This is a genomic window from Streptomyces sp. WAC 06738 (assembly GCF_003945505.1).
Classification (GTDB): Bacteria; Actinomycetota; Actinomycetes; order Streptomycetales; family Streptomycetaceae; genus Streptomyces.
In genome coordinates this window covers 7,174,334-7,405,019 of sequence record NZ_CP029618.1, presented here as the reverse complement: position 1 = coordinate 7,405,019, position 230,686 = coordinate 7,174,334, and the positions used below count along the sequence as shown (strand labels likewise).

Annotated in this window: 185 protein-coding genes, 1 tRNA gene and 5 pseudogenes (2 of these 191 cut by a window edge); 73 read left to right on the top strand and 118 right to left on the bottom strand. The window is 72.6% G+C overall.

The window, feature by feature from the left end; translation table 11 throughout:
* From DMB38_RS32215 to DMB38_RS32185, 7 genes are all read right to left on the bottom strand, one after another.
* Positions 1-597 carry the 5' portion of a creatininase family protein gene (locus tag DMB38_RS32215; RefSeq protein WP_125938122.1) on the bottom strand. The gene continues 348 nt to the left of window position 1, outside the view, so the window shows 597 of its 945 coding nt (coding positions 1-597); its start codon is at positions 595-597; its stop codon lies beyond the left edge, outside the window.
* Positions 594-1,445, bottom strand: coding sequence for an ABC transporter ATP-binding protein (locus DMB38_RS32210; RefSeq protein ID WP_125938121.1), 852 nt, complete (start codon positions 1,443-1,445; stop codon positions 594-596). Before DMB38_RS32210 ends, DMB38_RS32215 begins: the two co-directional genes overlap by 4 nt.
* Positions 1,442-2,230 carry an ABC transporter permease gene (locus DMB38_RS32205; RefSeq protein ID WP_125939422.1) on the bottom strand — a complete coding sequence of 263 codons (789 nt, stop codon included), beginning with the start codon at positions 2,228-2,230 and terminating at the stop codon, positions 1,442-1,444. The genes DMB38_RS32210 and DMB38_RS32205 overlap by 4 nt, the downstream gene beginning before the upstream one ends.
* Before the next feature lie 110 nt (positions 2,231-2,340).
* Positions 2,341-3,240, bottom strand: a complete 900-nt coding sequence (locus tag DMB38_RS32200) for an ABC transporter permease (RefSeq protein ID WP_125938120.1) — start codon at positions 3,238-3,240, stop codon at positions 2,341-2,343.
* Between the two features lie 105 nt (positions 3,241-3,345).
* Complete coding sequence (locus DMB38_RS32195; protein WP_125938119.1) at positions 3,346-4,326, bottom strand: ABC transporter substrate-binding protein; 981 nt, start codon at positions 4,324-4,326, stop codon at positions 3,346-3,348.
* A gap of 191 nt (positions 4,327-4,517) precedes the next feature.
* Positions 4,518-5,300, bottom strand: coding sequence for a fumarylacetoacetate hydrolase family protein (locus DMB38_RS32190; RefSeq protein WP_125938118.1), 783 nt, complete (start codon positions 5,298-5,300; stop codon positions 4,518-4,520).
* A gap of 263 nt (positions 5,301-5,563) precedes the next feature.
* Positions 5,564-6,640, bottom strand: a complete 1,077-nt coding sequence (locus DMB38_RS32185) for an FAD-dependent monooxygenase (protein ID WP_125938117.1) — start codon at positions 6,638-6,640, stop codon at positions 5,564-5,566.
* A gap of 80 nt (positions 6,641-6,720) precedes the next feature.
* On the opposite strand from DMB38_RS32185, the gene DMB38_RS32180 reads away from it, so the two are divergent.
* From DMB38_RS32180 to DMB38_RS32165, 5 genes and pseudogenes are all read left to right on the top strand, one after another.
* Positions 6,721-7,299 carry a TetR/AcrR family transcriptional regulator gene (locus tag DMB38_RS32180; RefSeq protein WP_125938116.1) on the top strand — a complete coding sequence of 193 codons (579 nt, stop codon included), beginning with the start codon at positions 6,721-6,723 and terminating at the stop codon, positions 7,297-7,299.
* A 138-nt stretch (positions 7,300-7,437) separates the two neighbouring features.
* Positions 7,438-11,061: pseudogene (locus DMB38_RS32175) on the top strand (DUF6531 domain-containing protein); the annotation flags it as partial.
* 155 nt (positions 11,062-11,216) lie between these two features.
* Positions 11,217-11,993 (top strand): RHS repeat-associated core domain-containing protein, encoded by a 777-nt coding sequence (locus tag DMB38_RS37305; RefSeq protein WP_240662795.1) that lies wholly within the window; start codon positions 11,217-11,219, stop codon positions 11,991-11,993.
* Positions 11,990-12,418, top strand: a complete 429-nt coding sequence (locus DMB38_RS32170) for an Imm10 family immunity protein (RefSeq protein ID WP_125938115.1) — start codon at positions 11,990-11,992, stop codon at positions 12,416-12,418. Before DMB38_RS37305 ends, DMB38_RS32170 begins: the two co-directional genes overlap by 4 nt.
* A 71-nt stretch (positions 12,419-12,489) precedes the next feature.
* Positions 12,490-12,792: a hypothetical protein gene (locus tag DMB38_RS32165; RefSeq protein WP_125938114.1), complete on the top strand. Its 303-nt coding sequence runs from the start codon at positions 12,490-12,492 to the stop codon at positions 12,790-12,792.
* A 57-nt stretch (positions 12,793-12,849) separates the two neighbouring features.
* Here the strand turns inward: DMB38_RS32165 and DMB38_RS32160 are convergent, their stop codons facing one another.
* Positions 12,850-16,014 (bottom strand): amidohydrolase family protein, encoded by a 3,165-nt coding sequence (locus DMB38_RS32160; protein ID WP_125938113.1) that lies wholly within the window; start codon positions 16,012-16,014, stop codon positions 12,850-12,852.
* 307 nt (positions 16,015-16,321) lie between these two features.
* On the opposite strand from DMB38_RS32160, the gene DMB38_RS32155 reads away from it, so the two are divergent.
* From DMB38_RS32155 to DMB38_RS32140, 4 genes are all read left to right on the top strand, one after another.
* Positions 16,322-16,606 carry a heavy-metal-associated domain-containing protein gene (locus DMB38_RS32155; RefSeq protein ID WP_125938112.1) on the top strand — a complete coding sequence of 95 codons (285 nt, stop codon included), beginning with the start codon at positions 16,322-16,324 and terminating at the stop codon, positions 16,604-16,606.
* 221 nt (positions 16,607-16,827) lie between these two features.
* Complete coding sequence (locus DMB38_RS32150; protein ID WP_125938111.1) at positions 16,828-17,211, top strand: BlaI/MecI/CopY family transcriptional regulator; 384 nt, start codon at positions 16,828-16,830, stop codon at positions 17,209-17,211.
* Complete coding sequence (locus DMB38_RS32145; RefSeq protein WP_125938110.1) at positions 17,208-18,122, top strand: M56 family metallopeptidase; 915 nt, start codon at positions 17,208-17,210, stop codon at positions 18,120-18,122. The genes DMB38_RS32150 and DMB38_RS32145 overlap by 4 nt, the downstream gene beginning before the upstream one ends.
* Positions 18,123-18,247: 125 nt before the next feature.
* A complete protein-coding gene (locus DMB38_RS32140; RefSeq protein WP_125938109.1) occupies positions 18,248-19,993 on the top strand; it encodes a VanW family protein in 1,746 nt (581 codons plus the stop codon).
* Between the two features lie 52 nt (positions 19,994-20,045).
* Here DMB38_RS32140 and DMB38_RS32135 read toward each other — a convergent pair whose 3' ends face one another.
* The 18 genes from DMB38_RS32135 to DMB38_RS32050 all read right to left on the bottom strand — a co-directional run bounded on the left by DMB38_RS32135 (position 20,046) and on the right by DMB38_RS32050 (position 38,621).
* On the bottom strand, positions 20,046-21,452 hold the full coding sequence (locus DMB38_RS32135; protein ID WP_164716230.1) for an NADH-quinone oxidoreductase subunit N: 1,407 nt from the start codon (positions 21,450-21,452) through the stop codon (positions 20,046-20,048).
* A 17-nt stretch (positions 21,453-21,469) separates the two neighbouring features.
* Positions 21,470-22,975, bottom strand: coding sequence for an NADH-quinone oxidoreductase subunit M (locus DMB38_RS32130; RefSeq protein WP_125938107.1), 1,506 nt, complete (start codon positions 22,973-22,975; stop codon positions 21,470-21,472).
* A gap of 8 nt (positions 22,976-22,983) precedes the next feature.
* Positions 22,984-24,888 (bottom strand): proton-conducting transporter membrane subunit, encoded by a 1,905-nt coding sequence (locus DMB38_RS32125; RefSeq protein ID WP_125938106.1) that lies wholly within the window; start codon positions 24,886-24,888, stop codon positions 22,984-22,986.
* The gene (gene nuoK, locus DMB38_RS32120) at positions 24,885-25,190 is read right to left on the bottom strand and encodes an NADH-quinone oxidoreductase subunit NuoK (protein ID WP_047019051.1); all 306 of its coding nucleotides are present in this window, start codon (positions 25,188-25,190) and stop codon (positions 24,885-24,887) included. The genes DMB38_RS32125 and nuoK overlap by 4 nt, the downstream gene beginning before the upstream one ends.
* Positions 25,187-25,750: an NADH-quinone oxidoreductase subunit J gene (locus DMB38_RS32115; RefSeq protein WP_125938105.1), complete on the bottom strand. Its 564-nt coding sequence runs from the start codon at positions 25,748-25,750 to the stop codon at positions 25,187-25,189. Before DMB38_RS32115 ends, nuoK begins: the two co-directional genes overlap by 4 nt.
* A gap of 29 nt (positions 25,751-25,779) precedes the next feature.
* On the bottom strand, positions 25,780-26,715 hold the full coding sequence (locus tag DMB38_RS32110; protein ID WP_125938104.1) for an NADH-quinone oxidoreductase subunit H: 936 nt from the start codon (positions 26,713-26,715) through the stop codon (positions 25,780-25,782).
* Positions 26,708-28,072: a DUF4779 domain-containing protein gene (locus DMB38_RS32105; RefSeq protein ID WP_125938103.1), complete on the bottom strand. Its 1,365-nt coding sequence runs from the start codon at positions 28,070-28,072 to the stop codon at positions 26,708-26,710. The genes DMB38_RS32110 and DMB38_RS32105 overlap by 8 nt, the downstream gene beginning before the upstream one ends.
* A complete protein-coding gene (locus tag DMB38_RS32100) occupies positions 28,063-28,425 on the bottom strand; it encodes an NADH-quinone oxidoreductase subunit A (protein WP_125938102.1) in 363 nt (120 codons plus the stop codon). The genes DMB38_RS32105 and DMB38_RS32100 overlap by 10 nt, the downstream gene beginning before the upstream one ends.
* 101 nt (positions 28,426-28,526) lie before the next feature.
* Positions 28,527-30,425 (bottom strand): SMI1/KNR4 family protein, encoded by a 1,899-nt coding sequence (locus tag DMB38_RS32095; protein ID WP_125938101.1) that lies wholly within the window; start codon positions 30,423-30,425, stop codon positions 28,527-28,529.
* 63 nt (positions 30,426-30,488) lie between these two features.
* On the bottom strand, positions 30,489-31,328 hold the full coding sequence (locus DMB38_RS32090; RefSeq protein WP_125938100.1) for an alpha/beta hydrolase: 840 nt from the start codon (positions 31,326-31,328) through the stop codon (positions 30,489-30,491).
* Between the two features lie 227 nt (positions 31,329-31,555).
* Positions 31,556-32,455, bottom strand: a complete 900-nt coding sequence (locus DMB38_RS32085) for a hypothetical protein (RefSeq protein WP_125938099.1) — start codon at positions 32,453-32,455, stop codon at positions 31,556-31,558.
* 4 nt (positions 32,456-32,459) lie between these two features.
* Positions 32,460-33,062 (bottom strand): hypothetical protein, encoded by a 603-nt coding sequence (locus DMB38_RS32080; RefSeq protein WP_125938098.1) that lies wholly within the window; start codon positions 33,060-33,062, stop codon positions 32,460-32,462.
* Between the two features lie 77 nt (positions 33,063-33,139).
* Positions 33,140-34,432 (bottom strand): putative T7SS-secreted protein, encoded by a 1,293-nt coding sequence (locus DMB38_RS32075; protein WP_125938097.1) that lies wholly within the window; start codon positions 34,430-34,432, stop codon positions 33,140-33,142.
* A gap of 2 nt (positions 34,433-34,434) precedes the next feature.
* Positions 34,435-34,659: a hypothetical protein gene (locus tag DMB38_RS32070; protein ID WP_240662578.1), complete on the bottom strand. Its 225-nt coding sequence runs from the start codon at positions 34,657-34,659 to the stop codon at positions 34,435-34,437.
* Between the two features lie 218 nt (positions 34,660-34,877).
* Positions 34,878-35,735, bottom strand: coding sequence for a DMT family transporter (locus DMB38_RS32065; protein WP_125938095.1), 858 nt, complete (start codon positions 35,733-35,735; stop codon positions 34,878-34,880).
* 309 nt (positions 35,736-36,044) lie between these two features.
* Positions 36,045-36,722 (bottom strand): NAD(P)H-binding protein, encoded by a 678-nt coding sequence (locus DMB38_RS32060; RefSeq protein ID WP_125938094.1) that lies wholly within the window; start codon positions 36,720-36,722, stop codon positions 36,045-36,047.
* The gene (locus DMB38_RS32055) at positions 36,719-37,396 is read right to left on the bottom strand and encodes a ScbR family autoregulator-binding transcription factor (RefSeq protein ID WP_125938093.1); all 678 of its coding nucleotides are present in this window, start codon (positions 37,394-37,396) and stop codon (positions 36,719-36,721) included. Before DMB38_RS32055 ends, DMB38_RS32060 begins: the two co-directional genes overlap by 4 nt.
* Positions 37,397-37,505: 109 nt before the next feature.
* The gene (locus DMB38_RS32050; RefSeq protein WP_164716154.1) at positions 37,506-38,621 is read right to left on the bottom strand and encodes a ScyD/ScyE family protein; all 1,116 of its coding nucleotides are present in this window, start codon (positions 38,619-38,621) and stop codon (positions 37,506-37,508) included.
* 253 nt (positions 38,622-38,874) lie between these two features.
* On the opposite strand from DMB38_RS32050, the gene DMB38_RS32045 reads away from it, so the two are divergent.
* Positions 38,875-39,960: a methyltransferase gene (locus DMB38_RS32045; protein WP_125938091.1), complete on the top strand. Its 1,086-nt coding sequence runs from the start codon at positions 38,875-38,877 to the stop codon at positions 39,958-39,960.
* 32 nt (positions 39,961-39,992) lie between these two features.
* On the opposite strand, the gene DMB38_RS32040 is transcribed toward DMB38_RS32045, so the two are convergent.
* Positions 39,993-40,451 (bottom strand): carboxymuconolactone decarboxylase family protein, encoded by a 459-nt coding sequence (locus DMB38_RS32040; RefSeq protein ID WP_125938090.1) that lies wholly within the window; start codon positions 40,449-40,451, stop codon positions 39,993-39,995.
* A 169-nt stretch (positions 40,452-40,620) separates the two neighbouring features.
* On the opposite strand from DMB38_RS32040, the gene DMB38_RS32035 reads away from it, so the two are divergent.
* Positions 40,621-41,073 (top strand): YdeI/OmpD-associated family protein, encoded by a 453-nt coding sequence (locus tag DMB38_RS32035; protein WP_125938089.1) that lies wholly within the window; start codon positions 40,621-40,623, stop codon positions 41,071-41,073.
* 122 nt (positions 41,074-41,195) lie between these two features.
* On the opposite strand, the gene DMB38_RS32030 is transcribed toward DMB38_RS32035, so the two are convergent.
* The 3 genes from DMB38_RS32030 to DMB38_RS32020 all read right to left on the bottom strand — a co-directional run bounded on the left by DMB38_RS32030 (position 41,196) and on the right by DMB38_RS32020 (position 44,697).
* Positions 41,196-41,609, bottom strand: coding sequence for an enediyne antibiotic chromoprotein (locus DMB38_RS32030; RefSeq protein ID WP_125938088.1), 414 nt, complete (start codon positions 41,607-41,609; stop codon positions 41,196-41,198).
* A 157-nt stretch (positions 41,610-41,766) separates the two neighbouring features.
* Positions 41,767-43,215 (bottom strand): MFS transporter, encoded by a 1,449-nt coding sequence (locus DMB38_RS32025; RefSeq protein WP_240662577.1) that lies wholly within the window; start codon positions 43,213-43,215, stop codon positions 41,767-41,769.
* A gap of 3 nt (positions 43,216-43,218) precedes the next feature.
* The gene (locus DMB38_RS32020) at positions 43,219-44,697 is read right to left on the bottom strand and encodes a multicopper oxidase family protein (protein WP_125938087.1); all 1,479 of its coding nucleotides are present in this window, start codon (positions 44,695-44,697) and stop codon (positions 43,219-43,221) included.
* A 232-nt stretch (positions 44,698-44,929) separates the two neighbouring features.
* On the opposite strand from DMB38_RS32020, the gene DMB38_RS32015 reads away from it, so the two are divergent.
* Positions 44,930-45,961 (top strand): ParB/RepB/Spo0J family partition protein, encoded by a 1,032-nt coding sequence (locus DMB38_RS32015; protein ID WP_164716153.1) that lies wholly within the window; start codon positions 44,930-44,932, stop codon positions 45,959-45,961.
* Between the two features lie 45 nt (positions 45,962-46,006).
* On the opposite strand, the gene DMB38_RS32010 is transcribed toward DMB38_RS32015, so the two are convergent.
* The 8 genes from DMB38_RS32010 to DMB38_RS31975 form a co-directional block, all read right to left on the bottom strand.
* On the bottom strand, positions 46,007-46,687 hold the full coding sequence (locus DMB38_RS32010) for a response regulator transcription factor (RefSeq protein WP_240662794.1): 681 nt from the start codon (positions 46,685-46,687) through the stop codon (positions 46,007-46,009).
* Between the two features lie 164 nt (positions 46,688-46,851).
* Complete coding sequence (locus DMB38_RS32005) at positions 46,852-47,256, bottom strand: GNAT family N-acetyltransferase (RefSeq protein WP_206337778.1); 405 nt, start codon at positions 47,254-47,256, stop codon at positions 46,852-46,854.
* Positions 47,240-48,529, bottom strand: coding sequence for an adenylosuccinate lyase (gene purB, locus DMB38_RS32000; RefSeq protein ID WP_125939419.1), 1,290 nt, complete (start codon positions 48,527-48,529; stop codon positions 47,240-47,242). The genes DMB38_RS32005 and purB overlap by 17 nt, the downstream gene beginning before the upstream one ends.
* 42 nt (positions 48,530-48,571) lie before the next feature.
* A complete protein-coding gene (locus tag DMB38_RS31995; RefSeq protein WP_125938085.1) occupies positions 48,572-50,068 on the bottom strand; it encodes a glutamine synthetase family protein in 1,497 nt (498 codons plus the stop codon).
* A gap of 3 nt (positions 50,069-50,071) precedes the next feature.
* Positions 50,072-51,499, bottom strand: a complete 1,428-nt coding sequence (locus DMB38_RS31990; RefSeq protein ID WP_240662576.1) for an amidase family protein — start codon at positions 51,497-51,499, stop codon at positions 50,072-50,074.
* Complete coding sequence (locus tag DMB38_RS31985; protein ID WP_125938084.1) at positions 51,496-53,454, bottom strand: hypothetical protein; 1,959 nt, start codon at positions 53,452-53,454, stop codon at positions 51,496-51,498. The genes DMB38_RS31990 and DMB38_RS31985 overlap by 4 nt, the downstream gene beginning before the upstream one ends.
* Positions 53,451-53,780 carry a 4Fe-4S dicluster-binding protein gene (locus DMB38_RS31980; protein ID WP_125938083.1) on the bottom strand — a complete coding sequence of 110 codons (330 nt, stop codon included), beginning with the start codon at positions 53,778-53,780 and terminating at the stop codon, positions 53,451-53,453. The genes DMB38_RS31985 and DMB38_RS31980 overlap by 4 nt, the downstream gene beginning before the upstream one ends.
* 253 nt (positions 53,781-54,033) lie before the next feature.
* On the bottom strand, positions 54,034-55,551 hold the full coding sequence (locus DMB38_RS31975) for an FAD-dependent monooxygenase (RefSeq protein ID WP_125938082.1): 1,518 nt from the start codon (positions 55,549-55,551) through the stop codon (positions 54,034-54,036).
* 175 nt (positions 55,552-55,726) lie between these two features.
* On the opposite strand from DMB38_RS31975, the gene DMB38_RS31970 reads away from it, so the two are divergent.
* Both DMB38_RS31970 and DMB38_RS31965 read left to right on the top strand, forming a co-directional pair.
* On the top strand, positions 55,727-56,191 hold the full coding sequence (locus tag DMB38_RS31970; protein WP_125938081.1) for a VOC family protein: 465 nt from the start codon (positions 55,727-55,729) through the stop codon (positions 56,189-56,191).
* 8 nt (positions 56,192-56,199) lie between these two features.
* On the top strand, positions 56,200-56,976 hold the full coding sequence (locus tag DMB38_RS31965) for a gamma-glutamyl-gamma-aminobutyrate hydrolase family protein (RefSeq protein ID WP_164716152.1): 777 nt from the start codon (positions 56,200-56,202) through the stop codon (positions 56,974-56,976).
* A 120-nt stretch (positions 56,977-57,096) separates the two neighbouring features.
* Here DMB38_RS31965 and DMB38_RS31960 read toward each other — a convergent pair whose 3' ends face one another.
* The 14 genes from DMB38_RS31960 to DMB38_RS31895 form a co-directional block, all read right to left on the bottom strand.
* Positions 57,097-57,555 (bottom strand): carboxymuconolactone decarboxylase family protein, encoded by a 459-nt coding sequence (locus DMB38_RS31960; protein WP_101420551.1) that lies wholly within the window; start codon positions 57,553-57,555, stop codon positions 57,097-57,099.
* 130 nt (positions 57,556-57,685) lie between these two features.
* Entirely contained in the window at positions 57,686-58,459 is a 774-nt protein-coding gene (locus DMB38_RS31955) for an NAD(P)H-binding protein (RefSeq protein ID WP_125938079.1), read from the bottom strand.
* 75 nt (positions 58,460-58,534) lie between these two features.
* Positions 58,535-60,712, bottom strand: a complete 2,178-nt coding sequence (locus tag DMB38_RS31950; RefSeq protein WP_125938078.1) for an MMPL family transporter — start codon at positions 60,710-60,712, stop codon at positions 58,535-58,537.
* A gap of 372 nt (positions 60,713-61,084) precedes the next feature.
* The gene (locus tag DMB38_RS31945; RefSeq protein ID WP_240662575.1) at positions 61,085-61,942 is read right to left on the bottom strand and encodes an alpha/beta fold hydrolase; all 858 of its coding nucleotides are present in this window, start codon (positions 61,940-61,942) and stop codon (positions 61,085-61,087) included.
* Positions 61,939-63,489 (bottom strand): FAD-dependent monooxygenase, encoded by a 1,551-nt coding sequence (locus DMB38_RS31940; protein WP_125938076.1) that lies wholly within the window; start codon positions 63,487-63,489, stop codon positions 61,939-61,941. The genes DMB38_RS31945 and DMB38_RS31940 overlap by 4 nt, the downstream gene beginning before the upstream one ends.
* 19 nt (positions 63,490-63,508) lie before the next feature.
* A complete protein-coding gene (locus DMB38_RS31935; RefSeq protein WP_125938075.1) occupies positions 63,509-65,137 on the bottom strand; it encodes an FAD-dependent monooxygenase in 1,629 nt (542 codons plus the stop codon).
* A gap of 1 nt (position 65,138) precedes the next feature.
* Positions 65,139-66,086, bottom strand: a complete 948-nt coding sequence (locus DMB38_RS31930; RefSeq protein ID WP_125938074.1) for an aromatase/cyclase — start codon at positions 66,084-66,086, stop codon at positions 65,139-65,141.
* A 20-nt stretch (positions 66,087-66,106) separates the two neighbouring features.
* Positions 66,107-66,892, bottom strand: a complete 786-nt coding sequence (gene fabG, locus DMB38_RS31925) for a 3-oxoacyl-ACP reductase FabG (RefSeq protein ID WP_125938073.1) — start codon at positions 66,890-66,892, stop codon at positions 66,107-66,109.
* 21 nt (positions 66,893-66,913) lie between these two features.
* Entirely contained in the window at positions 66,914-67,189 is a 276-nt protein-coding gene (locus tag DMB38_RS31920; protein ID WP_101420559.1) for a phosphopantetheine-binding protein, read from the bottom strand.
* 19 nt (positions 67,190-67,208) lie between these two features.
* Positions 67,209-68,447 (bottom strand): ketosynthase chain-length factor, encoded by a 1,239-nt coding sequence (locus DMB38_RS31915; RefSeq protein ID WP_125938072.1) that lies wholly within the window; start codon positions 68,445-68,447, stop codon positions 67,209-67,211.
* The gene (locus DMB38_RS31910) at positions 68,444-69,715 is read right to left on the bottom strand and encodes a beta-ketoacyl-[acyl-carrier-protein] synthase family protein (RefSeq protein WP_125938071.1); all 1,272 of its coding nucleotides are present in this window, start codon (positions 69,713-69,715) and stop codon (positions 68,444-68,446) included. The genes DMB38_RS31915 and DMB38_RS31910 overlap by 4 nt, the downstream gene beginning before the upstream one ends.
* Positions 69,712-70,044 (bottom strand): TcmI family type II polyketide cyclase, encoded by a 333-nt coding sequence (locus DMB38_RS31905; protein WP_047019018.1) that lies wholly within the window; start codon positions 70,042-70,044, stop codon positions 69,712-69,714. The genes DMB38_RS31910 and DMB38_RS31905 overlap by 4 nt, the downstream gene beginning before the upstream one ends.
* Positions 70,045-70,075: 31 nt before the next feature.
* Positions 70,076-70,771: an antibiotic biosynthesis monooxygenase family protein gene (locus DMB38_RS31900; RefSeq protein ID WP_125938070.1), complete on the bottom strand. Its 696-nt coding sequence runs from the start codon at positions 70,769-70,771 to the stop codon at positions 70,076-70,078.
* A 51-nt stretch (positions 70,772-70,822) separates the two neighbouring features.
* Positions 70,823-72,283: an FAD-dependent monooxygenase gene (locus DMB38_RS31895; RefSeq protein ID WP_125938069.1), complete on the bottom strand. Its 1,461-nt coding sequence runs from the start codon at positions 72,281-72,283 to the stop codon at positions 70,823-70,825.
* 178 nt (positions 72,284-72,461) lie between these two features.
* On the opposite strand from DMB38_RS31895, the gene DMB38_RS31890 reads away from it, so the two are divergent.
* Positions 72,462-72,917, top strand: coding sequence for a nuclear transport factor 2 family protein (locus DMB38_RS31890; RefSeq protein ID WP_125938068.1), 456 nt, complete (start codon positions 72,462-72,464; stop codon positions 72,915-72,917).
* Between the two features lie 56 nt (positions 72,918-72,973).
* Here DMB38_RS31890 and DMB38_RS31885 read toward each other — a convergent pair whose 3' ends face one another.
* From DMB38_RS31885 to DMB38_RS31880, 3 genes are all read right to left on the bottom strand, one after another.
* Positions 72,974-73,429, bottom strand: a complete 456-nt coding sequence (locus DMB38_RS31885) for a TIGR03618 family F420-dependent PPOX class oxidoreductase (protein WP_125938067.1) — start codon at positions 73,427-73,429, stop codon at positions 72,974-72,976.
* A 2-nt stretch (positions 73,430-73,431) separates the two neighbouring features.
* Positions 73,432-73,554, bottom strand: coding sequence for a hypothetical protein (locus DMB38_RS37575; RefSeq protein ID WP_276314981.1), 123 nt, complete (start codon positions 73,552-73,554; stop codon positions 73,432-73,434).
* Between the two features lie 552 nt (positions 73,555-74,106).
* Positions 74,107-75,063: an aromatase/cyclase gene (locus DMB38_RS31880; RefSeq protein ID WP_125938066.1), complete on the bottom strand. Its 957-nt coding sequence runs from the start codon at positions 75,061-75,063 to the stop codon at positions 74,107-74,109.
* 213 nt (positions 75,064-75,276) lie between these two features.
* On the opposite strand from DMB38_RS31880, the gene DMB38_RS31875 reads away from it, so the two are divergent.
* Positions 75,277-75,522 (top strand): DUF6059 family protein, encoded by a 246-nt coding sequence (locus DMB38_RS31875; protein ID WP_125938065.1) that lies wholly within the window; start codon positions 75,277-75,279, stop codon positions 75,520-75,522.
* Positions 75,523-75,694: 172 nt separating this feature from the next.
* Here the strand turns inward: DMB38_RS31875 and DMB38_RS31870 are convergent, their stop codons facing one another.
* The gene (locus DMB38_RS31870; protein WP_125938064.1) at positions 75,695-76,519 is read right to left on the bottom strand and encodes an AfsR/SARP family transcriptional regulator; all 825 of its coding nucleotides are present in this window, start codon (positions 76,517-76,519) and stop codon (positions 75,695-75,697) included.
* Between the two features lie 401 nt (positions 76,520-76,920).
* On the opposite strand from DMB38_RS31870, the gene DMB38_RS31865 reads away from it, so the two are divergent.
* A complete protein-coding gene (locus tag DMB38_RS31865; RefSeq protein WP_125938063.1) occupies positions 76,921-77,916 on the top strand; it encodes an AfsR/SARP family transcriptional regulator in 996 nt (331 codons plus the stop codon).
* Positions 77,917-77,973: 57 nt separating this feature from the next.
* Here DMB38_RS31865 and DMB38_RS31860 read toward each other — a convergent pair whose 3' ends face one another.
* The 8 genes from DMB38_RS31860 to DMB38_RS31825 form a co-directional block, all read right to left on the bottom strand.
* Positions 77,974-78,801, bottom strand: a complete 828-nt coding sequence (locus DMB38_RS31860; RefSeq protein WP_125938062.1) for an AfsR/SARP family transcriptional regulator — start codon at positions 78,799-78,801, stop codon at positions 77,974-77,976.
* Between the two features lie 223 nt (positions 78,802-79,024).
* Complete coding sequence (locus DMB38_RS31855; RefSeq protein WP_240662792.1) at positions 79,025-80,557, bottom strand: acyl-CoA carboxylase subunit beta; 1,533 nt, start codon at positions 80,555-80,557, stop codon at positions 79,025-79,027.
* A 77-nt stretch (positions 80,558-80,634) separates the two neighbouring features.
* Positions 80,635-80,829 carry an acyl-CoA carboxylase subunit epsilon gene (locus tag DMB38_RS31850; RefSeq protein ID WP_125938060.1) on the bottom strand — a complete coding sequence of 65 codons (195 nt, stop codon included), beginning with the start codon at positions 80,827-80,829 and terminating at the stop codon, positions 80,635-80,637.
* Between the two features lie 154 nt (positions 80,830-80,983).
* Positions 80,984-81,730: a ScbR family autoregulator-binding transcription factor gene (locus DMB38_RS31845; RefSeq protein WP_125938059.1), complete on the bottom strand. Its 747-nt coding sequence runs from the start codon at positions 81,728-81,730 to the stop codon at positions 80,984-80,986.
* Positions 81,731-82,243: 513 nt separating this feature from the next.
* Complete coding sequence (locus tag DMB38_RS31840) at positions 82,244-83,695, bottom strand: WGR domain-containing protein (protein WP_125938058.1); 1,452 nt, start codon at positions 83,693-83,695, stop codon at positions 82,244-82,246.
* A 159-nt stretch (positions 83,696-83,854) separates the two neighbouring features.
* Positions 83,855-84,715 (bottom strand): hypothetical protein, encoded by an 861-nt coding sequence (locus tag DMB38_RS31835; protein WP_240662574.1) that lies wholly within the window; start codon positions 84,713-84,715, stop codon positions 83,855-83,857.
* Positions 84,716-84,720: 5 nt separating this feature from the next.
* The gene (locus DMB38_RS31830; protein ID WP_125938056.1) at positions 84,721-85,281 is read right to left on the bottom strand and encodes a SigE family RNA polymerase sigma factor; all 561 of its coding nucleotides are present in this window, start codon (positions 85,279-85,281) and stop codon (positions 84,721-84,723) included.
* 82 nt (positions 85,282-85,363) lie between these two features.
* Entirely contained in the window at positions 85,364-85,936 is a 573-nt protein-coding gene (locus tag DMB38_RS31825) for a GNAT family protein (RefSeq protein ID WP_125938055.1), read from the bottom strand.
* A gap of 191 nt (positions 85,937-86,127) precedes the next feature.
* Here DMB38_RS31825 and DMB38_RS31820 point away from each other — a divergent pair, with 191 nt between their 5' ends.
* The 3 genes from DMB38_RS31820 to DMB38_RS31810 are packed head-to-tail and all read left to right on the top strand — an operon-like array spanning position 86,128 to position 88,532.
* Positions 86,128-87,033, top strand: coding sequence for a peptidoglycan recognition protein (locus DMB38_RS31820; protein ID WP_125938054.1), 906 nt, complete (start codon positions 86,128-86,130; stop codon positions 87,031-87,033).
* Positions 87,034-87,069: 36 nt separating this feature from the next.
* Positions 87,070-87,828, top strand: coding sequence for a CBS domain-containing protein (locus DMB38_RS31815; RefSeq protein ID WP_125938053.1), 759 nt, complete (start codon positions 87,070-87,072; stop codon positions 87,826-87,828).
* Positions 87,825-88,532 (top strand): response regulator transcription factor, encoded by a 708-nt coding sequence (locus tag DMB38_RS31810; protein WP_125938052.1) that lies wholly within the window; start codon positions 87,825-87,827, stop codon positions 88,530-88,532. The genes DMB38_RS31815 and DMB38_RS31810 overlap by 4 nt, the downstream gene beginning before the upstream one ends.
* Positions 88,533-88,555: 23 nt before the next feature.
* On the opposite strand, the gene DMB38_RS37570 is transcribed toward DMB38_RS31810, so the two are convergent.
* Positions 88,556-89,728 (bottom strand): GAF domain-containing protein, encoded by a 1,173-nt coding sequence (locus DMB38_RS37570; protein ID WP_125938051.1) that lies wholly within the window; start codon positions 89,726-89,728, stop codon positions 88,556-88,558.
* A 198-nt stretch (positions 89,729-89,926) separates the two neighbouring features.
* Here DMB38_RS37570 and DMB38_RS31800 point away from each other — a divergent pair, with 198 nt between their 5' ends.
* Positions 89,927-90,799: a universal stress protein gene (locus DMB38_RS31800; RefSeq protein WP_125938050.1), complete on the top strand. Its 873-nt coding sequence runs from the start codon at positions 89,927-89,929 to the stop codon at positions 90,797-90,799.
* Positions 90,800-90,912: 113 nt separating this feature from the next.
* On the opposite strand, the gene DMB38_RS31795 is transcribed toward DMB38_RS31800, so the two are convergent.
* The 12 genes from DMB38_RS31795 to DMB38_RS31745 all read right to left on the bottom strand — a co-directional run bounded on the left by DMB38_RS31795 (position 90,913) and on the right by DMB38_RS31745 (position 108,553).
* A complete protein-coding gene (locus DMB38_RS31795) occupies positions 90,913-91,209 on the bottom strand; it encodes a DUF1876 domain-containing protein (RefSeq protein ID WP_125938049.1) in 297 nt (98 codons plus the stop codon).
* 173 nt (positions 91,210-91,382) lie between these two features.
* On the bottom strand, positions 91,383-95,072 hold the full coding sequence (locus tag DMB38_RS31790) for a hypothetical protein (protein ID WP_125938048.1): 3,690 nt from the start codon (positions 95,070-95,072) through the stop codon (positions 91,383-91,385).
* Complete coding sequence (locus tag DMB38_RS31785; RefSeq protein WP_240662573.1) at positions 95,062-95,913, bottom strand: DUF4132 domain-containing protein; 852 nt, start codon at positions 95,911-95,913, stop codon at positions 95,062-95,064. Before DMB38_RS31785 ends, DMB38_RS31790 begins: the two co-directional genes overlap by 11 nt.
* A gap of 79 nt (positions 95,914-95,992) precedes the next feature.
* The gene (locus DMB38_RS31780; RefSeq protein WP_206337777.1) at positions 95,993-98,047 is read right to left on the bottom strand and encodes a protein kinase; all 2,055 of its coding nucleotides are present in this window, start codon (positions 98,045-98,047) and stop codon (positions 95,993-95,995) included.
* A complete protein-coding gene (locus tag DMB38_RS31775) occupies positions 98,044-100,287 on the bottom strand; it encodes a protein kinase (protein ID WP_125938047.1) in 2,244 nt (747 codons plus the stop codon). Before DMB38_RS31775 ends, DMB38_RS31780 begins: the two co-directional genes overlap by 4 nt.
* Positions 100,288-100,311: 24 nt before the next feature.
* Positions 100,312-100,710 (bottom strand): tetratricopeptide repeat protein, encoded by a 399-nt coding sequence (locus DMB38_RS31770; RefSeq protein WP_125938046.1) that lies wholly within the window; start codon positions 100,708-100,710, stop codon positions 100,312-100,314.
* A 3-nt stretch (positions 100,711-100,713) separates the two neighbouring features.
* A complete protein-coding gene (locus DMB38_RS31765) occupies positions 100,714-103,263 on the bottom strand; it encodes an Hsp70 family protein (protein ID WP_164716151.1) in 2,550 nt (849 codons plus the stop codon).
* The gene (locus DMB38_RS36310) at positions 103,260-103,841 is read right to left on the bottom strand and encodes a hypothetical protein (RefSeq protein WP_164716150.1); all 582 of its coding nucleotides are present in this window, start codon (positions 103,839-103,841) and stop codon (positions 103,260-103,262) included. Before DMB38_RS36310 ends, DMB38_RS31765 begins: the two co-directional genes overlap by 4 nt.
* Positions 103,825-104,133, bottom strand: a complete 309-nt coding sequence (locus DMB38_RS31760; protein WP_125938044.1) for a hypothetical protein — start codon at positions 104,131-104,133, stop codon at positions 103,825-103,827. Before DMB38_RS31760 ends, DMB38_RS36310 begins: the two co-directional genes overlap by 17 nt.
* Positions 104,126-105,382, bottom strand: a complete 1,257-nt coding sequence (locus DMB38_RS31755; RefSeq protein WP_125938043.1) for a hypothetical protein — start codon at positions 105,380-105,382, stop codon at positions 104,126-104,128. Before DMB38_RS31755 ends, DMB38_RS31760 begins: the two co-directional genes overlap by 8 nt.
* On the bottom strand, positions 105,379-106,596 hold the full coding sequence (locus DMB38_RS31750) for a serine/threonine-protein kinase (protein ID WP_125938042.1): 1,218 nt from the start codon (positions 106,594-106,596) through the stop codon (positions 105,379-105,381). The genes DMB38_RS31755 and DMB38_RS31750 overlap by 4 nt, the downstream gene beginning before the upstream one ends.
* Positions 106,589-108,553 (bottom strand): AAA family ATPase, encoded by a 1,965-nt coding sequence (locus DMB38_RS31745; protein ID WP_125938041.1) that lies wholly within the window; start codon positions 108,551-108,553, stop codon positions 106,589-106,591. The genes DMB38_RS31750 and DMB38_RS31745 overlap by 8 nt, the downstream gene beginning before the upstream one ends.
* A gap of 153 nt (positions 108,554-108,706) precedes the next feature.
* Here DMB38_RS31745 and DMB38_RS31740 point away from each other — a divergent pair, with 153 nt between their 5' ends.
* From DMB38_RS31740 to DMB38_RS31720, 5 genes are read left to right on the top strand one after another with little or no spacing between them, the layout of a single operon-like run.
* Positions 108,707-110,170 carry an Hsp70 family protein gene (locus DMB38_RS31740; RefSeq protein ID WP_125938040.1) on the top strand — a complete coding sequence of 488 codons (1,464 nt, stop codon included), beginning with the start codon at positions 108,707-108,709 and terminating at the stop codon, positions 110,168-110,170.
* A gap of 52 nt (positions 110,171-110,222) precedes the next feature.
* The gene (locus DMB38_RS31735; RefSeq protein WP_240662572.1) at positions 110,223-110,771 is read left to right on the top strand and encodes a hypothetical protein; all 549 of its coding nucleotides are present in this window, start codon (positions 110,223-110,225) and stop codon (positions 110,769-110,771) included.
* A 41-nt stretch (positions 110,772-110,812) separates the two neighbouring features.
* Positions 110,813-113,305, top strand: coding sequence for an Hsp70 family protein (locus tag DMB38_RS31730; RefSeq protein ID WP_125938038.1), 2,493 nt, complete (start codon positions 110,813-110,815; stop codon positions 113,303-113,305).
* Positions 113,302-114,291 carry a tetratricopeptide repeat protein gene (locus DMB38_RS31725; RefSeq protein WP_125938037.1) on the top strand — a complete coding sequence of 330 codons (990 nt, stop codon included), beginning with the start codon at positions 113,302-113,304 and terminating at the stop codon, positions 114,289-114,291. The genes DMB38_RS31730 and DMB38_RS31725 overlap by 4 nt, the downstream gene beginning before the upstream one ends.
* A gap of 43 nt (positions 114,292-114,334) precedes the next feature.
* A complete protein-coding gene (locus DMB38_RS31720; protein WP_125938036.1) occupies positions 114,335-116,143 on the top strand; it encodes a hypothetical protein in 1,809 nt (602 codons plus the stop codon).
* Positions 116,144-116,315: 172 nt separating this feature from the next.
* Here the strand turns inward: DMB38_RS31720 and DMB38_RS31715 are convergent, their stop codons facing one another.
* Both DMB38_RS31715 and DMB38_RS31710 read right to left on the bottom strand, forming a co-directional pair.
* Positions 116,316-117,086 carry a response regulator gene (locus DMB38_RS31715; RefSeq protein WP_125938035.1) on the bottom strand — a complete coding sequence of 257 codons (771 nt, stop codon included), beginning with the start codon at positions 117,084-117,086 and terminating at the stop codon, positions 116,316-116,318.
* A complete protein-coding gene (locus tag DMB38_RS31710; RefSeq protein WP_125938034.1) occupies positions 117,083-121,399 on the bottom strand; it encodes a HAMP domain-containing protein in 4,317 nt (1,438 codons plus the stop codon). Before DMB38_RS31710 ends, DMB38_RS31715 begins: the two co-directional genes overlap by 4 nt.
* Before the next feature lie 134 nt (positions 121,400-121,533).
* Here DMB38_RS31710 and DMB38_RS31705 point away from each other — a divergent pair, with 134 nt between their 5' ends.
* Positions 121,534-123,354 carry a SpoIIE family protein phosphatase gene (locus DMB38_RS31705; RefSeq protein WP_125938033.1) on the top strand — a complete coding sequence of 607 codons (1,821 nt, stop codon included), beginning with the start codon at positions 121,534-121,536 and terminating at the stop codon, positions 123,352-123,354.
* Between the two features lie 40 nt (positions 123,355-123,394).
* Here DMB38_RS31705 and DMB38_RS31700 read toward each other — a convergent pair whose 3' ends face one another.
* A complete protein-coding gene (locus tag DMB38_RS31700; RefSeq protein ID WP_125938032.1) occupies positions 123,395-124,801 on the bottom strand; it encodes an FAD-binding oxidoreductase in 1,407 nt (468 codons plus the stop codon).
* Between the two features lie 46 nt (positions 124,802-124,847).
* Here DMB38_RS31700 and DMB38_RS31695 point away from each other — a divergent pair, with 46 nt between their 5' ends.
* Together DMB38_RS31695 and DMB38_RS31690 are read left to right on the top strand one after the other, a co-directional pair.
* A complete protein-coding gene (locus DMB38_RS31695) occupies positions 124,848-126,308 on the top strand; it encodes a PLP-dependent aminotransferase family protein (RefSeq protein WP_125938031.1) in 1,461 nt (486 codons plus the stop codon).
* 92 nt (positions 126,309-126,400) lie between these two features.
* A complete protein-coding gene (locus DMB38_RS31690) occupies positions 126,401-126,847 on the top strand; it encodes an ester cyclase (RefSeq protein ID WP_125938030.1) in 447 nt (148 codons plus the stop codon).
* A 41-nt stretch (positions 126,848-126,888) separates the two neighbouring features.
* Here the strand turns inward: DMB38_RS31690 and DMB38_RS31685 are convergent, their stop codons facing one another.
* Positions 126,889-127,779 carry an NAD(P)-binding domain-containing protein gene (locus DMB38_RS31685; RefSeq protein ID WP_125938029.1) on the bottom strand — a complete coding sequence of 297 codons (891 nt, stop codon included), beginning with the start codon at positions 127,777-127,779 and terminating at the stop codon, positions 126,889-126,891.
* A 147-nt stretch (positions 127,780-127,926) separates the two neighbouring features.
* Between DMB38_RS31685 and DMB38_RS31680 the strand changes: the two genes are divergently transcribed.
* Together DMB38_RS31680 and DMB38_RS31675 are read left to right on the top strand one after the other, a co-directional pair.
* Positions 127,927-128,259 carry a helix-turn-helix domain-containing protein gene (locus DMB38_RS31680; RefSeq protein WP_125938028.1) on the top strand — a complete coding sequence of 111 codons (333 nt, stop codon included), beginning with the start codon at positions 127,927-127,929 and terminating at the stop codon, positions 128,257-128,259.
* A 78-nt stretch (positions 128,260-128,337) separates the two neighbouring features.
* Positions 128,338-129,369, top strand: a complete 1,032-nt coding sequence (locus DMB38_RS31675) for an AraC family transcriptional regulator (protein ID WP_240662571.1) — start codon at positions 128,338-128,340, stop codon at positions 129,367-129,369.
* 66 nt (positions 129,370-129,435) lie between these two features.
* On the opposite strand, the gene DMB38_RS31670 is transcribed toward DMB38_RS31675, so the two are convergent.
* Positions 129,436-129,588 (bottom strand): hypothetical protein, encoded by a 153-nt coding sequence (locus DMB38_RS31670; RefSeq protein ID WP_240662570.1) that lies wholly within the window; start codon positions 129,586-129,588, stop codon positions 129,436-129,438.
* A 209-nt stretch (positions 129,589-129,797) separates the two neighbouring features.
* Between DMB38_RS31670 and DMB38_RS31665 the strand changes: the two genes are divergently transcribed.
* From DMB38_RS31665 to DMB38_RS31645, 5 genes are all read left to right on the top strand, one after another.
* Positions 129,798-130,340: an RNA polymerase sigma factor gene (locus DMB38_RS31665; protein WP_125938027.1), complete on the top strand. Its 543-nt coding sequence runs from the start codon at positions 129,798-129,800 to the stop codon at positions 130,338-130,340.
* An 88-nt stretch (positions 130,341-130,428) separates the two neighbouring features.
* Positions 130,429-131,406 (top strand): hypothetical protein, encoded by a 978-nt coding sequence (locus DMB38_RS31660; RefSeq protein ID WP_125938026.1) that lies wholly within the window; start codon positions 130,429-130,431, stop codon positions 131,404-131,406.
* Positions 131,407-131,501: 95 nt separating this feature from the next.
* Positions 131,502-132,566, top strand: a complete 1,065-nt coding sequence (locus tag DMB38_RS31655) for a sugar-binding domain-containing protein (RefSeq protein ID WP_240662569.1) — start codon at positions 131,502-131,504, stop codon at positions 132,564-132,566.
* Positions 132,567-132,771: 205 nt separating this feature from the next.
* Positions 132,772-134,166: an FAD-dependent oxidoreductase gene (locus DMB38_RS31650; protein ID WP_125938025.1), complete on the top strand. Its 1,395-nt coding sequence runs from the start codon at positions 132,772-132,774 to the stop codon at positions 134,164-134,166.
* Between the two features lie 58 nt (positions 134,167-134,224).
* Complete coding sequence (locus tag DMB38_RS31645; protein WP_125938024.1) at positions 134,225-135,511, top strand: MFS transporter; 1,287 nt, start codon at positions 134,225-134,227, stop codon at positions 135,509-135,511.
* Here DMB38_RS31645 and DMB38_RS31640 read toward each other — a convergent pair.
* The 3 genes from DMB38_RS31640 to DMB38_RS31630 form a co-directional block, all read right to left on the bottom strand.
* Positions 135,508-137,304 (bottom strand): selenocysteine-specific translation elongation factor, encoded by a 1,797-nt coding sequence (locus tag DMB38_RS31640; RefSeq protein WP_206337776.1) that lies wholly within the window; start codon positions 137,302-137,304, stop codon positions 135,508-135,510. The genes DMB38_RS31645 and DMB38_RS31640 overlap by 4 nt on opposite strands.
* Complete coding sequence (gene selA, locus DMB38_RS31635) at positions 137,301-138,611, bottom strand: L-seryl-tRNA(Sec) selenium transferase (RefSeq protein WP_125938023.1); 1,311 nt, start codon at positions 138,609-138,611, stop codon at positions 137,301-137,303. Before selA ends, DMB38_RS31640 begins: the two co-directional genes overlap by 4 nt.
* A gap of 41 nt (positions 138,612-138,652) precedes the next feature.
* Positions 138,653-138,748: transfer RNA gene (locus tag DMB38_RS31630), tRNA-Sec, on the bottom strand.
* Between the two features lie 77 nt (positions 138,749-138,825).
* On the opposite strand from DMB38_RS31630, the gene selD reads away from it, so the two are divergent.
* The 11 genes from selD to DMB38_RS31580 all read left to right on the top strand — a co-directional run bounded on the left by selD (position 138,826) and on the right by DMB38_RS31580 (position 149,293).
* Complete coding sequence (selD, locus tag DMB38_RS31625; RefSeq protein ID WP_125938022.1) at positions 138,826-139,830, top strand: selenide, water dikinase SelD; 1,005 nt, start codon at positions 138,826-138,828, stop codon at positions 139,828-139,830.
* A 155-nt stretch (positions 139,831-139,985) separates the two neighbouring features.
* The gene (locus DMB38_RS31620; protein WP_125938021.1) at positions 139,986-140,690 is read left to right on the top strand and encodes a hypothetical protein; all 705 of its coding nucleotides are present in this window, start codon (positions 139,986-139,988) and stop codon (positions 140,688-140,690) included.
* The gene (locus DMB38_RS31615; protein WP_125938020.1) at positions 140,687-141,271 is read left to right on the top strand and encodes a MauE/DoxX family redox-associated membrane protein; all 585 of its coding nucleotides are present in this window, start codon (positions 140,687-140,689) and stop codon (positions 141,269-141,271) included. The genes DMB38_RS31620 and DMB38_RS31615 overlap by 4 nt, the downstream gene beginning before the upstream one ends.
* Positions 141,272-141,273: 2 nt before the next feature.
* Positions 141,274-141,780 carry a hypothetical protein gene (locus DMB38_RS31610; protein ID WP_125938019.1) on the top strand — a complete coding sequence of 169 codons (507 nt, stop codon included), beginning with the start codon at positions 141,274-141,276 and terminating at the stop codon, positions 141,778-141,780.
* Positions 141,780-142,700, top strand: coding sequence for a peptidoglycan-binding protein (locus tag DMB38_RS31605; protein ID WP_125938018.1), 921 nt, complete (start codon positions 141,780-141,782; stop codon positions 142,698-142,700). Before DMB38_RS31610 ends, DMB38_RS31605 begins: the two co-directional genes overlap by 1 nt.
* A 1-nt stretch (position 142,701) precedes the next feature.
* Positions 142,702-142,878, top strand: coding sequence for a hypothetical protein (locus DMB38_RS36305; protein ID WP_164716149.1), 177 nt, complete (start codon positions 142,702-142,704; stop codon positions 142,876-142,878).
* Between the two features lie 117 nt (positions 142,879-142,995).
* Positions 142,996-143,457 (top strand): hypothetical protein, encoded by a 462-nt coding sequence (locus tag DMB38_RS31600; protein WP_240662568.1) that lies wholly within the window; start codon positions 142,996-142,998, stop codon positions 143,455-143,457.
* Between the two features lie 504 nt (positions 143,458-143,961).
* Positions 143,962-145,131 (top strand): PhzF family phenazine biosynthesis isomerase, encoded by a 1,170-nt coding sequence (locus tag DMB38_RS31595; protein WP_125938016.1) that lies wholly within the window; start codon positions 143,962-143,964, stop codon positions 145,129-145,131.
* 41 nt (positions 145,132-145,172) lie between these two features.
* A complete protein-coding gene (locus DMB38_RS31590) occupies positions 145,173-146,795 on the top strand; it encodes an NAD(P)/FAD-dependent oxidoreductase (RefSeq protein ID WP_125938015.1) in 1,623 nt (540 codons plus the stop codon).
* A gap of 127 nt (positions 146,796-146,922) precedes the next feature.
* Positions 146,923-147,927, top strand: coding sequence for a UbiA family prenyltransferase (locus DMB38_RS31585; protein WP_125938014.1), 1,005 nt, complete (start codon positions 146,923-146,925; stop codon positions 147,925-147,927).
* Between the two features lie 151 nt (positions 147,928-148,078).
* Positions 148,079-149,293, top strand: coding sequence for an FAD-dependent monooxygenase (locus DMB38_RS31580; protein ID WP_125938013.1), 1,215 nt, complete (start codon positions 148,079-148,081; stop codon positions 149,291-149,293).
* A gap of 94 nt (positions 149,294-149,387) precedes the next feature.
* Here DMB38_RS31580 and DMB38_RS31575 read toward each other — a convergent pair whose 3' ends face one another.
* On the bottom strand, positions 149,388-150,656 hold the full coding sequence (locus tag DMB38_RS31575; protein WP_125938012.1) for a hypothetical protein: 1,269 nt from the start codon (positions 150,654-150,656) through the stop codon (positions 149,388-149,390).
* 527 nt (positions 150,657-151,183) lie between these two features.
* On the opposite strand from DMB38_RS31575, the gene DMB38_RS31570 reads away from it, so the two are divergent.
* Positions 151,184-153,028, top strand: a complete 1,845-nt coding sequence (locus DMB38_RS31570; protein ID WP_125938011.1) for a glycoside hydrolase family 15 protein — start codon at positions 151,184-151,186, stop codon at positions 153,026-153,028.
* Positions 153,029-153,079: 51 nt separating this feature from the next.
* Here the strand turns inward: DMB38_RS31570 and DMB38_RS31565 are convergent, their stop codons facing one another.
* From DMB38_RS31565 to DMB38_RS31555, 3 genes are all read right to left on the bottom strand, one after another.
* On the bottom strand, positions 153,080-155,536 hold the full coding sequence (locus DMB38_RS31565; RefSeq protein ID WP_125938010.1) for a glycoside hydrolase family 95 protein: 2,457 nt from the start codon (positions 155,534-155,536) through the stop codon (positions 153,080-153,082).
* A gap of 217 nt (positions 155,537-155,753) precedes the next feature.
* A complete protein-coding gene (locus tag DMB38_RS31560) occupies positions 155,754-155,948 on the bottom strand; it encodes a hypothetical protein (RefSeq protein ID WP_125938009.1) in 195 nt (64 codons plus the stop codon).
* A gap of 124 nt (positions 155,949-156,072) precedes the next feature.
* Complete coding sequence (locus tag DMB38_RS31555) at positions 156,073-158,301, bottom strand: MMPL family transporter (protein WP_125938008.1); 2,229 nt, start codon at positions 158,299-158,301, stop codon at positions 156,073-156,075.
* 373 nt (positions 158,302-158,674) lie between these two features.
* Between DMB38_RS31555 and DMB38_RS31550 the strand changes: the two genes are divergently transcribed.
* The gene (locus tag DMB38_RS31550; protein ID WP_125938007.1) at positions 158,675-159,349 is read left to right on the top strand and encodes a response regulator transcription factor; all 675 of its coding nucleotides are present in this window, start codon (positions 158,675-158,677) and stop codon (positions 159,347-159,349) included.
* A 106-nt stretch (positions 159,350-159,455) separates the two neighbouring features.
* Here DMB38_RS31550 and DMB38_RS31545 read toward each other — a convergent pair whose 3' ends face one another.
* The 4 genes from DMB38_RS31545 to DMB38_RS31530 all read right to left on the bottom strand — a co-directional run bounded on the left by DMB38_RS31545 (position 159,456) and on the right by DMB38_RS31530 (position 165,085).
* A complete protein-coding gene (locus DMB38_RS31545) occupies positions 159,456-160,745 on the bottom strand; it encodes a histidine kinase (RefSeq protein ID WP_125938006.1) in 1,290 nt (429 codons plus the stop codon).
* 196 nt (positions 160,746-160,941) lie between these two features.
* Positions 160,942-162,315, bottom strand: a complete 1,374-nt coding sequence (locus tag DMB38_RS31540; protein WP_164716148.1) for an RICIN domain-containing protein — start codon at positions 162,313-162,315, stop codon at positions 160,942-160,944.
* A 29-nt stretch (positions 162,316-162,344) separates the two neighbouring features.
* Positions 162,345-163,775: an endo-1,4-beta-xylanase gene (locus tag DMB38_RS31535; RefSeq protein WP_125938005.1), complete on the bottom strand. Its 1,431-nt coding sequence runs from the start codon at positions 163,773-163,775 to the stop codon at positions 162,345-162,347.
* A gap of 299 nt (positions 163,776-164,074) precedes the next feature.
* The gene (locus tag DMB38_RS31530) at positions 164,075-165,085 is read right to left on the bottom strand and encodes a LacI family DNA-binding transcriptional regulator (RefSeq protein WP_125938004.1); all 1,011 of its coding nucleotides are present in this window, start codon (positions 165,083-165,085) and stop codon (positions 164,075-164,077) included.
* A gap of 319 nt (positions 165,086-165,404) precedes the next feature.
* Between DMB38_RS31530 and DMB38_RS31525 the strand changes: the two genes are divergently transcribed.
* From DMB38_RS31525 to DMB38_RS31510, 4 genes are all read left to right on the top strand, one after another.
* Complete coding sequence (locus DMB38_RS31525) at positions 165,405-166,373, top strand: glycoside hydrolase family 6 protein (protein WP_125938003.1); 969 nt, start codon at positions 165,405-165,407, stop codon at positions 166,371-166,373.
* A gap of 148 nt (positions 166,374-166,521) precedes the next feature.
* Positions 166,522-168,168: a ricin-type beta-trefoil lectin domain protein gene (locus DMB38_RS31520; RefSeq protein ID WP_125938002.1), complete on the top strand. Its 1,647-nt coding sequence runs from the start codon at positions 166,522-166,524 to the stop codon at positions 168,166-168,168.
* Between the two features lie 30 nt (positions 168,169-168,198).
* Entirely contained in the window at positions 168,199-169,833 is a 1,635-nt protein-coding gene (locus DMB38_RS31515) for a glycoside hydrolase 43 family protein (protein WP_125938001.1), read from the top strand.
* Positions 169,834-169,924: 91 nt separating this feature from the next.
* Complete coding sequence (locus DMB38_RS31510; protein ID WP_240662567.1) at positions 169,925-172,279, top strand: alpha-glucuronidase family glycosyl hydrolase; 2,355 nt, start codon at positions 169,925-169,927, stop codon at positions 172,277-172,279.
* A 69-nt stretch (positions 172,280-172,348) separates the two neighbouring features.
* Here DMB38_RS31510 and DMB38_RS31505 read toward each other — a convergent pair whose 3' ends face one another.
* The 5 genes from DMB38_RS31505 to DMB38_RS31485 all read right to left on the bottom strand — a co-directional run bounded on the left by DMB38_RS31505 (position 172,349) and on the right by DMB38_RS31485 (position 178,706).
* Entirely contained in the window at positions 172,349-174,361 is a 2,013-nt protein-coding gene (locus tag DMB38_RS31505; protein ID WP_125938000.1) for a right-handed parallel beta-helix repeat-containing protein, read from the bottom strand.
* Between the two features lie 27 nt (positions 174,362-174,388).
* Positions 174,389-175,624, bottom strand: coding sequence for a mandelate racemase/muconate lactonizing enzyme family protein (locus DMB38_RS31500; protein ID WP_125937999.1), 1,236 nt, complete (start codon positions 175,622-175,624; stop codon positions 174,389-174,391).
* 1 nt (position 175,625) lies between these two features.
* Positions 175,626-176,453, bottom strand: coding sequence for a carbohydrate ABC transporter permease (locus DMB38_RS31495; RefSeq protein WP_047018963.1), 828 nt, complete (start codon positions 176,451-176,453; stop codon positions 175,626-175,628).
* A complete protein-coding gene (locus DMB38_RS31490) occupies positions 176,453-177,283 on the bottom strand; it encodes a sugar ABC transporter permease (protein ID WP_240662790.1) in 831 nt (276 codons plus the stop codon). The genes DMB38_RS31495 and DMB38_RS31490 overlap by 1 nt, the downstream gene beginning before the upstream one ends.
* A 160-nt stretch (positions 177,284-177,443) precedes the next feature.
* Positions 177,444-178,706, bottom strand: coding sequence for an extracellular solute-binding protein (locus DMB38_RS31485; protein WP_125937998.1), 1,263 nt, complete (start codon positions 178,704-178,706; stop codon positions 177,444-177,446).
* 151 nt (positions 178,707-178,857) lie between these two features.
* On the opposite strand from DMB38_RS31485, the gene DMB38_RS31480 reads away from it, so the two are divergent.
* Positions 178,858-179,628 carry an FCD domain-containing protein gene (locus tag DMB38_RS31480; RefSeq protein WP_125937997.1) on the top strand — a complete coding sequence of 257 codons (771 nt, stop codon included), beginning with the start codon at positions 178,858-178,860 and terminating at the stop codon, positions 179,626-179,628.
* A gap of 56 nt (positions 179,629-179,684) precedes the next feature.
* On the opposite strand, the gene DMB38_RS31475 is transcribed toward DMB38_RS31480, so the two are convergent.
* Entirely contained in the window at positions 179,685-182,135 is a 2,451-nt protein-coding gene (locus DMB38_RS31475) for a glycoside hydrolase family 95 protein (RefSeq protein ID WP_125937996.1), read from the bottom strand.
* Positions 182,136-182,493: 358 nt separating this feature from the next.
* Here DMB38_RS31475 and DMB38_RS31470 point away from each other — a divergent pair, with 358 nt between their 5' ends.
* The 7 genes and pseudogenes from DMB38_RS31470 to DMB38_RS31440 all read left to right on the top strand — a co-directional run bounded on the left by DMB38_RS31470 (position 182,494) and on the right by DMB38_RS31440 (position 191,375).
* Positions 182,494-183,207, top strand: coding sequence for an FCD domain-containing protein (locus DMB38_RS31470; RefSeq protein WP_125937995.1), 714 nt, complete (start codon positions 182,494-182,496; stop codon positions 183,205-183,207).
* The gene (gene larA, locus DMB38_RS31465) at positions 183,204-184,484 is read left to right on the top strand and encodes a nickel-dependent lactate racemase (RefSeq protein WP_125937994.1); all 1,281 of its coding nucleotides are present in this window, start codon (positions 183,204-183,206) and stop codon (positions 184,482-184,484) included. The genes DMB38_RS31470 and larA overlap by 4 nt, the downstream gene beginning before the upstream one ends.
* A 460-nt stretch (positions 184,485-184,944) precedes the next feature.
* Complete coding sequence (locus tag DMB38_RS31460) at positions 184,945-185,874, top strand: alpha/beta hydrolase (RefSeq protein WP_240662566.1); 930 nt, start codon at positions 184,945-184,947, stop codon at positions 185,872-185,874.
* 103 nt (positions 185,875-185,977) lie between these two features.
* A pseudogene (locus DMB38_RS31455) lies at positions 185,978-186,994 on the top strand (endo-1,4-beta-xylanase); the annotation flags it as partial.
* Between the two features lie 107 nt (positions 186,995-187,101).
* Positions 187,102-188,568 (top strand): annotated as a pseudogene (locus DMB38_RS31450) (PQQ-dependent sugar dehydrogenase); the annotation flags it as partial.
* 135 nt (positions 188,569-188,703) lie between these two features.
* Positions 188,704-189,483: pseudogene (locus tag DMB38_RS31445) on the top strand (ThuA domain-containing protein); the annotation flags it as partial.
* Positions 189,484-189,956: 473 nt separating this feature from the next.
* Entirely contained in the window at positions 189,957-191,375 is a 1,419-nt protein-coding gene (locus DMB38_RS31440) for a non-reducing end alpha-L-arabinofuranosidase family hydrolase (protein ID WP_125937990.1), read from the top strand.
* A 78-nt stretch (positions 191,376-191,453) separates the two neighbouring features.
* Here the strand turns inward: DMB38_RS31440 and DMB38_RS31435 are convergent, their stop codons facing one another.
* Together DMB38_RS31435 and DMB38_RS31430 are read right to left on the bottom strand one after the other, a co-directional pair.
* Positions 191,454-192,497: a LacI family DNA-binding transcriptional regulator gene (locus tag DMB38_RS31435; RefSeq protein WP_125937989.1), complete on the bottom strand. Its 1,044-nt coding sequence runs from the start codon at positions 192,495-192,497 to the stop codon at positions 191,454-191,456.
* A complete protein-coding gene (locus DMB38_RS31430; RefSeq protein ID WP_125937988.1) occupies positions 192,481-194,901 on the bottom strand; it encodes a glycoside hydrolase family 3 N-terminal domain-containing protein in 2,421 nt (806 codons plus the stop codon). Before DMB38_RS31430 ends, DMB38_RS31435 begins: the two co-directional genes overlap by 17 nt.
* Before the next feature lie 247 nt (positions 194,902-195,148).
* Between DMB38_RS31430 and DMB38_RS31425 the strand changes: the two genes are divergently transcribed.
* From DMB38_RS31425 to DMB38_RS31395, 7 genes and pseudogenes are all read left to right on the top strand, one after another.
* On the top strand, positions 195,149-196,471 hold the full coding sequence (locus DMB38_RS31425; RefSeq protein ID WP_164716147.1) for an extracellular solute-binding protein: 1,323 nt from the start codon (positions 195,149-195,151) through the stop codon (positions 196,469-196,471).
* The gene (locus DMB38_RS31420; protein ID WP_125937987.1) at positions 196,468-197,370 is read left to right on the top strand and encodes a sugar ABC transporter permease; all 903 of its coding nucleotides are present in this window, start codon (positions 196,468-196,470) and stop codon (positions 197,368-197,370) included. Before DMB38_RS31425 ends, DMB38_RS31420 begins: the two co-directional genes overlap by 4 nt.
* Before the next feature lies 1 nt (position 197,371).
* Positions 197,372-198,265 carry a carbohydrate ABC transporter permease gene (locus DMB38_RS31415; protein WP_125937986.1) on the top strand — a complete coding sequence of 298 codons (894 nt, stop codon included), beginning with the start codon at positions 197,372-197,374 and terminating at the stop codon, positions 198,263-198,265.
* Between the two features lie 56 nt (positions 198,266-198,321).
* The gene (locus tag DMB38_RS31410) at positions 198,322-199,857 is read left to right on the top strand and encodes a glycoside hydrolase family 43 protein (protein ID WP_125937985.1); all 1,536 of its coding nucleotides are present in this window, start codon (positions 198,322-198,324) and stop codon (positions 199,855-199,857) included.
* 261 nt (positions 199,858-200,118) lie between these two features.
* The gene (locus DMB38_RS31405; RefSeq protein ID WP_125937984.1) at positions 200,119-200,682 is read left to right on the top strand and encodes a DJ-1/PfpI family protein; all 564 of its coding nucleotides are present in this window, start codon (positions 200,119-200,121) and stop codon (positions 200,680-200,682) included.
* A 10-nt stretch (positions 200,683-200,692) separates the two neighbouring features.
* Positions 200,693-201,577 (top strand): alpha/beta fold hydrolase, encoded by an 885-nt coding sequence (locus tag DMB38_RS31400; protein ID WP_206337775.1) that lies wholly within the window; start codon positions 200,693-200,695, stop codon positions 201,575-201,577.
* 263 nt (positions 201,578-201,840) lie between these two features.
* Positions 201,841-203,151: pseudogene (locus DMB38_RS31395) on the top strand (PQQ-dependent sugar dehydrogenase); the annotation flags it as partial.
* A 123-nt stretch (positions 203,152-203,274) separates the two neighbouring features.
* On the opposite strand, the gene DMB38_RS31390 reads toward DMB38_RS31395, so the two are convergent.
* From DMB38_RS31390 to DMB38_RS31355, 8 genes are all read right to left on the bottom strand, one after another.
* Positions 203,275-207,348, bottom strand: a complete 4,074-nt coding sequence (locus DMB38_RS31390) for a ThuA domain-containing protein (protein ID WP_125937982.1) — start codon at positions 207,346-207,348, stop codon at positions 203,275-203,277.
* A gap of 41 nt (positions 207,349-207,389) precedes the next feature.
* Entirely contained in the window at positions 207,390-208,268 is an 879-nt protein-coding gene (locus tag DMB38_RS31385; protein ID WP_125937981.1) for a sugar phosphate isomerase/epimerase, read from the bottom strand.
* A 52-nt stretch (positions 208,269-208,320) separates the two neighbouring features.
* A complete protein-coding gene (locus DMB38_RS31380) occupies positions 208,321-209,052 on the bottom strand; it encodes an ABC transporter ATP-binding protein (protein ID WP_125937980.1) in 732 nt (243 codons plus the stop codon).
* Positions 209,049-209,837: an ABC transporter ATP-binding protein gene (locus DMB38_RS31375; RefSeq protein ID WP_125937979.1), complete on the bottom strand. Its 789-nt coding sequence runs from the start codon at positions 209,835-209,837 to the stop codon at positions 209,049-209,051. Before DMB38_RS31375 ends, DMB38_RS31380 begins: the two co-directional genes overlap by 4 nt.
* A gap of 12 nt (positions 209,838-209,849) precedes the next feature.
* Entirely contained in the window at positions 209,850-211,313 is a 1,464-nt protein-coding gene (locus DMB38_RS31370; protein WP_125937978.1) for an ABC transporter substrate-binding protein, read from the bottom strand.
* On the bottom strand, positions 211,310-212,380 hold the full coding sequence (locus tag DMB38_RS31365; protein WP_125937977.1) for a branched-chain amino acid ABC transporter permease: 1,071 nt from the start codon (positions 212,378-212,380) through the stop codon (positions 211,310-211,312). Before DMB38_RS31365 ends, DMB38_RS31370 begins: the two co-directional genes overlap by 4 nt.
* On the bottom strand, positions 212,377-213,537 hold the full coding sequence (locus tag DMB38_RS31360) for a branched-chain amino acid ABC transporter permease (RefSeq protein ID WP_125937976.1): 1,161 nt from the start codon (positions 213,535-213,537) through the stop codon (positions 212,377-212,379). Before DMB38_RS31360 ends, DMB38_RS31365 begins: the two co-directional genes overlap by 4 nt.
* Positions 213,538-213,643: 106 nt before the next feature.
* Positions 213,644-214,774 carry a Gfo/Idh/MocA family oxidoreductase gene (locus tag DMB38_RS31355; protein ID WP_125937975.1) on the bottom strand — a complete coding sequence of 377 codons (1,131 nt, stop codon included), beginning with the start codon at positions 214,772-214,774 and terminating at the stop codon, positions 213,644-213,646.
* A gap of 86 nt (positions 214,775-214,860) precedes the next feature.
* Between DMB38_RS31355 and DMB38_RS31350 the strand changes: the two genes are divergently transcribed.
* Positions 214,861-216,039, top strand: a complete 1,179-nt coding sequence (locus DMB38_RS31350; RefSeq protein WP_125937974.1) for a DNA-binding transcriptional regulator — start codon at positions 214,861-214,863, stop codon at positions 216,037-216,039.
* A gap of 100 nt (positions 216,040-216,139) precedes the next feature.
* On the opposite strand, the gene DMB38_RS31345 is transcribed toward DMB38_RS31350, so the two are convergent.
* The 4 genes from DMB38_RS31345 to DMB38_RS31330 are packed head-to-tail and all read right to left on the bottom strand — an operon-like array spanning position 216,140 to position 220,915.
* Complete coding sequence (locus DMB38_RS31345) at positions 216,140-217,651, bottom strand: alpha-N-arabinofuranosidase (protein ID WP_125937973.1); 1,512 nt, start codon at positions 217,649-217,651, stop codon at positions 216,140-216,142.
* 47 nt (positions 217,652-217,698) lie between these two features.
* Entirely contained in the window at positions 217,699-218,610 is a 912-nt protein-coding gene (locus DMB38_RS31340) for a carbohydrate ABC transporter permease (RefSeq protein WP_125937972.1), read from the bottom strand.
* Positions 218,607-219,578, bottom strand: coding sequence for a sugar ABC transporter permease (locus DMB38_RS31335; RefSeq protein WP_125937971.1), 972 nt, complete (start codon positions 219,576-219,578; stop codon positions 218,607-218,609). Before DMB38_RS31335 ends, DMB38_RS31340 begins: the two co-directional genes overlap by 4 nt.
* On the bottom strand, positions 219,575-220,915 hold the full coding sequence (locus DMB38_RS31330; RefSeq protein WP_125939405.1) for an extracellular solute-binding protein: 1,341 nt from the start codon (positions 220,913-220,915) through the stop codon (positions 219,575-219,577). The genes DMB38_RS31335 and DMB38_RS31330 overlap by 4 nt, the downstream gene beginning before the upstream one ends.
* A 451-nt stretch (positions 220,916-221,366) precedes the next feature.
* Here DMB38_RS31330 and DMB38_RS31325 point away from each other — a divergent pair, with 451 nt between their 5' ends.
* Positions 221,367-223,229, top strand: a complete 1,863-nt coding sequence (locus DMB38_RS31325; protein WP_125937970.1) for a hypothetical protein — start codon at positions 221,367-221,369, stop codon at positions 223,227-223,229.
* Positions 223,230-223,323: 94 nt separating this feature from the next.
* Here the strand turns inward: DMB38_RS31325 and DMB38_RS31320 are convergent, their stop codons facing one another.
* On the bottom strand, positions 223,324-223,917 hold the full coding sequence (locus DMB38_RS31320; RefSeq protein ID WP_125937969.1) for a TetR/AcrR family transcriptional regulator: 594 nt from the start codon (positions 223,915-223,917) through the stop codon (positions 223,324-223,326).
* A gap of 108 nt (positions 223,918-224,025) precedes the next feature.
* On the opposite strand from DMB38_RS31320, the gene DMB38_RS31315 reads away from it, so the two are divergent.
* A complete protein-coding gene (locus DMB38_RS31315) occupies positions 224,026-224,772 on the top strand; it encodes an SDR family oxidoreductase (protein WP_125937968.1) in 747 nt (248 codons plus the stop codon).
* Between the two features lie 110 nt (positions 224,773-224,882).
* Here DMB38_RS31315 and DMB38_RS31310 read toward each other — a convergent pair whose 3' ends face one another.
* Both DMB38_RS31310 and DMB38_RS31305 read right to left on the bottom strand, forming a co-directional pair.
* Positions 224,883-225,251, bottom strand: a complete 369-nt coding sequence (locus DMB38_RS31310) for a YciI family protein (protein WP_125937967.1) — start codon at positions 225,249-225,251, stop codon at positions 224,883-224,885.
* Between the two features lie 78 nt (positions 225,252-225,329).
* Positions 225,330-228,101: a LuxR family transcriptional regulator gene (locus DMB38_RS31305; RefSeq protein WP_125937966.1), complete on the bottom strand. Its 2,772-nt coding sequence runs from the start codon at positions 228,099-228,101 to the stop codon at positions 225,330-225,332.
* An 84-nt stretch (positions 228,102-228,185) separates the two neighbouring features.
* Between DMB38_RS31305 and DMB38_RS31300 the strand changes: the two genes are divergently transcribed.
* Positions 228,186-228,572 (top strand): hypothetical protein, encoded by a 387-nt coding sequence (locus DMB38_RS31300; RefSeq protein WP_125937965.1) that lies wholly within the window; start codon positions 228,186-228,188, stop codon positions 228,570-228,572.
* A 20-nt stretch (positions 228,573-228,592) separates the two neighbouring features.
* Here the strand turns inward: DMB38_RS31300 and DMB38_RS31295 are convergent, their stop codons facing one another.
* Together DMB38_RS31295 and DMB38_RS31290 are read right to left on the bottom strand one after the other, a co-directional pair.
* Positions 228,593-229,435, bottom strand: coding sequence for an alpha/beta hydrolase (locus DMB38_RS31295; RefSeq protein ID WP_125937964.1), 843 nt, complete (start codon positions 229,433-229,435; stop codon positions 228,593-228,595).
* A gap of 100 nt (positions 229,436-229,535) precedes the next feature.
* A complete protein-coding gene (locus tag DMB38_RS31290; RefSeq protein WP_240662565.1) occupies positions 229,536-230,372 on the bottom strand; it encodes an AraC family transcriptional regulator in 837 nt (278 codons plus the stop codon).
* 131 nt (positions 230,373-230,503) lie between these two features.
* On the opposite strand from DMB38_RS31290, the gene DMB38_RS31285 reads away from it, so the two are divergent.
* Positions 230,504-230,686, top strand: partial view of a hypothetical protein gene (locus DMB38_RS31285; protein ID WP_125937962.1) — the 5' portion only. Its footprint extends 147 nt past the window's final position; 183 of the gene's 330 nt are visible here — the first part of the coding sequence; the start codon lies at positions 230,504-230,506; the stop codon falls past the right edge of the window.

The following is a 230,686-nucleotide window of genomic DNA, read 5'->3' as shown; positions in this document are numbered from 1 at the left end:
GGCGGGCGCCGCGGAGGCGTGCACGGTCAGCGCCGGGTCGTCCGGGTCGAGGCCGAGCCGCTGCGCCAGCTCCGGTTCCATGACGAAGCTGATGTCGGCGCCGGTACGCTCCCGGCCCGCCCGTACGCCGGCGTGGACGGTGCGGTTGTGCAGCGCGTCGCCGTGGCCGGAGAAGCAGAAGACGTGCCGGAAGCCGTCGCCCGCCATGCCGGCGAACAGGTCGGCCATGACCTGCTCCATCAGCTCGGGGCGGATCCCGTACGAGGCCGGGAAGCTGCCGGAGACGACGTTGATGCCCCAGTAGTACGGCGGCACGATGAGCGCCTCGATGCCGCGTGCCGCCAGCAGCCGCCGCACCTCGCGCAGCCGGGCGCCGGGGAGGTAGACGTCGGTGCCGGCGGGCAGGTGCGGGCCGTGCTGCTCGATCACGCCGAAGGCCCAGAGCAGCACCGCACCGCCGCGGGCCGCGCGCTCGACCTCGTACCAGGTGAGCTCGGCGAGGGTGTCCGCGAACACGTCCGTCGCCGGGTCCGTTCCGGCGGGCCCGCCGGGCCCGGCCGGCCCGGTGGCCGTGCCGTCCACTCCGCCGCCCGTCACGGCCGGCCCCCCGCACCGGCCGCGGGGGCGGCGGAGTGGAAGGTCTTGGCGCGCTGCACCTGGCCGTAGACCGCCGCGCGCAGCTCGGCGAAGCGGGGCAGCGCGCGGGTGGTCAACTGCTCGCGCTCGGCGGGCAGGTCGACGGCGATGTCCTCCATGACCACGGTCGGCGAGGCGGACAGCACCAGCACCCGCTCGCCCAGGTAGACCGCCTCGTCGATGTCGTGGGTCACGAACAGCACCGTCATGCCCAGCTTCCGCCACAGCGAGCGGGTCAGGTCCTCCAGCTCCGCCCGGGTCTGCGCGTCCACGGCGGCGAACGGCTCGTCCATGAGCAGCACCTTCGGCTCGTACGCGATGGCGCGCGCGATGGCCACGCGCTGCTGCATGCCGCCGGAGAGCTGCCAGGGGTACGCGGCCGGGGCGTCGGCGAGCCCGACGGACTCCAGCGCCTGCGCCACCAGCGCCGCCCGCTCCGCCTTGGCGATCTTCTTCTGCTTCAGCGGCAGCTCGACGTTCGCGCCGACCGTCATCCACGGGAAGAGGCTGCGCCCGTACTCCTGGAAGACCACCGCCATGCCCGGCGGCGGGCCCTGCACCCGCGCGCCGCCGAGCCGCACCTCGCCCGACGTGGGCGCGAGCAGCCCCGCGACGCACTTCAGCAGCGTCGTCTTGCCGGCGCCCGACGGGCCGACGATGCAGGTCAGATCGCCCGCGCCGACGGTGAAGGTCAGGTCGCGGACGGCCTCGACGGTCCGCCCCGAGCCCTGGTAGACCTTCCGCACCCCGCGGACGGCGAGCGCGCCCGCGCTCTCCTCAGTGGCCGGGGCCACCTTCGTGCCGGTCATTTCTCACCTCGCTGCGACTGCCTCAGGCCGCGGTACCAGCCGAGGACTCGGGACTCGAAGAGGGCGAAGAGCAGCGACAGGGCGAAGCCGAGGAGACCGAGCAGCAGGATGCCGCTCCACATCTCCGGGATGGCGAACGACCGCTGGAACTGCACGACGGTGAAGCCCAGACCGCTGGAGCTGGCGAACATCTCGCTGATCACCATGAGGATGATCGAGATCGAGAGCGCCTGCCGCAGCCCGGCGACGATCTGCGGTGCCGCGCCCGGCAGCACCAGGCGGCGCAGCCGGGCGGTGCCGGTCAGGCCGTAGCAGCGCGCGGTGTCGGAGAGCACCTCGTCGATCGCGCGCACTCCTTCGACGGTGTTGAGCAGCACCGGCCACAGGGCGCCGGAGATGATCACCACGATCTTCATGGTGTCGCCGATGCCGGCGACCAGCATGAGGACGGGAATGAGCACCGGCGGCGGCACGGCGCGGAAGAACTCCAGAACCGGTTCGAGCAGCGCCCGGATCCTCGGCCGGGTGCCGAGGAGGACGCCCAGGGCGATGCCGATGACCGCCGCGCCCAGATAGCCGGCGGCCAGCCGGCCGAGGCTGGGCAGCACGTCGTCGACGATCCGGTCGGAGAACCAGGTCTCGGCGAACGCGGCCAGGATCTCGTCCAGCGTCGGGTAGTAGAAGTTGGTGCTGCGCGCGGCGAGCACCCACCACAGCGCCAGCAGCGCGGCGGGCAGCCCGAGGAGGTACGCCAGGTGCACCGCGCCGCTCTTCAGCAGCCGCAGCCCCCGGCGCCCGCGGCTCTCCGCGTCCGCGGCGGGTTGCACGGGTTTCACTGCTTTCACGGGCTGCCCGGTCTTTCCGGTCTTCGCGGTCTTCGTACCGGTGACGCCGCTCACGCGCCGGCCTCCGTCCGCACCGAGGTGTGCCAGGAGAGCACGCGCCGCTCCAGGAACCGGGCCAGCACGTTCACGCAGACCCCGAGCGCGCCGGCCACCAGCACCAGCGCGTACATGCGCGGGATCGCGTTGCTCGACTGGGCGCGGGCGATCTCGCTGCCGAGCCCGGGGCTGCCGATGATGAGCTGGGAGCTGACGGCCAGGATCAGCGCCACGGAGGCGGCCAGCCGCAGCCCGGTCATCAGGTACGGCAGCGTGGTGGGCCACACCACGTAACGCAGCCGTGCCCAGGGCGAGAAGCCGTAGCCGACGGCGGTGTCGCGGGCGACCGGGTCGACGTCGCGGACGCCGCTGAGCACCTGGAGGAGCACGGGCCAGAAGGCCGCGTAGACCACCAGCAGCAGCGTCGAGCCGAGGCCGGTGCCCAGCACGAGCACCGCCAGCGGTATCAGCGCCACTGAGGGGATCGGGCGGAGGAACTCGATGGTGGACGCGGTGGCCCTGCGCAGCACCTCGACGCCGCCGATGACCAGCCCCAGCACGGTGCCGGCGACCAGGGCGATGGCCAGGCCGTACGCCCAGCCCTCCACGGTGTCGAGCAGGGCGGTCCAGAAGACCGACGAGCCCAGCTCGTCGCCGAGCGCGCGGACCATCTCGCTGAACGGCGGCAGGTACTTGGCGGGCACCGCGCCCACGCGCGGCAGCAGCTCCAGCACGCCGGCGAAGAGGACGATGCCGAGGACGCCGAGCGCGGCGTCGGGCACGGCCTTCAGCCGGGCCGCGGGCGAGGGTGCGTGGGTGGCGGGGACGGCCGCGGCGGGCGGGTCCGGGGGCCGGTCCGCCGCCGGCGACGGCGCGGGCGGCCGCCCGGTGTCGGCGCTCTGGTGAACTCTCACGTCTTCTCCGGCATCTTTGGGGCTGGTGGGTCGGGTGCTCCTCGGGGCAGAGCAGGGGGCCGGCGGCGGCCCGGCCGCCGGCACGGGCCGGCGGGGGTGCGGCGCTCAGTCGGCGAGCAGGTCGTCCAGCGGGTCGAGGTTGTCGATCAGACCGGCGTCGGCGGTCAGTTGGGCCAGGCCGGCGATCTCGTCGCGGTCGGAATCGGGGTTCCAGCCGGGGAGCGTCAGGTCGTCGGTGAGGCCCTGGTCGAGGTCGAGGTAGGTGTTGAGCACGGCGCGCGCCTCGTCCGGGTGCTCCTCGGCGTAGCGCAGGGACTTCTGCAGCGCCTTGGTGAAGCGCTCGACGACCTCGGGGTTTTCGCCCGCGTACGACTCGGAGGCGAACCAGCCCGCGAACGGGAGCTGCTTGCCCATGCCGGCGTAGCTGACGGGCAGCGCGTGCCCGCCGTCCTTCTCCACGATGCTGATGAACGGCTCGCTCAGCATGGCGGCGTCGACGTTGCCCTTGTCGAGCGCGGCGGGCATGTCGGGGATGGGCACCTCGACGAGCTTGGCGGCGTCCCGGTCCAGTCCCGCGTCCTCCAGGCTGGCGCGTACGGCGACCTCGTTGATGCCGAGGAGGGTGTTGACGGCGATGGTCTTGCCCTCCAGATCGGCGACGTCCTCGATGCCGTCGTCCTTGGTCATGAGCTGGCCCGAGCCGTCGTCGAGCACGTCGTCGGAGGCGCGCGCCCCGACCGAGAGCATCGTCACCGGCACGCCCTCGCTCTTGGCGATGAGGAGGCTGACGATGTTGGAGTAGCCGAACTGGTAGTCGCCGCTGACGACCGCGGGGGTGATCGCGGCGCCGCCCTGGGAGTTCTGCAGCTTCGGGTTGAGGTCCTGCTCCTTGAAGAAGCCCTTCTCGATGCCGAGTTTGACGGGTGCGATGTCGATGATGGGAATGACCCCGAGGGTGATGTCCGTGGGTCCCGAGCCGGTGTCCTCTCCCCCGCCGTCCGAGCCGCAGGCGGTCGCGGCGGTGAGGAGGAGAGCGGCTCCGGCCGCTATGGAGAGGACTCTGTGACGACGGCGCAATGACGGCATACCGGACTCCCTGCTGCGTGAACGATCGATGGGGTGGCCGTCGGCGGCCGCTACGGGCACGGCGGGGACGGCGGGCGAGGGGGAATGACGTAGGCGTGCGGGACGGGCCGGGCGCCGCGTACGGCGGCGGGGGCCGGGGCCCGTGAGGGAGGAACGGGGCCGGGGCGGGGCGCGGTGGGTGGTGCGGCGCCTCAGCCGCCGACGGCGGTGACGGTGCCGAGCGTCGCGAACTCGGCGGAGATCGTCCGCCCGGGTTCGACGAACACGGCGTCGGTGAGCCCGCCGGTGAGCACGGTCCACCCTGCTTCGAGGGCGATCCCGCGCCGGGACAGGGCGTTGGCGGCGAGCGCGAGCGCCCGGGCCGGGTGGCCCTGGACGGCCGCGCCGGTGGCGGTGTCGACGACCACGCCGTCGACGGTGAGCGTGCAGGTCTCGGCGGCGAGGTCGAGCCCTGCCGGGTCCACGGGGTCCGCGGAGACGGCGAACCGGCACGACGAGGCGTTGTCGGCGACGACGTCGGGAAGGGCGAAGCTGAAGTCGCGGTAGCGGCTGTCGATGACCTCGAACCCGGCACGTACCTCCGCGACGGCGGCGAGCGCGCTCGCCTCCGTCACCCCGGGACCGGCGAGCCGCCGGCCCAGGGTGAAGACGATCTCGGGCTCGACGCGCGGGTGGATGGTCTCCGCCAGCGGTACGGGCTCCCCGGCCGGCAGCACCATCGCGTCCGTGAGCCAGCCGGTCAGCGGGGCGTCGATGCCCATCCGCCGCTGCTTCGCGGCGGACGTCAGCCCCAGCTTGACGCCGATCACCCGCTCCCCCGCGGCGACCTTGCGGGCCAGCAGCTCGTCCTGCGCGCGGTAGGCCGTGTCCAGGTCGAGAGCGGGCCACTCGTCGGTGATCCGCCCGCCGTCGCGACGCTCCCGCTCGCGGCGGAGCAGTTCGTCGACGGTGCGCTCGACCGTCCATACGCTCATGGGCCCCGCCTCCCTCCCGGACACGCGGCCGTGGGAACGGCCGCATCGATCAACGCGGTGCGCGCTGGTCCCTGAGTATGGGACAAGAAAACATTGCAATCAATAGATTGATAGCAATGAGTTCCGGAGCCCGCCGCCACCTGCGCCCAGGCACGGCCGCAGCTCGCTTCACCTCCGCATCCCCGCCCCACCCGCCCCGCCGCCCTGCGCCGCGCCCTGGTCCTCAGGGTCGGGGCGCACTCATGAGAACACCGGAGTTGCGTTCAGGCCGGCGGCCTGCCGACGGCAAGGAAGAGGCGCATGGCCGCGTTCCGCACCGGCGCGATCCGGCGGCGGGTGTGCACCGCGCGGTTCATCATCCGTGCGGCGCGCGCGAGCTTCTGGGTGGGCCCGCGGCGGGTCCGGTCGTAGGCGGCGAGGGCGTCTTCGACGCGCGTACGCGCGGTGAGTTCCCCGGCCAGCGTCACACCGTCGACCAGTGCCTCGCAGGCACCCCTGCCGAGGTCGGGTGTCATCGCGTGGGCCGCGTCGCCGACGAGGGCGACGCGGCCGCTGACGTAGCTGGGCAGGGGCGCGGCGAGGTCGTAGAGGTCGTTGCGCCGCACGCTCCCGCCGCCGGTCTCCGCCAGGTGGTCCACGACCCGGCGCACGCCGGGGTGCCAGTCGCCGAACCACGCCCGGAGGGCGGCCAGATCGCCGCCCGGCACGGGCACGCGCTCCTCCGCCGGGGCGCAAGCGAACCAGTTGGTGCTCCCACCCGCGCGCGGGAGCACACCGAACCGGGCCCGCCGCCCCCAGGTCTCGGTCATCCCGTCGGTGTCGAGGCCGGCGGTGCCGTGCCAGGCGGTCACGCCTGCGTAGCGGGGACGGTAGGCGTCGCCGAAGAGCACCGTACGGGCCGGGCTGCGCAGGCCGTCGGCGGCGATGACCACGTCGTACCCGGAGAGCTCGCGCACGTCGCCCACCGCGGAGCCGTAGCGGACGATCCCGGCGGAGAGCGCGTCCGCCAGCGTCTCCAGCAGTGCGGGCCGGGAGATGACGTGGACGGGGTCGCCGGCGCGGCGACGCAGGGCGGCCATGTCGACGTTCCCGATGAGTCCGCCGTCGGCGCGTACGAAGGTGCCGTACGACGCGGGCCGGGCGAGCCGCCGGGCCCTGTCGCCGAGTCCGAGGCCGTCGAGCGCCCGCAACGCGCCGGGCCACAGCCCGAGCGACGTACCGGCGCGGGGCAGGGCGGGGGCGCGTTCGCGGACCTCGACGTCCCAGCCGTCGGCCTGCAACTGCACGGCGGCGGCGAGGCCCCCGACGCCGCCGCCCACGATGATCGCTTTCCTGGACATGCGGCCAGGCTACTATGTTTGTAGTGGTCGTACTATTTTTATAGTGCAGATCACAGCAGGTCGACGAGGGGATACAGCGGATGCCGGGCAGGCGCGGAGAAGTGCTGGACGCGGCGGTGAAGGTGCTCGGCACCGGCGGGCTGCGCGGGCTGACGTACCAGGCGGTCGACACGGCGGCGGGCGTCCCCGCCGGCACCACGTCCAACCACTTCCGCAGCCGCGCCCTCCTCGTCACCGGCGTCGTGGCCCACCTCGAGGCACTCGACGCCCGCGACTGGAAGCGCTTCGCCGCCGCCCCGGCCGGCGGCGGCCCCGACGCCCTTGCCGACGCCCTGACCCGGACGGTCCGCCACGTCCTGGGCCCCGGCCGGCACCGGACCGCCGCGCGCTACGCGCTGGCCCTGGAGGGCATCGTCCGGCCCGAGGTACGGGAGCCGCTGAGCCGCGCGCGTGAGGCGATGATCGAGCTGACCTCGGCCTGGCTGGCGGAGGCCGGCTCACCGGTGCCGCGGGAGCACTGCCGGATCCTCTTCGACTACCTCGACGGCCTGATCTTCCACCAGGTCGCCACCCCGGAACCGGACTTCGACCCCGCACCGGGCATCCGCACGGTGCTCACCGCATTCCTGCCCCCGACCGCGCCGAACGAACGAGCCTGACAAACGGCCTGCCCCGCACCCGCCGAGCGGAGTCGGCGTTCCCGCCCGTCACGCGCCCCCATTGGTAACGCCCGCCTTCACTCGCACGAGTAGTCGCCGCTAACTTTGTTCGAGCGCCGGTGTGTCGACCACGCGACGGTGGAGGTGGCGTTGGTGGGAACTCGTCCGACGGATTGGCATGTGCTCGATCTGGATGAGGACCCGACGCCGGGAGATCCGGAGCGGGTGAAGCAGTTGGCGCGTGAGTTACATGACTTCGCCGATGACGTGGCGGATGCGTTGCGGCAGATCAAGGGCATGGCCGGTGAGGACGCCCTCCTTCGCTGGGCGGGGAAGACCGCGAAGGCGTTCCAGGACGAGTTCGAAGAGGTCCCCAAGAACCTCAAGAAGCTCCAGCGCTCCTACGATCTCGCCGGGGATGCGCTGGCGGCGTACTGGCCGAAGCTGGAGCGGGCCCAGTCGCTGGCCGACAAGGCGCTGGCGAAGGGCCGTGAGGCGCAGAGTGATCTGACCGCCGCCAACGGGCGTCTTGATTCGGCGAATTCGTGGGTGGATCGGGCGACGAAGAAGACGGAGGAGTACGACGGGAAGGAGGGCAAGGAGAAGCCCGACGAGTCCGAGGTACGCGCCGCGACCCGCAACGCCACCGACGCCAAGTCCGCCCGCGCCTCCGCGCAGACAGCCGTCGACAACGCCCAAGGCGGCCTCGAAGCCGCCAAGAAGATGGCCGCCGACGCCAAGAAGATGCGCGAGGACGCCGCCTCCGAGGCGAAGGACAAACTCGAAGAAGCCTCGGATGCCGGTATTCAGAACCGCAAGTGGTGGGAGAAGGCGGTCGACTGGGTCAAGGACAACTGGGACACCATCGTCACCGTCTGCAAGGTCATCGTCGCCGTCCTCGGCATCGTCGTCCTCATCATCGGCGGACCCCTCGCCTGGGTCGTCCTCGCCGCCGCCCTCGTGGTCCTCGCCGACACACTGATGAAGTACATGAACGGCGAGGCATCTCTGTGGGACGTCGCCTTCGCCGCCCTCGACTGCATCCCCGGCATGAAGGGCCTCACCACCCTCGGCGGCCTCGCCAGAGGACTGAAGGGACTCAAGGGCGGCATGGCCGCCGTCAAGGGCGGGCTGAAGAGCATGTCCGCCGGCATACGCGGGCTGGCTCAGGCTGCACGCACCACCCTCGGCGATGCCATGAAAGGCGCCTATTGCCGACTGAAGAACCTGGTGAGCAAAGGAACGACAGACCCTGTGGACCTGGCCACAGGCAGGATGTTCTTGGAGCACACCGACATCAGCCTCGCCGGAGCGCTGCCACTGACCTTCACCCGCAGAGTGGACTCTGCCTATCGCCTGGGATGGTGGTTCGGTCCGTCCTGGTCCTCAACCGTCGATCAGCACCTGGAGATCGACGAGGACGGAATACTCTTCGTCACCGAAGACGGGCTCATCCTTTCCTACGATCACCCGGCGGACGAGGTCGCGGACGTACTCCCCGACGACGGCCCCCGTTGGCCGCTGACGCTCACGGAGACGGGTGCCTACTCGGTCTCGGATCCCCGAACCGGGCTGCGCCGAACCTTCCTTCCGCCGCGAGACGGCATCGCCCCCGTCGCGGAAGTCTCGGACCGCAACGGCAACAACCTGACATTCGAGTGGGACGAGGCCGGTGCCCCCACAGGCATCCGCCATTCCTGCGGATATCACCTCAAGATCACCACCGATGGCGCTCAGATCACAGCACTCCATCTGGCCGGGGCGCGTGCGGACGGCAGTGACCAACTCCTCACCCGGTACGCCTACACGGCCGGAAACCTCACCGAGGTCACCGACTCGTGTGACGTCCCCTTCCGGTACGCATACGATGCCTCCGCCCGAGTCGTCTCCTGTACCGACACCAACCGAAGGCGCTACGACTACACCTACGACGACCAGAACCGCTGCGTCAGCGAGGGCGGCGAGGCAGGCCATCTCGCCTTCTCGATCGCGTACGCGACGGCCGGCGAGGAGAGCAGAGACCAGGTCACCACCGTCACCGATCCGACGGGGACGGTGTGGCGCTATCACGTCAACGCACGGTCCCTGGTGGTCGCTGAGGTGAACCCACTCGGCCACACCACGCGCTTCCAGTACGACGACGACCAGCAACTCGTCGCGCGCACCGATCCGCTGGGCCACCGCACCTCATTCACCCACGACAGGTTCGGCTGCGTCACCCGGATCGTCCGACCGGACGGCCTGGCCTGGACGGCGTCATACAACTCGCTCTGCCTCCCGGAGAGAGTGGAGGAACCGGACGGTGCCGTCTGGACGCAGACCTATGACGACCGGGGCAACCGGCTCACCGTGACCGACCCCGGCGGTGCGACCACCGGTTACGCGTACGACGACCGTGGGAATCCGGCCGAGATCACGGATCCCGCAGGCGGCCGGGTCCTCGTGCGGAGCGACCCTGCCGGCCTTCCCGTCGAGGTGATCGACCCGCTCGGGGCCTCGACCCGGTTCCGGCACGACGCCTTCGGGCGGCTCGTCGAGGTCACGGATCCCCTCGACGCGCGAACCCGGCTGACCTGGACACCGGAGGGGAGGCTCGCGTCCCGCATCCACCCCGATGGTGCGACGGAGAGCTGGACGTACGACGGCGAGGGCAACTGCATCCGGCAGCGGAATGCGGGCGGCATCGAGTCGGTCTTCGCGTACACGCACTTCGACCTGATGAGCTCGCGGACCGACGCAGACGACCGATCTCATCACTTCGAGCACGACCACATGCTCCGCCTCACCCGGGTCACCAACCCGCTGGGCCTCACGTGGAGCTACGAGTACGACGCGGCCGGCCGCCTGGTAGCCGAGACGGACTTCGACGAGCGCACGATCCGCTATGCGTACGATGCTGCAGACCGGCTCACCATGCGCACCAACGGTGCGGGGCGACGCGTCGCGTACAGCTACGACTCCCTGGGCAACGTCGTGCACGTGGAGACGGGCGACGGGCGGACCGCTTTCGAATACGACGCGTGCGGGCGGCTCACCGCCGCCGTCGGCGGGCATGCGCGTCTCCAGCGTGAGCGGGACGAACTCGGCCGTATCACCACGGAGACGGTCAACGGCCGAACCGTCACCTACCAGTACGACGTCTGCGGCAGAGCCGTCCAACGGCGGACCCCGATGGGTTTCGAGTCGGCCTGGACCTACGACCCCGCCGGCAATCGCACCAGGTTGCAGAGTTCCGGACACACCCTGCAGTTCCTCAGGGACGCACTGGGGCGCGAGACCGGCCGCCGGCTCGGCGACGCCCTCTCGCTGACGCAGTCGTGGAGCGCCGACGGCCGGTTGACCGAGCAGGTGCTGGAGTCGGCGGCGGGCATCGATCGCCGACGCGGCTACACCTACCGCCCGGACGGGCACGTCGTACGCGTGGATGACTCCGTCCACGGGCAGCGGCGGTTCGAACTGGACCCCGCCGGGCGGGTCAACGTCGTGCAGGCACGTGACTGGACCGAGCATTACGACTACGACAAGATCGGAAACCAGACACGTTCGCAGTGGCCCGCCGCGCTGGCGTCCGCGGACGCCGCAGGCACCCGGGACTTCGCCGGGTCACGTGTGGTCCGGGCCGGGCGCATCCGCTACGAGTACGACCGGCAGGGGCGGATCGTCCTGCGGCGAAAGACGAGGATCTCCCGCAGGGCCGATGTGTGGCGGTACACCTGGGATGACGAAGACCGCCTGACACAGGTCGTCACGCCGGACGGGACCCGCTGGCAATACCTCTACGATCCACTCGGGCGCAGGATCGCCAAGCAGCGGCTGGCCGAGGACGGATCGGTCGCCGAGCAGACCGACTTCACCTGGGACGGCGCCACGCTCATCGAGCAGACCACCGCGTCCCGGACCTGCCGAACCCTGTCACCGTGTCCTGGGAGTACGACGGTCTGCACCCACTGGCCCAGTCCGAGCGCATCACGGGGGCGGAAGCCCCCCAGGACGTCATCGACGAGCGCTTCTTCACCATCGTCACGGACCTGGTCGGCTCACCCACGGAACTCGCCGGCGAGGACGGCAGCATCGCCTGGCACGCCCGCTCGACGCTGTGGGGCGCGACGACATGGAACCGGGACGCGACCGCGTACACCCCCCTGCGATTCCCGGGCCAGTACTTCGACCCCGAGACGCAGCTTCACTACAACTTCCACCGGCACTACGACCCCGACACCGGCCGCTACACCACGCCCGACCCCCTCGGCCTGGCGCCGGCGCCCAACCCCTACGCGTACGTGCCCAACCCGTACACGTGGGCCGACCCGCTGGGTCTCGCCCGATGTACGCACTACGCGGATGTTTCCGTGCACAATCCCGACGGGTCGGTACGCGTGGAGTACTCACTCCGCAGCGGCTACCAGACACCGCAGGAACAGGCGCTCGGCTGGCCGAACGGCGCCATGGCGAGTCATACCGAGAACAGAGCGGCGCGTATGTCCGGCGGCTCGCCCACCCGGCCGATCCCAGGCGATCCGTACGCGAATCTCGCACCGGTGGGCCCAGGCGATAGTGTCGTCCTGAACGGGACGAGGCCGCCCTGCCCGCAGTGTATGGGGGCGATGAACCGCGCCGCGGAGGAGACGGGGGCGAACTTCGTCTACATGTGGGGCAACGGAAACTGGTGGCAAGCAGGAAGGCCGTTGGGATGAGCGCAGCCAACTGGACCGCACGTATCACCTCCGTCGAGATGAACGAGCCCGATCAGGTCCTGACCGTGGCTCTGGGTGAAGACAGCGACGGTGGCGGGCGCAACCTGATCCTGCAGTGCTCCCTGCAGCCGCCGGACGTACAGCAGACCGGGCTGGGGCTGGACACCTACTGTCTGATGAACGAAGAGGGAGCCGTACAGTACGGCGGCGTGACCGCCGCCCGCCTCCACAAGAACCGCCTGACGCTGAGCCTGGACGCGGCGGCCGCGGAGGAGTTGGGGCTCGGCTCCCGCGCCGACGACCTGCGCATCTCGCTGAAAGTGGGAGAGGACGCGGTACGGCTCCTCGCCGACGGACTGCGCCGCGTACTCACCTACGGCAACCCGGCCCAGCACCCGCGATCCCTCGAGCTGGAAACCGCATGAGCCCGGCAGACACGCCTGCCGATTCGCCGGCCGCTGCGCTGGCGGCGGCGAATCGGCAGGATCCGTGCGAGATGGTCCATCCCCTTTCCGCAGTCGGCTCCCGGGAGGAGATCCTCACCCGCGCCCTGGAGGTGTGGGTGATCAAGGCACGCCAGATGGGCTGGCGGGTCGAGATCGCCGAAGGCCACATGGACCCCGCGGCGGGGCTCTGCGGCCGGGTGGACGTGGAGGGCATCCGCTACGTGATCCGGTGCGGCCCCCGGCGCCGCGGCGTTCTGCTTGATGATTCCACCGGCCGGCCGGTCCCGAAGCCCATCCTCAAGCGGACGGTGTGGGCCGAACCGGTCGTCGAGGAACACCTCCTGACCGACTGAGTCTCTCCTTCCGTCCGCGGACATGCCCCCGGTGAGCGGGGGCATGTCCACACCGGGCTACAGGTCCGTGTCGCAGCAGCCGTCGCGGCGCATGAGGCGGCCGACGTCCAGCCAGTCCACGTCGGCGCGCGGGGTCGCCCGCGGTTCGAAGGAGCGCACCAGGTCCTCCTGCGCGAACGGCCTGCCGCCGCGCAGGACCGACTCGGTGCGCACCAGGGTGGCGAAGTCCGTGAACGGGTCGCCGTCGATCACCGTCACGTCGGCGTACTTGCCCGGCTCCAGCGTGCCGAGTTCCTGCGCCGCGCCGAAGGCCCGGGCCGGGAGCACCGTGGCGGTGCGGAGTGCCTCGGCCGCGGAGAGGCCCGCGCGGTGCAGGGCGCGCAGGGCGAGGTGGAGGTGGAGGCCCACGGGGACGAGCGGCTGGTCGGTGCCGAGGGCGACGGTGCCGTCCGCGGCCAGGATCCGGCGGTAGACGTCCGTCTCCGTGGCGAGGGTCCGCAGCTCCGCCTCGCTGGGCGGCTGTCCGGCGCGCTGCGTGACCGCCGCGGTGTCCCACGGCGGCATCAGCACCGTCACCCGCGGGTCCTCGGCCAGCGCCGGGTCGGCGCCGAGGAGCGGGAGCGCGGTGAAGGGGGTGGCGATGAGGTGGAAGTCGCCGGTGGCGGCGTAGATGTCGACGAGATCGGCGTACGCGCGCCCGGAGGCCGTCGTCGCGTGGCCGAACTCCAGCCGCTGCGTGGCCTGCAGATGGGTCGTCAGGTCCTGCCCGAGCTGTATGCCCGGCGAGCACAGGTGGCTGCCGCTGCGCACCCCCAGCCGCTCGTGCGCGAATGCCGCCGCCTCCGCCATCACCCAACCGGGCGCGCGCACATACGTCTTGACGAAGTCCCAGTCCAGCCCCTCCGCCCGCGCCAGCGAGCGCCGCAGCCCGTCCCGGGTGCCGTGGGCGCGGCCCATGCTGTACGCGACGCGCGCGCCGTCGAGCAGTTCGCCGGTGGCCAGCAGCCGGGGGCCCGCCAGTTCGCCGGCGTCGGCGGCCTCGCGGATGCGGGCCTGTTCGTAGGCGAAGCCGCCCAGCGACACCGCGGTGGTGATGCCGTACGCGAGTTGCAGAGCGGTCTGCCGGCCGCCGTAGGTGGACTGCCAGGGGTGGATGTGGGCGTCCCAGAGCCCGGGGATGACGGTGCGCGCGGAGGCGTCGACGCGGCGCTCCGCGGGGCGGCCGGCGCGGTGCGGTTCGACGGCGGTGACACGGCCGCGGCGGATGACGAGGTCGGCGTCGTCGCGTACGGCGTCCGAGGTGCCGTCCCAGAGCCGCCCGGCGTGCACGACGGTGTCGGGGGCGACGGGGCGGCGGTAGTCGAGCGGGATGCGGACCGTGCGGGCGGTGCCGGAGGCGACGTCGGCGATGCGGACGCGCCCCGCCGACAGGTACGCCACCTGCCGGCCGTCGCCGGAGAAGGACGGGTGGTCGGCGGCCTCGTCGGTCAGTTGCCGCGGGTCGCCGTCCGGGGTGCCGTCGGGCCGTACGGGCAGCAGCCACAGCGCGGATTCCGCGACCACCGCCAGCCACCGGCCGTCCGGCGACCAGACGGGGCCCGAGTCGTAGCGGTCGGAGATCGAGGTGTGCGGGGCGACGGGGTGGAGGCGGGCGGCGCCGGTGGCGGCGTCGACGAGGCGGATGAGGTTGTAGCCCTCACGGAAGCGCTGGTTGAGCCGGTTGCGGTCGCAGAGCGCGAGGTAGCGCCCGTCCGGCGACCAGCTCGGGCGGCCCGGCAGCCCGCCCGCGCCCAGCGGCGCGGCGAGCACCTTCTCCGTACCGGAGGCGAGGTCGGTCACGACGAGGTTGCCGGTCATGTCGATGCACGCGAGCCGCGTTCCGTCCGGGGAGAGCGCGGGGAAGACCCGGCCGCCGTCGGCGAGTACGGTCTCCTCGCCGGAATCGAGGTCGCGGCGGCGGACGGCGAAGAGGCCGTCCCGGTCGTCGGCGTAGACCAGGCCGCGGCCGTCGGGGGTCCAGGCGGGGGCGAGCACGTAGCGGGTCTTCTCCGCCTGGAGGACCTTGCGCGGGCTGCCGCCGCCGGTGACGTCCGCGGTCCAGAGCGCGCCGAGGGCGCAGAACGCCAGCCGGCGGCCGTCGGGCGACAGCGCGGGCAGGTGGACGGCGCGTACCCGGCGGACGCCGCCGTCGGCGAAGTCGTACGCCTTGGTGCGGTACCGCGGGCGGTCGACGGGCAGCGCGGCGGCGAAGGGGATGGTCTCCGGCCCGGCGGGAGCCGCGGGGTTCACGATGCGGAACTGGCCGCCGGCGGTGAGGAGCAGCGCGTCGCCGGAGATCCAGCGGGGCGGTACGGGCGACACGTCCGCGTCGCCGAGGTCGACGGGCGCGCCGTCGACGACGAGTGTGCACGACGCCGAAGGCGCGGCCGTCGTACGGAGGTACGCGAGCCGGCCGCCGGAGCCGACCGCCGGGGTCATCACCTGCGCCCCGGTGGTCTCCGTGTGCTCGGTGCGCACCTCCCCCGTGCCGTCCGCGGCCACGGAGGCGATGGTGCGGGCCGCGAGCGTCCCGCCGTCGCCGACCGCGGCACGGACGAAGAACACCCGCGCGCCGTCCGGCGACCAGGCCGGGTCGAAGTCCTCCCAGGCGCCGCCCTGGTGGGGGCCCTGCTGGCCGGGCAGCCCGGTGACCTGCGCGAGTTCGCCGGTGGCGACCGTGAGGATCCAGATGCGGTACGGGCTGCCGGCCACCGGGTCGCCACCGCGCTCCGAGCAGAACGCGATGCGGTCGCCGTCGGGCGACCAGGCGGGCGCGCGGTCGTCGTGGGGCCCGTCGGTGAGCTGGGTGAGCCCGGAGCCGTCGGGCCGCAGGGTCCACAGGTGGAAGCCGCCGCCGCGGTAGGCGCACACGACCAGGCGGCTGCCGTCGGGCGCGAACTGCGGGCGGTTGGGCTCCAGTCCCGCGGTGGTCAGGGCGGTCGCCTCGCCACCCTTTCGAGGGATCGACCAGAGGACGTTCTGCACTTCGGCGACGAGGCGGTCGCCGGCCGGGGCGAGGGTGGCGGAGCCGTTGGTGGCGGCGGTGAAGGAGAGAGTGCCGGCGGCGGCGCGCGGGGCGGCGGCGGCCGGGGTGTCGAGGACGGCGCCGGCGGTGGCCGCGGTGGCGGCGGCCGTGGCCTGGAGGAAGCGGCGGCGGGAGAGGTCGAAGAGCTCGGCGTCCAAGGGTCCTCCCGGGACTCGTTCGGTACAGGAGCAGTACGGGACGATACGGAGGAGTTCAGGGCGATACGGACCGATCGAGCGGGCGGCCCTGCGGAACGCCCGTCCGTCAGTTGTACGCCGCGGAGCGCGGGTGTTGTAGACCGCCACCGGTGCCGGTGGGGCGGATGGTGTCCCGGCGCGGGGCCGCTCCCGGCTTCCGGCGGAGATCGAACAGCGACTTGCGAATACCCCCTAGGGGTATTAACCTCGGGCGGGTGAGTGCGGCACACGCCCCTCGCGTTCCACCTGTCATCCCGGAGGAAGAACCATGAGCGAAGGCAACTCCTGCTGCTCCACCGACGGCAGTTGCGGCGGCGGCGCCACCACCGAGGCCGCCCCGCAGACCGGCACCGTCTTCACCGTCAGCGGCATGACGTGCGCGCACTGCGAGGCGTCCGTCACCAAGGAGATCTCCGCCCTCCCCGGCGTGACCTCCGTCAAGGCCGACGCCGCCACCGGGACGGTCTCCGTCCAGGCGGGAGCGGCGCTCGACGAGGCGCAGGTGCGCGGCGCGGTCGAGGAGGCGGGCTACGAGCTGGTGGGCCGGGCCTGATCCGCGGCCGCGGGCCGGGCGGTGATCCCACCGCCCGGCCCGCGGCCGCCTCCCCAACACCGGAGCGGGAGCGACCGCTTGACGCGGCCTCCCGCACGCGAAACGCTAAGTTCCTTAACGGCCGTCGTCGCGCCGGCCCGGTTCCCTGCCGGCGCGACGACTACGATGAGGCCGCGCCGATGCCGCGGCCCACCGCAGGGCCGGGCCCGAAGGGAGCGAGCGTGCGACGTCTGGGTGAGCTGGAGGCGGAGATCATGGAACGCCTCTGGGGCTGGGGGCGGCCCGCGACGGCACGCGACGTCCTCGCGGACCTGAACAAGACGCGGCCCCTCGCCTACAGCACGGTCAAGACCGTCGCCGACATCCTGCACCGCAAGGGCGTCCTCCGGCGTGCGAAGAACGGCAGGGCCTGGGTGTACGAGCCGACCCTGACCCGCCAGGAGTACACCGCCGCGCTGATGCAGGACGCGCTCGGCAGCAACCCCGACCCGGCCGGCGCCCTGATGAGCTTCGTGGAGCAGATGTCGACGGCGGACGTCGACGCGCTGCGCTCCGCCCTGCGGTCGGCGAACCTGCGGTCGGCGAAGCGGCGGGCCGGTCCGTGACCACCGTCCTCGCGCTGGCCGCGTACGCAGCCCTCGCCGGGGTGGTGGCACCGTACGCGCTGGCCGGGGCGCGGTGGGCGTACCGGGCGCCGAAGGTCGCGGTGGTCGTCTGGCAGGGGCTGATGGCGGCGTTCGTCGTCACCACCGCGTCCGCCGGCTACCAACTGGCCCTCGCCGAGCAGCACATGCACGACGGCCTCGTCGGACTGCTCAGCGTCTGCGGCCTCTCCCGGGCCGCCACCGGCAGCCCCGCGCCGACCATGGCGGACGCCCTGCTCCTGCTGCCGCCGCTCGTCGTCGTCCTCCTGCCGACCGGCTGGCTGCTGCACTGCCTCCGGCAGACGGGGCGCGTGCGGCGCCGCTCCCTCGGCATGCTCGCGCTCGCCGGCCGCCAGGACCCCGAGTACGGGGTGACGGTGGTGGACCACCCCGCCGCGGCCGTCTACTGCCTGCCCGGCAGGTCCGGGCGCATCGTGGTGACGCAGGGCGCCCTCGACGTGCTGACCGACGCGCAGTTGCGCGCCGTCCTGGCCCACGAACGCGCCCACCTCGACGGCCGCCACCACCTGCTGCACGCCACCACCCGCGCGTTCCGGCGCGCCTTCCCGGGTCTGCCGCTGGCCAGGCTGGGCCGCGAACAGACCGCGCTGCTGCTGGAGATGATCGCGGACGACCGCGCGATGTCGTCGCACCCGCGCGACGTCCTGGCGGCCGCGATGTACGAGGTCGCGGCGGGCCAGGCCCCGGAGGCGGCGTTCGGCGCCGGCGGCCCGGGGGCGCTGATCCGGCTGCGCCGGATACTGGCCCCGCAGCACAAGCCGCGCCGGGTCACCGGCTGGAGCCTGGTCGCCGCCTCCCTCGCCGCGCCGTTACTGCCGCTGCTGCTCGCCTGCGCCCCGGCGCTGGGCTGACCTGCGGGCGGGGCGGCAGCCCCGGCCACCGCCACCCCACCGGGCCGAGGCGTCACAGGCGTCCGCTAAGGTAATTAGCGGAAAACAGCCGACGGCCAGAGGTCGAGCCACGCAGAGGAGAGTTCGTGCTCCCTTCCCCGGGTCGCGAGGCGCCCGACAGTCCGCCCGCCGGCCGTTACCGGCCCCCGCTGGTGGCGGGCGTCGCGGCCGCGGCCGTCGCGGTCGTCTTCGGCTTTCTCTACGTCCTCGGCCTGCTCGTCGGCGGTGACGACATACCCTCGGGGACCCGCGTGCTCGACCTCGACATAGGCGGCATGAGCCGGGCGGAGGCGGAGGAGAAGCTGGAGCGGAACAGGGCGGAGCTGGTGCCGGACCGCCTGCCCGTGCGCATGGGCGACGAGACCGGCGAACTCGGCTCCCGGGCGGCGGGCGTCACGCTGGACGCCGAGGCGACCGTGGACGACGCCGCGCAGTCCGGCTCCGGCCCGCTCACCGTCATCGGCAGGCTCTTCTCCGGGGGCGGGGGCGACGTCGAGCCGGTGATCCGCGTGGACGGGGAGAAGGGCCGCGCGGCGCTCGCCTCCCTCGCCGAGTCGTACGACCGCGAGGTGCGCGACGGCTCGATCACCTTCCACGGCGGCGAGCCCACGGCCGTGCAGCCGCGCGCCGGCAGGTCGCTCGACGTGGACGGGGCACTGGCGGAACTTCAGGCCGCGGCCCCGGACCGTGAGGACGGCCCGCTGGCGCTCCCGGTGCGCGAGGTCGAGCCCGCGGTCGGCGCGGAGGAAGTCGACCGCGCCATGGCCGGGTTCGCCGCTCCGGCCATGTCCGGGCCGGTCACGCTCACCGTCCGGGGCGGCGGGGAGATCGAGATCGCCCCGGAGGTGCTGGGCGGCCATCTCGCGATGGAGCCGGACGACTCGGACCGGCTGACGCCCCGGCTCGACGGCCGCGGGCTCTTCCGCGCGCCCGAGGTGGCGGCCCAGGTGGAGCAGGTCTCCGGCGAGGCCGAGAACGCCCGGCTGCGCTGGGACGGCGAGCGGGTCGTCGTGGCCTCCGAGGCCACCGAGGGCCGCGAGATCACGCAGAAGGCGCTGGCGAAGGCCGTGCTGGAGCTGCTGCCCGAGGAGGGTGCGGACGCCCGTACGGGGCCGGTGGCCACCCGGGTCGACCAGCCGCAGCTCACCGGTGAGAACGCCGGCCGGCTGGGCATCAAGGAGCAGATGTCGACCTTCACCGTCGAGTTCCCGCCGGCCCCGTACCGTACGCAGAACGTCGGCCAGGCCGCGAAGCTGATCGACGGCTCGGTCGTCATGCCGGACGATACCTGGAGCTTCAACGACACCGTGGGCGAGCGGACGGAGGCCAACGGGTTCGTCGAAGGGATCATCATCCTGGACGGCAAGTACACGCGGGCCACCGGCGGCGGGGTCTCGGCGGTCGCGACCACCGTCTTCAACGCCGCCTTCTTCGCGGGCGTCGACTTCGAGGAGTACGGGGCGCACTCGTTCTACATCGAGCGCTACCCGGAGGGCCGGGAGGCGACCGTGGCCTGGGGCAGCCTCGACCTCAAGTTCCGGAACGACTCGGGCAACGCCATCTACGTGGAGGCGAGCGCCACGGAGGACTCCGTGACGATCTCCTTCCTCGGCACCAGGAAGTACGACGAGATCGAGTCGGTCAAGGGCCCGCGGACCAACGTGGTGGAGGCGGGCACCCGCAAGGGCGACGCGGACGCCTGCGAGCCGCAGACCCCGCTGGAGGGGTTCGACGTCGAGGTGGAGCGGATATTCAAGTCCGGCGGCCGGGAGGTCGACCGGGAGTCGTTCAAGACGACGTACACCCCGCGCGACAGCGTCACCTGCGAGTGAGCCCGCGCCGGGCGCGGCCGGGACGGCGGATGGCAGGTCGGCGGGTGAGCAATCAGCGGGTGAGCGGTCCGCCGAGGAGGTCCAGGACCGGCCCTGCGGCGACGCCGAGGGCGACGGAGACGGCGGCCGTGGCGTAGGCGGTCAGGGCGGCGGGCCTGACGAGCGGCCGCGGTCCGGGTCCGGCGGCGGCGAACGCCGGGCGGATCCAGCGCAGGTAGTAGAAGAGGGACGCCACGGTGTTGACCGCGGCGAGGACGGCGAGCCAGAGGTAACCGCCGTCGACGGCGGCGGTGAAGATCTCCAGCTTGCCGAGGAAGACCGCGGTGGGCGGAGTGCCCAGGAGCCCGAGCAGGCAGACGGCGAGGCTGAGCGCGAGGCCGGGGTGGGCGCGCAGCAGGCCGCGGTAGTCCGCCAGGGTGCGGGCGTGCGGCAGCGCGCAGACGACGGCGAAGGCGCCGAGGTTCGTCACCGCGTAGCCGGCGAGGTAGAAGAGCAGCGCCCGCTGGGCACCGTCGGCGCGGGTGGCCACGGCGACGGGCAGGAGCAGGTAGCCGACCTGGCTGACGGTGGAGTAGGCGAGCAGCCGTTTGACGTCGGTCTGGAAGAACGCGGCGAGGTTGCCGAGCGTCATGGACGCGGCGGCGAGCACCGCGACCAGTTCGTCCCAGGGCACGTCGGTGCCGGCGAGCGGCACGGCGGCCAGCCGGTGGAGCGCGGCGAGGGCGCCCACCTTGGGCAGGGTGGTGAGGAGCGCCGCGGCGGGCGCGCTGCTGCCCTCGACGGCGTCGGGCACCCAGAAGTGTCCTGGCACGGCACCGGTCTTGAAGAGCAGCCCGGCCAGCAGCCCGACGGTGCCGGCGGTCACAAGGGCGGCCGGGGCGCCGGGCAGCGCGTCGGCGAGCGCGGGGTACGCGCTGGCGCGGCCGGCCGCGTACAGCACGGTGATGCCCGCGAGCATGACGACGCCGAGCAGGGCGCCGGTGACGAAGTACTTCAGCGCCGCCTCGGTGCCGGGGGCGTCCCTGCGGAAGCCGGCCAGGGTGTACGAGGGCACGCTGGCCAGCAGGTACGCGGCGGCGAGCAGCAGCAGATCCTGGGCGCCGGCGAGCATCAGGGCGCCCAGGGCGGCGAGTTGGACGAGGACGTGGAACTCGCTCTCGCGCGCGTCGCCGCGGAAGGGCGCGAAGCCGAGCAGCAGCACGGTCACGGTGCCGGCGAGGATGACGATGCGGCCGGCCGAGGTCACGGTGTCGACGGCGAAGGCACCGTCGAAGGCGGCCATGGGCCCGCCGCCCGCCGCCACGGCCGCCGCGGCGATCCCCGCGGTACAGGCCGCCAGGCCCAGCGCGCCGACCAGCCACTGCCGCCGCCGCGGCAGCCAGGCGCCGAGCAGCAGGCCGAGCACGGCGGAGCCGGCGAGGAGCACTTCGGGCAGCAGGTCGAGCGGGTTCTCGTCCATGCCGGTCGCCGTCCCGCTCACCGGGCGACGAGCTCCAGCACGCCGCGCGAGAACGGCTCGATGACGTCGAGGACGAAGCGCGGGAAGACGCCGAGCACGACGGCGAGCGCCAGCAGCGGGACGATCGCCGCCGCCTCGTGCGCGCGCAGGTCGGGGAACGGCCGCGGCGTGCCGGGCGAGTCGGGCAGCCGCAGCGGGCCGAGGAAGATCCGCTGCAGCGCCCGCACCAGCAGCGCTGCGGTCAGCAGGATGCCGAGCACGGCCAGCACGGTCGCCACCGGGCGCGGGCCGAGGCTGCCGGCGAGGATCTGGAACTCGGCGATGAAGCCGGAGAACCCGGGCAGCCCGAGGGAGGCGAAGACGGCGACCCCGGTGAGCGCGGCGAAGGCCGGGGCGCGGGCGGCGACGCCGGAGTAGGCGCCCATGGCGTACGTGCGGCCGCGCTCGTGCAGCACGCCGGCGAGGAGGAACAGCGCGCCGGTGAGCAGCCCGTGACTGACCATCTGGTACGTCGCCCCGGTCACGGCGAGGCGGCGGGCGGCCGCGGTGTCCTCGCCCAGCGCGGCGGCGGCGCCGAGCGCCAGGAGGATGTATCCCATGTGGTTGACCGAGGTGTAGGCGATCATGCGCTTGAAGTCCGTCTGCGCCAGGGCCACCAGCGCCCCGTAGAGCACGGAGACGACGCCGACGACCGCGAAGACGGCCGCGTACGTGCGCCACGGCCCCGGCAGCAGCGGCATCGCGATGCGCAGGAACCCGTACGTGCCCATCTTCAGCAGCACCCCGGCCAGGATCGCGGAACCGGCCGCCGGGGCCTCGGTGTGGGCCGGGGGCAGCCAGGTGTGGAACGGCACCGTCGGCGTCTTGACCGCCAGGCCGAGGCCGATCGCCAGCAGCACCAGGGCGCCGTAGCCGGACCGCCCGGCCAGCGGGTTCTCCCCGGCCAGCGCGACGATGTCGAACGTGTGCGGCGTGGCGGCGAGATAGAGGCCGATGAAGCCGAGGAGCAGCGCGAGCGAGCCGGAGAAGGTGTAGAGGAAGAACTTCTGCGCGGCGCGGGCGGCGCCCGGGTGGCCCCAGCCAGCGATGACGAAGTACATCGCGACGATCGACAGGTCGAAGAAGACGAAGAAGAGGATGAGGTCGAGCGAGGCGAAGAGGCCGAGGCAGGTGGTCTCCAGGAAGAGGAAGAGGGCGGCGAACTCCCGCACCCGGCGGGTCTCGCGCAGCGCGTACAGCGCGCAGGCCGGGAAGAGGACGGCGGTGAGGGCGAGCAGCGGGAGCGACAGGCCGTCGACGCCGATGTGGTAGCCGATGCCGGCGCTGGGGATCCAGCGGGCGTTCGTCTCGTACTGGATGCCGCCGCCGGGGTCGTAGCCGAGCCACAGCGCGACGGTCAGCGCGAGGACGGCGGCGGACACGGCTGCCCAGGCGAGGAGGAAGACCCGGCGGCCGGCGGCGCGCGGTACGCACAGCAGCGCGCCGGCCGCGGCGGCGGGGAGGAAGACGATGGCCGTGAGCACGGGGGCGGTCACCTCACGAGGACGAAGACGGCGGCGAGGACGGTGAAGGCCGCGACGGCCTGGGCGAGGTAGGTGTGCGCCTGGCCGGTCTGCGGGCGGCGGGCGAGCCGGCCCAGCGCGCGGCTCAGCGCGCCGATGCCCTCGACGGCGCCGTCGACGGCCGCCTCCGCACCGCGGTCGGCGCCGCCGGCGAACCGGACGGTGCCGCGGGCGAGGCCGTCGACGCCGCGGTCGAGCACCCGGTCGTCGAAGGCGGCCAGCGCGGCGGCGAGGCGGCGCACGGGGCGTACGAGAAGGGCGCGGACCGCTGCCTCCAGGCCGAGCCAGGCGGACGCGGCGGCGGTGACCCGCGCGGGCAGGGGGCTGCGGCGGTCGCCCCACGCCCAGGCGGCGGCGGACGCGGCGAGGGCGAGGACGGCGGAGAGCGCCGGCTCCCAGGCGTACGGGGCGGCTTCGCCGCCCGCGCCGATCCGGTCGGCGACGGCGGCGCGCGGCCCGGGCAGGGCGAGGACGGCCAGGGCGGCGACGGCGAGGGCGAGCGCGGCGAACGCCGCCGCCCCGGGCACGGGGAGGGCGCGGGGGCCCTGTGGCCCTCCTTCGCGCCGTCCGGCCGCCGCCCCGGGCGGTGCCGGGGACGGGAGCCGTACGGGTCCGGGCGGGCGCCACACGTACCAGAGGGCTTTGACGGCGTAGACCGCGGAGACGACGGCCGCCGCCAGACCCGCCGCGTACAGCGCCGGGCTGCGCTCCAGCGCCCCGGCCAGCAGCAGGTCCTTCGCCGCCCACAGCGACAGCGGCGGCACCCCGGCCAGGCTCAGGGCGGCCACGGTGAACGCCGCGCCCCCGATCCGGTCCCGCCGGGCGACGCCGCGCAGCGCGGGCAGCGTACCGGCGCCGAACGCCGTCAGCCAGAAGCCGGCCACGAGGAACGCCAGGCTCTTCGCCGCGGCGTGCGCCATGAGTTGCAGGGTGCCGCCGGTGGTCGCGCTCGCGCCCGCGGCGAGCACCATGAAGCCGATCTGGGCGCAACTGGACGCGGCCAGGAGCTGCTTGAGGTCGCGCTGCGCCACCGCGACCAGGCCGAGGGCGAGCGCGGTGGCCGCGCCGGTCCAGGCCACCGCGTCGTCGCCCCAGCCGGAGGCGGCGAGCAGCGGCTGCAGCCGCAGCAGCAGGTACGCGCCGGCGACGACCATCGTCGCGGAGTGCAGCAGCGCCGAGACGGGACTCGGGCCCTGCATGGCGCGCGACAGCCAGAAGCTGTACGGGAGTTGCGCGGACTTGCCCAGCGCCGCGGCGACGACGCCCGCGGTCAGCAGGTGCAGCCAGGGGGCGGGCACCTCGTGCAGCCGGTCGAGCGCGAGACCGGACGCCTGGCCGGCGGCGAGGGCCGCACCCGCGGCGAGGTAGAGCCCCAGGTCGGCGGCCCGGGTGGTCACGTACGCGACGCCCGCCGCCTCGGCCCGTACCGGATCGTGCCACCGGAAGCCGATCAGCGCCCAGGAGGTGGCGCCCATGAACTCCCAGCCCATCAGCAGCGCCGGCAGGGTCGTGGCGGTGACGGTGACGAGCATGGCGCCGCCGAACAGCAGCATGAGGCCGAAGAAACGGGCGCGCGGCTGCCCGGCGCCGATGTCGCCGGCGCTGAAGACGAGCACGGCCAGGGTGACGGCGGCGACGGTCACCGCCATCGGCCCGGACAGCCCGTGCGCGCCGATCCCGAACGGCAGCCCCGCCAGCAGCGGCGCCCGCACCGCCGTCGGGGCCGCGGCGGCGTAGACCGCCAGGGCGAGCACGGCGGCGGAGGTGGCGACGGCGGCGGCGGGCGCGTACCGGTCGGCCCGGCGCCCGATCGCGGCGAGCAGCGTCCCGGCGGCGAGCGGCACGGCGACGAGCGCCCAGAGCGCCGCGCTCACCCCTTCAACTCCGCGGCGTCGTCGGTCATGTCGACCTCGCGGCACCGGAACAGGGCCGTGACCACGGCGAAGCCGACGGCCATCTCCACCGCCATCACCGTGACGGCCAGCACGACGAGCACCTGCCCGTCGGTGGCCGCGGGGGCGACGAAGTGCCAGACCGCGGCGGCGGCGAGGATGACACCGCCGAGCATCAGCTCCAGACCCATCATCAGCATCACGACGGACTGCTGGGAGAGCGCGCCGAAGAGCCCGACGGAGAACAGCGCGGCGGCCACGAGCAGGAGCGGCTCCAGCGTCACCGGCGTGCCCCCGGGCGTACGGGATCGGCGGGCCGGCGGGCGCGCAGGTCGTCGCCGAAGCGGTCGTACCGGCCCCGGCCGGTGGCGAGCACGACGGTGGCGGCGATGGTGGCGAAGAGCGCGAGGCCCAGCGTCATCATCGTCAGCATGTGCGGGCCCATGAGCGACTCGCCCAGGGCCATCGTCGGGTCGTCGCCGGGCTTCCCGCGCCGCCCCGGCCAGGAGGCCAGCAGGATGCCGGCGGCCAGCAGGACGAAGACGGCGGCGCTCACCGCCGCCGCGCCCCGCTTGTTGTGCAGCATCGACATGGGCAGCAGCCCGGCCGGGTTCATCATGAACATCACCATGAACACGGCCATGATGGACATCTCGATCGTCATCATGAGGATGACGACCACGCCCAGGTAGTCGAGGCCGAGCCGGAGGACCAGGCCGCCGACGCACAAGAGGGAGAGCAGCAGGGCGTACGTCGCCCGGGCCATGGAGTCGAAGCGGAACACCATCGCCCCGCTCGCCACCGCCGTCACGGCGAGCACCCAGAACACCGCGTCATCGGGCATCGGTCCGGCCTCCTTCCCTCATCGGTCTCTCATCGGCTCAGAACGACGACGGCGACGGCCAGCGCCTGCAGCAGGGTCACCGGCACGAGCACCATCAGCGCGAACTCCAGGTAGCGCTCCATGCGCAGCGTCGGCAGCAGCCGCCGGCCGGCCACCAGCAGACCGAGCACCGCGGCGGTCTTCAGCAGCGTCCACGCCCATGCCGGCAGCCACGGCCCGTGGCCGCCGCCGAGGAAGAGCGGCACGCTGAACCCGGCCGTGACCACCAGCAGCAGCCACCGCCCGGCCAGCAGCACCAGCCGGTCCACGCCCGCGTACTCGGCGGCCGCACCGCCCGCGGCGTCCCGCCCGAGGGGGTGGTCGAACGGGCCCCAGAAGGCCATCGCCAGCGCGCTGAGGAGGAACACGGCGAACGCCGCCGGCATCCAGACCGCGAACCACAGCCCCCGCTGCGCCGCCACCACTTCGCCGACCCGCAGCGACTCCGCGCCGAGCGCGGCGGTGGTGAGCGCGAACATGTGCGGCAGCTCGTACGCCAGACCCTGGGCGAGGAAGCGATAGCCTCCGACCAGCGACAGCGCCGAGTTCGGCCCCCAGCCGGCCAGCCACACCGCGGCCCACGCCAGCGCCTCCATCGCGTTGAACCACACCACGCCCACCACCGGATCCGTGACGGCCCGGAACCCCCACGGGAGCACGGCGCCGGCGAGCACGGCGGACACGGGGACGAGCGCGATCCCGATGCGGCCGAGCCACGGATCGTCCGCGGTCGTACGCCGCGGCTGCTGGCTCAGCAGCCGCAGTCCCGCGCGCAGCGGCGCCGACGCGGCGCGCAGGGGGCGGCCCCGGCGGCCGCCTGCCGCCGCGGCGGTCAGCACGGCGTCGAAGCCGGCGACGAGGGCCGCCGCGGCGGCGAGGGCGAAGGGCAGCAACACGACGGCCCACACGGGCGCGGGGTCAGCCACAGACGGCCACCGCCAGTTCGTCGAGGTCGGGGTCGAGGCTGGCCACGATCACGCGGGCGGACGTGAACTCGGCGCCGCGCAGCAGGTCGGGGAGGACGTCCAGGAGGGCCCGCGACGGCGGCCGCGGGCCGTCGAGCCGCCCGCGCGGTCCTTCCTGGCCGTACGGTGCCAGGGGCCGGTCGTCGTCGACGCCTGCGGCATGGCGCATGGCCTCGCCGAGCCAGGTGAGCAGCCGGTCGTACGCGTCACCGTCCGCGGCCAGCGCGGGACCGGTCACCCCGGACCGCCGCGCCCGCGCGGCGGGCAGCGCGCCGAGCCCGGCCGTCGACGCCCGCAGCACGCGCGACCGGCGCACGCGCCGTCCGAGCCGCCCCAGCCCCGCACTCCACTCCCGGGCCGGCGAGCCGCCGAGCACGGCGTCGCGCAACCGGCGGGCACGGACGGCGGGATCGGGCCATCCGGAGACCGCGAGAAGCCGCGCGATGCTGTCCAGGTGCGCGGCGCAGCACCGCCGGTGGGCGGCGCCGCGCACGACGTCCTCGCCGCGGGCCGCCCGCAGCCACGGCTCGTCCCAGTACGGCAGTTCCTCCGCGGCGGGCGTGGCGGTACGCACCTCGGCGTGCTGTACGACGTCCCCTTGCAGGGCGACGTCGAGCACGAGCCCGGCGGGCCAGTCGGTGAGCCCGGGCCCGAGCGGCAGGTGCAGCCGGTCGAGCCGGAGCCCGTCGCGGTCGTCGGCACGTTCGGCCATGGGCAACCCGGCGACGGGGCCGGCGTGATCGAGATGCGCCGCGTGAGCATCGTGCGCACCGTGGCCGCCGGGGCGCTCGTGGGTGCCGGCGCTCTCGTGGCCGTCGTGGCTCTCGTGCCCCTCGTGGCCGGGTTCGTCGCCTCCGTGGCCGCGGTGGTCCTCCCGGCCACGGGGGCCACGGGGGCTCTCGTGACCGCCGTGGTCGTCGTGAGCTCCGTGCCCCGCACCGGGCCGCCCCCGCGCGGCGCCCTCCCCCGGGCCCACATCACCGGCCATACCCCCGCCGCTCCCCCCGGCGGGTGCCGCCAGCGTCCGCAGCAGTCCGTCCAGCGCCGTCTCGACGCCGTCCGCTCCGGTCACCGTGGACCGGGACTTGGGGTACGGGATCTGCCGCCAGAGCGCGTCCGTCCACTCCCCCGCCCCGGCGCCGCCCGCCCCGACGACCAGCAGCGCGCTCGCCGCCGCCGGGCTCGCGGCCACCGGCCAGCCACGCCGCCGCAGCCCCGCCTCCACCGCCAGCCGCGTCTCCGTACCCCCGGGGTGGACTGCCGGCAGGACGGCGGGATGCCGGGTCCCCGTGCGGCGCAGCGCTTCCCTCAGGCCCACCGCAGCGCGCCCTCGCGCCAGGCATAGACGACGGCCGCGAAGAGGATGCCCAGAAAGAGGAACATCTCGACCACCGCCGGCGTGCCCATCTCGCTGACGACGCGCACCCACGGGTACATGAAGAGCATCTCCATGTCGAACGCCAGGAAGATCATCGTCACGGGGTACCAGCGCACATGGAACCGGGAGAACGCGTGCTCCGCGGGCGGCAGTCCGCCGCTGAACGGCCCCGACTCCAGCGCCCCCGACCCGCCCCGCAGCCACGCGCCCAGGCCGTGCAGCGCCGCGACCCCGCCGATCACCACGCCGAGCAGCACCGCCACCGGCTCCCATACCGCCACGCCGAGCATCATGCCCGACACATACCGTGACCGCCGGACGCCACGGCCGACCGCCGAGGGTGATGCGCCGTCATCTCAACGGATAGGCACACCGATCGCGCCGAGGCGGGCGTTCAGCTCCGGTACGGGCCGCTCGTGAGAAAGGCGTAGGCGAACCCCTCGCCCTCGCGGGGCTCGCGGGTCCAGGACCGGGTGGTGAGGGTGGGCAGTCTGCCCCGGGTGAGCGCGAAGCGCGGGAGCGAGAGCCCGAGTTCGGCCTGGAGGACCGCCAGCAAACGCGCTTCGCGCTCCTGCTCGGTCTCCTCTGGGCGGAAGAGCCGGGCGGGGTCCAGGGCATCGGGTATCGCGCCGGAGCACTCGGCCTTCGCGCCTCGTACGGTGAACGCCCAGAGCTCCTCACCCCGTTCGGCCACGGACAGGTGGAACACGGTCGGGCGGCCGGCTAAGTGGCTCGTCGGTTCGCGCCAGAGCACCACCGCGCGGCCGGCCGCGGAGGCGGCCGCGGCCGGAGAGCGGAACAGGCCGGTCAGGTACCGGTGGGAGTTGATGTCGGCGGCGAACGCCCAGCCTTCCGCGGTGCGGCCGACGGCGACCACGGGCCGGTCCTCCCAGAGCTCCACACCCTCCCGCTCGTGGGGACCGGGCGCCCCCCAGGACGCTCTGCGCGGATCCGCGGGCGCACTCAGCCCGGCGCCTTCTTCACCGATCAGGGCGGGCAGCCCGGCGGGGTCCGCCCCTTCGATCCAGACGACACGGTATCCGTCCCCCGGCCGCCGGTTCGCCGCGGGCTCCGCCAGCCAGGCGAGGCCCGGCGGGTCGAGGCCGGGCACCGGCTCGGGGGCGGGTCCGCTCTCCCCGGCCCGCGGGGTCGCCAGGATCTCCCGCCCGCGCTCGGGGGTGACCAGCGGGCCCAGCACGGGGTCGGCGAGGAGGCCGACCGGGGCGATCAGCGCGGGCCCGGGCGCCTCCCACGACGGCAGCGCGCCGCGCAGGATCCGCCACGCGTCGTCGGTCAGCCCCCAGCGGGCCGCCTCGCGGGCCCCGGCGACGGCCCGGCCCCAAGGGCCGGGGGGCGCGTAGACGTGGGTCCCGTTCCGCACCGCGTGCAGTACCGCCTCGGCGGTCTCCCGGTCGACGCCGCGGGCGACCATCATGCGGAGCCACTGGTCGTCCCCGTCCGGCCGTCCGTCCCGTTGTTCCGTCGTGGCCTCCACGGGCAGCAACTCCGGCTGGTAGCGGGGGTCGGCCACCAGCTCGCCGTAGGCCCGCGGGCTCCCCGGCGCCCGCACGTAGCGGAGCTGGTTCAGCAGGACGGCGCTCCCGGGCCGGCCGTAGGACACCGCCTCCTCGAGCAGGGGCAGCGCCTCCTCGTACCGCCCGCGCAGCGCCAGCCGGCGGGCGTCCTCCACGCGGGCGTCCTGGGCGCGGGTCGTCGCGTTCACGAAGTCGGCCCGCTCGGCCCGGCTGTGGTGGAAGTCGCGGTACATGGCCTCCAGGTAGACGCGGAACGACGGGTAGCGGTCGGGCTCTTCGCCGCTCCAGCCGTGGTAGAGGTAGAGCGCCCACTCGCCGTCCGGGCCGACGTCACCCGGATCGAGCAGCGCGTGCGACATGTCGGAGTCCGTCTCCAGCCGCAGCGCCCGCCGCCACATCCCGGCCAGCAGCACATCCTCCGCGCGCGGATCGTCGCCGAGGTGCTCCTCGTGCACGGAACTCTGGCCGTACGGATCCCGGAACCAGTCGATGTCCGCGGCACCCCCGAGCTGATGGACCCCGGCCGTCTCGTCGACGTGCCACCCGTCGCTGACGGCCAGGAACTCCCGGTACGACTCCGGCAGTCGCAGCCCCAGCCGCTCCTCGGCCGCGACGATCACCGCCTCCGCCGCCCCGGCCCGCCCCAGCGCGAAGCGGGCCCCCTCACCGCCCTCGTCCTCCTGCTCGTCCGCCCGCGGAACCCACTCCTCCTGCCAACGCCCCAGGAACCCGTGCCAGTCGAACCCGTCGCCGCCCATGCCCGGGATACTGCCACCCGGCACTGACAGCCCGGCCGCCGCCGCGATCGTGCTCCGCGGCGCTCAGCTCGGGTCGATGTGCAGGGGCGCGGGTTCGATCGCCCAGTCGAGCGCGAAGTCGGCGACCTCCTCCCAGCCGTCCTCGCCGCAGGTGTAGTGGCTGCGGCCGGGGAACTTCCGGTACGCGACGATGGCGCCGCCGTGCTTCTCGTTCTTCCGGTAGTTCTCGTGCTGCACGGCCGGCGGCAGGATGCGGTCGTCGCCGCCGGAGATGAAGAGCAGGGGCGCCCGGTCGCGGTCGGCGAAGTCGTAGGCCGTCGCGGCGTGCGGCGCGAGGTTGGCGAAGCCGCCCTGGAAGAGGAGCCGGCCGGAGACGGGGACCGCGTAGCGGTCGTAGACGGCCTTCGACTCCTCCTCGCTCATGTTGTTCGTGAACGCGTGGTGGAACTGCTTCTCGGTGATCGGCACCGCGCGGTTCTTGTTCGCCGGGTTGTGCAGGACCGGGAAGAGGGCCCTGATCTCGCTCACCGGCAGCGCCCGGATCCCCTTGACGGGCGCGCCGTCGATGGACACACCGACCGCGCCGTACCCGGCGCCGAGGAGGAGCTGCACGAAGGTACCGCCGAACGAGTGGCCGATGAGGGCCGGCTTCGTATCGAGCGCCGCCACCACCCCGGCCAGGTGGTCGAGGACCTCGCGCACTCCGAGCCCCGCCAGCGGCGAGGGATCGCGGCGCAGCGCCTCGACGCCGGCCTCGCCCGGCTCGATCCCGGGGTAGCCGGGCGTGATCACCTTCAGGCCGCGCCTCTCGTACCGGGTGACCCAGTGCTCCCACGACAGGGGCGTCATCCAGAGGCCGTGGATGAGTACGACCGTGTCGGGTGGTGATGCGGTCTGGTCCATCGTCCCGTCCGATCTCTCCGGCGCCGGCGTGCGCGCGGGCTCTCGCGCAGAAGGTTTCAGACTATTCGGACATCACAGGAAGGAGAGTCAGCGATTCGCCGCGAGCCGCCGGCTCCGGCTCCGGTCCCGGCTCCCTCGACGGGCGGTCCTGCCCGCATCCCCACGCTGGGGACCCGGGCCCCGCGTCACGCCGCCGAAGGGGCGATGGGGTGACCGGCCGGGAGGTCTCAGAGATCGCCGGGACGGGGCTGAGCCGGGGCGCCGGCGGAGTCCATGAGGATCGCGTGGGTGTCGTAGAGTCCCGGCGCACCCTTCGCGGGAACCTCGCAGCAGACCTGGACGATGCCGCTCGGCAGCACCGTGAACGTCGGCGGCTCCGCGTTCTTCGGCAGGTCGCGTACGAACCGGTCGACGCGGATCCGCTGCCCCTCTGTCAGATCCGACTTCTGCAGGCTGCCGACCGCCCCCTGCAGATGCCGGATCAGCAGGGCCGCGTCGTCGGGGTTCATCGCGGTCAGCCGGATCCAGGAGGAGTCGGTGAAGGTGAGGCGTACATCGGACTCCCCTTCGCTGTACGGCATCCGCCGCAGCTCCGCGACGGTGTCGCGCGGCACCTCCCACAGGACGTCCGCGGGGTCGATCGAGCCCACGGTGGTGCCGAGGAACACCAGGCGCCGTTCGGTGAGCGCCACGTGCGTGCGGTAGGTGTCCGGTCGGCGCGACGGGTCGAGCTGCCAGGGGGCGCCGCGCGCCACGGTGCCCGGGTCGGCCCACAGCACGGGGAAGTCGTCGACCTCGTTCTCCGGCTCGTCGGGCCGCCCCCGGACGGACGGGCTGCCGAAGGGGGAACCGCCGCCGCCGAGCGCGTTCGCGACGACGTTCAGGACGGCCGGGATGCCGACACCCAGCACCCGGCCCGTACGCCGCGCCGCCCGCTCCCCCGCAGGGCGCACGGTGAACTCCGGCCCCTCCGGCCAGCCCGCCTGCTCCTGCAACTCCCGCTGGATGTCGCGGCGCCCGGTGTCCCGGAACCAGCGCGCGCCCGCGACGCGCGGCGCCACGCCGGCGGCGAAGTGCACCCCCGTCCGGTACTGCAGGGTCTCGTCCCCGCCGGGATACCAGTCCATGCCGTCAGCCTCCCTCCATGGCTTCCGGCTCGGGGAAGGCCACGGACTTGACGATCTCCGCCATCAGCTCGCTGAGGTCGTCCCATTGGTTCATCGCGCTGGTGTCGAGTGTGAACACCGCAGTGTAGGGACCGGTGGGGAACGGGACGTAGACCTGGATCTGACCGGTGATCAGCCGCGTGTCCTCGCCGGTCCCGGTGTATTCGCCGTCGACGGTCAACGCCTTGACGGTGATCACGGCGACGGCCGGGCCGCAGGGCAGGTCGAGCCAGCGTACGTCGTGCTTGGGCCGACGCCCGAAGATCTCCCGCAGGCCGAGCGCCGCCACCTCGGCGCTGGTGTGGCCGGACTCCATCGCGGCGACGGTGAGCGAGCAGTGCGCGACACCGCCCTCCTCGTCGTCGTAGATACCGATCCCGGTGAAGCAGACGCCGTTGCCGGCCATCGCCTCCAGCACGGGTACGTAGATGGCACCCATCGCCTCCCAGAGTTGCCGGTCGCCCTCCGGGTAGATGTCCCGGACGAGTTCGGCGGCGGCCTCGGCGCGCTCGGCGGGGTCGAGGGTGAGGGAGACGGCGTGCATGCCCTCGGGGACGTGGAAAGCCATGGGCGGCGGCAGACCTGCTTTCGGCGCGTCGCGTGCCGTGTCGGTCCCGACCGGACCGGTCGCATCGCTCACGTCGCTCACCGGGCCGTGGCCGCGTTGTCGAAGGCGTCGCCGAAGCCGAAGTCGCGCTCCGCCAGCCCCTTGATCTTGAAGCCGGTGAGCGCGCCCTTGATGCCCGCGTCGAGGCCCCGCCCGAGGTTCGACATCGGCGCGATCAGCTCGTCCGCTTTGAGCAGCGGCTTGGCGATGAGGTTGAGACCCTGCGTGCCCAGCCACTGGCCCATGCGGATGTTCTGGTACGCGCTCTCCGCCGCCAGCATCATGCGGCTCCCGCCCGTGATGAGGGGGAAGGTCTTCGCCGGGCCGAACAGGATGAACATCTTGCCCCTCCCGACGGTCCCGGTGTACGCGCTGCCCAGCCTGGCCGCGCGCGCCACCGCGTTGGTGCCCCTCGCGAGCTCGGCGCCCGCGGTGACGCCCTTCACGCCGGGGATGACACCCAGCGCGTCGAGGCCGATGTCCAGCCAGCTGACGTCGGCGCCCGCAGCCATGGCGGTCAGGTGGGTGACCAACGCGAGCGCGCTGGTCACCATGGCGGCGGTGGCGAAGATGGCGCCGATGGGCTCGAACGGGGCGGTGATGATAGCGAGTACGCCGAGGATGCCGCTGAGGGTGCTCAGCAGGTCGCCGATGGCCTTGATGAAGTCGGCGTGGTCCTGGACCCAGTCGACCGCGTCCCCGAAGGCGTCGGCGATCCCGCCGGTGATCCGGTCGAAGAGCCCCGGCTCGTTGGGCGCCATGTCGCTGGCACTGTCGAGGTCGTCGGTGATCCGCTCGGCGGCGGCGCGGCAGCGGTCGCGGAGTTCTTCCGCACGGTCGATGACGCGCTGGAGCGCGTCGTCGGCGTTGTCGGACGCCTCCTCCTTGCGCTCCTTGTCCTTCTCGGCGCGCTTCTCGTCACGCTCCCCGTCGCTGTCCTCGACGGCACCGGCGGCGCCCTTCAGCGCCAGCTTGGCGTCGTCGGCCTCCCGCTGCCGCCGCTTGGCCTCGCGTTCGAGATCGGCGGCCTCGTCCTGGAAGCTCTCCAACTGGTGCGACCAGCGGTTGAGCGCGTGCGACGCCTTCTCGAAGGAGTCCCTGGCCTCCCGCAGCTTGGGCGTGACGTCGTCCGACACGTAGTCGGAGAAGGCGACGGCGGCCTTCCCCTTCCACGCGCCACACGATATTCGCTCCAGATCGGCAACGGTGTCGCGCAGCTCACCGGCGACGCCCCCGATCCGCTTGGCCAGACTCCGGGTGCGGTGCACGTCGCCGGGGGTCGGGTCGAACCCGAGGGTGGGGAAGCTGCGCGCGGGGTCGGGTGGTGCCACGGTCAGCCGGCCTCCGCTTTGGTGAGGGTCTCCATGAGGTCCTTGTCGAGCTCGTCGAACTTCGTGGCGATCTCGTCGATCATGTCCACGGTGGCGGCGGTGGTCTCACCGATCTGTGTGATGCCGTACTTCCACTCGTCCGCGAAGTCGTGCACCTCGTCGACCAGCTTCCCGTCCCCCACGGCGTCCCCGTCGGCACCGCCGATCACCTTCCGGACGTTCTCCATGCGGCGGGTGATCGTACTGAATGTCTTTCTGAGGTCCTCCATGACGGTGCCCCGGATAACCAGATCGCCCAACGCGAACGCCCCTCGTTCCCACAGGAGTTGATCGAAGGAGCTCAGCCTAGGACCCGAACCGGCCATCGACGGTCGAAGCCGCCATTCACAGGAAACTCTCATACACCCGGATACGGGCCGGGAGTGTGCGTCGGCGGCGGTGGCGGTCAGCCGGTGACGGTGCGGACGTGGGGGACCGCGCGGGCCAGGGCCAGGACGCCGGTCAGGACGATGGCCACGCCGACGCAGGCGGGGAGCAGCCACCAGCCCAGGCGGATGCTCTCGTCGAAGAGGAAGACGCCGAGAGCCAGGCTCACCGTGGCGTCGCCGATGGTGAGGGCCGGCTGGGAAGCGGCGAGGGAGCCGGCTTGCAGGGCGTTCTCCAGGAGGAGTACGGCGGCGATGCCGCAGAGGACGAAGCCGTAGGTCTGCCAGGTCGTCAGGAAGGCGAGCAGGCCGTCGTGGATCAGGGTGAAGGTGGCGGTCTTGAGCAGGGCGGCGGTCAGAGCGTTGCCGACGGCGGCCGCCGCGCCGAGGACGGCGGCGCGCAGCAGGCCGGAGGGGCTGCGGACGCTGACGGCGGCCGCGGCGGCCATCGCACCCAGGCAGGCGATCAGCGCGGGGATCCAGCGGGTCATCGGCGCCAGGTCCCGGGCCCCGGTCGGGGCGGCGGCGCCGAGCGCCAGCGCGAGTCCCGCGACCACGGCGGCCACGGCCCACCAGCCTTCTTCCGGGAGCCGGCGGTGGAGCAGGAAGGTACCGAACAGCAGGGCGAAGGGCAGTTCCAGGATGAAGACCGGCTGCACCAGGGACAACGGCCCGTTGGCCAGGGCCACCGCCTGGCTGACGGCCGCCCCGGTGACCCCGGCGATGCCGATGAGCCACGCCGGCTTGCGCGCCAGCGCGAGGAGCAGCCGCAGACCGCCGCCTTGGGGCACGGTGGCGGCGGCTTTGCGCTGGAACGCGGTGCCGGCCGCGTTGCTGGCGGCACCGAGGACCGCGAAGGCTACGGCGAGAACGAGCATGTCGGGTATCCGCGCGGTAGGTGCCGGCCGCCCTGCCGATCAGGGAGCATCTGCGTCACTACGTCCGGACCGTACCCCCCGGCACCCCCCACGGCCCTCCGGCTCGCCCTGGGACGCGACCGATATACCGCTTCACAGCCGTGGAGAACGGCGGGGAGCGGAAGGGATCGGGGGCGGACGGCTACCGGAGGGCGCTTTCGCCCCGGCACGCTACGGCGGTGTTATGTGCAATGCTCAGGTGCCGGTGCGAATCGGGACCTCAATCAATGCCGAATACGACGCAGTCCGATCCGGCCGGTCTCCGGGTATTCAAGCACCGAGTTCTCCATGGCGCCCTTTTCTCCTCCGTACCGGTCCTACGCCCACCACCTGGCGCCACGTCGCCTCCTGCGGGAGCAGGTCCAGCATGGCGTGGGCCAGGTCGGCGCGGGGCAGGGAGCCCGTGGTGGGGACGTTGGTGCCGATGCGGTGGTGGTAGTGGCCCGTGGCCGGGGTGTTGGTCAGGCGGCCCGGGCGGAGGGCCGTCCAGTCCAGGGGGCTGCGGGCCAACTCCTCCTCCATCGCCGCCGAGTCCGCGTACACGTCCCTGAACACGGCCCGTACCAGCGGGAAGACGATCCGCCTGGCCGGCAGTCCCTCGTCCGGCGCCGGCGGGCCGACCGGGGCCGCGCTGATGACGAGCGCACGGGTCATGCCGGCCGCCTGCGCCGCGCGGACCAGCGCGTGGGTGGCGGGTGCCAGGACCGCCGGGGCGCGGCGGGTGGTGGTGCCCAGGCAGGAGAGCACCGCGTCGCGGTCCCGGCAGAGTTCGGCCAGGGGTTCGGGGTCCGTGACGTCGCCGACGGTGGCGACGTCCAGGGCTTCGCCGGTCACCGGCAGCCGGGCGGGGTCGCGGACCACCGCGGTGACGTGATGGCCCTCGTCCAGGGCGCGGCGCACCACCAGGCGGCCGGTGGCGCCGGTGGCACCCAGGACCGTGAGCCTCATCCGTCCGCCTCTCCTCCCACGCGGGTCGGCGGTCCGGGCGCGGACAGGTCCGCGGCCACGTCCTCGTACGGGCGGATCTCCAGCCTCGCGCGCGCCTCCGCCGTCGCCATCCCCGGCAGCAGGTACCGCCACAGCGCCGCCACCCGCTCCGGCAGATCCGCGCGGCCCGTCGTCGCCTGCGACAGCACCTGGATGCCGAAGTACGCGCCCATCAGCATGTGGGCGCACTCCGCCTCGTCGACCTCCGGCAGGAGTTCCGACGCCGCGCGGGCGGCGGCCATCTGGCTGCGGAGGTGGTCGGTCCAGAGGCGGTGGAGGGTCGCGCCCTCCTTCTCCAGGCCGCTGCGCTCGAACGTCAGCCGCAGGCCGGCGCTGAGCACGACGTTGCTGCGGAGTTCGTGGGCGAGGCGCATGGTGACGTCGATGAGCCGCTGCAGCCCGTCGGCCCCGGGCGGGAGCAGCCACTGCTCGGGGCTCTGCTCGGCGAGTACGGCCTTGGCCAGCGCCTGCTTGGACTCGAAGTGGAAGTACAGACCGCCCATCGTGGTGCCCGCACGCTGCACGATCCGGCTGAGGCTGGCGCTGTCGTAGCCGTACTCGTCGAAGACCTCGGCGGCCACCGTGATGATCGCCTGGCGGGTCCGCATCGCCCGCGCCTGCCGCACTCCCGCCATGGACCTCTCCGACTCGAACAGGTGCTCCCGGAAGCCGCCCATGGTAGTGGCCAGGGGGGCAGGGGTGTCCGTCACCGGCCGGTCGGCCGGTGACGGACGCCGGCGGTGGTCAGCGGGTGATCTTGAGGACTTCGCCGCTGGTCCCGACCGAGTTGTTGGTCACGTAGATCTCGTCGTCCGGGCCGACGGCGACCCCCGAGGACATCGTCAGGCGGTCGCCGGTCTCGACCGGGGTGACGTCGCCTGTGCCGGTGTCGACCACGTTGATCGCGCCGGGCTTGGGGCCTTCGGGCCCGTAGCCGCCGGTGATCGTGAGCGCGACGAGGTCGCCGGACTTGTCCAGGGCGAGGTCGCTGACGGCCGTCAGGCCTTCGGCGAACACCACGGGGCGGTGGCCGGGTGCGATCTTCCAGATCCGGGCCGCGCCGGGCTTGAGGGCGCCCATGTCGGAGACGTAGACGGTGCCGTCGCGGGTCTCGACGACGCCGCCGGGTACGGCCTCGGAGAGCTGGCCGTTCACGGTGTTGCCGGGGAAGACGGCCTCGGCGCGTATCGAGCCGAACGCGGAGATGCCCAGCAGGTCGTTGCCCGCCGCGTCCGTCGCCAGGTAACCGCCCTTGCCGGTCTTGGCCAGCCGCCAGGCGTTGCTCTGCACGGACGAGGGCTCGTTCGGGGTGGGCGGCTCGCCGAGCACCCAGTCGGGGTCCATCCGCGTCTCGTAGTCGACGAGGTCGGCGATGGTGTGCCCGGCGGAGTGCCGCAGGGTGCCGAGGTGCTTGGCCCCGGCGCCGAGCCCCGCGCGGAACTCGTTGGTGTTGCCGCCGCCGTTGAGGACCACGTACCCGAAGGCGCTCGGCTCCACGTCGACGGGGCCGGTGGCCGAGATGGGCTGCTGCGGGTTGGCCACACCGGCGGCGAGAGACGGCAGGCCGTTGACGACGCGGCCCTGCTTCCGGCCGTCGATGCGGTAGACGGAACCGGTGGCGCCGACGCACTGCTTGCCAGCCTCGCAGCCCGCCTTGCCCTTGCCGGACTCGGCGACGAGTATCCGCCCGTGGCGGTCCACGTGGAGCCCGCGCGGGTTGTTCAGCTCATCGGCCACGACCTCGATCGCCGGTTCGGTCTCGTCGGCGACCGCGGGCGCCGGCAGCGTCACCGCGGTGACACCGCCGAGCACGCCTGCGGACAGGACAGCCCTCTTCCACTTCCTGTTCTTGCTCGACATCTCACTCCTTCTTGCCGCCGCATGGAGCGGGCTTGTTATGGGCAATCCGCGACACCATAAACACTGCCGCGGTATGACGTCGTGCATTGTTCGACTGCGCAGCGGGCGCAGTTGGACAACGCCCCGGTATTCAAGTGGCGCTCGAGCAGGACTCCGTTTCCGCGCGGGAATTGGACACATGACGGTCGGCGGTGTGCTGGCCTACCGTCGGCGAATCCGGGAAAGACGGGAACTCGCCTTACGGAGGAATCCGATGCCACCGCTGCCCCCCGCTCGTCTCGTCCGTGTCGTCGAAGGGATTCGCTCCGCACTGCAGTCGCTGACCCGCAAGATGGCGCCGCCGCCGTTCGCGCTCCTGGAGCTGGCGCAGGGCGCCATGGTCTCCCAGGCGATCTACGCCGCCGCCGAACTGCGGGTCGCGGAGGCGCTGGCGGACGGGCCGCTGCCGGTGGCGCGGCTCGCCGAGAAGACGGAGACCGACGCCGAGTCGCTGCGCCGGCTACTGCGCCTCCTCGCGACGTACGGGATCTTCACCGAGCGGAAGGACGGCCGGTTCGCGCTCACCCCGATGGCCCGGGCGCTGCTGCCGGACGCGCCGATGTCGATGAACGGCATCGCCCTGCTGATGGGACATCCCACGCACTGGGAGGACTGGGCGCACTTCGCCGAGGCGGTACGCACCGGAGAGCCGAGCCTGCCGAAGCTCCGCGGCATGGGCGCGTTCGAGTACCTGGAGGAGAACCCCGAGTACGGGGGTGTGTTCATCCGCGGCATGGGCTCGATGTCGGCGACGGAGACGGACCCGCTGCTCGCCGCGTACGACTTCTCCCGCTTCCGCACCGTCGTCGACTTCTGCGGCGGCCGCGGCGACTTCCTCGCCGGGGTGCTGCGCAAGTCGCCGAAGGCCCGCGGCGTGCTCTCCGACCCCCGGGTCGGGGAGAACGGCGCGGCCGCGTTCCTGGAGAAGGAGGGCGTCGCCGACCGGTGCACGATCGCGGACGGCGGGCTCTTCGACCCGGTGCCGGAGGGCGGGGACGCGTACGTCCTGAAGCACATCGTGCACGACTGGCCGGAGCCGCAGGCCGTGGAGATCCTCACCAACGTGCGGAAGGCGATGAACCCCGGCGGCCGGGTCCTCATCATGGAGATGGTGCTGCCGGACAAGCGCAACGCGCCGCACGCGGGCAAGCTCGTCGACCTGTGGCTGATGCTGCTGGTCGGCGGCCGGGAGCGGACCGAGGCGCTCTATGGGGAGCTGCTGGCGCAGGCGGGGCTGAAGGTGGAGCGGGTGGTGCGGACGCCCGCGGCCATCTCCGTGGTGGAGGCGAGCCGGATCTGAGCCCGCCCGGTGCGCCGGCGGGGTGCCGGGGCTCATCCCGGCGGCTGCCCGGCCGGCCGCCGGGTGGTGGCGACGACCCGGTGCCACAGGTTGCAGAAGCCCGAGGCCAGGACGAGGGTGGCGAGCTGGCTCTCGTCGAAGTGGCGGGCGGCTTCGTGCCAGACGGCGTCGGGGACGGCGTCCGGCCGGTCGCCGAGCCGGGCGGCGCTCTCCGCCAGGAGCAGCGCCGCCCGTTCGGCGTCGCTGTAGTACGGCGCGTCGCGCCAGGCGGCGACGGAGGCGATCCGCTCGGGCGGCTCCCCCGCGGCGCGCATCTCGGCGGCGTGCCGGTCGACGTTCCAGCTCGCCCCGTTGATCTGGCTGGTGCGCAGATAGACGAGGAGCAGGGTGCTCTCGGGGACCCCGGACCGCTTCAGTGCCTCGCCCAGTGCCCGCAGCGCCGGTACGGCACCGGGTACCGCGGCCGTGGGGCTGGCTATTCGCGCCTGCATCTCGCTCCTCGCTGTCGCACCGTAGGGTTCGGACGGCCGGAGGCCGGGCGCGCCGGGGCGCTGTCACGTCGGCCGGGTGCCATCCGTCATCTCCATGACGATCGGCAGCGGAAGAGTGTGACGGCGGCCACCGCCCCTGACACCTTCACCCCCAGGACGGAGAGCAACGATGAGGTTCCGCACGATGATCGAGCCCGCCGGCAACGCGACCGGGTTCGAGGTGCCGGGCGAGGTGGTCGACGGTTTCGGGGCGGGCCGGAGGCCGCCGGTGGTCGTCGAGATCAACGGCCACTCCTGGCGGACGCGGATCGCGCCGATGAACGGGCGGTACGTCGTCGGGGTGAGCGCGGCCCACCGCAAGGCGAGCGGGGTGGTGCAGGGCGAGGAGGTGGAGGCGGAGGTGCGGCTGGACACCGAGCCGCGGGAGATCGTGGAACCGCCCGAGCTGACCGCCGCGCTGGACGCGGAGCCGGGGGCGCGGGCCGCGTACGACCGGCTGGCGCCGACCCACAAGCGCCGCCATGTCCGCGCGGTCGAGGGCGCGAAGACGGCGGCGACCCGGGAACGGCGGGTGGCCAAGGTGCTGGCGGAGCTGGCCGGCGAGGAAGCGCCGGGAGGCTGACGGCGGGCGGCGCGCCGGCGGCGGGCCCCGGCCGGCGCGCGCGCCCCGCACCGCCCGGGCCCTGGGCGGTACGGGGCGCCGTCATCGCTGCGGGGTCACCGGCCGGGCGCCGGTGCTCTTCGTCAGCCGAAGGAGATGGGCTGGGCGATGGGGCCTATCTCCTGCTCCCAGGCCACGATCTGGCACTGCTCCACGGCGCAGTCCACCGTGATGGTCTGGCCGGTGCTCCAGTCCGTGGCCTGGAACTGCTTGCGCGCCACGTACTGGGCCGAGAAGGTGCCGTCCGCGGCCGCGGTGGTGTGGACGGTGTCCTCCGCGCACACGGTGTCGCGGACGCACTCGCTGACGCCGATCGCGCTGCCGGCGACGTAGCCGGAGCCGCTCACGGACACCGTCTGGCCGTCGGCGAGGCCGGTGCTCGGCGTCACCGTGACGGCCGGGGCGGCGGCCGCGGCGGGACTGGCCGCCAGGGCGCCCAACGCGGCGGCGGCGCCGAGGACTCCGGCGGTGGCCAGACGGATACGGCGTGCGGGCATGTGATCTCCCTGCCTCTCGGGTGTCGACTTCGCGGGGTTGTGCGGTTGACGGCTCCAGCGTCGGAGGTGACGCAGGAGCCGCGGTTGATCGCGAGTCGAAGTCCGGTCCTGCCGGGGTGTCACAATCCGCCGCTCCCGTACGTACCGGCGGGTCCCTTCACCTCTTCGGCCCGGCGCCGCCGAGGGGCACTTCGCGTACGCAGAGCGCGGCGAGCAGCGTCAGCGCGGCCGCGACGACCGCCGCCCAGAAGGCCGACCGCACGCCCTCCGCGGCCGCCGCGGCGGTGGGCACCCCGTGCTCGCCGAGGCCGCCGGAGAGCGCGCCCATGACGGCGACCCCGAGGGAGCTGCCCAGCGTGCGGCAGAGGGTGACGGCCGACGAGGCGACGCCCATCTCCCGTACGTGGACGCTGCTCTGCGCGACGGTGACGACGATCTGGGTGAGGAAGCCCATGCCGATGCCGAGCACCGCCATGAACACGCCCGTGGTCAGCCGGGAGGTGCCGGTGTCCAGCCGGGTGAGCAGGAGGGTGCCGGCCAGCATGAAGGCGCCGCCCGCCACCTGCGCGGACCGGTAGCCGCCGGTGCGCGCCGTGTACCTGCCGGAGAGCTGGGAGACGAGCAGCAGCGTGGCGAGCATCGGCAGCAGCAGGAGCCCGGACCCGGTGGCGGACAGGCCCTGCGCCGCCTGCTGGTAGAGCGGCAGGTAGAGCACGGCGCCGAACATCACGAACCCGGTGAGGAAGGCGAGCGCCGACATCAGCGCGAAGTTGCGGATACGGAACAGGCGCAGCGGCAGCACCGGTTCCGCGGCGCGGCGCTCGACGGCGAGGAAGCCCACCAGCGCCACGGCCGCGCCCCCGGCGAGGCCGAGGATCACCGGCGAGCCCCAGGCGTGCTCGCCGCCGCCCCAGGTGGCGGCGAGGACGAGGGCGGTGACCCCGGCGGCCAGCAGGGCGGCCCCGGCGTAGTCGGCGCGGACGGGCGCGCCCGTCCGCGGCGGCCGGGCCGGAACCCGGATCAGCAGGACGGCGAGGCCCATGGCCAGGGCCGCGAGCGGCAGGTTGATCAGGAACACCCAGCGCCAGCCGAGATGGTCGGTGACGAGGCCGCCGACGGGCGGGCCGCCGATCATCGACACCGCCAGCACGCTGGTGATCATGCCGGCGTAGCGGGCGCGTTCGCGCGGGGGCACCAGCGCGCCGAGCACGGACATGGCGCCCACCGCGATGCCGCCCGCCCCCAGGCCCTGGAGCGCGCGGAACGCGATGAGCCGGGGCATGTCCTGGGCGGCCGCGCAGAGCGCGGAGCCGGCGGCGAACACGGCCAGCGCGGCCAGCAGCACCCCGCGGTGGCCGTGCAGGTCGCCGAGCTTGCCCCACACGGCGGTCGTCGCGGCGGCGGCGAGCGTGTACGCGGTGACCGTCCACGCCAACTGCCCGGCGCCGCCCAGGTCGCCGACGATCGTCGGCATGGCGGTGCCGATCACCATGGTGTCCAGGGACGACAGCAGCAGCGCGAGCAGCAGTGGGAGCAGCGTGACGCGGACGCCGGCCCGGAGGCGGGCCCGCGGTCCGGGCGCGGCGCGGTCCGTCGTGGCGGCCACGGCCTAGCCGATCCTCATCGTCGCCATCATGCCCATGGCGGAGTGGTCGAGCATGTGGCAGTGGTACGGGAAGTCGCCGCGGTAGGTGTCGAACGACGCCTGGAGCTTCACCGTCTCGCCGGGCGCGAGGAACACGGTGTCCTTCAGCCCCGACTCGGCCGGCGACGGCGGCAGCCCGCCGCGCTCCAGCACCCGGAACTGCACGAGGTGCAGGTGGAAGTTGTGCGCGGCGACGCGGTTGGAGTTGGTGACGGTCCACACCTCGTGGGCGCCGTAGGTGACGGCGGCGTCCACCCGCCCCGGGTCGTAGACCTTCCCGTCGATGTACGCGGCGGGCGGTGTGCTGCCGTCCTCCGTCATGCTGAGGTCGACGGTGCGGCCCGCGGTGGGTTCGGGGCGGTCGGGCAGGGTGCGCAGCCGGGCGGGCACGGAGCTGGGGTCGGCGGCGGTGCGCACGATGTCGAAGCGCAGTACCTCGCCGGTCTGCTCCGGCGTGCCGGGGCCGGCGGCGTTGCGCAGCACGACGCTGCTGCCGACGGGGTAGCGGGAGAAGTCCACGACGATGTCGGCGCGTTCGCCCGCGGAGAGGAAGACCCTGTCGGTGGTGTACGGCGCGGTGAGCAGCCCGCCGTCGGAGCCGATCTGCTGGAAGGCGCCGCCGTCGGCGAGCCGCAGGTCGAAGGAGCGCACGTTGGCGCTGTTGAGCAGCCGCAGCCGGTATTTGCGCGCGGCGACCTGGAAGTACGGGTACGGGACGCCGTTGGCCAGCAGGGTGGTGCGGGTGCGGTCGCCCATGGCGTAGACGAGCCCGCCGGTGTCGTCGAAGCGGGCGTCGCGCAGGGCGATGACGACCTCGTACCGGCCGCCGGGCAGCGGCAGCGCGGACTCGGTGTCGTCGGTCAGCAGATAGGAGCCGGACAGCCCGCGGTAGACGTGCTCGGCCTCCATGTGGTGCGCGTGGTCGTGGTACCAGAGCGGGGCGTGCGGCTGCTGGTTGGGATAGAAGTACAGCCGCTCGGCGCCGGGGGCGATGGTGTCCATGGGGTGGCCGTCGTTGACCGGATGCACGGCGGCGCCGTGCAGGTGGACGGCGGTCGGCATGTCGAGGGTGTTGCGCTGCCTGATGACGACGGGCCCGCCGCGGCGGGCCCGGATGGTCGGTCCGGGGAAGTGGCCGTTGTAGGTGAGGACGTCGGTGGGCAGGCCCGGCAGGATCTCCTTCCGCACCTTCTTCATCGTGACGTGGTAGACGGACGCGCTGCCGACCGTGTACGTGGGCGCGAGGACGGGCGGTACCGGCATCGGGACGGCGAACTTCGCGACCGTCGCGGTGCCGGCCCCGGCGGTGTCTGCGGTCGCGGTGCCGGGGGCGTCGGACGCGGCCCGGTTCGCCGCGTTCGCGAGCGGGATCAGCCCCGCGCCCGTGAGCGCGGTGCTCCCGGCGGCGACGCCGACGGCGAGGGCCCTGCGGCGGGTGACCATGGTCTCCTCCAGCTCTGGACGTGCGTTCCCCGGGAACGGGAGCAGCCGCAGTCCAGCAGCACCGGCTCGCGTACGGGTCGCGCGGCGGCCGGTCCCGGACAGGGCCCCGGCGCCGTGTCAGCGGCGTGTCAGCGGGCCGTCAGATCGCCCTGGGAGCCTTCGAGTCGAGACAGCGGTCCCGTCGTCGTGCGCGGGCCGCGCCGCCGGACCCCGACTGCCACTGGAGGAGTCTGTGCTCATCAATCAGATCGTGCGCGCCGAGCGGGCGGGCGGCTCCGACACCCTGCTCGCGCTCCGCGAGGCGGTCCGCGACCTGCCGGTCGAGAAGGTGCCCGTCGCCAGTCTGGTGGTCACGTTCAGCCCGCGCGCCGCGGGCGTGGACGCCGGCTACGCGCTGGCGCTCTCCGAGGTGGAGGCCGAGCTGCCGCCCATCCTCGTGCACCGCGGGCGGATGGCCGTGATCGACGGCCGGCACCGGCTGCGGGCCGCCCGGCTCAACGGCGCCGCGTACATCGGCACGCGGTTCTTCGACGGCTCGGAGAGCGACGCGCGGCTACTGGCCGTCGCGATGAACGTGGCCCAGGGGCTGCCCCTGTCGCGGGACGACCGCATCGCCTCCGCGCTGCGCATCCTCACCGCCCGGCCGCAGTGGTCGGACCGCTCGGTGGCGGCCGTCGCCGGACTGTCCGCGCGGACGGTCGCCGAACTCCGCGGCCGCGCCCGGGGCCAGGCGCACGACGCGCCGCGGATCGGGCTCGACGGCAGGCGCAGGCCGTTCCGTTCCGCGCAGGGCCGGGAGCTGGCGGCGAAGCTGCTGGGCGAGGAGCCGGGGGCGTCGCTGCGGTCGGTCGCCCGGCGTGCCGGGATCTCGCCGGCCACCGTCGCCGACGTACGGGACCGGCTGCGCCGCGGCGACGACCCCGTACCGGTGGGGCAGCGGGAGGAGCCCGCGGCGGAGCGGCCGGCCCGCGAGCCGGCGCCGCCGCCCGTCCCCGCGCTGTCGCCCGGGGAGCTGTTCGTCATCTTCGACTCGCTCTGCCGCGACCCCTCGCTGCGGATGACGGAGACGGGCCGTACGGTCCTGCGCATGCTCGACGCCTGCCATCTCATCGCGCGGGACCGCGAGAAGATCACCGTGAACCTGCCGCCGCACTGCAGGGAGCAGTTGGCCGAGCTGCTGCGGGGCTACGCCGGGCTCTGGCGCGACCTGGCGGGTGAGCTGGGCGCGGGACGCGCAGCGGGGGCGGTCGGCGCCGTACGCTGACCGCCCCCGGGGACCCCGACGGCACGCGCCGCCCGGCGCGTGCCGTCACGCGTGGCCCAGCTTGAACCCCACCCCCCGGACGGTCACGACCCAGCCGCTGCCGCCGAGCTTGCCGCGCAGGCTGCTGACGTGCGTGTCGACGGTGCGCCGCGACCACGAGTCGCCCCAGACCCGCTGCAGGAGCTGCTTGCGGGGTATGACCGTGTCCGGGTGGGAGGCGAGCTGGCAGAGCAGGTCGAACTCCTTGCGGGTGAGCGCGACTTCCGTACCGCCGACGGTGACGCGGCGCGAGGCGACGTCGATGTGCAGCCGGCCGTGCCTGAGGTGCCGGCCGGCCGCGGGCTGCTGCGGCCGGGCGCGGCGCAGCACGGCTTCGATACGGGCCATCAGCTCGCGCATCCCGTACGGCTTGGTGACGTAGTCGTCCGCCCCGGCCTGGAGGCCGAGCACGCAGTCGAGTTCGGACTCCCGGCCGGTGACGATGATGATGGGCACGTGGCTCACCGCGCGGATGCCCCGGCACACCTCAAGGCCGTCGAGGTCGGGGAGTTCGAGGTCGAGGAGGACCATCTCCGTGTCCTGGTGCGCCCGCAGCGCGGCGCCGCCCTGCTTCGCCCCCACCGGCTCGTGCCCGTAGCGGCGGAGCTGGGCCATCAGCGACTCGCCCGTGTCGGGGTCCCCGTCGACCACCAGGATGCGCCGGCCGGCCGGCCCCGCGGCCGCCATGCCCGAGGGGCCGGCGGACGCCGGATCCCCGGGCACGGCGGTCCTGGTCACCGGCGGGCGTAGGTCGGGCAGCACCTGCGACGTCATCTGAGTCATGCCTCCCCCGTGTGGTGTGCTCGGCAGGTGGGCGGACGGGCCGCGGGCAGCGGCGCCGCACGCGGTGGTTACGTGCTGCGCACCCATGCGGAGTCGTGCCGGGTGAAGCCGATGTGCGGGTAGTAGTCCCGGGCGGCGGGCGCGGACAGCAGGACGAGCTTGGCCGCCGGGGCCTCCGCCATGGTGGCGTCGATGAGCGCGCGGCCCACGCCCGCGCACTGGTGGGCGCGGACGACGGCGATGTCGGAGAGGTACGTGACGTAGGCGAAGTCGGAGACGCTGCGCGCGAGGCCGATGAGCGCGCCGTCCTCGTCGCGCGCGACGACCACGAGGTTGGCCTCGCGCATCATCGTGGCCATCCGTTCCCGGTCGTCGACGGGCCGCCGCTCGCCGAGCCCCGAGTCCCGGTAGACCGCGAGCACTTCGTCGAGGTCGAGCGAGGCGCCCGCGGCGCGTTCAGTCTTCCAGTGCACCGAGCTTCTCCAATCGGTCGCGGATCACGTCGTGACGGGTGAGGAAGCGCTCCGGGCGCAGCTCGCCGACGGTGATGCCCTCGCCCGCGAGGGTGGCGCCGAAGTGCTCCCCGGTGGCCACCGTACGGTCGGCGGCCCGCTGCACGGCGCGGTACGCGCGCTCGCGCTCCGCGCCGTCGTCGGTCAGCAGCTCGGCGAGGACCGCGGAGCTGTGCACGAGTCCCGCGGTCTGGTCGATGTGGGCGCGCATCCGCTCGGGGTGCACCCGCAGCGAGGCGACGAGTTCGGCGGCCTTCGTCGCCTGGAAGTGCGCCACGGTCAGGCTGTCGGGCAGGATCACCCGCTCGACCGACTGGTGGGCGAGGTCCCGTTCGTGCCAGAGCGGGACGTTCTCCAGCGCGGCGGTGGCGTGGCCCCGCAGCAGCCGCGAGAGGCCGCAGAGCCGCTCGCTGGTGGTCGGGTTGCGCTTGTGCGGCATGGCGCTGGAGCCCTGGTACGCCGCGGACCTGCCCTCCTCCACCTCCGCGACCTCGGTGCGCTGGAGCAGCCGCAGCTCCAGGGCGAGTTGCTCCACGCAGGCGCCGAGGGCGGCGACGGCCTGGAGCAACTGGGCGTGCCGGTCGCGGGCGACGACCTGGCTGGGGCAGTCCTCCACGCCGAGCCCGAGGGCCGCGCAGACGTGCGCCTCCACCGCGGGGTCGATGAGCGCGTACGTACCGACGGAGCCCGAGACCGTGCCGACCGCCACCGCGTCGCGCGCCGCCGCCAGCCGGCGCAGCGACCGGTCGACGCCGAACGCGAAGCCGGCCAGCTTGTGCCCGAAGGTGGTGGGCTCGGCGTGCACCCCGTGGGTGCGGCCGATCATCGCCGTGTCCCAGTGCTCGAGCGCGCGGCCGATCAGGGTGCGCCGCAGCTCCCGGGCGGCCCCGGAGAGCAGGTCGCAGGCGGTGGCCAGGGTGTGGCCGAGCGCGGTGTCCACCAGGTCGTAGCTGGTCATGCCGAGGTGCACCCAGCGGGCCGAGGCGTCGGGCATGCCCTCGCAGTAGGCGGCGAGGAAGGAGAGCACCTCGTGGTCGCGCTCCTGCTCCAGCTCCGCGACCCGTGCGGCGGCGGGCACCGGCGCCCGGCGCATGTCCTCGACGACCCCGGCGGGGACGCGGCCGAGCCGTTCCTGCGCCTCGGAGGCGAGGATCTCGACCCGTACCCAGGTCTCGTACCGTGCCTGATCGGAGAAGAGCCGCCCCATGTCCGGCAGCGTGTAGCGGGGAATCATCTGTGCCACCCGTCCCGTCGTCGTTCCTCGTACGCCTCGGATTCAGTACGCCTCGAAGTACTCGCGCTGCTCCCAGTCGGTGACCTCGCCGGCCGGCGCGCCGGTCGCCGCGCACCAGGTCTCGAAGCGGTCGAGTTCGCTCTCCTTCAGCCGCGTCAGGCAGGCCGTCAGCGGGGCGCCGAGCAACTGCTCGGCGCGGCCCGCGCGGAACGCCTCGAACGACTCGCGCAGCGACTGCGGCACGAGGCCGGCGCCGGGGTCCGCGGGCGGGCCGGCGGCGCCGCCCTCCAGACCGTCGAGCCCGGCGAAGAGCTGCGCCGCGATGTTCAGGTACGGGTTGGCGCACGGCTCGCCCATGCGGTTCTCGATCCGGGCGTTGGCGCCGCCGCCGGCCACCCGCAGCATCGCGGTGCGGTCCTCCACGCTCAGCCCGATCCGCGTCGGGGCCAGGGTGTGGGCCGAGTGCAGGCGCCGGTAGCCGTTGACGGTGGGCACCGAGAGCAGGAGCAGCTCCCGCGCCCAGGACAGCAGCCCGTCGGTGTACGCCTTGCCCTCCGGGGACAGCCCGCCGGAGAGCCCTTCGGCGCCGAAGAGGTTGCGGCCGGTGGCCGACTCCCGTACGGACTGGTGCAGATGCCAGCCGCTGGGGTCGAAGGAGGGCAGCTTCGGCAGCGACATGAACGAGGCGTGGTAGCCGCGGCGGGCGGCGAGCCGCTTGGTGACCGTACGGAAGAGGAGCATGGCGTCCGCGGTGTCGAGCGGCGACATCGGCGCGAACGTCGTCTCGACCTGGCCGGGTCCCGACTCGTGCTCCATCGAGCGCAGCGGCAGGCCGAGCGCGGTGAGGCACTGCGCCAGCGGGTCGGCGACGGCGGCGACGGAGTCGTAGCGGAAGTCCAGGTTGAACTGGTAGCCCGCGTTGACGGCCGCGACCCGCGGCGCCCGGCCCTGGGTGCCGAAGCCGTTGCCCTCGTTGCCCGGCTCGTCGTCGAGCCGCCGGGTGAGGTACCACTCCGCCTCGAGACCGAGCAGCGGGTCGAGGCCGCGTGCCGCGTACCGCTTCTCGACGGCGCGCAGCACGGCGCGGGACGACAGCGGGTGCGGGCTTCCCTCGCGCAGGTACTCGTCCCCGATGACCCAGGCGGTGCGCGGCTCGGTGCCGGGCAGCACCTGGAAGGTGAGCGGGTCGGGCACCAGGATGAAGTTCCCGGCGCCCGCGATCTCCTCGACGCCGATGCCGGGGTCGCCGAGGAAGTCGACGGCGACGGCGTGCCCGGTGTCGAAGAGGAAGGGGCCGGGGCTGAAGTTCATGCCGTGGCGGAGCACGGAGCGGAAGGCCGGCACGGTCAGCGTCTTGGACCTGACGAGCCCGTGCGGGTCGCCGTAGACCAGGCGGACCAGTTCGAGCTGGCCCAGCTCGGCCTCGATCCGGTCGGCGACGGCGCGCTGGTCGTCGGTCCACAGGTCGTGGTCGGCGACGAACGACGGCCGCCCCACGCTCTCCTCGCCCGACGGCGAACGCCACTTTCTGGAGTACACGGCTCAGATCCTTTCGACGACGGGCAGGGCGGCGGGGGCGGGCGGCGGCTGGGCCGCCCACGGGGCCGGCAGCGCGCCGAGGTCGGTCTCCAGCCGCGCGGCGGTGGCGAGCACGAGCGCGTCGGCGCCCACGGGCCCGACCACCTGTACCCCGGCGGGCAGTCCCGCGGGGGTGAGACCCGCCGGGACCGAGACGGCCGGCTGGCCGGTCATGTTGAACGGGTAGGTGGCCGGGGACCAGGCGAGCCACAGCAGGTCGCGCGGGTCGGCGGCCCACCCGGGCGCGATGGCCCCGGCGTCGAACGGCTCGACCGGCACGGTGGCCATCGCCAGGATGTCGTAGCGGTCCATGACCGAGCGCAGCTTCGTCCGCAGGGCGTGGCGCACCTCCTCGGCGCGGATGACCGCGGTGCCGCTGAGGGTGCGGCCGTGGCGGACCACCTCCAGGCGGCCGGGGTCGCAGAGTTCCTCGTCCTCCGGTCCCGTGGAAGCCGCCTCCGCGGCGGCGAGGATGTCGACCAGCGCCGGGTACAGCCCGTCGCAGCGCACCTCGATCCGCTCCACGCGGTGCCCGCGTCCCGCGAACGCCGCCAGCGCCCGTTCGGTGACCTCGCGGACACCGGCGCCGGTCCGCTCGTACTCGATCCAGCCGACGCGCAGGCGCCGCGAGGAGCGCTCGGGGTCGAGGGAGCCGAGGGCCGAGTCGGGGTCGTACGGGTGCGGGCCCGCCGCGACGGCGGCCAGGGCGGCGGCGTCCTCGACGCGGCGGGCGAGCGTGCCCTGGTGGGAGAGGCGCTCGATGCTGCCGGGGACGTAGGGGATGCGGCCGTACGACGGCTTGTAGCCGACGACGCCGCAGAACGCCGCGGGGATACGGACCGAGCCCGCGCCGTCCGTGCCGAGCGCCCCGTCGCAGAGCCCCGTCGCCACCGCCGCGGCGGCGCCGCCGCTGGAGCCGCCCGCGGTGCGCCGGGGGTCGTACGGATTGCGCACGGGCGGGCCGACGCGGCCGACGGTGCTCGCGCTCCAGCCGTACTCGGAGGTGGCGGTCTTGCCGACGACGACCGCACCGGCCGCGCGCAGCCGCGCCACGGCGGGCGTGTCCTCCGGCGGGCGGGTGTTGGGGAGCAGCGAGCCGCGGCCGGTGGGCAGGTCGCCGGTCTGCAGCAGGTCCTTCACGGAGACCGTCACCCCGAGCAGGGGCCGCTCCAGCCAGGCGGCGGCGCCCCGCTCGCGGATGAGCACGTCCGCCTCCCGGGCCGCGCGCAGCGCGCCCTCGCCGGCGACGGCGACGTACGCGCCGGTGGTGTCGGCGCGGATGGCGTCCAGCACGGTCCGCACGTGCCGCTCCGCGGTGAGTTCGCCGGCGGCCAGCAGCTCCCTCAGCCGGGCGGGCCCCGGAGCGGGCCCCGCGCTCTGCCCCGCCGTCACGAGCGGCCGGTCGCTCTGCCGGCGGCCCCGGCGGTCCGCGCGGCGGCCGGAGCCCCCGCGATGGCGGCCCGGTGCCAGCCGGCGTCGAAGGCCGTGACCTCCACCGGCTCCCCGGCGGCGGCCAGTTCGGCGGCGAGGCCGGTCACCCGGCCGACGAGGCCGGACACCCGGTGCGCGGCGAGCAGGTCCTGCTCGTCGAAGGGGGTGCCGTCGCAGCGCAGCAGCCGCAGGTCGACGAACCCGTTGAACCGCCGCCCGGCGACCTCGACGGCCTGCGGCGAACGGATGGAGAAGCGGACCTTGTTGGTGACGTGGCCGTGGTGGTGCTGGTCGGAGAAGAAGGCGACGTCGGGGATGGTGGGCGGGACGAAGTGGTCGCGGGCCAGGACCTCTTCGGTACGCGGCAGGTTGCCCGCGATGAAGTGCCAGGAGTTGTACTGCATGCGCGACGACATCGCCCACGCCGCGTCCGCCATCGCGGTGGCGGAGTCGCCGAAGTGGCGGCGCGCCTCCGGGGCGGGCACCACGCAGCAGAAGTACTTGGTGATGTCCCAGCCACAGATCTCCGCCCAGCTCTCCGCCCTCAGCTTCGCGACGAGGGTGGGCAGCGAGCGCATCCCGCGGCTCATCGCGAAGTCCGTACGGAACACGTCCGCGCTGGCCGCGACGGTCTCGTACACCAGCGACTCCAGGCCGCTGCCGAACGCGCCGTGCGGCCGCGCCAGCCACCCGGGCGCCGCGGCGGCGGCGTCCGCCAGCGCGTCGAAGGTGCCGCCGGTCAGCGGCAGTCGCTCGCTGAGGCGGGCGCAGACGTCCTGCTCGTAGCGGTGCGCCCGGGCCGCCGGCGGGGCGGCGACACGCTCGATCTTGTGCATGAGCGCGCCGTGGATCTCGCGGTAGAGCTGGACCCGGCCGGGGAACGCCTTGCGGACCGTGCCGAGCGTCGTGGCGAGCGTGTCGAGCGCGGCGACGTCGGGCGCCGCCGCGTGCGGGAGGGAGGGGCCACCGGGTGCGGCGGCGTAGCCGCGTCTCACCCGCTCCAGCATGGCGGCCACGTGGTCGAGGCTGAGCTGCGTGCCGTTGGCCTCCTCGACCCGGCCGGGTCCGGCCGAGCGGATGAGGAGGACGAGGCAGACCAGGAGCTGCACGTCGTGGTCGGACCAGAGGTCGAGCGGCAGGCCCCGGAGGCTGCTCAGCGCGCAGTCGGGGTGCCCGGGGAAGAGGGTCTTGCCGGTGATGTTGTTCTGGTCGCGGAAGTTCGTGTACTGCTTCTCCTCCTGGTACAGGACGAACGGCGCCGTGCGCAGGGCCGCCTCCGTGGCCAGGTCGAGCAGTTCGTCGCGGCCCGCCTCGCCCTGCTCCGCGAGCCAGGCGCGGCAGTGCGCGACCTCGTCGGCGCGCCGGGCGGTGGCGGCGGCCAGCTCGCGCCGGTAGGCCCGCACGGCCCGGGCGGACCACGGCACCCGCAGGGAGCCGCCGACCAGGTCCTGCTGGCGCAGCGGGGGCTGCGAGGGGGCCCGTACGGCAACCCGGCCGCTGCGGGCGAGCGCCAGTTCGCCGGTGAAGACGGGCTCGTCGTCCGCCTCCCGGTCCGCCGCGCCGTCCGCGGCCGTGTCCGCGGCGGGCTCTCCGGTACGCCAGGTGAGGCCCCACAGCACCTTGAACGCGGCCTCCTCCGCCGTGCCGAGCGCCCGCAACTGCACCTCGGCGGGCACGTGTCCGTCGAGGGTGAGCAGGACGCCGACCGCGGCGCGCGGCCCCCCGGCCTGCCGCGCCCGGGCCCAGGCGCGCTCCAGCAGCCCGGTGAAGCCGGCGCCCGGCTCCCGTTCGCGGTCGGGCTTGGGGGTGGCGCCGGCCGGGCTGCCGAGGCGGCTGGGCCGGCGGCTGATGCGCTTGCGGGCGTTGGCGGCCCGGCGCGTTTCGCGCGACTCGTCGCGCGGTGCGGGGGCGGTCACGGGGCGCTCACCGGGGTGACCTCGATGTGGCTCCACATCGATTCGTCCGTGGGCGCCCAGTCCTCGTCGACGTAGATGCAGTCGACCGGGCACTCCAGTACGCACACGGGGCAGCCGGAGCAGAGCTCCGGGACGATCACGACGTCGAGGCCGCGGTCGAAGATGGCGCCGAACTCCTCGGGGCAGCTCCGCAGGCAACTGTCGCAGGTGATGCACTCCGACGTCTCGATACGCCGCGGGGGCTTCTTCCAGTTGGCGGCGCGGGACCGATTGGCGATCCGCTCGTTGCGCTCGGCGTTGGCGGCCGGTGCGTTGTCGTCGTTCACGGGTGGTCACCCTTCGAGTCAGCGGGGTGCGACCGCGGCGGGAGGCTCCGCAGTCCGGATGTCGCCGGCGGCGCTGCCGGCCCGGGGAATCTGAGAGGTGGTACGGGGCACGTGAGGTGCCGCGGTGCCGATGCTCGCCGGACGGTCTCGACCACTCCCGGAGCGCGGCTGGTGGTCCGCTGGACTCGGCGCCGACGCCCCGGGCCCGGGGGGTGACGTACGAGGCCCGGGGCGTACGTACGCGCGGCGGTGCTCAGCCGCGCGCGCCCGCGCTGCCGGCCCGCGCCGGCTCCGCGGCGGAGGTGCCCGCGGCCCCGAACCAGCGCCGCAGCGACTCCGCGAGGTCGCCGCCGTCGGGTTCCGCCCACGCGACGTACCCGTCGGGCCGGACCAGGACGGAGCCGAGCTGCCGGCTCTCGGCCCAGGCGCCGGGCTGCCACGAGCCGCGGACGACGTCCACCCGGTCCCCCCACCCGGCGGCGGCCGCGGCGTGCCGTCCGGACGGGCCGGTGTCGACCAGCACGCCCCGGCCCGGGTGCAGGAGTTCCACGGCGGTGGTGCGGCTGCCGTCGGCCAGCTCCAGCTTCAGGTCGGGCCGCAGGCGGACGCCGAGCAGCGGATGCCCGGTGGCGCCCACGTCGTAGGTCACCTCCAGGCCGCTGACCATGCCGGCGAGCGCGGTCGCCGCCGCGGGGAGGGCCGCCAGCTCCCGCATCACCTGCCGGATCGGCTCCATCTCGGGTCCGGTGAGGTAGAGCTGCGACTGCGCCAGGGTGCTGCGCAGCAGCCGCTGCCCGACCGGGTGCCGCTCCGCGTGATACGTGTCGAGCAGCCCCTCGGGCGCCCAGCCGAGGACCGTACCGGCCAGCTTCCAGCCCAGGTTGACGGCGTCCTGGACGCCCACGCTCAGCCCCTGCGCGCCCGCGGGCACGTGCACGTGGGTGGAGTCGCCGGAGAGCAGCACCCGGCCGCGCCGGTACTCGGCGGCCTGCCGGGTGGTGTTGGTGAACGCGCTCACCCAGCGCACGTCGCCGTGGTGGACGGACTGTCCGGTCAGCCGCTCCCAGGAGTCGGCGACCTCCTGGAACGTCGCCTCGCCGGTGCTGTGGTCGTGCGGCGGCTGGCCGTCGGGGTGGATGATGATGCGGTCCACGCCGTCCTCCAGGCTGATGGCCATCACCATGCCGCCCTCGACGCGCTCGCCGATGGGCCGCGGCCGGATGTCGCAGCCCGCGATGTCCGCGACGAACATCCCCCGGGTCGCCTCCAGTCCGGGGAAGTCGATGCCGGCGAGCTTGCGGACGACGCTGCGCCCGCCGTCGCAGCCGACGAGGTACTGCGCGTGGGTCTCCGCGGGCCCCTCGGGTCCCTCGGTCGCCACCACGATGCCGTCCGCGGTCTCCCGGAAGCCGGTGACCTCGTAGCCGCGCTCGATCCGCCCGCCGAGGGAGCGCACCCACGCGTCGAGCATGGCCTCGATGCGGTACTGCGGCACGCCGCGGGTGCCGAAGTGGACGTCGTCGAGAGCGTGGAAGTCGATCCGTACGCCGCCGAAGTGCCCCTGCGTGCCGATCTCCACCTCGCCCAGCCGCTCCATCAGCCCGCGCTGGTCGAAGGTCTCGGCCGCCCTCCGGGTGAAGCCCACCCCGCGGGACTCGCCGCTGGGCTCGCCCAGCCGCTCGTACACGACGACGTCCACGCCCCACAGCCGCAGTTCGCCCGCGAGCATGAGCCCGACCGGCCCCGCGCCCGCGATCACCACTTCTGTCATTACTGCCTCCAAGCCGAGATCCTGTGCAGGCCACTGCCTTTCACCGCCCAGAGCATGACTCCTGTACCGCTTCGTTCAAGTGGCGAATTGAGCAGTTGAACGCCCGCGGCGGCGGGTTAACGTGCGATCCCGGCAGGGAAGTCCCACGCGCGCCCGACAAGAACAGGAGCCGTCCATGGCCGCACATGCCCGGCAGAAGCTCACTACTTTTCTTGCATTCAAAGAGGACGCGGAAGAGGCGGTGGAACTCTATACGTCGCTGTTCGACGATTCCGAGGTGGTACGGGTCATACGCGCCACCGCCGACGAACCCGGCTGGAAAGAGGGCACGCTCCAGCACGCCGTATTCACGCTCGCGGGCCAGGCGTTCATGTGCATCAACATGCCCAGGCCGCCGGCCCGCGGGCACGACCACGCGCCCTGGGACTCCTACGCGTTCACGCCCGCCACGGCCGTCTACGTCCAGTGCGACTCCGCGGCCGAGTTCGACCGGGTCTTCGCGGCGCTCGCCGAGGGCGGCGAGGTGATCATGCCGGTCGGGACGTACGGCTTCAGCGCCAAGTTCGCATGGGTGAACGACCGGTTCGGGGTGTCGTGGCGCATCAACCTCTCCGAGTCCACCGCGAACGGCCGCGGGTAGGCCGGCCCATGACGACAGCGAGCGAGCGTCCGGACGGCGCAGAACGGCCCGTCATCGGCATCACCGCGGCCACGTCGGACATCAAGGTGGCCATCTTCGACATGCGGGCCACCTTCACCCCGCAGCAGTTCGTCGACCGCGTCGCGCGGGCCGGCGGCACGCCCGTGCTGCTGCCGCCGCTGCCGGAGGCCGCGGGCGCGGTCGCGGGACTCGACGGGCTGCTGCTGCTCGCGGGCCCGGACGTGGAGCCGGCGCGCTACGGCGCCGAGCGGCACCCGGAGACCAAGTCGGTCGACCCGGTACGGGACGAGGCGGAACTGGCGGTCATCGCCGAGGCGCTCCGTCTGGACGTGCCGTTCCTCGGCATCTGCCGCGCCCTGCAACTGCTCAACGTGCTCCGCGGGGGCACCCTCCACCAGCACCTTCCCGACCTCGTCGGGCACACCGGGCACTCCCCCGGGCTGCGCGACTACGGGGACCAGCGGGTGTCGCTGGAGGGCGGCAGCCGGATCGCGAAGGTCTTCGCGTCGGACGCGGCCACGGTGCCCTGCCACCACCACCAGGTGGTCGACGTGCTGGGCAAGGGCCTGCGGGCCACCGCGTGGTCGGTGGCGGACGGGATCGTCGAGGCCGTGGAGGTGCCGGACCACCCCTTCGGGGTCACGGTGCAGTGGCACGCGGAGGAGAGCGACGACGACCGCCCGTTCCTCGCCCTCGCGGAGGCCGCGCGGCACCACCGCGGGATCCGCGGGGCCCGCGGCGGCGGGGCCGGCGCGGCGGGCTGACGGACCGGAGCGCCCGCCGGGTGCGGTCCGGGGAGCACGGGGCCGGGCGGCGGCAGCCGTCCGGCCCCCGCGCACCACGGGGTCGCGCGCGGAGGCCGGGATCGGATGGGGAAGCTCCCGTCAGGCGCCCCACGCGCCTGCCACCTGGCGGGTGGCGACGTTCAGCCGGTTGAACAGGTTGGTCACACCGATCATCAGGACGAGGGCGGCGAGGCCCTTCTCGTCGTAGTGCTCCGCGACCTCGTCCCACAGCTCGTCCGGCACCGGGTCGCTGCGGTCGGCGAGCCGGGTGGCCGCCTCGGTCAGCGCCAGCGCGGCGCGCTCCGCGTCGGTGAAGTAGGGCGCCTCCCGCCAGGCGGCGACGGCGGCGAGACGCTCGTCGGTCTCGCCGCTCTTGCGCGCGTTGCGGGAACCCGAATCCACGCAGGTGCTGCAGCCGTTGATCTGGCTCGCCCGCAGATGGACGAGATCGAGGGTGGCCTTCGGCACGCTGCCGCCGAATGCCGCCTTGAAAGCGTCCTGAATGGGCTGCATGGCGTCAGGAAGAATCACTGCGGGATTCTTGATACGGGATTCCATCGGAATTCTCCTCCTCCGAAGATGCATGGATTGCTGCCGGCCGGGACGTCCCGTGCCCACAGCTATGACGTCCGGCGGCCGGGACATGTGACAGGAATGCCCGATGCCCGGCCGCGGCCCGTACCTGCGGCTACGCGCCCGCCTTGGCGGCGAGGAATTCCTCCCAGGTCCTGCGCCCGTCCTGGCCCTCGCCGTCCTGCACCAGGAGCTTGCCGGCCTTGATCTTGCCGAGCCCCGGCATCCAGAGCTGGAGCACCTTCTTGCGCCGGCTGCTGGCGTGCAGGTAGCGCTTGATCAGGTCGGCGGCGCTGGTCACCTCGGGCCCGGCCATGTCGGGGACCCGCCCGGCCGGCTTCCCGAGGGCCAGCTCGACCAGCCGGGCCGCGACCTCGTCCGGGTCGATGGGCTGCACCAGGAAGCCGGCGGGCACCGGCACCACGGGGAACCGGGCGCCGGACTTGGCGCCCTTGAGGATCAGGTCGTAGAACTGCGTGGCGCGCATGATCGTCCACGGCAGCCCGGAGTCCGTGATCACGCGCTCGGAGTCCCGCTTGGACTTGAAGTAGCCGAACGTCACGTCGTCGACGCCGACGATGGAGACGTACAGCAGGTGCGGCGCCTCCGGGAGGGCCCCGGCGGCACGCACCAGGTTGGCGGTCGCCTTCTCGTCGCCCTTCTTGTCGCTGGCGCAGTGCATGACGATGCGTACGCCGTCGAGCGCCCCGGCGATGCCCTGGTCCTTCAGCAGGTCGCCCTGGACGTACTCGACGCCGGGGACCTTCGCCGCGCCCTCCTGGGCGCGGCGGCTGAGGACGCGCACGTCACGCCCGGCGTCCCGGAGTCGCCAGACCACCTGGCGGCCGAGTGTGCCCGTGCCGCCGGTGACCAGAATCGGCTCTGACATCTGTTGTCCTCACATCCGTGGGTGGTGGGGTGACGGACGGGGGAATCGGTTCCCGCGCCCGGAGGGGGTCTGTGGTCACACGCCGACGTCGGCCCTGGCGGGGCTCACCGGGTCGCCGGCCGGCCGCTCCGCCGCGGCTTCGAGGCGTCCCGGCCACCAGACGCGGGGGCCGATGTGGAGTGCCAGCGCGGGCACGAGGAGGCTGCGGACCAGGAGGGTGTCCAGGAGGACGCCGACCGCGACCAGCAGGCCCTGCTGGAGCGACGTCACCGTGGGGACCAGCGCCAGCACGCAGAACGTCGCGGCCAGCACGACGCCGGCGGAGGTGATGACCCCGCCGGTGACGGTGAGTCCGGTGAGGACGCCCTCGCGGTGCCCGCGGGCGCGCACCTCCTCGCGCACCCGGGTCATCAGGAAGATCGTGTAGTCGACGCCCAGCGCGACGAGGAAGAGGAAGCCGAAGAGCAGCAGGCCCCGGTCGATGCGCGGGTATCCCAGCGCCTGGAAGAGCAGCGCGGCGGCGCCGACCGCGGCGGCGTACGAGAGCACGACGGACGCCAGCAGCACGAGCGGCGCGACCAGGGCCCGCAGCAGCAGCACGAGCATGACCAGCACCACCCCGAGGATCAGCGGGATGAGCAGCATCTCCTCGTCGGCCTGCGCGTCGGCGGTGTCGAGCAGCACGGCGGTGCGGCCGCCGACGACGGCGTCCGCGGCCTCGCCGCCGGCGTCGCCGAGCGCGTCCCGCATCCGCTCGACCGTGTCCTTGGCGGCCGGGGTGTCCGGGGCGTCGCCGAGGACGGCGGTGACCCGCGTCCAGCCGTCCCGGGATCCGGCGGCCTCGGCGGACTGCACGCCGGAGACGTCCTGCACGGCCCGCAGGGCGTCGTCCGCCCCGCCGTCCGGTACGTACACCTCCGCGGGCGCGGACGAGCCGGCCGGGAAGTGCGCCGCCAGCAACTCCTGGCCCTCGACGGAGTCGACGGTCTTGGTGAACTGCTCCTCCTGGGTCTGGCCGGTCTCCACGGTCATCGTCCCCAGGGCCAGCGCGGCGAGCGCGGCGGCGGCCACCGCCCACACCGCCCGGGGCCGGCGCGAGACGAGTCCCGCGACGCGGGTCCACACGCCGGCCTTGGCGGGCGCGGCGACGGCGCCGGGCTCGTGGCGCGGCACGTAGGGCCAGAACGGCCAGCGGCCGAGGATCACCAGCAGCGCGGGCAGCATCGACGTCATGGCGAGGAAGACCACGACGACGCCGATGGCCACGACCGGGCCGAGGCCCTGGGTGGAGTTCATGCTGCCGAAGACGAGGCAGAGGGTGGCGATGCCGACGGTCGCGGCGGACGCGGCGATGGCGGGCAGACAGCGGCGTACGGCGACGGCCATCGCCTCGTGCCGGTCCTCGTGCCGGTACAGCTCCTCGCGGTAGCGGGCGATGAGCAGCAGCGCGTAGTCCGTGCCGACGCCGACCGAGAGGATCAGCAGGATGTACGCGCTCTGCCCGTTGACCACGAGCCCCGCGTACTCGGCGAGGAGGTAGACGACGCCGCTGGCCACCTGGCTGGCGAGGAAGACGGCGGTGAGCGGGATCAGCCAGAGCACGGGGCTGCGGTAGGTGAGGAGCAGCAGGATCGTGACGACGGCCAGCGCGGCACCGAGCAGCGCCCCGTCCATGCCGGCGTAGATCTCGTCGTAGTCGGCGATGTTGCCGGCCTCGCCGGCGATCCGGACGTCCAGCCCCGCGGCGGCGCCGTCCTCGGCGATCGCCCGGGTCTCGTCCACGCCGTCGGTGAGCACCTTGTTGTCGCTCGGGTGCGTGCGCAGCGGCACCGTCAGGAAGGCCGCCTTGCCGTCCTCCGAGACCGCGGGCGCCGCGACCTCGCCCACGCCGGACTCGCCGGCCAGCGCGGCGCGGTCGGCGTCGATCTCGCCGAGGTCCGCCCGGGTGAGGCCGTCGCCGCGGGCGTAGACCACGACGGCGGAACTGCTGTCCTTGTCCGCGAAGTGCTCCTCGGCCAGCTCCACGGCCTGCGTGGACTGGGCGCTGGAAGGCAGCCAGGTCGCCGGGTCGTTGTCCTGTACGTCGCCCAGCTTGCTCGCCAGCGAGCCGCCCACGCCGACGAGCAGCAGCCAGAGCAGGAGCACGGCCCATTTCGTCCGGCGGCCGGAGACCAGCCCCGCGTACCGGTCCGTGATGCGGGAACGGGTGGTCAGGCCGGCACGTTCGCCGGGTGCCGCTTGGTGGGTTGCCATATAACGCTCGCTCGGGTGTCGAGAGCCGATGCCACGGCTCGGCCGGGGTGGGAAGGAATGGCGGACGCGTCGTCGCCACTCGGGTGCAAGGGGGTCGACCGCGGACGGCTGAGCCGGGCCCGGGCTCGCCGTCCGCCGCGGTCGTGGCAGGGGGGTCGGTGTGCCCCCGCTCCCGCCACGCCTGCTCTTCGGATCGTCACTGCTATGACGCACCGCACCGTGGAGATGTGACAGGTGCGGCGCGCGCCCCGCGGGCGGCGCCGGACGAGGGAGGCAGATGGCGGAGCGCGAGTTGCCAGCGCGGCAGTTCGAGAGGAAGCGGCCGCGCCCCGCGCGCACCCGGGCGGTGCTCCGGGGCGCGGGCGGGATCCGTCAGGCGGGGCCCAGGCACTCGGTGAGGAACGCCAGCGCCCGCAGGTGGTAGGCGCGGGCCGTCCAGCCGAGGCTGATGTTGTGTCCTGCGCCGGGCTGCCGGTCCACCTGGACGCGCGGGCTCGCGGTGAACCGGCCCGCCAGGTCGGCGAGATCCGGCTCCCCGTGCCGCCACCAGCGTTCGTGCTCGGCGAAGGTGAGCCGCACCGGCACCCGGACCCGGGGCGCCAGCCGGGCGAAGAGCCGCGGCCAGCGCGGCAGTCCCGCCGCCTCCCGTCCCGGCATGGGCGTCGTCATGCCGCGGCCCGCGCGGAACGTGCCCGGCGGGTAGAGCCGCAGCGGCCCCCAGTGCCGCAGGGTGTCGCGCCGGGACGGGCCCGCCGCCGGGGTGGTGCCGGGCGGGGCCGCGTACCGGTGGCCGCAGCCGGAGACGTCCAGGCCGAGCAGCCGGTCCCCTGCGCCCGCCGCGGCGGCCAGCGACAGGGCCAGCTTCCCGCCGTACGAGTGCGCCAGCAGGAACGTCCCGGCGCCGGTCGGGTGCCGCTCCGCGAAGTCGGCGAGCCCGGCCCGCAGCAGCCGGGTCTGCCGCGAGAGGCTGACGCCCTCCGGCAGTTGGGCCGCCGAGCGGCCGTAGCCGGGGCGGTCCACGGCCAGCACGGCGAAGCCGAGCGTGGCGCCCAGTTCCAGCAGCGACAGGCCGGGGCGGGCGCGGGCGTCGAAGTACGAGGCCGTCATGCCGCCGCCGTGCAGGGCGACGACCGTCGCCAGGGGCGGCCGGTCCCCGGCCGGCTCGCTGAGCAGAGCCGACAGCCGGGTACCGGCCGCCTCCAAGACGACGGGCCGCGGGTCGGCGGTCACGCGCTCCGGCCGGCGCCGAACCAGCGGCCGAGGGCGGGCGCGGGGTCCTTCTCCGTGTCCCCGACGACCCATGCCACGTAGCCGTCGGGGCGTACGAGCACGGCGTCGGCGCCGGCGAGCAGGTCGTCGCCGTCCTCGGGCGGCTTGGCCACCGCGGTCACCACGTCGACCCGGTCTGCCCACGGCGCCGCGGCGCTCCTGAGGGCGGCGTCGTCGGCGAGGTCCAGCAGCACGCCGCGGCCGCCGCGCAGCAGCCGTACGGTGTCGGTGTCGCCGCCGGCGCCGGTGAGCGGGCGCTTGCCGATCCGGCGGCCGAGCAGCGGATGCACCGGGGCGGCGGAGTCGGGGCTGCCGGCGCCTTCGGTGCCGTCCGCACCGTCCGCCGCCGTGAGGTCGTAGCGGATGTCGAGGTGGCTCACGATGCCCGCCAGATGCCGCTTGACGTCGTCGTAACCGCCGATCAGCTCGGTGAAGAGCTCCCGCAGCGGGTCCGACTGCTCCCCGCCGAGGAACACGATGCCCTGCGCACGGGTGTTCATCAGCAGCCGCCGTCCGACCGCGTGCCGCTCCGTGTGGTAGCTGTCGAGCAGCCCGGCGGGGGCGGTGCCGCGGATCTCCGCGGCCAGCTTCCAGCCGAGGTTCGCCGCGTCCTGCACGCCGGTGCTCAGGCCCTGACCGCCGGCCGGCAGGTGGATGTGGGCGGCGTCGCCCGCGAGCAGCACCCGGCCCCTGCGGTACTCGCGGACCTGCCGGGTGGCGTCGCTGAACGAGCTGACCCAGTCGGCGCTGCCGCCGCTGATGTCCTCGCCGGTGATGTGCTGCCAGGCGCGCGCCACCTCGGCGAAGGTCACGTCGTCGTCGCGGTCGCGGGCGGGCGCGCCGTGCGGGCAGACGATGATGCGGTCCACGCCCTCGCGGAGCGGTGCCGCCATCACCATGCCGTTGGGCAGCCGCTCGCCGAGGAAGCGGGGCTTGAGGTTGCAGCCGAGCACGTCGGCCAGGAACATCGTGCGGGTCGCGGGCAGTCCGGGGAAGTCGAAGCCGGCGAGCCTGCGGGTGCGGCTCTGGCCGCCGTCGCAGCCGACGAGGTACGCGGCCCGCAGCCGCTCCACGCCGCCGGCCGTGGCGACGGCCACCTCCACGTGGTCGCCGTCGAGGAACCCGTCGGCGATCTCCACCAGTTCGGCGCCGCGGCGGATGTCCGCGCCCAGCTCCGCGGCCCACTCCTCCAGCACCGCCTCGGTCTGGTTCTGCGGGATGCCGCGGGCGCCGAAGTGGCCGTCCGGGAGCACCGTGTAGTCGAACTGCACGCCGCCGAAGTGCCCCATCGGGCTGATCTCCAGCGTCTCGCCCTGCCCGAAGCGGGGCAGCAGCCCGCGCTGGTCGAACGTCTCCATCGCGCGCGCGGTGAAGCCGAGTCCGCGCGACTGTCCCGTCGGCCGCGCGAGGCGCTCCAGCACCACCACGCGGGCCCCGCCGAGCCGCAGCTCTCCCGCCAGCATCAGCCCGGTCGGGCCGGCGCCGACGACGATCACATCTGTATCCACGTCGTCCCTCTCGTGTCCGTCAGGCCGGCCCGTGGTGCACGGGGGCCGGGGTGTGGGTGCGTTCCGTCCGCCGGGCCGCGCCGGGCGCGGTGGCCGCGGTGGCCCGGCCGTGCGGTTCGCCGGGTGCGCCGAACCACCGCCGGAGCGCCTCCGCCAGCCCGTCGCCGCGCCGGTCGCCGGCCCAGGCCACGTAGCCGTCGGGGCGTACGAGCAGGGCGCCGGTGCCGTCGAGTGGCCCGGCCGTGCCGTCCGCCTGCCGGGGCTCCGGTTCCGCGGTGACCACGTCGACGCGGTCCGCCCAGCCGTCCGCGCCGGCCGGCGGCGCGCCGCCGAGACCGAGCAGCAGGCCGCGGCCGGAGCGCAGCAGCTCCGCCGTCGTCCGCGGGGCGCCGGCCACCGGGAGCCGGGCGTGCGGCAGCCGCGCGCCGAGCAGGGGGTGCGGGGGGCCGCCGACGTCGTAGCGGATGCCGAGTCCGCTGACGGCGCCGGCGAGGGTGGTGCGTACCGCCTCGTGGCCGATGAGTTCGGTGAGCACGGTGCGCAGCGGGTCGTTGTCGTGCCCGCCCAGCAGGAGCAGCGCCTGCGCGCGGATGTTGCCGAGCACCGCGCGGCCGACCGCGTGCCGTTCGGTGTGGTACGAGTCGAGCAGCCCCTCCGGGGCCCGGCCGAGGACCGTGGCCGCCAGCTTCCAGCCCAGGTTGAAGGCGTCCTGCACGCCGAGGTTCAGCGCCTGGCCGCCGATGGGCAGTTGCTGGTGGGCGGCGTCCCCCGCGTAGAGGATGCGGCCCTGCCGGTACGAGGCGAGCTGGCGGTTGGCGTCGTGGAAGCTGTTGACCCACAGCGGGGTGCCGCCGCTGATGTCCTCGCCCGTCACCCGCTGCCAGGTGGCGCAGAATCCGGCGAAGTCCGGCTCCCCCGAGGCGCGTACGGGCGCGCCGAACTCGTGCACCATCACGCGGGTCACGCCGTCCTCGCGGCGGGCGGCGATCGCGAGCCCGCGGGGCAGCCGCTCGAACCTGCGGTCCGGCACGTCGATGCCCGCCACGTCGGCGCGGAGCAGCTCGCGGGCGGCGCCGTGGCCCGGGAACGGGGCCGAGGTCAGCCTGCGTACCGTCGAGTCCTGGCCGTCGCAGGCGACGAGGTACGCGGCGCGCAGCCGCACCACCTCGCCGTCCCTGCCGACGGCCTCGGCCTCGACGGAGTCGCCCTCCTGCGTGACGCCCAGCACCCGCAGCCGGGTGCCGCAGTGGATGTCGGCGCCCAGCGACAGCGCCCACTCCTCCAGCACCGACTCCGTCTTGGCCTGCGGCACCTTCCACTGTCCCGGGTACGCGCCGGGCAGCGTCAGGTCGAGGGGGATACCGCCGAAGTGGCCGCGGGTCGCGTTCGGCGGCCTGCCGACATCGGGGAGGAGCCCGCGGGAGTCGAAGATCTCCATGGTCCTCGCGTGCAGGGTGGAGGCCCGCGACTCCGTCGTCGGCCCGTGCCGCTGCTCGACGACCACCACGCGGACGCCGCGCAGGCTGAGTTCGCCCGCCAGCATCAGCCCCACGGGCCCCGCCCCCACGATGATCACCTGGGCGTCGAGCCGGGTGGTCCGTGAGGAACCCCCGGCCGGTGCGCCCGGGACGCCGTCCTGCGCGCTCATCTCAGGCCATCCGCTCCGCGTAGTCCTTGGCGTGCGCCAGGGTGGCGCTGCTGTTGGCGCTGAGCGCGCCCTGGACGTACGCGCGGGCGTCCGCCACGGTGGCCTGCTCGCCCAGGATGCGGGCGATGTTCTCGGTGTTGATCGTGACGGTGTGCTGGGAGGTGGCGGTGACGGCGCCCCCGTCGCCGTCCTCCTCGAAGGTCCAGATCCCCGTGTGCAGGGTCATCAGCGCGGGCAGCGTCACCTGCTTGTAGGCGATCCGGTGCGGCGCGAAGGCCACCCGGTAGGACTTGGTGGTGTGCGTCGAGCCGTCCTTCGCCCGGGTGTCCATCTCCAGGGACTGCAGCCCCGGGGTGTCCTCGCTGAAGCGCACGGTCGCCACGTGCGGCAGCCGCTCGGGCCACTGGCCGGCCTCGTTGATGAAGTCGAAGGCGTCCTTGGCGGTGCCCTCGATCCGTACCCCGTCGGAGAAGGAGAAGGTCAGCTCGGACCGGTCGGCGGCGTGCGCCCGCTCGACGTTCTCCTTCAGCGAGGCCAGCTCGCTGGTGCTGTTGGTGTCCACGGCCCGGTCGATCCAGGCCAGGTCGTCCGGGTCGTCGCCGATCGCCCGGTAGTCGTGCAGCAGCCGCACCCGCGACCCGCCCGCGCCGAGCTCCTCGATGATCCAGGTGCCGCCCATCTCGGCGACCGGCGGGGTGCTGACCTCCTGGCGGAACCGGATGCGGCGTTCCGCCGGGTACAGGAAGCGGCGCGACGTCCAGTTCTTGGCCGCGCCGTTGGCGGTGGCCCAGATCCTGATGCGCTCCTCGTCCGGCCCCGTCTCCTCCCGGTCGGCGTAGATCGTCGGCGGGAAGATCCGCGGCCAGTGGCCGACGTCGGCCAGCAGGGTGTAGATGGTGTCGGCGGGAGCACTGATCTCGATCGTGTGCTCGACCTCGCGAGTTGTCATGACGGCTGCTCCTTGCCGGGTCAGAAGTTGCCGAGGCCGCCGCAGACGTTCAGCGCCTGGGAGGTGACGGAAGCGGCGGTGTCGGAGGCGAGGTAGCCGACCATGCCGGCGACCTCGTCGGGGGTGCTGTAGCGGCCGAGCGGGATCTTCGCCTGGAACTTGGCGAGGATCGCGGCCTCGGTCGTCTCGTACGCGGCGGCGTAGCCCTGCCGCACCCGCTGCGCCATCGGCGTCTCGACATAGCCGGGGCAGACGGCGTTCACGGTGATGCCGGTGGGCGCCAGCTCGTTGCCGAGCGCCTTGGTGAAGCCGACGACGCCGTGCTTGGAGGCCGAGTAGGGGGCGCCGAGCACGACGCCCTGCTTGCCCGCGGTCGAGGCGATGTTGATGATGCGGCCGCTGTCGCGGTTCCGCATCCCGCCGAGGGTGAGCACGGCACGGGTCATGCGGAAGACGCTGTTGAGGTTGGTGTCGATGACGTCGTCCCACAGTTCGTCGGCGATGTCGGCGGTGACGCCGCCGCCGGACCTGCCGGCGTTGTTGACGAGGACGGCGACGTCGCCGAAGGTCTCGACGGCGGCCCGGACGAAGCTCTCGATCGAGTCGGTGTCGCGGACGTCGAGCACCTGGCCCTCGACGTCGTACCCCTTGTCCTTCAGGGACTTCACGGTGGCGACGACGCCGTCCTCGGTGCGGGCGCCGAGGAACACCTGGTAGCCCTGCGAGGCGAGCAGCGTGGCGACGGACAGGCCGATGCCGCTGGTCGCGCCGGTGACGAGGGCGACGCGTGCCGGCTGGTGTGTCATGGCTTCTTCCTCACTGTTCGCTCAGGCGGTGGTGGCGCGGGCCGCGGCCAGATGGCCGTTGACGAGGTCGATCAGGGTGCGGGGGGTCAGGTCGTCCGCCAGCGCGTCGTCGTCGAGGGAGATCCCGTACTCGCGCTCGATCTGGCCCGCGGTCTCCAGCAGCGCCAGCGACTCGTAGCCCAGGACCTCGAAGGTGGCGTCGAGGATGTCGCCGTCCAGGTCCGTGGACTCGTCGGCGCCCGCGGCCTGGAGCAGGACCCGCTTGAGGTCGTCGAGGGTGAAGGGTTTGTCGGTCATCGGTATCCGTCCGTCCGTCTCAGCCGGTGGTGGTCGGGTGGGCGCGCAGCACCATGGCGGCGTTGAAGCCGCCGTGGCCGCGGGCCAGTACGAGCGCGTGCCGCAGCGCCGCGGCCGGCCTGGCCTGGTGCAGCACGAGATCCAGGTCGTACTCGGGGCAGGGGTCGACGTGCACGGTGGGCGGGATGACGCCGTCGCGCATGGCCAGCAGTGCGGCCGCGACGTCCAGCGACGCGGCGCCGGAGTAGAGCCGGCCGGTCATCGACTTGGGTACGGTGACCGGCACCGCGCGCGGCCCGAAGACCTCGCACAGCGTCTCGGCCTCGGCCGCGTCCTCCTCGGGCACGCCCGCGCCGTCGGCGAAGACGACGTCGACGTCGCCGGTGTCGAGACCGGCGTCGGCGAGGGCGATCTCGATCGACCGGCGCAGCGCCCCCCGGTGTGCGTGCCCGGGGCCGGCCTCGGGGCCCGGTTCCAGGGTGGCGCCGTAGCCGGCGATCTCCCCGTAGCTCCGGGCGCCGCGGGCGCGGGCGGCGGCCGCGTCCTCCAGGACGAGGATCGCGCCGCCCTCCCCCGGCACGTAGCCGGTGGCGTCGCGGTCGAACGGCACGTACGCGCGCGTCGGTTCGTCGCGTTCGCTCATCCGCCCGGCGGCCAACTGCGCCACCCAGCCCCACGGGCACAGCGAGGCGTCGACGGCGCCGGAGACCACCAGGGGCGTGCCCTTGCGGATCTGCCTGCGGGCCTGCGCCAGCGCGTCGAGTCCGCCGGCCTCGTCGGTGACGACGACGCCGCTCGGCCCCTTCAGGCCGTGCCGGATGGAGATCTGGCCGCTGTTGACCGCGTAGAACCAGGCGAAGGACTGGTACGCGGACACGTACTGGCTGCCCTTGGACCACAGGCTCTGCAGCTCGTACTGGCCGAACTCGAAGCCGCCCGCGTGGCTCGCGGTGATCACGCCCATGTCCAGCGGGTCGAACTCCCCGGTGTCGACGCCCGCGTCGGCCAGCGCCCAGTCGGCCGCCGTCAGCGCGAGCCGCGTGACGCGGTCCGTCTGCGGCAGCAGCCTGCTGGGCAGGTGGTCGGCGTCGACGAAGCCGGGGATCTCCCCCGCAAGGCGCGCCGGATAGCCGGACGGGTCGAACCGGGTGATGCGGCCGATGCCGCTCTTGCCGCCGCGGGTGGCCGCCCAGTAGTCGGCGGTGCCCAGGCCGTTGGGCGCGGCGATGCCCAGGCCGGTGACCGCGACCGCGGTCATAGGGGGCTCCTCTCCGGGGAAGCGAGCACCATGGCGCTCTGGAAGCCGCCGAAACCGCTGCCGACGGTGAGCACGGTGTCCACCCGGTGCTCGCGGGCGGTCAGGGGCACGTAGTCGAGGTCGCACTCGGGGTCGGGGGTGTGCAGGTTGGCGGTGGGCGGCACGACGTCGTGCTGCATCGCCAGGGCGGACGCGGCGATCTCGATGGAGCCGATGGCGCCGAGCGAGTGCCCCACCATCGACTTGATCGAGCTGACCGGCGTCCGGTAGGCGTGGTCGCCGAGGCTCTTCTTGAACGCCTCGGTCTCGTGGCGGTCGTTCTGCTTGGTGCCCGAGCCGTGCGCGTTGATGTAGTCGACGTCCTCGGGGTTGAGCCTGGCCTCGTCGATCGCGAGCCGGATCGCCTCGGCCATCTCGGCGCCGTCGCGGCGCAGTCCGGTCATGTGGTAGGCGTTCGAGCGGGTCGCGTAGCCGGCGATCTCGGCGTAGATGCGCGCGCCCCGCTTCTTCGCGCTCTCCAGCTCCTCCAGGACGAAGAAGGCGCTGCCCTCGCCGAGGACGAAGCCGTTGCGGGTGCCGTCGAAGGGCCGGGAGGCGCGCTCCGGCTCGTCGTGGCGGGGTGTGGTGGCCTTGATCGCGTCGAAGCAGGCCATGGTGATCGGCGAGATCGGCGCGTCGGAGGCCCCCGCCACCATGATGTCCACGGAGCCCTCGCGCAGCAGGTCGACGCCGTAGCCGACGGCGTCGATGCCGGAGGTGCAGCCGGTGGACACCACGGCGGTGGGCCCCTGGCCGCCGACCGCCCAGGCCACCTCGGTCGCGAAGGAGCTGGGGACCAGGTGGTTGTAGAGGTGCGGGACGGCGTAGCGGTGGTCGACGAGGTCCAGCCGGCCCCCGTCGCTGACGACCCGGTACTCGCTGTCGAGGCTCATCGTGGCCCCGACGGCGCTGCCGACCGTCACCCCGACCCGGAACGGGTCGAGCCCCGCCGGGTCGAGGCCGCTGTCGGCGACCGCGTTGCGCGCGGCGACCACCGCGAGCTGGGCCGCGCGGTCCATGCGGCGTACCTCCTGCGGGCTCAGCCCGTGGTCGAGCCCGCAGAAGTCGATCTGCGCCGCGACGCGGGACCGGAACGGGGCGGGGTCGAAGAACGTGATGCCCCGGGTCGCCGTACGGCCCTCGCTGATCTCCTCCCAGAACTCCTCCCGGCCGACACCGCCGGGCGCTATCACCTCCATCCCGGTGATCACGACGCGACGCTGGGTCATGCGCCCGCCTCCCAGGCGTAGAAGCGTGTGGCCATGGCGTCGCGCGGCGAGCGCCAGGTCACGGGGTCGTACGGCTCGATGTACGGCTTCAGGTCGTCGCTGATGCGCACGAAGCGGGGGTCGTCCTTGGCCCCCTCGATGCGCTCTTCGCCCTCGCCGGACGCGAAGTCCTGGAGGTGGAAGTAGAGCCCGTGGAAGCTGAAGAGCTGCCGGCGCGTGGTGCCCATGCGCCCGGGCATGTCGGTCCCGTCGAACCGCTCGAACAGCCGGGCCACGTCGGCGGCCGAGTCCGGCGCCATCCGGGCCACGATCAGGGTGCTGCGGTGCATGGCTCTCTCTCCTCGTGCTGCTCGCGGGCGGTCACTCACCGGCTTTGCGGCTGTGCACCACGCGGTAGGAGTTCCAGTCCCGCTCGGTGGCCAGCGACTTGAGCGTCGCCTCCGAGTTGCGGCGGGTCTCCGACATGTCGGCCTCCGGCCGGGTGCGGTAGGCGTCGTGCGCCTCCTTGCTCTCCCACTGGGAGTAGACGACCGCGAAGGCGCCCTCCATGAAGCGGGCGCGCAGGCCGCGAAAGACCGTGTGGGAGCGGTAACCCGGCACGTCCACCAACCACTTCTGGCCCTCGCCCAGCGCCTCGACGAGCCGCGCCTGGTTCTCCTCGGTGGTCTTGAAGACCTCGATGACGGTGAAGTCGTCGCGATCGGGGGACACCTCGGTGACGCTTCCCTGGGAGGGGTGGCGCTGGGTGTAGACGATCTCGTTCTGGAGCAGCCGGATGGAGGTGGTGATCTCGCCGAAGACGGGCAGCGTGCGGTGCTTGAACTCCTCGCCCGCGTACCGCGCCTCCAGGTCCTCGCCGCTGCGCCACTGGATGAAGTTGGCGGTGCCGGGGCTCTCCTGGCCGGCGTGCACGGTGGAGGAGAGCCAGCCCTCGAAGGCGGCGGTGTCGACGATCTTCCGCATCTCCGTGATGAGCCGGTCCTGGTTCTCGGGCTTGTCGGTGGTGAAGAGGTTGAGGACGGTCAGGTGCTTGTCCTCGGGGGAGAGAATGGGCATGCCTGTCTCCTTGAGTCGGTGGAGAAGTGGGTTTCCGTAGGGTGCCGGGGGTCAGGCCGCGGGGCCGAACCAGCGCGTGAGGGCCTCGTCGAGTCCCGCCGCGCTCTCCCGGATCCCGGCGATCCAGGCGATGTAGCCGTCGGGGCGCACGAGGATCGCGGTGCTCTCCGGCAGCCCTTCGCCGGGCTCCGCGGCCACCACGTCGACCCGGTCGCCCCAGCCGCCGGCCGCCGCCCGGAGCCGCGGGCCGCCGGAGAGGTCGAGGAGCACGCCGCGGCCGGTCCGCAGCAGTTCGTACACCGTGGTCTTCGAGCCGTCCCTGACCAGCTCGGCGTCCGCCAGCCGGCGGCCGAGCAGGGGGTGGTCTCCGGGACCCATGTCGTGCCTGATGTCCAGGCCCGTGACCATGCCGACCAGGTGCCGCTGCACCTCGTCGTGCCGGGTCAGCTCGGCGAACACGTCGCGCAGCGGCGTGACTTCGTCGTCGCCGAGGTAGAGGATGCGCTGCGCGAGGGTGTTGGCGAGGATGCGCGCGCCGACCGGGTGGCGCTCCGTGTGGTACGTGTCGAGCAGCGCGTCGGAGGCCCGGTCCTTGAGTACCAGGGCGAGCTTCCAGCCCAGGTTGACCGCGTCCTGGACGCCCGCGCTCATGCCCTGCGCGCCGATCGGCAGGTGGATGTGGGCGGCGTCGCCGGCGACGAAGACCCGGCCGCGCCGGTACTCGGCGGCCTGCCGGCTCACGTCGGTGGTGGAGCTGACCCAGTGCGGGGTGGCGCCGGAGATGTCCTCGCCGGCCAGCCGCCCGAACGCCTCGGTGACCTCCGCGAAGGTGATCGGCTCGGTGCTCGTGCGCAGCGGCTCGCGGCGGTCGTAGTAGATGATGCGGCAGCGGTCGGGGCCGAGCGGCAGCACCATCACCATGCCACCGGGCACGGCCTCGCCGCTGAACCGGGGCCGCAGTCGCACCCCGGAGATGTCGGCGAACCGCAGCTCGATGGCGGGGTCCGTACCGGGGAAGTCGATGCCCGCGGCGGTGCGCACGACGCTGCGCGCGCCGTCGCAGCCGATGACGTACCGCGCCCGCAGGCTGCCGCCGTCCGCGAGGGTGAGGGTGACCCCCTCCGCGTCCTGCGCCAGGCCGGTCGCCTCGACGCCGCGGCGGACCTCGACGCCGCGTTCGCCGATCCAGCCCGCCAGCATGGCCTCCGTGCGCGACTGCGGAATTCCGCGGGCGCCGTAGGAACCGCCGGCGAGCACGCGGTAATCGAGGGGTACGCCGCCGAAGTGCCCGACGGGAATGACGTCCACGTCGCCGAGGCGGCTGAGCAGACCGCGCTGCGCGAATTCCTCTATCGTACGGGCGGAGAAGCCGAGCGCGCGGGACTGCCGCATGGGCTCGGTGAGCTTCTCCAGCACCGCGACCGATATTCCGTGCAGGCTCAGTTCGCCCGCGAGCATGAGTCCGGTGGGCCCGGCTCCCACGATGATCACATCTGCGTCATGATTATCCATCGTCGCCCAACTGTCGTCGTTCCCACTGGTGTCGGGACGAGTATGGGCAGGCGGCCGGTGAGCGGTAAAGACGAATCAGTACAGAACTCTGACAGGGAATTACAGAAGAACGTCAAGAATGTCAGAGGAAGCACATCCGCGCTTGGCCTGATATGGCTCCCTGCAGCATCCTCGTGCCATGACTTCCACCGAATCACCTGCCGTTCTCGAATTTCTCGACGCCACCGCCGTGGCCGGACTCGTGGATGCCTATCTGATCGGTCTCGACACCGCGGAACTGGACGACGACTGGGCCCGCGGGCTTTTCACGGAGGACGCGGCCGTGGTGTTCCCGATGAGCCGGCACGAGGGCATCAGGGGGATGGCGGAATGGCACCGCGCGTCGCTCGCCGCGTTCGCGCGCACCCAGCATCTCCACTCGCCCGTGGTGACCGACGTCCGCGGGAACGTGGCGAAACTGCGCGCGAACCTCGTCTCCACCCACGTGCACCACCCGGGCGGCGACCGGCCGCCGCTCTTCGTCACCGGCACCGGGGTGAGCGGCGAGGCCCGGCGCACGGACGACGGCCGGTGGCGGCTCACCCTGCTGGAGTTCACCGTCATCTGGCTGGAGGGGACGCCGCCCGGGAGCTGACCTCCCGGGGGCGGAAACGAGGGGCCCTGCCGGGGGCGGGATTCGTCGGGCAGGGCCTAGCAGTTGAGGCTCATCACCCGCTCGACCCGCAGCTCCACGACCACCCGTCCGGGCGGGTTCGGCGGCGCCGACCAGTAGCGCTCGGCGTAGCGGCGCACGCCCTCCTCGACCCGGGCGGGGTGGTCCGAGACCTCCGCGGGGCCCTCCAGGGTCACCCACCGGAAGCCGTCGACCTGGCACAGCGCGGTCGCCGCCCCCGGACTGGCCAGCAGGTTGCGGGCCTTGCGCGCCGTCCGCACCGTCAGCACCCGGACGAGGCCCGTGCCGGGGTCCCAGGTGAAGCGGACCGGCGCGAGGTGCGGGGACCCGTCCTGCCTGAGGGTGGTGAGCACGGCGGCGTGCGGCGCGGTCAGGAAGGCGGCGACCCCCGGCGTGACCCCGGGCAGGGCCGCGGGGACGGCCTCGGTTCCTTCCGGGCCGCGCGCCGCCTCGGGGCGGTGGGACAGCGTCATCGTCAGTCGATCCCCCGTACCACGTTCGGTTCCGTCGGATCGTCGTCGTCGCAGCCCGGCAGCCTGAGCATCGGGGCGGGCTGCGGCATGTCGGTCGGACGGATCACGGAGTCCTCTTCGTCCATAGTCCCCTCCTCGGAGTCCGTCGGCGGTCGCGCCGTCACAGCAGCTTCACGCGCAGCGCTAAGGGCTGGATGGAGAGGCGCCGGAAGACCGGCTCGACGCACCGTGGAACCGGGCTCGGGCACCGGCGCGGGGGCGGCGGTGCCGACGCCGGGCAGGGCCGCGCAGCGGCGGCCCAGGGCCCGTACCTCGTCGGCGAAGGGACCGGTGAGCCGGGCCGACGCCGCCGCGCGCTGCCCCCCCGGTGCCCGTCCGCCCACACCGCCGCCGCGCCGCGGGTCCAGCCGAGCCCGAAGTGCCGCCGCCCCTGGGGGCGGAGCACGGCGGCGAGCCCGTCGAGCCCGTCGAGGCGGCCGCCGAGGGCGCGCGGCACCAGCTCCGCGGCCCGCTCCACCCCGCCGGGGCCGGGAGTTCGCCGGGCTCGTCCGCCCGCGGCAGCGCGGCGCGCCCGTGCGGGTTGCGCGGCTTCCGCGGATCGCCGAGCGGCGCCTCCAGCCGGGCCGCGCGGTCCGCCGCCGGGCCGGCCGGCGGGGACGGGGCGGACGAGCTGTCGGTCACCGAGGCCGGACCGCGCTCTCCGCGTGCCTCTTCGCCAGGTTCATCGCGGCGACGCTGCTGCGCCCCAGCCGTTCCCTGACGCGCTGCCTGACGGCCGCGAGTCCGGTCCGGGTGCCGTCGAGGGAGCGGGCGACGTCCTCCTGGAGCACCACCTTGTGGTGGGAGACGATCCGTACGCCGTGGATCTCCGGCTCGATCGACCACTCGCCGGTGTGCGCGGCCATCAGCGACGGCATCGCGGTGTCCTTGTAGACGATCCGCCCCGCGTGCGGGAAGCCGAGGCGCACCGACTGCGAGCGGCGCATCCTGCCGTCGGGCGCCCGGATGTCCATGGCCATCGTCTGGACGCCGGGCCGGCGCTCCCGCAACCGCACCCGGGAGATGTGCGGGACCCGCCGCGGCCAGTGCGCCGCACGGTAGAAGAAGTCGTAGACGCGCTCCACGGGGCCGTTGACGTGGACGGAGTCCTCGCAGGTGAGCACGAGGTCGTCGAGGCGGGTCCAGCGGGCGGCGAGCGACTTGAGCCGCGCCAGCTCGACCCTGCTGGTGTCGTCCATCGCCCGCACCACCCAGGCGATGTCGTCGGCCGCGTCCCCGGCGACGAAGAAGTGGTGCCGCAGCGCGACCCGGGCCCGCCCGGAGCCCAGCGGCTCGACGCTCCAGCTTCCGACGACCGCGCTGACCGGCTCCGCCTGCAACTCCAGCCGGAACTCGACCCGTCTGCGTACGGCGTCGAGGGAGCGGACGAGGTGCCACGACCTGATCTCGCCCGCGGCGCTCACCCACATCCGCAGCCGCTGCACGCCGCCGTCGAAGGCGAGTTGCTCCACGTGGATGTGGTGCGGGAAGAAGATCGGCCATCGTCCCGCGTCGGCGATGAGCCCGTAGACCACCCCCGCGGGAGACGCCACTTCCATCCGCCGGCAGGTGCGGTGCACACCGCTCGTCGGCATGTGGTGCCCCTTTCCTCTGCCGGCGACCGGCTCTCGCCCGGCTCGGGTTCCGCTCGCGTCGTCGGCCCAGCCTGCGGCGCGGCGCTTGAGGCGGCTTCGAAGGGCCCTCGACCCGGCTCACCGAAGGTGTACGTGCCGGAGACGGGTACGTACGGACGGGTAGGTGCGTATGACGGGCCCGGCCGACGAGGGAAGGAAGGGATGAGCGCCGCCATGCGATCGTTCGTGCGAGCCCTCGGGAAGTGCGTGACGCGGGAGCTGTACCGCTGCCTGATGGCCTTCGGCATGTACTACACGGGCGCGATCCGGGAACCCGGGACGGCCCCGGAGCAGCGGCCCGCGGAGCCGGAGAGGCCACCGGCGGGGCCACCGGCGGGCCATCCGGAACGGCTCTGCCCCGGCATGGCCCTCACCCCGCTGGAGCAGGCCATCGAGCAGGAGCTGAACCGGCGGCCCTAGCGGCAGCGGCGGGTGGGGGGTCTCGGAGGCCCCGGTGGCCGGGCGGCTCGCCGGGCGGTGCGCCTCACGGCGGCACCGGCGCGGCGCGGCTCGTACGGGCCGGGGCGGCGGGTGACTTCGGAAGGCGTCCGGACGCCGGAGGGCGTACGGACGTCAGACTGCGTAACGGACGTCAGACGGCGTACAGGTCGAAGGTGGACGTCCGGCGGGGACCCGCGGCGACGTCGAGCTGCGGGTCGACGGAGAGCATGGCGTGGTGCAGACGCTGGAGCTGGGGCGACGGCTCGACCCCCAGGTCCTCGATCAGCCGGCGGCGCAGCCGCCGGTAGATCTCCAGCGCGGAGGCCTGGCGGCCGGATCGGTAGAGGGCCACCATCGCCTGGGAGTGCAGCCCCTCGTGCTGCGGGTAGCGGGCGACCAGATCGGTGAGTTCGGCGATCAGCTCGATATGCCGGCCGAGCCGCAGGTCGGCGTCGATGCACCGCTCCCGGGTCACCAGCCGGCTCTCCTCCAGCCGGGTCACCTCGATCTCCAGGACGGGGCCCACCCGGATGTCGACGAGCGCGGAGCCGTCCCACAGGTCGAGGCCGCGCCGGAAGAGCTCGGCCGCCTTCCGGTCGTCCCCGTGCTCCTCGACGGCCCGCTGACCGGCCGCCACGAGGCGTTCGTACTCGTAGACGTCGACCCGTTCAGGCGGGATCTGCAGGACGTAACCCCCGTACCGCGTGGCGAGGATGTCCTTCGCCGTGCCCGGGGCGTCGGGGCCCATGGCGGTGCCGAGGCGTCTGCGGAGCTGGAGGATGTAGGTCTGCAGTGTCGTCATCGCGCTCGCCGGCAGTTTCGTACCCCAGATCTCCTCCATGAGTGTCGATACCGGAACAACCCGCCCCGGATAAAGGGCGAGCAGTGCCAAGATCTGACGAGGCTTGCTGGCCGTGGGTACCACGGACGTCCCGTTGACCTCGGCGTTCAGCGGACCCAAAACCTTCATACGCACGGTTTCCTCCGTACCTCACCCGGCCGCCGCCGTTTCCGGACGGGCAGCCGGCCGTTGATGTCGATTTTGTCGCATCGTGGGACTCCGACGCTCTTCCGCCCGAGCCATGGCAGGAAGCACGGTAACAACCATCCCGCCTTCCCCCCATTGCCCCTGGATCGCTCTTCAAGCGGCTCTCCAATTCCGTTGGCCCGGAACTCAGGAATCACCACCTCCACAGACTTGAGCCTCATTACACAACGCCCTGGAAGCCGCTCGAGCAGACAAGCCGCAGCCTTCTCGGGGCCCTAAGATCCTCGTGGGGATAAACACCGCGAAGAACTCGATCAGTTCTGCCACCAGAGCTTTTTCGCAGGGAGCACTCGTTCCGGTTCGAGCCCAAGGGGCAAGGAGTAAAAGCGATGGAGTTTCGCATCCTGGGCTCCGTGGAGGTCCACGACGAGCGCACCGGTCTGCGCATCGTGCCGAGCGGAGCCAAGCAGCGCGCGCTGCTCGGTGCGCTCATCACCAAGGCGAACCGGACGGTGGGGGCCCGCCGGCTCATCGACGAGCTGTGGGCCCAGACCCCGCCCGCCAACAAGGCCAACGCCCTCCAGGCCCACATCCGCCGGCTGCGCCGGCTCCTCCCCCCTTCCCGCCCCGACGAGCCGCAGCAGGAGTGGATCACCACGTGCGCGGCGGGCTACGCGCTGCGCCTCGGCGGGGCGGCGACGGACGCGGGCCGCTTCCGGCGGGCCGCGCTGGAGGGTCGCTCACTCCTGGACCGCGATCCCGAACGGGCCGCCCGGCTGCTGCGGCGGGCGCTGGCGCTCTGGCGGGGCCCCGTCCTGGAGGGGGCACCGCTCGACATGTGCGCCGGCGAGGTCGCGCAGTTGGAGGAGGCGCGACTCGTCGCGCTCGAGGCGCTGTACGAGGCGTGCCTGCGGACCCGGCGGCACCACGAGATCACCGGCGAGCTGACCGAGCTGACCGTCCACCACCCGCTGCGGGAACGCTTCTACGACCTGCTGATGGTGGCGCTCTACCGCTGCGGCCGGCAGGCCGACGCGCTGAGCGTGTACGACAGGGCACGCGCCCGGCTCGCCCAGGAGCTGGGCATCGAGCCGGGGCCCGCGCTCCGCGGCCGCCTCAGCGCGGTGCTCGACCACGATCCGGCGCTCGATCCGCCGGACTGCGCCGGGCACTCGGGGCGGCTCGCCGTCCCGATGGGGCCCCTCCTCGACGCGCGGGAGCCCGGTGTGCGCACGGACGCCGCGGCGCCGCCGGACGGCGGTGACCGCGCCCTGCACGGTGAGATCGCCCGCCTGCGGCGTCACATCGACCGGCTCACCCGCGACCATCAGGCGCTGCTCCAGCGCTTCGACCAGCTCGCCGCCCGCCCCGCCGGCAGCCGTTGACCGACGGCCGCCCGCCGCGCCCCCCATGCGCGACGAGCGGCACGCGGACCCCATCGGTCATCCGTGCCGGGCCGGCGCCACCGGCTGCCTGACCATCCCGCGCCCCGGGGACTGCGTCCCGCGCGAGGTGAGGATGGCCCGCTGCAGCCGCTGCAGTTGGGGCGAGGGCTCCAGGCCCAGCTCCTCCACGAGGGTGGTGCGCAGCCGCTGGTAGGCGTTGAGCGCCTCGCCGCGCCGCCCGCAGCGGTGCAGCGCCAGCATGAACTGCCGGTGCAGGCTCTCGTGCGTGCGGTGCTGGTTGACCAGCAGCGTCAGCTCCGAGAGGACCTCCCGGTGCCGGCCGAGGCGCAGATCGACCTCCATCCGCCGGTCGAGCGCGCACAGCCGCGCCTCCTCCAGGCGGTTGATCTCCATCCGGATGTACGGGCCCGGCTGGACGTCCGCGAGGGCGGGCGCCGTCCACAGCGAGAGCGCGCTGCGCAGCAGCCGCGCGGCGGCGTGGAAGTCCTCCGCGTCGAAGGCGCGGTAGCCGGCGAGCACCCGGCGGTCGAACTCGCGGAAGTCGACGCTTCCGCCGCCGGTCTCCAGCCGGTACCCGCCCGGCAGGGTGACCAGGACGTCCTTGGCGGCCGCGCGGTCGCCTCCGCCCAGCTCCAGCGCCTCCCCGATGAGTTCGCGAAGCTGGAGGACGTACGTCTGCATGGTGGTGCGGGCGCTCCGCGGCGGGTTCTCGCCCCAGAGCTCATCGATCAGGACCGGTATCGGCACCATCCGGTCTGCGCGCAGCGCCAGCATGGCGAGCAGCTTCCTCGGTTTGGGTGCCGTCGGGAGAACGATTTTCCCCCGTATGTGCACTGCTAACGGACCAAGCACTTCGATGTTCATCGCTCCCCCATTTGTGCAGCGGACCACGCTTGACGTGCCCCGTGTCCACTGCTGCCCCTGATCACAGTGTGCACCGTGACGCGAATCACTCGATTAAAGATACGGAGCGGTCTGTTTGTCAATGCATCACCGTGTCGACAAAACTGTCACCCTTGGTGAAAGCTGCGTTGAGCTGCGGCGCCCGGAGAAGGCGCCGCTCTTTGGTGACATGTGATGTTCCGCACTACATGGGCGGGTTGCCGTGCTTACGTGCGGGGAGGTTCGCGTGCTTCGTACGCAACATCGCGAATGAGCGGATCAGTACCCGGCGGGTGTCCACGGGGTCGATGACGTCGTCCACGAGGCCGCGTTCGGCCGCGTAGTAGGGGTGCATCAGCTCCGCCTTGTACTGCTTGACCATGTCGGTGCGCTTGGCGTCGGGGTCGTCCGCGGCCGCGATGTCACGCCGGAAGATCACGTTCGCCGCGCCCTCCGCACCCATCACCGCGATCTCGTTGGTCGGCCAGGCATACGTCAGATCCGCACCGATGGACTGACTGTCCATCACGATGTACGCCCCGCCGTACGCCTTCCGCAACACCACCGAGATCCGCGGCACCGTGGCATTGCAGTACGCATACAGCAGCTTCGCCCCATGCCGGATGATCCCGCCATGCTCCTGATCCACCCCCGGCAGGAAGCCCGGGACGTCGAGCAGGGTGACGATCGGAATATTGAAAGCATCGCACATCTGGACAAAGCGGGCACCCTTCTCGCTCGCCTCGATGTCCAGAACCCCCGCGAGGGACTGCGGCTGGTTGGCCACGATCCCCACCACCTGACCGTCCAGCCGGGTGAGCGCACAGATCAGATTCGTCGCCCAGCGCTCATGCACCTCAAGGTACTCACCGTCATCGACGAGCTCCTCGATCACCCTGCGCATGTCATACGGGCGGTTACCGTCCGCCGGCACCAGATCCAGCAGCACGGCCCCGGACCTGTCCGCGGGGTCCTCGGCGGTGACCGCCGGAGGGTTCTCGCGGTTGTTCTGCGGCAGCATCGACAGCAGATACCGCACCTCCTCCAGGCACGTCACCTCGTCGTCATACGCGAAGTGACACACCCCCGAGGTCTCCGCATGCACATCCGCACCACCCAGACCGTTCTGCGTGATCTCCTCGCCGGTGACCGCCTTGACCACGTCCGGGCCGGTGATGAACATCTGCGACGTCTCACGCACCATGAACACGAAATCCGTCAGCGCCGGACTGTAGGCCGCACCACCCGCACACGGACCGAGCATCACCGAGATCTGCGGAATCACCCCCGACGCACGGGTATTGCGCTGAAAGATCCCCCCGTAACCGGCGAGCGCCGAGACACCCTCCTGAATACGCGCACCCGCACCGTCGTTCAGCGACACCAGCGGCGCACCCGCCGCGATCGCCTTGTCCATGATCTTGTGGATCTTCTCCGCATGCGCCTCACCCAGCGCGCCGCCGAAGATCCTGAAATCATGCGCATAGACGAACACCGTCCGCCCGTGCACCGTCCCCCAACCCGTGATGACGCCATCGGTATACGGCCGCTTCGCCTCCAGCCCGAACCCCGAAGCACGATGCCGCCGCAACGGCTCCACCTCACTGAACGACCCCTCGTCCAGCAGCAGATCGATCCGCTCCCGCGCAGTCAGCTTCCCCTTCGCCCTCTGCGCGGCGGTCGCCCGCTCACTCGGCCCCGCCTGAGCCTGGGCACGGATCCGGCGGTACTGCTGCATCCGTTCGCAGGCGACTCCGGTCTCGGTGCGGAGTCGCGCCGGCACCGGTTCCTGGACGGTCGTCATCAGATGTCCCCTCACTGCCAACTGTGCGGAGCGCGATAGGCGGCGGCGCGCTCCCACCGGCGCCAGCCGGCCGCGGAGTGCGGCATGAACTCGCCGGAGAGCCCGGCCCCGGTGCGCAGTCTCGACAGCAGGGCGACCGTGAGCGCGGCGAGTTCCGCCGCGTCCGCCGAGCCCCGCTCGACCTTCACCGCGTCCCGGTCACGCATGGGCCACCTCCTCGAGGTCCTCCCGCCACGTTCGGTGCCGCCGGTGCAGCACGGGTGGGCTCCGGCTCGACGCCGCCTCGTACGCCCCGGGTCTCCAACAGGACGCGAGCGCCGGTCCAGCGGACCGACGCACCGCCGCCGCGCCGCCGGGCGCTCACGCGCCGGCGGCGAGGCTGCCGCCCGGCTCCCCGGCGTCCCCGCGTCCCCGGAGCCGCTGCACGGCCCCGGTGTCGCCCGCCGCCTCCCGCGCGGCCAGCTCCGCGTAGCGGCGGTCCATCTCGGCGACGACCTCCCCCGCCCGCTCGGCACGGTAGTCGAGCTTCCCGAGGACGTCCGGGACGGCGATGAACGGCAGCAGATGGGCGAAGAGCAGCGACACCTTCTCCTCCAGGTCGTCGCCGTTCGACAGCGTGGCCGAATAGACCTGCACTCCGGTCCAGCAGGCGGAGACGACCCAGGCGGTTTCGGCAGGTGTGATGTGAGGAAGCAATTCGCCTTCCTCCTTGGCCTGTTCCAGGAGGCGGCGCGTTTCCGCCAGCCACGCGGGGATCACGCCGCCGCCGAACAGCCGCTGCATCTCCTGACCGAGGGAGAGCCAGGCGCGCGCGCTGATGACCGGATCCCGGCGTACGCGATAGGCGAGCGCCAGGCCCGTATCGATGACTTCCTGGGTGCGGTACTCCCTGGCCGGTGTGTCTATGTCGTTCAACTGCTCGGCCAGCACGCCCTCGGCGAGCGCACGCTTGGACGGAAAGTGAAAGTACAGGGCGCCTTTCGTGACACCGGCCCTGGCCAATATCTCGCTGACGGTCGCCGCTTCGTACCCACGCTCTCCGAAGACGGACGCAGCCGCAGTGAGGATCTGAGCCCGGGTGCGGATCGCTCGCTCCTGGCGCGCCACGAGGACCTCCTGGGGGGGTCGTTGCCCCGGACAGGTCCGGGACCGGGGACGACGCCGCCGGAACCGGGGATTCGCGCCCACGCCCCCAGAACGCACATCCACGATTGCCGCGAGCCCGCCGCCCGTTGCGGGAAGAGTTCCGATCATCCCACACGGACCGGTCACAAACGTGGCCGCTCGCCGTCGACTGCCCGGGACCGGCCCGTGCGCCGGTCGCGCGGGCGGCACCGCGCGCCGCACTCCCCCCGGTCGGGACGGAGCAAAGTGCGGGCAAATTCCTGCCCAAATTCGGGGCCGTAATCGCTTGCTCATGTCATGTACCGCACCGGTCCACTCGGGCGGCGCCATTGCGGGCGTATTCAAGCGACGGGCGCCGCCCTCCGGCCGGGCCGGCCTGCGGCGCACCAATTCGCCCGCACCGATTCCGCAAGTCGCCGCCTTGCGCACGGCTCATGGCGGGCCGGACCCGAATGCTTTCCGGGCCGGGCCCGCCTCAGGCGGCGCCCGCCCGCGTCACAGCAGCCGGCGGATCTCGCCCCGGACCCGGTAGAAACCGCCGGCCGCCGCGTGCAGGGCGTCCACGACGTAGCGCGCGCCGGGCTCCCGTATCGCGCGCGGGAACTGGACGTTCCAGGACGGGTGGTAGCCCTCGGACACCACGTGCACCCGCACGCGGCCGCCGTCCCGCACGCACTCCACGACGACGGCACCGGCGGGGGCGTGGGCGACGGTGTCCACGGCGGCCACCGCGGTGGCCGGTGCGTACGTGGGCAGCGCCGCGTCGAGCTTGACGTCCCGGGCCGTCGGGACCGTGCCCTGCTCCGCCGCGGAGACGGCCGCCTCGCTCGCGTCCACGCACACCAGCGAGCCGTCCGTGGTCACCAGGTACAGCCGTTCGTCGCGGTACTGCATCGACAGCGCGGAGCCGCCGCCGGTGCCGAGCTTCCAGAGCCGGGCGCCGTCCCGGTCGAAGCAGTAGACGGAGGACTGCGAGTCCCCCGCGAAGACGAACCGCCCGCCGGGCGAGGTGGCGCACGAGTACACCGCGCTGTCGCACGGGTACGTGGCCTCGATCGTGCCGGCGGTCTTCGACAGCCGCTGCACGACATGGTGCGCGGTGCCCGCGTACACCGCTTCGTCCTCCTGCCAGCCGAAGAGGACGCCGCCCCGGGTGGGCGTGTGCCACAACTCGCCGCTGCCGTCGGGCGCGTAGGCGGTGACCCCCTGGTGGTGGCCATGGTAGACCGCCCGCTCGTCGGCGCGGACCAGCCAGGCGTGCTGCCCGCGGCTGCGGCGGGCCCACTGGTGCTCGTCCTCGTGGTCGATGACGGTGAGCAGTCCCGCGCGGTCCGAGACGTTCAGCACGCCCTCGTGGATGTCGAGCCAGAAGATGTCGACGTCCGCCGCGATGTCGTACGCGGCGAACGGCAGCTTCGACGACAGGTCGTACACCCGGCCGTCGTCGCACCCCGCGTAGATCCAGAAGTCGTCGGCGACCAGGCACTTCACGCCGTCCGGCAGCCCGAACCTCGCGAGGACCCCGCCGTCGTGGTCCAGGGTGTAGACGTCTCCGGCCTGGTTGCCCACCCAGCAGCGCTCGTCGTCGACATGGATGCCGAACGCCGAGGAGCCCGTGCGGAACCGCCACAGCACCGGGGCCACCGCGCGCGCGGTGGACGGCGCCGAGGCCACGGAACGCCGGGTCACCGCACGCGGGGCCCGCTGCCCCTGCACCGCGGGCGCGTACCCCTTCCGTACCTTCTCCCCCACCTTCTTCGCGGCGGCCGCCTTCGCCTTCCCCTCCGTGGCGAAGGTCGTCCGCTGCGTCTGCCCGGCGGCCCCTATCCGCCCGTAACGCACGGTCACGGTCGGCCCGTCGACGCGCACCTCGTAGAACTTGTGCGCCCCGCCGCCGTCTTGCGACAGCTCCAGATACGTCGTCGACACCCCAGAACCGGCAGCCATGGCAGTCCCCTCCGCGAGCTGGGCCCGCCCCGTTCCGGCGGGCCCACCACTGCGCATATTAGGAGGGGCCACTGACATCGCCGGAGCCGCCGGAAGGAGGGAGATGACGGGCCGTCAGTCACGTTCCGACCCCCGGCAGAGGCCGAGTCCGCCCGCGGGTCACCAGCCTCGGAAGTCGTAGCCTTCGGCGGGCCGGCCGTGGCGGTCGTACGTGCGCAGCTCGCTGGGTTCGACCCCGCCTCCCGGGCCGGCCGCCGTGAACCAGTGGCCCGGCGAGCCCGCCGCCTCGACCAGCTTCAGGTCCGACACGGTGCCGTTCCTCCACACGACCTCGGCCCGGTCGACCCCCTCCGGCACGTGGCCGTAGATCAGCCTGACCGACGTCGCCCCCGCGTCGGGGCCCTCGTTGCCGTTGCCGTCGAGGAGGGTGCCGTCGACGCTGATCTCGTCGTCGCGGCCGGTGAGCACCTCTCCCTCCGCGGCCGGGCCGCGCGGGTTGCCGTTCTCCGAGAGGTAGAGGAAGTACCAGGACTTCCCCGGCCGGTAGGGCAGCTCGTCCTCGCCCTTGACCGGCGGGTAGTTGGCGCCGTTCTCGACCTCGAACGGCAACAACGTGTCGCTCTCGTACATCGCCTGGACCTGGTCCCAGACCTCGTCCTCGTCGGCCGCGGCCGCCCAGACGTCGACCTCCACCCGGAAGTCGTAGCCGTCCGCCGAGCCCTCGCCCAGTACCGCGTTGGACGGCTGCGTCACCCCGGCCTGGCCGGGGGACGAACTTCCCGGCGGGACGACGATGGCCGTCGGCTCCCGCATCCCGCCGGACTCGGGCAGCACTCCCAGCCCGACGGCGAGGAGGCCCCCCGTGGCCACGGTGGTGGCGCCCAGCGCCAGCCTTCTGCCGGTACGCCGGCGGCGCGCCGCACGCAGCACCGCGGCGGCCGGAACCGGGGTGACGACCACCTGATCCGCCGCGGCCGCGAGCCGCTCCGGCAGAGCTGTGTCGATGCCCTCTTCGTGCACGTCCCTCACCTCTCTCGGCCGCCTGCGCGCTCGCGGGTGCCGCCCGTCCGCCCTCTGGGGACGAGCGAGACCCGCAGCTTGGCGAGGCCCTTGGCGGTCTGGCTCTTGATCGTTCCCGTCGAGCACCCCATGGCCGCCGCCGCCTCTTCCACGCTCAGGTCCTCCCAGTAGCGCAGCACCACGGCCTGCCGCTGCCGGGGCGGCAGCGCGAGCAGTGCCGGCAGCAGCGCCAGGCGGTCGTCCGCCTGGGCGATACGGTCCGGCCCGGCCGGAGGCGCTCCTCCCGCGCTGCCGCCGCTGTGCCCGCTCGGCAGCTCGGCACGCCGGCCGGAACGGAACCGCCGCGCATGGGCGTTGAAGAGGATCCTGCGCACGTACGCGTCCGGATCCTCGGCGCGCGTCACCCGCCGCCAGGCGACGTACGCGCGCTCCAGCGCGGTCTGCGCGAGGTCTTCCGCGGCGTGCTGCTCCCCGGTGAGCAGGTACGCCGTACGCAGCAGCCGCGGCCACCGGCTCGCCATGAAACTCTGGAAATCGGTGTCCCGCTCACTCTGCTCGGCAGTCATGGGCACTCCCTTCACCCCTCACAGAGTCCAGGGGGCCCGTTCCGCGTTGCCCGGCCACGGGGGCGAGTTCCGCGGCGCCCTCTCAGCCGGCCGTGACCCGCGTGGCCGACGGGTGCCAGTCTCGTCTGATCAGGCCGTACACCCACGAGTCGGAGACCTCGCCGTTCACGACGCAGTCCTCCCGCAGCGTCCCCTCGCGGACGAATCCGGTCTTCTCCAGCACCCGGGCCGATGCCGCGTTGCGCGTATCGGCCTCGGCCTGGACGCGGTTCAGGTCCAGGGTGTCGAACGCCCACCGCAGCACCGCGTGTGCCGCTTCCGTCGCGTAGCCGTGGCCCCACATCGCCGGGTCGAGGATGTAGCCCAGCGACGCGCTGCGGTGGTCCGGGTCGAATGCCGTCAGACCGCACCAGCCGACGAAGGCGCCGTCGGACGCGCGGTCGATGGCCACCCGCGCCCCGGTGCCTTCCTCCGCCATCGTCCGGCACCTCGCGAGGAAGACCCCGGCGCGGGCGCGTTCGGTCCACGGCGGGGAGTCCCAGTAGCGCATCGCGTGGGTGCTGCTGTGCAGCGCGAAAAGGGGCTCCGCGTCGGCGCCGGTGAAGGGGCGCAGGCGCAGCCGGGCGGTGTGCAGCGTGGGAGTGGCCAGGGTCATGCGGACCATCTTGCGTCCTCAGGGGGCGGGCAGGGCACCGAATATCCGCGGGCGACCGGCGCGCCGGGGTCGCGGCCGTCGGCTCCGTGGGGCCATGGCGGCTGCCGGCCCCATGGCGCGGGAGCGCGGGAGACTCCGTACAGAGCAGTCCAGCGGGCGCGCCGGGCGGGGAGCCGCCAGGCTGGAAAGATATGAGAGGCGTGTGCGGTTCCCACAGGCCCCGGCGCCCCCTGCGCTGGGCGGTCACCGGCGCCGGGGCCGTGATCGCGGCCGTCGTGACCGTGCTGGCTCTCACCGGGACCCTGCCCTTCGCCGCCTCCCCGGATCCCGGCGAGCGGTCGCCGAAGGCGGCGGCCGATCCGTACGCCCCGGCCAAGGCGCTGCGGCCCGCCATCGTCGGCCGCAAGCAGTGGGGCGCCGATCCGCGGCTCCTCGACCAGAAGCCGCGCTACGCGGACTCCGTGCACGCCGTGGTCATCCACCACACCGGCCACCTCAACGACTACGACTGCGCGGAGAGCCCTCACTACATACGCGACATGTACGAGGCACACGCCGTCGGCAAGGGCTGGGGAGACCTCGGCTACAACTTCCTCGTCGACCGGTGCGGCACGGTCTTCGAGGGCCGCCTGGGCGGCGTGGGCCGCGCGGTGGTCGGCGCGCACACACTCGGCCTCAACAGGGGCACGACCGGAATCGCCGTGATCGGCACGTTCCCGGAGGGCGTGCCCGTACCGAAGCCGCTGCGGAAGTCCCTCGCGGTGCTCATCGCCTGGAAGCTCGGTCTCACCGGGATCGCCCCCACGGCCCGCACCCAGGTCGTCTCCACCAACAGCAACACCCGGTTCACCGAGGAAGGCTCCGTCTCGGTGCCGGCCGTCCTCGGCCACATCGACGCGTACGAGACGAACTGCCCGGGAGAGGCGCTCGTACGGCTGCTCCCCACCCTCAGAAAAGAGGCCGCCCAGGTGCAGAGCAAGGCGAAAGTGCTGGTCAAGAAGGACGCAGGACGGACCGGAAGCAAGAAGGCGAAGGACCGGGCGCGACGGGCTCCCGGCAGCGACGCCCGCCCCGCGGGCACCGCCCCGGGCGCCTGACCCGCGGAACGGGCCACGGGCCCCGGAAGGATCGTCATGAACCATTCGCCGTACCTGGTCAGTGACGTCATGACGCACACGGTCGTCGCGGTCGGTCCCGAGGCTTCTTTCAAGGAGATCGCCGAGGCGATGCACAAGTGGCGGGTCAGCGCGCTGCCCGTGCTGGAGGGCGACGGCCGGGTCACCGGAGTGGTGTCGGAGGCCGATCTGCTGCCCAAGGAGGAGTACCGCGACAGCGCGCTGTCCGTGGCGGACCGGGACCGGCGGCCGGGCGGCATCGTGAAGGCCGGTGCGGTGGTCGCGCGTGACCTCATGACGACGCCCGCCGTCTCCGTACGGGCCGACGCCACCCTCGCGGAGGCCGCGCGGGCCATGGCGCGGCGGCGCTTGAAGCGGCTTCCTGTCGTGGACGGTGAGGGGCACCTGACCGGCATCGTCAGCCGCGGCGACCTGCTGAAGGTCTTCCTCCGGTCCGACGAGGACATCGCGGAGGACGTGCAACGGCAGGTCCTCGACCCGCTGTTCCCCCTCGGCGGGGCCACCGTGCACGCACGGGTCGACAAGGGTGTCGTGACGCTCTCCGGCTGGTTCCGCAACACCTCGCTCGTACCGCTGGCCGCGCGGATGGCGCGGGCGGTCGAAGGCGTCGTGGACGTCGGGTTCCGGCTGGAGCGACCCGACGGCGCGCCCGCCGGGGACGGGCAGCAGGGCGGGCGGGGAGCGGCCTCCACGGGGTACGAAGGGGACGACGGCCCCGGGGACGGGACCGCGCCGCCGCCCGGGGAGCGGGCGTGATCGCACCGGGCGGGTTCGCCGCCTCCGCCGCGGCGCCGATCCGGGTCTTCCTGCTGGACGACCACGACGTAGTGCGGCGTGGGCTGCGGGACCTGCTGGAGGACGAGCCCGACATCCGCGTGGTGGGAGAGGCGTCGACGGCCGGCCAGGCCGTGGCCCGCGGCCCGGCGCTCCGGCCCGACGTGGCGGTCCTCGACGTCCGGCTCCCGGACGGTGACGGGATCGCGGTGTGCCGGGAGCTGCGCTCCCTGACGCCGGACCTCCCGTGCCTGATGCTCACCTCGTTCGACGACGACGAGGCGCTGCTGGACGCGATCCTCGCGGGGGCCGCGGGCTACGTACTCAAGCAGATCAAGGGCTCCGACCTGGTCGCGGCCGTACGCACGGTCGCCTCGGGGCAGTCGATGCTGGATCCGGCCACGACCCGCCGGCTGCTGGACACCCTCCGGGGAGAGCCCGGCGGCGCCGGAGCGGAAGGGCCGCTCTCCGATCTGGCGCCCCGGGAGCGGGAGATCCTCGGCCTGATCGGCGAGGGACTCACCAACCGGGAGATCGGTGAGCGCCTCTACCTCTCCGAGAAGACGGTCAAGAACACCGTCTCCCGGCTGCTGGCCAAGCTCGGTGTGGAGCGCCGCATCCAGGCCGCGGTGATCGCCTCGGAGACGGGTGTACGGCCGGACGGCGACGGCACCCGGGGCCGCTGACGAGGGCCGGGTCACCGGCCCGGTCATCGGCGGGTGAGGGGCGCCGACCAGGTCACGCAGGTGCCGCCCGCCCGCGGTGCGGTGACCGAGAGCCGGCCGCCGAGCTTCTCCGCGCGGTCGGCGAGGTTCGCGAGGCCGCTGCGCCTGCCCCCGCGCGGCATGCCCACCCCGTCGTCCCGTACCGACAGCGTGGCCGTGCCGTCGGTCACGGTGAGGACCACCTCGGCGGCGCCGGCCCGGGCGTGCCGGCCGACGTTGGCGAGCGCCTCCCCCAGCACCGCCCGGACGGCGTCGGCGACCTCCCCCGGCACGTCCGTGTCGATGAGGCCCTCCAGGCGGAGGGAGGGGGTGAACCCGAGCACCGGCACGGCGTCCTCCACGGCCCGGACGACGTGGGCCCGCAGGCCGCCGCCCGCCGTCTCCCGCCCGGCACGGAGGCCGAAGATCGTCGAGCGGATGATCCGGGTGGTCTCGTCCAGTTCGTCCACGGCGCGCAGCAGACGGACCCTGGCCTCCTCGTGCTCGACGAAGCGCAGTGCGCTCTGCACCGATATCCCGGTGGCGAACAGCCGCTGGATCGCGAGGTCGTGCAGGTCCCGCGCGATGCGGTCGCGGTCCTTCAGCAGGGCGATCCGCTCGGCGTCGCGCCGGCGGTCGGCGAGTTCCATGGCGACCGCGGCGTGCCCCGCGAAGGCGAGCAGCGGGCCGGTCTCCACCTCGGTGAACACGTCGAGCCGATCGCCGCGGGTGAGCAGGAGCACGCCCCTGACCCCCTCCCCGGCGACCATGGGGACGGCGACCGCAGGTCCGGGCCTCCGGGCGCCGGGCGACCCCGCGGTGATCCGCGGATCACGGGAGAGGTCGGTGCTCGTGAGCGGTCTCCCGGCCCCGGCGGCGGCTCCGGCGAACGATCCGCGGCGGGGCAGGAGCACGCCCTGGTACGTCTCCGCCTCCTCGCCGGAGGCCAGCGCCACCCGCAGGGGGCCCGAGCCGTCCCCGGCCAGGGCGAGGACCCCGAGATCCGCCCGCAGAATGCGGCGGGCCCGATCGACGATCATCTCCAGGACGGCGGGTTCCTCCAGCCCGGAGAGCAGTCCCTCGGTGATGTCCGCGATGGCCTCGAGCCACCGTTCGGTGAACCGCGGCGGGTCCGGCCGGCGTATCGTCTCGCCCGGCCGGCACCCGTACGGTCTCACGCTCCGTTCACTCACCGGCCCTCCACGATCCCCCATTCGTGCCCTCTTTCTCACATTAGCGCCAGCTTTCGCGACCTGCTTCCGGGGCGGCAAGGTCACGATGCGTCACACTCGCCCCACCCCGGGTCGGTCCGGCCACCCCCGCCGGGCAGGTCGGTGTACCCGATGGTCCGGTCGATTCCCCCCGGGGAGGCAGCAATGACAACGCGGCACGTGGTGGTCGGCGTGGACGGGTCGGATCCGAGCATGGCGGCCGTCCGGTGGGCGGCGGCGGAAGCGGCCGCGCGCCGGATCTCCCTGCGTATCGTCCACGCCCGGGCGTCGGCCACGGACAGCCGGCAGGCCGCCCCCGGCGGCTCGCCGCACGAGGACTGGGTCCGCGACCGGATCGCCGCCGCGTGCCGGGAGACGGCGGAGCGCTACCCGGAGGTGGAGATCACCGGCGGCGCGACGACGGAATCGGCGGTGAAGGCGCTGCTGGACGCGGCGCGGGACGGAGAACTCCTCGTCCTGGGGTCACGGGGCATCGGTGCGGCTGCCGGCTTCTTCACCGGCAGCGTGTCGCTGCCGGTGGTCGCGCACGTCACCGGGCCCACCGTCCTCGTACGGCAGGACTGGCACCCGGACACCGCGGACGGCGAACTCCCGGTGGTGGTGGGGGTGGACCTCGACCACGGATTCGACCCCGTGCTGGAGTTCGCCTTCGCCGCCGCCCACCGGACGGGCAGCCTCCTCCGGGTCGTCCACATGTGGCGGCGCTCGTCCATCTACGCCTACCCGTCGGCGCTGCCGGACCCGAGGGTCGGCGCCGATCTGAAGGCCGTGGCACAGGAGAACCTCGACTCCGCCCTCGCCGGCTGGCGGGCGCGCTATCCGGACGTGCGGGCGGAGCGCGTGCTGCTGGACGGCGAGGTGGCGCCGCGGCTGCTGGAAGAGGGTGCCGGCGCCCGGCTGCTGGTCGGGGGACGCCGTATGCACACGCGCCGGATGTTCCCGACGCTGATCGGCCCGGTGACGCACGCCCTGATGCACCACGCCCTCGCGCCCGTGGCCGTCGTCCCGCACGAATGACCGCGTGCGGGGAAACGGCAGCGCGAAGTCAGCGCTGACGCGGCATGCCGTCAGAGCCCGTCACGGCCGGGACCCGCTGTGCGGTCGGAACGGCCGCGCCCCGGCCGGTCTCCTCACATCCGGTCCGGGGACGGCCAGCCGTCGCCCGAACGCGCGCTCGGCCCCGTGGCCTCGATCGCCTCGACGTCCCGCCGGGCGACGTCCACCAGTTGCCGGCCGAGGTCGTCGAGCGCCCGGCCGGCGGCCAGCTCGTCACCGATCTCGGGCACGTCCGGGTCGGCCGGGTTCCTGTGCGCGTCCCCGTGCCCGGTGAACCGCCCGGCCGCGGTGTCCAGCACCACGCGCGCCGTCGTCGTGCCCGCCTCCTCGAAGAGCTGGAGGCCGACGTTCCATTTCACGGTGTGCGTCATCGTCTTCCCTCCGCGTCTCGGTGCGGAGCACGGAGTCGCAGCGCGCCCCGCCGTGCTTTCACCCCGGGTGGGAAAGCACCTCTGCCTCCACCGTGTGACGGCGGCCGCACCCGATCACAGGGCCGATGGTCCCCGCCGCCCGGCCACCCGGCCCCGTGATCACGCCGGAGCCGTCAGCCGGGCGGCTGCCGCCGGTACGCCTCCGCCAGCCGTTCGGCCATCAGGTGCTGGTTCCAGAGCTGCCCGGGGTCGTCGGGCATCGCCGCGTCATACAGCGCCAGGCGGGCTTCCGTGGGCACCCGCCACAGCCGGTCGAGCGCCTCGGCCGCCTCGGTCACCTTCAGCCCCAGGGCGGCGCGGGTCTCCGGCGGCAGGCTCTTCCCGGTGTGGACACCCCTGGTGTCGACACCGGGCAGGCCGGTCAGCCACAGGGCCGCCTCCGCACGGTCGAGCCCGGCGGCCTTGGCGAGGTGGGCGGCCGCGTCGGAGTCGAACGGCAGCGGTTCGCGCCGCTCCAGCTCGTCGGCCAGCCGGCGCAGCCGCTTGACCGTGCTCCAGCCCCGGGCCACCGGCCGGATGCCGGCGAACCCCTCCGGCCGGGGCATGTCGCCCCGCTGCAGGAACGCCTTGATCCGGTAGTTCCGGCCCGCCTGCGTGCGGGACCACTCGCCGAAGTGCATGGCGATGTCCAGCGGCAGCAGCTTGCCCTCCGCGGTGGACCGCGCCACCGGAGGGCTCTCGTCCCCGTCCTCCCCCGGGTCCAGCAGGCCGCGGTGGAGCGCCGGGTCCGTCAGGGGCGAGGCGGCCCAGAAGCGCAGCAGTGCGATCACCGCCGTGCGGTACGCGGCCGGGGTGACGGCGCTGGCGGCGCGGACGCCGAGGCCGCCGATGCGGCCGGCCAGCTCCGTCCAGTCGTAGTGACTGCCGTGCACCGCCCAGTGGGCCATGGCCGTCTCGCCGTCGATCGAGCCGGCGAGGAACGCCGCGGCCAGCTCGATCTGCCGGACCGTACCGCCGGTGCCCTCGGGGTAGTAGCCGACCAGCCCGTCCAGGGCTCCCTCCAGGTCGGGTTCCGGCACCTCCAGCAGCCGGGGGGTCTGCCGGTCGAGCACCTTCAGCAGCCGGTCGCGGTGCTGTATCCGGCGGTCGGTCTCCTGGAAGAACCCGGTGAGGCCGTCGAGGAGCAGCTCGTGGCGGACGTCGGGCAGCAGGGCACCGAGGGCCTTCCGCAGCTCCGCCGCCGAGGTGGCGGTCGCCGCCAGGAGGGCCCGTACGGTGTCCTCGGAGATCTCCCGCAGCGCCCGCGAGCCCGGCAGGTCGCGGGCCGTCAGGAAGTGCCAGAACGCCTTCGGCGGCATGCGCCGCGTGCCCGCGGCCATCGGGGACGGGCTGTTGACGATCCAGTCCTGGTCCATCATGTAGACCCGCCAGTGGGCCGTGCCGGTCTCCGGGTCGCGCGCGGTGACGTCGTAGCCGCCGTCCAGCAGCAGCCGCCGGTCGGAGCCCGGCACGTCGAGGAGCCCCCAGGGGAAGGGCGGCGCGGAGGACCAGCGGCCGTGCGGCAGGGAACCGGTCATCGGGAGGGCGGTGCCGTGGGCGCCGTCGACGCGGTGGTAGCGGACCTGTCCCGTGACGCGGTCGTAGGCGACCCGGAAGCCCAGGTGGGTGCCGTCGGTGCCGAGCGGTGTGGTGGCGGTGCCGGTGGCGACCGGCGCCAGCGACGAGTGCTCGATCAGCCAGCCCTCGTCCCTGCCCAGCAGGGACGGATCGAGGAACGCCGGCAGCCCGGGCTCGCCCAGCTCCCCGGTGGCCGGGTCGACGGGGCGCACCACCCGGGACTCCTTGTCCACGCCGGTGTACCACCAGTACGTGCGGCCGTCGTGGAACATGTGCCCCTCGGGGCCGACCCGGCGTTCGCCCACGGTGAGGAGCCGGTGGCCGGTGAACCGGCGGGCGCCGGGCCCCAGGAACGTGTAGCCGGAGCGGGTCTTCTCGCCGTACCGCCACTTCCACGAGGTCTCGTGCTCCGTGTGGATATCGGCCGGCGCGCCCGACCAGTACACGCTCTGCTCCTGGTTGACGGCGTGGAAGACCTGGAACTCGCCCTGGGAGAAGAGCGCGCGGACGTCGTAGTGGAACCGGGCGGCGCCCTTCGGCACCACCAGCCGGTGCTCCGCGATCCGGCCGCCGGGTCCGATCGCGACGGCTTTGCGGCGGTCGTGCACGGTCAGGACGGGCCAGCTCGCCCGGCACCAGTTGTCCTCGCCCTTCAGCTCGGCGGCGGCGATGTCCAGGGCGTCCCAGCCGAGTTCGTCGAGGATGCCCGCGCGGAGCGTCCTGGTCAGCGGCGCCACGAGGTCGACGGCGGCGAGCCGGTCCAGCAGGCCCGGCACCTCCGCCACCGCCTTCCGGGACAGCGTGCCGTAGAGCCAGTCGAACGCGTCGAGGGCGCTCTGCAGGGCGCCGGACGCGGCGCAGTCGAGACGGTCGTCGACGATCCTGCGGAGGAAGGGCCGCAGCGGCTCGATCGTCCACGCCCGCTGCCAGCGCTCGTCGGACCACTTGTCCTGGAGGAGGGAGCGGATCAGGGGGCCGGCGAACCGCTCGTCGGCGGTGAGCGCGGCCAGGTCGACACGGTCGTGCTCCCACCAGTGCCCCAGCAGCAGCTTCTGCTCCGGGTCCGGCACCGGGATGCCGGCCGCCAGGCAGCCGCCGATGACCGCGGCGTCGATGCGGTACTCCGCGGCGGTGCCGTTGCCGAGGCGCAGCGGGCCCTCGTCGGAGCCGATCCGCGCCGCCAGGCGGGGCAGCAGGTCCAGCAGCTCCTTCGGTGCCCTGGGGGGACGTTCGTCGGATCCGCGGTAGCGGCGGAGCATCGCGGTCAGCCACCGGCCGGTGTCCGCACCGAGGTGGTCGAAGGCGTCCGCCTCGGTGAGGAAGGCGATCCACCAGGCGTCCATCTCCGAGTAAGGAAGGTCGGCCAGTTGCCACACGAGCCGCCGCCGCACCGCCTCCGAGGTGGCGACGGCGGCGAGCCACGCCTTGCGCTGCGAGGTCCAGAAGCCGTCCGAGGCGCGCCAGAGCGCGGGCGCCTCGACGAGGTCCTCCAGTAAGGACCCGTGTTCCGCCGCCACGTCCAGGCCGGCCGCCTTGGCGAGTCCGGTGAGCTGCTTGAGCATGTCCGGCCAGGGCGGCAGGCCGCCGAGGGTGCGGCGTACGGCCAGCTCGCGCAGCTCCCGGTAGGCCGCGGCGGGGTCGCCCGGGCGCTTGCGGAGGTCCGCCACGTACGTCTTGATGTCCTTGACCGACAGCGCCCCGGCGAGGGCGAACTCCAGGAAGACCGCGCGCTGCCGGGCCGGGTCGATGGCCGGCAGGTGCCGGTCGGCCTGGCGGGCCCGGCCGAACATCATCGCGGCCTGCCGCTGCCGGCCGGCGGCGGCGAACGCCCGGCCGACCTGCTCCCAGTAGGCCGGGAGGTGGGAGTCCGGCAGCGTGGTGGCGATCTCGCCGTAGAGGTCGAGCGCGGGTCCCGGCCTGGGCCGGGCGAGCCGCTCGGCGCGGGCCATCCCGGGCGCCGCCGCGAGGGCCGCGTCGGCGTGGGCGGGGTCGTGGAGCACGGCCCATGCCGGGTAGCCGGGCTCGCGGCGGAGTCCGGCGGCCACCGGCGGGCCGGCGTCGGGTGCGGAGAACCCGGCGGCGGCCAGCACCCGGTCCTCGCCGGGCGCGGCGGCCTGTCCGCTCAGCCGGACCACGGGGCGGGCGCCCAGGAGCGGGTGCGTGTAGCGGCGCGCGGTGACCGGCTCGCCGCCGGGGGTGCCGGCGGGCGCCAGGCCCGTGTCCAGCGCGATCCGGTCACCGGTCATCGGTCGTCCTTCCCGCGTGGATCAGTTCTGCCATGCGTACACCTTCCGACCAGGCCACGGGGCCGACTTGGGCCAGCGGGACGGGCCGCTCCGAGGCGTCCACCCACAGCAGCCGTCCGGTGCTCGCGGGCAGGCCGGGATCGTCCGCCCCCAGCCAGTAGCGGGCCTGGAGCCCTGCGCCGCCCTCGGCGATGCGCACCGTCGCGAACCCGCCGCGCATGACGAAGCCGTACCCGGCGGCGCGGGCCGTGGCGTGCCGCAGCTCAGCGAACTCGCCCCCGGCGTAGTCGTCGAGGCCGGTGGCGCCGGGCTCCGTGCCGTCCGGCCGGTGGTGGATCTCGCGGGCGAGTTGCGGGATGCCCTGCGCTTCCGTACGGGCGTCGAGCAGGGCGCGCCACCGCTCCGCGTCGGACAGCAGGACCGGATGCGGCAGGGACACCGGGCCCACCGGCGGGCTGTGCGGCGTACCGTCCCGGGCCACCAGGCCGGTACGTCCGTCCTCGGCCACCTCCGTCAGCAGGCCCGTCCGCCCGCCGACGACAACCACGAGGTGCTCCAGGGCGGAGCGCCAGCCCGGGTCGGGCCAGACACGCGCCAGCAGGGCCGCGGGCACCGGTATGCCGGCCAGGAGCCAGGACTCCACGGTTGCCCGGCACTCCTCCTCGTGCCGCACCAACCGGTCGCGCAACTCGGCCAGTTTCCCGCCCGTCGAGCTGCCACGCACGGCTCTGGGGACCGACGGCAGCAGGCGGCCGCCGGACTTGCGGCATCTGAGGGTGGTTCCGTCCAGGGCCAGTTCGTGGCCGTGGGTGGCGGGATGCCACACGAGGGGAGTCGACATGCCCCGCATCGTGCCAGCCGCCTGTGACAACCACCGGGAGGCCCGTGACGATCAGCCGGGGCGGGGACGGGACACGCGCTCAGTCCCGGGCCTCCAGGAGCGCGCGGCGGAACTCCGCCGCGCTGCCGAAGCCGATCTCCGGGTCCTCGGTGAGAGCGTGGTCGATCACCTTCGCCAGCCGCTCGGGCACTTCGGTGCTCCGGTGGCGGATCGGGACGGCGGGGCTGTCCAGGACCACCCGCCACCGGTCGGCGCCCGCCGGGAAGTCGCGCGGGGTGGAGCCGGTGAGCATGTAGTACAGGCACGCGGCCGCGGACCAGACGTCGACCTCGGGGCGGGCGCGCTTGAACTGGAGCACCTGCTGCCGGGAGACGAACGACGGGCTGCCCGCGCTGGTGCCCGTGTGCGTCAGCCCGCTCAGCCCGGCGGCGTCGAACGCCTTCGCCAGCCCGAAGTCGCCGACCTTCGCGACACCGCCGTCCAGAAAGATGTTGCGCAGGCTCAGGTCCCGGTGGACGAGCCCGCGGACCGCGAGCGGGCGGCCCTGCCGGTCGTACGCGCGGACGTCCGCCTGGTGCGCGTACGCCAGGCCGTCCAGCACCTGGAGGGTGATTCCGACCGCCTGGTAGTCCGGCAGCCTGCCGCCCCGCCGGTGGACGAGCCCGGCGACGTCGCCGCCGTCGCAGTAGTCCATGACGAAGAAGTAGATCCCGTTCCAGCAGCCGTGGTCCTGCAACCGTACGAGATGGGGGTGGCGCAGCATCTCGACCGTCGACATCTCGCGCAGGAACCGGGCCCTGGCCGTCTCGCTGCCCGCGGCCCGCGGCAGCATCACCTTGAGCGCGCAGAGTTCGTCGGTCTGGTGGTCCCGGGCGAGGTACACCGCGCCCATGCCGCCCCGGCCCAGTTGCCGCTGGACGGTGTAGCCGCCGAACAGGTGGAGCCTCCTGGTGCCGTCGTCGGCGACCTGGAGGAGCTGCTCCATGACCCGCTCCGGGTCGCCCTGGCACGCGCCGCAGAGTTCGTCCACGGCGGGCCGGGCGGTGCGCTCGGCCGCGAGCCGGCTGCCGCAGGCGGCACAGTTCCCGTCCGCGCCCGGCTGCCGCCCCGGTTGCGGTTCCGACGCCGGCCGCGACGCCGGATCGGGCTCGGGCCCCGGCGTGGTTTCGTGCACCGAAGTCGGCCGCGTCGTACGGCACATCACGCAGCGGTCGCCGTCCTGCTCCCCGCCGATCGCCTTGCCGCAGGTGGCGCAGCGGGCGGGGACGCGGATGCCGACGCGCAGCCGGACGTCGCCGAGCCCGATCTCGTCCTCGTCCCGCAGCGCCCGCTCGGAGGAGAGCAGCCGGTCCGCACCGGGCGGCGGGCGGCCGGCGTCCCGCTGGCCGATCTTCTCGCCGTTCACGTAGGTGCCGTTGGCACTGCCGAGGTCCCGCACCCGCACATCGGGCGGGTTGATGTCCAGCAGGCAGTGGTGCCGGGAGATCCCCGAGTACGCCTCGTCCTCGGGAAGCTGGAGCGTGCAGCCGTCCGCCCGGCCGACGATGCAGGTCGTGCGCTCGTGGAACTCGTACGTCTTGCCGTGCAGCGGTCCCTGGAGCACCGTGAACGCCACCCGGGGGCCGCCACCCCTCTCCTCGCCGGCCGGCGGCCGGTCCGGGAGCAGCGCGCCGGGCAGGTCCGCGACCCCCATCTCGGCGGCGAGCGCCGCCCACGGCGGGGACGGGGTCTCCAGGACGGCCGCCAGGAGGTGGGGCAGCCCCACCGCGTCGTCGCGCCGCTCCTCCGCCAGTTCCTCCGCCCGGTGGAACAGTTCACGTGCGGCGGCACCGCTCTCCGGCATGCCGTCGGCCCGGGGGCTCCGCTCCGGCCGTGCCACCAGGGCGCGGAGCCGGCGCCGGAAGGCCGCGGTGTCCAGCCCGGCCCGCTCGAAGGCGGCCCTGAGTCCCGCCAGTTCGGCGGCCAGGTCCGCGGCGGGCTCCGGCTCGGCGTCGGCCACCGGCATCTCGCACGCCTTGCAGATCGCCAGCAGGAAGTGCACCGGCTCCGCCTCGTCCGCTCCGCCCATGGCGGCTTCGCCCAGGGCGAGCATCACGGCCAGGCCGACGCCGCCGCTGTAGGGAGCAGTGGTCACCGGGCGCTCCCGTCGTCGTGCGCCAGCGCCCGGAGTCCGCCGGCCACGCCCAGCTCGGCGGCCAGCTCACCCCAGGGCGGGGCGGGCAACTCCAGCAGGGCCCGCAGGAGTTCGGTCAGGCCCACGGCCGCGCCCGTGCCGGAGGCCCGCTCCCCCAGCTCCTCGGCCCTGCGGAAGACCTCGCGGGCGGCCGGGGTCCGGTGCATGACGCCGTCGCCCGAGCGGGTGTGGCGCGCCGCGGGGCGGGCGAGGCTCGTACGCAGCCGGCGGCGGAAGCGGGTGACCTCCAGCCCGGCGCGGCGGAACCGGCCGCGCAGCTCGTCGAGTTCGTCGAGCAGCGGCGGCAGGGTACGGATCAGGGCCGCGGCGGTGCCCGGCAGCTCACCGTCACCCAGCTTGCAGACCCCGAGCAGCAGGTGCGCCGGCTCGATCGCGGGCGCGTGGCCCAACGCGGCCTCCGCGGCGGCGAGCTGCCAGGCGAGCATGACTCCGGGCGAATGCAGGGGGGCGGGTCCCGCCGCCGTGCGGGCTCCGCCGGCCGGGCCGCCCGGGCGCAAGTGCTCCTCCCGGCGCGGGCGTACGCCGCCCTCCGGGCCCGGCCGCGCGTCGGTCCTCCGGCCCGGACGTACACCGGTCCCCCGGCCCGGGCCCGCGCCGTCCTTCCGGCGCTCCGCGGGGCCGCCCATCGCGCCCGCGAGCCCGCCCAGCGCGTCCGCGAGATAACCGGGGCCCGGCAGAGGGCCCTTCTGGATCTGGGCCGCGCACTCCAGCGCCTCCTGGTACCGGCCCAGGGTGGTGAGCACCCTCGCCTTGGCGGTGAGCGCCTGGTGGTAGCCCGGGTAGCGTTCGAGGGCCTCGTCCAGGCAGGCCAGCGCCTCCTCCCGGCGGCCGAGCGAGTTCAGGGTCAACGCCTTGTTGTGGAGCGCCCAGCCGTCGCCCGGGGCCACGGTCAGCGCCTTGTCGAACCACGTCAGCGCCTCCTCGTGCCGGTCGAGTTCGTCCAGCACCACGCCTCTGCGGATGTACAGGTCCCGGTCGCCGGGCAGGGGCTTCGCCGGCTCCGGCGCCACCCGGCGCGTGACGATCTCGTACACGGCCTGCAGCTCGCCCCGCACGCTGCGGAAGCTGCGCGGCCGCCGCTGCGGTTCCGGTTCCACGCAGGCGAGCACCAGCTCCCGCAGCCCCGCCGGGAGGTCGTCCGTGTCCGACCGCGCCCTGATGTGCTCGGCCGCGACGCTGCCGCTGACGGGCAGGTCGCCGGTGACCATCTGGTAGAGCAGCACGCCGAACCCGTAGACGTCGGTGCGCACGTCCACCCGCGCGCCGTACCTGGACTGCTCGGGCGCCCGGTAGTTGCGGGTGCCGCCGGGCACCATGTAGATGGCCCGCACCGCCGGCTTCAGCTCCGGCAGCCGGCCGCCCATCGCCTGTGCGGGGCCGAACACCTGGGCCAGCCCGAAGTCCGTGACCTTGAGCGTGTCGTCCGCGGTGACGAGGCAGTTGGCGGCTTTCACGTCCCCGTGCACGATGCCGAGGGTGCGGCCCGCGTACTCCATGGCGTCGCAGAACTGCAGGCCGAAGCGGAGCGCCCGCGCCAGGTCGAGCGGTCCCGCGGCGAGAGCGGCGCCCAGGTCGCCGCCGGAGACGTACTCCAGCAGCAGGCAGTGGTGGCGCTCGACCCGTTCGACCCAGAGCGCGGTGACGATGTGCGGGTGCCGGTCCAGCATCATCCAGGTCTTCGCCTCGTTGGCGAAGCGCTCCCGGTCGTCCTCGCTCCACGGCCGCGGGATGTTGAAGGTCTTCAGGACGTAACGCCGGTACCCGACGCGGTCGAAGAAGCTGCTGCGCCCGGCCGGTTCCACGATCGACACCGCACCGTGCGCGCCCATCCTGCGCTCCAGCACGCGGTAGGTGTTGTCCGCGCTCCGCACGACCTGCCCCAGCTCGAAGGCGTGCCGTGACGCCGGCCTGGCGGGCAGGCCCGCGAGCGCGGCTGCGGCCAGCGGCGAGGTCGGGTCGAGCCGGCCGGCGTACTCGTAGATGCGGCGGGCGACCTCGGGCCTGCCGGTCTGCTGGAAGCACTCGCCCAGCGCGAGGTGCGCGGCCACCAGTTCGGGGCGGAGGCACACGGCCTCACCGAGGGCCTCGATCGCCTCCTGGACGTTCCCCGCGGCCAGGGCACGGGTGCCTCTGTCGTGGAGACGCTCGTAGCCGTCCCCGGAAGAAGGCGCGTCGCGCACGCGCGTTCACCTGCCTCACACGGTTCATCGGCGGCGCCGCTGCCGCGCCTGGCGGGGCTGCCGCCGCGTTCTGGCGGACTGCTCGAGTGCCGAGCGGACGTCCTCGCGGTCCGGGGCCAGTTCGAGCGCACGCCGCAGCAGCCCCGTGGCCTCGGCGCGTTGCCCGCCCCGCTGACGGTAGCGGATCTTCGCGAGCAGGACGATGGCGTCCACGTCGTTCGGGCGGAGCGCGCGCGTGACCGCCAGGTGCTCGGCGGCGCTCTGCCACCGCTGCGCGCGGGCCAGCGCGACCGCCTGGTTGAAGTACTCGTCGGCGAGGGCGGCGACCTGCGCCAGCGGGCGCAGGTCGCCCCGGCACACCGGGCACTCGGGCACCAGCGCGGCCAGCGCCCGGCCGCACAGCGGGCAGTCGATCACGGCCACCGGCTACCTCCCGCCGGCCTGCGGCAGCCGGGGCCAGATCACTCCGGGTTCGCCGGCCTTGATCTCTTCCATCCAGCGCTCGATCCGTGCGGCCAGCGGCTGCAACTGGCTGCGGTAGATCCCGGCGAAACGGCCCGCGGCCTGCGGGTCCTCCGTGACCACGCTGCCCACCGCCTGGACGACCGCGGCCACCTCGGCGCGGAACTCCTCGGTCCGGCCCCGGTAGCGCCCCTCGGTGAGCTGGTCGATGTCCTGGAGCGCGCGGTCCAGTTCCTCCAGCTCCCGGTAGAGCATGAGCTGGATGTTCGCCGGGCTCGGGGGCGGCTGGTCGGCCTGGAACCGCGCGCGTACCGCCGCGCACCGGTCCTCGACCGCCTGGTTGATGCTGTGCCAGTCCATGCTGTTGCCCGACCGGTACGCCGCCATCCCGGCGGCGCGCAGCCCGGGGATGCTCTCCCGGTGCTGCTGCGCCTGACTGGCGTCGACGCGCGCGAGGTCGTCGCAGAGCGCGGCCAGCTCGACCAGCTTGTTCTCGAACTCCGGCATCGGCGGGTGCATCGGATCCGCGCCCGGCAGCCGGATGTTGCCGAGCAGCGTCTCGGCCTCGCGCAGCTTGTGGTGGCTCTTGGCCCGGTCCTGGCGCTGGTTGAGCAGCGCCGTGCACTCCTGGAGGAGCGCGTCCAGCCGCGGTCCGTAGCGCATGGCGTCCTCCGGCCTGGCGACCGCCCGCCGCTCCTGCCAGCCGGACCTGACCTCCAGGTACTGCTGCTGCAGTTCGTCCCAGGAGGGCACGTGTTCCCGCGGTACGGAGATCACCGCCCGGCCCTGCGCGCCGACCGTGGGGATCCGCACCTCCGCCTCGATCGACCAGTCGGGCCGGAACTCCAGCTCCAGTTCGAGCGGGGTGCCGGCGGGCAGCGTGCTGGGCAGGCCGTCGACGTCCACCTGGCCGATGGGGATGAGCCCTTCGTGCAGCCGGACCCGCAGCAGCACCCCCTGACCCGCGGTCTCCAGCAGGAAGTCGGTGTGGTGGGGCAGCTTGGTGCCCGCCTCGGCGATCCGGTACGGGCCCTCCGCCAGTTCCACGAAGAAGTCGTGCGCCAGCACGTCGCCCTCGTCGGTGGGCGGCGGCTCGTGGCCCGGCGCGACGGTGATCTGCCGGCTCTCGATCTCCTTTCCGCCCGCGACGACCGTGATCGTCAACTCGTTCTCCCCGTCGTGCAGCGCGACGTCGTCGAAGACGAACCTGCCCTCGGCGTCGGTCTCCTGCCGGTGGCTCTGGACGCCGTCTCCGGAGCGGAGCAGGACGTGCAGGTCGCCCGGCGCGGTGCCGTGCCCGCCCGGGTGGACCCGGCCGGTGATGTCGGTCGCGGGCAGGGTGGCCGTCACCTGGTCTACTTCGAGGACGCCCTGCCGGACGCCGGCGGCGCCCGCCTTGATGCCGGCGCCGACCGCGACGCACAGGTCGGGGTCGATCAGCCGCGGCTCGCGGCCGAACCTCTCCCGCAGCAGCCGGCTGATCATCGGCACCCGCGACGAGCCGCCGACCAGGACGATCTCGTCGAGGTCCGCGGGGCCGAGGCCCGCCCGCTGCAGCGCGGCGTCGCAGTGGTCGAAGGTGCGCTGCACGTCCTGCCGGATCAGGTCCTCGAACTCGGCGCGGGAGAAGGGCAGCTTGATGGTCATGGGGATGCCGGCGCGGTCCGCCTCGCCCTCCACGTAGATCTCGGTCTGCGTCTCCCGGGAGAGGAAGTGCTTCTCGGACTCCACCCGGACCAGCAGCCGGGCGAGCAGCCGGGCCTCCTCCGGTTCCTCCGGGTCGAGCCTGAGGTCGTACGCGGGCCGCTGCTCGGCCATCCAGCGCACGACGGCCTTGTCGAACTCGTACCCGCCCAGGTAGCGGTCGCCCTCGAAGGCGAGGTGCTCGAAACCGGCCTCCGGGCTCCAGGTCACGACGGACACGTCGAACGTCCCGCCGCCCAGGTCGTACACGAGGAACGTCCGGGGCCCGTCCGGCTGCTGCTCGTGGGTGGACATGAGGGCGGCGGCGAACGGCTCGATGAGGGTCTCCACCTTCGCCAGTCCGGCGTCGAGGCCGGCCTGCACCGTCTCGTTCTTCGCCCGCATCTCGAAGTACGCGGGCACGGTGACGACCGCCTGGTCCACGGGGACCTGAAGGACCTCCTCCGCGAGGTCCTTGAGCCGGCGCAGCACGTGCGTGGACGCCTGCTGCGGTGTCAGGGAGGCGTGTCCCGCGGTCACCCGCTGGTCGGTGCCCATGGTGCGCTTGAAGAACATCGCGGGCGGCGGCTGCCCGTCGTACTTGACCTTGCTCTTGGCCAGGCTGCCCACGACGGGCGTGCCGTCCTCCTCCAGCCACACCACCGACGGGGTGAGGGGTGCCTGGTACGCGTCGGTGACGATCAGGGCGCCGCCGACCGGCTTCAGCCGCCCGGTCCTGATCAGCTCCTGCTTGCCCGGGATGTCCGCGTCGGCGGGCACGGCGACGAGGCTGTTCGTGGTGCCGAGGTCGATCCCGATGGTGAGGCTCACTCCTGCTCCCCCTCCCTCTCCTGCTCTGTCTGCTCTGCCTGTTCTGCCTTGTCTGCCTGCTCTGTCCGCTCGCTCTGCCCGTCCTGCCGTTCGCGGACGGCCGGGGGGACGGCCAGGTACACGCGTGCCCGCTGGGCCAGCTTCCCGTCGGCCATCAGCAGTCCCGGCTGCAGCGTCTCGGCCACCACCGCCCGCTCCAGCCCCGCCCGCTGCTCCGAACCCACCACGTCGGCCCACATCTCGACCTCCTCGTACGGCTCACCCGCCGGGTCGAGGAAGCGCGCGCCCGAGCCCTCCAGGGCCTTCGCCAGCTTCGCCGTGAGGGACGGCAGCGCGTCGGCCGCGGTGGCCGGGGTGACGCCGTGCAGCCCGTGCAGCGCGTTGGCGACGTCCCGCGCGAAGTGCTCGAACGCGCTCTTGTGCTCGCCTGCCTGCCGGTGGGTCTCCGCCACCGCCGCGTCGGCGGCCTGCGCCCGCTCCCGCAGCAGCCGCCACACGACGCCCTGCGGGGGCTCGGGACGGGCGGCGAGAAGGCGCTCCTGCTCATCGATGCGCAGGGGGTCAGCGGGCTGCGTCATCGGCCCGCTCCCGCTCCGCCGGCCGCTCTGGCCGGTGGGTGCACAGCTCGGCGAGGAGGCGCGCCGCCGGGTCCTTGATGCGGTCCTCCGCGGCGTTCACCTCGGCGACCCGCAGGGTGCGGCCGAAGAGCGGGTAGCGGTCGGCGCGGCGCTCGATGCGCTGCCGCCGCTTCCTGACGTGGTTGCGGATCTCCGCCCGCCCGCTCACCTCCGGGCTGAGCGCGAGCACCTGGAAGGGGGTGGCGCGATAGGGGTTGTGCCCGTCGCGCCATGCCCACGGATTGTCAGTCATGCCTCATCTCCCCTGGTCGGCTGGGGCCCCGGATCGAGAGCAGGTTCTCGAGCGAGCGGACGAAACTCTCCAGCGACGGATCGGCCGCCGTGTACTCCCCCGCCTCGTCGAGGAGCTGACGGGCCCTGGCCAGCTCGCGGTCGCCGATGCCGAAGGCGGTGAGCAGGAACTGCGCCGACAGCGCGCTCAGCCACGCCCGGTGCCGCGGCAGCACGGTGCTCCGCAGCTCCGTGACCTCCGCGTAACGGGGGTCGTCGCCCATCTCCGGGTACAGCTCCAGCGCCGTCTCCACCTGCCGGCTCGCCCGCCCGGCGGCGCGTCTGGCCTCTTCCACCTCGGCCCGCGAGCCCAGCGAGTCAGGCGACGGCGGGGCCGTGCCGAACGCTCCGAACGACCGGAGTGCGAGGAGGAATTCGTGCCGCGCCAGCTCCTTCGCCAGCTCTCCCGAGGGCGGCCCGGCGAGGGCGAGTCCGGGCCGGACGAGCCGGTCCACGCGGTCGAGCAGCTCGTCCATCCGCCGGGTCGCGTACGGCTCGTCCCGCAGCCGCTCCATCCAGCTCCTGCCGGTGAAGAGCACGGCGCGCAGGAGGCCGTGACCTTCCGGGTCCAGGCGCAGCCAGGTCTCCAGGGTGTCCAGCGTCTCCGCGAACCTGCCCTCGGCGACGGCCTGGGGGACGCCGTCGAGCACGTCGCGCACCAGGTCCGCGCGGGCCTCCGCCACGATCGCGGCGGGGAACCCGGAGCCGGTCACGAGCCGCACGTGCCTGCGTGCGCGGCGCGGGTCGGTGATCCTGAACCGGGCGGCGAGGGTCAGATGGGGCTCCAGCAGGTTCCGCGGCAGCCGGGCACGCGCCTCCTCGACGACTTCGCCGGGCACCGGGACTCCCATGGCACCGGTGAGCCGCTCGTACGCCCGCCGCCAGAAGTCCGGGTCCCCGTGGAGCGTGGCCCAGTGCCGCAGGGCCTCCTCGAAGTGGCCGAAAGCGGCGTCGTCCCCGGCCGCCTCCAGGTCGTACGCGCGGGCGTGGTGCGCGATGGCGAGGTGGTGGACGACCTCGCTGTCCGCGCCGTCCGCAAGCTGCTCCTCCCAGAGCCGGACGGCCGTGCTCGTCCAGGGGTGCAGCTCCCCGTCCTGCCGCAGCGCCTCGTACGCGGACGCGGGCGCCTCGCCCGTGACCAGCCCGGACAACTCCTCCTGCAACCGCTCCAGTTCACCGGCCAGCCGCTCCAGCTCGGGCCCCGCCGTCATCGGCCGGCCCCCTCCCCGCTCCGGCGGGCGAAGCCGCGTCCCAGCTCGGTGCCCGCGAAGGCCGCCGCCATCGCCCGGAAGGTCTCCGGGCACCGGCGCCTGCCCAGCCCCTCCATCGCCAGCGCCCGGGCCTCGCCGCCGTCCTCGCGGCGCAGCGCAGCCTCGGTCGCGAGGGCGTAGACCTCGGGGACCATCGCGGTGTCGGGCAGCGCCCGGTTGAGGTCGAGCGCTTCCCGGCGCAGTTCGTCCGCAAGGTCGAGGTCGCCGCGCCGCAGCGCCCCGCGGAGGTGTCCGGTCAGCGTCTCCACCCGCTGCCTCGGCGTCGGGGCACGGGGCGGGGGCGCCCCGGCCGGGTCGTCCAGCGCGCGGAGGAGCGCTCCGGCGTCCGGGTACCGGTCGGTGGCCAGCGGGCTGAGCGCCCGCATGACGACCGCTTCGAAGGGGTGGCCCCGCACCTCGGGGTTGCGGATGCCGGGCGGCTCCGCGTCGCGCAGCTTCAGCCGTACGAGCGTGTCGGTGTCGGGGGCGGTGACCTCGTCCGGCGCGGCGGCGCGGAGCTGGTCCTGGTGCGGGAGGCGGCCGGTGAGCATCTGGTAGCAGATGAGGCCGAGCGCGTAGACGTCGGCCTCGGGGCCCGCCTCCCGCAACTGCAGCACCTCGGCCGGTACGTACCACACCGTCCCGCCGGCGGCGGGGGCGCGGCGCAGCACCGCGCTGACGCGGCGGGCGAGCCCGAAGTCGCCGATCTTCAGCGATCCCGACGCCGAGACCAGGATGTTGCCGGGCTTCAGGTCCAGGTGGACGACGCCCTGCCCGTGCAGGAAGGCGAGGCCCTGGCAGAGCTGGCGGGCGTAGTCGCGCACGGTCGCGACGGGGAGCTGGCCGCCGCGCAGCCGCCAGGCGAGGTCGCCCCTGGCCAGCTCCGTCACCATGTACGGCCGGCCGGTGGCGCCGTCCTCGACGCCGGCGTCGAGGCAGGTGAGGAAGCGGTCGCGGACCACCGGATCCGGGCACTTCTCCACCACCCCGATCGACTGCAGCGCCTCGCCGAGCAGTTCGGGCACCGGTACCGCGCGCTCGGCGTGGAAGAGCTTGACGCCCACCTGCCGGAGCGTATGGCCGAGGACGCGGAGTTCGGCCCGGTGGACCGTGCCGAACATGCCCCGGCCGAGCTTCTCGTGGAGCAGGTAGCGCCCGTCGAGCAGATCAGCCACCGCCGTTCACCACCGACAGCCGCTCACCGTCCACCACGATCCGCGCCCGCGCCACGGACTCGCCGCGGGCGTCGGCCTCGTCCAGCAGCCGCAGCAGCGGCGGGAAGACGCCGTCGATGTAACGGTTGACGCCGCGGGCGGCCTCCTGGCCGCGCCGCAGGACCGCCAGTTCCGCGATCCGCGCGGGCACGTCCTGCTGCCAGTACAGCTCCACGCCGAGCTGGGTCCCCACCCGGGCGGCCTGGCGGCGCAGCCCGCCGAGCGCGATGGCTTCGAGCTGGTCCTGCCGGAACGCCTCGAAGAGGATCACCTCGTCGATCCGGTTGAGGAACTCGGGCCGGAAGAACCCCTCCATGATCCGCCGCATGTGGGCGGCGTCGTCAGAGGCTTCGCCCGCGCCGTACCCGTACGGATCCGGGCCGTCGGCCGGGCCGGTGGTGCCGAGGTTCGAGGTGAGCACGATCACCGAGTCCCGGGCGTCGCGCACGGGTCCCGCCGGGTCGCTGATCTGCCCCTCGTCCAGCAGCCGCAGGAGGGCGTCGAGCACCCTGCCGTCCGCCTTCTCGACCTCGTCGAAGAGCAGCACGCGGCGGGGGTTGTCGCGGAGTCCGTTGGTGAGCTTGCCCTCGCCGAAGCCGACGTAGCCGGGCGCGGCGCCGATGAAGTTGTTCATCGACTCCTTGGTGTTGAACTGGCCCATCTCGAAGAAGAGCACGTCGTCCTCCGACCCGTACACGACCTTGGCGAGCACGCGGGCGGCCAGGGTCTTGCCGGTCCCGCTCCGGCCGCAGAACAGGAACCTGGCCAGGGGCCGGTCCTGGAGCCGCACTCCGCGCCGGAGCGACCGGGTGATCATTTCGAGGGAGGGGGTGAGGCGCTCGATGACCGACTCCCGGCCGACGAGGCGCTCGTGCATCCAGGCGAGCGATTCGTGCAGGGGCGGCATCTCCGCCAGGGCGTCCGCTTCCGGCTCCTGCGGCACGTGCTCCTGGTAGAGGGTGTCGGCGAAGCGGCGCAGCCGGGTGATGTCGATACGGGTGCCGCGCAGGAACCCGGCGGCCAGGCCGACGGGGGTGTCGAGCAGCGCGGCGAGCAGGTCGCGTTCGGCGACCAGCTCGCCGCGGCGCTGCGCGGTGACCGCGGCGGCCTTCTCCAGCGTGCGCGCGAGCGGTTCGTGGACGCCGTCGCGGGTCAGCGTCACCCGGGCGCCCGTGGCCGGGCCGGGTGCGCCGGAGGGGCCGGCGCCGTTGCCGGTGAGGGACGCGAGCTGGGTGCGCAGGGCGCGTACGTCGTGGCCCAGGAAGCCGCACCCCTGCTCGACCAGGCCGTTGGGCACGGCGGCCATGGCCTGGAGCAGGAGCGTGGTGGGCAGCGGGGCGGCCTCGGCACCGCCGCCCCGCGCGGCCAGTCCGGTCAGCTCGGCCAGCACCCGCCGTGCCCCCGGGCTGAAGCGGTCGGGCAGCAGCCGGCCGTCGTCGCCGAACACCTCGCGCGGCGCGGCCGGTTCCGCGCGCAGCTCCCCGATCGCACGGTCGAGGTCCACCCGGCCGTACCTGACCAGCAGTTCGGCGGCGGCGGGCTCCAGGCGGGCGAGGGCGGCGGCCAGCAGGTGCCGCTCGCCGGCCCCGGCCGGCAGCGCGCCGAGCAGTTCCCGGGTCTCCGGGGCGGCCGTCCCCGCGGTGAACTCCGTCGGCGGCAGCCCGGTGCGCGGCGGGCTCGTCGCGCGCAGCGCCTCGACGAACGCCTCCACGGGGATCCCGCTCCGGTCGAAGAGCCGCGCCGCCTCGCTTCCCGGCAGCCGGGCGAGCGTGATCACCAGGTGGGACGGCTCGACCCGGGAAGCACCGGTCTCGACGGCCGCGGCGACGGCACCGACGAGGCCGTCGGCCGCCGCCAGCAGCGCCGGATCCAGCCGGTCGATCCCCAGGTTCTCCAACGCCACGCCTTCCCAGAGCACTTACCCGAGTGAAGCGCCTCGTGAGTACGGCCCGGTCGGGCCTTCGACAGTGTTATATCTAGTGACACCTAGTTATACCTGCGCCATCTCGGGACCCTTCCCGAAGCGGGCCCGGTAGTCCGGCCGGAGCGCCGAACGAGTCAGGCGGATGGGATGCGCGAAACCATCGACATCGGGATCGAGTTGGGCAACACCGGCAGCGCCGTCGCGCTGGCGGAGGACGGCGGGGCCCGCGTCCTGAGGAACAACGAGTACCGGGACCGCACGCCGTCCGCGGTGTTCATGCCGCGGCCGGGAACGACCCTCGTCGGCCGCGCGGCGCGCGAGCGGCTGAAGGCGGCTCCAAAGGACGCGTACGCCGGGTTCGTGCTCAGGCTGGGCACGGCCGGCGAGCCGTACCGCTTCCACCGGGCGGGCGTCACCCGCACCGCCGAGCAACTGGCCGCAGAAGTACTCAAGTCGCTGTGCCGGGACGCCGCCCACGAACGGGGGGAGCCGCCGGCCGCGGCCGTGATCGCCGTCCCCGCGTCGTTCACGCCGGAGCAGCACGACGCCGCCCGCAGGGCGGCGGTGCTGGCCGGGCTCGGCGAGGACTGTCCCCTGCTCCCCGAGCCGGTCGCGGTCGCGCTCGCCTACGGCGCGGACGGCACCGCCCGCCGCGGCCCTTGGATGGTGTTCAGCATGGGCAGCAGCGGCTTCACCGCCTCGCTCGTCGGAGAGCGGGACGGGGGACTCCGGCTGCTGGGGCACGTCGGCGCACCGCACCTGGGCGGCGGGCACATCGACCGGGCCATCGTCGACGACCTGCTCGCGCCCGCCGTCGTACGCGACTTCGGGCCGCGGGACTTCACCCGCGGCAGCGAGCGGTGGCGGACGAACTTCGCCAAGCTCCAAGGGGCCGCGGAGGCGGCCAAGATCGAACTGTCGCGGGCCACGGAGGCGGAGTTGTACGTCGACCTCACGCTCGACGGCGGCGAGGAGACGTTCTCGTACACCCTCACCCGCGGCGCCCTGGACGACCTCGCCCGGCCGTCGTACGCGGAAGCCGTGGCGCTGTGCCGGCGCCTGCTGGCCGAGAACTCGCTGCTTCCGGAGGACGTCGACGCGCTGCTGCTCGCCGGTGGCGCCACCCTCGCCCCGGGGCTGCGCGAGCTGCTGGCCGATCCGCGCGCGGGCCTCGGCATCCGGGCCGACCACAGCCAGGACCCCACCACCGTGGCCGCCCGCGGCGCCGCCCTCCACGCGGGCACCGTGCCCCTCCCCGCGGCGGCGCCGGCCCTCGCCCGGGACGAGATCGCCGGTCTGCTGCGCGAGACCCGGGACGCGCTCAGCCGCTGCACCGGCCTGCTCGACCAGGCCGGGACCGGGGTGCCCGGCCGGCTCCGCGCCGCGGTGGCCCTGTTGCGGGAGACGGTCGGCCGGCTCGACGACGACCTCCGCCGCGGCGGCGCGGCCGGATGGCACACCGCCGCTCCCTCGCGCACCCGCGCCCTCGTCCTGCTGCGCCGGCTGCGGGACCGGCTGGCCGAACTCCACGGCGCCCTGACCGGGGACGCGGGCGGTGAGAGCCGGAGACCGGCCCCCCTTGGGACCGGTCCCGGACCGGGCCTGCCATAGTTCATGCCCCGACCGACCGACGGGCCCCTTCAGCCGACACGAGGTGAGGATCGTGCAGCAGCGCTACTCGCGGGACCGCGTGGCCGACTGGTGGCGGCAGTGGAAGCACCCGCGGGAGTTCCGCGTCGCCCCGGAACGGCTGGACGCCGACCAGCGCGAGCAGGTCGCCTCCCACCTGACGTCGCTCGACGCCGCGCTCGCGGACCTCGCCGCCGCCAGAACCGCCGCCCGCGAGGCCGCCGCCGCGCCGAGCCCCGCGGCGGCGTTCGACACCGGCCGGCTCGCGGAGGCGGCCACCGGGGTGTGGAAGGCCCAGCGCAAGCTGGACCAGCAGGACGGCGCGCCGCAGAAGACCTCCAGGCAGATCAGCAAGAGCGTGCGGACGGCGCGCGAGGCGCTGCAGGAGGGCATCGAGCTCAAGATCAAGGACCACGACGGGGAGGACTACGACCCCGGTCTTCCGCTGAAGGTCCTCTCCTTCGAGGACGACCCGTCCCTCACCCGCGAGGTCGTCCTCGAAACCTTCAAGCCCACCATCCACTTCCGCGGCGACCGCATCCAGATGGGCGAGGTCGTCGTGGGCAGGCCGCCTCGTCACTGACTCGCATGCGCCGCCGGCCGCCGGACCGGCAGGGAGACCAGATGCGTGAGACCATCGACTTCGGAATCGACCTCGGGACCACGAACAGCGAGATCGCGGTCTTCGCGAACGGCAGAGCCCGGATCATCAAGAACAACGAGAACTGGGACTACACCCCGTCCGCGGTGTGGATGCCCAAGCCGGGGATGATCCACGTCGGCCGACGGGCCCGTGAGCGGGTGGAGGCCGATCCGCACGACGCGTGCGCCGAGTTCAAGCTCCAGATGGGCCTCGAGGACGCCGCGTTCGCCTTCCGCCGGGCGGGCGTCTCCCTGACGCCCGAGCAGCTCTCCGCCGAGGTCCTGAAGTCGCTGCGCCGGGACGCCGCCCACGACCTGGGGGAGCCGCCGGCCGCGGCCGTGATCACCGTTCCCGCGTCGTTCGCGCTGAACCAGTCCAACGCCACCAGCAAGGCGGCGGAGCTGGCCGGGCTCGGCAAGGAGTGCCCGCTCATCCACGAACCGAACGCCGCCGCGCTCGCCTACGGCGTGGACAACGCCGCGGAATCCGCGTACTGGATGGTCTTCGACCTGGGCGGCGGCACCTTCGACGCGGCGGTGATGAGCAAGCGGGACGGGGAGTTGCAACTGCTCCAGCACGCCGGCGACCCGCACCTGGGCGGCAAGAACATCGACTGGGCCATCGTCGAGGAGTTGCTCGCGCCCGCGGTGGTACGCGACTTCGGGCTGCGGGACTTCACCCGGAGCAACGGGCAGTGGCGGACGAACTTCGCCAAGCTCAAGGCGGCCGCGGAGGCGGCCAAGATCGAGCTGTCGCGGGCCGCGGAGGCGGAGCTGTTCGTCGACCTCAAGATCGACGGCGACGAGGAGACGTTCTCGTACACCCTCACCCGCGGCGCCCTGGACGACCTCGCCCTCCCCGTCTACACCCAGGCCGTCAAGCTCTGCCGGGAGGCGCTGGCCCAGGGCTCGCTCCGTCCCGACCACATCGACCAACTGCTGCTCGTCGGCGGCGCCACCCTCGCCCCCGGGCTGCGCGAGCTGCTGGCCGACCCGCGCGAGGGCCTCGGCATCAGCATCGACCACAGCCAGGACCCCACCACCGTGGTCGCCCGCGGCGCCGCGATCTTCGCGGGCAGCGTACGCCTCCCGGCACCGCCGCAGCGCCCCACCGCCGGCACGTTCACCGCCGAGCTGATCTACGAACCGCAGTCGCTGGACACCACCGGGATCCCCGTCGCCGGAAAGCTGCGCAGCGCCGACCCGGTGGACTGGACCCGGTACAGCGTCTTCCTGCACAGCCCGGGAGGGGACTACCAGAGCCCGCAGGTCGCCCTCGACGCGAACGGCGGCTTCTACACCACCGTCGCCATCGAGGCGGAGGCCACGACCCGCTTCACCGTGGAGCTGACCGACGCCGCCGGAGTCCGCCAGAAGCTCACGCCGGACACGCTCTCCCTCACCCACACCCGCACGCTGCCGGCGGGTCCCGTCCTCACGCACTCGCTCGGCATCGGCAAGTACGACGGCACCTACGGCCCGATCGTGCGGAAGGGGGCGACCCTGCCGGTCCACGGCAGCAACAAGTACCGCACGACCATCGCCCTGACCCGTACGGACCCCGACGCGGTCATCCGCATCCCCCTCCTGGAGGGCGAGGAGCCCGACGCCAAGAACAACAAGGAGGTCGGCGAGGTGTCGTTCCGCCGCGGCGACCTGCGCTACGACCTCCCGGAGGGCAGCGAGGTCGAAGTGACCTACGAGGTCGGCACGATCGGGCAGGCCAAGGCCATCGTGGAGACGATGGACACGGAGTTCGAGGCCGACGTGCGGCTCCAGGGCGCCCAGCCGGAGCACGGGGAGCTGGTGGCCGGTCTGCAGAGGCTGGAGCAGCGGCTGCCCGAACTCGGGGCACGGGCACGGGAGTCCGGGTCCTCGGGCGCCGACGCCGTCCTCCGGGAGGTCTCCGAGGACATGGGGCGGCTGCGCAAGCAGGTCGACAACGCGGTCGCCGACCCGGGCGCCGCGCTGGAGTGCGACCAGCGCCTGCGGAAGCTGCACGCGCAACTCGACGACGTCGAGCGGGATTCCATCGAGGTCCCGCGGCTGATGCTGGAGCTGGGAGACGCGCTCAAGGAGTGCGAGGGGCTGCTCCGGCGCGGCGGCGGCGCGGCCGAGCGGCAGGAGCTGGAGCGGCTGCGCGGCCTGGTCAACCGGGCCATGCAGGGCGGCGGCCAGCGCGTCGCCGAGCTGGAGCGGCTGCTGACGCAGGCGCGGGAGCTGTACGTGGAGATCCTGAACAGTACCGGCCAGTTGGAGTACAAGATCTTCGAGGAGCTGTCGGGCAGCCGCGGCCTGATGGAGCCGCGCGCCAAGGCGGAAGCCGCGCTCGCCGAGGGCGAGCGCGCCTATGCCGCGCGGGACCGGTTCGCCCTGGGAGACGTGAACCGGCGGCTCTACGCGATGCTGCCCGCGCATGCCAGAGAGGCGCACGCCGACAAGGCGGCTGCCCGGGCCGACGGGGGGCTCCGGTGACCTCGACGGAACCCGCCCGGCAGCCGCTTCCCGGGTCCCGGCCGGCACCGGCCGGTGACACGGCGCTGCGGGTCGAGCTGACCGTGGCCCGGGCCGCCGCCGCGGCCCGGGCCGGCGATCTGGACGCGGCGCTGCGGGAGCTGGCCCAAAGCGACGACCCTGCGGTCACCGGCCACCGGGAGGTGGCGGACCTGCGGGCCCGTATCCACGCCCAGCGCGGCGACTGGGACGAAGCGGAGCGCTGCTGGCGGCAGGTGCTCGACGACCATCCGGACGACCGGTCCGCCACGGCCGGGCTGGACCGGATCCGGCGGCTCCGGCGGACGGGCCCGATGGCCGCGTTCGACCGCAGGCGCCACTGGCTCCTGCCCGCCGCGGCCGTCGTCCTCTGCGCCGGAGCGGTCACGGCGGCGGCCTGGGTGCTCCCCGGGGACCCGGCCGACGGCTCCGGGGACCGGCCGTCCGACGTCTCGGCGCCGGTGGCCGGGGCGGAGCAGCAAGCCGAGAAGGACGTACGGCAGGAACTGACCGCGGAGCGGGAGCGCGCCGCGGCCGCCGCCGAGACCCGCCGGGAGGAAGCACTCGACGCCCTCGCGGACGAAGTCCGTACGCCGGGGATCCGGACGGTGCGGCACGAGGACTCGGTGGAAGTGGTCTTCGAGCAGGGCCTGTTCTCCCGGGCGGCGGAGCTGACGGACGCCGGCGCCGCGGATCTGGCCCGGCTCGGCAAGGTCCTCGGCCGGCCCGGGGACATGCGCATCGAGGTGCTCGGGCACATCGCCGACGTCCGCGAGGCGCCCCCGAGCGGCGGTTCCGACACCTCCGTGTGGCGGGCCATGGTCGCCGCCCGCGCGCTCAGCGACGCCAGCGGCCGGCCGCTCACGGCCTTCTCCATCGCCAGCGCCGAGCAGCGTGACGCCCCGTACGAGACCGACGCGCAGAACCGCACGGTCACGGTCGTCCTCACCCCGCGCACCGCTTCGTGACCCGGCGCACGCGCCATCGACCCAGCAGCCCAGGGAGGTTGCCTTGCAAAGCGGGACCGCACCGGTGGCCGTGGAGCGCCTACGCGAGCTCACCGGCCCGGAGCTCTACCGGCGCAACGCGTTCAGGCTGACCGGCCTCCCGACCACCGCGACGCGGCAGGCGATCCGCCGGTGCAGGCAGCAGATCAACACGGCCGTACGCGCCGGGGTGGACATCCCCGCCGCGGGCGAGCTTCCGGTGCCCGGGCGGCGGAGTGCGGAGCAGTACGGCGCGGTGTTCGACGTCATCGACCATCCGCAGCGCCGGATAGTCGACGAGCTGTTCTGGATCTGGGACGCCCCGGGCGGCACCTGCGGCTGCGACCCCGCGCTGCATGAGGCGCACGACTCCGCGGTACGGGCCCACGCCCGGGTCCTGGACGAGGAGCTGGGCGGCCGTGCGGCGCCCTCCACGGGCGAGCCGAGCTGGGGGGCCGCGGCCGCCGGCTGGCGGCGCGCGCTCGAACACCCCGGCTTCTGGGGCCACGTGAAGCACCGCATCACCGCGCTCGACGACGTCCGGATCGGCCTCGCGGCCGTGCCCGTCCTCGAAGGAGAGGTACGCCGCACCCTGGTCTCCCCCGTGGCCGAGCTCGCCACCGGGGGCAGCGCACCGCACCGGGTGACGGCGCTCTTCGGCGCCTGGTCCTGGGCCGGGGAAAACCTCCTGGGCCAGGCGGTCGAGGGCCGCGTGGAGCCGGTGCTGGAGGCCGTGAGGACCGCGCTGGACCGCGCCCGCGACCTGCACACCGAGGACCCCGCCGCCGCGGCCTCGATCGTCGAGAGGGAGGTGCTGCCGCGACTGGAGGGTCTGCGCGCCTTCGACGGCGAGGGCGTGCTGCGCTCCGTCGCCAAGGTGCGGGAACGCACGGCCCTGCTGCTCAACAACTGCGCCATCTCCACCGACGGCGGGACACCGCTGCCAGCGGCGCAAGCGGCCCGGCTGCTCGACCTGGCGCTCGGGCTCACCGAGACCGAGGAGACCCGGCGGCTCGTCGCGGACAACCGGGAGCATGTGGAGTACCTGGCGATCCTGCCGGCGCTCGACAGGGCGCACACGCACCTGGAGGCGGACGAGCCCTGGAAGGCCGCGCAGGCGCTGCAGAAGGAGGTCCTGCCGCTGCTCGCCGGGCTTCGTACGAGCGAGGACAAAGGGGCACGGGACACCGCGGCCAAGTTCACCGACGGGACCGCGATCCTGCTCAACAACTGCGCCCTGGCGCTCGCCGACGACAGCTCGCCCGCCGCCGTGCGCACGCGCGCCGAATTCCTCGACCAGGCGCTGGAGCTGGCGGAGACCCGCAGGACCCGCAGGCTCGTCAGGAAGAACCGCCGCCAGGCCGCCCGGCACGCCCGCCTCGCCCCGTACTCCGACGCGTTCAGGTTCGCCGTGTCCGGCCTGGAGCGCGCCCAGCGGCTGCTGCGCGACAACAAGCCGGGCCGCGCCGCCGCGGAGATCGAGAGCCATGTGGTGCCGCACGTCGACAAGCTGGCCGAGTGCCGGGTCCGCAAGCTCCGGCGGCCCGCCGCCAACCTCGTCGACCAGACGGCGATCCTGCTCAACAACTGCGCCCTGGCGCTCGACCCGGTCAAGGTGTCCCCGAACGAGACAAGGCGGCTCCTCTCCGTCGCGCACGGGGTGGCCAGGAAGCGGAAGACGCGCGCGCTCATCATGAGGAACCGCGACGCGTCCTACTCCACGTTTGCGGACCACCGGCTCGACGGCCTCCCCCCGGCCGTGCAGCAGATCTTCCGGCGCCTGCCGCCGGAGCAGCAGGCCCAGTACCTGTCGCAACTCCGCGACCGCTGGTGAAAGGACCCCCGTCTCACCGGCGGCGGTCCGTGCCGTGGGCAGGGGCCCCGGGCGTTGTACAGCCGTGACCCGGGGCATGTCGCGTCTCCCCATGGTGCTTGGCGACGCCCCCGCCGCCTGCCGCCGTGCGGCGGCAGGGCCGGCGCCCGTGACGCTCGTCCCCGCGGCGGGGTCATCGCCGGTCCTGCCGGGCGGTCCCGTCGTCCCCGGCGGCAGGGTCGCGGGCGCTTTCGGGGGCGGGTGGCGGCGTGGCACCCGGGGGCTGTCCGCCCGGGTCCTGTGCGGCGCCTTCGCGGGTGCCCCTGCCGCCGTGCCTGGTGAGGTTCCGTACCGACGTCTCCAGGCTCTTGACCTGGTCGGCGAGGGCGGGCCCGGTGGGCCCCGCCCTCTCCCGCAGCAGCGACTCGATCTGCACGAGCCGCCAGGTGACGTCGCCGAGCCGTTCCCCGAACCCCGCGTCGCCGCTCTGTTCTGCGAGCAGCAGCCGTTGCAACTGCTCCGCCTGCACGGCGAGTTGACGGTTCTTGCGGTGCAGCTCCAGGAAGACGTTGACCTTGGTGCGCAGGATCCAGGGCTCGATGGGCTTGGCCAGGAAGTCGGCGGCGCCCACCGCGTAGCCGCGGTAGGCGTAGTCGGGGTCGATGCCCTGGCCGGTGAGCAGGATGATCGGGACGTCCTTGGTCTGGTCGAGGCGCTTGATGTTCGCGGCGGTCTCGAAGCCGTCCATCCCCGGCATCAGGATGTCGAGCAGGACGACGGCGAACTGCTGGCGCAGCATCGCCTTCAGGGCCTCCTCGCCGGAATGGGCGAACACCACGCGCTGGCCGAGCGGACCGAGGACCGCCGCGAGCGCGACCAGGTTCTCCTCCATGTCGTCGACGATGAGGATGCTCGCCGGGTCCGGGGCGGGCGGCGGCGTGGGCGGGGCGGCGGCGGTCGTCATGCGGCCCGTCCCGGTGCCGCCGGGTCGTCGCCGTCGCCCCGCGCGTCGCCTGCCGTCTCATCGGCCGGGCCGCCGTCCGGGGCCCGGCCGCCGCCGCCCGCCAGCCGGTCGTGCGACTCGAGTTGCTCGTAGATCGCCGTGAGCAGCCGGTCGACGTTGACCGGCTTCGGGACGTAGCCGTCCGCGCCCGCCTCGATGGCCTTCTCCCGGTCGCCCGGCATGGCCTTGGCGGTGAGCGCGATGATCGGCAGACCGGCGAGGCGCGGTGTGGCGCGGATGGTCCTGATCACCTCGTAGCCGTCGACCTCCGGCATCATGATGTCCATCAGCACCAGCGAGATCTCCGGGGAGCGGTCCAGGACGTCGAAGCCCTCGCGGCCGTTCTCGGCGTACTTCACGGAGATCCCGACCCGGCCCAGCATGTGCGTCAGGGCGAACACGTTGCGGATGTCGTCGTCGACGATGAGCACGTGCCGTCCGGTCAGCACCCGGCCGGGGCGGCCGCTGAGCCACTGCCGCAGCCGCGTCGTCTCGGGCCAGGTGTCCGCCGGCTCCCGGTCCGCGTGGCCCTCCGGACCCGCCGCTTCGGGTGCCACCGCCCCGGCGCCCGCCGCTTCCGGCCCGGGTGCCCGCGCCGCGGTACGGGCCTCCTCGCCCTCCGCACCCGCGGCGGGGGCGCGGGCCGCCGGCGGCGCCTCGCGCCGGCCGCCCGGCTCTTCGCCCCTGCCGTCCCGCGGCCGGCCGCGGTCCACCTCTGCCGGCCTCGTCCCCGGACGGCGCGGCTCCGCCGGTTCGAGCGCCGGCGTCGCGCTCCCCGAGGCGGCCGCCAGCGCCTTGCCGGGCAGTCGCGCCGGTACGTAGAGGGTGAACCGCGAGCCCACGCCCTCCTCGCTCTCCGCGTCGATCCGCCCGCCGAGGAGGCCGGCGATCTCCCGGCTGATGGACAGGCCGAGCCCGGTGCCGCCGTACTTGCGGTTGGTGGTGCCGTCGGACTGCTGGAACGCCTCGAACACCACGTCCAGCTTCTCCGCCGGGATGCCGATGCCGGTGTCCTTCACGGAGAACGCGAGCACCGTCTCCGCGTCGCGCAGCGTGTCCTCCGTGAACTCCTCCGACGGGACCCGCTCCACCCGCAGTTCCACCCCTCCCCTGCTGGTGAACTTCACCGCGTTGGACAGGAGGTTGCGCAGCACCTGCTGGATGCGCTGCTGGTCGCTGTAGAGCTCGGCCGGCACGTCGTCGCCCACGGTCACCTCGAAGCCCAGCCCCCGGTCGACCGTGAGCGGCCGGAACGTGGCGCGTACGTAGTCGAGGAGTTTGGCCAGCGGGATGCGCTGCGGGCGTACGTCGATCCGGCCCGCCTCCACCTTGGAGAGGTCGAGGATGTCGTTGATGAGCTGGAGCAGGTCGGAGCCCGCCTGGTAGATGGTGCCCGCGAACTCCACCTCCTGCTCGGACAGCCGCCCGTCGGCGTTGTCGGCGAGCAACTGGGCGAGGATCAGCAGGGAGTTCAGCGGGGTGCGCAGCTCGTGCGACATGTTCGCCAGGAAGTCCGACTTGTACTGGGACGACGTGGCCAGGAGCGACGCCTTCTCCTCCAGCTCCGCGTTGGACCGCTGCAGTTCCTCGGAGCGGGTGCGCAGCTCGGAGGTGAGCCGCTGCGACTGCGACAGCAGCGCCTCGGTACGGGCGTTGGAGAGGATGGTGTTGAACGAGACGCCGATGGTGTGCGCGAACTGGTCGACGAACGTGAGCTGGATCTCGTTGAACTTGCTGAAGGACGCCAGCTCGATCACGCCCAGCAGCCGGTCCTCGAAGAGGATCGGCAGGATGAGGATGCTGGAGGCCGGGGCCGAGCCCAGGGCGGACTCGACGGTCACGTAGTGCTGCGGGGCGTCCTCGATGAGGATCCGCTCCTTCTGCCGTACGGCCTGGGCGATGAGCCCGCGGATCGGGGACTCGGACTGGAGGTCCTCCCGGCCGCGGCCGCCGACCCCGTAGTCCGCGATGAGCTCCAGACCCTCGCCGTCCGGGGCCGAGGTGTCGACCCGGAAGAAGAGCTCGGAGTGCGCGTTCACCAGCGGCGCCAGCTCGCGCAGGATCAGGTCGGCGACCTCCACCATGTCGCGGTGGCCCTGCATCAGTCCGGCGATGCGGGTCAGGTTGGACTCCAGCCAGTCCTTGGTGCGGGTGGTCTCACGCAGGTTGGAGACCATGCGGTTGACGTTGTTCTTCAGGTCGGCGACCTCGCCCTGCGCCTCCACGGTGATGGAGCGCGACATGTCGCCCTTGGCGACCGAGCTGGCCACCTCGCCGATGGCGCGCACCTGCGTGGTGAGGTTCAGGGCCAGTTCGTTGACGCTCCTCGTCAGCCGCTTCCAGTTGCCGGACACGCCCTCGACGCGCGCCTGACCGCCCAGGCGGCCCTCGCTGCCCACCTCGCGGGCCACGCGGGTCACCTCGGAGGAGAACGACGACAGCGTGTCCACCATGGTGTTGAGGGTCGTCTTGAGTTCGAGGATCTCGCCGCGTGCGTCCACGTCGATCTTCTTCGACAGGTCACCGTTCGCCACCGCGGTGGCCACCTGGGCGATGTTCCGCACCTGCGACGTCAGATTCGACGCCATGAAGTTGACGTTGTCCGTCAGGTCCTTCCACACCCCGGAGACCCCGTGCACCTGGGCCCGGCCGCCGAGTTTTCCCTCCGTGCCGACCTCGCGGGCCACCCGGGTGACCTCGTCCGCGAAGTCGCGCAACTGCTGCACCATGCTGTTCACGGTGGTCTTGAGTTCGAGGATCTCGCCGCGCGCGTCCACGTCGATCTTCTTCGACAGGTCACCGTTCGCCACCGCGGTGGTCACCAGGGCGATGTTCCGCACCTGCGACGTCAGATTCGACGCCATGAAGTTGACGTTGTCCGTCAGGTCCTTCCACACCCCCGACACGTCCCTGACCTGCGCCTGACCGCCGAGGTTCCCGTCGGTGCCGACCTCGCGGGCCACGCGGGTCACCTCGGAGGAGAAGGCCGACAACTGATCCACCATGGTGTTGAGCGTCGTCTTGAGTTCGAGGATCTCGCCGCGCGCGTCCACGTCGATCTTCTTCGACAGGTCACCGTTCGCCACCGCGGTGGCCACCTGGGCGATGTTCCGCACCTGCGACGTCAGATTCGACGCCATGAAGTTGACGTTGTCCGTCAGGTCCTTCCACACCCCCGACACGTCCTTCACCTGCGCCTGACCGCCGAGCATGCCGTCGGTGCCCACCTCGCGGGCCACGCGCGTGACCTCGTCGGCGAACGCGGACAACTGGTCCACCATCGCGTTCACCGTGCTCATGAGCTGACGGATCTCGCCGCGGGCGTCCGCCGTGATCTTCTGGCTGAGGTCGCCGCGCACCACCGCCGTGGTCACCTGCGCGATGTTGCGGACCTGGGAGGTGAGGTTGGACGCCATCAGGTTGACGTTGTTCGTCAGGTCCTTCCACACCCCCGACACGTCCCTGACGTGCGCCTGACCGCCGAGCATGCCGTCGGTGCCCACCTCGCGGGCCACGCGGGTCACCTCATCGGCGAACGCGGACAACTGGTCCACCATGGTGTTCACCGTGAGCTTCAGCTCCAGCAGCTCCCCCGCGGTCTCCACCGTCACCTTGCGGGTCAGGTCGCCGCTGGCCACCGCCGTGGTCACGGCGGCGATGTCGCGCACCTGCTGGGTCAGCCGGGAGGCCATGGTGTTGACCGCCTCGGTCACCGCGCGCCACGAGCCGGAGAGCCCCCGCACGCTGGCGCGTCCGCCGAGCCGGCCCTCGGTGCCCACCTCGTGCGCCACCCGCATCACCTCGCCGGTGAAGGTGGAGAGGTGGTCCACCACGCGGTTGAGCCCGACCCCGAGACTGCGCAGGTCGCCGTGGAGGTGGCGGGTACCGACGCGTAGCTCCATGTGCTGGTTCAGGTCCCCCTCGGCCACCGCCTCCAGCACCCGGGTGGCGTCCGTCATCGGCACGGCCAGGGCGTCGAGCAGGTCGTTCGCGTCGTGGACCATCTGGGCCCAGTCGCCCTGCCCGGTGCTCGCGGAGATCCGCTCGTCCAGGACGCCCTTCCGGGCCACCACCCCCCGCACCCGGCGCACCTCGGACGCCAGGTGCTCGTTGCGGGCGGCCACGCGGTTGAACGCCTCGGCCACCTCGCCCAGGACGCCCTCGCCGTCCTCCGGCACCCGCGCCGAGAAGTCGCCGTCGCGCAGCGACCTGAGCGCGCTCAGCAGCGGCCGCAGGCCGGCCGTAGGCACCGACTGCTTCTCACGGTCCTCCATCACGCCCATCCCTGCGCGCTCCCTGCTCCATGGCCGGCGGCCGGGCGGACGCTCCGGATCCGCTCCTCACCTCAAGAGGCTTTTGTCTACTATATTAGATTTTGTCACGATGAGATCTCAGGCAGGAGCCATTTGTGCAGGCCGTCTCTTCGGGCAGGCCCGGCGCGCACGACGGGTCCGGCGCAGGTACACAACTCCCGGCGGACCGGCGGTCGCCGGCCCGGGCCCGCGCGTTCGTGCGCGCCGTGATCACCGAGCGGGCGCTGGCGACCTCCTCTCCCGGGCCGCGCACCGAGGAGCTGGCGGACGACGCCGCGCTGCTCGCCGGTGAGCTGGTCACCAACGCGCTGATCCATGCCGGCACCCCGATGGAACTGCGCTGCCGGGTGGAGACGGACCCGGAGGCCGACGACGCGCTGACCGGCGCCCGGATCGACGTGTACGACCGGCAGCCGACCGCCACCGTGCCGGGCGCCACCGACGGCACGGGCAGCGGCCGCGGCCTCGGACTCCAGATCGTGTCGACCCTCGCCGACGCGTGGGGGGTCACCTACCGCCACACCGAGAAGGCGGTGTGGTGCCGGCTCGCCCTCCCCGCCCCGGGCGAGACGAAGGTGCCGGTCGGCCCGCTCAGCCCGGTGCTCTACCAGCAGCTCCAGGCCGCGGAGCTGGCCCACCCCCTCGCCCGTACCGAATACCGCGGCCAGGCCGGGGGCGGCGGGGGCGGCCGCGGCGGGACGCTGCTCGCGGAGGCCAGCGAACTGCTGGCCGGCCAGCTCGACGAGAACATGGTCGCCGCCCTGGCCACCCAGCTCATGGTGCCCCGGCTCGCCGACTGGTGCGCCGTCTGGCTGCTCGGGGAGGACGGCGAGATGCGGCTCAGCAGCGTCTGGCATGCGGACGAGCAGCGCATCGCCCCGCTCCGCCGCGATCTGGAGCCGGAGGCACCGCCGCCGAAGCTGTGGACCACTGGCACCCCCTGGCCCTGGCCGCAGAGCGCCGGCACGGAGGAAGGCGGCTCCGCGCTGGCGTTCTCCCTGGTCTCCGGCGGGACGTACCGCGGCACCCTGCTGATCGGGCAGGGGGGACCGCCCGAGATCACCGACTCCGTGGCCCACATCGTGGAGGACGTCTCCCGCCAGGTCGCCCAGGCCCTGGCCACCGCCCGCCAGTACACCCGCCAGACGAGCATCAGCCGGGCCCTGCAGCGCCGCCAGCTTCCGGCCACGCTGGGCAGGCTGCCCGGCATGGAATCGGCGATCGTCTACGAGCCCCACGCCAGCGGGCAGACCGTCGGCGGCGACTTCTACGACCTCTTCCCCACGGGCGACGGCCGCTGGTGCTTCCTCCTGGGCGACGTACAGGGCAAGGACGCCGAGGCGATGTCGGTGACCGGCCTCACGCGCCACCTGGTGAGGCTCCTCGCCCGCGAGGGCCACGGGGTGGAGTCCGTGCTGCGCTGGCTGAACGCGATGATGGCGGAGGACGCCGCGGAAACGGTGAGCGCCAGGGGGGAGGCGGCCCGGCCCCGCTTCCTCAGCATGGTCTACGGGGAGCTGACCCCCGACCCGAGCGCGGGCGGCGCCCACTGCCGCCTCGCCAGCGCCGGCCACCCGCTGCCGCTGCGGATGACCGCCGAGGGGGAAGTGGGCTCCGTGGTCCGCTCCCAACTGCTCCTCGGCATCGACGAGGACGCCGAGTTCAGCGCCGACACCTTCCGGCTCGCCCCCGGCGAGACCCTGCTGTGCGTCACCGACGGGGTCACCGAGCGGCGCGACGGCCAGCGCCTCCTCGACGACGACAACGGCCTCGCCGCGATCCTGCGGGACTGCGCGGGCATGGGCGCGATGGCGGTGGCCGAACGTGTCCGCCAGGCCACCCACGACTTCAGCCCCGAGCCGGTGGAGGACGACCTCGCCGTGGTGGTGCTGCACGCGGAGGCCCCGGCGCGGTGAGCCGCGGCCGGGCCGTCCTGCGACGCGCCCGCACACGGGCTCACGGGGCGGCCGGGGGGATGTTCTGGTTGAGGTGGAAGACGTTGTGCGGGTCCCAGATGCCCTTCAGCGCCGTCAGCCGGGCCAGCTTGGCGGCCGGGAAGGCGCGGCGGATGCCGCGGTGCCCGTCGTCGGCGGTGAGGGAGTTGACGTAGACGCCGTTCGCGTACGGGGCGAGCGCCGAGCCCGCGGCGCGGGCGGCGGCCATCCGGGCACCGTCCTCGGCCTCGTCCGTCCAGCGCGATCCGGCGCCGAACTCGAACATCGTGCCGCGGTGGCTGAACGCCGCGTCGGCGTCGGGGACGTCGGCGATGGCGCCGCCGTGCGCCTGCAGCCCGACCCCGGGCAGGCCGGCACCGCAGCCGGCACCCCGGAGGTCCTCCGCCCCGCGCAGCAGGAACCGCTCGATGGCCGCGGCCGGGAAGTCGCGCAGGTAGTGGGCGGCGGAGTAGCGGCGGTAGGCGTGGCCGCCGCTGGAGTCCAGGCTGGACTGCAGCTCCAGGTACGACGGCGTGGTGATCCGCGTCGCGGCCGGCCGGCCGAGCGCGCGGAACGCCGGCAGCAGCCGCCGCCCGCGCTCCGGGTCGCCGACCCACACGAACCCGACGGTGGCCACCGGGCCGCCGCCCGCCGGGCCGTCGGCGACGGAGGCGGAGAAACTCGCCTCGCGCGGTGCGACGGCGTTCAGATCGCGCCAGCCCTCCAGCACCGGCACGGCGTCCTCGGCGGGGAAGTCGAACTCGGCGACCAGCGTCCGCGTGCCCGTCCGGTGCAGGCGGAACTCGAACTCGGTGACGACGCCGAAGTTGCCGCCGCCCCCGCGCAGCCCCCAGAACAGCTCCGGGTGCTCGGTCCTGCTCGCCGTCACGATCCCGCCGTCCGCGGTGACCACGGTGTACGACTCGACGTTGTCGCACGCGAGCCCGTACTGCCTGGCCAGCCACCCCATGCCGCCGCCGAGGGTGAGCCCGCCGACACCCGTGTGCGAGACGTTCCCCGCGGTGGTGGCGAGGCCGTACGGCTGCGTGGCCCGGTCCAGCGCGCCGAGCAGCGCGCCGCCCTGGACGCGGGCCCGCCGCCGCACGGGGTCGACGCGCACGCCGCCCATGGGGGTCAGGTCGATCATCAGGCCGTCGTCGGGAACGGCGAAACCGGCCACGTTGTGCCCGCCGCAGCGGACGCCGATCTCCAGGTCGTGCTCGCGGGCGAAGCGCACCACGGCCTGCACGTCGGCGGCGCTCGCGGCCTGGACGATCATCCGCGGCCGGCGGTCGACCATGGCGTTCCAGACGGTACGGGCGGAGTCGTACCCGGCGTCGCCGGGGGCGAGGAGCCGGCCGTCGAGGCGGGCGGCGAGGCCGGCGAGGGAGTGTCCGGTGCGGGTACGGGTGTGTGTCGCTGTCGTCATGCCCCGAGCCTGACGCGGATCGGTACCCGCGGTAAGGTCCGATTCCATGCCCCGTATTCGGACCAATTCCAGCACAGCCGAGGATCTGCTCATCGAGCTGGACCGGGACCGCACCCGCGCCGAGCCGCTGCACCGGCAGGTCGCGGCGTCGATCCGGGAGAGCGTACGGGCCGGCCGGCTGCGGCACGGCGCGTCGCTGCCACCCACCCGCACGCTCGCCGCCGGCCTCGGGGTGTCGCGCGGGGTGGTGGTCGAGGCGTACCAGCAGCTCGTCGCCGAGGGCTATCTGACCAGCCGTGCCGGCGGCTACACCCAGGTCGCACTGGAGCAGGGCGGGACGGCGGACGGCGGACGCGAGGCGGCTCCCGCCGCCCCCGCGGGGGCGCAGGGCGCGGCACTCACCGTCGACTTCGGGTACGGGCACACCGACGTCTCCACGTTCCCCCGCGCCGCGTGGCTGCGCTCGGTGCGTACCGTCTTCGCCGCCACGCCCAACGAGCGGTTCGCCTACCTCGACGGCCGCGGCGTCCCCGAGCTGCACCAGGCCCTGGCCGATTACCTCAACCGCGTCCGCGGCACCTCGGCCAGCCCCCGGCACACCGTGATCTGCAGCGGGTTCGGCCAGGGCGTCTCCCTGCTCGTCCAGGTCCTCGCCGCCCGGGGCGCCCGCCGGCTGGCCGTGGAGGACCCGTCGCCGGACGACGACGCCCGCCCGCTGGCCGCCGCGGCCGGGCTGGACGTCGTGGGCATCCCGGTCGGTCCCGACGGCATCCGCGTCGAGGAGCTGGAGAAGGCCGACGCCGACGCCGTGGTGCTGACGCCTTCGCACCAGTGGCCGACCGGCGGGGTGCTGTCCGCGGCGGCCCGCGCGCGGGTGATCCGCTGGGCGCAGCGGCGCGGTGCGCTGGTGATCGAGGACGACTACGACGCCGAGTACCGCTACGACCGCGCCCCCGTCGGCGCCATCCAGGGCCTCGCGCCCGACCACGTCGTCTACTGCGGTACGGCGAGCAAGACCCTCGTACCCGGGCTGCGCCTCGGCTGGATGCTGGTGCCGCCGCACCTCGTGGACGACGTGGCCCGGGCCAAGCTGCTCGCCGACCGCGGCTCGTCGGTCATCGACCAGTTGACGTTCGCCGACTTCCTCGCCCGCGGCGAGTTCGACCGCCATCTGCGCCGTATGCGGCCCGTCTACCGCCGCCGCCGCGACGCCCTGCTGGCGGCGCTCGACGCCCGACTGCCGGAGCTGGTCCCGACCGGGGTCGCGGCGGGGCAGCACGTGGTGGCGTGGCTGCCGCCGGACCTCGACGAGGCGGCGGTCGTCGCCGCGGCCGCCCGCCGCGGCGTCGCGCTGCGCGGCGTCGCCCGCTACCGCCTCGACCCGGCCGGGCCCGGCGGCCTGATCTTCGGCTACGCGACGCTCTCCGAGCGCGCCATCGCGGCGGGCATCGCCGGCCTGGCCCGCGCGGTCACGGACGTCCGCGGCCCACGGGGCGCCGCCACGTAGGCCGCCACCGCGTTTGACCTTGTCGCGACGTCAGCGTTTCTCCTGGTGACAGCGGCCGGCGCGGCCGGCCACCGTCTCCGAGGAGGAACTTCATGGGTACGTCTCCCAGCCACAGCCCCGGCCGGGCCGCCGTCGAACTGCTGCGCGACGCGTTCGCCGCCCTCAACCGGAAGGACCTCGACGCGGGCACCGAGATGCTCACCGAGGACTTCGTGATCAACATCGCGGGGATGCCGTTCCAGATGCACGGCCGTGACGCCTGGCGGCAGAACGTGTCGGTGATGCGCGCGGCCTTCCCCGACTTCCGGGTCCGGATCGAGGACATCTTCGGCTCGGGCGACCGCGTCGCGGTTCTGCTCACCATGCGGGGCACGCACCAGGGCGAGTTCCGCGGCATCCCGGCCACCGGCCGGCGGGTGGAGTACACGAGTGCGGAGCTGTACCGCGTCGCGGACGGCAGGATCGCCGAGGAGTGGATCTACTCGGACACGGAGACGCTGATGCGGCAGCTCGACGGGGCCGGCGCCCCGGACGCGTAACCCCTCGCCCTCCCTGCCCGGGAGCCCGTCGGCCCGTTGTGCTACGCCTGCTGGGCCGGCTTCCTGAGCACTTCGGTCAGGGCCGAGATGCTGTGCTCGGCGTGGCCGGCCGCGGCCGCCCTCGCCACCAGGTCGTGCAGCGGGGTGAGCCAGGCGGTGTCGACGTTCGTCTCCCTGGTCAGTTCCTCGTCGTGGGCCGCGCCCGCGACGAAGAGGCCGACCGAGGAGGCGGCATCGCTGTAGTCACCGCTGTCGATTTCCCTGGCGTAGACAGGCAGCAGGGACTTGATCATGTCCAGCCACTTTTCGCTGAACCGCACCATGCTCGCCGCCTCCAGCCCTCGGGCCCGGAGGGCCGCGGCGCCCTGGAAGAAGCCGGTGAGCGCGGGCAGCAGCATGGCGCCCACGGCCATCTCGTACAGCGCGGCGAGGTCGGTCTCGTCCCCGAGATGGACGGTATCGCCGCCGAGCACTTTCAGCGTCTTCTCGTACTCCTCGAAGACCGTTCTGTCGCCGCTGTAATACAGCAGCGTGTCCGGCGCTCCCACGGCGGCGGGCACATTCTTCACCGCCCCGGCCAGAAACCGGGCGCCGCGGCCGGTGGCCCACGAGTGCAGGGCGCGGGCGCCGGCGGGCGACCCGCTGTTCAGGGTGACGAGGGCGCGCCCGGAGAGCGCCGCCGCGGCCGGCTCAAGGGCGGAGCGCGTGTCCTCGAAGGTGGTCAGGCAGGTGATGACCAGCGGGCTTGCCCCGACCGCGCGCTCCACCTCCGGGGCATGGACGGCTCCCCTGGCCACCAGCGGTGCCGCCTTTGCGGGAGTGCGGTTCCACACCGTCGTCGGGTGTCCGGCGTCGGTGAACGCTTCGGCCAGGGCCCGGCCCATCGCCCCCAGCCCTACGATCGTCACGGGTGTGCGGTTCTCCGCGGGCATGCGTCACTCCCTGAGTGGTCGGATGTGTGGGAAATCGCGCCTCGAATTCCGTCGCCGGCGCGGCACCTTCTATCCTGGGCCGCCACGCACATTCCCTCAAGTACCGACAATTCTGTTGGGTACCCACACTTTTGTCAGGGAGCATCGATGGCCAAGCGGACGTATATCTGCGGGCTCGACGCCGCCATCGCGGTCATGGGCGGGAAGTGGAAAGGGCTGATCCTGTTCGCCCTCGGTGAGGACGGGCCCCTGCGCTTCGGGGAGTTGAGGCGATCGGTGCCGGGCATCAGCGAGAGGATCCTGATACTTCAGCTCCGGGAGATGGAAGCCAGTTCCCTGGTGCACCGCGAGGTTTATCACCAGGTTCCGCCCAAGGTGGAGTACTCGCTGACCGAGTTCGGCAGTTCGCTCAACGCGGCGCTCGCGCCGCTCGGCGCGTGGGGCGAGGAGCACATGGAACGTATCGAGGCCATCCCCTAGCCCGCGGGGGCCGGTGCCCCGGGGCGCCGGGCGCCGGACGGGCCGTTAGCATCTGCGTCACTCAACGGGGGTGACGCGGTGATCGAGACGTTGTTCCGTACCGAGGACGTGCCGGCGGAGGACCGGGGGGAGGCGTTGCGCGAACACCTGTCCCGGCTGCACGCGCCGCTCGACCTGGCCGGCGGCCCCGTCGCCGACTACCACGCCGAACTCCGCCTGCTGAGGCTGGGGAACGCGTTCGTGTGGCCGTCGGTCTTCGGTCCCGTCGAGGTCCGGCGGACGCCGCGGCTCATCCGGCAGTCCGACCCGGAGGTGTTCCACCTCTCCATGATCGTCAACGGGACGGTGGGGGCCCACATGGACCGGCGGGACTCGGTGTTCGGACCGTACGAGTTCCGCACCAACCACTCCTCCCGCCCCGTCGACATCCGTACCGGGATCCGCGGGGACGTGGTGGAGGCCGTCAGCGTCGACGTGCCCAGCGCCCGGCTGGCACTCTCCCCCGACCGGGTCGACCGGGTGCTGGGCCGCAAGATGACCGGGCGCGCGGGGATCGGCTCCTTACTCGCCGGCTTCCTCACCAGCCTGACCGCGGAAAGCGGTGCGTACACGGCCGCGGATCTCCCCCGGCTCGAAACGGTGCTGGTCGACCTGCTGTCCGCGCTTCTGGCCCATGAGACCGAGGCCGAGGACCGGCTTCCGCCGGAGACCCGCTCCCGGACCCTGGCCCTGGAGATCCAGTCGTTCATCCGGCGGCGGTTGCACGACCCCGAGCTGACCCCCGGGGCCGTCGCCGCCGCGCACCACATCTCGCCGAGCTACCTGCACCGCCTCTTCCGGACGCACGTGCCCGGAGCCACGGTCGGCGGCTGGATCCGCCGTCAGCGCCTGGAACGGGCCCGGCTCATGCTCGGCGATCCGGCGCAACGGGCCCTGCCCGTCCACCTGGTCGCGAGCCGCTGCGGGTTCGGGCACCACGAGGTCTTCACCCGCGCGTTCTGCGCGGCCTACGGCCAGACGCCCCGCGACTACCGGCAGGCGGCCCTCACCCGTACGCCCCCCGCATCCCCGCCGGAGGCGAAGCCGGCGACCGACGCCGGCCGCGGCTGAGGACACGTCGGCCGGTGACGTCCGCGAGCGCCCCGCCTCTCGGCACGACCCGCCCGCGTCTGGCCGCTACGCGGAACCGGCCGCGTAGCAGGTGGCCGGGTCTTCGGTCGTGGCCGGCACGGTGGCGGCGATGACGGCGTCCAGCGCGTCCCGCGCGGCCGGCAGGCCCGCCACGGCCTCGTCGATGCGGTCACGCTCCCGGTTCAGGCCGGACAACATGCCGGGACGGCCCGGCGGGCCGCGGGCGTCCCCCTGATCCGGGACCCGGCTGCCGGTTTGCGATCGTCCCACCACCGCGTACGTCCTGACGGCCGGCACGGATCGCGTCACCCGTGTCCGTCCTCCGGGAGCCTCCCCCGCGCGTCACCCCGAACGCTTCGCGCCGACGGGCGCAAGTACGGGGTGAGAACGCCAAACAGGGAGGCGACGTGGAATCCGATGAAGAGCTGCTGAGCCGGGCGGCGGAGGACCCAGAGGCTTTCGAGCCGCTCGTCGCCCGGCACGCGAAGGCGCTGCACGGCTACTTCGCCCGGCGGGCGTCCGACGCCGCGGACGACCTGCTCGCCGAGACGTGGCTGCGGGCGTACTCCGCACGGGCCGGCTTCGACGCCGCCCGGGGCAGCGCCCGCGGGTGGCTGTTCGGGGTCGCCAGGCACGTACTGGCGCACCACTGGCGGGCGCCGGGGGCGCACGGGTCAGCGGCGGCCCAGGCGACGCTGGCCGGGGACACGGCGATCGACCCCTGGCACGCGGTGGACCAGCGCCTCGACGCCATCGCCGTCGCCTGGTCGCTGCGCGCCCGGCTGGCCGCCCTGCCGCCGGTGGAGCGCGAACTGCTGCTCCTCGTCGCCTGGGAGGAACTCACCCCGGTGGAGGCCGCGGCCGTGGTCGGTATACCCGCCGGCACGGCCCGCTCCCGCCTGCACCGGGCCCGGGCCCGGATGCGCGGCACGCTCAGCAACTCGCAGTGACCCCCGCGGACGGCACGGGGTGCCCGGGCCCGCCCGGCACCCGACGGCGATCACGACCCGGTAGGGGACGACGAACAGGAGACCTCTTATGAACATCCACGACGAACAGCTCGACTTCCCCGGCGCGGCCGAACTGGCCGAGGCCGGCCGGGTGGACCCGCCCGGCGCCGACGTCGTCGCCGCGGCACGGTCGGCGCTCCGCGAAGCGGTGCGGCAGGACACCGGCCCGCGGCCGGCGGAGTCCCCCGCGGCCGGCAGGCGCCGTCCCGCCCGGCGCCGGAAGATCCTCCTCGCGGCCGGCGCCGTCGCCGCCGCGACCGCGGCGGCGGTGGTCCTCCCGGTCGTCGCGCTCGACGGCGGCGCGCCCCCGGCGGACGCCTCGGCCGCCGGGTTCCTCAACAGCATGGCGGACCAGGCCGCCGCCGAGGGCTCCGGCGCCGCCGCGTACTGGAAGATCCAGACGAAGCACGTGCGCTACGACGGCTCGCGCGAGGAGCAGTCCGTGGTCCTCAGCCCCACCCACGTGGGCGCGAAGCCCCTGCGGATGACCTGGAACGTCGGAGAGGGGGAGGTCGACTGGGCGGGCCTCGCCGGCCTGCCCACGGACCCGGCGGCGCTGCGTGCCGCCCTCGCCGAGGGCGCCGAGGGCGCCAGGGCGGAGAGGCAGGTCCGCGACCAGGTGGAGCACCTGCTGACGTTCTCCCCCGCACCCGCCGAACTGCGCGCCGCGCTCTACCAGGTCCTGGCGGACTCGCCCGGACTGGAGCTGGCGGGTCCCGCGCAGGACAGCGAGGGCCGCACCGGCATGAAGATCCTCTTCAAGACGCCCACGTACGGCAACCTTCCGCCGGCGCAGACCCAGTGGATCGTCGACGAGGAGAACGGCCAGGTTCTCGAGACGGCGGAGATCGCCGAGGAGGACTTCCCAGGGCAGAAGGACTGCGAGCCCTCGGCAGGCGCCGACACCGAGTGCCTTCCCGCGTACGAAGCCGGCGACGTCATCGACCGGGAGACCTACCTCTTCAACGGTCCGGTCCCGGCCCCGGACCGGACCGGCACCGACTGACCCCCGCCACGACCGGGGCTCGAACCAGGCAGTGCCGCCGTGATCCCCTCGGCGGCCCTGCCGTCTCCCGCGGTCTCTCCCCTAGGATGACGAACGTGCGACCTGCGGAGATGCCCGGGGGTTCGCCCCGTCGGCCGCGACACCGGGACGGGGATCCCGACCGGTACGAGCCGGAGACGCCGGGAGTCACGGCGGACGGCAGGATCGAGACCGCCCTGCGCGTCGCCCAGCAGTACTACCTCCAGCGCGCGACCATGGGCGCCATCGCCAAGGAGCTGGGGACCTCGCGTTCCACGGTGTCCAGGCTGCTGAGCTACGCCAGGGACGCCGGGCTGGTGGAGATCCACATCCACCGCCCCCAGCCCCGGGTGGATGTGGTGGAGCGGCGGTTGCGGGAGCGGTTCGGCGTCCGGGCCCACGTGGCCCGGGTCCCCGCCGCCGCCACCAACGTCGAGCGGCTGGAGCTGACGGCCATCCAGGCCGCCCGGGTGATCAACTCCGTCTTCGACTCCGACATGGTCATCGGCCTGTCCTGGGGCACCATGGTCAACGCCATCAGCCGGTGCCTGATCCCGAAGCCGATCCACAACTGCCAGTTCGTGCAGTTGAACGGCGCCGGCAACTCGCGGGCCACCGGCACCCATTACTCCCACCAGATGTTCTCGGCGTTCGGCGCGGCCTTCGACGCCGTCGTCCAGCAGTTGCCCGTACCGCTCTTCTTCGACTCCGCGGAGACCAAGCGGGCGCTGTTCCGCGAGCGCGTGGTGCGCAGGGTCACCGAGTTGCAGCAGACCGCGGACGCGGCCCTGTTCAGCGTGGGAACGGTCGCCGACGGGATGCCGAGCAGTCCCTACATGGCCGGCTACTTCCTCGACGAGTCCGACTTCGCCTCCCTCGCCGAGGACGAGGTGGTCGGCGACATCGCCACGGTCTTCATGCGCGCCGACGGGAGCCATCACGGGGTGCGTCTCAACGAGCGCACCAGCGGCCCCGACCTCGACCGGCTCCGGGACGTGGGCCACCGGATCTGCGCCGTCTCGGGCGACCACAAGATCGATGCCCTGCGCGCCGCCCTCGCCGGGGACTACGTCACCCAGTTGGTGATCGACGAGAGCACCGCCGTCCTCCTGCTCGACGGCCCCGCCGCGCCGTCCGTCTGACCGCAGCGCCCCCAACTCCCCACCCGCGCACCGCAGGTGCCGTACGCGCTGGTCAGACGCACGATCGCGTCACGGTGCACATGTGTGCAGAGCACTGGTGAAACGTGCACGGCAGCAGGCATGGTGGCGGGCACCACCGGGCCCGCGAGCCGCCGGAAGAAGCGGGCCCCTCTCCCGTACCCCCTGTCACGGAGGTCTGTTCACCATGCCCAGCCACACGTACACCCGTCAGCTCCCGGTGGGTGAGCCCACCGACGTCCTCGTCGTGGGGAGCGGGCCCTCCGGTCTCGGCGCGGCGCTGGCCGCCGCCCGCAACGGGGCCTCGGTCCGTCTCGTGGAGCGGTTCGGGTTCCTCGGGGGCAATCTGACCGCCGGTCTCGTCGGCCCCTGCATGACCTCCTTCTCGCTGGACGGCACGGTCCAGCTCGTCCGCGGGATCTTCGACGAGTTCGTACGGCGCATGGTCCGGGTGGGCGGCGCGGTGCACCCCTCCGAGACCCGTTCCGGCAGCCCGTACTCGGGCTTCATGGTCTACGGGCACGAGGCGGTGACCCCCTTCGACCCGGAGGCGGCCAAGATGGTCGCGCTCGACATGTGCGAGGAGGCCGGGGTCGAGCTGCTGCTGCACACCTTCGTCGCCGATGCCCTCACCGAGGAGCGCCGGGTGACCGGTGTGGTGGTGGGCAACAAGAGCGGCCTCGGCGTGCTCCCCGCCACCACGGTCATCGACTGCACGGGGGACGGGGACGTCGCCGCCCGCGCGGGGGCGGGCTTCGACCTGGGCCGGGACGGGGACGGCCGGATGCAGCCGATGACCCTGTTCTTCCGGGTGGGTGACGTCGACGACGACGCGGTACGGGCCTATCAGGACGCGCACCCCGACGAGCGGTTCCCCTTCCAGGGGCTGGTGGAGGAGGCCGGCGCGGACGGCTCCTTCACCCTCCCCCGCCGGGGCATCCAGTTGTTCAAGACCCTGGAGCCGGGGGTGTGGCGCATCAACACCACGCGGGTCCTGGGACTGGACGGCACCGACGCCGGCGACCTCACCACCGGTGAGATCACGGCCCGCCGCCAGGTCGTCGAGCTGATGCGGTTCTTCCGCGACCGGCTGCCGGGGATGCGGAACTGCAAGCTGCTCGACACCGCCGCCACCATCGGCGTCCGGGAGACCCGGCGCGTACGGGGCGAGCATCTCCTCACCCTCGACGAGCTGACCTCGGGGCGGAGCTTCGAGGACACCATCGCGGTGGCCGGCTATCCCGTCGACATCCACAGTCCGACCGGGCCGAACGGCCCCTTCGACGACGGCATCCCGCCCACCGCCAACATCTACGAGATCCCCTACCGCAGCCTCGTCCCCCGGGACCTGGACAACCTGCTGCTGTCGGGGCGGTGCGTCTCGGCGACCCACGAGGCACTCGCCGCGATCCGGGTCATGCCCCCGTCCTTCGCGATGGGCGAGGCCGCGGGGGTCGCGGCCGCCCTCGCCCGGCGCGACGGGGTGCTCCCCCGCGCCGTCGACGTGCCCGAGCTCCAGCGCCTGCTCCTCGCCCAGGGCGCCTACCTGGGCCCCCGTTTCGAGTCCGCCGCCCTCCGCTGACCGTGCCGCTCCGGCCGGCACACCCTGAACGAAGGGACACGCCATGATTCGTCGCGTTGTGAGCGCCAGCACCGTGGGCACCGCCCTGGAGTGGTACGACTTCATGCTCTTCGGTACCGCCGCCGCGCTGGTTTTCGACGAGGTCTTCTTCCCCGGCCACGACCCGATGGTGGGGACGTTGTCCGCCCTCGGCACGTTCGCCGTCGGCTTCTTCGCCCGGCCGTTCGGCGGCCTCCTCTTCGGCCACTACGGGGACCGGATCGGCCGGAAGAAGGTCCTGGTGATCACGCTCTGCCTGATGGCGGTGGCCTCCACCCTCATGGGCGTGATCCCCGGTTACGACAGCATCGGCGTCGCCGCCCCCGCGCTGCTGGTGTTCCTGCGCATCCTCCAGGGACTCGGCGCCGGAGCGGAGTACGCCGGCGGGGCGCTGATGGCGGCCGAGCACGCACCGCCCGGCAAGCGCGGCCTGTACGCGGCCATTCCGCCCACCGGCAACGGGGTCGGCGTCATTCTGGCCGCCGCCGTCTTCACCCCGTTCACCATGCTCCCGGACGACCAGTTCACCACCTGGGGCTGGCGGATCCCCTTCCTGCTCAGCATCCTGATCCTGCCGGTGGGCCTGTACATCCGTATGCGCGTGGCCGAGACACCCGCGTTCGACCAGACCAGAGAGCAGGGCGAGCGGACGCCGACGCCGGCTCTGGACCTGGCCAGGAACGAGCCTCGGACGCTGCTGCGGTGTCTGCTCGCCAACATCGGCCCGAACGTCGCGACCTACGTGCCGAGCGTCTACGCCCTCACCTACATCGAGGACGACCTGGGCATGGCCGCCAGCGTCGGCACCATCGGGCTCCTCATCGCCAACTCGGTGAAGGTGGTCACCCTTCCGCTGTCCGGGGCGCTCTCGGACAGATGGGGCCGGAAGCCGGTCTTCGCGTCGGGAGCCGTGCTGTGCGCCCTTCTCGCCTTCCCCTTCTTCTGGCTGCTCGACACCGGCCACTCCTGGGTGGTGTGGATCGCGATGACCCTCATGCTCACCTTCGCCAACGATCTGATGCTCGGTGCCCAGGCGGCGATGCTCCCCGAGCAGTTCGACACCCGCGTGCGGTACACGGGCGTAGCGGTGAGCAGGGAGTTCGCCGCCGCGATCGCGGGAGGCACCCTGCCGTTCATCGCGGCCGCCCTCACCGCGGCCACCGGCGGCACGTGGGCGCTCTCCACGCTGATGATCTTCATGTGCGTGCTCTCGCTCATCGGGGTCTCCGGCCTACGGGACGGCCGTGAGCTCTCCTTCGTCGAGGAAGGCCCCCGGCTGGACAAGGCGCCCGCCTCCGCGACCTAGGGCCCGTCCTTGAGGACCCGGCGGCCGTCGGGGCGGCGATGGGTGTGGCCGGACTCGTCGAGGGTTTCCAGGAGGGGGATCGCGACGCGACGGCTGACGGCGAGGGCGCGGGCCACCTCGCCGACCGTGAACGGCTGGGGCAGCCCGGCGAGTTCGCGGGCCGCACGGCCCACGGACCCGGCGGGGAGGTGGACGGTGCCCACTCGTTCCAGCACGCCGCGGCGCACCAGGAGGCTCAGCGCCTCGGCGTCGAGGCCGAGTTCGTCCAGACGCCGGCGGGTCGGGGCCTGGAACGGGGCGGACCGCAACTCGTCCAGCAGCCGCTCCAGACCGGCGGCGACCGCGGCGGGCAGCCGGTCCGCCTCCTCCGCGCGGTACAGCCTGCCGTCGCGCAGGATCAGTCCGGCGCCGGCCACGGCGGCCAGCCCGGCCAGGGCGATGTCCGGCGGCAGCGCGAGGAGCTGGCGGGCGCGGGCGACCGGCAGCCCCGGGTCGGCGGGGTGGGCCCCGGCGTGTTCCTTCACCGCCGCGGCCAGGGCGGCGGCCAGCCGTTCCGCGTGCGCCCGGTCGAACAGCCAGCGTTCGCCGTCCGCGTCCACGGCGTAGCCCTGCGCGGCGAGCCGACCGCGGTCGCCCAGGCCGACGGCGGCCAGCCGAACGGCGGGGTCGGCCGGCTCGGCGATGCCGGCCAGCAGGCGCGCGCGGGTGGCGGCGGCTCCCCTGCCGGTCAGCGGGGGCGGCTCCGGGTCCAGCACGGTCGCGCCGGCCAGCAGCCGGGAACCCGGGTCGCGCAGCAGCAGCCGGTCGCCGACGTGGAGCGGCAGCGGCGTGCGCAGGGCGAGGCGGGCGGTATCGAGGCCGAGCGGCCGCAGCCGCGCGCTGGTCGCGGCGGTGCCGCAGTGGACCAGGGGTTCGGCCGGCAGCCGGGGAGGTGCACCGCCGTCGTCCGTCCCGCCCGCCGGTTCGTAGCGGATGTCCACGAGGTCCGTGGTCCACCAACGCCCGGGGGTGAGCAGCGCGTTGCCCCTGCGGACCTGATCAGCGGCGATGCGGCGGAGGTTGACGGCGACGCGGGCGGGGCCGGTCACCCGGGGAACGGCCTGGCCGAGGCTGTGCAGGCCGCGCACCTGCACGGCGCGGCCGGCGGGGGCGAGGTGCAGGGTGTCGCCCTCGGCGAGGGTTCCGGCGGTCAGGGTGCCGGTGACGACCGTGCCGGCGCCCGCCACGGTGAACGCCCGGTCCAGCCAGAGCCGTACGGGGGCCGCCGGATCGGGCGGCGGCCGGGCGGCGGCCAGTGCGTCGAGTTCGCGGAGAAGCCGGTCGAGCCCCTCGCCGGTACGGCCGCTGACGGCGACGGCGGGCGCGCCGGCGAGGCCGGTGCCGGAGGTCCGTTCCGCCGCCTCGGCGAGGGCCGGCGCGGGATCGGCGAGGTCCGCGCGGGTGACTGCCAGCAGCCCGGTGCGTACGCCGAACGCGTCGAGCGCGGCGAGGTGTTCCGCGGTCTGCGGGCGCCAGCCCTCCTCGGCGGAGACGACCAGCAGCACGGCGGGCGCGGTGGCGATGCCGGCGAAGGTGGTGGCCAGATAGCGGTGGTGGCCGGGCACGTCGACGAAGGCGAGGGCGCGCCCGCCGGGTGCGGTGGTCCAGGCGAAGCCGAGGTCGAGGGTGAGGCCGCGCCGCCGCTCCTCGGCGAGCCGGTCGGGGTCGGTGCCGGTGAGGGCGCGTACGAGCGTCGACTTGCCGTGGTCGACGTGGCCCGCCGTCGCGATCACCAGGCCGGGTGCCCCGGTCACGCCTCCTCCGGCGGCGGGGCCGCCGCGGCGAGGACGGCGGCGAGCAGTGTCGCGTCGTCCTCCTCCGGAACGGTCCGCAGGTCGAGCAGCAGCCGGTCGCCGTGGACGCGGCCGACGACGGCCGGGTCGCCGGTGCGCAACGGCACGGCGAGGGCGGCGGGCAGCGCGACGGCGGCGCTCGGCAGGGTGACGCCGGGTGCTCCCCCGCCGCCGACCCGGGCCTCGCTGGGCACCGCCTCGGCGGCGACGCCCCGTCCGGCGAGCCCGGCCGCCAGCGTCCCGGCGCGGGCGGCGAGTTCGGCTTCGCGGACGGCCAGGGCCCGTGCCACCGGGGGTTGCGGACCCAGAACGGTGGCCTCCAGCGCGGCGAGTGTCAGTTTGTCGACGCGGAGCGCGCGGGCCAGCGGGTGGGTGCGGAGCCGTTCGACGAGGTCGCGCCGGCCGAGCAGCAGGCCCGCCTGGGGACCGCCGAGCAGTTTGTCGGCGCTGGCGGTGACCAGCCCCGCGCCCTGGTCGAGGGAGGTCGCGGCGTCGGGCTCGTCCGGCAGCGCGGGGTGTGGCCGCAGCAGGCCGGAGCCGATGTCGTGGACCAGCGGTACGTCCAGGGTGGCGAGCCGGGCGACGGGCACGGAGGAGACGAAGCCGGTGGTGAGGAAGTTGGACGGGTGCACCTTGAGGACGAGGCCGGTGCCGGGGCCGACGGCGCGCGCGTAGTCCTCGAAGTGGGTGCGGTTCGTCGTGCCGACCTCGACCAGCCGGGCGCCGGTGCTCTCCAGCAGTTCGGGGAGGCGGAAACCGTCGCCGATCTCGACCAGTTCGCCCCGGCTGATGACGATCTCGCGGCCCCCGGCGAGGGCGGTGGCGGCCAGCACCAGCGCGGCGGCGTTGTTGTTGACCAGATGGACGGCCTCGGCGTGGGGGACGGCCTCGGCGAGGGCGGCCAGCGCGCCCCGCCCCCGCCGGGCACGTCGTCCGTCGCCGAGGCCGAACTCGACGTCGGTGGGGCCGGAGGCGGTCCGCAGCGCCTCGGTGGCGGCCGGGGAGAGCGGCGCGCGGCCGAGGTTGGTGTGCACGACGACGCCGGTCGCGTTCACCACCGGGCGCAGGGAGGTGGCGCTCCGGGGCAGGGCGGCGACGGCCGCGTCGGCGGCCTCTTCGGGGGCCAGCCCGCCGTTTCGTACCCGGTGCTGCGCCTCGGCGACCGCGCGCCGGACCAGGGTGCGCCCGAGCCGCCGTGCGGCATCCGCGAGCCGGGGGTCGGCGAGCAGCGCGTCGGTACGCGGAACGCGGCGCCTGGTGTCCGTCAACGCCGGCCTCCCCGGTGGCGTCCCAACAGCGTCGGAGCTTCTGGCGGAGGCGTATGGGAATCGAACCCACCCGGCCGGGGTGCCCGGCCGCATCGGTGTTGAAGACCGTGAGGGCCACCAGGCACCCGCCCGCCTCCGGCAGGGAGTCTACGTCCCCGCCCGGCGCCCCCTGTCCCCTGTCGGCGCAGGGGAGTTCGGGCGTAACGTCCGGCGGATGACCGTGCGACTGACCCAGTACGCGGCCGGCGGTGGCTGCGCCTGCAAGATTCCCCCCGGCGAACTCGACACCCTCGTCTCCTCGCTGAGCCTGACGGGCAGCCGCCCGGAGGACCCGGCCGCCGAACTGCTGGTGGGCCTGGAGGGCGGCGGAGACGACGCCGCCGTGGTCCGCCTCGACGATGAGCGGGCCATCGTCACCACGGCCGACTTCTTCACGCCCGTGGTGGACGACGCCTACGACTGGGGCCGGATCGCGGCGGCCAACGCGCTCTCCGACGTCTACGCGATGGGCGGCGCCCCGTGGGCGGCGGTCAACCTCCTCGCCTGGCCCGGGGACACGCTGCCGATGGAGCTGGCCGCCGAGGTGCTGCGGGGCGGCCGCGACGTGGCGCACGCGGCGGGCTGCCAGGTCTCGGGCGGCCACAGCGTGACCGATCCGGAGCCCAAGTACGGGATGTCGGTGGTGGGGATGGTCCACCCCGGGCGGATGCTGCGGCTGGACGCGGCCGAGCCGGGGCGGGCGCTGACCCTCACCAAGCCGCTCGGCAGCGGGGTGCTCAACGCCCGGCACAAGGCGACCGGGGAGGTCTTTCCCGAGGCGGTGGCCGTGATGGCCGCGCTCAACCGGGACGCGGCGAGCGCGGCGGTGGCCGCGGGCATCCGGGCGGGCACGGACGTCACGGGATTCGGGCTGCTGGGCCACGCGTACAAGCTGGCGCGTGCGTCCGGCGTGACGCTGGCGATCCACGCGGCGGCCGTCCCACTGCTGGCGGGGGCCGGGCAGGCGGTGGCGGACGGCTTCGTCAGCGGCGGCACCCGGCGGAATCTGGCGTGGGTCGGGCCCTGGGTGGACTTCGGCGCACTCCCGGAGGTGGAGCGGCTGTTGCTGGCCGACGCGCAGACCTCGGGAGGGCTGCTGCTGACCGGCGAGGTGCCGGGGCACCCGGTGATCGGCGAGGTGCTGCCGACCGGCGAGTCGCCCGTGGTGGTACGTGCCTGACAGTGCGGCTTTGGCCCGGACCGCCGCCGGGCGCGGCGGCTCACGGCCACCCCGGAAAGGCGATCGGCGTTGTATGTACACCGTCATTCTACCCGGGTAGAGTTGACCGCCGGTCAGCGCAGCAGGCTCCGCACACCGTTCCACGGGAGGACCACGTGGCGTCATCCACCGCCGTCGAGCACCGCGCGCTGGACGGAAGCGCGTACCGCCTCGCCGCCGACCTCGACCTGACGCGGCCCGCGACCTCCGTCGTCGAGGTGATCGCCGACGGCCGTCTCCACGAACTCACCGCCGGGCCCGCCGACCTGGCCGAGGCGGTGGCCGCGTCGCTGGGGATCACCGAGTTCGACAGCGAACTCTCCTTCCAGGGCGGCACGTTGCGTACCGCCACCACCAGTGAGTACGACGCCCAGTCGCAGCAGGTGGAGAACCCGACGCTCGTGGTCTGGCAGGGCCGGCGGTTCAGCCTGATCACCCGGCTCTACCGGGCCGCGCTCACCGACGTGCTGCTGCTCCTGCGCACCCTCGGCATCGCCGAGCACTCCGACGGCATCACCCTCACCCCGGACGCCGCCGCCGGCACCCGCCTGGCGCGGCCGGCCACGGTGCTCAAGGAGGTCCCGGCGCTCGGCCTGGTCGAGATGAGCCGGCCCACCCGCGAGCACACCGTGCAACTACCGCCCTGGCAAGGCGCGTCGGTCGCCTCGGGCGAGCTGTTCCGCGACTCGCTCTCCGACGGCCGCCCGTTCTTCGTGCTCTCCGGCGAGAGGGTGTGGGCGACCATCGTGCCGCTGGCCGACACCACCGCCGACCGCGTTCCCACGCTGGTCGACGGGCTCGACCTGCGGGCCGTGGGGTGACGTCGCTGATCGCCGCCACGGCGACGGGCGTGGTGCTGCTGGCGCTGCTCGCGGGCGCCGCCTCCCATCTGAGCCGGCCCGCCGCGCTGCCCGGCGCGCTCACCGCCCACCGGCTGCTGCCGCGCCGCGCCGTGGTACCGGCCGCGCGGGCGGCCACGGCGGCCGAGGGCCTGCTCGCCGTCGCCGGCACCGCCGCGCTGCTCGCCGGCCACCGCGCCGCGCTCGCCGCCGTGCTCGGCGCAGCCGCGCTGGTCTTCGCCTGCTACGCCCTCTATACCGGCTACGCCCTGGCGGCCGGGCGCGGCGGCCCCTGCGGCTGCTCCCGCTCGGACGTGCCCCTCAGTTCCTGGGTCGCCGGCCGGGCCTGGGCTTTCGCGGGACTGGCCGCCGTCGGCGCCGCGCTGGCGGCGGGGACCGGCGACCCGCCCGGGGGCCGGGCCGAGTGGACCACGGCGGCGCTGGCCGCCGTCGCCCTGGCGGTCCTGCTCTGGGTGCTGCCCGCCGCCATGGGCCGGCCCGCCGCGACCACACCCGCACCGGCCCGCAGCGGCACCGCCCCCGCCGTCGAAGGAGGCCACTGACCGTGGACTTCACCACCAGCGCCCTGATCCTCTCCTGGGTCGCCATCGCCCTGCTCGCCCTCGTGGTGTCCGGGCTGGTGCGGCAGGTCCACCAGCTCTCCCGGGGCGCGGTGGTCCGCTCCCCCGGGCGGCTGGGCGTCACGCCGGGCAGCTCCGCGCCGCACGCGGACGAGCTGCTGGCCGCGGACCGCGAGACGCTGCTGCTCTTCCTCAGCGCCGAATGCCGTACCTGCGCCGAGGTGCTGGCGGCGGCCGGCCGCCTCGACGGGCCGACCGCGGTGCGCGCCGTCTACGCCGGTGACGCCCCTCCCGCCACCGAGGCCGGCGTGCCGGTCACGGAGAACCGGCCCGACCTCTTCACCGCCTACGACGCGATCGCGACGCCGTTCGCCGTGCTCGTCGGCACCACCGGGCGCGTCGTGCGCAGCGAGCCGCTCGGCTCCGCCGACGCGCTGGGCGACCTGGTCGCCGCAGCCCCCCACCACACCAGTCAGCCGAGGAGCGCGTGATGACCACCCTCGACGATGTTCCCCAACTGCGCCGCTCCGGCGCCGCCGACCGGCCCGTCCGCCGCCGGAGCACCTCCTCGCTGCCGAGCCTGGCACCCCGGCGGCGTACCGTGCTCCAGTCCGCGACGGTCGTGGGCTTCGCCGCCCTCGGCGTCTTCGGGGCGGCCAGGGAGGCGTACGCCGACGGCTACGACATCTGGGAGGGCGCGTGCCCCTCCTACGCGTCGACGCACGACTGCTCCCCCGGCTGCGGCCCGAGCACCGTGCACGCCGCCGCCTGTGAGACGAGCGGCCCGCACGAGGGCTTCCACCGCAACGACGGCGTCACCTGGACCCTGCGGCCCAACCAGTGCTACTCCGGCTCCTACGACGGCTGGCTGTGGGCGTTCAGCGGCGCGTGCGGCGCCTGCGGCTGCGGCATCGAACGGCGCTGCCACGACGGCTACTTCAACTCCGGCTCCGGCTGGGTGCGTTCCATCTGCCGCTGGACCACCGACTGCGGCTGCGAGGGCGCCATCACCTGGCCCACGCTGCGGGACGGCTCGCGCGGCCCGGACGTCTACACGGCCCAGCACCTCCTGGGCTTCCACCGGTTCCCCACCGAGCCGGACGGGATCTTCGGCCCCGATACCGCGACCGCGGTAAGCGGCTTCCAGGAGGCCAACGGGCTGCGGGCGACCGGCACGGTCACCGCGACCACCTGGACCCACCTGGTGGTCACCGTCCGGCAGGGCGACTCCGGCGCCGCCGTCAGCGCCGCCCAGCGCCAGCTCGTGAAGCACGGCTACCCGCTGACCGTGGACGGCGCGTTCGGCGCGCTCACCGCGACCGCGACCCGGGAGTTCCAGCGCGGGGCCGGGCTGACCGTCGACGGGATCGTCGGCCAGCAGACCTGGCGCACCCTCGTCGGCGGGGCGTGAGTTGGCCCGGATCGGTACCGGACCGGCCAGACCGGCATGGCGCGGCCGGCTGACCGACCCGGCGGTGCCGATGCTCGCGCTCAGCAGCGGTGCGGTGGCGGCCGGCTGGTACGGTCCCCTGCTCACCTGGGCGATCCTCGGCGGGCTGGCCGGCTACTCGCTCTCCGGCTCCGTTTGAACGCGGAACAGCGCGCACGCGCTGGCCTCGCCAGGTTGGCGGGCCGTTCACCGGCAGACCACCGTACTGGGGGTCTTCTCCACCGGGCTGCTGCTCGGCGCCCTGCTCTCGGCCACCGTGCTGTGGCTTGCGTCCGGACTGGCCGCACCGGTCCCGGCGGACTGGCGCGCGGGGGCGACGGCCGCCCTCGGGCTGCTCGCCGTCGCCCGCGACGCCGGGGTGCTGCGCCTGCGGCTGCCGCAGAACGCGCGGCAGGTGCCGCAGGACGTGCTGCAACGCCATCTGGCGCGCGGCGCACTCCAGTTCGGGTTCGAGATGGGCACCGGGGTACGTACCTACGTGTCGGCGAGCCTGCCCTACGCCCTCGCCCTCGGCGTGCTGCTGGCCAACGACGCGGGCGTGGCGCTGGCGGCCGGCCTGGGCTTCGCGCTGGGCCGCGCGGCCACCCCCGCACTGCGGTTCGCCTCCGGCACCGGCGAGGAGTGGGACGACCGGCTGCTGACCCGCCTCCCCCTCCTCGGACTCGGCGCGGCGACGGTGGCGACGGCGGCCTGGGCGGTGCTGGCCCTGCGGGGCTAGACGCCGCCGCGTCGCCCGCATTTCCCTTTCTCCCGGAGGCGCAGGCGCCGCTTGCACTACGCGCGGTTGCCCCATCGCAGCCCGTGACGAAAATCGGAACGGACTCATCCGGAAAGGTACGCGCCGTCGGCAACGCGCGGATCTTCATGAGGCAACAGACGTTTGCAACCGCCGGGTGGCGTCGGTAAGTTCTCGGCACCCCACCCAACCCATCCGTGGCTGAACGTGCGTACGTGCAATTTGTTCCAGGAGCTGTCGGGGTAACGGAAATGAGCACATCGCGGTACAGGAAAACCCGTGGAGAGGTATGAGCCGGGCCTGTAGTTGAGTGGTCCATCATTCGCAAATCTACGGGGGAAGACTTTACGTGAACGATTCAGGCTTTCCGGACCTGGGATTTCCGCACCGTCCTCTCCCTCACCGATTCCCCGATCGCCCTGTGCCGGGGGCGCATCGTCTCGGGCCACGCCTCCTCACCGACGTGTGCGAAGGGGTGCTGACACGATGAAGATGGAGATCGCCTGGTGGGATCTGAAGGGCTCCCCCGCCACGGTCGAGAGCCTCAGGCAGCATCTGAACGAGGACGGTGTCGTCCACAACTGGCAGGCCGTCGAGGGGCTGCGGGAGAAGTTCTGGATCGCCGACCCGGACGGCGAGCGCTGGGGCGCGGTCATGGTGTGGGACGGCGAGCAGCCCGCCTCGCTCCCGGAGAACCTGGCCGCCTCCCTGGTCGGTTCCCCGATCACCCACCGGGACCGCTTCGAGGTGCAGGCCACGGCCCGGGGCGCGGGCGCCGTCCGTATCCGTGACTCCTCGCACCGGTACGTCGTCGTCGACGCCTTCGCCACCCAGCCGCTCTCCGGCACCCCGGTCGCGGTGTTCTTCGACGCGGCGGATCTGACGGACGAGCTGATGCGGCGCATCGCCAAGGCGATGAACCTGTCCGAAGTGGTGTTCCTGCTGCCGCCCAGGGCCACGGACGCGGACGTACGGGCGCGGATCTTCACCCCCGACGCCGAGCTCCCGTTCGCCGGGCACCCGCTGCTCGCCGCGGCGGCCGCGGTCGCGCTCGACCTGCGGACGGACCGGCTGCGGTTCGAGACGCGGACGGGTGTCGTGCCCTTCGTCGTCGACCGGACTCCCGCGGCCCAGTCCGGCGGCGGCGTGGCGTACGTCTCCATGGAGCAGCCGATCCCGGTCTGGGAGCCGTACGAGCACGCCGGGGCGCTGCTCGGCGCACTCGGCATCGCCGCCTCCACCCTCCCGGTGGACCTCTACCGCGACGGCCCCCGGCACGTGTTCGCCGGACTCCCCGACGCGGCGGCGCTCGCCGGGCTGCGCCCCGACCGCCGGGCGCTCGCCGCCTTCCCCGGCACGGCCGCCACGTGCTTCGCCCCCGAGGGCGAGCGGTGGCACGCGCGGGTGTTCCCGCCGGCCCACGGCGGCGCCGAGGAGGCGACCGCGGGTTCCGCCGCCGGCGCGCTCGCCGTCCACCTCGCGCGGTACGGCCTCGTGGCGTACGGGAAGACCGTCGAGATCCACCAGGGCGGCCACCTCGGCGGCCGCCCCTCGGTGATGTTCGCCGAGGCCACCCTCGCGGGCAGCGGAGAGATCGACCGCGTGCGGGTGAGCGGCCACGGCACGGTCGCCGCCGAAGGCACCATCCACGTCTGAACCACGCCGTTCCCTTGTCCAGCACCAGCCGAAAGGCCACTATGCCCAGGAAACCGACCCACCTCGACTCGATCGTCATAGGCGCCGGATTCGCCGGTATCTACATGCTGCACAAGCTCCGCAACACACTCGGCCTGAACGTGCGGGCCTTCGAGCGGGGGGCCGGCATCGGGGGCACCTGGCACTGGAACCGTTATCCGGGCGCGGCCGCCGACGTCGACAGCATCGCGTACCGCTACTCCTTCGACTCCGACCTGCTGCGGGAGTGGAACTGGAAGACGCGCTACGCGCCGCAGCCGGAGATCCTGGCCTACCTGGAGCACGTGGTCGACCGGTACGACCTGCGCGAGGACATCCAGCTCAACACCACCGTCGAGTCGCTGGCCTACGACGAGTCCTCCGGCCTGTGGACGGTACGGACCGACGGCGGCGAGGAGTTCACCGCCCGCTACGTCGTCGGCGCGCTCGGACCGCTGTCGACCGCGAGCTTCCCCGAGATCGAGGGGCGGGACCGATTCGCGGGCACGCAGGTGCACACCGGTGCCTGGCCGGAGGACCTCGACATCACCGGCAAGAAGGTCGGGGTCATCGGTACCGGCTCGACCGGAACCCAGTTCATCGGCGCCGCCGCCAAGATGGCGGAACACCTCACGGTCTTCCAGCGCTCCGCGCAGTACGTCGTCCCGGCCGGCGACGGGCCGCTCAGCGACGAGTTCATCGAGGACTACCGGGAGAACCACAAGCAGTTCTGGGAGAAGGCTTTCAACTCCCGTGTGGCCTGCGGCTTCGAGGAGAGCCAGATCTCCGCGATGAGCGTCTCGGCCGAGGAACGCGAGCGCAGGTTCCAGGAGAGCTGGGACGCGGGCAACGGGTTCCACTTCATGTTCGGCACCTTTGCCGACATCGCGTTCAACCCGGAGTCGAACGACGCCGCCGCCTCGTTCATCAGGTCGAAGATCAAGGAGATCGTGCGGGACCCGGAGACCGCGCGCAAGCTCATGCCGACCGACCTCTACGCGAAGCGGCCGATCTGCAACACCGATTACTACGAGACCTACAACCGCGACAACGTCACCCTGGTCTCCACCAAGGAGAACCCGATCGTCCGGATCACCCCGGCCGGCGTGGTCACCGAGGACGGCACCGAGCACGAGCTGGACGTGCTGGTCTTCGCGACGGGTTACGAGGCCATGCAGGGGAGTTACAACCGGATCGACATCCGGGGCCGCGGCGGTGTCTCGCTCAAGGAGTACTGGGGCGAGGAGCCGAGCAGCTACCTCGGCATGGCCGTGAACGGCTTCCCGAACCTCTTCACGGTCTTCGGCCCCAACAGCGTCTTCTCCAACCTGCCGCCCGCCCTCCAGACGCAGGTCGAGTGGATCGCGGAGACCATCGACGCCGCCCGGAAACGCGGGGCCGGCACGGTCGAGGCCACCGCCACCGCCGAGAAGGAATGGACCGCCATGTGCCGGGAGATGGCGGAGCACAGCCTGTTCGCGCAGACGGACTCCTGGATCTTCGGCTCGAACATCCCCGGCAAGAAGCGGCGCACGCTCTTCTACTTCGGCGGCATCGCCGCGTACCGGGCGAAGCTCGGGGAGATCGTCGCCGCGGACTACGAGGGCTTCACGCTCGACGGCGACGTCTCGCTCACCGCGCCCTGACGGGCGGTCCGCCCGCGAGCCGACGGGGTTTCGGGGCGGGCGTCCGGCGTCGCCCGCCCCGCCCCGCCCCCGTCACACCCACCGCACAGACCCGTAAGACCCACTTCGACGACGAGAGAAACGGACCATGCCGAAAGCCGACGCTCCTCCGCTGAGGGCACAACTCGACGCCCTGCTCACCGACTCCGACGGGCCATCCGGCCAACGCCCTCCGCTGGCCACTCGCGTGCGGTACGCATGTGTCATCCGGCGGTTCGAGTTCCTGCCGGTCATCCTCACCGTCTCCTTCGCACCGGCCCTGCTCTCCGCACACGAGTGGTCGGACGTCTACTCGCTCAACACGCTGCTGGGCGTGCTCTTCTCGGTCTCCGGCATGCAGATCGGGAACATGACCAACGCCCTGGCCGACCGCGAGCAGGACGCGCTGTACAAGTCCCGGCAGTCCGAGGCCATCTACGGCCTGGGAGTCTCGCGGGTCGTCGCCCACATCGGCGTATCGACGGCCATCAACTGCGTGCTGGCGGTATTCCTCGCCGTCAGGACCGGGCACTGGGACCTGCTGCCGCTGGCCGTCTTCGTCGGCATCCTCGGCTTCCAGTACTCGGCTCCCCCGCTGCAGCTGAAGGGCGCCGGCGCCTGGCAGCTCCCCACCCTGCAGCTCAGCCTCGTCTTCCTGCCGGGTCTGTTCGTCCTGCGCTCCTCCGAGTACGCCGTGGAATGGGGCAGCGTCGTGGCCCTGGCGGGTTTCGCGCTGCTTCTGGTCTCCCTCTTCGTCACCAGCCACGCCGAGGACTACATCGAGGACGAGAAGTTCGGGATCAGGACCTACACGGTCGCCTGGGGACTGAAGAAGACGATGTACATCCAGTCCTCGATGCTGCTCGTGGGCTCCGCGCTGCTCATCGTCGCGGTCTGGGCGACCTTCGGGTTCTCCTGGGCGTTCGTGCCGTGGATCGCCGCCTGGCTGGCGAGCCAGCGGCTCCTGTACACCGTCATCCGGGACGTGAGCGACAACACGCACGAAGCGGCGATCGAGGCGCTGCACAAGAAGTCGCTGATCGGTCCCTACCACGCCGCGCTGATGGGCTGGGCCACGGTGCTCCTGGCGGTCTTCGTCGTCATCGGACGGTGACCGCCCGGCGACCCCCCACCCGTCGTGAGCCACGCGCAGGGGCGCGGCCCCGCGGACGTCCAGGCCGCCGTCCCGGTCCTCACCGCTCGCTGATCCTCCCCACAGAAGTCCCCGCACAGCCGCTCAACCGTAGAGAAAGGTGGCAGCCGTCATGACCGAAACACATTCGCCCGGCATCGTCATCGCCGGGGCCGGGATCGGAGGACTGGCCGCCGCGCTGGCTCTGCACGCCCGTGGCCTGGAAGTCACGCTGCTGGAGGAGGCCGAGGAGATCCGGCCGCTCGGGGTCGGCATCAACATCCAGCCCGCGGCGATCGGCGAACTGACCGCCCTCGGGCTGGGCGGGAAGCTCGCGGCCACCGGGATCGCCACCCGCGAGCACCGCTACCTCGACCACAAGGGCGGGACCATCTGGTCCGAGGCCCGCGGCATCGCCGCGGGCAACGACTTTCCGCAGTACTCGATCCACCGCGGCGAGCTGCAGATGATGCTGCTCGACGCGGTGCGCTCGCGCCTCGGACCCGACGCCATCCGTACGGCGACCCGGGTGCGTGGCTTCGAGCAGGACGCGGACGGCGTACGCGTCCACATCAGCTCGCGCTCCGGAGGCGAGTCCGGTATCGACGCCGGCGCCCTGATCGCCGGGGACGGCATGCACTCGGTCATCCGCGCGCAACTGCACCCCGAGGGGTCTCCGCTGCGCCGGACCCCCGTGCGGATGTGGCGCGGTCTCACCGAGATACCCGAGTTCATCGACGGCCGGACGATGATCATCGCCTCCGACGACCGGAGCAACCGGATGGTGGCGTACCCGTGTTCGCGGCCGCACGCCGAACGCGGCAAGGTGCTCCTGAACTGGGTGTGCCTGGCCGCGGACCCGGACTGGCAGGGCGAAGTACAGCTCAGCCCCGGCAGGTTCGAGGACCTGCTGCCGCACTTCGCCGACTGGGACTTCGGCTGGCTCGACGTCCTCGCGGCTCTGGAGTCGAGCGGGCAGGTCATGCACCACGTGATGGCCGACCGCGACCCGCTGCCCTCCTGGGGCGAGCACCGGGTCACCCTCCTCGGTGACGCCGCCCACCCGATGTACCCGATCGGCGCCAACGGCGGCACCCAGGCCATCCTCGACGGCGTCGCCCTGGCGGCCGAACTCGCCGACGCCGGCGACGACGTGCCGGCCGCGTTCAAGCGGTACGAGAGTGTCCGGCTCCCGGCCGCCAACGCGATCGTCGAGGCGAACCGCAGCATGGACCACTCCGAACGCACCCTGGCGGAAACCTCCGTCGACGAGATGGCCGCCGGCCTGGAGACCATCACGACCGACTACCAGGATGTCGTCGACCGCGCGTCGGCCACCCGGCACTGACAGTGCACGCGGGGGCCGGCGGCGGCCCTCGCCTTCCTGACGGAACGGCTCGCCCCCGCGGCATCGCCGCGGGGGCGAGCCGTTCGCCGTACCGTCATAAGACGAAGCCGGGGCCGAAGGTGCGGCAGCGCCGCAGCGCCGCCCGGCTCTCGGCGATGAGGTGCAGCCTGTTCACCAGACGCTCGACGTGGCGGTGCAGCTCTGCCGGGTTGAGGCCCGGATAGACGTCGGCGAGGATCGCCTGGTCCTCCGGGGTCACGCAGCGGTGGCGTTCGGTCCTGCGGTACGGGGTCGCCGTCTCGAACTCCTTGCGGCCGCCGCCCTGTCCGGGGCCGGACACCGAACGCTGCTGAGGATAGAAGTAGTTCGTCAGCCGTGAGAGCGCGGCCCAGATCTCGTTGAGGAGGGCCTGTTCACCCGGGGAGTCGTAGTGATGGTCGCCCGCGAGCTCGTGCAGCATCCGCCAGCTCTGCTGGCCGACGTGGTGGCTCCCCCTGCCGACCGGGCGGGCATGGGTGAAGGTCACCCGGCGCTGCCGGCACCAGCGGAGCAGGGCCTCGTCGATCTCGGCGCCGTGGCTCCCGCAGTCGAGTCCGAGCACCGGGAAGGGCAGGTTCCTGGCGACCACGTCCAGGGCGAGGGGTATCTGCCCGGCGCCCCGGACCGTCCGGATCTCGGTCCAGCCGGTGGCGATGTCGGTGGCGGCCACGGTCAGCAGGCAACTGCCGCCCGCCGTACCGCCGTCGTGGCGTACGACCGCGATCTCGAAGAACCCGGGGTGGCCGTGGTCCCACTCCGTCCAGGTGACGAGCGGGAGTTCACCGCGCGGCCGGGAACCGGGCCGCAGCCGCGGGGCGGTTCCGGAGGACTGCCGGTACGGGGCGAGACGGCGGGAGATCGTCGCCGCCGACATGGACATCAGCAGCTCGGCGGACTCGTCGTCGAGGGAGAGCTCGCGGTGGCGGCGCAGCACCGGCACCAGCTCGGGAAGCATCGGCGCCAGCCGCTTGCCCGCCGGCCGGTCCAGGATGGTCCAGCACAGCGTCAGCGCCGCGACGACCTCGGCGTCGTACTTCCTGCGCTGCGGGACCCTGCCCGGCTTGGGGCGTGCGGCGTTCAGCAGCGCGTTGCGGGCGTGGCTGCGGTGCCAGCCGGTCGCCGCGCACACCTTGTCGAGGATGAGGGTCTTCTCCCGCTTGTCGGCCCGGGCGTAACAGGGGGCGTAGGTGTGGGCGAGCGCCCTGCGCTCGGCGAGCGTCGCCGCGGACGCACCGGGCGGCGCGCCCGGCTCAGGCGGGAGGACGGCCGGACGGTCCCGGGCCGCGGCGGCCGGCAGCAGCAGCACGTTCAGCAACAGGGGCACCGGTGATCGTCTCTGGACCGCCCTGGCCTCCGGGCCGACATCCGTGGAACTGCCCGCTCCGGTCCGGACCCTGACCTTGACCGTGCTCATGGCTCCGCCCTCCGAAGGCTGCGGCCTCCCGGCGAGGCCCTTCAGCAAATCGTCGAATGAGCGCAAAGCCCTGGGTTGACAACTTCCCGAAACTTCCCGCGCAATTTCTTGCGTATGGAAACGCCTGGGCAGTGGTGCTCCCGGAGATCCGATCACGCTAGGTACTCATTACTTCACCGTCAGCAAAAAACCCTGCGGGTCGGGCACGGGAAACATGTCTGATCTTGCGCGCCTTATCGGGCAGGCGGCATATGCGTCTGTTTGCTGCTGCCGGTCCGCCGTATTAGGTTTGGTAGAGGCACTGCAGTCATATGCCACGGAAATCCGTGAGTCGATTGTGGTGGGTACCGACCGCCGCCGTGAAAGCGCCCGGCGCGGGGCATCTCCGGGCCGGTGCCGGTGAAGCCGGACACCCGGTGGCTGCTGGGAGGTCCGAAATGACGCGTGAAGCCGAAGCGCCCGGGGGACATTCCGACGCGCATGCGCCCCGCTATCTTCCGGTCGCCGAGCACGGTCTCATCGGTGACCTGCGCAGCGCGGCGCTGGTGGGCACGAACGGCACGATCGACTGGTACTGCTGCCCGCGCTTCGATGCTCCCAGTGTGTTCGCCTCGCTCCTCGACGCCGAGCGGGGCGGGTCCTTCGAACTTGCCGCGGACGTCCCGACACGCACGAAGCAGTTCTACTTCCCCGATACGAATGTGCTGATCACCCGCTTCTCCGCCGACGACGGGGTGGGGGAGATCCAGGACTTCATGCCGATCATGGACGATTCACGCGAGGCCGACCGGCACCGGCTGATCCGGCGTGTGGTGTGTGTCCGCGGATCGCTGCCTTTCCGCGCCCGCGTGGCACCCCGCTTCGCGTACGGGACGGAGCCGCACACCGTGCACGTACAGGACCGCCAGGTGGTCTTCGCGTCACCCTCACTGACCCTCGCGCTGACGTCGAGCGTGCCGGTGGAGGTCGCGGGCCAGGATGCCTGGTCGCTCTTCAAGCTGCGCGAAGGCCAGTCGGCCGTCTTCGCGCTCGACCGGGTCGGCGGCGACGTCCTGCCCCGCCACTGCCCCGAGGCCGAGGCGGAGAAGCAGTTCAACGCCACCGTCGGCTACTGGCGGCGGTGGCTGTCCCAGTCCCGCTACCGGGGCCGCTGGCGGGAGGTCGTGCACCGCTCCGCCCTCACCCTGAAGCTCCTCACCTACGCCCCGACCGGTGCCATCATCGCCGCACCGACCACCTCCCTGCCCGAGCACATCGGCGGACAGCGCAACTGGGACTACCGCTACGTATGGATCCGTGACGCGGCCTTCTGCGTGTACGCGCTGCTCAGGCTCGGCTTCACCGACGAGGCCCGGGCGTTCATGGGATTCCTCTCCGAGCACGTCCGCCTCGAAGCGGCCGGCGCCGCCGGCCCGCTGCAGATCATGTACGGCATCGACGGGCGCCACGACCTGCCCGAGCGGGAACTTCCGCACCTGGAGGGCTACCGGGGCTCGGCACCCGTGCGCGTCGGCAACGGCGCCGTCGGCCAACTGCAACTGGACATCTACGGAGCGCTCGTCGACTCCCTCTACCTCTACGACAAGTGGGGGCAGCCCGTCTCCAGCGCCTACTGGGACGGCATCAGCGCGCTCGTCGACTGGGTGTGCGCCCACTGGGACCAGCCCGACCGGGGCATCTGGGAAACCCGCGGCGGATCGAGGAACTTCCTCTACTCGCGGCTGATGTGCTGGGTGGCGATCGAACGGGCCATGCGCATGGCCCAGCACCGCGGACTGCCCGCCGACCTGGTCCGGTGGGGACGGTCCCGGGACGACATCTACCGCCGGATCATGCGCCACGGCTGGTCCACCGAACGGAACGCCTTCGTCCAGTCCGAGGACAGCCACCTCCTCGACGCGTCCCTCCTGATGATGCCCCTGGCGAAGTTCGTCTCCCCCACCGACCCGAAGTGGCTCGCCACCCTCGACGCCCTGGGCGAGGACCTGGTCTCCGACTCGCTGGTCTACCGCTACGACCCGCAGAGCAGCGGGGACGGTCTGCCCGGCGAGGAGGGGACCTTCTCGATCTGCTCGTTCTGGTACGTCGAAGCGCTGACCCGGGCGGGCCGCGTCGACGAGGGCCGGCTCGCGTTCGAGAAGATGCTCACGTACGCCAACCACCTCGGCCTCTACGCCGAGGAGATCGGCCACACCGGGGAGCAACTCGGAAACTTCCCCCAGGCGTTCACCCACCTCGCCCTCATCAGCGCCGCCTTCAACCTCGACCGCACCCTCGGCTAGCCCCGGCCGGGGCAGTCGGCTCCCGGGCCGGGACGTAGCCGGTGGCGTCGATCAGCCCTGCGGGACGATGCGGTACGTCACCCCCGCCCTGGTCGGCAGCCTGAGGGCGTCGCCGTCGGTGGAGAAGCCGGCGGGCCTGCCGTTGTCGCGGTAGACCCGGACCTCTCCGCGGAACGCCTCGTGCCGCAGCACCGCTTTCCCGCCCTTGGCCGAGGTGAGCCGGATCTCCGTGGGATCGCCGGCGCGCCACGTCGCACCCACCGTGAACGCGCCCCGGGCCTTCAGCCCGTCCACGCTGCCGTCCTCCCAGGCACCCGGCAGCGCGGGCAGGACGTCGATCGTGCCGAGGTGGCTCTGCAGCAGCATTTCGGCGATCCCGGCGGTGGCGCCGAAGTTGCCGTCGATCTGGTACGGCGGATGCGTGTCCCAGAGGTTGGGAAGGGTGCTCTGCCCGAGCTGCTGGGTGAGCAGCTTGTGCGCGCGGTCGCCGTCGAGGAGCCGCGCCCAGAAGTTGATCTTCCATGCCTTGCTCCATCCCGTGCCGTCGTCTCCGCGGGCGTTCAGCGAGACCTCGGCGGCTTCGGCGAGCTCGGGCGTGGTGGCCGGGGAGATCTGCCGGCCGGGGTGGACGGAGAACAGATGCGAGACGTGCCTGTGGTGCTCGTCCGGGTCGTCCAGGTCGGCCTTCCACTCCTGCAACTGCCCCCAGGATCCGACCCGCAGACCCGGGTCCAGCTTCTCCAGGACGGCTGCCGCCCGCTTGGCGAAGGTCTTGTCGCCGGTCTTGGCGGCGGCTTCCGCGGTGTCCGTGAAGAGGTGCCAGAGGATCTGCTGGGACATCGACGCGCCGGCGGTCGCCGGACCGATCTCCGGGGAGCGGCTGGGGGTGGCGACGAGGGTGCCGTCGGACGGGTCGGTGCGCAGGTTCCCGATCCAGAACTGCGCCGCCTCCTTCATCACCGGGTAGGCGACCTCGGCGAGGTAGTCCTCGTCGAGGGTGAAGCGGTAGCGGTCGTAGAGCTGGTCCGCGAGCCAGGCGCCGGACTCGGGGAAGAAGTACGCCGGGTGGTCCCAGGCGCCGGTGTGCCCGTAGATGTTGGAGGCGTGGTGGGCGACCCACCCCTGCCCGACCCCGAACATCTGCTTCGCCGTCACCCGTCCGGGCTCCCGCAGACCCTCGACGTACGCGGCCAACGGCTCTGCCGTCTCGGCCAGATTGGCGACGTCGGCCGGCCAGTAGTTCATCTGCAGGTTGATGTTGAGGTGGTAGTCCGCCTGCCAGGGCGGGGCCTCCATGTCGTTCCACACCCCCTGCAGGTTCGCCGGCAGCGAGCCCGGGCGGGAGGAGGCGGCCAGCAGATAGCGGCCGTACCGGAAGAACAGTTCCTCCAGCGCGCGGTCGGCCGCCGCCGGCCCTTCGCCGTACGTACGCAGCAACTCGTCGGTCGGCACCTCGGGCATCTCGCCGCCGAGGTCGAGCGTGACCCGGTCGAACAGCCCGGCGTGGTCGGCCTCGTGGTCGCGCAGCAGCGCGCCGTAGCCCTTGTCCGCGGCGTCGTCGGTCAGCGCGGTCACCCGGGCGTGCGGGTCCTCGCCCCGGTAGCCGGGGTAGTCGGCGGCGTAGTCGGTCCCGGCCGCGAGCACGAGCGTCACCTCGTCGGCGTCCCGTACGCTCACCGTGCCGTCCGCCCCGTCGGTGCGCGTACCGCCCTCGTTGAGCACCTGGAGCTGGGCCTCGTACGCGAGGCCGTTGCTGTGGAGCGCGCCGGTGACGGTGATCCGCCCGTCGTCGGCCGCGGCCGTGCCGGTCCGGTTGGCCGGGACGCCGATCCGGGAGGTGAAGTCCACCTGACCGGGCCGGTCGGCGCCGATGCGGGCGACGATGACGCCGTCTGCCGCGGTGGCGAAGTACTCGCGGGTGAACCGCACGTCGCCGGATCGGTAGGAGACCCCCGCGACACCCCGGCCGATGTCCAGCTCCCGGCGGTAACCGGTGACCGGCTCCGTCCGGTCGGGGAAGTCGAGCCGCAGGTCGCCGAAGCTCTGGTACGCCCCGAAGCGGCGGTGCCGGGGCGAGTCGGACGCGTGGCCGAGCGTGTCCCGCACGTACTCCGGGGAGACCTGACCCTCGTCCCGGATCCGCTGCCGGACCTCTTCCAGCGCGCCCGGCCGGGGCTCGTCCCAGTTGCCGAAGTTGTAGCCGGACACGCCGGGCCCGCCGGTCCACAGCGTCTTCTCGTTGAACTGGAGGCGTTCGGCCTCGACGCCGCCGAAGACCGACGCGCCCATGGCGCCGTTGCCGATCGGCAGCGACCGCTGCTCCCAGCCGTCATGCGAATCCGGGGCGGGCTCGTCGTACCAGAGAACGGAACCGGGGTCGGACCGGGACACGGCGGCATGCGCGGCCGGGACATCGGGTAACGGTGAGGGATCGACTGCCGTTGCGGGGACGGTGAGTGCCGCGCACAGCGCAAGCATGCTCAGTCCGGTCACGGTGCTTCTGCCCATCTGGCCGCTCCCCACACCTGGATACATCGGAGGTGTTACGGGAGTGTAGCCAGCGGACAGCGAATCGAACACCCCTGGCGTCCGGATGAGATCCGATGTCTGCGGTGCTGGCTGCGCCACTCGGTGCCGTGAGCCGCCCTGCGGAGGACGGTCAAGCGGCGGAGGCACCAGCCAGGCCACGGATCGACGGCGTTCGGGGGACTCGCCCCGCCGGCCTTCAGGTGCCGATCGCGCTGATGCTCTCGGCCATTTCGTCGAGCAGGTCCTGTAATTCGGGTCCCGTGCCCGTCGACGCCAGCAGGAAGCCGAAGAGCACGGCGACGATCGCGGGCCCGGTCTTGACCGAGCCGCTGCGCATCAACACGATCAGGATGATCCCCGTCATCAGCACCACGGACAGTGAAATCGCCACGCCTCATCACCTCTAGGGAGTGTCGTTTTCGATGGGGTCGTACCGGCACCCGACGCGTGCCCGGTCGTCGGCCGTGACCGGGCCCGCGGTGCCCTCGCCGCACAGACCGGCGAGGGCATCGCTGTCAGGCACCGCGCTTGTCGGTGAGGACCGGCCTCCGGTCGTCGGCCGGGGGCGAGGCGTGGGGCCGTTCGCCGCCTGCCGGCGCATCGGCGGGTCCCTCGACGGAGACGTGGGGCAGGATGCGGTCGATCGCCTTCGGCAGGTACCAGTTCCACTTCCCGAAGAGCTGCATGGCCGCCGGTACGAGGATCGTGCGTACCACGAGCGCATCGAGCAGGATGGCCACGGCCACCCCGAGCCCGAACTCGGCGATCATGCGCATGCCGACGAAGAGGAAGGCCGTGAAGACGCAGATCATGATGATCGCGACGGCCGTGATGATCTGCCCGGTGGCGGCCTGGCCGCGGCGCACGGCGAGGTTGTTGTCGCCGGTGTGGAGCCATTCCTCGTGGATGCGGCTGACCAGGAACACCTCGTAGTCCATCGACAGCCCGAAGAGGACGGCCAGCATCATCGGCGGCAGGAACGACTCCACGGGCCCGGCCGGGCCCGCGCCCAGGGCGGACGAGCCCCAGCCCCACTGGAAGACCGCGACCACGATGCCGAATCCGGCGCCGGCCGAGAGCAGGTTCATCACCGCCGCGGTGAGCGGGATGAGCACACTGCGGAACGCGAGCATCAGCAGCAGGCATCCCAGGACGACGACGATGGTGACGAAGAGCGGCATCTTGCCGCTCAGTTCGGACGCGAAGTCCTTGTGCACGGCGGTCTGCCCGCCGACGTAGACGGTGAGCCCGTCCTCCTCGTGGGCGGGGATCACGCGGTCGCGCAGCGTGTCGATGAGGTCCGACGTCTGTTTCGACTGCGGGGATTCGGTGGGGATGACCTGCATGGTGCGCACCGTCGCGGCGGGCGTGGCCGGAGGGGTCCGTACGGACGACACCCCCGGAACGGTCCCGATCTCCTCTCCCAGCCGGGTGAAGTCGGCCTCGGCCTGCGGGGAGGGGACCTTCGCGACGAGTTGCAGCGGGCCGTTGTGTCCCGGGCCGAAGCCGTCGACGAGGAGGTCGTATGCCTGGCGCGTGGTGGTGTCGGGCGGGTTGTTGCCGGCGTCGGAGGATCCCAGCCGCAGCGAGAAGAACGGGATCATCAGCACCACCATGACCACGGTCGCCATGATCGTGAGCGGTACCGGCCGCTTCTGCACGAATCCGGCCCACCGGGCCCACCTGCTGGAGACCCGGGCCTCACTCGGCCCTTCGCGCTTGAGCCGGGCGCGTTGACGGCGGCTGAGCACCCGCGTCCCGAAGAGCCCGAAGAGGGCGGGCAGCAGGGTCACGGCGACCGCGATGGCGAACGCCACCATGATCGCCGCCGAGAGTCCGATCCCGGAGAGGATGCTGAACCCGAGGACGAGCAGGCCGAGCATCGCGACGGCGACCGTACCGCCGGCGAAGATGACCGCCCGGCCGGAGGTGTTCATGGCCGCCACGGTCGCTTCCTGCGGGCTGAGCCCGGCCCGGATGCCGTTGCGGTAGCGGGCGACGATGAACAGCGCGTAGTCGATGCCGACGCCGAGGCCGATGAACGCGGCGATGATCGGGGCGGTGCTGGGGACGCTCATCACCTGGGTGAGGAGGTCGATCGCGAAGATCGCACTGCCCAGCGCCAGGACCGCGGCGATGAGCGGGATGGCCATCGCCACGAAGGACCCGAACGCGAACAGCATGACGATCGCCGCGGCCAGGATGCCGATCAGCTCGCTGCTCGATGTCGAGGGTTTGTCCAGCTCCCCGACCGCCTTCCCTCCGAACTCCACTTGCAGCGCGTCGCCGCGCAGCTCCGAGCCCAGGTCCACGACCTGCTCGATGTTCGCGGTGTCGAGGCTCTGGCTCTGCTCGGTGAAGGTGACCGTCGCGTAGGCGGTCTCGCCGTCGCGGCTGATCTGCGCCGACCCCTTGGGATCGAACGGCCCGGCCACCGCGCCGACCTCGGGCACGTCGGCCACCTCGGCCAGCATCCTGTCGACGTCGGCCTTGACGGCCGGGTCGGTGACCTTGCCGCTGGTCGCGTGGAGGACGATGGTGCTCGTGTCGCCGGAGGTGCGCTCGAACTCCGACGCCAGCAGCTCTGCGGCCTTGGTCGATTCGGTGCCGGGCAGGGTGTACTGCTCCGAGAAGGCGGAGCCGCCCGCGGCGCGCACGCCACCCGCCAGGACCGCGAGGAGCAGCAACCACCCGCCGATGACGAGGAACCGGTGCCGGAAGCACCACCGCGCGATCCCGCTCATCGGCTTCCGCCCGGGAGCCGGACCTGAGGGTTGTCGAAAGGGAGCACAACTCTGCTTTCGTGAGTAGGTCGGGTTCAGCGCCACACCGCGCCGCACGGCCCGCTCAGCCTTGTCGCACGGGCCTCCCTGCAGCTCACAGCCTGCCTCCGCGGCGGCCCCGCGTCGTCAGGCTGCGGATTGGTCCGGGCGTCCGGCCAGGGGGGTAGCGTCCGCCGGCATACAGTCCTGGATGTACGCGCGGGTGCGACCGTGGCCCGAAGGCACTCGCCGTGGTGCGACCGCCGTACGGGTCGGCGCGCACGGCCGGGGCGTACGGCCTTGTACGGTGGCTGCCTGCGGTGCCCCTTCAGACGTCCGCATGCGGAGGCCGGCGATGACGATTCGGGTGGTCGTGGCCGACGACCACATCCTCGTACGGGCCGGCTTCAGCGTGCTCGTGAACGCCGCGGCGGGGATGGAGGTCGTCGCCGAGACCAGCACCGGCCGCGAGACCGTGGCGGCCGGCCACCGGCACCTGCCCGACATCATCCTGATGGACGTACGGATGCCCGACATGGACGGCATCGAGGCGACCCGGCAGCTCCTCGGCGACCCGGCCACCGAGGCCATCCGGATCGTCATCCTCACCACCTTCGACCTCGACGAGTACGTGTTCGCCGCCCTCAAGGCCGGTGCCAGCGGCTTCCTTCTCAAGGACACCCCGCCCGAGCAGCTCCTCGCGGGCATCCGCACGGTCGCCGCCGGCGACGCCCTCCTCGCGCCGAGCGTGACCCGGCGTCTCATCCGTGACTTCGTCAGCCGCCCCGCCTTCGACTCCGGCGTCTCGCCCACCCTGCTCGACCCGCTCACGGAGCGCGAGCGGGAAGTCCTCGTCCACGTGGCCGCGGGACACTCGAACGCCGACATCAGCGCACAGCTCCACATCAGCGTCGCCACCGTCAAGACCCACGTCAGCCGGCTCTTCAGCAAGCTGCACGTGCACGACCGCGCCCAGCTCGTCGTGATCGCCTACGAGACCGGCCTCGTCGAGCAGGCCCGACGGCGATAGGCAGGCGACCGGGCGGCGGCCGGGCTCACCGGCGGAGGTGAGCGGACCTCGCATGGTCCCCGGCCGGGGCCGCTCAGGAGCCGGCCCCCGGTCCTGTCCGTGCAGGTCACGGAGGCGTGGTCGAGGGCTCGGGTGGCGCGGGCTCGTCGGGCGTCGTGGCGGTGGCCGGAGGGCCGGCTTCGTCCGTACGCAGCAGTGCCTGGACCCGGAAGCCGTCGCCGTGGGGTCCGGCGTGCAGGTAGCCGCCGAAGAGGGCCGCCCGCTCGCGCATGCCGATCAGCCCGTGACCGGCCGTGGCGGCAGGTTCCGCGGCGGAGCGGAGGACGGAGTCCTCCCGGCGGTGCGGTCCGAAGGGGCCGCTGTCGGTGACCTCGATGACCACCTCCTCGGTGCGGTACTCGATGCGGAGGGTGGCCCGGGTCGGCCCGGCGTGGCGTACGACGTTGGTGAGCGCCTCCTGGGCGATGCGGTACGCCGACAGGTCCACCGCGGCCGGAAGCCGGCGGGCCGTGCCGCGGACGTCGAGGCGCAGGTCGACGCCGGCGCTGCGGATCTGGCCGGCCAGCGCGGCCGTGTCGGCCAGCCCGGGGGTGGGAGTGAGCGCGGGGTCGACGGCGTCCTCGTGGCGCAGGACCTCGACGAGGAGCCGCATCTCGTGGAGGGCCTGCCGGGTGGTGGTCTCGACGATCCCGAGGGTCTCCGCCACCTGGCCCGGATCGCTCTCCATGACCATGCGCGCGACACCGGCGCGTACCGCGATGAGGCTCATCGAGTGCGCGACGATGTCGTGCAGTTCGCGGGCGATGACCAGGCGTTCGTCGATGGCGGCCTGGCGGATGCGGGCGGCGTGCTGCCGTTCGCGTTCGGCCTCTTGCTCCGCGGCGGCGGCGATCCTCTTCCGGCGCTCCCGGACGGCGAGGCCGGCGAACCAGCCGGCGCAGACGATCGCGACGTTGGCGACGAGCACGGCCGGCCAGCCCGGGGAGAAACGCCCGATGCCGACCCCGGCGGCCATCAGCAGGCCGGCGGCACCGGGGGGAACCCACCAGAACGCGTACTCCGTCGTCGCCGCGATGGTGTACCCGGTGAGGGCGACGCAGACCGACACCTGCGGTGCCCCGCCGAGCGCGGCGACCGCGAAGGCGAGGAGCGACGCCACGGCGAACGACGAGCGCGGGCGGAGCCGGCGGGCGGCGACGGCGAGGGCGGCGAAGACGGTGCCGGCGGTCCGCAGCGCGTGCACGCCGCCGGCGGCGTGGTGGGCGCCGCTGCGGGAGTCGGCCCAGAGCAGGCCGACGCAGAGCAGGACGGCGAGCGCGCAGTCGAGGAGGACCAGAGGGTGCGGGCGCCTGGTGAGAATTCGCTGGACCTGCCGTGCTGGAACGTTGCCGGACACGGCCTCAGGCTACTCACGGGGAGGCGGCCGGTTCGTCAGGTCACAGTCGTGTTCACCGCGTGCATCGCCGACTGTACGCGGGCGGCCCGTACATCTCTGGTCGCATCCGAAACCCTCCGGCGCGGACGCGGCCGGGACGGACGCCGGCGGAGCGGAGCCGGGGATCGTCCCGGCTCCACTCCGTTGTGCGTACGTGTCACTGGAACTGTGCGAAGAACCTCCAGATCTCTGCCTTGGTCCAGGTGGTGACGCCGCTTTCGTTGGGGGAGCCGTCGACCGGACCGGGGATGTGGCCGCCGTCGAACGCGGCCCATTGGACCGGGTACCCGGCACGGCAGCCCGAGTAGGTGGTGGTGATGTGCGTCCGGCTGCCCGGCGCGGGCTCACGCGGACTCTGGGAGGTGCAGCCGTTGTTGCTGACGAATTTGTCGCGCAGGGACCGTCCTTGCGCGATGTTGAGGACGGAGTCGCTGATGCCGTGGATTCCGAAGTAGGCGATGGGCTGGGTGCCGCCGCTGCATCCGCTGATCTGGGCGCCGGAGATGACCGCGACGGCCCGGAAGACGTTCGCCCGGCTGCAGGCGAGCGCGTAGCTCATGCCGCCGCCCCAGCTGAATCCGGTGGCGAATCGCTGTGCCGTGTTGACACAGAGGTCGCCCTCGATGACACGGATCATGTCGTCGACGAAGGTGACGTCCTCACCGCCCGAATTGGCCCAGCCGTTTCCGAGGCCCTGGGGGGCGACGAGGATGGCGCTGTTGTTCGACTGTTCCTGCTGGCCGTAGTAGGACCAGGCGGTCCCGCTCGTTCCGCCCGAGGCGACCTCGCCGGCGGTTCCGCCCCGCCAGTGGAACGCGAAGATCAGCCGGTAGGGGCGGCTGTTGTCGTAGTTGGCGGGGACCCTGAGGATGAAGCTGCGGCTCTGGCCACCGCTTTGAATCGTGTGCGTACCGCTCGTCAGGGTCGGAGGGCTGCCGCATCCGCCACCGCCGCCATCGGACGACAGCTTGACCATCTGCCATTGCTGGTTGGCACCGCCCCAGTCGGCGTACTGCACGACGTTGGCGCCGTCGGCGGTGGAGCCGTTCTGCACCTCCACCGCCTTGCCGCTGTTGCGGTTGATGAGCCGGACGTGGCCCGCATCGGAGTCGGCCAGGCGGAACTGCTGGTTGGTGCCGTTGTGGTCGGCCCACTGCTGGATCGCGGCACCGTCGGCGGTCGAGGCGCCGGACACGTCGAGGACCTTCCCGGAGTGCCGGGCCTTGAGCCGGTAGAAGCCGCCGCCGGAGTCCACGAACTGCCACTGCTGGTTGGCCCCGTCGTGGCGCGTCCACTGGCTGACCCGCGCGCCGTCGGCGGTGGACACCTCGGAGACGTCGAGCGCCTTGCCGCTGGTGCGATTGACCAGGACGTACCAGGCGTTGGTGTCCACCGTCGCCGCCGCGGCGGGCGCCGGATTCACCACGGCGAGCATGCCGATCGCGAGGGCCGCCGCCACCACGGCGGCGATCCGGGACCACCAGCGTTGTCTTCGTGGAGGGGCGGAGGAAGCCGCACCGTAGGTCGTCATCGATTCACCCTTTCGTTCGACAGATCCGCTCAGGTGCGGGTCCAGCGCTGGTTGTTCCCGTTCGAGCAGGAATAGAGCTGGATCAGGGTGCCGTTGGCGGTGCCGGCTCCGGTGGCGTCGAGGCAGAGGCCGGACTGGACGCCGACGATGGATCCGTCGGAGTTGAGGCGCCATTTCTGGTTGTCGCCGCCCCAGCAGCTATAGATCTGGACTCTGGCGCCGTTGCCGGTGCCGGCCGCGTCCAGGCACTTGTTGCCGTAGACCCGCAGCTCGCCGGCGTCGGTGGCGGCCCACTGCTGATTGGTGCCGCCGTGGCAGTCCCACAGGTGGACCTGGGTGCCGTCGGACGTGCTGGCGTTCGGCACGTCGAGGCAGCGGCCGGACGCGACGCCCCTGATCTGTCCGGAATCCCCCGGCGGTGTGGTGGAGCCGCCGTTGAGCGCGTTGAGGACGGCGGTGTAGGCCGGCTTCTTGCTGCCGTCGCCGTTGAAGAGCAGCGGCGTGTCCTGCGCCCGCCAGGAGTCGGTGTCGCGCACACCCCAGACGGTGATGCCCAGGCAGCGCGGGACGGCCAGGCAGTCGTTGGTCACGTTGGCGTACGTCGTGGGCGAGGCGCCCTGGATGTCGAGTTCGGTGATGGCCACGTCGACGCCGAGGGCGGCGAAGCTCTGCAGGGTGGTGCGGAAGTTGCTGTTGTACGGGCTGCCGCTGTTGAAGTGCGACTGGAAGCCGACGCAGTCGATCGGCACGCCGCGCTGCTTGAAGTCCCGCACCATGGCGTACACGGCCTGGGTCTTGGCCCAGGTCCAGTTCTCGATGTTGTAGTCGTTGTAGCAGAGCTTGGCGGCCGGGTCGGCGGCGCGCGCGGTGCGGAAGGCGACCTCGATCCAGTCGTTGCCGGTGCGCTGGAGGTTGGAGTCGCGCCGCCCGCCCGAGTTGCCGTCGGCGAACGCCTCGTTCACGACGTCCCACTGGGTGATCTTGCCCTTGTAGTGGCTCATCACGCCGTTGATGTGGTCGATCATGGCCTGGCGCAGCGTGCTGCCGCTGAGGCTCTGCATCCAGCCGGGCTGCTGGGCGTGCCAGGCCAGGGTGTGGCCGCGCACCTGCTTGCCGTTCTGCACCGCCCAGTTGTAGACGCGGTCACCCGCGCTGAAGTTGAACTGGCCCCGCTGCGGCTCGGTGGCGTCGATCTTCATCTCGTTCTCGGCCGTCACCGAGTTGAACTCGCGGCTCGCGATCGACGTATACGCCGAGTCGCCCAGCCTGCCCGAGGCGATGGCGGTGCCGAAGTAGCGGCCGCTCTGCGCCGCCGCGGCGCCGAGCGTGCTCTCCGCGGCGTGCGCGGGCGGCGGCGCGGCCAGCGTGCCGACCGCGCCGAGGACGCAGACGACCAACGCCAGCAGCACACCGCGAAGCTTCCGGCGAACGACGGGTCTGGGAAGGGCATACGAGCCCATGACTGTGCCTCCAAGGTAGAAGAGGCCGGGAGGCCGCCACGCGGCGTCGCGTACCTCTCCGACGGTGCGAAGAGCCACGACGCACTCGTGCGTACCTCACCGGGATGAAACGGGGTGGCACTGGTGCTGTGGTGCGCGGATCTGTCGTGCCGCAGTACGGGGGAATCTGTCGGTTCGAAATCTCGAACTATGGTCAGCCCCTCAGACGAGGATGATTGAGGGGTGGGCGTGGGTCGTCAACACTCTTCGCAGAAAAAGTTTCCGTTAACAGCTCGAAAATTTCGAACGGCCCGCGCCGTTCACGTGCTGGAGCGTGCGACGAGGTGGGTGGGGAGGATCAGGGAGCTGGGGTCCTCGCCCGCGATGAGCCCGGCGAGCATGCGCGCCATCTCGTTGCCCAGGGCTTCGATGGGCTGGTGGACCGTGGTCAGCGACGGTTCGGCGATCCGTGCGATGTCCAGGTCGTCGAATCCCACGACCGCGACGTCGGTGGGCACCGCACGGCCCGAGCCGCGCAGCGTGCGCAGCGCGCCGACCGCCATGTTGTCGTTGGCGGCGAACACCCCGTCCAGCTCCGGCTGCCGATTCAGCAGCATTGCCATGGCGGCGGCGCCGCTGGGTTCGGTGAAGTCCCCGTACTCCGGCGGGAGAGGCCGCAGCCCCGCGAGGATCATGGCCTCCCGGTAGCCGCGGTGACGCGCACGGCTCGCCTCGGTGTCCGGCAGCCCGCAAATCATGCCCACCCGCCGCCGGCCGCGGGCGAGCAGGTGCTCCGTGGCCTGGCGGGCGCCACCGGCGTTGTCGACGTCCACGTACCACGGCGGATCGAATCCCGCCGGGCGCCCGCCGAAGACGACGGGGACCTCCGCCTCCCGGGCGAGGTGGAGCACGGGGTCGTTCTCCCGGACGGCCATGAACATGGCGCCGTCGACCCCCCGGGCGCGCAGGAGTTCCGCGAGCCGCCGCCGGCTGCGCTCACTTGCCGCGAGGCACAGCATCAGGTGCAGGTCGGCCCCCTCCAGGGCGCCGGAGGCGCCGACGATCACCTTCGCGAAGAACGGGTCCGCGAAGATCGACGGAGCCTCGCCCGAGATGACGAGAGCGACCGCGCCTCTCTGGCGGGTGGCCAGCGCCCGCGCCGTCGTGTTCGGCACGTAGTCGAGTTCCCTGATGGCCCGCAGGACCGCCGCACGCTTCGCCGGGCTGACGTGGGGCGCGTTGTTGAGCACCCGGGAGGCCGCCGAGCGGGAGACGCCGGCGCGCTCGGCCACTTCGTCGAGCGTGGGCTGCCGGCGCGGCACGTCTGTCATGAATCCCGGGGCCTCTCCGAGCGTGGTTGCGAGGACGTCCCCCATACGCCGGGAGCGCTTCCAGTCCTGGGACCCTAACGACTGCCCGCCCTCCGGTGAAGAGTGGCCGCGCGCCAACTCTTGACAGGTTCCCATCAGCACCCACACGATGACCGGTAGCACTCGCGAATCTCTGCCACAAAATGGGAGCGCTCCCAAGACCGGCGCTCCCGTGCGCCACTCGTGCTCGGAGTGCGGCAGCCCGACATCGTCGCACCGTCATGCCGCGGGCTCAGGACGAGAGCCTCGCGGCGTTCCCCTTCATGAATGAGGTTCACCGATGCGCAAACTCATACGCGGGGCGGTAGCGGCGCTCCTCGCTCTGCCGCTCTTCCTGGCGTCGTCTCCATCCGCGCAGGCGGCGCCCACCCCGCTCGCCATGACCAGCGGCTTCTACGTCGACCCGAACTCCAGCCCCGCGGTCTGGGCGGCCGCCAACCCCGGAGACGGCCGGGCCGCCGCGATCCGCAGCTCCATCGCCGGTACCCCCATGGCCCGTTGGTTCGGTTCCTGGAGCGGCGACATCGGCTCCGCCGTGGGGTCCTACACCGGGGCCGCCCAGGCTGCCGACAAGCTGCCGCTCCTCGTCGCGTACAACATGTACGGCCGTGACGCCTGCGGCGGGCACTCGGGCGGTGGAGCCTCGTCGCCGTCCGAGTACGCCAGGTGGATCGACTCCTTCGCCCGCGGTATCGGCAGCCGTCCGGCGGTCGTCGTCCTGGAGCCCGACGCCCTCGGCGACTACAGCTGCATGTCCCAGGCGCAGATCGCCGAGCGGCAGAACATGCTCACCAACGCCCTCTCGCGGTTCCGGTCCAGCGCGCCGAACGCCTGGGTCTATCTCGACGCGGGCAACCCCCGCTGGGTCGACGCCTCGACCATGGCCCAGCGTCTGCACTCCTCGGGGCTGAGCCTCGCCAGGGGCTTCTCCCTCAACGTCTCGAACTACTTCACCACCTCCGAGAACGTGTCCTACGCCGGCGGCGTCAACCAGGCACTGGGCCAGCGCTACGGCTACAGCAAGCCGTTCGTCGTGGACACCAGCCGCAACGGCAACGGCTCGAACGGCGAGTGGTGCAACCCCGGCGGGCGCAAGATCGGCACGCCCACCCAGCAGGGAGGCGGCGCCGAGATGCTCCTGTGGGTCAAGACCCCGGGAGAGTCCGACGGCAACTGCGGTGTCGGAGGAGGCTCCACCGCCGGGCAGTTCCTGCCCGAGGTCGCCTACAAGATGATCTACGGCTACTGAGGCCGGGCACCGGGCAAGCCGCCCGGTCCGTGCACGGGCCCGCATGCCCGGGCCGACACCATCCGCCGCACACCGGACAGCCACAGGCGACCGCCCGTCCCGCGGCGAGCGGGACTCCCGCGGGACGGGTGCGCCGAAAGGAGCCGCAATGCTCACCCGATCACGAAGGCGACTGGCCCGCCTGCTCGCGGTGGCGGCCGCGGTGCTGGCGCTCTCCGTCGCCGCGCCCCACCAGCCGGTGGCGCAGGCCGCACCCGGCAGCCCGGCCGTCACCCCGCCGCTGGGCTGGAACAGCTGGAACAGCTTCGGCTGCGGCGTCACCGAGGACATGGTGCGCCAGGCGGCGGACGCCATGGTCAGCTCGGGCATGCGGGACGCGGGCTACGAGTACGTGGTGGTCGACGACTGCTGGTTCGACCCGCAGCGTGACGCGCAGGGCAACCTGCGCGCCCACCCCACGAAGTTTCCCAGCGGGATGAAGGCGCTCGGCGACTACATCCACAGCCGCGGCCTGAAGTTCGGCCTCTACCAGGTGCCCACCGAGCGCACCTGTGCGCAGCGCGTCGGCACGTTCCCCGGCTCGACCGGCAGCATGGGGCACGAGGTGCAGGACGCCCGTACCTTCGCCTCCTGGGGCGTGGACTACCTCAAGTACGACTGGTGCTCGCCCGCGGGCACGCGCGACGAGCAGGTCGCCCGGTTCTCCCTCATGCGCGACGCCCTGCGGAACACCGGCAGGCCCATCGTCTACAGCATCAACCCGAACAGCTTCCACGCGATCACCGGCTCCACGTACAACTGGGGCGAGGTCGCCGACCTGTGGCGCACCACCGAGGACCTGCTCGACATCTGGCAGAACGGCAACGTCAACAGCTACCCGATGGGCGTCGGCAACGTCGTCGACGTCAACGCCCCGCTCGCCGCCCAGGCCGGCCCGGGCCACTGGAACGATCCGGACATGCTGGTCGTGGGCAGGCCGGGGCTGTCGCTGACCGAGTCGCGGTCGCATTTCACCCTCTGGGCGCTGATGGCCGCGCCGTTGATGGCGGGCAACGACATCCGCACCATGTCCGCCGACGTCAGCGCGGTGTTACGCAACCAGCGGCTGCTGGCGGTGAACCAGGACCCCCTGGGCGCCGGCGGACGGCGGGTCCGCGACGACGGCGCCACCGAGGTGTTCGCCAAGCCCTTGTCCGACGGCTCGGTCGCCGTCGGGCTCTTCAACCGCGGCAGCAGCACCGCCACCGTCACCGCCTCGGCCGCACAGATCGGCCTGGCCGGCGGGGCGTTCACGCTCACCGACCTGTGGACCGGTGCCACGTCGAGCACGAGCGGCCAGATCAGCGCGAGCGTACCGGCGCACGGCGTGACGGCCTTCCGGGTCACCGGGGGCGCGCCGCTCGCCGCCGAGACCTCCCGGATCCGCGGCAACGGTTCCGGCCGCTGCCTCGATGTGGAGAACGCCGCCACGGCCGCGGGCGCCGCCGTCGTGATCTGGGACTGCCACACCGCCGCCAACCAGCTCTGGACGACGTGGGCCGGCGGAGAGATCCGCGTCTTCGGCGACAAGTGCCTGGACGCCGAGAACCAGGGGACCGCCAACGGCACCCGGGTGATCACCTGGACCTGCAACGGCCAGGACAACCAGAAGTGGAGCTTCGCCGCCGACGGTTCGATCCGCAACGTGCACGCCGGACTGTGCCTGGAGACGAGCGGTGCGGCCACCGCGAACGGCTCGCGGCTGGTCCTGGGTGCCTGCGGCGGCCAGGCCCACCAGCGGTGGACCCGTAGCTGACCCCGATACGACCGAGGAGGCCGACCCCCCATGTCCGAACCACTGCGCCCCTGGAGCCGCCGGAGCGTACTGACGGCCGCCACCGGCCTGGCCGCCGCGACCGCGCTGCCCCTCGCACACCCCGCCCATGCCCGGCCGGCCGCGGCATCCCCCGCCGCGGCGAACGCCGCGCTGGCGACGTACACGAACCCCGTCCTCTGGCAGGACTTCGCGGACATCGACATCATCCGCGTCGGCGACACCTACTACTACTCCGCCTCGACGATGCACTATTCGCCGGGCGCGCCCATCCTGCGCTCCTACGACCTGGTCAACTGGGAGTTCGCCGGCCACTCGGTGCCGGTGCTGGACTTCGGGAGCAAGTACGACCTGAACGGCGGCCGCGGCTACGTCCGCGGCATCTGGGCCTCCTCCCTGGGCTACCGCCCGAGCAGCCGCACGTTCTACTGGGTGGGCCAGATCGATTTCGCCCGCACCTACCTCTACACCGCCGCGTCCGTCGAAGGTCCGTGGACCAGACACGCCTCGCTCGGCAACGTCTACTACGACGCGGGGCTGCTGTTCGACGATGACGACACGCCCTACGTGGCCTACGGCAACACCGCCATCCACGTCGCCCAGCTCTCGCCGGACGCGCGCACCCAGGTCCGCTCCCAGCAGGTGTTCAGCACCCCGCAGAGCGTCGGCACCCTGGAAGGAGCCCGCTTCTACAAGATCAACGGGAAGTACTACATCTTCCTCACCCGCCCGGCCAACGGCCAGTACATCCTGAAGTCCACCTCCGGCCCCTTCGGCCCGTACGAGATGCGGCAGTTGCTCCTCAACCTGCCCGGGCCGATCGCGGGCGGCGGAGTGCCGCACCAGGGCGGCCTGGTGAGCACTCCGGGCGGACAGTGGCACTACATGGCCTTCGTCGACGCGTACCCCGGCGGCCGGGTCCCGGCGCTCGCCCCGATCACGTGGACCGGGGACGGCTGGCCCGTGCTGCAACTCGTGAACGGTGCCTGGGGGCAGTCGTACACCGCACCGCTGCCCCTGCGCCCCGTCGCACCGATGACCGGCACGGACACCTTCCAGGGCACCCGGCTGGGCCCGCAGTGGGAGTGGAACCACAACCCCGACACCGGCAGATTCTCCGTGGGCAACGGGCTGACCCTGCGCACCGCGACGGTGACCGACGACCTGTATGCCGCCCGCAACACCCTGACCCATCGCATCCAGGGACCCACCTCCACCGCCACGATCGAGCTCGACTGCTCCCAGATGGCCGACGGCGACCGGGCGGGTCTGGCCATACTGCGCGACTCCTCCGCCTGGATCGGCCTCAAGCGCGAGGGCGGCACGACGCGCGTGGTGATGGTCGACGGCCTGACCATGGACGGCAACTGGAACACCACCGGCAGGGGCACCGAGCGCGCGAGCGCGGGCTTCACGGGCAGCCGGATATGGCTGCGCGCCCGCGCCGACATCCGGCCCGGGAGCGGACGGCAGGCCCAGTTCTCGTACAGCACCGACGGCGGCGGCTTCAGCCCGCTCGGGCCCGCGTTCACGCTCAACAACGCCTGGCAGTTCTTCATGGGCTACCGGTACGCCGTCTTCAACCACGCCACCCGGGCACTCGGAGGCAGCGTGCGGGTGGCGCGATTCGACCTGGCGACCCCGTGACCGAGGCGCGGAGACGACCGCAAGGTGGTTCACGGACGTGACCAGTGTTCCTGGGACTGACAAGCGGGGAGGGATTTGATAAGACAGGTTCATGTCAATGAATCGACGGTCGTTCATGGGTGCGGTCGCGGCGGGCGCGGCCCTGGGAGCGAACGCGGGCGGACCCGCGGCGGCACTGGACACGGAGGGCGCGCCGTTCGGCCTTCCCGCCGGGGCGCGGGACGACGAGTACGACGGCTCCGACATGTGGCTGCGCTACGTGCCCGTCCGCGATCCGCACCTGCTCGGGCAGTACCGGCGGCAAGTGACCGCCGTCGTCGTGGAGAACGCCGACCGGAACGCTTCGTACCGCCACACACCGGACCTGAGCATGGCGCCGGGATCGGCCGAGCGGCTGATGGCCTCGACCCTGGAGGCGGCCAGGGAGGAGCTGGTCAGGGGCCTGAGCGGGCTGCTGGACCGGCCGGTGCGGGCACTCCCGCGACCCGGGGACGTCCCACCCGACGGCGCCGTCGTCGTGGGGACCCCGGAGAGTTCACGGGCCGTGCGCCGGTTCCTGCCGGCAGGCGAGCTGGAGCGCGCGGGCCGGGACGGCTTCGTCATCAGGTCGGTCTCGCAGGGGCGCCGGGCGTTCACCCTCATCGCGGGCACCACGGAAGTGGGCGCGCTGTACGGCACGTTCGCCTTCCTGCGGCGCATCCAGACGCACGAGCCGATCACGGACCTGGCGCTCACCGAGACCCCGAGGGTCGCCAACCGCCACCTGAACTACTGGGACACCGAGCGCCTCTACGCCGGCAACGACGAGGCGGGCACGGGCGGGCTGCGCGGCGAGAACGGCGCGATCTTCAACTTCGCCGCGACCGGTGCCAGTGCCCCGCTGAACCTGCCGGTCGTCCTCGACCGCTACCTCGTGGCGGCGCGGGCGATGGCCTCCGTCGGGATCAACGGGATCACCATCAACAACGTCAACGCCGACAACCGCTACCTCACCCCCGCGTACATCGCCCAGGAAGCCGCGCTGGCCGACGCGCTGCGGCCGTACGGGATCAGGCTCGCCCTCTCCATCCGGTACGCGGCGCCCCTGGACGGCCGCTTCGCACCGGACACCCTCACCGAGGAGCAGATGGCGCCCACGGACCCCGACTTCCGGGCCTGGTGGACGCGGAGGGCCCGGCGGATCCAGGAATCCATACCCGACTTCCTCGGTTTCACCGTGAAGGCCAACTCCGAGGGCCAGCCGGGCCCCCAGGACTTCGGCTACGACCACGGAGACGGCGCCAACGGCATGGCGACCGCCGTGGCACCTCTCGGCCTGAAGATCTACTGGCGGACCTTCGTCTACAACCCCGACGTCGACAGCGACCGGCTGAAGCGCGCCTACCTGGAGTTCGGCCACATCGACGACGAGGCCCAGCCCGACGGAACCACCGGCCGCTTCCTGGACAACGTGTTCCTCCAGACCAAGAACGGCCCCCTGGACTTCCAGGCCAGGGAGCCCGTCCACCCGATGTTCGGCCGGATGGAGAACACCAACCAGGCCCTCGAACTCCAGATCACCCAGGAGTACACCGGCCAGAACCGGATGCTCTGTTTCCTTGCGCCCATGTGGGAGGAGATCCTCAAGACCGACACCCACGCCACGGACGCGCGGGGCCGGCCCCTCGACAGGCGCCTGGTCGGCCACGTCGTGGACGGAACGGCCCAGGGCCACTCGGACACCGCCGTCGTCGGCGTGGCCAACCTGGGCAACGCGGACAACCTGACCGGACACCACTTCTCCCAGGCGAACCTGTACGCCTTCGGCCGCCAGTCCTGGGACTGGACCGCGGACTCGGCGGACATCGCCGCCGACTGGGTGCGGATGACCTGGAGCACCGACCGGAAGGTCGTCGACGCGATCGTCTCCATGATGATGGGCTCCTGGGAAGCGCTGGTGAGCTACCAGACCCCCCTCGGGATCGCCCACCAGTTCACCGCCGACGTCCACTACGGCCCCGGCCCCTCGGAATCACACCTCCCGCGCGAGGACTGGAACCCCGTCTACTACAACAAGGCGGACAGCGCCGGCCTCGGCTACGACCGCTCCCCCACCGGAAGCAACTTCACCGCCCAGTACTCCCCCACCCTGGAAGCGGCCTACTCGGACATCGACACCGTCCCCGAGAACCTCATGATGTGGTTCCATCACGTGCCCTGGGACCGCCCCATGAGCAGCGGCAGGATCTTCTGGGACGAACTCGTCCACCACTACTACTCGGGTGTCCGGTACGTCAGCGGCATGCGCCGCACCTGGGACTCGCTGGAACCCTGGCTCGACGCCCGACGGTTCGCCGAGGTCAGGGCGAAGCTGGCGCTCCACGAGACGGACGCGGCCGACTGGCGGGACACGTGCGTGAGCTACTGGCAGCGGTTCAGCGGCAGAGACGTCCGCGTACCGGACTGAACAGGACCGAACCGCGCCCGGCCGCCGGCACGGGCACCGCCGGCCGCGGTGCCCGTGCCCGCCTGTCCGCTAGCCGGTCGGGCCCGCGCGGGAGATCACTTCGCGGGCCCCGGCGGGGATGTCGCCCACGTCGAAGGTGACGTTGTCGCGGGCGACGTTGCCGCGCTGGCCGTCGACGATGCCGGTGATGGCGGGGTTGGTCGTGTAGTTGCCGACCAGGGTGAGGTCGCCGGTGCGGTTGCCGTTCTGGTTGTTGGCGTGCGCCCACTGCCCGGCGCTGCGGACGAAGACGTTGCGGCTGCCGCTGAGATAGCGGGAGCCCTCGTCGAAGTAGAGGCCGAGTTGCCCGCTGTTCTCACAGTAGTTCTCGTCGACGACGCCGCCCGGAATCGCGGAGAGGCTGTAGATGCAGCCGGCGTCGAACATCGTCTGCACGACGTTGCGCACGTGGTTTCCCACGACACGCACGTCACGCAGCGTCGTGGGAGTCTGGTAGACCGGCTGGAAGTCGTAGAGCCCGCGGTTGACGTACTCCGGGCTGCCGCCGGGATCGTTGGCGCCCCAGCCGTAGCCGATCCCGATGCCGGTGTAGGGCATGTCGGAGACGTAGTTGTGCTCGATGGCCAGTCCGGAGATGTAGCTGGCGAAGATGCCGTCCTGGTCGAGGTATTCGAGCGCCGTGGAGTGGATGCGGTTGTTCCTGATCAGGATGTCGCTGTTGGTCATGCGCGCGTCGGACGGGTGGTGCGCGTCCGGGCGTACCCCGCCGGCCACGATGCCGCCGCCGGCGCTCGCGGTGAAGGTGTTGCCGACGACCGACACGTTCTTGGCGCCCAGTCCCACGCCGGTGCCGTGCGCGTTGGCGTCGTTGCCGATGCCGAGGCCGACGGAGCCGAGGTTGACGAAGCTGTTGTCCTCGAAGCCGATGTCCTCTGCCGCCGACACCTGCACCGCCCCGGGCGCCTGTGCCCAGTCGTTGCGGGCGCCCTCGAAGCCGCGGCAGCCGACCGCGCACGAGGTGAAGGCGTCGGACGGCCGGTGGGGCTGGACTCCCGTGATGAACGCGCCCGTCTGCTGGTTGGCGTAACCGTTGGGGCTGCCGGGGTGCAGCCAGGTGGTGCCGGTGAAGGTCAGCCCTTCGAACCGCAGGTTGCGGGCCGGTTCGTCATAGGTGCCGCCGACCTCCAGCAGCGATTCCAGCCGCGGCAGCTCGACCTGCGCGCGTTGAATGTCCTGTCCCGGGAGCGGCTTGTAGTAGAGGGTGCCCGCGGTGGTGTCCAGGTACCACTCACCGGGCTCGTCGAGGAACCGCTTGGAGTTCAGCAGCGAGAACACGGGGGTACGGAACGGGGACTGGATGGTGTCGTACCCGTAGGTGTTGTTGTCCCAGGCCGGCTGCTGCATGACGACCTTCGAGCCGGTGATGCTCTGCACGGGGGCGAACCGGTTGGTGAACGAGAGCTTCGCCTGGAGTTCGATGCGCCGCTGGTCGGGCAGCGTGGCGAGGTAGGCGAGGTCCGGGTTGTCGAGGGTGAAGCCCGTCGCGTCGAGGGTGATGTCGGAGCGGGAGAGCCCGGTCCGCGCACGCTGTGCCGGTACGCCGTCGACGTAGAGCTGCCGGCTGTCGAAGCCGGTGCCGACGTCGGCCTTGTAGACGCCCGTCGCGGGATCGTCGAGTTCCCAGTCCGTGACCGGTTCCGCGCCGCTCACCACGGCTTCCGCCCCCGGTGCCGCCGTCCAGGTCACGGTGTGGCCGTCACGGCCGGAGTCGGCGGCCCCGAAGCGCAGCGGGGAGCCGAGACGGTGGATTCCCTTCAGCAGGCTCACCTTCACGTCGCCGTCGCCGCGGGCGGCGAGGTCCCGTGCCCGTCGCTGCGCCTCCTCCAGGGTCCGCAACGGCTGCCCGGCGGTCCCCGGGCCGTCGTCGGCGGCCCGCGGAGCGCCGGTGGGAGCGACGACGAGCGTGTGCTGCCGGGGTGCTGCGACGGACTCGGTGGGCAGGGCGGCGAGGAGTCCGGCGGCCAGGGCCGCGGCAGCCGCCGCCGCGCTGGTGCGTGCGTACCGTGCGCGATGTGGGGGCATGGCCGTGTCCTTTCTTCGCGGTGGGAGTCAGGGCCGGGCGTCGTGGGGCACCCCGTCGAGGTGCTGCGGCGGGGGGAGCACGGGAAGTCCGGGGTGGTGCGTGGCGGGGCGGCCGCGGTCCTCCACGGCCAGCAGTCGCCGTCCGGCGTACTCGGGCCGGACGTCGGGGCCTTCGCACGCGGCGGGGGGCTCGGGGCGTACCGCCACCGCGATCGCTTCTTCGTCGACCTCGACGCCCAGGCCGGCCGAGTCGCCGAGGACGAAGGCGCCGCCCTCGACCCGCAGGTCGAAGGAGAGGCCGACGGGCTCCCGCAGGTTCTGCAGTTCGCTCGCGAGGTGGTTGGGCACGGCCGTCGCGGCGTGCAGCAGGGCGATCGGAGAGCCGCCGATCGGGCTCACCGGCAGATCGTGGGCATGGGCCAGGGCGGCCACCCGCAGGAAGTGGGTCACGCCCCAGACCGCGGCCGCCTGCACGATGTCGACCGCGCCCTGCGCCAGAAGCGGGCGGTACTGTTCGAGCCCGGTGAGGTTCTCCCCGCTCGCCACCGAGGCGCGGATCCCCCGTCCCACGGCGGCCAGGCCCTCGGCGTCCCAGCGCCGGACGGGCTCCTCCACCCAGGTGAGGTCCAGGGTCTGCTCCAGCTCCCGGACGTGGCGTACCGCCTGCTTGCGGGTCCAGTTCTCGTTCACGTCGAGCATCAGGGCGGGCCGCATCCCGCGCCCGGCCCTGGTCAGCACCTCCCGTACGAGGGCCAGGCGGTCGCGGTCCCGCTCGATGTCGAGGCCGCCCTTGAGCTTGGCCGCCCGCAGACCGTGCTCGGCGTAGACCTGATAGACCGTCGCCAGGTCGTCGTCGCCGAGGGCGATGTCGAGGCCGGACGCGTAGGCGGGGACTCGCCGGTCCCGTCCGCCGAGCAGGCGCCACAGCGGTTCGCCGGCCGCTTTCGCCTTGATGTCCCACAGGGCGGTGTCGAGCGCGCCGATGGTCCCGAAGACGGTTCCGCCGTGGCCGGCCTTGAACGCCTGCCGGAGCATGCGGTCGTAGAGCGCGCCGACGCAGCGGGGATCCTCGCCGTCGACCGCGGGGAAGACGGCTTCCCCTGCCGCGTGGGGCCCCAGTCCGACGCCGGTGATCCCGGCGTCGGTGTCCACCAGGACCACCGGCACCGGCGTGATCCCGTCGGTGAGGACGCCGTTGGCGTCCCCGACGGGCCGGCCCCAGTCGAGGAAGGTCGTCAGCGTGCGATATCCGGTGATCCGCATGTCAGCCCTTCGTGGCGCCGGCGGTGATCCCGTCGGCTATCTGGCGCTGGAAGAAGAGGTAGATCACGAGGACCGGCAGGGCGGCGATCAGCACTCCGGAGGCGAAGGTGGGGATGTCGTCGGAGTACTGTCCGCGCAGCGAGGTGACGCCCACCATGAGCGTGCGGTGTTCGGCGGACGGCATCATCAGCAGGGAGATGAGTACGTCGTTCCAGCAGAACAGGGCGTTGAGGATGCCCACCGACAGCAGCGCGGGACGGCCGATCGGCAGCATGATCCGCCGGTAGACGCCGTACAGCGTGTTCCCGTCGACGCGGGCGGCGTCCACGATCTCGCGCGGGATCCCGGAGTAGTAGCTCGTCATCAGGAAGATCGAGAAGGGGAGGAACTGCGCGACGTAGGCGAGGATCAGCCCGGGGTAGGTGTCGATGAGGCCGGTGTCCGCCATGACCTGCGCGAGCGGGACCATGACCACCTGGAACGGAACGAAGAGCGCCGCGAGGAAGCAGAGGAAGAGCGCCCGTGACCCCCGGAACCGCAGGTGGCTCAGGGCGAATCCGGCCATCGAGCCGATCAGCAGGAGGAGCGCGACGGCGGAGGCCACCACGACGACGGAGTTGACGAAGTACCGGCCGAGCCCGACGCTCGTCCACGCCGTGGCGATGTTCTCCCAGCGCAGGGAGTCCGCCGGGGAGAACCGGTCGAGGATGTAGTCGCGGCGGGACTTCATGGCGACGTTGGCGGTGAACACCAGGGGGTAGACCGTCGCGAGGGCGAGAGCCGCCATCGGGACGGCGACCACCCAGCGCCTCCGGCGGGGGACGCGCATCAGTTCTCCCTCCCCGCGCGGCGGAGCAGCCCGATCTGGGCCAGCCCCACCACGAGCATGATGAGGAAGAGGACCGTCGAGGCGGCCGAGGCGAGCGCCGGGCGGTTCATCTGCCCCTGCTGGATCCAGATGTAGTACTCCGGCAGGTAGGTCGACCCCTCGGGCCCGCCGCTGGTCATCACGTAGAGCAGGCCGAACATGGAGGTCAGCATCCCGATCATGGTGGTGACGAAGACGAACTGGATGGTGCGGGACAGGCCGGGGACGATGACGTGCCGGATGACCCGGGCGAGCGACGCACCGTCCACGCGGGCGGCGTCGAGGAGGGTGGTGTCCAGCGTGGAGAAGCCGGCGAGGAAGACCACCAGGGCCATCCCGAACGTCGCCCAGACGTGCACGCCGACGACGGTGAACATGGCGACGTCCGGATCGCCGAGCCAGTCGACCGCACCGATGCCGGCCCTTTTCAGAAGGGAGTTGAGCGGGCCGTCGAAGGCGAGGAGGAGGTTGAAGATCGCGCCGACGATCACCGGCGAGAGGACGGCCGGGAAGAAGTAGACGCTCCGGAAGAGCCGGTGCCCCGGCACGCGCAGGAAGATGAAGGTCGCCAGCATGCCGGGGATCGCCACCGCGACGGGGAGCAGCAGCACCAGCAGGCCGACGTTCTCCAACGCGGTGCGGAAGAGCGGGTCGTCGAAGAGTTCGGCGTAGTTGTCCAGGCCGACCGGGGTCCCGTCGCGCGCGCCGTCGCCGGTGAAGGAGTAGTTCACGCCCAGGAGCAGCGGCCACAGCCGCAGCGTCGCGACGACCAGGACGGCCGGGGCCACCAGGACGTAGGGCGCGAGGCGCTCGGTGCGCTGCGGGCCGAAGGCACGCGGAGAGCCCGCCCCCGCGCTCGCACGGCGTGCGCGCCGCGGGATCTTCGTCCTGCCGGTCCGCTCGGCACCTGCCCGGCCGGCCGACGGCTGCGTGCCTCCGAGCAGCACGAGGTCAGCCCTTCCGGTCGGAGTCGGCCAGTTGCTCCAGCGCCTCGTCGACGCCGGTCGATCCGCTCAGTATCTGCTGCGAGAGCCTTCCCATCAGATCCAGCGTCTCGGTGGAGAGCGCGACGTGCAGTGCCGGTTTGCCGGCGCCGATCTCCGAGGTGATCGCGGACAGGGCCGGGCCGCCGTCCGACACGTCGACGGTGGTGTCGGAGACGACCGCGCCGGCGTCGGCGTAGAACGCCTGGAGCGCGTCCTTCGAGGTGAGGGAGCGCACCAGGTCCGCGGCCAGGGCCGGCTTCTTCGTCCACTTCGCGACCGCGTAGCCGATTCCGCCGTCGTACGGCAGGACGGGCTCGGCGCCGGCCTCGGCACGCGGAGCCTGCATGACGCCGATGTCGTCCGGGGCCAGGAACTCGCCGAAGTCCTTCCAGTGCCCGACGTCCGACATGAGCCCGACGACGTGCGCTGCCTTGCCGGACTGGAAGAGGGCGAAGGCGTCGTTGAAGAGTGCGGTCGAGTTGGCCCCTTCGTTGTTGAGACCGGCGTCGCCCGCCTCCTTCCAGAGTTCGAAGATCCGCCGCACGCGCGGGGAGTTCCAGTCCCGGTCTCCGGCGATCCAGGCGTCGTACTCGCGCGGGGTGAGGACGCCGGGACCCAGGCCGGAGAGGAAGAACTGGATGCCGAAGCCCTCCTTGTTCCCGAGGGAGAGGCAACTGGCGTCCGTCGCCTCGGTGATGGCTTCGCAGTCGTCGGTGAACTCCCTCCATGTGGTCGCCGGGCGATCGGGGTCGAGCCCGGCCTCTTCGTAGAGCGCCTTGTTGTAGTAGAGGGGGTGGCCCTGCAACGTCACCGGTGCGGCATAGGTCTTGCCCTTCGCGGTGAAGGCTTCCCAGCCGGCCAGCCGCTGCCTGTCCCCGGTGACGTACTCGTCCAGGGGAAGGAGGGCGTCCGCGCGGTCGCGTATCTGGCCGCCGCCGTTGAAGAGCATGACGTCGGGGCCCTTGCCGGCCTGAATGGCCGTGCCGAGCAGGGTGTAGTACTGGTCGAAGGGCTGGGCCACGAACTCGACCTTCACATCGGGGTGCCGGGCGGCGAAGTCGGCTTTCGCCTGCTCGATGTAGGAGGCGGCCGTCTCCTCTCCGGACTTCCAGTCCCAGACCACGAGTCTGCCGTCCGCGGTGCCGGACGACGAGCCGGAGCCCGCGCTGCCGCAGCCGGACAGCAGCCCGGCGACCAGGACGACCGACCACAGTGCTGGCCGCTTCATGTCGATCACTCTCCGTTGCTGCCGGAAGACGGCGGGCCATCGCCGATGGCTCGGAAACGTAACTCGTATGACGTATTACGTCAATGCCTCGTCGCGTATGATTGACCGTCTAGTCATGGCGCCGCGTGGTCGCGGGGCCGCCGGAGGATCCATGACGACATCCCGGTCAGCAGCCCGGAACAGCTCCCCGCCGCCCTCCTGGGCGCAGCGGCCGGCGAGCCTCGCGCGGGCGGTCACGGCCGAACTGGTGGGACGCATCGTCCGCGGGGAGCATCCGCCGGGGACGCCGCTGCCCCCCGAGCCCGCTCTCTGCGAGACCTTCGCCGTGAGCCGGACCGTCGTCCGGGAGGCCGTGAAGGTCCTCCAGGAGAAGGGGCTCGTGCAGGTCCGCCAGGGTTCGGGAACCACGGTGACCGCACCGGCGCTGTGGAACATGCTCGACGAGCAGGTCCTGGCCGCGAGCATCGCCCAGGACGAGAGCCTGGCGATCCTCGACGACCTCGTCGTCACGCGGCGCCTGCTGGAGTCCGACATGGCCAACGTCGCCGCCAGGCTGGCCACTGCGGAGGTCGTCGGCCGGTTGCGCACGCTGGTGGACCGGATGGACGAGCTGGTCGACGACCATGTCACGTACGCCGAGCACGACCGCGCCTTCCACGACGTGATCATGCAGTCGTCGGGGAACCGCATCGCCCGCGGAGTGGTGCGCGCGCTGGAGAGTCAGGTCGTCAACACCGCGCGGTACATGGGGCATCCGGAGCGTGCCATGTGCGTCGCGTCCAACCGCGGTCACCGCCGCATCTACGAGCGCATCGCCGCCCACGATCCGGGCGGCGCCGCCGAGGCGATGTTCACCCACATCACCGAAGCCTGGCTCGTCCGGCGCAGCGCGCCGGGCGACCCGGTACGGCTGGAGCGGTAGCGGGCGCTCCCGGCAGTCGCGGCGCCGCGGCGGCCCGCGAGCGGGCGAGCGGGCGTTCACGCCTCGTCTCCGCCACGCCGCGGTCCGAGGGCGTTCGCGCGGTACGTGTGTCCGGACAGCGCGGCGAACTCGATCAGGTCCGGCTCGGGCTGCTCGGGCCGGACCTTGCCGCCGCCGGTCAGATCGAGGACCTGGTAGCCGCCGCGGAACATACGGCTGCGGACTTTCACGGTCCCGTCACGGTCGGGGGTGAGGGAGAGCCGCGTGGCCCGGCCGCCGGTCCAGGCCGCACCCACCGTGTGGCCGCCGCGTCCGCGCAGCCCCTCGACACTCCCGTTCGGCCAGGCCGGCGGGAGTGCGGGCAGCAGGTGCAGTTCGCCGTGGTGGCTGTGGAGCAGCATCTCGGCGATGCCGGACGTCGCGCCGAAGTTGCCGTCGATCTGGAACGGCGGGTGCAGGTCGAACATGTTGGGCGCGAGCCTGTCCGGCGTCACGAGGTCGCGGATCAGGTCGTGTGCTCGGGCTCCCTCTTCCATCCGTGCCCAGAAGTTGATCTTCCAGGCGAGCGACCAGCCCGTTCCGTCGTCGCCGCGCAGTTCCAGGGTCCGGCGGGCGGCCTCGAAGAGCTCGGGTGTGCCGCGCTTGGTGATCTGGCTGCCGGGGTGCAGACCGTAGAGGTGGGAGACGTGCCGGTGGAACTGCTCGGTCTCCGTCCAGTCGTAGAGCCACTCCTGGATGTTGCCGCGGGCGCCGATCCGCGTCGGGGCCAGCCGCTCCCGGGCCGCCAGGACCTCTCCGCGGAAGTCGGCGTCCACGCCCAGGATCTCGCCGGCCCGGGCGCAGCCGTCGAACAGGTCGCGCAGGATCTGCATGTCCATGGTGGGGCCCGCGCAGACGGACGCGTTCGGGTGGTGGGCGAGCTCCGGCGAGTTGGACGGGTTGGTGACCAGCCAGCCCAGGTCCGGTTCCTCGACCAGCGTGTCGAGGAAGAACTGCGCGGCGCCCTTCATCGCGGGGTAGTTGGCGCGCAGGAAGCCGACGTCGCCGGTGTACTGGTAGTGATCCCAGATCATGGTGGCCAGCCATGCCCCGCCGGTCTGCCACATGCCCCAGAACGCCCCGTCCACGACCGAGGTGCCCCGCCACGCGTCGGTGTTGTGGTGCGCGACCCAGCCGCCGGCGCCGTACTGCACCCGGGCCGTCTTGGCGCCGGTCGCCGTGAGGTCGTCGATCATGGCGAACACCGGCTCGCTGCACTCGGCGAGGTTCGTCGAGCCCGCCGGCCAGTAGTTCATCGGCAGGTTGGCGTTGAGGGTGTACTTCGAGTCCCAGGGCGGGGCCATCTGGTCGTTCCAGATGCCCTGGAGGTTGGCCGGCTGGGTGCCTGGCCGCGAGGAGGAGATCAGCAGGTACCGGCCGTACTGGAAGAGCAGCGCGGAGAACTGCGGATCGTCGGCGCTCCCGTGCTGGGCGATCCGCACGTCCGTCGGCTGATCGGCCGCTCCGGTACGGCCCAGGTCGATCGTGGTCCGGCCGAACAGTTCCCGGTAGTCGGCCACGTGCCGGTCGCGGAGGTCGTCGTACGCGATGCCCTGTGCGGCGTCGAGGTGCTTGCGGGCGATGCCCCGGAAGTCGCCGCCCACGTTCCGGTAGTCGACGTAGCTGGTGCCGATGGAGACCAGCAGCGTGACGCTGTCGGCGCCGGCCACCCGGAGCGTGCCGCCCGAGCCGGACACCGTGCCGCCCTCGGCGACGGCTCTGGCCAGCGCGAGGAACCGGACCGAGCCGGCGATGCCCTCCATGCTGCCCGAGATCCCTTCCAGCGCGATCGTCGTGCCGTCGGGGCTGGACGCCGAGGAGCTCTGCGGGCTGGCGAACGTGGCCGTGAACGAGATCGAGCCCGGCGCATCGGCGGTCAGGCGCATGACAATCACCTGGTCCGGCGCACTGGCGATCACCTCGCGGTGGAACCGTACGCCGTTCGCCACGTAGGTCACCGCGGTGGTCGCGGTGGTGAGGTCGAGCCACCGCCGGTACCCGGACGTTCCCCCGCTGCCGGGAAAGGTGAGGGTGAGGTCGCCGACGGGCTGGTAGGCCAGCTCTCCGGCCGGCCGCCCGAGCATCGTCCGGTCGATGAGCGACTGCGCCTGTTCCCACTGGCCGTCGAAGACCAGTTGCCGGATCTGCGGCAGGGCATCGGCGCCCGCGGGGTTGGCGGGGTCGTAGGGACCGCCCGCCCAGAGGGTGTCCTCGTTGAGCTGAAGCCGCTCGGTGCCGACGTTCCCGAAGACCATGGCGCCGAGGCGGCCGGCCCCGACCGGCAGCGCGCGCAGCCAGTCCGAGCCGGCCGGCGCGTCGTACCACAGCGCCAGGTCGTCGACCGCCCGTACCTCCGGGGGTGCGGCCGAGTCGGCACGGGCGGCAGCCGTCCACGGGACGGGCATCATCACGGCTCCGGTGCCCGCCGTGCCGAGCCTGATCATCTCCCTGCGCGTCAGTCTCCGCATCCTGATCCTCCAGTGAGTCCTGGCAGAGTCCCGGCGGTTCCCTCGTCGCTCAGGTGACCGGCGGGCGACGGTGACGCCGCACCGGCGGCCCACGGCCGGCGCGGATCGGTACGGCGAAAGGCACGGTCAACGCAACCTCATCGGGCGTGACACGCGGGAGACATTAAATGTCCGAGGACACCAACACAACCCTTCTCGCGCAGACTTCACCCACACAAAAGGGAAAAACCTCTCTTCACACCCCTGTTGCACCGGATCCCGCCGAGCGGAGACCGCGCTCCACCGACGGCTCACCTACCCGGACATCAGATGTATCGTGCTGCGCACGATCCAGGAGGCCGAGGCTGGAGGCCGGGCGATGTCACTGACCGACAAGGCGATCAGGCGCATTCGGGAGCTGATCACCTCAGGGGAACTCCCGCCGGGTGCGAAGCTGCCGCCGGAGCAGCAACTCGCCGCGGAGCTGGGCCTGTCCCGGGGGCTGATGCGCGAGGCGGTCAAGGCGCTGGTCGTCGCCCGGGTGCTGGAGATCCGCAGGGGCGACGGCACGTACGTCACGACCCTGGAACCGAGGGTGCTCCTCGAAGGGCTGGGCTCCGCCGTCGAACTGCTCCAGGGTGACACCCTGCTGGAGCTCACCGAGGTGCGCCGGCTCTTCGAGCCGGTCGCCACCGGCCTGGCCGCCACCCGCATCTCGGCCGACGAACTCGCCGGGGTGGCGGGACATCTGGCCGCCATGCACGCGGCGAGGGACGACGTCGAACTGCTCAACAAGCACGACGCGGCCTTCCACCAGGCGGTCGCCTCCGCCACGGGCAACCAGACGCTGGCGAGCCTGCTGGAGGGGATCTCCGGCCGGACGGTACGGGCCCGGGTCTGGCGCGGGATGGTCGACGGGGACGTCGCCGACCGGACACTCGCCCAGCACCAGGAGATCTACGACGCGCTGGCCGCCGGAGACGCCGCGCTCGCCGAGGCCGCCGCCCTCATCCACGTCAGCACCACCGAGGCGTGGCTCCGCAGGCATCTCACCCCCGCGAAGGACGCGTCGCGCCAGGAGACCGGCGCGTGAGGGTGCGACTGGCCTACGGCGAACACGGGCTCGGCATCGAGGTTCCCGAGACGGCCACGGTCGTCGCGCCGGTGCACCGGTCCGGCGCCCGCGACCCGTCGGCCGTGCTGCGTACCGCGCTGCGCGAGCCCGTGGCCGGACCGCCGTTGCGCGAGCGGGTGCGCCCCGGGCAGACGGTGGCGATCTCGGCCTGCGACGGCACCCGTCCGCAACCACGGCACCTGATGATCCCCGCCCTCCTCGCCGAACTCGACGGCATCGTCAGGACCGAGGACGTGGTGATCCTGGTCGCCACCGGCACGCACCGCGGCAATACCGACGCCGAGCTGCGCCGGATGTTCGGCGACGCCGTCGTGGACACCGTGCGGATCGTCAACCACGACGCGACCGACCGCGCGGGCCTCACCTGGATGGGCACCCACGGTGCCGGCGTGCCGGTGTGGCTCAACAGCGAGTGGGCCGCGGCGGACGTGCGGATCACCACCGGCTTCGTCGAGCCGCACTTCTTCGCCGGCTTCTCCGGCGGCCCCAAGCTCGTCGCGCCGGGGCTCGCGGCGCTGGAGACGGTCCTCGTCCTGCACGACGCCGCCCGCATCGCCGACACGCGCGCGACGTGGGGCGTCACGCACGGCAACCCGGTCCATGACGACGTGCGGGCGATCGCGGCGGGCACCGGCGTGACGTTCGCGCTCGACGTCGTCCTCAACCGCGGCCAGGAGATCGTCGCCGCCTTCGGCGGGGATCTGCCGGCCATGCACGCCGCCGCCACCGCGGAGGCCGCGCGGACGGCGATGCGTCCGGTCGGCACCCGTTACGACGTGGTCGTCACGACCAACTCCGGCTTTCCGCTTGACCAGAACCTCTACCAGGCGGTCAAGGGCATGTCCGCCGCGTACCAGGTGGTGCGTCCGGGCGGCACGATCATCTGCGCGGCCGAGTGCCGCGACGGCTTCCCCGACCACGGCTCGTACCGGGAAGTCCTCTCCTCCGCACCGTCGCCGCAGGCGCTGCTGGACGCCATCGGCGCCCGCGCCGAGACCGTGCCGGACCAGTGGCAGGTGCAGATCCAGGCGGCCATCCTGGCGCGTTGCCGGGTCGTCATGCACACCGACGGCCTGTCCGCCGCCGACCTCGCGGCCGCCCATCTCGAGCAGACCGGAGACGTCAGCGCGGCCGTCGCCGGGGCACTGGCGGCCGCCGGCCCCGCAGCCCGTCTGTGCGTGCTGCCCGAAGGGCCTCAGACCATCCCGTACCTGCGCGAGGCGATCGCTTCATGAGGCCCAGGCCGCCGAAAATTTCGACCCCCAAATCGAAATTGGTCCGCGAAGGGGGTTGACGCGCCGGGCCGACCCTCCAATCATCCATGTCTGAGAGTTCGACCATAGTTCGACATATCGAACACTCGGGGCCTCTACGGCCTGCGATCCGCGCAGGCCGCCGCGCACGGCAGCACTCGCACAGCCAGTTCTTTCGTTCCGGTGAGGCTCTCCCCGCGCGTGTCCGGACTCCCGGGCACACGACGCCCGCGTGGCGGGCCCCTCCGGCTGAGCCGCGATGGAGAACCCCCATGCCTCTGTCGAACCAACGCCGGCGTACGCCTCTCGTACGGGCCGCCGCGGCCGTTCTCTTCGGCCCTGCCCGGGCCGGCGCCGCCTGCTGAACCGCCCGGGACGCCCCGGCGCGTCGCGCCCCGGCGTCCGCACCGCAGATCCCTTCCCCCCACAGGAGTGTCTTCGTATGTCCATGAAACGGCGCACCGCTCTGAGCGCCCTGCTGGGCGTGGGTATAGCCGGAACGACGGGCGCGGCCTTCCCGGCCGCCGCCGCACCGGCCGCCGCCCGCCCCGCTTACAGGCCCGGCCTCCTCCGGCAGGCACCGGCCCAGGACTTCGCCATCGGGGTACGCGAGTACAACTGGTCCCGTGGCGGCCGACGGCTGTTCACCAAGATCTTCTACCCGGCCACCGGGACCCCCGGCGGCAATCCCGTCCCGAACGCCCCGCTCGCCGACGGCGTGTTCCCCGTCGCCCACTGGAACCACGGCGCGTACGGCAACTCCGACTCCTACGCCTCGCAGACGCACGCGATAGCCTCCGCCGGCTTCATCTGCCCCGCCCCCTCGATCAGCGACAACACCAACATCGGTTCCGTGTACGGAGGCGAGTGGTCGAAGGACGTCTCCGAGGTCATCACCCAGACCCTGGCGCTGAACGACGCCTCGGGCAGCCCCTTCGCCGGGCAGATCGACACCGCGGCCGGCGTCGGCGTCTCCGGCCACTCGATGGGCGGCATGACCGTCCACGGCCTGCTGACCAAGTGGCCGGACGACCGGATCAAGGCCGCCGTCCCGGTCGCCTGCGTGGACATGGGCGACCCGGCGGGGCTGGACGCCAACGTGCTCTTCATCCACGGCGACCAGGACCCCACCTGCCAGTACGGCCTGGCCCGCCAGGCGTACGGGGAACTGTCCGCCCCCAAGGCGTTCCTCACCCACGTCGGCGCGGACCACGCCGCGTATCTCAACCCGGGCTTCCGGACCTTCGATCAGACCCAGAACACCCTCGTGGACTGGTTCCGCTGGAGCCTGTACGGCGACACCGCCGCCCGCGACCGCCTGCCCGCGGGCGCCACCGCACCCGGCACCCGCTGGGAATCCGTCCTCGCCTGAACCACCGGGCCCGGTGCGGCTCCGGCCGCACCGGACCCTCGGCACCGTTTCCGGACAGAGCCGGACGGCCCTGTCTCCCTCCACCGGAACACAAGGAGCAGCCATGCCCAGCACCTCCCGCAGGCGGCGTACGCGCCGCCGCGCCTGGTCGGCCGCCGCGGCCGTCACGTCCGCCGGTCTGGCGGCGGCCGGCCTCCTGGCGTTCCCCGGCAGCGCCCACGCCGCCGACACCCTCGGCGCCTCGGCGGCCGAGAGCGGCCGCTACTACGGCGCCGCCGTGGCACCCCATCTCCTCGGCGAGGCGAACTACGCCGCCACGCTGAACCGCGAGTTCAACAGCATCGTCGCCGAGAACGTCATGAAGTGGGATGCCACCGAGCCCAGGCGGGGCCAGTTCACCTTCCAGGGCGGCGACCAGCTCGTCGCCCACGCCCAGAGCAACGGCATGTCCGTACGCGGCCACACCCTGGTCTGGCACGCCCAGCAGCCCTCCTGGGTGAGCGGTCTGACCGGTGGCGACCTGCGCCAGGCGATGCTCGACCACATCGACGGAGTCGCCGGTCACTACGCCGGGAAGATCGACTCCTGGGACGTGGTCAACGAGGCGTTCGAATGGGACGGCAGCCGCCGCCAGTCCAACCTCCAGCAGCAGATCGGCAACGGCTGGATCGAGGACGCCTTCCGCGCCGCCGACGCCGCCGACCCCGGCGCGACGCTCTGCTACAACGACTACGGCACCGACGGCGTCAACGCCAAGAGCGACGCCATCTACCGCATGGTCCAGGACTTCCTCGCCCGCGGCGTCCCCATCGACTGCGTCGGCTTCCAGTCCCACCTCGACTCGAACTCCGACCTCGGCAGCTACCGGCAGAACCTGCAGCGCTTCGCCGACCTCGGCGTCGACGTGCAGATCACCGAGCTGGACATCGGCGGCTCCGGCACCGCGCAGGCCAACGCCTACCGCACGGTCACCGAGGCGTGCGTGGCGGTCTCCCGCTGCACCGGCATCACCACCTGGGGCATCACCGACAAGTACTCGTGGCGCGGCCAGGACACCCCGCTGCTGTTCGACGGCAACTACCAGAAGAAGCAGGCGTACAACGCCGTACTGGAAGCCCTGAACAGCGCTCCCTGACGTCCGGCGTACGCCGTCCCCCACGGGGCCGGGCCGTTCTGCCGAGCGCAGCTCGCGGGGCGGCCCGCCCCGGCACCCCACGGAAGGTTCACATGCCCAGACACGTCAGAAGGTATCTCGCGGCGGTGGTCTGCCCGCTGCTCGTCACCGCAGCCGCCGCCACGCTGCCGTCGCCGGCCGCGGCCGGACCCGCCGGGGCGGACGGCACCCGGCAGGCGCAGTTCCAGCAGGTGACGCTCGCCAAAGGCGCGGGCGAGACGGGCGAGCCGATGTCGCTCGCCGTGCTGCCCGACCGCTCGGTGCTGCACACTTCGCGCGACGGCACCGTGCGGGTCACCGATCCCCAGGGGACCACCGGGGTCGCGGGGAGACTCGATGTGTACTACCAGTTCGAGGACGGTCTGCTCGGCATCGGACTCGACCCCGGCTTCACCGACAACCGCTTCGTCTACCTGTACTACTCGCCCGCGCTCGACACCCCGCCGGGGGACGCACCGAGCACCGGCTCGCCCGCCGACTTCGCCCGCTTCGAGGGCCTCAACCGGCTCTCCCGGTTCACTCTGAACGAGAACCGCACCCTCGACCTCGGCAGCGAGAAGACGATCCTCGAAGTGCCGACCAACCGCGGCCAGTGCTGCCACACGGGCGGCGACATCGACTTCGACGCCGAGGGCAACCTGTACCTCACCACCGGCGACAACTCCAACCCCTTCGCCTCCGACGGCTACACCCCGATCGACGAGCGCGGCAACCGCAACCCGGTGTTCGACGCACAGCGGTCGGCGGGCAATACCAACGACCTGCGCGGCAAGATCCTCCGGATCAAGGTCGCCGACGACGGCTCGTACGACATCCCGGAGGGCAACCTCTTCGAGCCGGGCACGCTGCAGACGCGGCCGGAGATCTACGCCATGGGCTTCCGCAACCCCTACCGGATGAGCGTCGACCAGGAGACCGGCGTGGTCTACGTGGGCGACTACGGCCCCGACGCCGGGGCGGCCTCCGCGAGCCGGGGTCCGGGCGGCATGGTGGAGTTCACCCGGGTGCCGGCGCCGGGCAACTACGGCTGGCCGTACTGCGTCGGCAACAACGTTCCCTATGTGAACTTCGACTTCGCCACGGGTGCCTCCGGCAGCGCGTTCAACTGCTCCTCGCCCACCAACGACTCACCGAACAACACCGGCCAGAGCTCCCTTCCGCCGGCCCAGCCGGCGTGGATCCCCTACGACGGCGGCTCCGTGCCAGAGTTCGGCAACGGCTCGGAGGCGCCGATGGCCGGCCCCGTCTACCGCTACGACCCGGACCTGGACTCGGCGGTGAAGTTCCCGCAGGAATTCGACGGTGACTTCTTCGCCATGGAGTGGGGCCGCCGCTGGATCAAGAACATCGCCGTGAACCCCGACGGCAGCCGCGGCAGCATCAGTGCCTTCCCCTGGTCCGGCACCCAGCCGATGGACGCGGCGTTCGGCCCCGACGGCGCCCTGTACGTCCTGGACTACGGCACCACCTGGCACTCCGGCGACCAGAACAGCGCCCTGTACCGCATCGAGAGCGTCTCCGGGGCCGCAGGGTCACCGACGCAGGCGGGCTGACCGGGCACGGCCTGCACGGCACCCGGACCAGCCGGCGCCGGGCCGGGCGCTTCGCCGCCCGGACCGGCGCCGGGACGACCCACCACGGAAGGGAACATCCACATGTCCGAGCTCCCGACCCGCCGGACGCTCCTCGGAGGAGCCCTGGGTGTCGCGGCGCTGCCGGTCGTGACGGCTCCGGGCGCCGCGGCACTGCCGCTGCCGGCCCCGGGCCCGTCCGCGGCTTCCGGCGACCCGTACGAAGTCCTCGTCTTCTCCAGGACGGCGGGCTTCCGCCACGACGCCATCGACGAGGGGATCACCGCGCTCCGGGAACTGGGAGCGGAGAACGGCTTCCAGGTGACCGCCACCGAGGACGCCACTGCGTTCACCGGCGACAGCCTCGCGCGCTTCAAGGTGGTCGTGTTCCTGAACACCACCGGCGACGTGCTCGGCGCCGCCCAGCAGGCGGCGTTCGAGGGGTACATCGCGGGCGGCGGCGCGTACGTCGGCGTCCACTCGGCCGCCGACACCGAATACGACTGGCCCTGGTACGGCGGACTGGTCGGCGCGTACTTCCACTCCCACCCGCAGATCCAGAGCGCCACGGTCGTCGTCGAGGACCGGACGCACGACGCGACCGCCCACCTCGCAGCGACCTGGCAGCGCACGGACGAGTGGTACAACTACCGCACCAGTCCCCGCGCCGGCGCCCATGTGCTGGCCTCGCTCGACGAGTCCAGCTACAGCGGCGGCACCATGAACGGCGACCACCCCATCGCGTGGTGCAAGGAGTACGCGGGAGGTCGCTCGTTCTACACGGGCGGCGGGCACACGGCCGAGTCGTATGCCCAGGCGGACTTCCGGCGCCATCTGCTCGGCGGCATCCGCTGGGCCGCGGGCACCGCAGGATCCGGCATGTGACGCCCGGAGGGCCCCCGGATTCGCTGGGAGGGCGCCCGGGCCGGGATCCGTGCGGTCTCCGGGGTGCTCCGAGGGTGGTGGACAGGCCGCGGCGCGAGGTTGGTGGACCCCGCGCCGCGGCTGCTCCGGGAGGTTCGAAATTTCGCATGCCGTTCGAAGATTCGCAGGCCGTCGGCAAGGGGGAGAAACGACAGGCCACGTCGGGGCCGACCGCGCGGACCGGGAGCCATTCGACCGGCTCGGCCTGCGGTGGCACGCCGGGAGCGGTCCGATTGTTTCGAGCCGAGCAACGAATCATGCGAGAATCCTTGACGCCGTTCGCCGGTTCTCTATCATCCTCACTGCCCGATACTTCGATCCTCGTTCGATATCACGAACCGATCGACATGACAGTCCGGGCAGCCTCTGACCGGGCCGACCGGAACCGCTTGCTCAAAGATGAGGAGGTTCCCATGCGCAGACGAAGTTCCAGCCGCACACACCCGTTGGTGGTCCTCGCCACCGCGGTCGCGGTCCTGATCGCGTTGGCGCCGGCGATCGGCGCCGGCCCGGCTCAGGCGGCAAGCAGCGGCGCCTTGCGCAGCGCCGCATCCAGCCGGTGTCTCGACGTGGCGAACGCCAGCCAGACCGACGGCGCGTTACTGCAGATCTGGGACTGCTCCGGCGGGTCCAACCAGCAGTGGACGCACACGGACAGCAACCAGCTCACCGTGTACGGAAACAAGTGCCTGGACGTCCCCGGCCACGCCACCACGCCCGGTACCCGGGTGCAGATCTGGTCCTGCAGCGGTGGCGCGAACCAGCAGTGGCGGGTGAACTCAGACGGCACGGTCGTCGGCGTGGAGTCCGGGCTGTGCCTGGACGTCTCGGGCGCGGCCACGGCCAACGGCACGGCGGTGGTGCTCTGGACGTGCAACGGCGGCAGCAACCAGAAGTGGACCGGCCTGTCCGGGACACCGGGCGACGCGTGTGCGCTTCCGTCGACGTACCGGTGGTCGTCGACGGGTGTGCTGGCGCAGCCGGCGAACGGGTGGGTGTCGCTGAAGGACTTCACCAGCGTGGTGCACAACGGCAAGCACCTGGTCTACGGGACGAAGGTGTCGGGATCGACGTACGGCTCGATGGCGTTCAGTCCCTTCACGAACTGGTCGGACATGGGTTCGGCCGGCCAGAACGGGATGAACCAGGCCGCGGTGGCCCCCACCCTGTTCTACTTCGCGCCCAAGAACATCTGGGTGCTGGCCTACCAGTGGGGTCAGTGGCCCTTCATCTACCGCACGTCGAGCGACCCCACCAACCCCAACGGCTGGTCCGCGCCGCAGCCGCTCTTCACCGGCAGCATCTCCGGCTCCGGCACCGGCCCGATCGACCAGACCCTGATCGCCGACGGCCAGAACATGTACCTGTTCTTCGCCGGTGACAACGGCAAGATCTACCGGGCGAGCATGCCGATCGGGAACTTCCCCGGCAACTTCGGCTCGTCGTACACGACGATCATGAGCGACTCGACGAACAACCTGTTCGAGGGGGTCCAGGTCTACAAGGTCAAGGACCAGAACCAGTACCTCATGATCGTCGAGGCGATAGGGGCGAACGGGCGCTACTTCCGCTCGTTCACCTCCTCCAGCCTGAACGGTTCGTGGACCCCGCAGGCCGCGAGCGAGGGCAACCCCTTCGCGGGCAAGGCCAACAGCGGTGCCACCTGGACCAACGACATCAGCCACGGTGACCTGGTCCGCACCAACCCCGACCAGACCATGACCATCGACCCCTGCAACCTGCAGTTCCTCTACCAGGGCAAGTCCCCCAACGCGGGCGGACCGTACGACCAACTGCCCTGGCGGCCCGGCGTCCTCACCCTGCAGCGCTGACCTGATCCACGCCGGTCGCAAGAGGGCCCCAGCCGCACGCCGGCTGGGGCCCTTCCCTTCCGGCGCCCTCCGTCACGGTCACGCCGGTCCGGATCCGCCGCCCACGGCGGAACGCGGGACGGGCGGTGCCGTCGACGCGCGGGTCACCAGCTCCGTGGCCAGCTCGATGTGGTGGGACTCCACCTTCTCGCCGTTGGCCAGGCGGAGGGCGGTGCGCAGGGCGACCCCGCCCATCTCCCTCAGCGGCTGGCGTACGGTCGTCAGCGGCGGCGACGCGGTCCGGGCGAGGAGCGTGTCGTCGAAGCCGACCACGCTCAGGTCCTCGGGGACGCGCAGGCCGCGGGTGCGGGCGGCCTCGATGACGCCGAGGGCGATCTCGTCGTTTCCCGCGAATATCGCCGTCGGTTGCTCGTCGAGGTCCAGCAGTGCCGCGGCGCCCGCCAGGCCGGCCCGGTACGTGAACTCCCCGGGCCGGACGTAGGCGGGGGGCACGGGTGCTCCGGCCGCCTCCATGGCGGCGCGGTAGCCGTGCGCGCGGGCCTGGTTGCAGGCGGCCATGGCCGGTCCGCCGAGGTGCGCGACGCGGCGGTGGCCGAGGGAGAGCAGGTGCTGGGTCGCGGCCAGGCCGCCGGCGAAGTTGGTCGCTCCGACGCTGTTGACCCGGTTGTGCGGCAGGTGGAGCGGGTCGAGCACGACCGCGGGAAGGCCGGCGCGGGCCAGGGCCTTCAGGTGCGCTTCGGTGTAGACGCTGGTGACCCCGATGAGGGCGCGGCGGCCGGCTGTGACCAGGTCCCGGGCCCAGTGCGGGGCATGGGACGAGGTGCCGATCACCACCGAGGCCCCCAGCTCGGCGGCCGCGTCGGCGATGCCTTCCACCGCCTCGGCCACGTACGGTCTGAGGCCGCCCGCGAACTGCACTTCGATGGTCGGACTCCGCGGACCCTCGGTGTGGCGGAACACGGGTGCGAAGTAGTCGTGCCGGTGCAGCAGTTCCAGGACCCGGGCGCGGGTCTGCGGCGCCACGTCGCTTCGGTCGTTGACCACTTTGGACACGGTCGCGACCGAGACCCCCGCCGCCCGGGCGATGGTCGCCAAGGTGGTGCGCCTAGCGTCCGTCGGCATCGGCTTCCCCCTGCTGTCTCTCCACCGGCGTCGTGAGCCGCCGGTCGTGGCCGACCACACGGGTGGGGCCGGTCAACCGTACGGTAACCCGGCAGGGGAGATCCGCAGAGGAGGTGCCGACGAGCGCCTCGACCTCCCCCGGTTCGACGATCCGCCGCAGGTCCCGGCCGGTGAACGCGGTCCGGTCGGCATGCACCTGGAACCGGATCCGCGCGCTCTCGCCCGGCTCCAGCCGGACCGGGAAGAAGCCGGCCAACTGCCGGACGGGGCGGGTCACCTGGGCGACGACGTCGCGCAGATACAACTGGACGACCTCGTGGCCGGCACGGGCACCGGTGTTGCGCACCCGCACCGACACGGCGAACTCACCGTCGGTGGGTATCTCCGCCGCGCTCACGCGCGGCTCGTCGACCTCGAAGGTCGTGTACGACCTGCCGTACCCGAAGGGGAACAGCGGCGTCGGGTCGATGCTGCTGATGCCGTGGGTGTTCCCGCCGAGCGGCGGCTGCAGGTACGTGCCGGGCTGACCGCCCGGACGGCGGGGAATCTGAACCGGCAGCTTGCCGGCGGGCTGGACCCGGCCGGAGAGCACGCCGGCGACCGCCGCGGCGCCCTCCTGGCCGGGCATGAACGCCTGGACCAGACCGGCGGCGCGGGGATGCACCTCGCCCAGGGCGTACGGGCGGCCGGAGACCACCACGACGACCACGGGCGTTCCGGTGGCGAAGAGCTCCGCGAGCAGATCGGCCTGGACGCCCGGCAGCCGCAGATCCTCGGCGTCGCAGCCCTCGCCGGACGTGCCGTTGCCGAACATGCCCGCGCGGTCGCCCACCACCGCCACGCACAGATCCGCTTCGCGGGCCGCGGCCGCCGCGGCGGCGAAGCCGGAGCGGTCGTCGCCCGACACCTCGCACCCCGGCTCGTGGCGGATCCCGGTCTCCGGGAGTTCGCGGCGCAGCGCGTCGAGGACCGTCGGCGCCGCCACGCCGAGGCCCAGGCCGGGATGGCGGGGCAGGACGTGGTTGGGGAAGGCGTAGCAGCCCATGAGGGTGCGCGAGTCGGCGGCGCACGGCCCGACCACGGCGAGCCGGCCCGGCGCGGTACGTCCGGCGCGAAGGAGCGGCAGTGCGCTGCCTGCGTCGAGCAGGACGACGGATCGCTCGGCCAGCTCCGCGGCGAGTTCCCGGTTCTCCGGCGAGTCCAGATCGACCTCGGCGGCCCCGGCGACCGAGCCCTCGGGCGTCCAGCCGGGGTCGAGGAGCCCGAGGCGGACCTTCTGCGTGAGCAGCCGGCGCACCGCCCGGTCCACCAGGGACTCGGACAGCTCGCCCCGGCCGACCCGCTCGACGAGATGCGGGCCGAAGCCGAGCGTGTCGGGCAGTTCCACGTCGATGCCGGCGCTGAGCGCCAGTACACCCGCCTCCTCGGTGTCCGCGGCCACCCCGTGCATCCCGGCCAGGAACGCGACCGCCCCGTAGTCGGAGACCACGGTGCCGGTGAAACCCCAGTCGCCGCGGAGCAGATCGGTGAGCAGCCAGGAGTCGATCCCCGCCGGGACCCCGTCCACCTCGGAGTACGCGTTCATCACGGAACGGGCCCCGCCCACCGCGATCGCGGTCTCGAACGGCGGCAGCATGACGTCCGCCAGCTCGCGGCGGCCGAGGGGCGCCGGCCCGTGGTTGCGGGCGGCGCGGGACGCGGAGTAGCCGGCGAAGTGCTTGAGGGTGGCGATGACGCCGGCACCCTCGAGCCCCGCGACGTAGGCGGCGCCGAGCATCGAGATCAGGTACGGGTCCTCCCCCATGGTCTCCTCGACGCGGCCCCACCGGTAGTCGCGGACCACGTCGAGGACCGGGGCGAGACCCTGGTGCACGCCGACCGCCCGCATGTCCCGCCCGATCGCGGCCCCCAGCCGTCGCACCAGCTCCGGGTCGAACGTCGCCGCCCACGCGAGGGCCGCGGGATAGACCGTGGCGCCGTAGGTGGTGAACCCGGTGAGGCACTCCTCGTGGACGAGCGCGGGGATGCCCAGCCGGGAGCCCCGCAGGACGGTGTGCTGCGACCTGACGAGCTCGGCGGCCCCCTCGACCGGGGTCACCGGCCGGCTGCCGTACACGCGGGTGAGATGGCCGAGGCCATCCCTGCACGCGTCGGCCAGGGGAATGCTCCCGGACTCGAAGACCTCCTGGATCGGCGCCACGCGCGGCGCTCCGGCCCGCCCGGCACCGTCGTCGCCCGTGTGCACCGTGCCGTTGCCGCTCCAGCGGCTGCCGAGCTGCGCGACCTTCTCCGCCACCGTCATCTCGGCCAGGAGGGCCTCGACCCGGTCCGCCACGGGCAGCGCCGGGTCCCGCCAGCGGGGCGCGCCACGGCCCGTGACCGGTAGTGATTCAGCCGTGGGCATCGCGCACTCCTCTGCACTCGATCCGCGAGTCTCGAAAATCTTTCGATCCTTGCGAGGTTGCCTCAAGGTCACTTCCATTCGAGCGTACGCGTACAGACCTTGCCCTACAACGGACTTACACATGCCTTGACAGCCAAATGCTCGATACCTAACTTGCACCCACCAGGTTCAACAGAAGCAGGATTTCGAAAACTTTTCAGCCCTGGCCCGCCGGAAGCTGACGGCCCTTCGAGTGCGGAGAACACCCATGGAGATCCATCTCTCTCGTCGTACCCTCCTCGGCCTGGCGGCCGGTGTGCCGGCGTCCGCGGCACTCGCCGCCTGCGGCTCGTCCGGACCCGGCAAGGGCGCCGACGGCGGCACGGCCACGTACTGGCACCTGAGCGGCCAGCCCCAGGAAGGCGTCAGGACCGGCGCGGTGGAGCGGTTCAACGAGGCCAACCCCGACGGGCGGATCGAGGTCACCACGTTCGAGAACGACGCCTACAAGACGAAGATCAAGACAGCCATCGGGGCCGGAAAGGCGCCCACCGTCATCTGGGGGTGGGGCGGTGGCACGCTGCGCAGCTACGTGGAGGCCGGCCAGGTCGACGACCTCACCCCGTGGTTCGACCAGAACCCTGAGATCAAGAACCGGCTCTTTCCGTCCTCGTTCGGCGCGGCGACCGTCGACGGCAAGATCTACGCGATGCCGTTCGAGAGCGTGGAGCCGATCGTCCTCTTCTACAACAAGAGGGTCTTCGACGACGTCGGCGTGGAGCCGCCCGAGAGCTGGGACGACATCATGGCCCTGGTGCCCAGGTTCAACGCGGAGGGCATAGCGCCGTTCTCCCTCGGCGGCCAGTCCCGGTGGACGAACATGATGTGGCTGGAGTTCCTCTTCGACCGCATCGGCGGCCCCGAGGTGTTCCAGGCCGTCTTCGACGGCGAGAAGGGCGCCTGGTCCCACCCGGCCGCCATCGAGGCGCTGACCAAGGTGCAGGACCTGATCAAGGCGGACGGATTCATCAAGGGTTTCTCCTCGATCACCGCGGACTCCAACGCCGACCAGGCGCTCCTGTACACCGACAAGGCCGCGATGATGCTGCACGGCTCCTGGTCGTACGGCATCCAGCAGGCCGAGGGCGGAGACTTCGTCTCCGGTGGCGGCCTCGGCTTCATGAACTTCCCGCCCGTCGAAGGCGGCAAGGGCGATCCGGGCAACTCCGTCGGCAACCCCGCCCAGTACCTGTCCATCTCCTCGAAGGCCAGCGCCGAGCAGAAGAAGATCGCCAAGGACTTCTTCGCCACTGGTGTCCTCACGGACGAGGAGGTGAAGGAGTGGATCGACACCGGGGCGGTGCCCATCGCTAAGGGCTCGGAGAAGCTGCTGGCCGAATCCGAGAGCGCCGAGTTCCTTCAGTTCGTCTACGGCATCGCCAGCAACGCGAAGACGTTCGGCCAGTCCTGGGACCAGGCGCTCAGCCCGACGGCCGCCGAGACGCTGCTGGACAACATCGCCAGGCTGTTCCAGTTGTCCATCTCGCCAGAGCAGTTCACCGACAACCTCAACGAGGTCATCGGCAAGTGAGCACCCTCACCGGCTCCACGGGGCGCGGGGACCGGCGCGGCATCCTGCCCTGGCTGGCGGTTCCGGCCCTGCTCTTCTTCGTCGGCTTCGCCGTCGTCCCGCTCGTCGGCGTCCTCCTGCTGAGCTTCACGACGTGGGACGGGATCGGCGGCATCCACCCGTCCGGGCTGACCAGTTGGCGTGCGGTGCTCACCGACCCCGGGCTGCCGCACGCCCTCTGGGTGACGTTCCTGGTGATGGCCGTCTCCTGGGCGGTACAGACACCGGCGAGCATTCTGCTCGGCACCTTCCTGGCCGGCCGCCAGCGCTACCGCGCGGTGCTGAGCCTGATCTACTTCGTCCCGCTCCTGCTCAGCTCCGCGGCGATCGCGGTCGCGTACAAGGCGCTGCTGGACCCCAACTTCGGGCTGGGCGCCGGGCTGGGGACCGAGTGGCTGAGCAAGGACTGGCTGGGGCGCCCCTGGCTCGCGTTCGGCGTCGTCGTCTTCATCGTCTCCTGGCAGTTCGTCCCGTTCCACTCGCTGATCTACCAGGGGGGCGTCCAGCAGATCCCCCAGTCCCTCTACGAGGCCGCCCAGCTCGACGGCGCGGGGCGGATCCGCCAGTTCTTCAGCATCACGCTGCCGCAGCTCAAGTACACCATCATCACCTCGTCGACGCTGATGGTGATCGGGTCGCTCACCTTCTTCGACCTCATCTTCGTCCTGACGGAGGGCGGCCCCGGAGACGCCACCCGGGTCCTCGCGCTGGACATGTACAAGCGGGGCTTCCAGGCCAACCTGATGGGGCCGGCCAGCGCCATCGCGGTCGTCCTCGTCCTCATGGGTCTCGCCATCGCCCTGCTCCTGCGCCGGCTCGGCGGCCGGGACGCCGGTGACAGCCAGCTCGAGGGGGTCTGACGTGACCACCACGCTGACCAAGCCGCGACCGCGGCAGACCGCGCCCCGCGAGCGGCGGCGACGCCCCGGTCCGGCCGCCCGCCGGAGCAACTGGCTCGGCGGTCTGGCCGGATGGCTCTGGCTCGCCGTCGTCGTCGTACCCCTCTACTGGATCCTCATCACCAGCCTCAAGGCCCAGAGCAACTACTACGCGAGCAACCCGCTGGCGCCGCCGGACGAGCCCACACTGGAGAACTACGAGCTGGTCCTGGAGTCCGACTTCATCAGCTACTTCGTGAACAGTGTCGTGGTCACCGCGGGCGCCGTGGTGCCGGCGGTGACGGTCTCCTTCATGGCGGCCTACGCGATCGTGCGCGGCTGGCGCCTGCGCTTCCTGCGCGTGGTGAACGGGCTGTTCCTCATGGGCCTCGCCATCCCGCTGCAGGCGACGGCGATCCCGGTCTACCTGATCATCATCAAGCTGCAGCTCTATGACAGCCTGCTGGCGCTGATCCTGCCGTCCATCGCCTTCGCCATCCCGCTGTCCGTGCTGATACTCGCCAACTTCATCCGGGACGTGCCCAAGGAACTGTTCGACTCGATGCGGGTGGACGGGGCCACCGAGTGGGGAACACTGTGGCGCCTGGCGGCCCCGCTCACCCGGCCGGCCATCCTCACCGTGACCATCTTCAACGCGCTGACCATCTGGAACGGATTCCTGCTGCCGCTGATCCTCACCCAGAGCCCTTCCCAGCGGACTCTGCCCCTCGCGCTGTGGACCTTCCAGGGCGAGTACGGGGTGAACATCCCCGCGGTCCTGGCCGCCGTCGTCCTCACCACCCTGCCACTGATCGTCCTTTACGCCTTCGGCCGCCGCCAACTGCTCAGCGGTCTGACCGCCGGATTCAGCCGGTGAGCCAGAGCGGCCGGCTCCGCTCCACGGCGCCCGGCGACCCGAAGGGAGCACCTCCCGTGCGTACGTACGACAATCCCGTGATCAGCGGGTTCCATCCCGATCCGAGCGTGTGCCGGGTCGGCGGCGACTACTACCTGGTCTGCTCCAGCTTCGAGTACTTCCCCGGGCTGCCGCTCTTCCACAGCAAGGACCTCGTCCACTGGGAGCAGATCGGCAACGTGCTCGACAGGCCCGGGCAACTGCCGCTGCCGCTCCCCGGCGCCAAGGCGTCCGGCGGCCTCTACGCCCCCACGATCCGCCACCACCGCGGCCGTTACTGGGTCATCAACACCAACATCGACGGCGGCGGCAACTTCGTCGTCTCGGCAGCGCGGCCGGAGGGGCCGTGGAGCGACCCGGTGTGGATCGACCTGCCCGGGATCGACCCCGATCTGGCGTGGGAGGAGGACGGCACCTGCTGGAGCGCCTTCTCCGGGCCCGAAGGCGGCATCAACCTGGCCAGGATCGACCCGGTCGAGGGGGAGGTGCTGGAAGGTCCTTTCGCCACCTGGTCGGGCACGGGCCTGAAGTTTCCCGAGGCGCCGCACCTCTACCGCATCGGCGACTGGTGGTACCTGCTGATCGCGGAGGGCGGCACCGAACGCGGCCACAGCGTGTCCGTCGCCCGCAGCCGCTCGCCGCGCGGCCCCTGGGAAGGCGCACCCGCCAACCCCCTGCTGTCCCACAGCGGTACGGCCCACCCGATCCAGAACACCGGCCACGCCGACCTGGTCGAGGCTCCCGACGGGGGTTGGTGGATGGTGCTGCTCGGCGTCCGGCCCCGGGGCTTCACCCCCGACGTGCACGTGCTCGGCCGCGAGACGTTCCTCACCCCCGTGGAGTGGACGGAGGACGGCTGGCCCGTCGTCGCACCCGTTCCCGAGAACCACCCGGCACCGGGCGGCGCCTGGCACCCCGTTCCGGCCCCGCCCGCCCGCGACGACTTCGACGGCCCCGCCCTCGCGCCGCACTGGATCTCGCCGTTCGCCCGCCCGGAGGAGTCCTGGTCGCTCACCGAGCGCCCCGGCTGGCTGACGCTCAGCGCCACCGGCACCACCCTCGACCGCCCCGGACACACGTTCGTCGGCCGCCGCCAGCAGCACCACGACTGCCGCGTCACCGTCGCCGTCGACCCGGGTACGGGACGCGGCGGCCTCGGCGTCCGCCTCGACGAGGCCCACCACTACGAACTGGAGGTCGGGAACGGGGAGGCCGGCGTCGTCGCCCGCATCGGTCCACTGCGCCAGACCGTGGCCACCCGGCCGGTCCCGCCCGGGCCGCTGACCCTCACCCTCGCGATCCGCACGTCCCGCCTCGTGCCCGCGTCGCCCGAACTCACCGACGCCGCGGCCACGGGCCCCGACACCCTCGCCTTCTGGCTCGGCGATCCCGGCGCCCCGGACGCCCGGCTCCTCGCCGAACTGGACGGGCGCTACCTGTCCACCGAGATCGCCTGCGGCTTCACCGGCCGCGTCATCGGCATGTACGCCACCGAAGGCACGGTCGCCTTCGACTGGTTCGCGTACACCCCGGCCTCCCCGCCCTCCGCGTGATGCCCGGCCGCATCGGCTCCGCCTCCCGCGCCGCCGGGCAGCGCGAAATCCAGCGGCCCCCCGGGCCGGCGCATCCGTTTACAGCCCGGAGGAGGAGCGCTAGCCTCCTCATCTGGGAGCGCTCCCAAACGTATGATGTCCACGGGCCCACGCTCTCCCGGCCGACCCCTCCGCCGGCGCCCGAAGGAACACCTCCATGCCTGGTCCACGATCCGGCACATGCAGCGGCCTGCCCGCAGACTGCCGAGAACCGGAGGAACGATGAAGAAGGTGCTTGTCCTCGTCGGCGACGCGGCCGAGGAACTGGACACGATGTACCCGGTCTTCCGCATGCGCGAGGCGGGCCATCAGGTGGACGTCGCGGCGCCGACGCGCCGGGACGTGCAACTGGTGATCCACGATTTCGAGCCGGGGTCCGACGCCTACACGGAGAAGAACGGGCGCAGGCTCCCCGTCGACCTGGCGTTCTCGGAGGTCGATCCGACGGGGTACGCGGGCCTGATCATCCCCGGTGGCCGCGCTCCCGAGTACATCCGCCTCGACGCCGACGTCCGCCGCATCACGGAGTACTTCTTCGCCCGGAACCTGCCCGTGGGCACGGTGTGTCACGGACCGCAGGTACCGGCGGCCTACGGCCTCCTGAAGGGGCGTAAGACGGCTGCGTTCGGGCCCCTGGCCGCCGACATGGAGAATGCCGGCGCGACGGTCGTGGACGGGCCCGACGTCGTCGACGGGAACATGGTCTCCTGCCGGGGCTGGCCGGATCTGCCGGAGTGGTCACGGGCGTTCGTGGCGGTTCTCGACCGCTCCGCCGGCCCTGCCTGACCGCCGTCGCATGAGCATTCCCGTGGGCGGCGCGCGCCCGGACGGCACGAGGACGACGCACACCGGCATCGAGGAACGGATGGTCAGGACCGCCGGATCCGAGACCTGTGTGCGCGAGGCGGGTTCGGGTCCGGCCGTCGTCCTGCTGCACGGCTCAGGCCCGGGTGTCTCGGGTGCGGCCTGGGACCCCCTCATGGCTGCCATGGCGCCCCGCTTCCGCGTCATCGCACCCGACTTCGCCGGCTTCGGGCGGAGCAGGCTGCTCCCCGGTCCCGCGGCCGACGGGGAGCACTCCTACGGCCGCCGGGTGTGGACGGCGCAGATCCTGGAGCTCCTGGACGAACTGGCGCTGGACCGCTGCGCCGTCGTCGGCAACTCCATGGGCGGCGCCATCGCGCTCTCCGTGGCCCATGCCCGGCCGCGGACGGTCGCCCGGCTGGCGGGGATCGGCACCCTCGGCGTCGACATGCCGCTGCCGCCGGGCCTCGACCGGCTCTGGGCGTACCGCCCCGGGCGCGCGGCGGCCCGCGGGCTCCTCGAACTGCTCCACGTCGACGAGGCGTTCCGCACCGCCGAAGCCGTCGAGGCACGGCTGGCCGCCACCCTCGAGCCGGGTCCGCTCGAGGCGTTCGCCGTCATGTTCCCGCCGCCGCGCGAGCGGTGGGTCCGTGACCTCGCGCTGACCGCCGGCGAACTCGGGCGGATCCGGGCGCCCACGCTCCTCGTACACGGCACGGAGGATCGCGTCGTGCCGCTGGAGTCCAGCACCCTGCGACTTCTTCACCTGCTGCCCGATGTGCGGGCGCACCTGTTCGGGGCGTGCGGGCACGCCGCACCGGCCGAACGACCGGCGGAGCTGCACCGGCTCCTGACGACCTTCCTGGAGGAGCCGTGAACGGCTTCGCGTTCCCGCACCCACCCGCCCGGATGATCTGACGCGCCAGCCCCCGGACGCCGTCGCCGCCGGATCCAGCCGTTTGCGAAGGCCACCTTCCCTTTCCCGCCGGCAATGCCGGAGCCGCATTCCATCGAGAGGCCCCCCACATGAAGGAACGACACCGCAAACGCCCACGCGCCCTCGTAGCGCTGGCCATGGCCCCCTTACTCGCGGCCGGCGCCCTGACGGCGACCGCGTCCCACGCCCGGGCCGCCGAGCAGGACGCCTTCGCGAAGGTGACGCTCGACGACGGCACCGCCGATCCCATGGAGCTGGACGTCGCTCCGGACGGCCGCGTGATCTACATCCAGCGCGGCGGCGCCGTACGCGTCTTCGACCCGGCGACCCGGTCCACCGCCACCGCCGGAAACCTCAAGGTGTACACCGGCGGTGAGGACGGGCTCATCGGGCTGGCCCTCGACCCCGGCTTCGCCACCAACCACAGGATCTACCTCAACTACTCCCCTGCCGACAGCGCCGCAGACGTCAACAGGGTGTCCGGCTTCACCCTTGAGGGAAACACGCTGGATCTGTCGAGCGAGCAGCGGGTGATCGACATCCCCGCCTACCGGGACCGGACCTACCCGGAGCCCGGCCACACCGGCGGCGGCCTGGAGTTCGGCCCGGACGGCACCCTCTACATCGGCACCGGCGACGACACCGCGCCCAACCTCGACCCGGCCTGGCGGGGCTACGCCCCGCTGGACTGGCGCCCGGGCCATGAGATGCAGGACTCGGCGCGCACCGCCGGCAACACCAACGACCTGCGTGGCAAGATCCTGCGCATCCGGCCCACCAGCGGCGGCGGATACACCATCCCCGACGGCAACCTCTTCCCCGTGGGAACGGCGAACACCCGCCCCGAGGTCTACGCCATGGGCTTCCGCAACCCCTTCCGCTTTTCCGTGGACCCCGCCACCGGCGCCGTGCACATGGCCGACTACGGGCCCGACCGGCGCGGTGTGACCGACGCCCGCGGCCCCGCGGGCCTGGGCGAGTACAACGTCATCACCGAACCCGGCAACTACGGCTGGCCCTTCTGCCACGGCAACAACCAGCCCTACGCCCCCTACAACCCCGACACGGGCCAGACCGGCCCGAAGTTCGACTGCGCCCACCCCGTCAACGAGTCCCCCAACAACACCGGTCTCACCGAGCTGCCACCCGTCAAGAAGCCCGGCATGTGGTACGGCTACGACGCCTCAGCGGAGTTCCCCGAACTCGGCACGGGCGGTATCGCCCCGATGGCCGGACCCGTCTACCGCTTCGACGCCGGCAACCCGTCCGGCACCAAGTTCCCGCAGTCGTTCGACGGCTCGGCGTTCTTCTACGAGTGGGACCGCAACTTCATCAAGGAGATCCGCTCCGACGGGAGCGGCAACCTGGAGTCCGTCAACGCGTTCATGTCCGGCACCGGGTTCATCAGGCCGATGGACATGACGTTCGGCCCGGACGGCGCGCTCTACCTCCTGGAGTGGGGCAGTTCCTTCGGGGGCGGAAACAACGACTCCGGCCTCTACCGCATCGACTACCTAGGCGCCGCAAGCGCCGGGGCCTAGGGTACCGGCCGGCACCCTCGCTCCCACCAGCGGTCGGGCGGCCCGGCGGTTCTCGCCGGGCCGCCCTGGTGTGCAGGGTTGGGCCGGGGCCGCGTCCTACGCGGCGCGGCCGATCCCGCTGCGGGCGGCGGCACGTCTGATGTCACGGGCTTCCGGCCCGGTGATCACGCCGTCGTCCATGAGCGCGTCGGTCACCTCCCTCACATAGGTGAGGAACTCGCCGCGACTGCTCCACTCCTGTTCATCCAGGATGCGGTCGTTGATCGTGCACCCGCCGCCGGCCTCGTGGTTCTTCACCCCGCTGTCGACGTCGCCGACGACCACCGTCGCCCGCTGATCGGGAGTGGCGCACTCCCCCGGATCGACTCCGGACTTGCCGAACTCCATCCAGTTGACCCGCACCTGACCGTCCGGGAAGACGAGGTACAGCGGGAACGTCCCCTCGGTCGGCTTCAGGTCCACCGTCACGTTCTGCCAGGTCGCAGCGGACTCCGCGAGTACGATGCGCGCGTCGTTGCCCTGCTCGGAGGAGTCCGCGACGTGCGCGCCGCCGTCCTCGTCGAACCGGTACCAGGCGACGTTTCCACCGCCCACGTCACCGCCGGGGGCGGCGGTCAGCGACTTGATCTCTCCCGGCGCCAGCGCGCGGTCGAAGATGTGGAAATCGTCGACCGCGCCGTCGAGCAGCGGGTCCGCCGACCACTGGGAGTCGCCGATCCAGTTCTGCGCCGTGGGGCCCAGATCCGACGGGTCCAACGTGATGTCGTCGTTGGTCCCGATCGGTTCTCCGTTGAGGTACAGCGTTCCCGTGGTGCCCGACAGCGTGACCGCGACGTGCTGCCAGCCGTCGGTGGGCAGCGCCTGCGAGCCTTCGATCTGCTGCTCGCCGGAGCCGGTCGTCATCGCGAACCTGAGCTTGCCGGTGCCGCCGGCGCTCGGCGTCAGGAACATGTAGTTGCCGGTGCCGGAGCCGAAGTCGAAGATCCGGGCCCAGCTCTGGCCGCCGGACCAGTTCACCCATGCCGAGGCGGTGAAGTCCTCGGCACCCTCGACGATGCCCGTGGGCAGTTCCACCTTCTCCGACTCGCCGGACCCGCCGAGCCGGACGGCGTTGCCGAAGCCCTCCGGGCCGCCGGCCCGCGGCACCTCGACGTTGCCCTCGATCTGCGCGCTGCCCAGCAGTTCGCCGTCGGGCGCACCGCGCCGTACCTCGACCGTGGCGTCCTCGGCCGCCGCCGCACGGAGCGTCACGTCGCCGATGCCGTCGAGGTTGTAGGGGTCGTACGACGCCCAGGCGCCGTCCCCGGCGGTGATCGCCTCACCGCCGCCGGTCTCCTCGTCGTTCGCGTCGCGGACGCTCACCTTCGACGAGTCGCCGAAGTGCTCGACCTCCTTCCGCGTCTGCTGCAGGAAGTGCGTCACCCCGCCGGTGAGCGCAGGCGCACCGGACTCGCCACCGAGGTCGGTGTAGCCGGCGGTCACGGTGAGCGCGATGTCCGCCGCTTCGCCGTGCTCCGCGTCGCTCTGGGTCGCGAGCACCCCTTCGCAGCCGTTCTGTGCCTCGCCCGGATGCACGTGGGCGTTACCGCCCTCGTCGTGGTAGAGCCCTTGCTGGACGGTGACGCGCTCGCAGTCGATCGCGTTGCCGGAGCCGTCCTCGGCATCCGAGACCGAGACCTTGAAGGGGATCTTGTCGCCCCAGTCGAAGACCTGGCCGTTGTGTGGCAGTTCCACGGTCACCTCGGGACGGGTGTTCCCCGCGGTGATCGTGACGTTGGAGCTGCTGGAACGTCCCGACGGGTCGCTGACCGTGAGTTGCGCGGTGTACTCGCCGGGCTGGGTGTAGGTGTGGGTCGGGTCGGGTTCGTCCGATGTCGTACCGTCACCGAGGTCCCAGGTGTACGTCAGTTCGTCGCCGTCCGGGTCGTGGCTGCCCTCGCTGGAGAAGGCGACGTCCAGCGGAGCGGGCCCGGAGTCCTTGTCGACGGCGGCCTTCGCGACGGGGGTGCGCGCACCCTTGGTGTAGTTGATCTTGTAGAGGCCGGAGTCCGGGTTGACGTTCGCCCCGCCGTAGTTGAAGTCCATGCCCCACTCGATCAGGTACATCGCCCCGTCAGGGCCGAACTCCATGTCGTGCGGGCTGCGGAAGGTGGTGTTCGGCATGAACCGCTCGAAGCTCTTGTAGTCGCCGTTCTCGTCCAGCCGGAGCGCGCCGATCCACTTGCGCGACCATTCCATGACGAAGACCGCGTCGTCGTAGTACTCGGGGAACTGCCCGTCTCCCAGCAGTTCGGGGTCGTAGTGGTACACGTCGCCGGCGTACGCGGAGCGCCCGCCGCCCTGGGGGAGCTCCGGGAACTGCGGCGACTGCCCGTACGGGTACCAGACGAAGGCGTCCTTGGCCGGCGGGACGGTCTCCAGGCCGGTGTTGAACGGGGACCTGTTGGCGGGACCGTTCTCGCAGTCGAAGGACTCACCCGGGGTGCCCGAGGCGAAGTCCCATTCGCGGTACGCCTGGTTGTCTGCGATGCAGTACGGCCAGCCGTAGTTGCCGGCCTCGCGGATCTGGTTCCACTCGTCGTAGCCGCGCGGGCCGCGGTCGGCGTTGTCGCTGCCCGCGTCGGGACCGACCTCGCCGGCGTAGACCCAGCCGGTCTCGTCGTCGACGGCGATCCGGAACGGGTTGCGGTGGCCCATCGTGTAGATCTCGGGCCGTGTCTTCTCCGTGCCCGGCGGGAACAGGTTGCCCTCCGGGATGGCATACGTGCCGTCGTCCTCGGGCCTGATCCGGAGGATCTTGCCGCGCAGGTCGTTGGTGTTGCCGGAGGTGCGGCGCGCGTCGTACGAGTGCTTGGCGTCCTCGCTGTTGTGGTCGTCGTGGACGCGCCCGTCGATCGGGGCGAAGCCGTTCGAGGCGAAGTGCGCGGTGTCGTCGCCGGTGGAGATGAAGAGGTTGCCGTCGGGGCCGAACCTCATCGAGCCGGCGGAGTGGCAGCACACCTCCCGCTGGTGCGGGATCTCCAGCAGGACCTTCTCGGACTCCAGGTCCAGGGTGTCGCCGTCGGCGGTGAATCTGGAGACGTGCTGCACCTCGGGCGACGGTGCGCTGTAGAAGAGGTAGACCCACTGGTTCGTCTCGAAGTCGGGATCGAGGGCGATGCCCAGCAGCCCGTTCTCGTTGCCGCGGTGGACCGGGATCTGCGCGGCCGTCTGCACGGCGCCGGACTCGGGGTCGTAGAGCTTCACCGTGCCGCCCAGCTCGACGTAGAAGACGCGTCCGTCGGGGGCGACGGCCAGCTCCATCGGGTTGGCCGTGTTGTCGTCCAGCGCGACCTTCTCGAAGGAGGACTCCGTCGGGCTCCCTTCGCGGGGCTCGCCGCAGTCGCCCTCGGCGGTGCCCGCCGCCCACTCGATGCCGCCGAGGATGTGCCGGCGCAACTGCGGCTCGTCGTAGTCGTCCGGGCTGTGGCCCAGCGCCGAGTACCAGGTCCGGCCGCCGTCGAAGGCGGAGCACCAGGCGATGGGGTGGTCCTCGCCCATGGCGTCCGGGCCCGGGTCGTACGTCGACTCGTCCAGCGTGGCGAGGACGTGGACGTCCTCACGCGGATTGGCGGTGAAGTTGTACCACTCGTCCTCGCGGACCCATGCGGCCGGGAGCCCGGCCGTCGACGGGTGGTCGGGGTCCTCTATCCGTACGGTCGCCTCCTGGAACTGGTCGGCCCCGGAGGGGTGGCTCTTGAAGAACGCGCCGCCCATGAGCTCGGACCACCAGGGCCAGTCCGTCTTGTCCATGTTCGACGACGAGTGCAGCCCGGCGAAGCCTCCGCCGCGCTGGATGTAGCGCTCGAACGCGTGCCGCTGCCCGGTGTCGAGGGTTTTCTCACCGTCGGTGAAGAAGACCACGGCCTCGTACTGCGCCAGCCCTTCGTCGGTGAAGACCGAGGCGTCCTGTGTCTCGGTGACGGTGAAGCCGTTCTCCTGGCCGAGTTGTTCGACAGCCGCGAGGGCGGACGGGATCGAGTCGTGCCGGAAGCCGGTCGTCTTGTGGAAGAAGAGCACGTCGTATTCCTGCTCGGCGTCCTGTGCCGCGCTGGTGGCCATTCCTGGAAGGAACGAGACCAGGAGCGCGATCACCACCGTGAGCAGGGCGTATCTATGGCGTTGTCGCATAGTCCTCTCCGTCGCTTCGTGGCGGGTGCTGACCGAAGAATTCAGGGGGTGCGGTGGTGCCCGGCGGACAGCCCGGCGAGGAAGGACAGCCCGTCGACGGCGATCGCGTCCTGGCTCGGTGCCAGTGCCCGCCAGATCGAGGCGGCCGTCGCGATCGTCTCGTTGTCGCCGGTGAACGACTCGATCACGAGCGGCCCCCGGTAGCCGGCGGCGTCGAGCGCGGTGAGGATGCCCGGCCAGTCGAGGTGGTCCGCGCCCGGAGCACCCCGGTCGTTGGCGCATACCTGGACGTGGGCGATCCGGTCGCCCGCCCTCCGGATGGCCGCCGGGATGTCCTGCTCCTCGATGTTCATGTGGTAGACGTCCAGGGCCACCCCGCAGCCTTCGGCCGGCAGCCCGGCCAGCGCCTCCAGCGTCTGGTCGACGGTGTTGACCACGCTCGTCTCGTACCGGTTGAGGGGCTCGACCGCCACGGTGACGCCGGCTTCGCGCGCATGCTCGACCACCGGGGCGAGGCCGTCCCGCACCTGCGCGTAACAGGCGCGCCGCTCCGCGTCGTCCATCCGCCAGGTGCGCCCCACCGAGGCGTACAGCGGGCCCGCGACGACCGGCGAGGACACGGTGGCCGCCGCGTCGACCACGCGCCGCAGGAGATCTTGCGTGGCGGCGATCGTCTCCCCGCCGGCGGCCACCAGCTCGCGCCCCGGTCCCATCGCCACGACGAGGGTGGCCGACAGACCGAGCGAGTCGAGCAGCTTCGCCGCCCGGCCGGGATCCCAGTCGCCGACGTTCTCCACCGGGAGCTCGATCACGTCGAAGCCCCACTCCCGTACGCGGGGTGCCAGCTCGGCCAGCCTGCGGTCGGTCAGGGGCGAGGTCCACACCCAGGTGTTGACCCCGAACGTCCTTGTCGCCTTCATCGGTTCTCCCCTCGCGATTCCGTTCGTCCACCGCACGGCGGAGCCGGACCTCTCACCGGAGTGCCCGGCCGGCGCCGCCGACGCCGAGGTACCTGCTCTGCAGGTCCGGCCGGTTGAGCAGGTCGTCGCCGCTGAACTCGGCCTCCAGCCGGCCGGACACCATGACGAGCTGCCGCCGGGCCATCCGGACCGCGGCGCGCAGGTTCTGCTCGACGACGAGTACGGCCACCCCCTCGTCGACGAGGTGGTGGACGACGTCGACGAGGACGTCGACGATCGTCGGAGCCAGCCCTTCGGACGGCTCGTCCATCACGATCAGGCGCGCGTTCAGCAGCAGCGCCCGTCCCACGGCGAGCATCTGCTGCTCACCGCCGGAGAGGGCGGCACCGCCGTGCTTCTTGCGCTCGGCCAGCCGCGGGAAGAGTTCGTAGACCGCCTCGGGGGTCCATCGCTTGGCGCGTGCCCGCCTGGCCAGCATCGCCAGGTGCTCGTCGACGGTGAGCGACGGGAAGAGCCGCCGGCCCTGCGGGACGTAGGCGATACCGGCGCCCGCGATCTTCTCCGGCGTCCGGCCCTCGACCCGCTCACCGCGCAGCCTGACCTCCCCGCCCGACGCCGGAAGGAATCCGACCAGGGTGTCGCAGAGCGTGGTCTTCCCCATGCCGTTGCGGCCGACGATCCCGACGGCCTCGACGCCCATGCTGAAGCTGAGTTCCTCCAGGACCACGGAGGCGCCGTAGCCGGAGCGCAGCCGGCGAACGTCGAGAAGGGGGGCCGTGCTCATAGCGGTGCCTCCGTGCCCAGGTAGATCCGGTGGACGTGTGGATCACCGCGTACCTGGGCGGGGGTTCCGGCCGCGACCTGCTCCCCGTCGGCCATCACCACCACCCGCTGGGCGATGCTGAATGCCACGTCCATGTCATGCTCGACGAGCAGCAGGGTCAGGTCCTCGTCGAACGACTCCAGCAGCTCGACGAGGCGTTCGCGCTCGCCCCGCGACAGGCCGGACGCCGGTTCGTCGAGCAGCATCACGTCCGGCCTCGTGGCGATGGCCATGCCGAGTTCCAGTTGCCGCTGCTGCCCGTGGGCCAGTTCTCCCGCCGTGGCGTCGAGCTGTCCCGCCAGCCAGACCCGGCGCGCCACGTCGGCGGCCTCGTCGCTCATCCGCCGGTCGGTGGACGACCGCCACAGTGCCCGGTGCCGGCCCCGCACTCCGGCGAGCGCGAGGTAGATGTTCTCGCGTACGGTGAGGCCGGCCAGGGCCCGGGCCTTCTGGTACGTCCGTGCGACGCCCAGCCGGGGGCGGTAGCGCGACGGCCGGTGGACGCACTCGACGCCCTTGATGAGGACGGATCCGCTGACCGGCGTCACCTCACCGGCGATCACGTGGAACAGGGTGGTCTTTCCGGCTCCGTTCGGGCCGATGACTGCCAGCCGCTCGCCCCGCGCGACGGCGAGGTCGATGCCGTTCAGGGCGAGCAGCCCGCCGAACGCCACCGTGAGCGCGCGGACCTGGACGACGGGCGCTCTGCCGGCCGGCTCGGACGGCACCGTGCTCGTGTGGGCCATGACCGGGATCTCCTATCGCTGCGGGGCGCCGTCGACGACGGGGATGGCCTTGCCCTCCCAGGGCAGGTCCCGCTTCTCACACGCCGGGAAGTCCCGGCCCGGCGACGGGGTGTCCGGGCTGAACGTGCCGCCGAAGGTCTGGTCGACGCCGGGCACGATGGCCACGCTCTCCTGTACGACCTCGCCGGAGTCGTCGACGACGAGGCGCGAGAGCCCGACGTCGACGACGCCGCTGCGGTTCTCGTCCAGGCTGATGCTGCCGTGCGGCAGGTCGAGGGTGAGACCGGCGACGGCGGCCTGGAACGCCCGGGGGTCGGAGATGTCGCCGTCGACCGCCTTCAGTCCTTCGACCAGCGCCACGCCGGCCGTGTAGTACCCGTAGAAGAAGCCGAAGGCCGCGGCGGTGGACGGCGGGGCGGGGTCGTTGCCGCTCAGCGATCCCGGTATCGACTCCCACGTCTCGTCGGCGGCCGCCAGGTATTCCTTGATCTCCGGCGTCCGGATGTCGCCCGGCAGGGTGGCGAAGCCGCCGATGTGCGCGCCGGCGATGTCGGTGCCGAGCGCCTGGGCGAGGTCCGGGTTGAAGAAGAAGTTGCCCGCGTGCTCGTCGCCGGTGAGGTCGCCCTTGGCGTTGACGAACGCCTCGAGCGCGGCCTGCGTACCGGTGCCGCCCACGGCCCAGAAGTAGCCGTCCACCTCATCCGGGTTCGGGAGCTGGGAGATGTAGGAGGAGTAGTCGGTGGTGCCCAGGGGCGGGAACACCCGGTGGGTGATCTCGCCGCCGACACCGCAGAAGTCGGCGATGAAGCCGGCCGCCGAGGTGTGGCCGAAGCTGTAGTCGTCGGCGATGACCGCGACCTTGCGCCAGCCCTCCTCGTGGTAGAGCAGGTCGCCGAGGCCGGCGTTCCAGATCGCGCCGTCCCCGTAGAATCGGAAGTAGTTCGGCGCCTGGACCTGCAGGGTCTGCTCCTGCGAGCCGGAGATGCCCGCGAAGACCGTGAGGTCGGGCTTGCCCTTCGCGTACTCGGCGACGGCGATGCCCTCGTCGCCGGAGAGCGGGCCGATGATGACGTTGGCTCCCTGCTGCTCCACCAGGCGGCGTACCTCCTGGAGGATGCGGTCGGCGGTGTCGTCGCCGCAGCCGATGCCGACGAGTTCGATCGGGGTGCCCTCGACCTCCGCGCCGCTGAAGCCCTTCAGCGCGCTGGTGGACGAGTTCGGGCTCGCGCCGGCGAAGCGGGCGAAGGCGAGCGTCGTGCCCGCGGCCACGTCCTCGTGGAACCCGCCGAACGGGCCCTCGCACTGGCCCAGGATCCCGAGCCGGACGCCGTCGCCGTCCTTGGGCGAGAACTCGGACGACTGCTCGTCGGCGGGCAGCCCGGAGGAGCTGTCGTCCCCGCTGCATCCGGCGGCCACCAGAGCCAGGCTCGCCACCATGGAGAGTGTCAGTGCCACGGGGCGTCTGAGTGCACTCATGATCGTGTAACTCCCAGTTCCTTCTCGGTCGTACGGGTGGACGGCGCTTCTCCGGCGGACGGGTCCCGCCCTGTTCCGGCGCGCGGCCGCGGGCCGGGGCGCAGCCGCCGGGCGATTCCGGTCAGCCCTTCGGGAGAGAGCATCATGATCAGCAGGACGATCACTCCGATCACGGTGTTGAACCGCGCCTCGGTGATGCCGATCCGGTCGATCAGCGGCAGATCGCGCAGGTAGGTGAAGATCAGGACGTAGACGAAGGCACCGAGCCAGGCGCCCTCGAAGGACGAGATGCCGCCGATCACCGCGATGATCAGCAGGATCAGGGTGGGTCCGATCGCGATCGACGCGGGGTCGATCTGGCCGTTCCACCAGACGTTGAGCAGGCCGCCCGCCCCGGCCACGAACCCGGCCAGGGTGAAGGCCAGCGTCCGGTGCAGCGGCACGTTGAACCCCAGCGACGCCATCCGGACCGGGTCGTCGCGGACGCCCTGCAGCGTCAGCCCGAACCCGGTCCGCCCGACCGCCCGGAAGCCGAGGTAGGCCAGCACGGAGAGGCCGAGGCCCGTGTAGTAGAGCCGCACGGGCGGCCCCAGGAGGTCCGGCCGCTGGATGCTGGTGAGGCCGCCGGGCCCGGAGATCTCGACGATCTGGGCGAACACGTAGTAGCCGATGACGGCGTAGACCATCGTGAGCATCAGGAAGTAGAGCCCTGTGGTGCGGCTGGCGAGGGCGCCGAGGACGAACGCGGCCGCGGTGGTGACCACGACGGCGAACGCGACCGCCGCCCAGGGATGCCAGCCGAGGTTCAGGCCGCGGGCGCCGGTCTCCTGGGCCGCGTTGCCGAACATGAAGCCGGCGATGCCGAAGAGCAGGAACTGGGCGAGCGAGGTCATCCCCCCGTACTTGGCGAGGAAGACGATGGTCGCCGCCGCCAGGCCCAGGATGAGCGTCTGCGTCATGACGAAGTTGACGAAGTACGCCGTCGCCAGATTCGGCAGGAGCAGCAGGACGACGACCAGGGCGGTCCCGAGGAGGTTGCTCCGGGTCAGCAGATGACGCGCCGTCATGCCGGTCTCCCGAACAGTCCGTAGGGCCGGATCGCCAGGACCAGCGCCAGCAGCACGAAGGTCATGATGATCGCGTAGTAGGAGTACTCGCTCGGCAGATAGGCGGGCGAGAACGCGACGACGGTGCCGTACAGCAGCGAGCCGGCCGCGGCGCCCCGGAGCGAGCCGAGGCCGCCGACGATGACGACGACGAGTGAGTTCAGCAGCCAGTTTCCGTCGGTGCCGGGCGCTGCTCCGGCGAAGGAGGCCCCGAGCACACCGCCCACCCCGGCGAGGAACGATCCGGCGAAGAACGTGATCGCGAAGACCAGCTTGATGTTGATGCCGAGTCCGCGCACCATCTCGCGGTCGTCCACGCCGGCGCGTATCACCGTCCCCATGCCCGTCCTGGTGAGCCAGAGCCACAGCAGCATGCCGACCAGCACGGCCACGCCGAGGATGAACAGACGGGTGACGGGGTAGCGCTCGCCCTGGACGGAGAAGAAGTGCGTGACCGCACCGGGCCAGACCATCGTCTGGGCCAGCCCGCCGAACTCACGCAGCATCTGGTCGGCCAGGACGACCGTCAGGGCCAGCGTCATCAGCGCCTGGCGCAGTTCCTGGCCCTCGTTCCACTGCAGGAAGAGCTGCTGGATCGCCAGCCCGGCGACGGCCGCGACGCCGGCGCCGGCCAGCATCGGCACCAGCCAGTCGAGCATGCCGACCTGCGCCGGTTCGATGTTGCGCGACTGGCCGACCATCGCCTCCTGCACGCGGATGGCGAGGTACGCGGCGAGCAGGAACAGGGAGCCGTGCGCCATGTTCACCGTGCGCATCAGACCGAAGATGAGGGTGAAGCCGGACGCCGCGACGAAGAGGAGCCCCGCGAAGGTGACCGCGTCGAGCACGGTGACGAGGAACTTGCCCGGGTCCTGGGCCGCGGGTCCGGCCGGTGTGCCGTCGGCGAGGAACGCCACCCACACGGCAACGGCGGTGACGGCCAGGCCGACCGCCCAGACCGGCAGCCTGCGCAGCGCCGTGCGCCCACGTGGTGCCCGGTGTCCCGGCCCGCGCCGCGGGCTCGCGTTCGGGGCGCTTGCGCCTTTGCGCGTACGGGCGCTCCCCTCTTCCGCATCGTCGTCTGCTGCCTGTGGTGGGTCGATCCGGGCAGGCTTCATCCATTCCTCCCGTTGCTCGGTGCCGTGAAGCGGCGCGTGTTCTGGTTCCCCCGGGCGGGCACACCGCGCGTCGCCTCACGCGCCCGGTCGAGGCATCCGCCGCCGGTCAGTTCGCGGCGGAGCCCTGCTCGCGGAGCTCCTCGTAGTCGGGGACCGCCACCCGCGCTCCCCCGTCCATCGCCGACGCGTGCGCGCAGATGCCCACGGACGTCCAGTTCGCCGCGGTGACCTCGTCGATCGCGGACGCCCGCTCCTCGACGATGCTCCGGATGAACTCGTGTGCCAGATGCGGGTGCGAGCCGCCGTGGCCGCCGCCCTGGACGAAGGAGAGATGCTCGTTCTCGTCGTCGTAGACGCCACGCGTCGTGAACGGAGCGATCTGAGGCGGCAGTCGGTGCCCGAAGTCCGGGATCGCGATGCTCTTCGGCTCCTCCCCGGTGTGCAGCACATGCCCGGAGCCCTGCGTCTGCTCCCATTCGAAGCTCGCCCGGCTCCCGAACACCGTGAAGCTCTCCACGTACTCACGTGCCGTCTCGAAAAGCGAACGCGCGATCTCGGCGCCGACGGGTGTACCGCGGAGGGTGATCAGGGCGCTTTCGACGGCGAACGGTGAACCGTACTTCTCGGCGAGGCGCGGGGAGATACGGCCGGAGCCGATACACACGACGCTCTCCGCCAGCGCACCGGCGAGACTCAGCACCGGACTCACCGCGTGCGTCGCGTAATGCATGGGCGGCAGTCCTTCCCAGTACCCGGGCCAGCCCGCCATTTCCTGGTAGTGGGCGCCGCGCAGGAACTGGACCCGGCCTATGGTGCCGTTCGCCACGAGATCGCGGACGTGCAGAAACTCGCGGGAGTAGACGACCGTTTCCATCATCATGTAGTTCCGGCCCGATTCCCGGACGGCGGCGACAATCTCCCGGCATTCGTCGAGCGTCGTGGCCATCGGCACCGTACACGCGACGTGTTTGCCGGCCCGGAGGGCCGCAATGGTGTGCTCGGCGTGTTCCGGAATCGGGGTGTTGATGTGGACGGCATCGATGCCGGGGTCCCGCAGCATCGCGTCGAAGCTGGTGAACCGGCCCGGGACACCGAAGTGATCGGCGACGTGCGTCAGCGCCGTCTCGGTGCGCTGGCAGACGGCCGCCAACTCGGCATCGGGGTGGGCCTGATAGATGGGGATGAACTCGGCACCGAATCCGAGGCCGGCAATCGCCACCCGTACCTTCTGCGTCATCGTTGACCTCCCATGGCCGTGTAGATTACGAACGGCGGCGGAGACCAAGCCATGCGTTATCCCGCAGTCTGGCTTAGAGTTTTTACATGCCCGCCCACCGGACTCGTCACGTCGCGCTGCTGGTCGAGACCTCGAACGCGTACGCCCGCGGTGTGCTGGTGGGCGTGAAGAAGTACGTCGAGGCCCACCCGGGCTGGTCGATGTATCTCGCCGAGCACAGCCGCCACGAGACCGACTTCTCCTGGCTCGAGGACTGGCAGGGCCACGGCGTACTGGCCCGCATCGAAAGCGCCGAGACCGCTTCTTTCATCCGGCGGCTCGGTCTGCCCACCGTCGATCTCAGCGCCGCCCGGCTCGTGCCCGAACTACCCGGCGTCGAGACCGACGACGGCACGATCGCGCGGTGGGCCCTCCGGCACTTCGAGGAACGCGGACTGCGGCACTTCGCCTTCTGCGGCGACGAGAGATTCGGCTGGTCCCTGAAGCGCGGCGCCTGGTTCGCCGAGCACGTGCGCGAGCGCGGCTCGGTTCCGCGGGAGTTCCGGATGAAGTCCACGGGCATGCGCGCCGCCGACCGCGAACTCCTCGCGGAATGGCTGCGCGGCCTTCCCAAACCGGTCGGTGTCTTCGCTTGCTATGACATTGCCGGTCAGGAAGTGCTGGAGGCATGCAAGACCGCCGACCTGGCGGTGCCGGACTCGGTCGCCGTCATCGGTGTCGACAACGACGAACTCATCGGCAACCTCACGACCCCGCCGCTGTCGAGCATCGAGCCCGACACGACGCGGACGGGATATCTCGCCGCCGAGCTCCTGGACCTCATGATGCAGGGCCGCGCCCTCGAACCGGGCCTGCGCCTGATCGAACCGACCCGGCTCGTCACCCGGCAGTCCTCGGACATCCTGGCCGTGGACGACCCCCTCGTCGCCGAGGCGCTGCGGTTCATCCGCGACCGCTCGGACCAGAATCTCGCGGTCACCGCCGTCCTCAGGCATATCGGGCTCTCCCGACGGGCGCTCGACCACCGTTTTCTCCGGAGCCTCGGCCGGACCGTCCACGGCGAGATCGTACGCGTCCGGGTGGCCCACGTCGCCGAACTGCTCTCCTCCACGGACTGGACCCTCCAGCAGATCGCCCAGCGCCTCCGCTTCAGCCATTCCGAGTACATGAGCGTCGTGTTCAAGAAGCACACCGGCAAGTCACCGGGCCAGTACCGCCGGTCGGTGAACGGGTCCGTCGCCCGCCAGGCTTTCTGGAGTGAGTAGCCGCACGAGTCGGTGACGAAATACCGGCCGGAGTCCGGGATTTCGTGGTCGGAACGCGGGCACCGCCGGCGGGCCGGATCGCGGCAGAGGGACTCTTCCTTCAGGTCAGACGGATGACGTTCCAGGACATGGGCTCCAGCACGGCCCGCAGGACCCCGCCCGACAGCTCCGTGCCCTGTGCCCCGTGCGGGGTGACACGGTCCGGGTCGGCGGCGGTGTTGCGGGCCTCGGGGTCGGTGTCGGAGAGCACGCTGTGCTCGGCGACGCCGGTCACGCCCATCCCGTGCACGGCGATCTCCACCGGGAGCCCGGCCTGCTGCGCCCGGTTGACCGCGAAGACCGTGACGGCGCCGCTCGCCTCGTCCCGTACCGCCGTGGCGTGCAGCAGCGGGACCCGGCCGTAGCGCGCGGTGTCGTACGCCGGGGAGTCGGCGCGCACCTCCAGGACCGTGCCCCGGCCGTGGCGCGCCGCCTGCGCGAAGGGATGGAACGTGGTCTGCCGCCAGGCCGGGCCGCCCGGCTCCGTCATGATCGGCGCGATGACGTTGACGAGTTGCGCGAGGCAGGCCAGCTTCACCCGGTCCGCGTGCCGCAGCAGCGCGATCAGCAGCGAGCCGACGACGACGGCGTCGGTGACGCTGTAGCTCTCCTCCAGCAGCCGCGGGGCCTCGGCCCAGCCGGGCGGGTTCCGGTCGAACTCGGCGTGGAAGCGGCGCTGGTACCAGACGTTCCACTCGTCGAAGGAGAGGTTGATCCGCTTCTCCGACTTCAGCCGGGCCCCTACGTGGTCGCAGGTGGCGACGACGTTGTCGATGAAGGACTCCATGTCCACGGCCGAGGCCAGGAAGGAGCCGCGGTCGCCGTCCACTTCCTCGTAGTAGGCGTGCAGGGAGATGTAGTCGACCAGGTCGTAGCACTCGGTGAGGACCGTCCTCTCCCACTCGGCGAAGGTCGGCATGGCCTGGTTCGAGCTGCCGCACGCGACCAGTTCCAGGCCCGGGTCGATCTGGCGCATCGCCCGCGCGGTCTCGGCGGCCAGCCGCCCGTACTCCGCCGCGGTCTTGTGGCCCGTCTGCCACGGCCCGTCCATCTCGTTGCCCAGGCACCACAGCCGGATGCCGTACGGCTCCTTGCTCCCGTGCGCGATACGGAGGTCGGCCAGCGCGGTGCCCTGGGGGTGGTTGGCGTACTCCTGGAGCTCGACGGCCTCGGCGACGCCCCTGGTGCCGAGGTTGAGGGCCAGCACGGGTTCGCAGCCCGTCTTGCGGAGGAAGTCGGCGTACTCGCCGAGCCCGAACTGGTTGCTCTCCGTGGTCTGCCAGGCCGGGTCGAGGCGGCGCGGCCGGTCCTGCCGGGGGCCGACGCCGTCCTCCCACTTGTAGCCGGAGACGAAGTTGCCGCCGGGGTAGCGGACGGCGGTCACCCCCAGCTCGCGGACGAGGTCCAGCACGTCCGTGCGGAGCCCGGCCGGGTCGGCGGCGGGGTGGCCGGGCTCGTAGATGCCCGTGTAGACGCACCGGCCGAGGTGCTCGACGAAGGAGCCGAAGAGCCGCGGGCCGGCCTCGCCCACGGTGAAGGCGGGGTCGAGGGTGAAGCGTGCGGTGGCGCTCATGGGTTCCTCTCTCTGGCTGCGGGGCTCGGTTCGCTGTGCGGCTGTCGTCACTTCCCCGCGAGGCCGGTGTGGGCGACGCCGCGGACGATCTGGCGCTGGAAGAGGGCGAAGACCACCAGCAGCGGCAGTCCTGCCATCACCAGGGAGGCCATCACCTGGGAGTAGCGGACGCCGTAGCTGGACTGGATGTTGACGAGGCCCACGGGCAGCGTCATGCCGTTCGGGTCGGTGGTGACCAGGAAGGGCCAGAGGAAGTTGTTCCACGTGTGGATGAAGACGAAGATCGAGACCGCGGCGAGGATGGGCCGGGAGAGCGGCAGCACGATCGTGAAGAACACCCGCCAGCGCCCGGCGCCGTCGCAGAAGGCCGCCTCCTCCAGCTCGCGCGGCACCCCTTCGAAGAACTTCACCAGGATGAACACCATCGCGGGCACGGCGACCTGCGGCAGGATCACGCCCCAGTAGGTGTCCACCAGACCGAGCGCCGCCATCTCCGCGAAGAGCGGCGCCATCAGCACCTGCGGCGGCACCATGATGCCGGCGAGCACGAGAGCGTAGAGCGCCTTCCGGCCGCGGAACTCGGTGCGCGCGAACCCGTACGCCGCCATGGCGCACAGCAGCACGGTCAGCAGGGTGGTCATCACCGAGATGTAGAGGGTGTTGAGCATCCAGCGGGGGATGTCCCCGGCCGCCCACACCTTGTCGTACGCGTCGAAGGTGATGCTGGAGCCGATCCAGGTGAGCGGGGTCTCGACCTCCTCGCCCATGGGCTTGAGCGAGGTGGCCAGGGCGTAGGCGAGCGGCAGCACCCAGGCGGCGGCGAGGACGAGTGCGGCCAGCAGCATGACGACGCGGCCCCGCGTCCAGCGCGGCCGCCGGCCGCCGCCGGTGCCGCCGGCGGGGGTGGGCGCGGTGGAGGAGACCGGGTCCTGGCGGGAGGTGTCGGCCGCTGCGCTCATGAGGTGCTCTCCTGCCGTGTCCTGCGGGCGAGGTGCAGGTGGATGAGGGAGACGAGGACGATCAGGGCGAAGAAGATGTACGAGGCGGCGGAGGCGTAGCCGATGCGGTAGCCGGTGAAGCCCTCCTCGAAGACGTAGAGGAGGGTGGTCCTCGTGGCGCCGTCCGGCCCGCCCTGGGTCATGATATAGACCTGGTCGAAGATCTTGAGCGAGGCCAGCAACTGGAGGATCACCACCACTCCCGTGGTGCGCCGCAGCATCGGCAGGGTGATGTGCCACAGGCGCTGCCAGGCGCCGGCGCCGTCCAGCTCGGCCGCCTCGTAGAGGTGCTGCGGGATGGACTGCAGTGCCGCGAGGTAGAGCAGGAAGTTGAAGCCCACGGTCCACCAGATCGTGGTGATGACGATGGAGAGCATCGCGTACTGCGGGTCGGTGAGCCAGCCGATGCCCGGGTGCAGGCCGAACTCGGCCAGCAGTTGGTCGGCGAGGCCGAAGTCGGCGGGATAGATGATCCACAGCCACAGGAGCCCGACGACGCCAGAGGGCAGCAGGTACGGCGCGAACCAGCTCAGCCGCCACAGCCAGTCCACGAACCGCAGGCCGTGCGCGAGCAGTGCCATCACCAGGCCGAGCAGCACCAGCGGCACCGTGGACAGGAGGGTGAACCAGACGGTCTGCCAGAGCGCCTCCCACATGTCGGGATCGGAGAGCGCCTCGGTGTAGTTGTCGAACCCGACGTACTCGCCGCCGCTGCCGGTGATGTTGTCGCTGGTCAGGCTCATCTTGATGCCGAGCACCACGGGCCAGACCAGGAAGAGGGCGTAGAGGGCGAGGAAGGGCGCGACGAACATCAGCCCGTGCTCGAAGCGGCCGTGCCGGATGGCGGTGCCGCCGGGTACGGGGGCGGGGGCGCCGGTGGCGTCGTGCGCGGCGGTGGTGTCCGGTTCTGTCCGCGCGGGTGCGGTCATGCCTGATCACCTCCCGGGGCCGGGATGTCGCCGAGCGGACTGGGCGTGTCCAGCAGCTTCTTCAGGCCCGCCCTCGCCTCGGCCAGGGCGCTTTCCGGCGTACGGGATCCCGTGAACACTCCGGAGAAGATGTGCCCCAGCTCCAGCCACATGAGGGAGGCGGAGCCCGCGAACCAGGCGGGCGGGTCGAGTGCGACGTAGTCGATCACGTGGCGGTACTCGGACTGCGGTTCCAGCTTCAGGTAGGCGGGCTTGCTGAGCGTGGGGGTGTACGCGGGTATGTGCCCGCCGCGGGCCCAGTCGGCCGAGTGCGTGAGCATCCAGGCGACGAACCGGTGGGCGGCGCGGTTGCGCTCGCCGCCGCGGTCCCCCTGGTGCGGCAGGACGAAGGAGTGGGAGTCGGCCTGGGCGGCGGGGCGGCCGAAGAGGTTCGGCACCGGGGCCATGGAGAACGGCAGCTCGGTCTCCAGATACGTGCTGACCTCCCAGTCGCCGTTGAGGGCCAGGCCCGTCTCGCCCGCGTTGAAGATCCCGACACTGCCCTGGTAGTCGGCGACGCGGACGGCGAGGCCGTCGTGGGTGAGCATGCGCATGAACTCCAGTACGCGCAGGGCCTTGTCCTCGTCGAGGGTGAGGCGGGTGCCCGTGTCGTCCAGGAGGGTGCCGCCGGTCTGCGCGTAGAAGGTGGCGAAGACGCGGGCGGGGCCCGCCGCGTCCGCGCCGGTGGTCTCCATGACCAGCGGCGGCCGGCCGGTCACCCGGCGGATCGCGCGCAGCGCGTCGACGAACTCCCCGGCGCCTTCCAGGGTCTTGATCCGCCCGTCCGCCCGCAGCAGCCCCGCCTGCTCGCAGATCTCGGTCTGGTAGTAGAGCACGAGGGGGTGGGTGTCGAGCGGTACGGCGTACTGCTTGCCGCCGATCGCGCCGCGGTCCCAGATCTCCGCCGGGAAGTCCCCGGGCCGTACTCCGTATGCGGCGAGCAGGTCGAGGTCGAACGCGTCCAGCAGCTTTCCGGGCCCGAAGCCCGGCAGCCGCGCCAGGTGCAGCACCGCCACCTCGGGCGCCCGGCCGCCGGCGCCGGCCATGCCGAGCTTGGTGTAGTACGGCGCCCCCCACTCCAGTTGGGCGGCGTCCAGCGCGATGCCGGCGTGCTCGGCTTCGAACGCGTCGAGCATCGCCTGCATGGTGACACCGTCGCCGCCGCCGAACAGGTGCCAGTAGCGCAGCGGCGTCTTGCCGGACGCCACGGAGGAGGGCGCGGCGCAACTCGCCGTGCCGGCCGCGCCGGCGCCGGTGAGCGCGACGAGCCCGGCGAGCCCCGCGGCCGAGCCGAGCAGACGCCGGCGACTGGGTGGGGGGTCGGAGGGAACGGTCGGAACAGGAGGCGGTGGGGACATGAACGGCTCCTTGCCGGAGGCGAGGTGGTTCGTAATTTCGAACAACGACCGGCTTTCCGGACGGAAAGTAGGCTCGAAGCGTGCCCACGTCAATGCCGGAGCAGCCGCCAATCCCCTCCGGCGTACTCCGCGGGGAACGCGTTTCTGCGGGGCGGAGACGGCTCCACGGAAGCCGCACGTCTCGTCCGGGTCGCCCCTCCTGACGTTGCACTTCCGGCTGCTTGCACCGCGGCCGGCGTCCACGCGATCACTGCCGTGGGGAGTCAGCCGCCCTGAAGTAATTCGTATTAGCACCTTGACGGCGCCTCCGGGCCCGAAGAGTCTGTCCGATCAGCAGGACGGCCACGCACCGTCGGCTTCCCGCCGCTCTCATGACCTCCAGGAGACGCCCATGACGTACGGATCCCCGCTGTCGCGCCGCGCGCTCATCACGGCGGCCGGAGCAGCCGGCCTCGCCGCCGCCATGCCCGCCCCTCACGCATGCGCCGCCGGCACCCTGCCGGCACTGCCGGCCCTGCCTCCGGGCTCGCCCTCCCGGCGCGCCTTCGCCGCCGGCGAACAGCGCTACGCCCCCTATCTGGTCAGCCTCGCCCCGATGGCCAACGACGTCGAGGACGACGGCTTCATGGGCGGCGGCTGGTGGCGATCGCCCGCGGCCCCGTACAACACGCGAGTCCAGGAGCACGTCTACACACTGAGCTGGTTCCTCACCCAGAACCGCTCCTGGAACCCCTACCGGGGCGACTCCGCCCTCCTGACACGCCTCGACGCGGCGCTCGGCCACTACCTCGGCCTCCAGCACTCCGACGGCTCATGGCCGGAGTACAGCGCCGGCGAGCACTCCCTCGCCGCGACCGGCTTCGCCCTCGGCTACCTCAGCAAGACCCATGTGCTGCTGAAGGACGCGGGGCTGCTTCCCGGCCGGCGCAGCCAGATCGCCCGCGCCCTGCACGGGGCGATGACCTGGCTTCTCGATCCGTCCAACACCCGCGCCTGGCAGGCCCCGATCAGATACACCAACCAGGTCACCGCCGGACTGGCGGGGGCCGCACTGGCGCTCAGAACCAACCCCGACGGAACCCTGCGCAGCCGGTTGAACGACGCCTTCGCCCGCATGGCCGGGAACGGGCAGGGCCCGGCCGGCTTCTTCTACGAAGAGGGCGGGATGGACATGAACTACAACTTCGAGGTCATGCTGCCCGAGATGGCCGACGCCTGGCGGCAGTCGCACAACGGGCACCTGGTCACCATGGCCCGGAAGTACACCGACTGGCTCGGCTACAACCTGCTGCGGGAGCCCGACGGCTCGGGCTGGTTCTGCAACATCGCCCCTTCCTCCCGTACCAGCACCCTCGCCTACGACGACACCCGCCCCGACCCGGAACGCACGGCGCTCAACAACCAGTTCGTCCCCCTGGTGCCCGCGCTGGGCGCGTTCATGTCCGCCCGGGAGGACCTTGCGTCCGCCCGCGGCGCCTGGGCCGAGGACCCCTCGCCGGTGGCCGGGCTCACCAAGCAGAACACCTCTCCGCGGATCCTCACCCACGCGATGTACGACGAGAACTACCCGACGCGGTCGGCCAGGACCCGGGCGATCAAGGCCGTCCCGTACCTCGCCTCGGCGAACTTCACCGAGCACCGCACCGACCAGGGCCAGGACTTCCTCTACATCCGCCGTCCCGGCGTCTACCTGGGTGCCTACCTCGGTGCCCGGCCGACGAGCAGGGCCCGCACCGGCCTCAGCTTCCTGTGGCACCCGGTCGCCGGGACCGTCATCCAGTCCCTGAACGACAACAACCACGGCGTGTGGGCCACCGTCCTTCCCGGCCAGGCACCGGACTCCAACGGGCCCCAGGCCGGGCAGTTCTTCGGCGGCAGCCCCTACGCCTTCCGCTTCGGCACTCCCAGCGGGTCGGTCGTCACCGACGTCGAGGTCGGCAGCGGACTGGTCCGGCGGTCCGTCCGGGCCGACTCGGCGGCGACCGAGACCGTGCCGCTGATCCTCCGGGCTTCCGACCGCGTGGTGTTCAACGACGGCACCGCCCTCTCCTGGGGAGGCTCCGCCTCGGCCACCGCCACCGGCATCGACGTGCACCGCAACTCCGGCGTGATCCAGATCCGCTGGGGCGCCGCCCGGAACGCGAGCATCGCCGCCGCCTCCCTCATCTACCTGCGCGACGGCAGCAGGCGGATGCACATCCTGAAGGTCCCGCACGACGGTTCCCTCGACGTCGGCATCCGGCTCGCCTACTGACGGCCCGGCCGGTCCGCCCTCCCGGCGGACCGGCCGCGGGACCGGTGGCCGACCGGCGGCCCGCTCGCGGACGGACCGCAGAGTACGTGCCGGTTCAGTCGCCGGAGGGGTCCGGCAGGAGCTGAGCCGCGAGCGAGCGTGCCGTGGCGGTGAGGGTGGCCGCGTCCATCCCGGTCCGGCTCATGAACACGAGCCCTTGCTGCGCGGCCAGGAGGGCGCGCGCCAGTGCGATCGGATCCGCTCCGGCCGGCAGGTCGCCCTCGCGTTGGGCGCGGGCGACGCAGTCGCCGATCAGCGCGGTGGACGTCTCGTAGGTGCGGTGGGCGTGGTCGAGGACCTCCGGATCGGCGTTGCCGAGTTCGCAGGTGCTGTTGGCCATCAGGCAGCCGCGCCGCGTGCCGGTCGGGTCGTCGGTCGGTGCCTCGAGGAGCATGCGTAGTGCGTCCAGGGCCCGCGGAGCTTCGGCGAGGGCTTCCCGAAGACGGCGGTGGTTGTCGTCGGTGTAGCCGCGCAGCGCCCGGAGGAAGAGCTGCCGTTTGTCGCCGAACGCCGCGTACAGGCTGCCTTTGCCCAGGCCGCTGACCCGCATGAGGTCTTCCAGCGAGGTCGCGGCGTAACCGGCGTCCCAGAACTGGTCACGGACGGCGTTCAGCACCTGCTTCTCGTCGAACGATCGCGGACGTGCCATGCATGCCAGCATACGGATTATTGACCGTACGGTCCACCATGCTTATGGTGGACCGTACGGTCAAGAACTCCGTGGCACGTCCTACGCACCCAGGGAAGCGGGAAGCACATGGGAAAGCTGGAGAACAAGGTGGCGATCGTGACCGGCGGGTCGCGGGGCATCGGGGCCGCGTCGGCGCTGGCGCTGGCCGGCGAAGGGGCCGACGTCGCGATCAGCTACTCGTCCTCGGCGGACCGGGCCCAGGCCGTGGTCGCGGAGCTGGAGGCCAAGGGAGTGCGTGCGGCGGCTTTCCGGGCCGACCAGGCGGACGCGACGCAGGCGGCGGGCCTGATCCGGCGCGTGGCCGAGCGGTTCGGGAAGCTGGACATCCTGGTCAACAACGCGGCCGCGGGCGGTGGCGGCCCGGTCGACAGCGAGCTCGTCGACCAGGCCGCCATCGAGCGGCAACTCGCCGTCAACTACACCGGCGTGGTGGCCGGGGTCCAGGCGGCGGTGCCGTTGCTGCCCAATGGCGGGCGGATCGTCGGCATCAGCTCGGGTGTGGCCACTCGGGCGGGTTTCCCCGGGATGGCGTACTACACCGGCACGAAGTCGGCCCTGGAGGGCTTCAGCCGGGGCGCAGCCCGCGATCTGGCGCACCGGGGCATCACGGTCAACGTCATCCAGCCCGGGTTCATCGACACCGAGGGAAACCCCGCCGACAGCCCGGCCGCGTCCATGTTCCTTCCGACCACGGCGATGGGGCGGTACGGCAGGCCCGAGGAGATCGCCGCAGGCGTCGTCTTCCTCGCCAGCCCGCAGGCTTCGTACGTCACCGGCGCGGTGCTGAGGATCGACGGCGGATACGGCGCATAGCCCGGGCTCGACTGAGCCGGCCGGCTGCGCCCGCCGAGAACGTGCCGCCGGCCTACGACCCGGCGGAGGAGACCCCGGCCGCCCACCCCGCGGTGCCGGTACGCGGATCGTCAGGCGGGGGGCTCCTCCTGGAGGGCACGCACCTCGATCCTGCTGCGCAGCGCCCGCGACGCCTGCTTGGTCCATTCGATCGCGACGTCGTCGTTCTCGGCCTCGATGATCCAGAAGCCGCCGAGGTACTCATCGGCCTCGGTGAACGGACCCGGTGTGAGCACGGGGCCGTCTCCGGAGTAGTCCACCGTGGTCGCGCTCGACGGCGGCTGCAGGCCGCCGGCGGTCACGAACGCGCCCGCTTCCTGCACGGCGGTGTTGAACGCACCGACCGCGGCCATGATCTCTTGCAGCTCCGCCGGGTCCATGTCCTCCATCGTCGGCTCCTCGGCAGAGTCGTGCGGGAGGCTCAGGAAGTACTTCGTCATCGTCGTCTCCTCGTCGTACGGGCCGGCGGCCGCTGTCTCGATGCCCGAAACGCTAGGCGGGGCCCGCCCCCCGACGCATCAGTCATCGTGACCGGTGTCCGGGAAGCCGGCGACCGGCGCCGAGGACGAGACGAGGTGGGCCAGTTCGGCGCGCCCGGTGACGCCGAGCTTCGGGTACGCCTTGTAGAGGTGGTGGCCGACGGTCCGTGGGCTGAGGAAGAGCTGTGCGGCGATCTCCTTGTTGGTGTGACCGCCCGCGGCCAGCCGTACGACCTGCAGCTCCTGCGGGGTCAACAGCGTGAGCGGGCCGCTGTGCTGCGGCTCGTCGCCCCGCTCGCCGAAGGCGGCCAGTTCGCCGCGTGCCCGTTCGGCCCAGAGCCGCGCGCCGAGCCGCTCGAACGCGGACAGCGCCGCCGCGAGATGGCCGCGGGCCTCGGCACGGCGACGGCGGCGCCGCAGCCACTCGCCGTAGACGAGTTGGGTGCGGGCGCGCTCGTAGGGGCCGCCGTGCCGCTCGTGGAGCCGCAGCGCCCCGGCGTACAGCGCATCGGCGTCGGCGTCGTCGGCCAGCAGGGCCCGGCACCGCAGGACGAGCCCGGTGGCGACCGGGCGGTCGACGTGCTCAGCCCAGTGCCCGAAAGCCGCCAGTGGTCCGTGGGCGCGATCCGGCATGCCGCCGCGCACGGCTGCTTCCACCAGATCCGGCACCGCCCGCACCAGGAGGTCACGGCCCGCAGGTCCCCGGGACACGTGCGCGAGCCGGTCGAAGGCGTCCCCGAACCGCCGGGCGGAAAGGTCCAGCATCCCGAGGCCCCACGCCGCGATCTCGGCATTGACCCGGTGCCGGGCGCAGGCTCGCGGCAGCACCTCCTCGGCAAGAGCCCGGCAGCGGGCCTCGTCACCCGACACGGCGTGCAACCACACCTCCACCGACCGGTGGGCCAGGCTCTCGGTCGTGTTCCCGAGCTCGTCGCTCACGGAAACGCCTTCCGCCGCACACGCGCGGGCGTCCGCGAACTCGCCGCGCAACAGCCGCGCCACGGCAAGCACGTTCAGGGTGTACGGGACCCACCCCAGCGCCCCGGAAGCCCGCACCACGGCCAGCATGTCCTCGGTCCCGGCGATGACGGCGTCGTCGTCGGCGATCATGAGCCCGCCGAACCCGGCGGTGATGCGCCGCATCAGGTCGTGCCCGCCACCGCCCGCGGCGGCGTGGAGATCGCGCATCGGGCCGACGGCCCGCTCCGGGCGTCCGGCGAAGAGCTCCGCCCACCCGGCAAGGGCGGCGACAACGGGTGCCCAGTGCGCGGGCGGGGTGAACCCGCGCATCAGATCCGCCGCGCGCCGCAGGAGGTCGTGCGCCGCCCCGTGCCGGGCGGCGTGCGCGGCCTCGTAGAGCGTGAGCGCGGCACGCTCCGGATCGGTGTCGCGCACCAACGCGGCGGCCTCGAGCGTCAGTTCCGCGTCGGCCCGCGGCGAGGTGCGTTCGTACTCCACGGCGCCACGCGTATAGATGGCATCGGCCCGGACGCCGGCGTCGGCGGTGAGTGCGAGCGCTTCGGCCGCCAGCCGGGCGGCGCGGTCGGCCTCGCCCGCGTCGAACGCGGCCTGGCTCGCGCGGGCGATACGCCGGGCCTTCAGCTCCCGGTCGGCACTGAGCCGCCCGGCGCGTTCGTAGGCGGCGCACACCGCCATCGCGCCGCCCCGGTGCCAGGCCCGCTCCGCCACGCCTTCGAGTTCGGCGGCCACCGCCTCGTCGGGTCTGGTGGTGGCGGCAGCGAGGTGCCACGCCCGGCGGTCGGCATCGGCGTCCGCGCGCAGCGCCTCGGCGTACGCGCGATGCACCTCGATCCGCCGGTGCAGCGGCGCGTCCTGGTAGGCGGCCGCCCGTACCAGGGGGTGGCGGAACGTGATCCGGCTGTCGATCCGGACCAGCCGGTCGCGCTCTGCGGGCGCCAGGTCGCCGGCGGCGCCACCGAGGGATTCGATCACGTGCAGGATCGTCGCGAGGGGCGCCGCCGTGTCGGCTGCCGCCACCAGGAGCGCGCGTCGGGTGGGGTCGGGAAGCTCCACGATCTGGTGGCGGAACGCCTCCTGCACGCGGCGGGTCACCGGCAGCGGGCCGACCTGCCCGGCCGGGTCGGACTCGTCGGCATCGCGGGCCGCGAGCCGCGCCGACCCGAGCTCGATGATCGCCAGGGGATTGCCGCCGGACTCCGCGAGCACCCTGCTCCGCATCCGTTCGGCGAGTTCCGGCGCGTGGTCGTCGAGCAGCCGGGCGGCCTCGGTCGCGGCGAGGCCGGACAGATCCGCGACCTCGACGCCCGCGGTCGCGAACGGCAGCGACGTCTCGCGCACCGCGAACAGCACCGCGATCGGGTCGGCCACGAAGCGGCGGGCCGCGAACAGCAGCGCCTCCGCGGAACCCTGGTCGAGCCATTGCAGGTCATCGACCACGCACAGCAGCGGGGAACCCTCGGCCAGATCGGCGAGCAACGACAGGGTGCCGGCGGAGATCAGGAACCGGTTGGCGTCGTCCCCCTCGGCCAGGCCGAAAGCGCAACGCAGCGCCGCCGCCTGGGGAGCGGGCAGCGCGTCCAACCGATCCAGGTGGGGAAAGAGGAGTTGGTGCAGACCGCCGTACGCCAGCTCGTAGTCGGACTCGATCCCGGCCCCGCGGACCACCCGCATGCCCTCGGCCTCGGCGATCGACACGGCGTGGTCGAGAAGGACCGACTTCCCGATCCCCGGTGCGCCCCGCAGGCACAGCGCCCCGCTGCGTTCGTCGCGCGCATCCGCCAGCAGGCGCTGAACCCGCGCCTGTTCGAGGTCCCTTCCCACCAGCGACATGCGGGCCCCCCAGTCTGCGGAATCCGACGCCGAGCCGGTTCACGTAACCTCTCATGCGGCACAGTCCGTGAAGAAGGGTGGGGTATGCGTCGCGGCATTGTCGTCGTGGTGGCCGTCATACTTGCCGGTTCTCCGGCGGTCGGGGGGTGCGGTGACGGCGCAGGCGAGGTGAGTTGCGATCCGCAAGCGAAACCCACGCGGGAGGACGGCGCCGCGGCTACGGTCCTGACCTGCCGGATCGATGGGACGTTGGTGCGCTCCAGCATTCGGCTGAAGAACGAATCATCCGTCACTTCCCGTGTATCTGCGCAGATCCGGTTCGTCGACCCCTCCGGTGAGGTCCTCGACCAGGACACGGTCGGCCTCGGCCTGAATCCCGGCGAAGCCCTGAATGCCGGGGCGTTCGGTACCTACGGCCAGGCCGAGGACATTCGGGTTCGCGTGGCAAGTCTCTCCCGTTCGCCGAGGTGAGGCGCGCACCTGCCGGGCCGTCAGGGCAGGGAGGTGAGGAAGGTGAGGAGGGTGGTGGCGAGTTCGGCCGGGGCGTCGAGCGGGGCCAGGTGGCCGGCGTCCGGGAGGGTGTGCAGGCGGGCGCCGGGGATGAGTGCGGCGAGTTCGTGGCCGCGAGGGAGCGGCACCCAGCTCGTGTCGTCCTCGCCCCAGCAGATCAGGACCGGCAGGTCGATCGCGGAATAGCCGGGCCGCATGGCGTCGGTGTAGCGCCGGTCGTCCAGGCGCTGGGTGAGCTGGCGGTAGAAGGCCGCGCGGCCTGCTTGGCCGAGCCAGGGGGCGATCAGTCTGTCGAGGTCGGCCGGGTGGAGGCCGGGGCTGCTGGCGGACTGCACATACTCGCGTACCACAGCTTCGTGCACGGGGAGCGGGAGCCGGGCGAAGACCTCGGCGTGCTCGCCGACCAGGGCGGAGAACGGGCTGCCCCAGGGCGGCAGGGCGACGGCGTCGACCAGGGCGAGGGCGCGGTAGCGGGCGCCGCGCAGGAGATGGGCGCCGAGGGCGACGGCGCCGCCGGAGTCGTGCGCGGCCACCAGGGGGCGGGTCAGCCGCCAGTGGCCGAGGAGGTCGGTGAAGACCCGGCTCATCGCGTCCAGGGAGAGGTCCTGGCCCACGGTCGCCTCCGAGGCGCCGTAGCCGGGCATGTCCCAGACGTAGACCTGGTAGCGGTCGGCCAGCGCCCGGGCGACGGGGCGCCAGACGTACGACGAGAACGGTGTGCCGTGCAGCAGTACCAGCGGCTCCGCATCCGGCGCGCCGAGCCGGTCCCACCGGACGACGCCGGAGGTGCTCTCGAAGGTACGGGACAGGTGCCAGTCCGCCATGCGGTCCACTGTAGGTGTGGGAGGTCCGGGGCCGGTCGAGGGTGGGCGTGGTCGATTCGGCCGGCCGCCGGCTGTCCTCGCGGTCGCGGACACCGCGGGGCTACGCGGGCGGACGCTCCGGGCCGTCGGCGCCGAGGAGACGGCGCAGTGCGGTGGGCGGGTGGCCGACGTGGGTGCGCAGCGTCCGGGTGAGGTGGGCGTGGTCGGCGAAGCCGAGATCGGCGGCGAGGCCGGACAGATCGGACTCGCCCGCCTCGATGCGGTCGAGCGCCCGGTGGATGCGCACCTGAAGACGGAACTGGCTGAGCGTCCGGCCGTGGTGACGGTGGAAGATCCGGCTGAGGTGGTGCGGTGAGACGCCGACCGCGCGGGCCAGTTCTGCCGGGGAGAGCCCGGCCGGGTCGGCGGCCAGCAGATCGCGGGCGTCGCGCACGATACGCCGCTGGGCCCGCGCCGTGGCCGGGCGCTGCGCCCCGGCGGGCCGCGGGGCGGGCTGCCGCAGGACGGCGGTGGCCAGCCGGATCGCCTCTTCGAAAACGGTGAAGCGGTCCGCGCCGCGCCGGGTGTGACGCAGCAGGAGGCGGTGGCGCAGTTGGGTGCGGCCGTCGACGACGACGGGCCGGTCGGGCAGGGCTGCGCCCCCTGCGGTGAGGTCGTCGAGCAGGGGCGGGTCGAGGGTCAGGACGGTGCACATGTCGCGGGCGCCGGCGCGGTGGGCGATGGTCTGCTCGTCGCCGGGGGCGGCGGCGAAGGCGCTGACGGGGTCGAGGGTTGCCTGCCAGCCCCGCAGCCGCACGGCGTACGAGCCCCGGCGGCCGAGGACCAGCGCGTGCCGGGCGTGGGCTTGCACGGGCCACCAGCGGTCGGTGGCGGAGTGCATCCGCTGCTCTTCGAGGGTGAAGCCGTCATCCCGGGCCAGAGGCATCGTGTGCCGCATCGCCACATCGTAGGCCGGAGTGCGGATGAGCACGGATGAGCACGGATGTTCAAGCCGGTGCCCCGCGGCCGGGCCGAGACTGTCGCCCGGGGAGGACCCCCACTCCGCAACCGTACGAGAGGACACCGGCGATGATCCTGCGTGACTGGAGCGCCACCGCCACCCCCGAGGGCGCCAGGAAGTACGCCCGGCACTTCTCGACTGCCGTATTGCCGCGGCTGCGTGCGCTTCCCGGCTTCCGTACGGCCTTTCTGCTGACCCGGACCGACGCGGGGCTCGTGCGCATACGCGTGCTGACCGTGTGGGAGTGCTTC

Excerpts from the sequence above, each read along its gene's own strand:
- DMB38_RS32060 (WP_125938094.1), bottom strand. The coding sequence starts at position 36,722 with ATGAGGCTCACGGTCCTGGGTGCCACCGGCGCCACCGGCCGCCTGGTG.
- DMB38_RS31800 (WP_125938050.1), top strand. The coding sequence starts at position 89,927 with ATGACAACGCGGCACGTGGTGGTCGGCGTGGACGGGTCGGATCCGAGC.
- DMB38_RS32040 (WP_125938090.1), bottom strand. The coding sequence starts at position 40,451 with ATGCAGGCGCGAATAGCCAGCCCCACGGCCGCGGTACCCGGTGCCGTA.
- DMB38_RS31335 (WP_125937971.1), bottom strand. The coding sequence starts at position 219,578 with ATGACCGCACCCGCGCGGACAGAACCGGACACCACCGCCGCGCACGAC.
- DMB38_RS31970 (WP_125938081.1), top strand. The coding sequence starts at position 55,727 with ATGGCCGCACATGCCCGGCAGAAGCTCACTACTTTTCTTGCATTCAAA.
- DMB38_RS31535 (WP_125938005.1), bottom strand. The coding sequence starts at position 163,775 with ATGGGCTCGTATGCCCTTCCCAGACCCGTCGTTCGCCGGAAGCTTCGC.
- DMB38_RS32095 (WP_125938101.1), bottom strand. The coding sequence starts at position 30,425 with ATGGGCGGCGACGGGTTCGACTGGCACGGGTTCCTGGGGCGTTGGCAG.
- DMB38_RS31915 (WP_125938072.1), bottom strand. The coding sequence starts at position 68,447 with ATGACCGCGGTCGCGGTCACCGGCCTGGGCATCGCCGCGCCCAACGGC.
- DMB38_RS31435 (WP_125937989.1), bottom strand. The coding sequence starts at position 192,497 with ATGCCGACGGACGCTAGGCGCACCACCTTGGCGACCATCGCCCGGGCG.
- DMB38_RS32185 (WP_125938117.1), bottom strand. The coding sequence starts at position 6,640 with ATGTCCAGGAAAGCGATCATCGTGGGCGGCGGCGTCGGGGGCCTCGCC.
- DMB38_RS31920 (WP_101420559.1), bottom strand. The coding sequence starts at position 67,189 with ATGACCGACAAACCCTTCACCCTCGACGACCTCAAGCGGGTCCTGCTC.
- DMB38_RS31580 (WP_125938013.1), top strand. The coding sequence starts at position 148,079 with ATGACCGAAACACATTCGCCCGGCATCGTCATCGCCGGGGCCGGGATC.
- DMB38_RS31605 (WP_125938018.1), top strand. The coding sequence starts at position 141,780 with ATGACCACCCTCGACGATGTTCCCCAACTGCGCCGCTCCGGCGCCGCC.
- DMB38_RS31850 (WP_125938060.1), bottom strand. The coding sequence starts at position 80,829 with ATGCGTGACCGGGACGCGGTGAAGGTCGAGCGGGGCTCGGCGGACGCG.
- fabG (WP_125938073.1), bottom strand. The coding sequence starts at position 66,892 with ATGACACACCAGCCGGCACGCGTCGCCCTCGTCACCGGCGCGACCAGC.
- DMB38_RS31840 (WP_125938058.1), bottom strand. The coding sequence starts at position 83,695 with ATGGCTGCCGGTTCTGGGGTGTCGACGACGTATCTGGAGCTGTCGCAA.
- DMB38_RS31820 (WP_125938054.1), top strand. The coding sequence starts at position 86,128 with ATGAGAGGCGTGTGCGGTTCCCACAGGCCCCGGCGCCCCCTGCGCTGG.
- DMB38_RS31815 (WP_125938053.1), top strand. The coding sequence starts at position 87,070 with ATGAACCATTCGCCGTACCTGGTCAGTGACGTCATGACGCACACGGTC.
- DMB38_RS31475 (WP_125937996.1), bottom strand. The coding sequence starts at position 182,135 with ATGCGGAGACTGACGCGCAGGGAGATGATCAGGCTCGGCACGGCGGGC.
- DMB38_RS31310 (WP_125937967.1), bottom strand. The coding sequence starts at position 225,251 with ATGACGAAGTACTTCCTGAGCCTCCCGCACGACTCTGCCGAGGAGCCG.
- DMB38_RS31470 (WP_125937995.1), top strand. The coding sequence starts at position 182,494 with ATGTCACTGACCGACAAGGCGATCAGGCGCATTCGGGAGCTGATCACC.
- DMB38_RS31375 (WP_125937979.1), bottom strand. The coding sequence starts at position 209,837 with ATGGCCCACACGAGCACGGTGCCGTCCGAGCCGGCCGGCAGAGCGCCC.
- DMB38_RS32055 (WP_125938093.1), bottom strand. The coding sequence starts at position 37,396 with ATGGCGGGAGTGCGGCAGGCGCGGGCGATGCGGACCCGCCAGGCGATC.
- DMB38_RS36310 (WP_164716150.1), bottom strand. The coding sequence starts at position 103,841 with ATGACGCAGCCCGCTGACCCCCTGCGCATCGATGAGCAGGAGCGCCTT.
- DMB38_RS32210 (WP_125938121.1), bottom strand. The coding sequence starts at position 1,445 with ATGACCGGCACGAAGGTGGCCCCGGCCACTGAGGAGAGCGCGGGCGCG.
- DMB38_RS31910 (WP_125938071.1), bottom strand. The coding sequence starts at position 69,715 with ATGACCCAGCGTCGCGTCGTGATCACCGGGATGGAGGTGATAGCGCCC.
- DMB38_RS31880 (WP_125938066.1), bottom strand. The coding sequence starts at position 75,063 with ATGCCGACGAGCGGTGTGCACCGCACCTGCCGGCGGATGGAAGTGGCG.
- DMB38_RS31320 (WP_125937969.1), bottom strand. The coding sequence starts at position 223,917 with ATGGCACGTCCGCGATCGTTCGACGAGAAGCAGGTGCTGAACGCCGTC.
- DMB38_RS32195 (WP_125938119.1), bottom strand. The coding sequence starts at position 4,326 with ATGCCGTCATTGCGCCGTCGTCACAGAGTCCTCTCCATAGCGGCCGGA.
- DMB38_RS31495 (WP_047018963.1), bottom strand. The coding sequence starts at position 176,453 with ATGCGCGTCCCCCGCCGGAGGCGCTGGGTGGTCGCCGTCCCGATGGCG.
- DMB38_RS31790 (WP_125938048.1), bottom strand. The coding sequence starts at position 95,072 with ATGACCGGTGACCGGATCGCGCTGGACACGGGCCTGGCGCCCGCCGGC.
- DMB38_RS31295 (WP_125937964.1), bottom strand. The coding sequence starts at position 229,435 with ATGGCGGACTGGCACCTGTCCCGTACCTTCGAGAGCACCTCCGGCGTC.
- DMB38_RS31290 (WP_240662565.1), bottom strand. The coding sequence starts at position 230,372 with ATGCGGCACACGATGCCTCTGGCCCGGGATGACGGCTTCACCCTCGAA.
- DMB38_RS31700 (WP_125938032.1), bottom strand. The coding sequence starts at position 124,801 with ATGACGACAGCGACACACACCCGTACCCGCACCGGACACTCCCTCGCC.
- DMB38_RS32035 (WP_125938089.1), top strand. The coding sequence starts at position 40,621 with ATGAGGTTCCGCACGATGATCGAGCCCGCCGGCAACGCGACCGGGTTC.
- DMB38_RS31520 (WP_125938002.1), top strand. The coding sequence starts at position 166,522 with ATGCTCACCCGATCACGAAGGCGACTGGCCCGCCTGCTCGCGGTGGCG.
- DMB38_RS31525 (WP_125938003.1), top strand. The coding sequence starts at position 165,405 with ATGCGCAAACTCATACGCGGGGCGGTAGCGGCGCTCCTCGCTCTGCCG.
- DMB38_RS32065 (WP_125938095.1), bottom strand. The coding sequence starts at position 35,735 with ATGCTCGTTCTCGCCGTAGCCTTCGCGGTCCTCGGTGCCGCCAGCAAC.
- DMB38_RS31660 (WP_125938026.1), top strand. The coding sequence starts at position 130,429 with ATGAACATCCACGACGAACAGCTCGACTTCCCCGGCGCGGCCGAACTG.
- DMB38_RS31400 (WP_206337775.1), top strand. The coding sequence starts at position 200,693 with ATGAGCATTCCCGTGGGCGGCGCGCGCCCGGACGGCACGAGGACGACG.
- DMB38_RS31715 (WP_125938035.1), bottom strand. The coding sequence starts at position 117,086 with ATGACGACCGCCGCCGCCCCGCCCACGCCGCCGCCCGCCCCGGACCCG.
- DMB38_RS31430 (WP_125937988.1), bottom strand. The coding sequence starts at position 194,901 with ATGCCCACGGCTGAATCACTACCGGTCACGGGCCGTGGCGCGCCCCGC.
- DMB38_RS31895 (WP_125938069.1), bottom strand. The coding sequence starts at position 72,283 with ATGGATAATCATGACGCAGATGTGATCATCGTGGGAGCCGGGCCCACC.
- DMB38_RS31360 (WP_125937976.1), bottom strand. The coding sequence starts at position 213,537 with ATGAAGCCTGCCCGGATCGACCCACCACAGGCAGCAGACGACGATGCG.
- DMB38_RS32100 (WP_125938102.1), bottom strand. The coding sequence starts at position 28,425 with ATGATGCTCGGCGTGGCGGTATGGGAGCCGGTGGCGGTGCTGCTCGGC.
- DMB38_RS31960 (WP_101420551.1), bottom strand. The coding sequence starts at position 57,555 with ATGGAATCCCGTATCAAGAATCCCGCAGTGATTCTTCCTGACGCCATG.
- DMB38_RS32135 (WP_164716230.1), bottom strand. The coding sequence starts at position 21,452 with ATGGACGAGAACCCGCTCGACCTGCTGCCCGAAGTGCTCCTCGCCGGC.
- DMB38_RS31485 (WP_125937998.1), bottom strand. The coding sequence starts at position 178,706 with ATGAAGCGGCCAGCACTGTGGTCGGTCGTCCTGGTCGCCGGGCTGCTG.
- DMB38_RS31315 (WP_125937968.1), top strand. The coding sequence starts at position 224,026 with ATGGGAAAGCTGGAGAACAAGGTGGCGATCGTGACCGGCGGGTCGCGG.
- DMB38_RS32030 (WP_125938088.1), bottom strand. The coding sequence starts at position 41,609 with ATGCCCGCACGCCGTATCCGTCTGGCCACCGCCGGAGTCCTCGGCGCC.
- DMB38_RS31825 (WP_125938055.1), bottom strand. The coding sequence starts at position 85,936 with ATGACCCTGGCCACTCCCACGCTGCACACCGCCCGGCTGCGCCTGCGC.
- DMB38_RS31565 (WP_125938010.1), bottom strand. The coding sequence starts at position 155,536 with ATGGGCAGAAGCACCGTGACCGGACTGAGCATGCTTGCGCTGTGCGCG.
- DMB38_RS31425 (WP_164716147.1), top strand. The coding sequence starts at position 195,149 with ATGGAGATCCATCTCTCTCGTCGTACCCTCCTCGGCCTGGCGGCCGGT.
- DMB38_RS31300 (WP_125937965.1), top strand. The coding sequence starts at position 228,186 with ATGCGTCGCGGCATTGTCGTCGTGGTGGCCGTCATACTTGCCGGTTCT.
- DMB38_RS31950 (WP_125938078.1), bottom strand. The coding sequence starts at position 60,712 with ATGGCAACCCACCAAGCGGCACCCGGCGAACGTGCCGGCCTGACCACC.
- DMB38_RS31540 (WP_164716148.1), bottom strand. The coding sequence starts at position 162,315 with ATGACGACCTACGGTGCGGCTTCCTCCGCCCCTCCACGAAGACAACGC.
- DMB38_RS31650 (WP_125938025.1), top strand. The coding sequence starts at position 132,772 with ATGCCCAGCCACACGTACACCCGTCAGCTCCCGGTGGGTGAGCCCACC.
- DMB38_RS32070 (WP_240662578.1), bottom strand. The coding sequence starts at position 34,659 with ATGGAGAACGTCCGGAAGGTGATCGGCGGTGCCGACGGGGACGCCGTG.
- DMB38_RS31505 (WP_125938000.1), bottom strand. The coding sequence starts at position 174,361 with ATGCCCCCACATCGCGCACGGTACGCACGCACCAGCGCGGCGGCGGCT.
- DMB38_RS32115 (WP_125938105.1), bottom strand. The coding sequence starts at position 25,750 with ATGCCCGATGACGCGGTGTTCTGGGTGCTCGCCGTGACGGCGGTGGCG.
- DMB38_RS32080 (WP_125938098.1), bottom strand. The coding sequence starts at position 33,062 with ATGGCTTTCCACGTCCCCGAGGGCATGCACGCCGTCTCCCTCACCCTC.
- DMB38_RS31695 (WP_125938031.1), top strand. The coding sequence starts at position 124,848 with ATGCCCCGTATTCGGACCAATTCCAGCACAGCCGAGGATCTGCTCATC.
- DMB38_RS31365 (WP_125937977.1), bottom strand. The coding sequence starts at position 212,380 with ATGACGGCGCGTCATCTGCTGACCCGGAGCAACCTCCTCGGGACCGCC.
- DMB38_RS31935 (WP_125938075.1), bottom strand. The coding sequence starts at position 65,137 with ATGAGCGCGCAGGACGGCGTCCCGGGCGCACCGGCCGGGGGTTCCTCA.
- DMB38_RS31755 (WP_125938043.1), bottom strand. The coding sequence starts at position 105,382 with ATGACGGCGGGGCCCGAGCTGGAGCGGCTGGCCGGTGAACTGGAGCGG.
- DMB38_RS32085 (WP_125938099.1), bottom strand. The coding sequence starts at position 32,455 with ATGGACTGGTATCCCGGCGGGGACGAGACCCTGCAGTACCGGACGGGG.
- DMB38_RS37575 (WP_276314981.1), bottom strand. The coding sequence starts at position 73,554 with ATGGACGAAGAGGACTCCGTGATCCGTCCGACCGACATGCCGCAGCCC.
- DMB38_RS31905 (WP_047019018.1), bottom strand. The coding sequence starts at position 70,044 with ATGCACCGCAGCACCCTGATCGTGGCCCGGATGGCGCCGGACTCGGCC.
- DMB38_RS31900 (WP_125938070.1), bottom strand. The coding sequence starts at position 70,771 with ATGCCCATTCTCTCCCCCGAGGACAAGCACCTGACCGTCCTCAACCTC.
- DMB38_RS31390 (WP_125937982.1), bottom strand. The coding sequence starts at position 207,348 with ATGCGACAACGCCATAGATACGCCCTGCTCACGGTGGTGATCGCGCTC.
- DMB38_RS31350 (WP_125937974.1), top strand. The coding sequence starts at position 214,861 with ATGCCCGCCCACCGGACTCGTCACGTCGCGCTGCTGGTCGAGACCTCG.
- DMB38_RS31345 (WP_125937973.1), bottom strand. The coding sequence starts at position 217,651 with ATGAGCGCCACCGCACGCTTCACCCTCGACCCCGCCTTCACCGTGGGC.
- DMB38_RS31830 (WP_125938056.1), bottom strand. The coding sequence starts at position 85,281 with ATGACTGCCGAGCAGAGTGAGCGGGACACCGATTTCCAGAGTTTCATG.
- DMB38_RS31355 (WP_125937975.1), bottom strand. The coding sequence starts at position 214,774 with ATGACGCAGAAGGTACGGGTGGCGATTGCCGGCCTCGGATTCGGTGCC.
- DMB38_RS31440 (WP_125937990.1), top strand. The coding sequence starts at position 189,957 with ATGCGCAGACGAAGTTCCAGCCGCACACACCCGTTGGTGGTCCTCGCC.
- DMB38_RS31690 (WP_125938030.1), top strand. The coding sequence starts at position 126,401 with ATGGGTACGTCTCCCAGCCACAGCCCCGGCCGGGCCGCCGTCGAACTG.
- DMB38_RS31370 (WP_125937978.1), bottom strand. The coding sequence starts at position 211,313 with ATGAGTGCACTCAGACGCCCCGTGGCACTGACACTCTCCATGGTGGCG.
- DMB38_RS32180 (WP_125938116.1), top strand. The coding sequence starts at position 6,721 with ATGCCGGGCAGGCGCGGAGAAGTGCTGGACGCGGCGGTGAAGGTGCTC.
- DMB38_RS31585 (WP_125938014.1), top strand. The coding sequence starts at position 146,923 with ATGCCGAAAGCCGACGCTCCTCCGCTGAGGGCACAACTCGACGCCCTG.
- DMB38_RS31930 (WP_125938074.1), bottom strand. The coding sequence starts at position 66,086 with ATGACAACTCGCGAGGTCGAGCACACGATCGAGATCAGTGCTCCCGCC.
- DMB38_RS31305 (WP_125937966.1), bottom strand. The coding sequence starts at position 228,101 with ATGTCGCTGGTGGGAAGGGACCTCGAACAGGCGCGGGTTCAGCGCCTG.
- DMB38_RS31590 (WP_125938015.1), top strand. The coding sequence starts at position 145,173 with ATGCCCAGGAAACCGACCCACCTCGACTCGATCGTCATAGGCGCCGGA.
- DMB38_RS32170 (WP_125938115.1), top strand. The coding sequence starts at position 11,990 with ATGAGCGCAGCCAACTGGACCGCACGTATCACCTCCGTCGAGATGAAC.
- DMB38_RS32165 (WP_125938114.1), top strand. The coding sequence starts at position 12,490 with ATGGTCCATCCCCTTTCCGCAGTCGGCTCCCGGGAGGAGATCCTCACC.
- purB (WP_125939419.1), bottom strand. The coding sequence starts at position 48,529 with ATGATTCCCCGCTACACGCTGCCGGACATGGGGCGGCTCTTCTCCGAT.
- DMB38_RS31405 (WP_125937984.1), top strand. The coding sequence starts at position 200,119 with ATGAAGAAGGTGCTTGTCCTCGTCGGCGACGCGGCCGAGGAACTGGAC.
- DMB38_RS31860 (WP_125938062.1), bottom strand. The coding sequence starts at position 78,801 with ATGAACATCGAAGTGCTTGGTCCGTTAGCAGTGCACATACGGGGGAAA.
- selD (WP_125938022.1), top strand. The coding sequence starts at position 138,826 with ATGACCGTGCGACTGACCCAGTACGCGGCCGGCGGTGGCTGCGCCTGC.
- DMB38_RS32045 (WP_125938091.1), top strand. The coding sequence starts at position 38,875 with ATGCCACCGCTGCCCCCCGCTCGTCTCGTCCGTGTCGTCGAAGGGATT.
- DMB38_RS31340 (WP_125937972.1), bottom strand. The coding sequence starts at position 218,610 with ATGAGCGCAGCGGCCGACACCTCCCGCCAGGACCCGGTCTCCTCCACC.
- DMB38_RS31855 (WP_240662792.1), bottom strand. The coding sequence starts at position 80,557 with ATGCAGCAGTACCGCCGGATCCGTGCCCAGGCTCAGGCGGGGCCGAGT.
- DMB38_RS31875 (WP_125938065.1), top strand. The coding sequence starts at position 75,277 with ATGCGATCGTTCGTGCGAGCCCTCGGGAAGTGCGTGACGCGGGAGCTG.
- DMB38_RS31510 (WP_240662567.1), top strand. The coding sequence starts at position 169,925 with ATGTCAATGAATCGACGGTCGTTCATGGGTGCGGTCGCGGCGGGCGCG.
- DMB38_RS32050 (WP_164716154.1), bottom strand. The coding sequence starts at position 38,621 with ATGTCGAGCAAGAACAGGAAGTGGAAGAGGGCTGTCCTGTCCGCAGGC.
- DMB38_RS31785 (WP_240662573.1), bottom strand. The coding sequence starts at position 95,913 with ATGTCGACTCCCCTCGTGTGGCATCCCGCCACCCACGGCCACGAACTG.
- DMB38_RS31795 (WP_125938049.1), bottom strand. The coding sequence starts at position 91,209 with ATGACGCACACCGTGAAATGGAACGTCGGCCTCCAGCTCTTCGAGGAG.
- DMB38_RS31385 (WP_125937981.1), bottom strand. The coding sequence starts at position 208,268 with ATGAAGGCGACAAGGACGTTCGGGGTCAACACCTGGGTGTGGACCTCG.
- DMB38_RS32090 (WP_125938100.1), bottom strand. The coding sequence starts at position 31,328 with ATGGACCAGACCGCATCACCACCCGACACGGTCGTACTCATCCACGGC.
- DMB38_RS31530 (WP_125938004.1), bottom strand. The coding sequence starts at position 165,085 with ATGACAGACGTGCCGCGCCGGCAGCCCACGCTCGACGAAGTGGCCGAG.
- DMB38_RS31890 (WP_125938068.1), top strand. The coding sequence starts at position 72,462 with ATGACTTCCACCGAATCACCTGCCGTTCTCGAATTTCTCGACGCCACC.
- DMB38_RS31480 (WP_125937997.1), top strand. The coding sequence starts at position 178,858 with ATGACGACATCCCGGTCAGCAGCCCGGAACAGCTCCCCGCCGCCCTCC.
- DMB38_RS32020 (WP_125938087.1), bottom strand. The coding sequence starts at position 44,697 with ATGGTCACCCGCCGCAGGGCCCTCGCCGTCGGCGTCGCCGCCGGGAGC.
- DMB38_RS31595 (WP_125938016.1), top strand. The coding sequence starts at position 143,962 with ATGAAGATGGAGATCGCCTGGTGGGATCTGAAGGGCTCCCCCGCCACG.
- DMB38_RS31965 (WP_164716152.1), top strand. The coding sequence starts at position 56,200 with ATGACGACAGCGAGCGAGCGTCCGGACGGCGCAGAACGGCCCGTCATC.
- DMB38_RS31760 (WP_125938044.1), bottom strand. The coding sequence starts at position 104,133 with ATGACTGACAATCCGTGGGCATGGCGCGACGGGCACAACCCCTATCGC.
- DMB38_RS31680 (WP_125938028.1), top strand. The coding sequence starts at position 127,927 with ATGGCCAAGCGGACGTATATCTGCGGGCTCGACGCCGCCATCGCGGTC.
- DMB38_RS31685 (WP_125938029.1), bottom strand. The coding sequence starts at position 127,779 with ATGCCCGCGGAGAACCGCACACCCGTGACGATCGTAGGGCTGGGGGCG.
- DMB38_RS31550 (WP_125938007.1), top strand. The coding sequence starts at position 158,675 with ATGACGATTCGGGTGGTCGTGGCCGACGACCACATCCTCGTACGGGCC.
- DMB38_RS32190 (WP_125938118.1), bottom strand. The coding sequence starts at position 5,300 with ATGAGCGTATGGACGGTCGAGCGCACCGTCGACGAACTGCTCCGCCGC.
- DMB38_RS31885 (WP_125938067.1), bottom strand. The coding sequence starts at position 73,429 with ATGACGCTGTCCCACCGCCCCGAGGCGGCGCGCGGCCCGGAAGGAACC.
- DMB38_RS31865 (WP_125938063.1), top strand. The coding sequence starts at position 76,921 with ATGGAGTTTCGCATCCTGGGCTCCGTGGAGGTCCACGACGAGCGCACC.
- DMB38_RS31325 (WP_125937970.1), top strand. The coding sequence starts at position 221,367 with ATGACGTACGGATCCCCGCTGTCGCGCCGCGCGCTCATCACGGCGGCC.
- DMB38_RS31570 (WP_125938011.1), top strand. The coding sequence starts at position 151,184 with ATGACGCGTGAAGCCGAAGCGCCCGGGGGACATTCCGACGCGCATGCG.
- DMB38_RS31975 (WP_125938082.1), bottom strand. The coding sequence starts at position 55,551 with ATGACAGAAGTGGTGATCGCGGGCGCGGGGCCGGTCGGGCTCATGCTC.
- DMB38_RS32010 (WP_240662794.1), bottom strand. The coding sequence starts at position 46,687 with ATGGCGGCCGCGGGGCCGGCCGGCCGGCGCATCCTGGTGGTCGACGGG.
- DMB38_RS31555 (WP_125938008.1), bottom strand. The coding sequence starts at position 158,301 with ATGAGCGGGATCGCGCGGTGGTGCTTCCGGCACCGGTTCCTCGTCATC.
- DMB38_RS31740 (WP_125938040.1), top strand. The coding sequence starts at position 108,707 with ATGCGCGAAACCATCGACATCGGGATCGAGTTGGGCAACACCGGCAGC.
- DMB38_RS31460 (WP_240662566.1), top strand. The coding sequence starts at position 184,945 with ATGTCCATGAAACGGCGCACCGCTCTGAGCGCCCTGCTGGGCGTGGGT.
- DMB38_RS31500 (WP_125937999.1), bottom strand. The coding sequence starts at position 175,624 with ATGCGGATCACCGGATATCGCACGCTGACGACCTTCCTCGACTGGGGC.
- DMB38_RS31515 (WP_125938001.1), top strand. The coding sequence starts at position 168,199 with ATGTCCGAACCACTGCGCCCCTGGAGCCGCCGGAGCGTACTGACGGCC.
- DMB38_RS31730 (WP_125938038.1), top strand. The coding sequence starts at position 110,813 with ATGCGTGAGACCATCGACTTCGGAATCGACCTCGGGACCACGAACAGC.
- DMB38_RS31710 (WP_125938034.1), bottom strand. The coding sequence starts at position 121,399 with ATGGAGGACCGTGAGAAGCAGTCGGTGCCTACGGCCGGCCTGCGGCCG.
- DMB38_RS31955 (WP_125938079.1), bottom strand. The coding sequence starts at position 58,459 with ATGTCAGAGCCGATTCTGGTCACCGGCGGCACGGGCACACTCGGCCGC.
- DMB38_RS31670 (WP_240662570.1), bottom strand. The coding sequence starts at position 129,588 with ATGTTGTCCGGCCTGAACCGGGAGCGTGACCGCATCGACGAGGCCGTG.
- DMB38_RS32155 (WP_125938112.1), top strand. The coding sequence starts at position 16,322 with ATGAGCGAAGGCAACTCCTGCTGCTCCACCGACGGCAGTTGCGGCGGC.
- DMB38_RS31380 (WP_125937980.1), bottom strand. The coding sequence starts at position 209,052 with ATGAGCACGGCCCCCCTTCTCGACGTTCGCCGGCTGCGCTCCGGCTAC.